The sequence below is a fragment of the Vogesella sp. LIG4 genome (genome assembly GCF_900090205.1).
In the GTDB taxonomy this organism is placed as follows: Bacteria; Pseudomonadota; Gammaproteobacteria; order Burkholderiales; family Chromobacteriaceae; genus Vogesella.
Window position 1 is genome coordinate 3,241,923 of sequence record NZ_LT607802.1, and the last position, 225,418, is coordinate 3,467,340.

Genomic DNA, 225,418 nt, shown 5'->3' on the forward strand with positions numbered 1-225,418 from the left:
TCTGGCCGTGTTCGGAGGACAACTTGGCCCGCACCTCGCCCGGGCTGTCGTCGAACAGTAGCTCGTTGTACTGGCCGCCTTGATGTTCCTTGGATTTGATGCCGGACAGCGTCTTGTTGCCCGGCAGGTTGCCGGCACCGCTGAACGCCGGTGGTGGGTGGCTGCCGTTGTACAGCACGCCGGTGATCACCGGCCGGTCGATATCGCCTTCGATGAAATCGACCAGCACTTCCTGGCCGATGCGCGGAATGAACTGGTGGCCCCAAGCGGCGCCGGCGGAGGGCATGGCGACGCGCAGCCAGCAGCTGGAACGGTCGTCGAGGTTGGCGCCGATTTCCGGATGCTCGTCTGGCCGCTGCCAGTGGAACTGCACCTTGATGCGGCCCTGCGCGTCGGTGTGCACTTCCTCATTGGCGGGGCCGACTACGGTGGCGGTCTGCGCACCGCGGGCGCTGGGTTTGGCGTGGGCGGAGCCGGCGTAGGCCGGGGTGAGCGGCAGGCCGCGGCGCTGGGCGTCGAACTCGCTGCGGAACGGCGCGTCGCTGTCATCGCCGCTTGCGGCCAACGTTGGCCGCAAGGCGGCTGGCAGGCTGCGCGCCAGCTCGGCCGGCAGGTTGTTGCGCACGGTAAGGCGCTGGCGGGTGAGCACGAATTCGCGCTGCTCGGCACCATCGCCATCGTGTGCCGGGTGCCCATCGAGGCGGAACCACTGCCCGGCGCCGAGGCCGCGCACCGCGCCGCTGCCACTGAAAGTCTTGGCCTGCGCATCGTGCGCCTGCTGCCGCAGCCGCGCGTAGTGGCTGAGCTGCTCGGCGTCGCTGGCGTAGTAGGCGCCGGGGGCGTCGTAGTGGCTGAGGCTACTCTGCAAACGGCTGCCATCCAGGCCCTGATCCAGCGCCGATTCGTCGCCGCTGTGGCCGGTGGCCACCGGCTGGTAGTCGAACGTCGCCAGCGCCACGCTGCCGGGCACGATCTGCCGGGCGCCATCCCAGCGAGTCAAACCATCTTCTTCTTCCGTCGCATCGCTGCGGTGGAAGCGCACTCGTTCGAGGTTGGCCGCCGGCAGCGAATACGGGTCGTCGAAGGCCACCAGCTTGACCTGCGGCGTGTCGCCGTCCAGGTGCTCGTAGCGCCAGTTCAAGCCTTCCTCACGCAGCAGGCGGCAGATGAAGTCGTGATCGGATTCGCGATACTGCAGGCAGTAGCTGCGGCTGGGCAGGCTGCCTGCCAGCACGAAGTCCAGACTTTGCACCGCAGCAAACACCGGGTTGGCCGCAGCGTGCTCGGCAAAGATCTGCCGCACGATGGCCTCCACCGACAAGTCCTGGAACACCCGCGAGGTCTGGCGCAGGCGCAGCAGCGCGAACGGCGGCTCGACGGTGAGCGCGTACCTGGCGAAGCCACCGTCGCTGCCCAGCGCCTCGGCGCTGCTGACCACGCCGCAGCGCAGCGTTTCGCTGCCGTCGGCACCGGCAATGCCCAAGCGCACCGGCAGGCCCAGCAGCGTCTTCAGTTCGATGCTGTCGCTGGCGGACAGGCACTCGACGCGGAAGCGGTAATCGCCGGCCAGCGCCTCCTCGCCGCTGAGTGTCAGCGGCAGCAGCGCCTGGCTCCAGCGCTGACCGTCGCCCAGCTGCAGGGTGAGCAGGCGCTGGTCCTGGTTGAAGGCGGACGCGAAGCTGGCGAGCAGGTCGGGGAGGTTCATGGCAACGACGCGGCTAGAGGCAAAGCGCTGGATTATGCCAAAGAGCTATCCATTTGTCCTGACGGAAAGGCTGCTTAAGCCTTAGCAAATCTCAGCCATGGGGGAGCGCTGGCGCGCACCGGAGTGTGGCTTCACAGCAGCAGCCGGATTTATTGAACTCCAGCTGCGGCAAGGTACTAGGCGGTATGCCGCCCTTGCTCTACAGTGCCGATCAATCATGGCACCAGGATGGAACTCAGGTATGGATGCAGTTCTCTCGCAGCTCTCTTTCTCCCTCAATACCGCCAGAACGGTGGATCAGCTGATCCGGCCGCTGCTGGAAATGCTGGGCAACATCACCGGCATGGAATCCACCTATCTCACCAGTATCGAGCTGGGGCAGTGCCTGCAGCACGTGCGCTACGCGCGTAATACTGGCGACATGCAGATAGCGGAGGGGCTGAGCGTGCCGTGGGAGGATACGCTGTGCAAACGCTCGCTGGACATGGGGCTTACCGCCACCAACCAGGTGGAAACGCTATGGGGCGACTCGGCGGCGGCGCGCCAGCTGGGCATCAAGACCTACCTCAGCGCCCCGGTGCGCAATACCGAAGGCGGCCTGCTGGGCACGCTGTGCGCCGCCAGCGCCCGCACGCTGCCGATACCGGAGGAAACCCAGACCCTGCTGCAGCTGTTCGCCAATATCGTGGCCAACTTCATCGAGCGCGAGATGCTGGTGCAGAACCTGCAGGCGGCCAATACCCGGCTGGCGACCTTTGCGCTGACCGATGCGCTGACCGGCCTGCCCAACCGCCGCGCGCTGTTCGACGAGCTGGAGCGCCTGCTGGCGCAGGCGATACGCAGCAGTGGCAGCGTTCTGGTAGGGGTAATCGACCTGGATGGTTTCAAGCAGATCAACGACCTCCATGGCCACCAGGGCGGTGACGAATTCCTGCAGGCGGTAGCCGTGCGGCTGCAGTCCGCGCTGCGGGCCGGCGACATGCTGGGGCGCATGGGGGGCGACGAGTTCCTGGTGATCGGCCCGGGCCCGGACTGGACCAATACCGGCCTGCCCGGTGCGCTGATCAGCGATGGCGAGCCGGCGGATGCGGCGCACGCGCTGCAGCAGCGGCTCACCGAGGCCAGCATCGGCGACTATCGCCTGGGCGAGCAGGTTGTGTCTTATCGTGGCGCCAGCGCGGGCGTGGTGGCACTGGCGCCGTTCGGCCTGCACGGCGCGGCAGCGGTAAAGCTGGCGGACAGCGAAATGTATGTGGTGAAACAGGCCAGAAAGCAGCCTGTCTGAGCCTGCGTAGTAGGGCGGATGCCGCTTGGCGGCGATCCGCCGTCAGCAGCAATGGCTCACAGTCAAGATCAACGCAAAGGTTGGCCGCAAACCGGCTGCCATCCGCCGGCTTTCATCGGCATTACGAAGCGCGGCGCTCGGCGCGGCAAGCTTCCAGCTGGGCGCGCAGTTCCTTCACTTCCGCCGCCAGGTTGTCGCGGGCGGTAACCGCACCTACCAGCTCCATCGCTGTCGCCAGGCGGGCATCGGATTCGGCCGATGTGGCTGCCACATTGCGTTCCAGCTGCTGGCGCAGGTCGGCCAGCTGCGCGTCCTTGCCTTCGATGGCCAGTTGATCCTTCGCCTTGCCCACCAGCGCATCGGAGGCAATATCGCGCGCATGCTGCAGTTCCACCGTCAGCCGCTCGATCTGCGCATCACACTCCGCCAGTGTGACCATGGCCTGGTCACGATCCGCCGTCACCTTGGCCAGCTGTGCCTGCAGTGCTGCGTGGTCCGCCTCCAGCTGCTGCTGCGACTGCAGCAGCGCAGCCAGGTCACCGTCGGTTTGTGCCAGCTGGTCTCGCAGCCCGCTGCCGGCTTCGTCCGCCAGCTGCTGCGCCCAGCCAAGCAGTGCGGAGCTGACGGCGTCGGGCAGCGCCAGCAGTGGCGACTCCGGCAGCGCCTGACTGGCCCGCCACGCCGCCAGGTGCGGGTGGATGGCGGCAAGCGACACATCGCCCAGCGCATCGCGCACCGTGGCCACCGTTACCGGCTGGTTGGCGGCAGCCAGCTGCCGGGCAGCGGCGGCCACCTGCTCAAAACTGATGGGCTCCAGTGCAGCCGGTGCGGTGCTGGGTGTGTCACTGGCGCTGCTTTGTGCGTCTTCGAATGCGGGTAGAAACATGGTGTGTTCACTTAACCGGGTAGCGCTAGCCGGCACAGGGTGGTGCCGCTTCGCCAGAACAGAATCGCCGCCCGGCTCTACAGCCGGGCGCCACAAAAATTCATCACGGCCTGGGGCCTGTCTGGGTAAAGGCGACCGTCGCGCTGGAATTCTGAAATGGCCAGCGGATTTTTCTGGCAAAACAGCAGCCCGGCACAGCGGCAGCATGAAAAAGCCCGGCGCAAGGGCCGGGCGATAGCTTGCGGCCAACCTTCATGCCAGGGTTGGCCGCATGGGGAGGGGGCATTACAGCGGGCTGGCGGCAGCCTCCGGCTGGCCTGGGGCTTGCTGCGGGCTGGCGGCTGTTTGTTCGTTGGCAGCCGCATCCCACCAGGCATGGCCGTGCGCCGGGTTGGCGATATCCAGACGCTCGCCAAAGCGCGGTGTGCTCAGTGCCACCTGGCACCGGGCGGCCAGTTCGCTTACCCGCTGCAGCGGCTCGGTCCAGGCATGCAGGGCCAGGTCGAAGGTGCCGTTGTGGATAGGCACCAGCCGCTTGCCCTGCAGGTCGATGTGCGCCTGGACTGTCTGCTCCGGGTGCATGTGCACATCGGCCCAGGCCTCGTTGTAGGCGCCGTTTTCCACCAGTGTGATGTCGAACGGGCCGAAGCGCTCGCCGATGGTCTTGAAACCGTCGAAGTAGCCGGTGTCGCCGCTGAAGAAAATCCGTGCCGTCGGCGTAATCAGCACCCACGATGCCCACAGCGTGCGGTTGCCGTCGGTAAGGCTGCGGCCGGAGAAGTGCTGGGCCGGCGTGGCCACCATGCGCAGGCTGCCCAGCTGCGTTTCCTGCCACCAGTCGAGCTGCCGCACCTTGGCGGCAGGCACACCCCAGGCGATCAGACGATCGCCCACGCCCAGCGGGGTGATGAACATGCCCACTTTCTGCTGCAGCAGCAGGATGGTGTCGCGGTCCAGATGGTCGTAATGGTCGTGCGACAGCAGCACGGCTTCCAGCGGCGGCAAGGCATCCAGCGAGATCGGTGCGGCGTGGAAGCGCTTCGGCCCGATAAAGCGGAACGGGGAGGCGCGCTCGGCAAACACCGGGTCGGTAAGCCAGAATTTGCCGTCCAGCTTCAGCAGCACCGTGGAGTGCCCCAGCCGCCACAGGCTGTGGTCCGGCGCGTGCTGCAGATCCTGCGTGGTAAGCGGTAATACCGGAATCGGCGCTACTGGCACTGCCAGCGGTGATTTGGCGGTCAGATTGCGCCACAGCGCTTTTACCCCGCCCCAGAAGCCGAGCGACGGCAGCTGGCGGAAGTTATGGAAGCGGCCGTCGGCATGAATGCTGGCCGAGGCAGCGCGGTGGGCGGTGGCGGGCGGTAGGGTTGACATGGTATGTTCTCCAAAAATATCGTGAGCACTCACTCATTTAACGTTCAAAAAAAATCAACTGCCTGACGTTCCCTGCAAAACCTTGAAACCGGCAGCCTTGTACGCCTCGCTTTGTGCCGGGTCGGCGGCGGCAAAGCGCATGGTGGTGTCTGCCAGCGCCATGAAAATGGCGTCGGCAAACCCCGCCGGCAGTGCGGCGAGATGGCTCCTGGCAATGAAGGCGCGCGAGGTTTCCAGAATGCCTGGCAGCAACTCGCTAACCCGGTTGCGGGTGTCGTCGCTGATCCGGTCGGAAACCGCCAGCTGGCTCAATGCCTTGATGGCCTCGGGGTTGGCAATGCCCCAGTCGATATAGTTGTTCCACAGCAGCTGCATGGCCGCGTCCAGCGAGGCGGGGGGCGTGCTTGCCTGCTGCAATGCCTCGCCAAGGTTGCGCTTCAGATGCACATACAGCTCGTTGAGCAGATCGTCCTTGGTGGGGAAGTAGCGGAACAGGGTGCCTTCGGCCACGCCGGCCTGCCTGGCTATCTGCGAGGTAGGCGCGCCCAGCCCCTGGCTGGCCACCACCGTGGTGGCGGCTTCAAGCAGGGCCAGCTGTTTTTCTTCGCTGCGGGGGCGTGCCATGGCGCTGTCGGATATTGAGTGAGTGATTACTCATCTTAATGCCTACCGCCAGCAGGCGCAAGGGGTTTGCCAACCTGATCAGCCAGCCCGCACACCAGGCGGGCAGTGCACGTTGGCCGCATCCATGGCAGGCCTGCAGCCGGCCAGGCGCAGCAAGCTAGCTGTGGCTGGCCGCCACGCCGCTGGCATGGGCCTGCGCCAACTCCTTGTCACTCAACACAAAGTCGGCACAGTCCGTTAGCCGGTCCACCGCCAGGTCGATGAAGCGGCGCACCCGCGATGGCTGCGCCGCGCGGCTGCCGTAATACACAAACAGGCTGTAGTGGTCGGCCATATGCTCCAGCAGGATGGGCGTCAGCCGGCCACTGCGAATCAGCTGCGCCGCCGTGGGTGCGGCCAACTGCCCGATGACTTCGCCGGCCAGCACCGCGCGCAGCTCCATCGGCTCGTCATTGGTGCAGAACGCCGGGTTCACCGGCTGATCCTGCATGCTGTCGCCCACGCGGACGCGCCACGGCACCACGCGGCCATCGCTGGCCCGGCGGAAGGCGCTGCAGCGGTGCGAGCTGAGGTCGTACAGGCTCTGCGGCATGCCGTGCTTGCGCAGGTAGCTGGGCGCGGCGCAGATGATCAGCTGCATCGGGAACAGCCGCCGGGCCACCAGGCCTTCCTGCGGCGAGTTGCCCAGCCGGAAGCCGACATCAATGCGGTCTTCCACCCAGTTGCCGATGCGGTCGTCCAGTTGCACATCGGGCTGCACTTCGGGGTAGAGCCGGCAGTATTCGTCCATTACCGGGCCGATGACCGACTGCAGCACCGTGCGCGGCCCGACTATCCGCAACGGCCCGGCCAGGTCGTCCTTGCTCTGCCGGACAGCCGACAGCGCCTGCTGGAAGCCGATCAGCGAAGGGTGCACCGCCTCCAGAAAGCGCTGGCCTTCCTCGGTAAGCGACATGCTGCGGGTGGTGCGGTGAAACAGGCGCACGCCCAGAAGCTGTTCCAGCTGCCCCAGCGCCTTGCTGGCGGCCTGTGGCGAGATCTGCTGCGCTTCGGCGGCCCGGCTCAGGCTGCCGAACTCGGCCGTGCGCACGAAAGTGGTGATGGAGCGAAGCTCGTTCATGGACATGGTGCAACCCCGCGGCGAATTAACATCAAAAAGTTGTAGATTATTCAAATAATAATGCTCTAGTTTAATGTTTGCCCGGAAACTAAAGTTCCGTCCATCAAGACCACCGGCCATCACGGCAGCAGAGGACTCACATGGACAACTTCATTTTCTTCAACCCCACCAAAATCGACTTCGGCACCGGCAAGGAGCAGCTGATCGGTCAGCACCTGGCCGAGCACGGCATCAAAAAGGTGCTGCTCTGCTTCGGCAGCGACCGCATCAAGCGCGACGGCCTGTTCCAGGTGGTGAGCAAGAGTTTGGCCGCGCACGATATCGAGTTCATCGAATTCGGCGGCATCGTCAGCAACCCGCTGCTGTCGAAAGTGCGCGATGGCATCGCCCTGGCGCGCGGCCACCAGGTGGGCGCCGTGCTCAGTGTGGGCGGCGGCTCGGTGCTGGACAGTTCCAAAGCCATTGCCGCCGGCGTGCCGTACCAGGGCGATGTGTGGGACCTGTTCATCGGCAAGGCCGGCATTGCCTCGGCGCTGCCGGTGTTCTCCATCCTCACCCTGGCCGCTACCGGCAGCGAGATGAACAGCGGCGCGGTGGTAACCAACGAAGCCACCAAGGAAAAATTCGCCATCCAGTCGGTGCATACCTTCCCGCGCGTATCCATCGTCAACCCGGCGCTGATGCAGACCGTGTCGCGCGATTACCTGGTCTACTCGGCCGCCGACATCATCGCGCACTGCATCGAAGGCTATTTCACCGCCACGGTGCAGCCCACGCTGCACTCGCGCATGGTGGAAGCCATCGTCAACACCGTGATCGACACCACGGAAACACTGCTGGACAACCCGGCCGACTACGCGGCGCGCGCCGAGTTTGCCTGGGCCTCCACCCAGGCGCTGAACGGCCTGATCTACGCCGGCACGGCGGGTTTCAGCTACCCGAACCACATGATCGAGCACGCGCTGTCGGCACTGTTCAACGTGCCGCACGGCGCCGGGCTGTCGGTGATCATGCCGGCGTGGATGAAGTGGTATCACGACCGCAATCCGGCGCAGTTCCAGCGCCTGGCGCAATACGTGTTCGGCGCAGACACCCCGCAGCAGGGCATCGCCGCGCTGGAAGCCTGGTTCGACAAGATCGGCACCCCCACGCGCCTGTCGCAGCTGGGCATTGGCGAGGCGGATCTGCCGGCCATTACCGACAACGTGCTGGGCAATGCGCAGTGGTTCGGCATTGCCGACATCTACAGCCGCGACGTAGTGGCCACCATCCTGCGCAACGCGCTGTGATGCACCGGCGGCAGCGGGCAGCAGATGCCGCTCGCTGCGGCCCTTACTCCGGAAGCAACACCATGAAAATGCACCAGGCAGGCAACGCTCGGGAGGTGAACACCGCATGACTACACAGACCTTGCCGGCCAATCGCCGCGCCATCATGGCCATCATCATGGCCAGTTACCTGATGATCCTGATCGACGTGTCCATCGTCATTACCGGCCTGCCCAGGATCCAGGCCGGGCTGGGCTTCAGCCCGGTGGGGCTGTCGTGGGTGCAGAACGCCTACACGCTGGCACTGGGCGGGCTGTTGCTGCTGGGCGCGCGCGCCGGCGACATCCTCGGCCGCCGCCGCATGCTGCTGCTGGGGCTGGCCATCTTCACCCTGGCTTCGCTGGCCATCGGCCTGGCGCAAACACCGGCCTGGCTGTTGGCCGCAAGGGCGGTGCAGGGCGCGGGTTCCGCCATTCTGGCGCCGGCCACGCTGGCGCTGCTGTCCACCCATTTTGCCGAAGGGCCGGAGCGCACCCGCGCGCTGTCGCTGTATGCCGCCACCGCCGGCATAGGCGCCACGCTGGGCCTGGTGCTGGGCGGGCTGTTTGCCGAGCTGCTGTCCTGGCGCGCCGGCTTCTTCATCAACCTGCCGATAGGCGCCTTGTTGATGCTGGCCGCCCGCCGTTACATCCACGAAACCCCCACCCACAGCGGCCAGCTGGATATCGGTGGCGCCGCCAGCTCCACCCTGGGCATGACCGCGCTGGTCTACGGCCTGGTGCGGGCGGCAGAGCAGGGCTGGGGCGACTGGCTCACCATCACCGCGCTGGCCGGCGGGCTTGGCCTGCTCGGCATCTTCCTGCTGATACAGGCGCGGGCGCGGCAGCCCATTCTGCCGCTACGGTTGTTTGCCAGCCGGGAGCGCAGTGGTGCCTACGCCGCGCGCATGCTGTTCCTGGGCGGCATGGTGGGCTTCTGGTTCTTCACCACGCAGTTCCTGCAGGGCGTGCTGGGCTTCAGCCCCTTGCAGGCCGGGCTGGCCTTCCTGCCCACCACCTTGCCCAACTTCATCTCCGCCATGCTGGTGCCGCGGCTCACTCCCCGGGTAGGCAGCGCCAGGCTGCTGGCGTTCGGGCTACTGGCCTGCCTGTCCGGGCTGGCCTGGCTGGGGCAGGTGTCGGCTGGCACGCACTACTTCAGCGGCATTGCCCTGCCCATGATGCTGATCGGCTTTGGCCAGGGCGTGGTGCTGCCGCCGCTTACCGTGTTTGCCGTGGCGGGCGTTGCCCGCCAGGACGCCGGCGCGGCATCGGGGCTGGTGAACGTGGCCCACCAGCTGGGCGGCGCCATTGGCCTGGGCGTGCTGGTGGTGGTATTTGCCGCCGCGCTGCCGGCACAGCTGGCCGGCGTGCCGCTGCTGGCACATCGCATCGCCATGGTGATGGATGGCAGCACGGTAATGCTGTCGCTGGCACTGCTGGCCACCCTGGTGCTGATCCTGCCGGCGCATGCCCGCAAACGGGTGCCGACGGACATGCCGGCTGGCAGTGGCCAGCTGGCGAGCAACAAATAACATCGGAAAAGGAATATCGACATGCAGACAACCACATTGAACAACGGCGTCCGGATGCCGCTGCAGGGCTTCGGGGTATACCAGATGAGCGACCTTGCCGAGTGCGAGGCCAGCGTGGCCGCCGCACTGCGTACCGGCTACCGCCTTATCGACACCGCGGCCTCCTACGGCAACGAGGCCGCCGTTGGCCGCGCCATCGCCGCCAGCGGCATCCCGCGCGAGCAACTGTTCATCACCACCAAGCTGTGGCTGCATGACAGCGGCTACGAACAGACCCTGCAGGCCTTCGAGCGCTCCATGGCGCGGCTGCAGCTGGACTACCTGGACCTCTACCTGATCCACCAGCCCTATGGCGACGTGCACGGCTCGTGGCGGGCAATGGAGACGCTGTACCAGGCTGGCCGCATCCGCGCCATCGGCGTCAGCAACTTCCAGCCGGACCGGGTAATGGACCTGGTACTGCGCAACCAGGTAGTGCCGGCGGTGAACCAGATCGAGACGCACCCGTTCTGCCAGCAGAGCGCCAGCGCGCAGTTCCTGCAGCAGCTGGGCATACAGATCGAATCCTGGGGGCCGTTTGCCGAAGGGCGCAACAATCTGTTTGGCAATGCCGTGCTGCAGGGCATTGCCAGCCGGCATGGCCGCACGGTGGCCCAGGTGGTGCTGCGCTGGCTGCTGCAGCGCGGCGTGGTGGCCATTCCCAAATCGGTGCGGCCGGAACGCATGGCGGAGAACTTCGCCATCGGCGATTTCGAGCTGAGCGCCGAGGACATGGCCGGCATCGCCACGCTGGATACCGGCAGCAGCGCCTTCTTCGACCACCGCGACCCGGCAATGGTGAAGTGGCTGTACGAAGCGCACCGGCCTACCTGAGCCAGGTATCCAGCTATCCAGACATCAAGCAAGGAAAGCATCATGACTGAGCAAACCCTCTCCAGCGCCGAGGCCGTCACCGTGGCCCGCGCGGGCTCGCAAGACTCCTACCGCGGCCCGGCGGAGTGGTTCACCGGCAGCGTGCGCGTTGACCCGCTGTTTGCCGCCCACCAACCCGCCGCCGGCTCCGGCGCACTGGTCACGTTCGAGCCGGGCGCGCGCACCGACTGGCATACCCACCCGCTGGGGCAGACGCTGATCGTGACCGCCGGCTGCGGCCGCGTGCAGCAGTGGGGCGGCCCGGTGCAGGAAATCCGCCCCGGCGACGTGGTGAGCATCCCGGCCAATACCAAGCACTGGCACGGCGCCGCCGCCAGCACGGCCATGAGCCACATTGCCATTCAGGAGCAGCAGCAGGGCAGTGTGGCGAGCTGGCTGGAAAAAGTGAGCGACGAGCAGTATCGCGGGGTGTAGCCAAGCAAGCGCAGCATGCGGTCAACCTTGCCCCAGGGTTGGCCGCATGCCGGCATGAACAAAGCCCGGCGTTTACCGCAGATTTGCTGCGCGGTGAACGCCGGGCTTTGCTGCATCCAGCTTACGCGAGTCAGGCGCCATGCCCGCGCGGCTTGCTGCCGCCCCAGGCTGAAAGCTTTGTGAGCCAATGTATGCTATTTTGGCGGCCACACCGGTTTCTGCGGAAGCCCGAACCTTATTCGCTTGGCTTAATCGGGTGGCGGATTTTCCCTGATTAGCCCATGGTTATTTCGTGTCTGGAGGTATTCATTAATGCAAAAGGTTATTGAAGGTTTTTTGAAATTTCAAAAAGAGGTATACCCGACCAGAACCGATCTATTCAAAAAACTGGCAGGGCAACAAAACCCGAAAGCGCTGTTTGTTACCTGCTCCGATAGTCGCGTGGTGCCGGAACTGCTCACCCAGCAAGAGCCGGGCGACCTGTTTGTCATCCGCAATGCCGGCAATATCGTGCCGCCCTACGGCCCGGAGCCGGGCGGCGTATCGGCAACGGTAGAATATGCGGTATCGGTGCTCAATATCAGCGACATCGTAATCTGCGGCCACTCCAACTGCGGCGCCATGGCCGCCATTTCCAGCTGCCAGTGCCTGGACCATCTGCCCGCCGTTTCCCACTGGCTGCGCTATTCCGATGCCGCCAAAGTGATTGTTTCCTCACGCGAATACGCCAGCCAGCAGGAAAAGGCCGATGCGCTGGTACGCGAAAACGTGGTGGCCCAGCTGGCCAACATCCGCACCCACCCTTCGGTGGCGCTGGCCATCTCGCAGGGCAGGCTGAACCTGCACGGCTGGGTGTACAACATCGAAAACGGCGCCATCGAGGCGCTGGATGGCAACACCATGCAGTTTGTGCCGCTGGAGAGCAATCCGCAGGTGAATGCGACCTGATTGCTTGGTGCGCCTCGTACATGCAAAAGGCCCTGCAATGCAGGGCCTTTTGCAATTTCTGCATTTTCAATTTTGTCTGCTGCTTATATGGCGACGGGCTCAAAAGCTATTTACCACTCGCTTGTGCCAGTTGACACCATTCTCGTAGTCGGGATAAGCGCGTAGGCGCATCCAGAGGGCAAGAGTGGTGAGTTGAAAGAGGTCGCAAATTTCCCAAAGCACTGAGCTTATTCTGGCCTCAGGTGACGAAAAAAAGCCCGGAGCGATGTCCGGGCTACTTCCGCTACCTGCCTGGGTCAGGATTGAGGCACTCTTCAACTGAATTAACAATTTCCATAGCCAATTCTGGCGACAATACTCGCTTCACCCAAGTTCTACACATGGCTCGCCATATTTCGTCGCCACCAACATATATTCTGTCTGCAATATTCTTTACCCAGAGATGATGGTCAGGCTGGGTCATGGCATCTTCTGCATATTCAACAAAATCACTATGTGACCTATTTATTGCCACTGCAATATCTGGCCACCTCAGATCTCTTAGGGCATTAAAAACACAGGTTTCAGGATTGTCTTCACCAGGCAGAATGTGACAACCAACCGACTCCATCTGGTCGCCATCAAGGTAAACCAGAGTCGGCCGTCTAAACCTTCCTTGCTCAACCATCATTCCTAAAGACTTGCCTACTGATGCCGAACCAAAAGTTCCTAAGCTGATTCTAGGCAAAACCTCTTTCCTATGTTCGGCCAAAATTTCCTCAAGGAAGATTTTGGCTCGCACATCTTCTAAATATACGTCAATCTCCGGATGATTTTCCTCATCCATCTTGGATAGTGCAAATTCCGAACTAACACCTGCTACTGCAATTTTCCCGCTGTCGCTCCTCGCCACAAAAATGCGCGCATGCGGCGGTATTTCCTCTAAAACATACGGCGAGTGGGTTGTAATAATGAACTGAACTTTTTTCTCCCTGGCAATTTTTGCCAAATCTCTCATCAGGCGTCTTTGTGCCCTGGGATGTAGAGAAGTTTCAATTTCATCAATTAGTACCAGCGAATAATCAGGGATATTCATCGCGAGCAACTCTGAAATTGTTGTCTCGCCAGCGCCTTGATGAAACCCTGAGTATTTTACACCGCCAACCTCAAGAACTGGAACGTGCCTAGCAGGATCAAATGAAGTATATGACTGCTGAGCTGCGTTATAGTCCCTTCCAATTATTCGACTAAGTCGCTCTATTTTCGCTTCGTCAAAATTGATGTTGCCTCCAATTCCAAGATTGGATTTGGCTAGCCTTCCGTAACCGGTTCTGGAAGTAATGGGCAATATTCTCTTTAAATCCAAATATCTTATTTTTCTTGACTTCCTCTCTTCGTTGCCTCTCCATCGGGTTGATGGTTTTCTTACGCTGGTTTCATGAGTATTCTGCCCCTCTTTTATAAGGGCCCTAATGGTGGCAGAGCTAATGCTCTCCCAAGGAGTGTCTGGAAAAAAATCCGACGCAAAAAAATGATGGTCAGGCTCAGCTGAATTTTCATATATTGCGGCTGCGGCCTGCATTAGAGTGCTTTTTCCTGCTCCATTCTCACCCACAATGGCTGTAATTGGAAAATTAAAATCTACTCGCTGCCCAGACCAGCCCCTAATGTTATACAGCTCTATCCATTCCAGATGCTTTGGAAAATCGCCACGATCCCATGCTTGGCTCAGGAGTCGCATTTCACGGCTAAGTGCTGCAAACATTGTCTTCTCCAAAAATAAAAGGCACAACTGAGTGTGCCTTTCGCATACGACAATGTCAACAAATATAAAATATCAATCCCAGCTCAGCGCCCCGCCAGTCTGGTACTCGGTAACCCGGGTCTCGAAGAAGTTCTTTTCCTTCTTCAGGTCGATCATTTCGCTCATCCACGGGAACGGGTTGTTCACGCCGGGGAACATCTGCTCCAGGCCGATCTGCTGCATGCGGCGGTTGGCGATGAAGCGCAGGTATTCCTTGAACATGCTGGCGTTCAGGCCCAGCACGCCGCGCGGCATGGTGTCTTCGGCGTAGGCGTATTCCAGCTCCACGGCGTGCTTGAACAGTTCGGTGATTTCGGCCTTGAACGATTCAGTCCAGATTTCCGGCTGTTCCAGCTTGATGGTGTTGATCAGGTCGATGCCGAAATTACAGTGCATGGACTCGTCGCGCAGGATGTACTGGTACTGCTCGGCGGCGCCGGTCATTTTGTTCTGGCGGCCCAGCGCCAGGATCTGCACGAAGCCCACGTAGAAGAACAGGCCTTCCATGATGCAGGCGAACACGATCAGCGACTTGAGCAGTTTCTGGTCGTTTTCCAGGGTGCCGGTCTTGAATTCCGGGTTGCACAGTACGTCGATGAACGGAATCAGGAATTCGTCCTTGTTACGGATCGAGGTTACTTCGTGGTAGGCGTTGAATACTTCGCCTTCGTCCAGGCCCAGGCTTTCCACGATGTACTGGTAGGCGTGGGTGTGGATGGCTTCGTCAAATGCCTGGCGCAGCAGGAACTGGCGGCATTCCGGGCTGGTGATCTGGCGGTAGGTGCCGAGCACGATGTTGTTGGCTGCCAGGCTGTCGGCGGTAACGAAGAAGCCCAGGTTGCGCTTGACGATGCGCATTTCGTCTTCGGTGAGCTGGCCGGTTTTCCACTGTTCGATGTCGCGCTGCATGTTCACTTCCTGCGGCATCCAGTGGTTGGCGCACTGAGCCAGGTACTTTTCCCACGCCCATTTGTGCTTGAACGGTACCAGCTGGTTTACGTCGGTGGTGCCGTTGATCACTTTCTTGTCCACTACGTTGACACGGGTGGTGCCGTGTACGTCCATGGAGTTGGCTGCGGGGGTAGTCTGGATCGCGTCGTCAAAGCTCAGCATATTGGCTCCGGTTATTTGTTCGTTACTTAGTTAGTCTGCTTGCGGCCAACCTTTGAGGGTTGGCCGCACGGTTTGTCTGGCCTGGCGGCGTTATTGGCTGCCGCTCTTGATGCTGCCGCTGTAGGGCTGCACCAGCACGGCGTTCAGGTCGCTTACTTTCCACACCCGCTTCATATGGCCGAAGTCACGGCGCTGTTCGCTGCCGAATACCACGTCCGGGAGGTTGTCCAGGTTGAAACGGATATTGCCCAGGTATACGGTCTGGCCGGCTTTCACCTCGAAATCCTTGTTGAGGTGGAATACTGCGTAACCCTTGTAGTTGAACACCGGGTTGTCGCCCGGGTCGTCCACCCAATGTGCGTAGCTATCCTGCAGGCGGTAGCGGCCGGGGGGCAGGGCGAGAAGTTGCAGCTTGCCATCTGCCGGCGGCATGCCTTCCTCGCCGAATACGGTGTCGGTGGCAAAGTTGCTGTACAGCATGCCGTGCCGGTTGTTATCCAGCCCGCGCCAGCTCAGGTTGGCCCAGGCGTGGTCCGGTGTAAGGGTGCGCACGGTCATGGAAAACACGGCGTAGCCGGTACCGGCCGGCGGCTGCAGGCTGCCATGCAGCTGGTCTGCCATGGTGCTGCAGCCTGCCAGCAGCACTGCAAAAAACAGCATCAATAAGCGGCGCATGATGGTCTCCTTGGGTGACGACGGGTCACAGGTTTGACCTGACGGCGTGGGCCGGGTTCGGACATTCCCTAGCCGCCTCGCGGGAAGCGGCTGGGGGATGTGGCTTGGTCACGAATGGCCAAGCCAGGGCATGTGAGGGTTGGCCGCATGCGGCCAACCTTGTCACCCAACTGCCTTACTGGCAGCTCTCGCTACCGCTATCGCGGCTGGCACGGCTTGCGCCGCGCCGTCCGGATTGTTGCTTCGCAGCAATCTTGCCTGCTCGGCTGCCTTACTGGCAGCTCTCGCAGTCCGGATTGTCGATCGAGCAGAACTTGGCGTCGGTGGCTGGGGTGTTGTCCACGGCGGCCGGTGCCGCTGCCGGTGCTGCCTGTACCGCGTTCAGTTCGCCGCCACGGCCGGTGGATTTCTCCGCCGAGCTGGCGCCCAGGGTGCGCAGGTAGTAGGTGGTCTTCAGGCCGCGAATCCAGGCGTGCTTGTACAGCTCGTCCAGTTTCTTGCCGGAGGCGCCAGCCAGGTACAGGTTCAGCGACTGTGCCTGGTCGATCCACTTCTGGCGGCGGGAAGCCGCTTCCACCAGCCAGCGCGGGTCGATTTCGAACGCGGTGGCGTAGATGGCTTTCAGCTCGGCCGGTACGCGGTCGATGCGGCCCAGGCTGCCGTCGAAGTATTTCAGGTCGGCAACCATCACTTCGTCCCACAGGCCCAGTTTCTTCAGGTCGCGCACCAGGTATTCGTTGGTGACGGTGAATTCGCCGGACAGGTTGGATTTCACAAACAGGTTCTGGTAGGTCGGCTCGATGGACGCGGATACGCCAATGATGTTGGCGATGGTCGCGGTCGGGGCGATGGCCAGCACGTTGGAGTTGCGCATGCCGTGTTTGGCCACGCGCTCGCGCAGCTTGCTCCATTCCATACGTTCGCTGCGATCCACTTCCAGGTAGCCGCCGCGCTCTGCCGCCAGCAGGTTGATGCTGTCGTGCGGCAGGATGCCGCGATCCCACAGGCTGCCCTTGTACGACGGGTAGCGGCCACGCTCTTCGGCCAGTTCGGTGGAGGCGAGGTAGGCGTAGTAGGCCACGGCTTCCATCGATACGTCGGCGAACTCGACGGCAGCTTCGGAGGCGTAGGCCACGCGCAGCTGGTGCAGGCAGTCCTGGAAGCCCATGATGCCCATGCCTACCGGGCGGTGCTTCAGGTTGGAATTACGCGCCTTTTTCACCGGGTAGAAGTTGATGTCGATCACGTTGTCCAGCATGCGCAGCGCTACGCGTACGGTTTGCTGCAGCTTGTCGGTGTCCAGCTCCAGGCCGGCCGCGCCTTGCTTCAGGTGGCGCGACAGGTTTACCGAACCCAGGTTGCACACCGCGATTTCGTCGTCGTTGGTGTTCAGGGTGATCTCGGTGCACAGGTTGGAGCTGTGTACCACGCCCATGTGCTGCTGCGGGCTGCGTACGTTGCACGGGTCCTTGAAGGTGATCCACGGGTGGCCGGTTTCGAACAGCATGGTCAGCATCTTGCGCCACAGGGTCAGCGCCGGAATCTGCTTGAATACCTTCAGCTCGCCGCGCTTGCCTTTTGCTTCGTAGGCGGTGTAGGCCTTTTCGAATTCCTTGCCCACCAGGTCGTGCAGGTCCGGGCATTCGGACGGCGACAGCAGGCTCCACTCGCCAGCTTCCATCACGCGCTTCATGAACAGGTCCGGAATCCAGTTGGCGGTGTTCATGTCGTGGGTGCGGCGGCGGTCGTCACCGGTGTTCTTGCGCAGCTCCAGGAATTCTTCGATGTCGGCGTGCCAGGTTTCCAGGTAGGCACATACCGCGCCCTTGCGCTTGCCGCCCTGGTTTACCGCCACGGCGGTGTCGTTCACCACTTTCAGGAACGGCACCACGCCCTGCGATTTGCCGTTGGTGCCCTTGATGTGCGAGCCCATGGCGCGCACCGGGGTCCAGTCGTTGCCCAGGCCGCCGGCGAACTTGGACAGCAGCGCGTTTTCCTTGATGCCTTCGTAGATGCCATCCAGGTCATCGGCGATGGTGGTCAGGTAGCAGCTGGACAGCTGGCTGCGGCGGGTGCCGGAGTTGAACAGCGTCGGGGTGGACGACATGAAGTCGAAGCTGGACAGCACGTTGTAGAACTCGATGGCGCGCTCTTCGCGGCTCACTTCGTTCAGTGCCAGGCCCATGGCCACACGCATGTAGAAAGCCTGCGGCATTTCGATGCGGGTGCCGTCCACGTGCAGGAAGTAGCGGTCGTACAGGGTCTGCAGACCCAGGTAGCCGAACTGCAGGTCGCGTTCCGGCTTCAGTGCGGCGCCCAGTTTCTTCAGGTCGTACTCGCCCAGTTTTTCATCCAGCAGCTCGGCGGCAATGCCTTTCTTGATGAAGTCCGGGAAGTACAGCGGGTAGTGAGTGTCCATCTCGGCCTGGCTCACGGCCTCGCCGAGGATTTCCAGGCGGATATTGCCCAGCAGCAGGCGGGCGGTTACCAGGTCGTAGGCCGGGTCCTGCTCGATCAGCGCGCGGGCGGCCAGAATGGCGGACTTGTTGACTTCTTCTTCCGATACGCCGTCGTAGATGTTCTTCAGTGTTTCGGACAGGATGGCGTCCACGTCGGTGTTGGCCAGGCTTACGCAGGCGGCTTCGATGGTGCCGCGCAGGCGGGCGATGTCCAGCGGCAGCTTGCGGCCATCCTTGCGCACCACGTTGATCTGGATCTGGTGCAGCGCTTCACCGCGGGCGGCGCGCTCCTGCGAGCGCTGTTCGCGGTACAGCACGTAGGCGCGGGCCACGTCGTGCTCGCCGGCACGCATCATGGACAGTTCCACCTGGTCCTGGATATCTTCGATGTGGATGGCGCCGCCTTCCGGCTTGCGGCGCATCAGCGCACTCACCACCACCTCGGTAAGCTGGGCAACCTTGTCGCGGATGCTGGCGGAGTTCACGCTTTCTGCGCCCAGCACGGCCAGGAAGGCCTTGGTCACGGCGATGGAGATTTTCACCGGCTCGAATGCAACAACGGCGCCGTTGCGACGAATGGTCTTGTACAGGCTGTAATCGGCCTGCGGCGCGGCGGCGCGACCCAGTTCGGCGGCGGTGTTCGCTTCGGTAGTGGTCAGTGGCATTGTCTTTCCCTCGTGGTGGGGTGGTTGTTGGTATCGACCTGACGGCCCGCTGGCGGGCGGCCATGCCTGGTCCGCGGGTGCGGCGCCGGGCTGGCGGCCCGGTGGCGGCCTTGCCCAGGCAGATAAGCCGGACTTGGCGCGAGGTATAGCGGCTGGCTGTGGACAAATCTGTTGAAAAGCTGTGAGCCAGCTGTGCACAAACACAATATGGTGGGTCGGCACGTGAAAACGACGCAAATTCTAGTGGTGAAGAGGCGTCAGAACAAGTCTTGACAGCCGGGTGAAAAACCGGAATCCGCGCCAGTATTGGCTTGGCGGCCCGTTCTGTTTTTTTGTGAAGTTTTGATGTCGCGGTGGTGACAATGCCACATGCCTGATGCATCAAGGCTTTGCGGCATGTTCCGCATCAAGGCCGCAGCGGGCGCATTCTGCGTTGTGGCAATTTCGATACGCCCAAAACGCAACAAGGGGCGGCACAAGCCGCCCCTTGTACACAACATCTTGTGTCTACTTGAGCCAGATCAGACTGGCCATGCGGCCAGTCACGCGGTCGCGACGGTAGGAGAAGAAGCGCGCGCGGTCGATTACCGTGCAGTAGTCGCCTCCGTATACCTCGGCAATGCCCAGTGCGGCCAACCTTTGCCGCGCCAGCTGGTAGATGTCGGCCAGGTATTTGCCGTCTTCTATCGGGGTGAAGGCTTCCACGGCATGGATGTCGTGGGCAAGGAAGGCTTCGCGCACTTCCGGCCCCACCTCGAAGGCGTCCGGGCCGATGGCCGGCCCCAGGTAGGCGACAAGGTTGGCCGCAGGCTCGTTCATTGCCTGTACGGTGGCCTCGATCACCCCGCCGCACAGCCCGCGCCAGCCGGCGTGGGCGGCGCCCACCACCGTGCCGGCACGGTCGGCCAGCAATACCGGCAGGCAGTCGGCCGTCATGATGGCGCACACCGTGCCCGGTGTGCGGCTGAAACTGGCGTCGGCCTGCGGCTTGCTGCCCGGTGCCACGCTGGCAGCATCCACCACCACCGTGCCGTGCACCTGCTCCAGCCAGGCCGGCTCAGCCGGCAGGTGGTCGCGCAGCGTGGCGCGGTTGGCCGCCACGTTGGCCGCAGCGTCACCCACGTGGTCACCCAGGTTCAGGCTGTGGTACGGGGCAGGGCTCACACCACCGGCGCGGGTGGTGATCAGGCTGCCCACCCCGACCGGCAGCGGCCAGGCCGGGGAAATCCACTCATGGGACATAGTGCACCTCTACGTCGTAATCGTCGTCGTCCCAGTCATCGTCATCATCGTCGCTGTCGCTCTCCGCGGACTTCAGCGCCTGTTTGGCGCTGGCAGCGGCCAGCTTTTCTTCCGCCTCGTTGCGCAGCACTTCCAGCACGGCTTTCATATCGTCCGGCAGCGGCGCCTTCCAGCTGCGGGTGATGCCGGTGGCCGGGTGCACCAGCGCCAGGGTGTAGGCATGCAGCGCCTGGCGATCCAGTGCCTTGATGGCGGCATCCACTGTCTCGCTGCCGTGGTGGCGCGGGTTGCCGTAGGTGGGGTCGCCCGCCAGCGGGTGCTTGGCTTCGCGCATGTGTACGCGAATCTGGTGGGTGCGGCCGGTTTCCAGCTTGCACTCTACGTAACTGTAGTCCGCGTAGCGCTCCAGTACACGCAGGTGGGTGATGGCCGGCTTGCCGCCAAAGCGCACCACGGCCATTTTCAGGCGGTTGTGCGGGTCGCGGCCGATCAGGGTTTCGATCTTGCCGTCGTAGGGCACCACGCCGTTGGCGATGCAGCGGTAAACGCGCTTCACGCTGCGCGCCTGCAGCTGCTGCACCAGGTTGGTCTGCGCCAGCAGGGTGCGCGCCACCACCATCAGGCCGGAGGTGTCCTTGTCCAGGCGGTGCACGATGCCGGCACGCGGAATCTTGGCCAGCTCCGGGTAGCGGTACAGCAGGCCGTTGAGCAGGGTGCCGCTCCAGTTGCCGGCGGCGGGGTGCACCACCAGGCCGGCCGGCTTGTTGACCACGATCAGGTGTTCGTCTTCGTAGATCACCGGGAACTCCACCGGCTCGGCCTGGAATGCCTGTTCATCCGGCGGGCGCACGATCTCCACGTCGATGACTTCGCCGCCCAGCAGCTTGGTCTTGCCGGCGACGACCTTGCCGTCCAGCTTGACCTTGCCGTCCTTGATCCATTGCGTCATGCGGCTGCGCGAGTAGTCGGGCAGCAGTTTGGAAAGCGCGCCGTCCAGGCGTTCGCCGCCCAGCTCATAGGGCACGGTCAGTTGCTTCAGCTCGACCAGGTCTTCGCCACCGGTTTCCAGGGAGTCGTCGTCCAGCAGCTCGTCGCCGAGCAGATCTTGTTCATTCATGGTGTGGATGCATGTTCTGCTAAAGGAGTGATTTTATAAGGTTTACACCATGCTTGTCCTGCCGATACCTGCTGCCATGCCGCGCGGGAGGTGGCAAGGCAGGTGCGCAAACGTTGGTTTTGGTTATAATCGTGCGCAGTCTAAACAGGGACGCCTCATGAAAAAACGCTTTGTAACCTTGCTCGTAGCCGCCTTGCTGGCGGGTTGCGCCACCCCCGACACCCAGGACGAAACCCGTGGCTGGGGTGTTGAACGCATCTACTCCGAAGCGCACGACGAGCTCAACAGCGGCAACTACACCCATGCCGTGAAGCTGTACGAGGCCCTGCAGTCGCGCTTCCCCTACGGCAAGTACGCTCAGCAGGCGCTGATGGAACAGGCCTACACCCACTACAAGGACAACGAGCCGGAACTGGCCGTTGCTGCGGCCAACCGTTTCATCCGCCTGTACCCGACGCACCCGAACGTGGACTACATGTACTACCTGAAGGGCCTGGTGTACTACAACGATGACGACTCCTTCGTGTCGCGCCTCACCGGCCAGGACATGAGCGAGCGTGACCCGAAAGCGGTGCGCGATTCCTACGCCGCCTTCCGCGAGCTGGTAACCCGCTTCCCGCAGAGCAAGTACCTGGACGACGCCAACCAGAAGATGGAACGCCTGGTGAGCGCACTGGGCGGCAACGAAATGCACGTGGCACGCTACTACATGAAGCGTGGCGCCTGGATGGCCGCCATCACCCGCGCGCAGACCGTGGTGAAGGACTACTCCAACACCGGCTACAACGAAGAGGCGCTGGCCATCATGGTCGTTGCCTACGACAAGCTGGGCATGAAGGACCTGAGCCAGGACAGCACGCGCGTGCTGCAGACCAACTTCCCGCAGAGCCGTTACCTGCAGAACCCGTGGCGGCCGAAGGAAATGCCGTGGTGGAAGTTCTGGGGCTAAGCCCTGACCGTGTTCGCGCGCCAGCGTGAACACGGCACAAACAGAAACGGCGCCGCAAGGCGCCGTTTTTCATTGGTCGGGCAGGGTGCTTAGAGCCTGTTTACGATCTCGCGAGCTAGAGCGAGACAAGGCGAAAACGGCTGAGGAAGCGGAGTTTACACAGAGTAAATGAGCATTCCGAAGGCGTTTTCAACGCCGTATCGCCGACGCGCAGCAGATCGCAAACAGGTTCTTACACCGCATCCTCGCCGGTTTCACCAGTACGAATCCGCACCACCTGCTCCACCGGGGTAACGAAAATCTTGCCGTCACCGATCTTGCCGGTGCGGGCGCTTTCGACGATGCATTCGATGGCGCGCTCCACCAGGTTGTCGGCAATAACCACCTCGATTTTCACCTTGGGCAGGAAGTCCACCACGTATTCGGCGCCGCGATACAGCTCGGTATGACCCTTCTGGCGGCCGAAGCCTTTTACCTCGGTAACGGTCAGGCCGTTGATGCCGATCTCGGACAGTGCCTCGCGCACTTCATCAAGCTTGAACGGCTTGATAACGGCTTCTACCTTTTTCATTTCGCAACTCCTTGATTTTTCTTGGCTAAGCGGGTGGGTGGCATCGCGACCGTCAGACAATAATCTGGATGCAGCCTTAAAGAAGTGAGTGTTTTCGTGTATTATGACGCGCTTTCCTGATCCTTGTCTCTCCTAGTTGCGGGAATCCAATGTCGCACATTCTCAAGCTGCGGGGCGGTGCCGCCCTGTCCCAGTTCCGACTTGAAAAACTCCTTCAGGCTGCACGCGAAGCCGGTCTACCCGACCTGACCATCGCCGCCGAATACTGGCACTTCGCCGAAAGCGACGCGCCGCTGAGCGAGCAGCAAGTCGCCGTCCTGGCAAAACTGCTGACCTATGGCGAGCCGCCGCTGGCGCAAGAGCCTGCCGGCGAACTGTTCCTGGTTACCCCGCGTCTGGGTACGCTGTCGCCGTGGGCCTCCAAGGCCACCGACATCGCCAGCCATTGCGGCCTGGAAATCATCCAGCGCATCGAGCGTGGCATCGCGTATCGCGTGCAGTCCGCCACCGCATTGAACACCGAGGCTCGCCAGCGTCTGGCGGGCCTCTTGCACGACCGCATGACCGAAACCGTGCTGTCCTCGCTGGACGAGGCCGACCGCCTGTTCGTGCACGTCGCCCCGCAAGCGCTGACCAGCGTGGACATCCTGGCCGGCGGCAAGGCCGCGCTGGATGCGGCCAACGCCGATATGGGCCTGGCGCTGTCGCCGGACGAAGTGGACTACCTGGTGGAAAACTTCATCAAGCTGGAGCGCAACCCCACCGACGTCGAACTGATGATGTTCGCGCAGGCCAACTCCGAGCACTGCCGCCACAAGATCTTCAACGCCCAGTTCATCGTGGACGGCGAAGAGAAGTCCAAATCACTGTTCCGCATGATCCGCGACACCCACGACGCGCACCCGCAGGGTACCCGTGTGGCGTACAAGGACAATGCTTCGGTGATCGACGGCGCCACCATCGAGCGCCTGTACCCGCAGCCGGGCAGTCACGCTTACGCTTTCAGCGAAGAGCCGACCCACATCCTGATGAAGGTGGAAACCCACAACCACCCGACCGCGATTTCCCCGTTCCCCGGTGCTTCCACCGGTAACGGCGGCGAGATCCGCGATGAAGGCGCCACCGGCCGCGGCTCGCGCCCGAAGGCCGGCCTGACCGGTTTCACCGTATCCAACCTGAACATCCCGGGCTTCGAGCAGCCGTGGGAAAGCCCGGACTACGGCAAGCCGGGCCGCATCGCCTCCGCCCTCGACATCATGATCGAAGGCCCGATCGGCGGCGCAGCGTTCAACAACGAATTCGGCCGCCCGAACCTCACCGGCTACTTCCGCACCTTTGAAGAAGACTTCCAGGGCGAGCGTCGCGGCTACCACAAGCCGATCATGATCGCCGGCGGCCTGGGCAGCATCCAGGAACAGCAGATCTTCAAGAACGAGATTCCGGAAGGCGCACTGCTGATCCAGCTAGGCGGCCCCAGCCTGCTGATCGGCCTGGGCGGCGGCGCGGCATCCTCCATGGATACCGGCGCCAACAGCGAAAACCTGGACTTCGACTCGGTTCAGCGCGGCAACCCGGAAATCGAACGCCGCTGCCAGGAAGTGATCGACCGCTGCTGGCAGCGCGGTGCGGCCAACCCCATCGTGTCGCTGCACGACGTGGGCGCCGGCGGCCTGTCCAACGCCTTCCCGGAGCTGGTGAACGACGCCGGCCGTGGCGCCATCTTCCAGCTGCGCAAAGTGCACCTGGAAGAAAAGGGCATGACCCCGATGCAGATCTGGTCCAACGAATCGCAAGAGCGTTACGTGCTGGCCATCCTGCCGCAGGACCTGGATACCTTCACCCAGATCTGCGAACGCGAGCGCTGCCCGTTCGCCGTACTGGGCGTGGCCACCGATGACGGCCACCTGCAGGTACGCGACGACCACTTCGACAACAACCCGGTGGACATGCCGCTGAACGTGCTGCTGGGCAAGCCGCCGCGCATGACCCGCGACGTGAAGAGCAAGGCCGTGACCACCGCCGCGTTCAACGCCGCACAGTACCAGCTGAAGGAGTCGGCCTACCGCGTGCTGCGCAACCCGACCGTGGCCGACAAGAGCTTCCTGATCACCATCGGCGACCGTACCGTGGGCGGCATGACCGCGCGCGACCAGATGGTTGGCCCGTGGCAGGTACCGGTGGCCGACGTGGCCGTGACCACCATGGGCTTCAACACCACCCTGGGTGAAGCCATGGCCATGGGCGAACGCACCCCGACCGCGCTGTTCGACGCCCCGGCCTCCGGCCGCGTGGCAGTGGGCGAATCGCTGCTGAACCTGGCTGCGGCCAACGTGGGCGAGCTGGGCAACGTCAAGCTGTCCGCCAACTGGATGGCCGCTGCCGGCCACCCGGGCGAAGACGCCAACCTGTACGCCACCGTGCAGGCGGTATCCGACATCTGCCAGCAGATCGACGTGAGCATTCCGGTAGGCAAGGATTCGCTGTCGATGAAGACGGTATGGCAGGACGGCGGCGAGAAGAAAGCCGTTACCGCACCGCTGTCGCTGATCATCTCCGCCTTCGCACCGGTAGCCGATGTGCGCAAGACCGTTACCCCGCAGCTGCAGGCCGCCGACAGCGCACTGCTGCTGCTGGACCTGGGCGCCGGCAAGAACCGCCTGGGCGGTTCGGTATTCGGCCAGGTATGGAAAGACATGTCCGGCCAGGCGCCGGACGTGGACAGCGCCGAACAGCTGGCTGCCGCCTTCACCGTGATCCAGTCGCTGGTGGACGATGGCAAGCTGCTGTCCTACCACGACCGTTCCGACGGCGGCCTGTTCGCCACCGTGGCCGAAATGTGCTTTGCCGGCCACCTGGGTGCGCAGATCGAGCTGTCGGTACTGACCGGCGGCGATGCGGCCAACGTCAACGCCGCGCTGTTCAACGAAGAACTGGGCGCGGTACTGCAAGTGGCTGCCGACGAGATTGACAACGTGCTCAAGCGTTTCGACATCATGGGCCTGTCGCAGCTGGTAACCGTGATCGGCACCCCGTCCGACGACGGCGTGCTGCGCCTGGTGCACGGCGATGCCGAACTGTTTGCCGAAAGCCGCGTTGCCCTGCAGCAAGCCTGGTCCGAGACCAGCTACCGCCTGCAGCGTCTGCGTGACAACCCGGCCGGCGCCGACAGCGAATACGCACAGATTGCCGACACCGCGTCGCGCGGCCTGTTCGCCGAGCTGACCTTCGACACCGAAGAAAACCCGGCGGCACCGTTCATCGCCACCGGCGCGCGCCCGCGCATCGCCATCCTGCGCGAGCAGGGCGTAAACGGCCAGATCGAAATGGCCGCCGCCTTCACCCGCGCCGGCTTCCAGGCGGTGGATGTGCACATGTCCGACATCATCGCCGGCCGCGTGCAACTGGCCGACTACAAGGGCCTGGCGGCCTGCGGCGGCTTCAGCTACGGCGACGTGCTGGGCGCCGGCGAAGGCTGGGCGAAGAGCATCCTGTTCAACAGCCAGGCGCGCGAGCAGTTCGAGGCCTTCTTCGGCCGCGGCGACACTTTCGCGCTGGGCGTGTGCAACGGCTGCCAGATGATGTCCAACCTGTCCGACATCATCCCGGGTGCGCAGTACTGGCCGAAGCTGAAGCGCAATGCTTCCGAGCAGTTCGAAGCGCGCTTCGCCATGGTGGAAGTCACCGAATCGCCGTCCATCTTCCTGCAGGACATGATCGGCTCCAGGCTGCCGGTAGTGGTATCGCACGGCGAAGGCCGCGCGGTGTTCGCACCGGGCCACCAGCAGCAGGTGATCACCGCGCTGCGCTACGTGGACTTCAACGGCCAGGCCACCGAGACCTACCCGCTGAACCCGAACGGTTCGCCGGCAGGCATCACCGGCATGACCACCCCGGACGGCCGCTTCACCATCATGATGCCGCACCCGGAGCGCGTGTTCCGCAGCGTGCAGAACAGCTGGCACCCGCAGGGCTGGGGTGAGAACGGCGGCTGGTTCCGCATGTTCGCCAGCGCCCGCCGCTGGATCGGCTAAGCCAGCCAGTGCAAAACAAAACGCCCCGCAAGGGGCGTTTTTTGTTGTTGCCGCCAGATGCAGCCCGGCGCCGGCAGGCCAGGGCGCTAGTTGTAGGCCACGGTCACCAGGTCGGAAATGCCATCCGTACCCTGCACCTTGGCACGGCTGACAAACTGAGTGTTATCCATGCCGGAGCAGCTCGGGCCGGATGGCAGCTTGCGTGCCTGCTGGTAGGCGCGCGGGTTGCCGGCCACCTGCGCCAGTACGTCGGCATTGGCATTGCACGGCGGTTTGACCAGTGCACCCTGGAAGAAGATCACGCCGCCGTCGGCGTGGGCGGCCATGGCTGGCAACAGGGTTGCGGCTACCAGGAATAATGCATGCAACTTCGTCATCGCTTGTCTCCCTAGCCCGGCATCGCCATGAATTCAAATGACTTGGCGCTGCCCATGCTGACAATTTGAAAGAATCTACAAGCGAGAGTGTAGTTGAAATTTTTTTGGAATCAATAGGCGTCAATAAGAAAAATACTATTTTATATATAACAGCAAAATAACCAATACCAACGTATGAAAAATAAGGTATTTCAATAAGTTATACGAAGCAAGCCGCCTTGGCCACCTGTGTCGGGCTCAGCAAAGTCACGAATAACAGCCCGGATAAGACAGCCAGTTTCCAATATTTTCATTTCAATAAAAATAACCATTGCTCTGTCGCCAAATACAATAAAAATCAAGCATGGCAATAAATAATAACAACAGCCATATCGCCCATAGGCTGGTATCGGTAGCAGGCAGAGATGCAGCAAGCACCCCCAGCGCACGGCACTCGCCAGCACCCGCGACACCAACATCTGCTAATACATCTCGGCTTGCCCACCCCATGCCGGCAGGGCAATCATTGCAGGGCAATATCGCCAGCGGGCCGCCACCAGCCAGCCGCTGCTGCCCGGAACTTTGCATCTATCCTGAATACAAATCACAGGCTTTCGTGCCCATCGACATCACCATGACTCAAGCCGCCCCCACTTCCAGCAAGACCCTGCGTAATTCCATCCTCGTGCTATTGCTTGCCGCCGCTGCCGGCGGCATCTGGTGGGCCAGAAAACCCGCCGACAACGCCGCTGCGGCCGGCATGCGCAAGGGTGGGGCGCCGCAGGCGGTGGGTGTGGTTACCGTGCGCAAGCAGGATGTGCCCTTGCAGTTGAACGCACTGGGCACGGTTGCCGCATCGCATACCGTGACAGTGCACAGCCGGGTGGATGGTCAGCTGGAAAAAGTGCACTTCGAGGAAGGGCAGCAGGTGCGGCAGGGGCAGCTGCTGGCCGAGCTGGATGCCCGCCAGTACCAGGCAGCGCTGACCCAGGCGGAAGGCCAGCTGCAGCGCGATCAGGCACTGCTGGACAACGCCCGGCTGGACCTGGCCCGCTACCAGCAGCTGGATAGCCTGAATTCCATCGCCAAGCAGCAGGTCAGCGCGCAGCAGGCGCTGGTCCGCCAGTACCAGGGCTCCGTGCGCATTGATCAGGGTGCGGTGGCCGCCGCCCGCACCAGCCTGGACTACACCCGCATCACCGCGCCGGCATCCGGCCGCGCCGGCCTGCGCCAGGTGGACCCAGGCAATATCGTGCATGCCAGCGACAGCAACGGCGTGGTGGTGATCACCCAAACCCAGCCCATCAACGTGCTGTTTGCCGTGCCGGAGGCCAGCCTGAGCCAGGTGCTGCAGGCGTCGCAGGCCGACAAGTCGCTGCGGGTGGAAGCCTGGGACCGCGACAATCACGGCAAGCTGGCCGACGGCAAGCTGCTGGCGCTGGACAACCAGCTGAGCACCAGCACCGGCACCATCAATATCAAGGCGCAGTTCGCCAATGAAAAGCAGCAGCTGTTCCCCAACCAGTTCGTCAACATCAACCTGCAGCTGGGTGAGCGCAAGGGCGCCATCGTGGTGCCCACCGCCGCCGTGCAGCTGGGCAAGGCAGGGCGCTTCGTCTACACCGTCAACGCCGATTCCACCGTCAGCGTAAGCAAGGTCACCGTCGGCCCGGTTTCCGGCGACGATACCGTGATCGAGGACGGCCTCAAACCCGGCCAGCGCGTGGTGGTGGATGGCGTGGACAAGCTGCGTGACGGCGCGCGCATCAAGGTGATTGACCGTGCCCGCCAAGCGCAGGGCGCCGCGGCGGAACAGGCCCAGCCGGGCAAACACCACAAGGGTGCCGGTGCCGGTGGCTGGAACAAACGCCAGGCGTCTGCGGCCAACTAAGCGCAAGGAAACGGCATGAATCCCTCCCGCCCGTTCATCCTGCGGCCGGTGGCCACCACGCTGCTGATGCTGGCCATCCTGCTGGTCGGCCTGGTGGCCTACCGGCTGCTGCCGGTTTCCGCGCTGCCGGAAGTCGATTACCCCACCATCCAGGTGGTGACCCTGTACCCGGGCGCCAGCCCGGACGTGGTGACCTCGTCGGTTACCGCGCCACTGGAGCGGCAGTTCGGGCAGATGCCGGGCCTGGCGCAGATGTCGTCGTCCAGCTCCGGCGGCGCCTCGGTGATCACCCTGCAGTTCAGCCTGGATCTCACGCTGGATGTGGCCGAGCAGGAGGTACAGGCCGCCATCAATGCCGGCGGCAACCTGCTGCCGTCCGACCTGCCCAGCCCGCCGGTCTACAGCAAGGTCAACCCGGCGGACACCCCCATCCTGACCATTGCCGTCAGCTCGCCCACGCTGCCGCTCACCCGGCTGGAAGACATGGTGGATACCCGCCTGGCGCAGAAGCTGTCGCAGGTGCCGGGCGTGGGCCTGGTCAGCCTGAGCGGCGGGCAGCGCCCGGCGGTACGCATCCAGAGCAACCCCAAGGCCCTGGCCGCACGCGGGCTAACGCTGGAAGACATCCGCACCGCCATCAGCAGCGCCAACGTCAACCAGGCCAAGGGCAGCTTCGACGGCCCGCAGCAGGCCTCCACCGTGGATGGCAACGATCAGCTGCGCTCTGCGGACGAGTACCGCAACGTGATCGTGGCCTACCAGAACGGTGCCCCGGTGTACCTGCGTGACGTGGCCCGGGTAGTGGACGGCGCCGAGAACACCCGGCTGGCGGCCTGGTCCGGCGCCACGCCGGCCATTGTGCTGAACGTGCAGCGCCAGCCGGGCGCCAACGTCATCCAGGTCACCGACCGCATCAAGGCCTTGCTGCCGCAGCTGCAGGCCACGCTGCCCGGCGCGGTGGACGTAAAAATTCTCAGCGACCGCACCGTCACCATCCGCGCCTCGGTGGACGACGTGCAGTTCGAGCTGCTGCTGGCGATTGCACTGGTGGTGATGGTGATCTTCCTGTTCCTGCGCAATGTGCCGGCCACCATCATTCCGGCAGTGGCGGTGCCGCTGTCGCTGGTGGGCACTTTCGGCGTGATGTATCTGGCGGGGTTTTCCATCAACAACCTCACGCTGATGGCGCTGACCATTGCCACCGGCTTCGTGGTGGACGACGCCATCGTGATGATCGAGAACATCGCCCGCTACATCGAGGAAGGCGAGGCGCCGCTGGCGGCGGCGATGAAAGGCTCGCGGCAGATCGGTTTCACCATCATCTCGCTGACCATTTCGCTGATCGCGGTGCTGATCCCGCTGCTGTTCATGGGCGACGTGGTTGGCCGCCTGTTCCGCGAGTTTGCCGTGACGCTGGCGGTGTCCATCCTGATTTCCGCCTTCATCTCGCTGACGCTGACGCCGATGATGTGCGCGCGGCTGCTCAAGCACGTGCCGGAAGAAAAGCAGGGCCGCTTCTACCATGCCAGCGGCCAACTGTTCGAGCGCATCATCGCCCGCTATGGCCGCATGCTGGCCTGGGTGCTGGACCGCCAGAAAACCACGCTGCTGGTAGCCATCGGCACCCTGGTGCTGACCGCACTGCTGTACGTGGCGATTCCCAAGGGCTTCTTTCCGCAGCAGGACACCAATGCCATCCAGGCCATCAGCGAGGCGGCGCAGTCGGTGTCCTTTTCCGCCATGGCGCGGCAGCAGGAGGCGCTGGCGCAGAGCCTGCTGCAGGACCCGGCGGTGGAAAGCCTGTCGTCCTTCATCGGCGTGGACGGCACCAACAGCACGCTCAACAGTGGCCGGCTGCTGATCAACCTCAAGCCCAAGGGCCAGCGCGACGACATCCATACCGTGCTGGGCCGCCTGCAGCAGCGCGCCGACAGCCAGCCCGGCATGGCGCTGTACCTGCAGCCGGTGCAGGATCTGACCATCGACGCCCGTGTCAGCCGCACCCAGTACCAGTTCACGCTGCAGGCTACCAGCCAGGAAGACCTGTCCACCTGGGTGCCAAAACTGGTGCACCGGCTGCAGCAGGAGCCGGCACTGGCGGACGTGGCCAGCGACCTGCAGGACAAGGGCCTGCAAGCCTATGTGAACATCAACCGTGACGTGGCCTCGAGGCTGGGCGTCAGCACCGCGGCCATCGACAACGCGCTGTACGACGCTTTCGGCCAACGTCTGATCTCCACCATCTTCACCCAGACCAACCAGTACCGCGTGGTGCTGGAGGTGGACCCGGCACAGCAGCGCGACCCACTGTCGCTGAAGGGCATTTACGTGCCTACCGCCGGCGGTGGCCCGGTGCCGCTGGATGCCGTGGCACGCATCGAGGAGCGCCCGGCCTCGCTGGCCATCAACCACCTCGGCCAATTCCCCACCGCCACGCTGTCCTTCAATCTGCAGCAGGGCGCATCGCTGGGCGAGGCGGTGGACGCCATCCGCCAGGCCGAGGCGGAGCTGGGGCTGCCGGCCAGCATCGACACCCGCTTCCAGGGCGCGGCCATGGCGTTCCAGGCTTCGCTGTCCAACACGCTGTGGCTGATCCTGGCCGCCATCATCACCATGTACATCGTGCTGGGCGTGCTGTACGAAAGCTATATCCACCCCATCACCATCCTGTCCACGCTGCCTTCCGCCGGCATCGGTGCCTTGCTGGCGCTGATGCTGTCGCATAACGATCTATCGGTGATCGCCATCATCGGCATCATCCTGCTGATCGGCATCGTGAAGAAAAACGCGATCATGATGATCGACTTCGCGCTGGAGGCGGAACGCGAGCAGGGCATGAGCCCGCGCGAGGCCATCTACCAGGCCAGCCTGCTGCGCTTCCGCCCGATCCTGATGACCACCATGGCCGCGCTGCTGGGGGCGCTGCCGCTGATGCTGGGTGGCGGCATGGGCTCGGAACTGCGCGAGCCGCTGGGCATTACCATGGTGGGCGGCTTGATGGTGAGCCAGGTGCTGACACTGTTCACCACCCCGGTGATCTACCTGGCGTTCGACCGCCTGGCACGGCGCTTCGGCCGCAAGCAGTCGCAACTGGCAGAGGAGATGGAGGCATGATTCCGTCGGCGCCGTTCATCCGCCGGCCGGTGGCCACCACGCTGCTGACGCTGGCGATCCTGCTGGCCGGGCTGGTGGCGTTCCAGCTGCTGCCGGTGTCGCCACTGCCGCAGGTGGATTTCCCCACCATTTCGGTATCCGCCAGGCTGCCCGGCGCCAGCCCGGAAACCATGGCCGCTACCGTGGCTACGCCGCTGGAACGGGCGCTGGGGCGCATCGCCGGCGTTACCGAGATGACTTCCAACAGCTCGCTGGGCTCCAGCAACGTCACGCTGCAGTTCGACCTGGATCGCGACATCAACGGCGCCGCGCGCGATGTGCAGGCGGCCATCAACGCCGCCCACTCGCTGCTGCCCACCGGCATGCCGTCCAACCCCACCTACCGCAAGGTGAACCCGGCCGATTCGCCGATCATGATTCTGGCGCTGACCTCAAACAGCCTCAGCCGCGGGCAGATGTACGATGCGGCCGACTCCATCCTGGCGCAGAAGCTGTCGCAGGTGGACGGCATCGGCAACGTGAACATAGGCGGCGGCGCGCAGCCGGCAGTACGGGTGGAGCTGAACCCGATGCAGCTCAACCACTACGGCATCGGCATGGAAACAGTACGCAGCGCCATTGCCGGCACCAATGCCAACCGGCCCAAGGGCTCGCTGGAAAACGACGAGCGTCACTGGCAGATACAGGCCAACGACCAGGCCAACAAGGCCAGCGACTACCTGCCGCTGATCGTCAGCTACAAGAACGGCGCCGCGGTACGCATCAGTGATGTGGCCGAGGTGCAGGATTCGGTAGTGGACCTGCGCAACGCCGGCATGCTGGGCAAACAGCCGGCGGTGATGCTGATCCTGTTCCGCCAGCCCGGCGCCAACATCATCGAAACCGTGGAGCGGGTGAAGGCAGTGCTGCCCGGCCTGCAGGCGTCGATTCCGCCGGCCATCACCATCAACACCGTGATGGACCGCACGCCCAGCATCCGCGCCTCACTGCGCGACGTGGAGCGCTCGCTGCTGATTTCGGTGGCGCTGGTGATCCTGGTGGTGTTCCTGTTCCTGCGCAACGGCAGCGCCACCGCCATTCCGGCCATTACCGTGCCGGTATCGCTGGTAGGCACCTTCGCCGCCATGTACCTGGCCGGCTTTTCGCTGAACAACCTCAGCCTGATGGCGCTGACCATCGCCACCGGCTTCGTGGTGGACGACACCATCGTGGTACTGGAGAACATCTCGCGGCACCTGGAAAACGGCATGAAGCCGCTGCAGGCAGCACTTACCGGCGCGCGCGAGGTGGGCTTTACCGTACTGTCGATGAGCATCTCGCTGATTGCGGTGTTCATTCCCATCCTGCTGATGAGCGGCATCATCGGCCGCCTGTTCCGCGAATTCGCCGTCACGCTGTCGGTGGCCATCATGGTATCGCTGCTGGTGGCACTCACCACCACGCCGATGCTGTGCGCACGCTGGCTGAAAGCGCACGATGCCGCCCGGCCGCACGGCCGCCTGTTCCATGCCAGCGAGCGCGCATTCAACGCCATGCTGAGCGGCTACCGCCGCACGCTGGGCTGGGCGCTGCGCCACGGCCCGCTGATGATGCTGTTGCTCGGCGTGACCATCGCGCTGAACGTCTACCTGTACGTGGTGATCGCCAAGGGTTTCTTTCCGCAACAGGATAACGGCCAGCTGGTAGGCCAGCTGCGCGGCGACCAGAGCATCTCCTTCCAGGCCATGCAGCAGAAGCTGCAGCGCTTCATCGACAAGGTGGGGCAGGACCCGGCGGTGGCCAAGGTGGTGGGCTTTACCGGCGGCGGCCAGCGCAATGCGGCCAACATGTTCGTCACCCTCAAGCCGCTGGCCGAGCGCACGGACAGCGCCGACCAGGTGATAGCCCGCCTGCGCAAGAAACTGGGCAACGAGCCGGGCGCCACGCTGTTCCTGCAGGCTTCGCAGGATATCCGCATGGGCGGGCGCGCCAGTAATGCCCAGTACCAGTACACGCTGCAGGGCGACGACCTGAACGAGCTGCGTGCCTGGACACCCAGGGTGCAGCAGGCGCTTGGCAAGGTGCCGTTCCTGGCCGACATCAACACCGACCAGGAGGTGAAAGGGCTGCAGACCACCCTCAGCTTCGACCGCCAGACCATGGCCCGGCTGGGCCTGACCCAGGCGCAGGTGGACGCGGTGCTGAACGACGCTTTCGGCCAGCGCCAGGTGTCCACCATCTACAACCCGCTGAACCAGTACCACGTGGTGCTGGAGGTGGCGCCCCAGTACTGGCAGGGGCCGGAAGCGCTGCACAACATCTACCTGCAGACGCCGGGTGGCCAGCCAGTACCGTTGTCGGCTTTTGCCCACTGGCAGCCCAGCAACACCGCGCTGTCGGTCAACCATCAGAGCCAGTTTGCCGCCACCACCGTGTCCTTCAACCTGGCGCCCGGGTATTCGCTGTCCGATGCCACCAAGGCCATCGATGCGGCGATTGCCGATATCGGCCTGCCCAGCAGCATTCACGCCAGCTTCCAGGGCACCGCCAAGTCGTTCCAGGCATCGCTGGCCAGCCAGCCGATGCTGATTCTGGCGGCGCTGATTGCTGTCTACATCGTGCTGGGCATGCTGTATGAAAGCGTGGTGCACCCGCTGACCATTCTTTCCACCCTGCCGTCTGCCGGGGTGGGGGCGCTGCTGGCGCTGATGGCCACCGGTGGCGAGTTCAGCATCATCGCGCTGATCGGCGTACTGCTGCTGATCGGCATCGTGAAGAAGAACGCCATCATGATGATCGACTTCGCACTCAGCGCCGAGCGCGAGCAGGGGCTGAGCCCGCACGATGCCATCCTGCAGGCCTGCCTGCTGCGCTTTCGCCCGATCATGATGACCACCCTGGCTGCGCTGTTTGGCGCACTGCCGCTGGCGCTGGGCCATGGCGATGGCGCCGAGCTGCGCACACCACTGGGCATTTCCATCGTCGGCGGCCTGCTGCTCAGCCAGCTGCTGACGCTGTACACCACGCCGGTGGTTTACCTGTACCTGGACCGTTTCCGCCTGTGGTGCCTGCAATGGCGCAGCCGCCACAGCCCGCCGGCAACGGGGAGAATCGAGCAATGAACACCATGACCGACACACTGCTGCGGCCAACCCTGCTGGCCGTGCTGCTGGCGCTAGGCCTGGCCGGCTGCACCAGCGGCCCAGACTACGTCAAGCCGCAAATGGCAATACCGGCCAGCTTCAAGGAAGACGGCCGCTGGAAGAGCGCCGAACCGCAGGATGCCGCCCCGCGCGGCCCGTGGTGGCAGGTGTACAACGACCCGCGGCTGGATCAGCTGATGGACACCCTCAACAGCCAGAGCCCGAGTATTGCCCAGGCCGAGGCGCAGTACCGGCAGGCAAGGGCGCTGCTCGACCAGGCCGAAGCCAGCCTGTGGCCGTCGCTGGGCGCCAATGCCTCGCACACCCGCGGCGTCAGCAGCAGCGGCGGCGATGCGGCCAACCAGTACAGCCTGTCGGTAAACGCCAGCTGGGAGCTGGATCTGTGGGGCGGCGTGCGCCGCGCGGTGGAGGCCGGCAAGGCGAAGGAGGGCGCCAGTGTGGCCCAGCTGGAAGCGGTGCGTCTAAGCAGCCAGGCGCAGCTGGCCACGGCCTACCTGCAGCTGACCGTGGCGGACCAGCAGCTACAGCAGTTGCAGAGCAGCGAGCAGCTGCTGAGTGATTCGCTGGCGCTGACCCGCAACCAGTTCGCCGTCGGCATCGTCAGCGATGCAGACGTAGCCGCAGCGGAAAGCCAGTGGAAAACGGCGCAGACCGCAGTGCTGGACAAGCAGCTCACCCGCAGCCAGCTGGAGCATGCCATTGCCGCCGCGCTCGGCAGCCAGCCGTCCAGCTTCAGCCTGCCACCCGCCACCACCATGCCGCACCTGCCGCAGATTCCGCCGGGCGTGCCATCCACCCTGCTGGAGCGCCGCCCGGACATCGCCGCTGCCGAGCGCGCGGTTGCCGAGGCCAATGCGCAGATCGGCATCGCCCAGGCGGCGGCATTCCCCACGCTGACACTGTCGGCCAGCGGTGGCTACAAGAGCAGCAGCTTTGCCAACTGGATCTCGCTGCCCAACCGCATCTGGTCGCTTGGGCCGCAACTGGCGATGACACTGTTCGACGCCGGCCTGCGCAAGGCGCAGACCGCGCAGGCCGTGGCCAGTTACGATGCCAGCGTGGCCAGCTACCGCCAGACCGTGCTGGCGGCGTTCCAGTCGGTGGAAGACAACCTGGCGGCGCAGGCACTGCTGCAGCAGGAAAACGCTCACCTGCAGGCAGCGCTGGATGCCGCGCGCCGCGCCGAAACGCTCACCCGCAACCAGTACCAGGCCGGCACGGTCAGCTACCTCAATGTGCTGACCACGCAAAACAGCCGCATCGCCGCGGAAAACAATCTGTGGAGCATCAAGAACCGCCAGTACGCCAGCAGCGTGGCGCTGATCGCCGCCATTGGCGGCAAGTGGTAGCTTGCGGCCAACCTTGCGCGCCAGCCATTACGGCAGCAGGAGGCCCCTGAGCCGGCGTGCGGGCCGCCCTGAGCAACTGGTTCGCCACTCAGAGCATGTCGTGGCACCCAGCCAGACCATCGTGCCTCAAGCCGCACAGGCCGGGCAGGGCGCAGCGCTGGGCCGGATAGCGCTGTTGGACGAACTGCTCAACAACGGGCAACTGGCGCTGGCCACTGATGTGCCACTGGAAAACGCGCATGGCTATTTTCTGGTGCGGCAGCAGAAAGTGCGCCACTCGACGCGCACCAGCAATGCCGGCACTGGACACTGGAACAATGCCGGCGGCCGGTGCTGCCAGCGTAGTCTGTAGCTTTACTCGCCAAACAGCTGGCGGATCACCATGCCGAAGCGGGCATGCTGGTGGCACTCACGGCGGTAGAAATCCCGTTCCATCATCAGTCGTTCGATCAGGTCGGTCTGTTGGCTGTGTAGGTGATACAGGCGGCGATAGGTCGGCCATCGATCTAGTTCGGCAAATTCGATGCCCAGGTCGATTCCGGTACTGACATACAGTCGGGTGCCTTCGGCGTAACTGCCATTCCATGGGCCGGCACAACGCAAGGTGTTACCGGTTTCCAGCAACTGCAGCAACTTGATGGCCATCAGTGGCACAGCCTGCTTGCCAGCCTTCCATGCCTGCACCTAGGCAAGCTTCACGCCAAGCGCGCCGGCAAGTTGCTGCTCGCTGTGGCTGAAATGGAACAGACGGATGACTTCATCTGGCCAGATGCTGCGATCACTGCAATGGACTTTGAACTCTCTACGCATTTACCGCATTCCTCAGATTGATTCGTTGTGAAGGTGGAAGAGTGGCGAAAGCGAGGCCCGAATGCACAGCATATTTGACATAATAAACATTATGCGACGTAAACATTAAACCCCATGGGGGGCTTTTTCACCGGTTTGACCCGGTGCCGTCATCGTCGTCAGAACCACCAGACCGGCGATGGCCAGCGCGCCGATCTTTTTCCGAAAATCCTGCCAGAAGTCTTTCTTGGCTTGGGTTTTCTCGCGTGCGTAGTTGGTCGCAGCAATAATTTTGGCTACGCCAAACCCTGCTGATTCTCAAGCGTTACTTATCGGAAATAACTTATAGAACCCACGGCTTGGCTAAACGAGCATGTATAAAAACCACCATGTTCGGAGTTGATATGAAAGCCGTTCGATTTGTTGCTAGTCTGTTGCGTGCAGTTGGACGCATGCTGCAAGCAGTTCCCGATGTTCCTGCAAGCCACCACGCACGGCGATGCGCCGTACCGGACCACGATGCGTTTGCCAGGCTGGTTGCCGCCTGTGGTCACAACCCGGCCTTGGCGGAAGAACTTATCGAGCACGAATGCCGCTCGAACGGCCGCAGCTGCCGCTACCATGCGATCCTGGCAGCTATCGGCAGAATCCGGGATTACCGCCGTTATGGCCGGTTGCTGAATCCTTGATGGCTGTGGTCGGTTGCGGTGCTTGCAGAACAACGGAACGGCGTCGGAGTACGCCGGGAGAAGCCTGCGCGAATGCGGCAGGCAAAAAAATAACCTCCTGAATCGTCACGTCCAGGAGGCTTTGTAAGGTACGGCGCGAGGCCGCGATTCCGGCACTGTTGCGAGGAACGCTGCAGTAATCCAAGAACTGCTTGAATCATACGCGGTGGTGTCGCCCACGACTATTCGTAAAAATACCTATCCTTGTGCCGAGGCCTGTTTTATCGCTGACGCCAGTTCGTCAAACTTCTTCAATTCCTTGATTTTGCTGAACATTTCATCTGCTTCGACATAGTTGCGGCGCAGCATTTTCAGCCATTGCTTGATGCGGCTCAAGGCATAGTTGCCATTCTCCGCACGCTGCTGACATTGCGATGCCATATCCAGCAGCCACGGCAGCAGCTGCAGCCACGGCATTGGTGGCAACTCTTCGCCGTGCTGCTGCATATGCTTGATACGCAGCGCCAGGTCCGGTGCGGATACCAGGCCGCGCCCTATCATCACGGTTTCGCAACCGCTGACTTCGCGGATGGTCCGATAGTCGGCAACCGTCCACACTTCGCCATTGGCCACCACCGGAATCGCTACCGACTCGCGAATGCGGGCCAGCCATTCCCAGTGCGCGGGCGGCTTGTAGCCTTCCACCTTGGTGCGCGCATGCACGGTAAGCTCGTCGGCGCCGGCACTGGCAATCGCCTGGGCGCAAGCCAGTGTGAGGCTGGTATCTTCATAGCCCAGCCGCATCTTGGCGGTTACCGGTGTACTGGCAGGCACGGCTGCGCGCACGGCGCTGACGATGGCGTGCAGCACCTCCGGCTCCTTGAGCAGCACCGCACCCCCGCGATGACGGTTGACTGTGGGCGCCGGGCAGCCAAAATTCAGGTCAACGGCGGCCGCCCCCAGTTCGGCGGCGCGCACAGCGTTGGCCGCAAGGAATTCGATATCCGAGCCCAGCAGCTGCACACGCAGCGGCGTGCCACTGCGCGTATGCGAGTCATTGGCCAGCTCCGGCGCCAAGCGCTGGAACGTGCGCGTGGGCAACAGCGAGCTGGTGACACGCACGAATTCGGTTACGCACAGGTCAATGCCACCAATGCGCGTCAATACATCGCGCATGATGTCATCGACCAGCCCTTCCATGGGCGCCAGTACAATCTTCATGAAGCCAGCCAGTAAACAGGAGGCCCGAATTGTATACAAGCGAGTCCGCAACTACCACGCCCGACATCACCATACGTAGCGGCGACGAACGCGACGTGGATAATGTCTTGCCACTGCTGGTGGCCTATCGGCAGTTCTATGGCCTGGAAAGCGAGCTACCGGCACTGCGCACATTTCTGCTGCAACGCCTGCAGCAGCGGCAGGCCGTGCTGTGGCTGGCTTTGCTGGATGGCGCGATGGCGGGCTTCGCCCTGCTCTACCCGGGTTTTTCCACGCTGAGCCTGCAACGCCGCGACCTGCTGCATGATCTGTTCGTGGCACCACAGGCCCGCGGCATCGGCCTTGGCCGTATGCTGCTACAGGCCATACAAGCGGCGGCGCCTGCCGGCAGCAGCCTGTTTCTGGAGACCGCGCACAACAATCACACCGCGCAGGCGCTGTATCGGCAGACCGGCTTTGTTGCCGACCAGCACTTTGGCACCTGGGAGTGGACGTCGGCTTGACGAGCACTCGCAAACGGTAGAACCTCGCCGCCCTTCCCGCCGCTATACAGGAACATCATGAGCGACAAACGAGCGATCATTATCGACACCGATCCGGGGCAGGATGACGCGGTTGCCATCCTGTCCGCGCTGGGCGCCCCGCAACTGGACGTGCTGGGCATTACCGCCGTGGCCGGCAATGTGCCGCTGGCGCTGACCCAGCGTAACGCGCGCATCATCTGCGAATGGGCCGGACGCCCGGATGTGCCGGTATTTGCCGGCGCGGAAGCACCACTGCTGCGCCCGCTGATTACTGCCGAGCACGTGCACGGCAAAACCGGCATGGACGGCGTGCCGCTGCACGAACCGGACATGCCGCTGCAGCCGCAGCACGCCGCCGATTTCATCGTACAGACCCTGCGTAGCCGCCCGGCCGGCAGCGTTACGCTGTGCGCACTGGGGCCACTCACCAACCTGGCGCTGGCATTGCGCATGGCACCGGATATTGCGCCGCGCATCCGCGAGATCGTGCTGATGGGCGGCAGCTATTTCGAAGGTGGCAACATCACGCCGGCCGCCGAATTCAACATCTATGTCGACCCGCATGCCGCCGACGTGGTGGTGCGCTGCGGCGCACCCATCGTGATGATGCCGCTGGACGTCACCCACAAGGCGCGCACCTCGGCCGAGCGCATCGGCTGGCTGCGCGCCCTGCCCAACCGCGCCGGCAACCTGGCAGCCGACAGCATGACCACGCTGGAACGCTACGACGTACAGCGCTACGGCGAGTTCGGCGCCCCGCTGCACGACCCGACGGTGATTGCCTACCTGCTGCAGCCCGCGCTGTTCAGCGGCCGCCAGGTGAACGTCAGCGTGGAACTGGCCGGCGAGTTCACGCTGGGCGCCACGGTTATCGACTGGTGGGGCGTCAGCGGCCGTGCGGCCAACGTGCAGTACATAACCGAAATCGACGCCGACGGCTTCTTCCGCCTGCTGGCCAGCTGCCTGGGCCGGCTGCCATGAGCGAAACCACCCTGCCGTCCGGCCGCTATCAGCATTACAAGGGCAATTTCTACGAAGTGCTGGGCGTGGCACGGCACTCGGAAACCGACGAGCTGCTGGTAGTGTACCGCCCGCTGTACGGCGAGATGGGCTTGTGGGTGCGGCCACTGGCGATGTTTGTCGAACAGGTCGAGGTGAATGGCAGCCTGCAGCCGCGATTTCGCCGCCTTGATGACTGATCGCGCGGCATGCTGATTTTTCGTACCGACCAGTTCCCGTTGCCGCTGCCGGATGGGCACCGCTTCCCCGCCGCCAAGTACCAGATGCTGGCCGACGCCGTGCACGCCATTGCCGCGGCGCATATGACAACCGCACCGGCGGCCACGCCAGGCGAACTGATGCTGGCGCATGCGGTCAATTATGTTGCAGCCTTGTTCGATGGCAGCGTGGCACCCGACATCATGCGCGAGATCGGCCTGCCCTGGAGCCCGCAGCTGGTGCAGCGCAGCGCACGCTCGGTAGGCGCCACCATCGGCGCGGCACACAGCGCCTTGCAGTACGGTGCCGGCATCAACCTGGCTGGCGGCACCCACCATGCCGGCCATGCCAAGGGTGGCGGCTTCTGCGTATTCAACGACGTGGCCGTTGCCATACGCCTGCTGCAACAGGAAGGCCGCATCCGCCGCGCAGCGGTAATCGACCTTGACGTGCACCAGGGAAACGGCACGGCAGAGCTGTTTGCCGGCGACGACAGTGTGTTTACCCTGTCACTGCATGGCGAAAAGAACTTCCCGTTCCGCCGGGTGCCGTCTACGCTGGATGTGGGGGTTGCCGACAACACCGGGGATGGCGCTTACCTGCAGCTTCTGGATGACGCGCTGCGCACCCTGACAAGCAATGCCCAACCGGACATCGTGTTTTACCTGGCCGGCGCCGACCCTTACGAGGGCGATCGGCTGGGGCGCCTGTCGCTGAGCAAGGCAGGCCTGCTGGCGCGCGACTGCCGCGTGTTCGATCTGTGCGAGCAGCAACAGTGGCCACTGGCAGTAACGATGGCGGGCGGCTATGCCGTTCCGATCGGCGACACGGTGGACATCCACCTGCAGACAGTGCGTGAGCTGCTGTCGCGTCATCACCCGAAAGGAGGTTGATCTCATGGACCCTGTTAAAGCCACCTTCGCTGGCGGCTGTTTCTGGTGCACCGAGGCGGTGTTTCGCCAGCTGGACGGCGTAATCGACGTCGTGCCCGGCTATATCGACGGTCACCTGGAGGACCCGGACTACGAACGCGTCTGCCATGGCAATACCGGCCATGCCGAGGCGATCGAACTGACCTACCAGCCAGACCAGATCAGCTACCAGACTCTGCTGGAAGTGTTTTTCCTGACCCATGACCCCACGACGCTCAACCGTCAGGGGCATGATATCGGTACCCAGTACCGTTCAGCGGTATTTGCCCATGACCTGGCACAGCTGCAGCTGGCAAGCGATATGGTTGCCACGCTGGAAGCCAGCGGGCGCTACGAAGCGCCCGTCGTCACAGAGGTCAAGATGGCGCCGCGATTCTACCCGGCCGAACACTTCCATCATGACTACTTTTCCCGCAACCAGACTGCCGGCTACTGCCAGGTGGTCATCGCACCTAAGCTGTATAAGCTGCAAGAACAGCACCCGGAGTTGCTGAAAGCCTGAATGGCTGCGGGGTTGGCCGTGCGGCCAACCCCGTCCACCCCGCCCCACGCCCAAGGCGTGTTCACGGCCTGCGGCACACCAATCTGCGGTTAGTGCAGACAAACTCCGTCCGCCGCCGTTTTTGCCCTGTCTCGCGCCAGCTCGCGCGATCATGAACACGCTCTTCGGCTACAATGGCGCCATTGCTCGCGCCAGCCCGTCGTCATTTTCCGATGCCCGCCAGAAAAACCGAACAACTCTTCGCCAACATGCCTTCGCTACGCCAGTGGTGGCGCATGATCAGCGACCTGTCACTGCGGGTGAAGGCCAGCTTCGTGCTGCTGTGGCTGCTGCTGTCGCTGGCCATCCTGCTGGCCGCGCTGTTCCTTACCGAGGAAAGCCGCCAGCAGCAGTTCGAAGCCGCCACCCTGCACATCAAGAAAACCCTGGAAGAACGGCTGCTGATCTGCGAAACCGCCATCTACGGTTTCGCCGAACTGTCTGCGGCCAACCATGGCAGCGAGCAGACACGGCTGCGCCAGTTCGCCCAGAACATCGGCACCCGCTACCCCTACATCTATCTGATGGGCTTCCAGCCGCGGATCAACCTGGCCCAGCGCGACAATTTCGAGGCGGCAACCAGCTTCCACGGCCAGCGCCCGTTCTTCATCAAGGATTACAGCGGCCCGGCGCAGAGCAACTGGCGCGGTGCGCAATTCTGGCGGCCGGCGCCGGCGCGCCCCTACTACATCCCGCTGGTGGACCTGCTGCCGGCGCGCGCGGACATACGCAGCGAGCTGGCCGGCCTCGACATTGCCAACGACCAGATTCTCGGCCGCACGGTGCAGCAGGCCATCCGCAGCGGCGAAATCGAAGTCACCCCGCCGTACGCGCTGCAGGCCGGCGAGCACGGCTTCGGCTACCTCAAGGCGGTGTATGCCGGCGGCGCGGCGCCGGAAAGCGTGGCGGAACGGCAAGACAGCGTGGTCGGCATCATCATGCTGGGCATCCGGGCGGAAACCCTGCTTGCGGTGGAAGGCGACACCAATCGCCAGCTCAGTCTGCGCCTGCTGCCCAACAACCTGCAGTCGGCACAAGGCAATATCGGCGACCCCGGTGGCCCCGGCCGCGCCGCCTACGCGCCCAGCAACGGCAGCTGGCTGCGGCAGCTGCTGTTCCCGTCGCGGCAGATCCAGCTTTCCATCGAGCGCGACTACTTCCCCTACCGGCTGGAAGTCATGCGCGCCAGCGACGTGCCGCATGTGCCGCTGCCGCTGTACGGGCTGGCACTCGGCTCCGGCGCCTTCATTTCCGCCCTGCTGCTGCTGATCGCCGCCTCGCAGAACAATGAGCGGTTGCAAAGCGAGCACTACCACGAAACCCTGCACCGCGAGCGGCAGCAGGCGCTGGTAACGCTGGAAAGCATCGATGACGCGGTGCTGGTGCTGGATTGCGACTACCGCGTGGAATATCTCAACCCCAAGGCCGCGCTGCTGCTGGGCGTGGCCGCGCAGCAGGCGGCAGGCAAGCTGCTGGCCAATATCTGGAATGTGCGTTTCGAGCTGGCGCGCGAGGCAACGCCCGACCCGGTGGCGGCCTGCCGCCAGCTGCTGGATCGCGTGGTGCTACCGGAAAACGCCTACCTGCTGCGCCCAGACGGCCATGGTGCCTATATCGAAGGCACGGTGTCGCCGCTGCTGAGCCAGGACGGCACGCTGCGCAGCATCGTCATCACCTTCCGTGACATGGCGCCGCTGCGCCAGCGCATGGCCGAGGCGCTGGAGCGCAGCGAACAGCGGCTGAAACAGCACCAGGCCGAGCTGGCACGCGTGGCGCGTATCAACACCCTGGGCGAGATGACCTCCGGCATCGCCCACGAGATCAACCAGCCGCTGTCGGCCATCGTCAGCTACAACGAAGCCTGCCTCAGCATGCTGGAAGACGACGAACCGGACCGCATCCTGCTCAAGACCGCGCTGTTTTCCTCGGTAAAGCAGGCGCAAAGAGCTGGGCACATCGTCAAAAAACTAAGAGAATTCGTCGCCAGCAAACAGGCGGAGCTGACCGCGGTGGACGTCAACCAGGCGGTGCTCAACGTCATCACCCTGATCGAATCGGAACTGCGCGACCACGACGTCACGGTAAACACCGACCTGGCCAGCAGCCTGCCGCGCGTGCAGGCCGATACCATCCAGGTGGAACAGGTGGTGATGAACCTGTGCAAGAACGCCATGGAAGCGCTGATGGAAGTGCCGGGCGAGCGCCGGCTGTTCATCTACAGCGAGCCGCGCGGCGGGCGCATCCGGGTAGGCGTGCGCGACAACGGCCCCGGCATGTCGGTGGACACGCTGCAGAAGATCTTCCAGCCGTTTTTTAGCTCCAAGTCGCAAGGCATGGGGCTGGGGCTGACCATCAGCCACACTATTATCGAAAACATGGGCGGTGTGCTCAGTGCCGGCAATCTGGACACCGGTGGCGCCGAGTTCTACTTCGAACTGCCCATGATCAAGCCGCAAGGCGAACCTGAAGGAGCAAGCGTGTAATGCCAGCCATGACCCCGACGATTTTTGTCATCGATGACGACCCGGCCGTGCGCGACTCCCTGGCGCTGCTGATCGGCACCCAGGGCATGCGCGTGCAGACCTTCGAACATGCCGAAGCCTTCCTGCAGAAATTCCACCCCGACGAAATCGGCTGCCTGGTGCTGGACATCCGCATGCCGCAGACCTCGGGCCTGGCGCTGCAGGACATGCTGAACCTGCGCAACATCCTGATGCCCATCATCTTCATCACCGGTCACGGCGATATCGAAGAATGCCGCCGCGCCTTCCGTGGCGGTGCGGTAGACTTCCTCACCAAGCCGATCAACGCGCCGCAGCTGCTGGACAGCCTGAAGAAGGCGATCCGCATCAGCATCCAGCAGCAGGAGCAGATGTCGGCCACGCAGGAGGTGCGCCAGCGCCTGGAGCGCATCACCGACCGCGAACGGCTGATCCTGCGCCTGGTGGCCGAGGGGCAGTCCAGCAAGGAAATCGCCCGCGAGCTGGACGTATCGCCGCGCACGGTGGAAGCGCACCGTGCCAAGCTGTTCGAAAAACTGGAAATCGATTCACTGGCCGAGCTGGTGCGCTTCTACCTGAGCGCGCTGGACGTCACCCAGCCCGGCCAACAATAAGCCCGCAACATGACCCGACTCTTCAACAAAATCGGCCTGGTGGCCCGCCACGGCAAGCCGCACATCATCGAATCGCTGCAAAAGTTGGCCGCACACCTGGCCTCGCGTGGTTTCCACGTCCTGCTGGACAAGGAAAGCTGCACCGGCGGCCCGGCCGTGCCCTACCCGCTGGTGGAACGCGAAGACCTGGGCAAACTGGCCGACCTGGTCATCGTACTGGGCGGCGACGGCACCATGCTGTCGGTGGCGCGCGTGCTGGCGCCCTACCGCGTGCCCATGGTCGGCATCAACCAGGGCCGCCTGGGCTTCATGACCGACATCTCGCTGCACGAGATGCTGAATGCGGTGGACGGCATCCTCGACGGCCAGTTCGTGCCGGAAGAGCGCATCCTGCTGCACGCCTCGGTGATCCGCGAGGACGCCGAAGTGGTCAGCGCGCTGGCGCTGAACGACGTGGTGATCAGCCGCGGCTCGCTGGGTTCGATGATCGAGTTCGAAGTATTCGTCGACAACCAGTTCGTCTACAGCCAGCGTTCCGACGGCCTGATCATCAGCACCCCCACCGGCTCCACCGCCTACTCGCTGGCTTCCGGCGGCCCCATCCTGCACCCCACGCTACAGGCGTTTGCGCTGGTGCCGATCTGCCCGCAGTCGCTGTCCAACCGCCCCATCGCCATCAGCAACAACTGCGAGGTGGAGTTCATGCTCACCCGCGGGCTGGATACCAAGGTGCATTTCGACGGCCAGTCGCACTGCGACCTGATGGAAATGGACCGCGTGATCATCCGCAGCTACCGCAACACGCTGAAGATCCTGCACCCGGTGGGTTACAACTACTACGACATGCTGCGCCACAAGCTCCACTGGGGCGAGCGCCTGCTGTGAGGCCAACATGCTGTTATCGCTGAACGTCAAGGATTTCGTCATCGTCGACCAGCTGCAGCTGGAATTCGCGCCCGGCTTCACCGTACTCACCGGCGAAACCGGCGCCGGCAAATCCATCATCCTCGATGCACTGGGCCTGCTGCTGGGCGACCGCGCCGAAGTGAGCCAGATCCGCGAAGGCGCCGACCGCGCCGAGTTGGCCGCACACTTCGACATCGCCCGCCTGCCCGACCTGCAAGCCTGGCTGGAAGAAAACGCGCTGGCCGGCGACGAAGGCAGCGAGCTGCTGATCCGCCGCCTCATCGACCGTGGCGGGCGCTCGCGCAGCTTCGTCAACGGCCAGCCGGCCACCCAGGGCCAGCTCAAGACCATGGGCGACTACCTGGTGGACATCCACGGCCAGCATGCACACCAGTCGCTGGTGCGCCCGGACGCCCAGCGCGAGCTGCTGGACGCCTATGCCGGCGCCGGCCAGCTGGCGCGCGACGTGCGCGCCGCCTGGCAGGGCTGGCAGCAGGCACGCAAGGCGCGCGAGGAGGCCGACCGCCGCCAGCGCGAATCGGAAGTGGAGCGCGAGCGCCTCACCTGGCAGATCGGCGAGCTGTCCGAGCTGGGCCTTGCCGCCGACGAATGGCCGCAGCTCAACCAGCTGCACAGCCGGCTGGCCAATGCCGCCGAACTGGCGCAATCGGCGCAGGCGGCGGTGGAGGTGCTGTCGGAAATGGACGGCAGCTGCCTCACCCTGCTGTCGCAGGTGCAGAGCCGGCTGGGCAAGCTGTCCGGCTACGACCCGCGGCTGGCCGAGTCACTGGCGCTGCTGGACTCGGTGGATGCCGAGCTGCGCGAAGTGGTGTACAGCCTGCGCGACTACGCCGGCGGCTTCGAGGACGACCCCGGCCAGCTGGCCGAGGTGGAAACCCGCATCCACACCCTGATGAGCGCCGCGCGCAAATACCGCTGCCAGCCGGAAGACCTGCCGAAGAAACTGGCCGACTGGCAACAGCAACTGAGCGAGCTGGAAGCTGCCAGCGACATCGACGCGCTGAGCGTGGCGGAAAGCGCCGCGCTGGCGAGCTACCGCGCGCACGCCGAAGCACTGTCCGCCAAGCGCCGGCAGGCCGCCGCCGAGCTGTCGACGCGCATCGGCAAGGAAATGCAGCGCCTGGCGATGGAAGGCGCGCGCTTCGCCATCGAGCTGTCCGCCGCCAGCGAACCCACCGCCCACGGCCTGGAAACCATCGAATACCTGGTTGCGGCCAACCAGGGCGGCACGCTGCGGCCGCTGGCCAAGGTGGCCTCCGGCGGCGAACTGTCGCGCATCAGCCTCGCCATGCAAGTGGTGATCAGCCAGGTGGCCAGTGTGCCGACACTGATCTTCGACGAAGTGGACGTGGGCATCGGCGGCCGCGTGGCCGAAGTGGTGGGCAAACTGCTGCGCCAGCTGGGCGAACGCTACCAGGTGCTGTGCGTCACCCACCTGCCGCAGGTCGCCTCCTGCGGCAACCAGCACTGGCGCGTCAGCAAATCGCTGCAGGACAAGCGCACCGTCAGCCGCATCAGCCCGTTGGACGCCGAAGGCCGCATCCTGGAAATCGCCCGCATGCTGGGCGGCGAGGACATCACCGCCACCACGCGCCAGCACGCCAGCGAGATGCTGGCCAGCAATGCCTGAGCGCCGCAACGCCAACCATCAGCCCGGCCTCGCGCCGGGCTTTTTCATGCCGCCAGCCAGGCGCTGTACAGCTCGCCGCTTCATGCCGCCAGCCAGGCGCTGTACAGCTCGCCGCGCATCGGTACGCCGGACTCCTGGCGCAGTATCACCGGGCGACTTTGCCAGCGTGCAAAGCCGGCGGCGGCCAGTTGTGCGGCGAGGTAGGCCGGCGCGTGGCTGTAGCGGCCGCTGCTATTGAGATGGAAGCCCGCCGCATCGCCGGCCAGCAACTCGCTGGAAAACACCAGTTGCCCGCCCGGCCGCAGGCTGCGGGCAATGGCCGGCAGTACAGCGGATAGCTCGCCGATGTAGATGAAGGTATCCATGCACACCGCCAGGTCGAAGCGCTCGGGCTGCGTTGCCAGCCAGCTGCCCAGCTCCGCCTGCTCCAGCTGCTGGTAGATGCCCTTGGCCTGCGCCTCGCGCAGCATGCCGGCACTCAGGTCCACGCCAACCAGGCGGCTGGCATGCGGCTGCAACACGCTGCCGATCAGCCCGGTGCCACAGCCCAGGTCGGCGATGCGCCAGCCGGCTTGCGGCCAACCCTGCTCCGCCGCCAGCGCCGCCACCATGGCCGGGCCCTGGTAGTCCAGCTCGCCCAGCTTGCGCTCGAAGCTGGCGGAGAACTGGTCAAACGCCTGCTGCACATAGGCATCGCTGCAGCGCGCCGGGGTGTCGCTGCCACCACAGGCGGCCAGCAGATGCTGCGCGATGGCGTTGTCCGGCTGCTGCACCAGCCACTGCCGCAGCAGCGCCTGCGCTGCCTCGGGCTGGCCGGTTTCCGCCAGCGCCTGCGCCAGTGTGGCTGGCGGATGTTTGCTGACACCCTCGCAGACAATGCCACGGTAGTTGCACTGCTGCGCCAGCGCCGCCTCACCGTTGGCCGCATGGTGCGCAGACAGCAGGAACCAGGCATCGGGCATGTCCGGCTTCAGCTGCAGCGCTTGCAGCCAGGCCTGTTCTGCCTGTTCGGCATTGCCCAGCGCCGCCTCGCTGGCACCCAGATTGGTCCAGAAAAAATACTGCCCGGCATCGCGCGCCAGCGCGGCGCGGAAAGCCGCCACCGCGTCCGCGTAGTGCTGCAGGCTGGCGCTGACGATGCCCAGGCTGAACCACCACGCCGCCGGGGTGCTGTCCGCCTGCACCGCCTGTTGCAGCCAGGGCAGCGCCTCGGCATCTCGCCCCTGCTGGTGCAGAGCACAGCCCAGCCAGTGCTGGCCGGCGGCATCGTCGGGATTGGCCGCAAGGTGCTGCCGGTACAGCGCTTCGGCGGCGGCGAGGTCGCCGGCCAGGTGCTGGCGCTGGGCGGACTGGAACAGGGATTCGGTAGCGGACATGGCGTGACGGCGAGCGGGGAAAGGCTGTCACTATATGAATTTTGCGCGGCAGCGGCCAGCGGGACGCCCCATGCAGGGCGGAAGCCCAAAGGGCGCTCCGCCAGCATGCGGCCAACCTGAGTGTGGCGGAACGCCCGGCCTTGCCGGGCTTCCGCCCTGCGGCGCTACTTCACGGCGGCGACGAAGTCGGCGAATGCCGCCACCAGCCGGTCGACATCGGCCTCGGTGGTGTCCGGGCACACCAGGATCATATTGTGGAACGGCGTGATCAGCAGGCCGCGGTTGAGCAGGAACAGGTGCACGATATGCTCCAAGTCGCTGTCCAGTATCCTGTCGGCCTCGCTGCCGTTCTGCGGCGGCGTGGCGGTGAACTGGAACTCGGTGCGCGCGCCGATCTGCGTCACGCACCACGGCAGCCCGTGCTGCGTGATGACAGCTCGCAAACCTGCGGCCAACCTTTCCGCCAGGCCGAACATATACCGGTAGGCTTCGTCGGTCATCACCTCGGCAAGGTTCGCCCGCATCGCCGCCATGGCCAGCAGGTTGGCGGTAAGCGTGGTGCCGATGCCGCTATGCCCCGGCGGCGCGGTGCGCTTGGCTTCCTCGGCACGGTGGGCGGTCTGCTCGCTGAAGCCGTACACCGCGCACGGCACGCCGCCGGCTACCGGTTTGCCCACCACCAGCAGGTCCGGCTGCAGGCCGTGGGCGCGGGTGTAGCCCCCGGGGCCGCTGCTGATGGTGTGGGTCTCGTCGATCAGCAGCAGCGTGCCGTAGCGCTGGCACAGCGCCTGTGCCGCCTGCCAGAAGCCCGGCTGCGGCAGCACCATACCGATATTGGTCATTGCCGGCTCGGCCAGCAGGCAGGCCACCTGGCCGTCCTGCAGCGCTGCTTCCAGCGCCGCCAGGTCGTTGAACTCCACGCTGCGGGTATGTTGGGTAATGTCGTATACCTGGCCCAGCAGGCTGTTGCGAGTCTGCGGCTGGCCATCCACCAGATCGACGAACACATCGTCCACCGTGCCGTGGTAGCAGCCGTTGAAGATCAGCACCTTGCTGCGATGGGTGATCGCCCGCGCCCAGCGGATGGCATATCGGTTGGCGTCGGAGGCGGACAGCGCGAACTGCCAGTACGGCAGGCCGAAGCGGCGCGCCAGTTCCTGCGCCACCCACACGCCGTCCTCGCTGGGCAGCATGGCGGTGTAGCCACGCTGTGCCTGGCGGGCGATGGCCTCGGCCACCGGTTTGGGGCTGTGGCCGAACATGGCGCCGGTGTCGCCCAGGCAGAAGTCCACGTAGTCGTGGCCGTCCACATCCTGGAAACGCGCGCCCTGCGCCGCCGCCACGTACAGCGAGAACGGCGTGGACCAGTCGTTCATCCAGTGCAGCGGCACGCCGAACAGCAGGTGGCCGGCGGCACGCGACGACAGCTCGCGCGAACGCGGCATGCGGCCGATAAAGGCATTGCGTTCAAGGTGGTGCAGCGCCTGGGCCTTGTCCCAGTCGATGCCGTGGCGGGTGTTCATGCTGTTCTCCTTGTGTTTTGTCTTGTGCCGGCATGCGGCCAACGTTGGCCGCATGCCGTGAATCGGTGTTGTCGCACTTACACGTGCAGCTGCAGGTGTTCGCGCTCCCAGGCGGTAATGCCGCGGTTGAAGGTTTCGAACTCTTTCTCCTTCACCGCGCAGAACGCCTGCACGAACTCCTCGCCCAGAATCTCCGCCAGCTCCGGGCAGGCCTGCATCAGCTCCACCGCGTCTTCCAGGCTGCGCGGCAGCTCGTAGTCCAGGTCGTAGGCGCTGTCGTTCATCGGTGCGGAAGGCTCGATCTTGCCCACCATGCCCAGGTAGCCGCAGGCCAGGGTGGCGGCCATTGCCAGGTAGGGATTCACGTCCACGCCGGGCACGCGGTTTTCCAGCCGGCGCGCCGCCGGGCCGGACGGCGGAATGCGGATGCCGCAGGTGCGGTTGTCGTAGCCCCAGCGTACATTGATGGGCGCCGCGGTGTGGCGGCTCAGGCGGCGGTAGCTGTTCACGTACGGCGCCAGCATCGGCATGGCATGCGGCAGGTATCGCTGCATGCCGCCGATGTGGTGGAAGAACAGCTCGCTGGCGCTGCCATCCGGCTGCGAGAAGATGTTCTCGCCGCTTTCGCTGCTCACGATGCTCTGGTGGATGTGCATGGCGCTGCCCGGCTCGCCTTCCATCGGCTTGGCCATGAAGGTGGCGAAGATATTGTGACGGTAGGCGGTTTCGCGCACCGCGCGCTTGAACAGGAACACCTGGTCGGCTAGCGCCATGGCGTCGCCGTGGCTGAAGTTGATCTCCATCTGGCAGGCGCCCACTTCGTGGATCAGCGTTTCCACATTGAGTTTGGCTGCCTCGCAGAACGCCGACAGCTCCTGGAAGAAGGGGTCGAAATCATTCACCGCATCGATGGAGAACGACTGGCGGCCCACCTCGGAACGGCCTGCGCGGCCGGATGGCGGGCGCAGCGGTTCGTGCGGGTTGTTGTTCTGGCGGATCAGGTAGAACTCCATCTCCGGCGCCACCACCGGGCGCCAGCCTCGGTTTTCGTACAGTTTCAGCACCTTGCGCAGCACTGCGCGCGGCGAGATGCCCACCGGGCGGCCGTCGAAGTCCTCGCAGTCGTGGATCACCACCGCCACCGGCTCGATGGCCCACGGCACCAGGCGGATGGTGGACGGGTCCGGCCGGCACACCATGTCCGGGTCGTTGGCGCCGGCAAAGCGCTCGAACTCGGCGAATTCGCCGTTCACGGTGATGGTGAGCACTGCCTTGGACATCTTCATACTGTCTTCGGCCAGGAACAGGTTCTTGGGCACGATCTTGCCGCGCGCCACCCCGGTCATGTCGGGTATCACGCACTCCACTTCGTGGATACTGTGTTCGCGTATGAACGCGGCGAGTTGTTCATTCATGGTCGTTCTCCTCCGGTATTCCGATCATCATGTTCCGTTGGTTCCCGTCCTTGCCCAGCTTGATCCATCCCTTGCAAAACAGAAAACCGCAGCAAAACGCAGGTGGTGCTGCGCATGGTAGATTTGATCAAATAACCATGTCAACAATTTGATCAAATGCAAATTTGCATCGCTGCCCTGCTCTGCTATGCTTGCGGCCAACTTTGCCCGCCTCCCCGCCATGAAAACCGCTTCCGCCTCCACCCTGCAGGACGACATCTACGACAAAATGCGCCACATGCTGATGCTGGGGCGCTGGCTGCCGGGCGAGCGTCTGAAGATCAACCACCTGGCCAGCGAGCTGGGCGTGAGCCAGATGCCGGTACGCGCCGCGCTGCAAAGGTTGGCCGCAGAAAAGGCGCTGGTGAACGTACCCAATTGCGGTGTGACCGTGCCGCAGCTCAGCGTGGCGCAGTTCGACGACATCCTGCAAAACCGCATCCTGCTGGAAGGCGAAGCCGCCTACCTTGGCGCGCAGCGGCTGGATGCCGCCGGCCGCGAGCAGCTGCTGGCCTTGTGCCAGCAGATGGATGCCGCGATTGCCGCCGACGATGTAAAAGGCTACCTGGACGCCAACGAGCTGTTCCACCTGGCGCTGTACCATGCGGCCAACTCGCCGCTGCTGCTGTCGCTGATCGAAACCGTGTGGCTGCACGTGGGGCCGATTTCCAACCAGCTGCACCAGGATCTGGACGTGTGGAAAACCATGAACGATGCCCACAGTGTGCTGCTGCGGGCATTGCAGAATAATGACGCCGACGGCGTGCGCGCCGCCATTGCCCAGGACCTGCGCACCGCCGGCAGCTACCTGCGCCGGCTGTGCCTGGATTAAGGAATGACCATGCCGAGTTATCAAGCTGTTGATCTTGCCAAGAGCTACCGCCTGCTCAACCACGGCCCCACGGTGCTGGTGAGCAGCGCCCACGGCGGGCGCCAGAACGTGATGGCCGCCGCCTGGAGCATGCCGCTGGACTTCAACCCGCCCAAGGTGGCGGTAGTGATCGACAAGTCCACCTTCAGCCGCCAGCTGATCGAAGCCTCCGGCGAGTTCGTGCTCAACGTGCCGCTGCAGCCGCAGGCTGCCGCCGTGCTGCAGGTGGGCTCGGACAGCGGGCTGGAGGTGGCTGACAAGTTCGCCGCCAGCGGCCTGGTTGCCGTGCCCGGCCACGCGGTGGCCGCGCCGCACGTGGACGGCTGCGCCGGCTGGCTGGAGTGCAGGTTGATCCGCGAGCCGCATAACCAGCAGCAGTACGACCTGTTCATCGGCGAGGTGGTGTCCGCCTGGGCCGACCCGACGCTGTTCGTCGACGGCCACTGGCAGCCGATTCACGACGATGCCAAGCGCACGCTACACTACATCGCCGGCGGGCACTTCTTCACCATCGGCGCGACGCTGGACGTGCCGCTGCCGGAGTGAGCAATTGCGTCAGCAACAAAAAAGGCAGAGCTTTCGCTCTGCCTTTTTGCATTGCCATGCGGCCAACGTTGGCCGCAGGCCGCGTCAGCTCACGTGAATGAGCGGCTCGCCCGCTGCCAGCTCGCCAATGCGGCTGGCGTACTCGAAACCGGCGGTATGGAACAGCTGCAGCACCTGCTCCGCCGCCTCCGGCGCCACTGCCACCAGCAGGCCGCCGCTGGTCTGCGCATCGGCCAGCACCCGCAGCTGCCACTCGGCCACGCTGTCGGCGCAGTGCACGTCGGCGCCGAAGCTGGCCAGGTTGCGCTCGATGGCGCCGGGGCCGATGCCCTGCTCGGCAAAGCCGCGCGCCTCGCGGATCACCGGCACGCTGGCCATGTCCACGTGGGCGGCCAGGCCGGAGCCACGGCAGATTTCCAGCAAGTGGCCCAGCAGGCCGAAGCCGGTAACATCGGTAAGCGCATGCACCGCATCCAGCGGCGCCAGCTGCCCGCCCACCTTGTTGAGCTGGGTGGTGGAGGCGATCAGCGCGCGGTAGCCGGCTTCGTCCAGCAGGCCCTTTTTCATTGCCTGCGCCAGCACGCCCACACCCAGGCCCTTGCCGAGGATCAGCACGTCACCGGCCTTGGCGTCGCAGTTGCGCTTGATCTGGTCCGGGTGCATCAGTCCCATCACCACCAGGCCGTAAATCGGCTCCGGGGCGTCGATGGAATGGCCACCGGCAATGGGAATGCCCGCCTCGCGGCAGACCGATTCGCCGCCCTGCAGGATGTCGCGAATCACCTCCACCGGCAGGGTGTTCACCGGCATGCCGACAATGGCCAGCGCCATGATGGGCGTGGCGCCCATGGCGTAGATGTCGGAAATGGCATTGGTGGCGGCGATGCGGCCAAAGTCATAGCCATCGTCGACGATGGGCAGGAAGAAATCGGTAGTGGCCACCAGCGCCTGGCTGTCGTTCAGGCGGTAAACCGCGGCGTCGTCGCTGGTTTCGCGCCCCACCAGCAAGTCCGGGTACGGCAGCAGGTCCTTGGCGCCGGCAAGAATCGATTGCAACACGGACGGCGCGATTTTGCAGCCGCAACCGCCGCCGTGAGACAATTGCGTCAATCTGATATCAGCCATCGTAAAGCTCACAAAACCATGTTGTTCAAGGCCGCGACCGTAGCACAGCTATCCCAGTTTGACGAGATCATCGACGTCCGCACCCCGGCGGAATTCGCCGAGGACCACATCCCCGGCGCCATCAACTGCCCGGTGATGAGCGACGAGGAGCGCGTGCGGGTAGGCACGCTGTACAAGCAGGTGTCGCCGTTCGAGGCGCGCAAGGTGGGCGCCGCCATCGCCGCGCGCAATATCGCCCGCCACCTGGATGAACAGTTTGCCCTCCACCCCAAATCCTGGCGCCCCTTGGTGTACTGCTGGCGCGGCGGCCAGCGCTCCGGCTCCATGGCCATCATCCTGGCGCAGATCGGCTGGGCCGCGCACCAGCTGCAGGGCGGCTACAAGACTTACCGTCACCAGGTGCTGGACGAGCTGGCCACCCTGCCGGCGCAGCTGGACCTGCGTGTGGTTGGCGGCCCCACCGGCAGTGGCAAGAGCCGCCTGCTGCACGCATTGGCGGCCTCTGGCGCCCAGGTGCTGGACCTGGAACAGCTGGCGGCGCATCGCGGCTCGGTACTGGGCGGGTTGCCGGATGCGGTGCAGCCCAGCCAGAAGCGCTTCGACAGCCTGCTGGCCGACGCCATCAAGCGGCTGGATCCGACGCGCCCAGTGTTCATCGAGGCGGAAAGCAAGAAGATAGGTTTTGTGGCGCTGCCGGAAGCGCTGTTCGCGCGCATGCACGCCAGCCCCTGCCTGCAGGTGGAAGCACCGTTGGCCGCACGGGTGGCGTTCTTGAAACAGGACTACAGCTTCTATCTGGCCGAGCCGGAACGACTGGTTACCCAACTGGGTTTCCTGCGCAACGTGCACAGCAAGGCGCAGCTGGATGCCTGGTACGCGATGGCGCGCGGCGGCGACTTCGACACCCTGGTGAGCGAGCTACTGCTCAACCACTACGACCCGCTGTACCGCCGCTCGCAGGGCAAACACTACACCGCCGGCCAGCAGGCACTGGCGTTGCCGGCGCTGGACGATGCCACCCTGGCCGACGTGGCACGCCAGCTGGCACAGGCAAGCTGAGGCAGCACAGCCTCCCCGGCAAGCAAAAATGCCGCCCGATCGGGCGGCATTTTGTTCACCGGCTGCAGTTCAACAACTGCCCAGCACGCCTTCTGCGGCCAACTCCAGGATGCGCCGCGCGGTCTGCATGTCGGCCTGGTGATAGGCGGATTTCAGATACGGCACATAGTAGCTGGGGTCATTGCTGTCGCTGACGTCCGCCTTTTCCGGCAGATCGTTCTCGTAAGTAAAGCGGATGAACAGCTCGCCCGGACGCGGCTCCTCGATGAACATGCTCATTCGCCCGCCGATGTGCTGATCGCTGGGCTCGGTGTGGTAGTGCACGCCGTCCAGTTCCACCAGCTGAATCCGCTCGCGCACCACCAGCCCGCCAAAACGGATCTCGCGATGCAGCACGCCCTCGCTGTGCGCCAGAATGGTGGCTTCACTGATGTTCTCATCGAAACGCTGCGGGTCCTCTGCCCGCAGCACCAGCCCCTGCCATAGCTGCAAGCGGCTCAGCCCGTTGCCCGGCATCCGCGAATCAAACATCTGTATCAAGTGCTCGTACTTCATCTAGTGCTACCTATAAAGCTGATACTGCATTGTAAGCCGGTTGCCAAAAAACAACAAAACCACACTTTCATCCCGGCTAATTTAATAGCAAACGCTAAAGCTTCAACAGCTGTCTAATCGACATTTAAGCGTTTAGTTTATTTTTGATTTCACATGACATATTTTAACATTTCTATAAAATCTACCGGAATACTGACGGTTTATTGAAGATGGCGGCTATGAGAGAATCCAGTCATACGCTTTGCGCCCCCCACTTCTGGCATGAGATCCATGCAGGCAAAGCCCACGAGCACTCAGGGTTACCCACAAGACAATGACCAGCAAGATCCAATACCTCCAGCAGCCGGCCGTCGCCGACTTCATCCAGCAGCTTTCCAGCTGGCTGGATGGCGAAAGCTTTGGCGAGCACCAGTTCAAGGTGCGCGACAAGATACTGCCGGCCAACTACGATCGCGACTTCTACGCCACCACTCTGGAAGAGGCATACCAGCGCTTCTACTGGAACGGCCAGTACTTCGACGAATCGCAGGCCCTGCTGGACGACTTCCGCAACCGCCTGCGCGAGTCGCTGCAAACCGGCGATGCCGGCCAGCTGCTGAAAGTCATCGACGAAGTCCTGCTGTGGGGGTCTGGCGGCAAGGTCATCAAGCTGTACACCTACAACCGTGACTGGGCGGAAAACAACCTCGCAAGCCTGGTGGAGAAGATTCGCCACAGCCTGGCCATCCTGCAATCGGAAGCGCCCGATACCAGCCCGTTTGACGGCGAGTTGCGCATGAATGCCGGCTTTACCAAGGTTTACGCGCTGGCCGGCGACCAGATCATGATGTACGACGGCCGCATTGGCGCCGCCATGGGCTACCTGGTGCGCCAGTTCTGCGAAAGCCGCCGCCTGCTGCTGCCGGAAGCACTGTGCTTCCCGTGGGCGCCGGGCGCCTCCACCATGAACCGCAACCCCAGCACGGAACTGCTGCACTTCAAGCAACTGGCCAACCGCAGCCGCTTCCATGCCGACTGGAAAGTACGCGCCAGCTGGGTGGCCAGCGAGGCGCTCAATAACGCCACGGCCGCCTGGTGCCAGGGACCGCATGCGCTGCGCCGGCTGGAAGCCTCCCTGTTCATGCTGGGTTACGAGATTCCGATTGCGCGCCGCAAAACGCAGAAACAACGGCCGATGATGGGTATCTAGACCGCTGCCCACAATAAACCGGCAAAAAGCAAAACACCCCGCACACTGCGGGGTGTTTTGTTTGCACCGCCCGGCACCTGCTGCCGGCAGCTACAGCGTGCTCACACCGGTGTGATGCGATAAACGCAGCGTTGCCCGCCGGAAAGCAGATGTTCGCTACGCTCCACTGTAGCCATGCCGGCAAACAGGCTCTGGAACTGCGACAACTCCGAACGGCAGAATCCCTGGCAAGCCGTTGCGGCGCTACAGATCGGGCAATGATGCTCCTGCAGCAGCCAACCCGAGCCATCGGCCCTGGCTTCCGCCATATAGCCTTCCTGCGCCCGCAGCGCCGCCAGCTGCTTCACCCGCTCTGCCAGATCGCCTGCCGAGTTCAATTGCTGCCGATAATGCTGCTCCGCCTGTTTTTCCCGGGCGGCAATCAATGTCTCCACCGCTGCCGAACCCAGTTGCGTCTGCATCAGCTGCAGCAACTGCGCCGTCAGCTCGCCATGCCGATCCGGAAAACGGGCGTGCCCGGCCGCGGTAAGCTGCCAGTACTGCGCCGGGCGCCCCACCCCTTCACGGCGCTCATCGCAACACACCAGGCCTGCCTGCTGGAACTGCAGCAACTGCTTGCGCACCCCCATGCCGGTAAGGCCGGTCAACAGTGCAAGCTGCTGCGCCGTTTGCGCCCCCAGCGTTTTCAGCCGATACAGCACATCATCATTCGCCATCATGCCTCCTGCCGGGCAAGATGCGGCCAACGTGCCAGCTTGCCGAGCCGCCAGACCGCCACCAGACACATGCCACCGCCCAGCGCGATGGTCAGCCGGGTGTCCAGCAGGGTCAACCCGCCGCCAAGCAAGGCGACCAGTACATTACTGATGCAGAACACGGTGGAAAGCAGCCCCATCACCGCGCCCTGCCCCAGGTGGGCAAACTGCTCGGCGCACCAGGCCGGCAGCAGCGCGTTATAGATGGCCAGCGGCCAGCCCAGCACCACTACCAGCAGCAAACCGGGGGTCGATGGCATGAGCGCCAGCACCAGCAAGCCGCCACCTACCAGCAGGGCATTGCGCCTGGCCAGCAGCAAAGGCTCGCGCCCGTGCCCCCGGCGGCCAAGCGCGGTGCTGGACAACGCCATCACCAGACACAGCCCTGCCGTCACCCAGGCAATGCCGCTACTGCCCATATGCGCAAACTCCACCAGCCACAGCGGGTAGAACTCGTAGAAAGCATTCACCCCCAGCGCAAACAGCAACTGCATCCAGAACATCCCGGCCAGCAGATCGTCCTGCCGCAGCAGGCTGAACGCATGCTGCTGCCGCACCACATGCGACAAGGACCGCCCCTGCAGCCCCTTGGCCTCGCCGGTTTCCGGCAGCACCCACAGCAGAATGGCCAGACAAGGCAGCAAGGTAAAGGCGCCGATCAGGAACGGCACCGGCTCGCCAAAAGGCAGGGTGAAGCCACCTATCATCGGCCCCACCAGCCAGCCCATATACAGCACGGCATTGAGGATGGCGAAGCTGCGTGCGCGCTCCAGCTGCGGATGCAGGTCGGCAACGATGGCGCGCGCCACGGCGACATTGCCTTCGGTCAGGCCGGTCAGAAAACGTGAGAACACGAACAGCAGATACCAGCGCATATCCAGCGCCCAGGCGGTAAGCAGGTAGCCCAGTAACGTCAATGTCAGCGTGATCAGCAGAATGCGCCGCCGCCCCAAGCTATCAGACAGGGCCCCGATGAACATGCTGCCCACCAGGATGCCCAGCGGGTTGGCCGCAAGCGCCACGCCCAGCAGCAGCTTGGGGGGAAGCCCCAGGAAATGGTTGAACCCATCCGCCGGCGCATGCACAAAAATGGGCGCCAGGATGGGGTAAGGCATGGCCACGCCGGCAGTGCTCATCAGCGCCACCAGACATACCGCCAGCAGTATCAATTTGGGGTGTGCGACAGTCATGTGTTGTCATCCAGGGATTTTTCGAGCCCGCCGCATCGCCTGATATATGCAGACATCACCAGACGCGGCGGTAGGCCACTTATGCCTGCAGTTTACACCGGAATGGCATAAATAAATTTTTTGTTTATTATTTGCCACGCTGCGCGACTGATGTTTCTGGCATCATGCAATACAGCACACCACAAGGAACGCCATCGTGAGCAACAGCCGCATGCAGTGGGAACAACTGCTGTCCACCCGCCGCTTCAAGGTACAGGATGGCGCCATCCGCGAAACACACACCCCGGCCACGCTGGAAGGCGCCGCCGGCCTGCGCAGCGACTTCCACATCGACCACGACCGCGTGGTGTTCTCCAGCGCCTTTCGCCGCCTGGGGCGCAAGACCCAGGTACACCCGCTGGCGCCCAACGATCACACCCACAACCGCCTGACCCACAGCGTGGAAGTGGCCAGCGTTGGCCGCAGCCTGGGCAACCGCGCCGGCGCCATGATGGAAGCAGTAGGCCTGCTGCCCGCCGGCTTCACTCCGTTCGACATCGGCGGTGCGGTACAGGTGGCTTGCCTCGCACACGACATCGGCAACCCGCCATTCGGCCACACCGGCGAAGAGGCGCTGCGCGACTGGTTCCGCGACCCGGCGCATGCGCCACTGCTGCAGGGGCTCAGCGCTGCCGAACGTGCCGACATCCAGACCTACGAAGGCAACGCCCACGGCCTGCGCATGGTGGCCAGCCTGGAGATGTACCGCGGCGAGGGCGGCATGCGCCTGACCAGCGCCGCGCTGGGTGCGCTGATCAAATACCCGTGGACATCCGATGCGCCGCGGGCGCAGGCACGCGGCAAGTTCAACATCTACCGCACCGAGCTGCCCTACTTTGAACAGGTAGCCACCGAACTCGGCCTGCTGCGCAAGGCCCAACACGAATGGGCACGCCACCCTCTGTCCTATTTGATGGAAGCCGCCGACGACATCTGCTACGCCATCCTCGACCTGGAAGACGCGGTGGAAATCGGCATTCTCGACGTGCATGAGTTCGAGCGGCTGTTCAACCACTTCGGCGAAACCGAACGCGTATGGCAAACCCAGGACGTCAGCCAGAAATGCGCCATGCTGCGCGGCATCGCCATTGGCCGCTGTGTGGCCGAGGTGGCGGAAAAATTCATGCTGCACCAGGATACGCTGCTCACCGGCAGCTTCCAGGGCAAGGACCTGATCGACGTGTGCGCGCCGGACATCAAGCAGACCCTGCTGGCGGCCAAGGTCCTGGCCAGCCACAAGGTCTACCGCCACCGCACCAAGCTGGTCACCGAGCTGGCCTCCTACCCGTGCATTGCCACCGTGCTGGATGTACTGGTGCCGGCGGTACATGCCCGCGTCATCCGTGGCGGCGAGGCACTGAACGCGCGGCAGAACCTGGCGCTTGGCCTGCTGCCGCAGCCGCTGGCGGAAGGCATCGGCCTGTACCAGGCCTATATGACGGTACTGGACTACATCGGCGCCATGACCGACAACTATGCGGCCAACCTGGCGCGAGAAATCTCCGGCGTCGGCATCCTGTAACCGTAGCCAGCGGCTTTTGCACTGCAGCCCAAGCCGCGCTACAGTCTGTGCTGCACTGCGGCGACCGGATCGCCGCATTTTCATCTGCCCGCTCAATCCCGGAGGCCGCGTGACTCAACTGACCCGCTTCTGCCTGGTACGCCACGGCGAAACCGCCTGGAACGCGGAACGCCGCCTGCAAGGCCAGACCGACATCCCGCTCAATAGCCAGGGCGAGGAGCAGGCCGCCAGTCTGGCCGCTGCGCTGCAGCGGCGTGGCCAGCATTTCGATGCGCTATACAGCAGCGACCTTAGCCGCGCCCACCACACCGCCCAGCCGCTGGCGGCGGCGCTGGCACTGCACATCACCCTGCTGCCGGACCTGCGTGAACGCCACTTCGGCGCCTTGCAGGGTGTCTCCCTGCACGAGGGCGCCGAGCAGCAGCCGCAAGCCTGGCAGGCCTATAGCAGCCGCAACGTGGAGCACGACCTGGACGGCGGCGAAAGCTTGCTGCAGTTCGCCCAGCGGGTGCGCCACGCGCTGGAACGCCTGGCTGCCGACCATGCCGGTGACACCGTGCTGCTGGTCAGCCACGGCGGCGTGCTGGATGTAATGTACCGCATCGCTTGCGGCCAACCCCTGCACGAGCAGCGCCGGGTACCCATCCCCAATGCCGCGCTCAACTGGCTGAGTTTCGATGGCTGCCAGTGGCGGGTGGACAGCTGGGCGGATGAGTCGCATCTGACAGATTCACTGGACGAGCTGTAAGCCGCGCCTTGCCGCCACGACCAACTCATCCCGTACAGGACACACATCATGAGCCAGAAAGTCTTCAAAACACCGCAACAATGGCGCGAGCAGCTTACCCCGGAACAGTTCCATGTCACCCGTGAAGCCGGCACCGAGCGCCCGTTCAGCGGCGAGCACTACTTCCATCAGCGCAAGGGCCGCTACCACTGCATCTGCTGCGATGCGCTGCTGTTCGCCTCCAGCACCAAGTTCGATGCCGGCTGCGGCTGGCCCAGCTTCAGGGAAGAAGCCGTAGCCGGCAGCATCGTGCGCATCCGCGACATCAGCCACGGCATGATTCGCACCGAAGTACGCTGCGCCCAGTGCGACGCCCACCTGGGCCACGTGTTCGACGACGGCCCGCCGCCTACCGGCGAACGCTACTGCATCAACTCGGTGGCGCTGCACTTCGTGCCGGACACTGCAGACTGATATTGTAAGAAGGCAAATTAACTGAAAACTCTGGGCGAGATAAATGAAAAGCCTGCCAACCTTGGCAGGCTTTTCATTTATCTTTCATCCTAAAAACAAAAGTGATTTGGGTGTGAATGTTCTACAAGGCTACTTCTTCAGCCGCCCCATCTCTCCAGCGCATGTCAAGGCTCTGGCATGCTTTCATCTCGACTGCGAAGGACAACTTTGGCCGACGATCAGCCGCTGGCTGGACTGGCCTGGCAGCTGTTCGGCCAAAGCGGTCGATGGACGCTTCAAAGAAATATGGCCGGTTCTGTTTACTGACCGGCCATTGCCATTTTTCCTCGGCCATGGTTGCCTACAAGAGTCGGGGTGACTCACCCCCATCAAGGGAGAGCATTTTCCCGCAATAGCTGTGTGACGCGGTAGTCTCTCAGCTATTGTGGGGCTTGTTAGAACATCCAGCGGAAATTGACATAGACAGTCTGGTCGTTATACCCGGTTCGCTGTTCCGTGTCGTAAGCGGCTGTTACTTCCATTCCCGATTTGTTCACCCACTCGAGTGCCACACCTCCGCGGTAGACTTCGCGTGCTGGGCTCATGCCTTTAACAACAAAAGCATTGCCGCCTTCAGTAAAACTTGCAGTGACTTGCCCCTGCTTGGCCAGCGCGTCATAGCCGATATCTGCATGTGCCGACAATTTGAAGCCACGGCCAATGTCTTTTACCGCCTTGGCGCCGATCATGGAAACCAAGGATTCGGCACTGGTTGCGCCAACATTAAGGTTTGCCGGGCCGGAGCCTTCTTCTTGATACCCTTGCACATGTGCTTTCGTGTAGGAAATCCTTGCCGAAGGCATCAGGGTAAATGTGTCCGATATCTTGTATGTTTTTGTTAAGTCCGCTTCCGTATAAAAGTGGTTACTATCATAGTTGGCGGTGGACATGCTGTTAATCACACCAACTTGAATTGTGCGTTGGCTGGAATTCCAAGTGTAACCACCGGCCAGCAGCAAGTTAAGATCCATACTGTCATTGATGCGCTTGGTAGCATACCCGGTCAGCTGAACGGTTGTTGCATCGACACTATTGCTGCTGCCATTTCCAGTAATATCGTTCTGCGCATAAGAAGCGGCAGCACCAATTCGCCACGTTGGATTGATCTTTGCGTCGGCGCCTAGCACCAGGCCGTAGCCATTCGATTCGTAGCCACGGATACCATCCCGGTCATTTTGCTTTGTCAGAGAGCCAAATGGTTTTACCCATGCTTTACGGTCTTGCAAGGTTTCATCGCCAGATGACAAACCATTCAGCCTGAACATACGGTCAATGACTATCTTTGTCGGGCCAGTCTGGGCCTGCTGCAGCAGTGCTTGAACATTGCCGACACTCAGTACAGGAAGAAGCGATGCAATGGCATCGGCTTTTTCTTTATCAGTTGAAAGGCTATTGATCTGGTCAAGGATGTTTTGCAGCTGTGTCGGGATATTCTGGCTGTTTGACAAATCATCCAGGGTTTTTGCCAGACCTGATGCCGGTTTGGAGCCGGTAGTATTTTGATCTACTAGGGCTTGATATCCCCCACCAATAAGGGATGCGTCCAGATTGATAATACTGGACAGAATGACAGGATCCATTGGCTCCCAATCCACCGTTGGTGTAGCGGTTGGATTATAGGATTGTGGATCACCGAGTGGAATGTAGGTAAAACGGTATGTGCCAGCAGTCAGATGCAGAAACTTGGCTCCTTGCCATGTATAGGTATCGCCGGCTTCGGGAGAAATGTCATAAGGAACCAGCACCGAACCATCGGAACTGAAATAATTGGTGCCAGATATCAATCCTGACGGAAGTGTTTTCTGGAGGAGGTTGAATCTGACAATTTGGGGGGCGTACGATGTTCCGTTTACGCCTTCAAGCTTCAATTCGCCTTCATTGTAATTGGTCTCTTCATGCCAATTTCCGTACCAGAAGGTTACTGCGCCTGGACCAGAATTGACGTAGCCGATCGAATTTGTGTGAGCATTTGCATAGCCTGCAGCCAGGCACAGTAAAGCAGTAGTGACGACTGTTGATATTGTTTTTTCACTCATTGCTATGTTTTTGTTCAAAATTTTCATGATGTTAGGCTATCCAATTTATCTGGCAATGACGTCATAATTATGGCGCCTGACATTAATTTTTTATTGTTCTTATAGAGGAACAGTCTGTTCTTTATCAAGCACATCTATTCATTTGCCATTTTTTGGAATATTATTTGCTTGTGCAATTAAATTGACTCATTGGAATAAATTAACTGTTTAAAGCCGTGAAGTTTCTTCTTGTGCCAGTCATTGCTGTTGTAACAAAAAAGCTACAAGCCGTCGCACCATGTCCGCTGCTTCTCAAGAGAATTGAGAGCTTTTGGCCGCTCGGCAGAGCGTCGACCATAGCAGCCTTCAGCGGATTGGATGCGGGCTGCGGCGCTCGGAGTCATTGGGGTACGAGGGGTGGACGCAGACTTTTTAGACATGATTCAAATCTCCAGTTGAGTTGCCACGTTGGCAACGGAGCGAATCGTAGATGTTAGGTGTCTAAGCGTCTTCCGCGTAGGGCGTCAAAGTTTTCGGAAAAATGCCCAAGGCCAGTAATGTAGGGCCTGTCCACATTTTTGTGTAAGCCACCAGGGTGCTCTTTGGGTACACCGACAGACTTTGTTTAATCCCTCGTAATACTCAGTGAATCGCCCCGACTCTTGTAGGCTGCTCTGACATAGGAATGGACTGTCCCGGCTCTGTAGGCAATCCTGCCCTATGATTGGACTGCCCTGGCTCCTGGCAACGCACAAACCTGCCAGTAGCTGGCCTGGCAAGGCAGGAAGTTTTCACTAAATTTGCCTCCCTACAATAGGTTTTCAGCGTTATTGAAACCTGTGGTGCCCGGTGGAAACCTGCACCGGATCGGGGTGTGGCCATCAATGGCTACACCCCGTCATTACTTGCCCACCCCGGCGCCCTCTGCACCCCCTCTTTCAGAAGGGCCATGGCGCCATCGCCATACAGTTTGACTTGTCGCGCAATCAGCCCAGTACCGCGTGCCCCACCTGCCTGGCAGCCCGTACATCAGGCTGTAATGCCCCGCCGCTAGACTGTCTCCCGCTGTTACTCCCAAGCTGTCCTTGTCTGTTGCCTCTTGCCGAGCCTGCCTGCGCAGGCTCGCTTTTCTTGTACCGCCGCACATCCCGGCACACCGCTGATGCGGCCAACCTTGATGGCAGTGGCCGGTAAATTACAGCCGGGTTGCGCGCCTTCAAACTGTCATCACTCTGTAACCGACGCCTCTGCACAATGCTCTTGCGCCCTGCTTTGGGCATCTGAACGTTCAAGACCGGTATTGATTATGCCCGCCCCCGCCTCCTTGCTTGCTGCCGTAGACCTTGGCTCCAATGCATTCCGCATGGTGATTGGCCATGGCATGCCCAGCGCCCATGGCCATCACTTCTATGAGCTGGAAACCTTGCGCGAGCCCGTACGCCTGGCAGAAGGGCTGCAGCACAATAATGAGCTGGACAAGCACGCCATGATCCGTGGCCTGCGGGCACTGGACAAATTCGGCTCCCGCCTGCGCGGCTTTCAGGCCGGGCAAGTCAGGGCGGTTGCCACCAACACGGTACGCATCGCCGTGAATGCGGATGTCTTTCTGGCCGAGGCCAGGGAGCGCCTGGGTTTTCCCATCGAGGTCATCTCCGGCCAGGAAGAAGCCCGCCTCGTCTACGCGGGCATCGCCCATGCCCACGCGGACGTTGCCGATGAAAGGCTGGTCGTCGATATTGGCGGCGGCTCGACAGAGTTGATCGTCGGCCGGGGTGCAACACCCTTCGCCCTGGAAAGCCTGCCGATTGGCAGTGGCACTTTCAGCAAGCGCTACTTTCCCGATGGCCGCATCAGCAGCCAGGCGTTCCAGGAGGCCGAGTGGCATGCGGCGAGCGAATTCGAAAAGGTTGCCGCCGTGTTCCGGCAACACCGCTGGCAGCAGGCCATCGGCTCATCCGGCACCGCCCGCGTGCTGGCCAAGGTGCTGAGAACGTGCGGGCTGAACGACAAGGGCGCCGGTGCCATCAGCTATTCCGGGCTGCTGCGTCTGACGGTGCAGCTGCTGGACGCCGGCCGTATCGACCGCCTCAAGCTGCCTGGCATCGAGGAAAGCCGTCTGGCCACGCTGCCAGGTGGCGTGGCCATCATGCTCGCGGCCTTCAAGTCGCTGGCCATCACGCAAATGGAAACATCGCGCCCGGCATTACGCCTGGGCTTGCTGCACAGTCTGCACTGCCAGTCCGCGGTCGCCTGATGTCTTGCCAAGCAAAGCCATCGCCATGAACCCAAAACCCCGGCAAGCCAACTACGGTGCAGATGAAATTGGCCTGATCTGCGGGTTTCACTTCGACGCTGGCCAGGCTGGCCGGGAAATCGACTCCGGCGCCGTGGTGGACTGGTTGCAGCAAGCGCAACGGCAAGGCTTTCTGTGGCTGCATTTCAACCTTGCACACGCGCCATGCGAACGCTGGATGCGAACCCACCTGACACTGCCGGATGATTTTTTCAACATGCTGCGGGCAGGCTCCTGCTCTACCCGCATCGAGCATGTCGACTATGCACTGCTGGCCGTGATCAACGATGTGGCGTTCAACTTCTCCCTGGTTTCAAGCGATGTCTCCAGCATGCTGGTTTACGCGCATCAGCACATCCTGATTACTGCGCGGGCGAGACCGCTGCGCTCGGTCGATCAGCTGCGTGCCGCAGTGAAACGCGGTGAGCGATTCAACTCGCCACTGGCCTTGCTGGTGCACCTGCTGCAGGATCAGGCCGACATTTTCAGCCGCATCGTGCGCGACACCACCGGGGAGGTCGATGACATCGAGGACAAACTGCTGGCACAGCGCGGGCATGACAACCGTGCCGAGCTGGCCTCCATGCGCCGCACCCTGGTGAGGTTGCAACGCTTGCTGGCACCGGAGCCCGGCGCCCTGTTCCGCTTACTGAACCGCCCCCCTGGCTGGCTGCAAGAGCAGGATGTTCAGGATCTGCGGGAGTCGACCGAAGAATTTTCGCTGGTGCTGAATGATCTGGCTGCACTGGTGGAGCGCATCAAGTTGCTGCAGGAAGAACTGGCGGCGCAGCTGAACGAGCAGACCAATAAAACGCTGTTTACCCTGACGCTGGTAACCGTGCTTGCGCTACCGATCAACATCGTCGCCGGCTTCTTCGGCATGAACGTTGGCGGTGTGCCGCTGGCGGATCACCCGCATGGTTTCTGGATGCTGGTTGCGTTTGTCGCCGGCTTTACCGGCCTGGCAGGCATGTGGGCGTTCCGCGCGAAGCGCAACTGAGACGTGGGGGGGGGGCACTGCCGGAAAAGCGATAAGGCAAGGCGGCTTTCCCGCCCTCCCCGCCAAAGCAGACAGCCCGCACTGCGCGGGCTGTCTGCCATTTTTTCGTAGCGTATTTCAGGTTGCAAACTGGCTCAGCAATGCGCTCGACTTCCGCGCCATTTCACGGAGTTCATGCACGGTGCGGGCAATATCCTCGACACTCCTGGTGTTATCAACGGCCATGGTACCGAGCTGCGCCATTTGTGTCGCAACACTCTCCGCATCGGTTTGAATGCTGCCGGAAACGTTGGCCGTTTTATCCGCCAGTTCTACCGACCGTCCGATCAAGGCCTGGCTCTCTACCATGATCTGCTCAATTTTCGACGAGGTATCGGATAGATCCTTCAGGGTTTCCGCTTGACCGTGCATTTCCACGCTGGTGTCGGCAATACCATTGATGATGGCCGATACCGTACGGTTAATGTCGCCCAGGCTGTTCTGGGTGTGCTCGGCAAGCTTGCGGACTTCATCCGCCACAACGGCAAACCCGCGCCCCTGCTCACCGGCGCGCGCAGCTTCAATTGCCGCATTCAGGGCCAGCAGATTGGTTTGTTCCGCGATGGCGGCCACGGTGCTGAGCACCGCCTTGATCTCCTCCGCGCTGCGCGCCAGGTTCGAGAAGCGCGACGTCAGCGCGGAGCCGGTAGTCACGCTGGCATCGATAGTGGCGAACATGGTGGCAAGCTCACCCCGCGCGCCCTCGAAAGTGCTCCTCGCATCATGCAGTTCGTCCCTGGCGTCCTTCACCTCGCTCGCAAGTTTCTGGATTTCCGTACGGGTATGTTCTGCCCTGTCCAGGGTGCTGCTGACGATGCGGGCCGTGGCGCCAACGCTTTGATCGATTATCTGCGCGTGCTCATCGAGTTGCGTGGCAATGCGGGAGTTATCACTCGCCACCATTTTGACTTCGGCAATGGAATTGCGAACATTGCTGCGGAATTCCTCGATCACACCGATCACCTGGCCGATTTCCGCGTTCAGCGAAGCATTGACGGTACAGGCCTGGGAAAGGTCCTTGCCCCGGAAATGTCCTAGGTAGTCGGAAAGCTGCCTGAGCGCCACCACCCCCCAGCGCTTTTCATCCAGATCATGCAGGAATACCACCGCGGCAACGACATACTGGACAATCTGGCCGACCAGATTGCCGGTAAAAAAGAGGGCATTCACGATAAGCAATGTGATGCCTATCCAATGCACCAGACGCATGCGAAAAAAAAGCGACTGAAATGGCATGGTGACTCCTGATGAGGCAAGACCCACGCGACTCGCCCATGGCGCGGGAGTAACACCCGGAACAGGCAAGCCGCATAGACTCAAGCCGGCATCGTGTAGCGTTTTGTGGAATGCCCTTTGGCAATGCAAAGAGTGCGAGCCGGAGGCCAGCCCGGCCATTCCATGATGGAATCGCCCGGCGCGCCATGATCCACGTCAAGCGGTGTTCGGCGGCAGGGCTGGCGCCACTGCGCCGCATGAGATGTTTCTACTCAGGCATGACGCAGCCAGGTGTCCACCAGCTCATCCAGCGCGCTCAGCTCGCGCACATGGCAGACCCGCGGTGGCGGGCTTCCCAGCTGGCGGCAACCGTCCCCTCCCACCCATAGCTGCGTCTGCGCCGGCAGCTGGGGAGACAGTTGCGCAAGCTCGGTGGCGGCATTGCCCTGGTAGGACGAAGAGAACGACAGCACCACCACATCCACCGCATGCTTGCCGGCTGCGCGGACGATATCACTCAGCGGCATCTGCGCCCCGAAGGCAATGGTGTCGCACCCGTGCAGCCGCAGCAGCGCCTCCACCATCAACAGGCCCAGTACATGCTGCTCGCCCGGGCAGGTAGTCAGCATCACGCGCGGGCTTTGCCGGCCAGCCGGTACCGTGGCAAGCGACTCACGGATCACGCGGGTGACTTCTTCCGAATACAGGTGCTCCTCGTGCACCTGCAGCTCGCCGCACAGCCAGGCATCCCCTACCAGCCGGTTGGCAAGCGGCAAGAATTCCAGCACGAAACGGCGCAGCCCCTGCTCCAGCAGTTGGTGGCGCAGATACTCCCTTACCGCCGTGGCCGCATGGCCTTGCAACACCGCCACCAGTCGATTGCAGTTGGCCGGTACTTCCAGCGGCGGAGCATGAGCCGTCGTCAGCGCCTGCAAGGCGGCAGTATCCAGCCGCACTAGCTTGCCCGGGCGAAAGCCGAGATTGAGTAGCCGGCTGATCAGCCTGAGTTTCAGGACTTCTTCTGCCGAATACTGTCGATCCCCCGCGGCATCGCGCTCCGGTTGCGGAAAGCCATAGCGCCGCTCCCACATGCGCAGCAAGTCCTTGGGAATGCCGGTTTCGCGCTCGACCGCAGCAATGGGCAGGCCGGCAGGTGTGGGGGTTGGGGCGACAGACATGGCAGGGTCGGTGTCAAATAGCCAAAGGCGGGCATTATGCCATGTGTCGCTTCAGGCGACGCAGCAGCCAGCCCAGCACCGGCAGTTGTTCGTATACGCCGGCAGCGGCATCCCAGTAATCGCGGTGTTCGCAGATCAGGCCGGCGCTATCCAGCCGCAACAGCGTGCCGCCGTGTATCTGCTGTTGGCGGCCATGCCATGCAAAGTGGAAATCCCAGCTGACAAATGCCGCATCGCCCTGCCGCAGCACCGCGCCAATGACAAAACGCGGCCGGGCAAGATGACGAAACATGCGTGCATAAACTTGCCGTATCGCCTCGCGGCCATGCAGTTCATGGAACGGGTCCTGAAAGCGCGCACCGGCGGCATAGACACGGTCAATCCGTGTCAGCGCCTGGGGCGAGAGGCTGGCAAACCAGTCCAGGTGGCAGGCAAGTGGATCGCTCATAGCCCGGTAACCCGGTGTGCCAGCCAGAAATACAGCCGATAAGGCAAATGCGCAGCCAGTTTCAGCAGCAGGCTGAAGCGGCGGGGAAAGTGGATATCGAAATCCCCGCGCGCCAGGCCGGCCAGTATCGCGCTGGCCGCCTGCTCAGCACTGATCAGCGCCGGCATGGCAAAGTCGTTTCGCGCGGTGAGCCGTGTCGCCACGAAGCCCGGGTTGACCACATGCACACCGATGCCGCGCGGCCGCAAATCCAGGTACAGGGTTTGCGCAAAGTGATTCACCGCGGCCTTGGTAGCGCCGTACACCAGCCCGTTTGGCATGCCCACCCAGCCGGCAGCACTGGCCACCAGCGCGATGCTGCCGTGCTGCTGATGCAGCAGCGCCGGCACCACGGCAGCGGTGCCATACATCACGCCCAGCAGATTGACCTCCACCATGTGTCGCGCCAGTTCCGGCGTCAGCTGCCAGGCGCGCACCGCGGCATAGTCGCCGGCCAGCATCACCACCAGGTCGATATGCGGCCAACGTTGCAATAGTTGGCCGCGTGCCTGCAGCCAATCCTGCTCACGGGTGACATCCAGCGGCAGCACCAGGCAGTGCGCATCATCGGCGGCCACCGCGCGCAGCGCAGCCTCGTTGCGCCCCGACAGTGCCAGCAGCGCACCGGCGGCGCGCAGCTGGTGCGCCAGTGCCGCACCGATACCGTGACCGGCGCCTATCAGCCAGACATGCCGGCCCTGCCAGTTGCGCAGCCTGGGGTTGAAGCTCACGGCGCGGCCTCCTTGCGGATATACAGCGTGACCTCGCCGAGCCGTAAGCCAAGCTTGCTCAGTACCGAGCGGTTCAGCACGCTATGCGCATCCAGCTGGTACATCCAGTCATCAAAATGTACCTCGTACGCCTTGCCATCCAGCGGCAGGCGCAGGGTGTAGTCCCAGAACAAGGCAAACCCCGCGGTACGGCCTGCCGCCTGCCCCACCACGTCGCTGGCGGTGCCGCTGTATTGCCCGTCCGGCAGTTTTCGCAGCCGCCAGACCCGGCGTTGGGTTTCGCCATTGTCGTAACGGAACTGTTCATCCAGCACGCCGTTATCGCCCTGCCAACTGCCGCGCATGGCAACGGTAAAGCGCCGTACCACCTTGCCGCCGCGATCCTGGAACATACCCTGCGCGGTGAGCGGGCCATCGAAGAACTGCCGCAGATCGAAAACCGGCTGCGAGCCGCGGTAGTCGTCGATAGCGGTGGTGGAACAAGCAGCCAGCAGCCCCGTCAGCAGCACCAGGGCTGTGCGGGCGAGCCGCCTCACACGCTGCGCTGCGCCAGTACGGCCAGCGCTGGATGCAAGCGGCACATCAGCGCGATGCAGGGTATCGAAAGCGGCAGACATGGGCCGGCCCTCACGGGGATGGCGGTTGCTGCGGCTTGCCGGCAGCGCGCGGGTTTACTGTTGTGGCGGGCGGCAGGCTGGCGATACGCCCCTTGTTGCCAAAGAATGGCACCCCCTTGCACCACAAGCGCCAGGCCTGCCAATGAATGCGCAGCCACACGGCAAAGGTCAGCAAGGCGCAGGACAGCACCAGGCGCCAGAGATTGGCCGCGGTAGAGGCTTGCGGCCAACCTTGCTGGCGCGCGCTGAAGTCGCGCTGCCGGCCGTCACGGCTGTAGTCGATGGCAACGCTGAAACGGCCCGAGCCCGCCTCGCGGCAAAAGCGGAAGCGGTACTCGCCTTCGACCTGGAAAAACGGCGACACCTGCAACGCCTTGGGAGCGACAAAGCTATCGCCAGGCTGCATCGGCGCCAGGTTCGGGTGGTGCAGGCAATAATCGTGGTGGCCGCCGAAGGTGTTGCTCACCTCCACCCACACCGCGCGCAGCTGTTCGGTGGCATCCAGCACCAGGTAGAAGCTGACCGGGTTGAAGACATAGCCAAGCACTGCCGGCAGGGTATGCAGCTCGACACGCGCAAACTCATGCAGCCCGTGCGCATTCAGGCACTGGCATAGCCATGGCCACAAGGCACTGCCATCGCGCGGGCCGTGGCAGCGGCGCTGCCAGCTCACCCCCGGCGCCAGCCGCAAACGCGGCTGATCCTGCTGCGGCAGGCTGATCGCCACCCAGGCATGGCGGTAGCGGAACTGGTGGCAGACTGGCTGGCATCGCCCGTGCCAGACCTCACCCCGGTAAAGTCGCGGCTGCATCACGCCACCTCCGGCGCCGCAAATGGTGGCAGCACTTCATGCTGCTGCAACGGCAGATCCAGTTGCCACGGGACATGCGCGTGCAGCCCGCGCGCCACAGCCATGCCGGCCTTCAGGCCATCTTCATGAAAACCATAGCCGGTCCATGCACCGGCAAACCAGGTGTGGCGGCGCCCCTGGAGCAGCGCCAGCTCACGCTGCGCGGCGATAGCGGCGGTATCGAACACCGGGTGCGCATAATCGAACTCGGCCAGCACCTGCGGTGGCTCACGATAGGGATTCAGCGTCACGATCACCGGCTGGCTGAACGGCAAGGGCTGCAGCTTGTTCAGCAGGTAGCTCACCATGATCGGTTTGTCGCTCACGCCGGGGCTGCCGACACGGTAGTTCCATGCCGCCCAGGCACTGGGGCGCCGCGGCAGAAAGCTGGTGTCGGTATGCAGCAGCGCACGGTTACGCTGGTATGGCAGGCGCCGCAGCACCCCCTGCTCGTCAGCGTCGGCATCGCTCAGCAGCGCCAGCGCCTGATCGCTATGACAGGCCAACACCAGCTGATGGTAGTGTTCCTCCCCCTGCGGGCTGCTGACATGCACCCCCGCTTCGCCGCGGCGCACCCGTGTTACCGGGGTCCGGAGCCGTAGTTGGCCGCAGCTGCTCAACATGCGGCGCACATACTGCCGCGAGCCCCCCAGCACCGTCTTCCACTGCGGCCGGTCGAAAACCTGCATCAGGCCGTGATTGAGGCAGAAATCAAAAAATGTGGCTGCCGGAAAACGGGCCATGCCATGGGTGGAACAGGACCAGATGGCGGCGCCCATCGGCAGCAGATACCAGTCGCGCAGCGACTGGCCAAACCGGTAGCGGTCCAGTATTTCGCCCAGCGTCTCACCACTGCTGTGCGCCTCCAGCTGCAGCCGCGGGGCAAGCCAGTGCAGCCGCAGAATGTCGCCCAGCATGTGCCAGAAGCGCCCGCGCAGCAGATTGCGGCGCTGTACAAACAGGCTGCCCAGGCTGGTACCCGCCCATTCGATCTGCGGTTGCTCCAGCGCCACCGAGAAAGTCATTTCCGTTTCGTGCACCGCCACGCCCAGCAGCCGGAACAGGCGGGTCAGATTGGGATAGGTGCGGTCGTTATGTACAAGGAAGCCGGCATCTACCGGCGCAGTCACGCCCTGCAAGCTGACATCCACGGTATTGCTATGCCCGCCGGCATAGTCATTTGCTTCGTACACCACGACCTGGTGCCCGCTGCGGCTTAGCAACCAGGCGGCGGACAGGCCGGCGATACCCGCTCCCACCACAGCAATTCTCATTGCATCCTCCTTGGCACTTCAGCCGGTGCGGTAGTCGCTATCGCGACACTCACCACGACCGCACCAAAATTTGTACACTATTTGTACTGTACAAAAACCGTAAATACAATAAAAAAAGCCGCGGCGCGGCAACGCTGAAAACCTGAGCCCGCATGGCAACCCGGCCGGCCGTGCCCATCAAGCGGCACTGACTTCCAGCTGCAAACCGGGACAGCACCTGGCTCCAGCCGCCCTGGTACTGAACCGCCCCCTTCCTTCATGGCGAGCACTCACCATAACCTCAGTGATTGCCAAACGCTATATGTAAAATTTTATCAATCAATTTGTACTATTATTTTTGCCTGCCTACACTCCAGTCATCAAATCGCTGCGGGTGCGATGGCAAGCGTGCTCAGAGGCAATAGTCCCGCCTTCACTCCCCGGCAACGTGCGATACCACATCAACTCAAGTTCGAAGGTACACACATGACTGCAAAACTCGAAAAAGTGCTCTATACCGCCAGGACCCATACCACCGGTGGTCGTGATGGCCGCGCCGTCTCAGACGATGGCCTGCTGGACGTGCAGCTGAACCCACCCAAATCGCTGGGCGGAAACGGCACGGCATCGAATCCGGAGCAATTGTTTGCGGCCGGTTACTCGGCCTGCTTTCTGAGCGCCATCAAGTTCGTTGCCGGCCAGCAGAAAATTGCCACACCGGCCGATGCCAGTATTGATGCCGCTGTCGATATCGGCCCCATTCCCCAGGGCTTCGGCTTGCGGGTCGAACTGACCATCAAGCTGCCGGGCATGGCGCGCGATGTGGCGGAAAACCTGGTGCATGCAGCACACCAGGTCTGCCCCTACTCCAACGCGACACGCGGCAACATCGATGTGGTGCTGACGATAGCCTAAGCAACGGGTGGGCGGCGCTTGCCTGCCGGCCGCTGATACCGGACGTATCCGGCAGCCAGGCCAGTGGAACAATGCCATTGTACTGGCCGACTAATGCGCAACCCTGAGCTGGACATACCAATTTGACGCGGCCTCCCATCAGGGGAGCCGAATTGACTGTGAGGTAATGGAGAAATCATGAGCAACGAGAACACATGCCCCTTCTCCGGAGGGCAAGGCACACGCATGGCGCATGGCTCCCAATCGAACCGTGACTGGTGGCCGAAGGTACTGAACCTGAACGTGCTTCACCAGCATGCGCCGGCATCCAACCCGATGGACAAGGGTTTCGACTACGCGGCGGAATTCAGGAAACTCGACCTGGGCGCGGTCAAAAAAGACCTGTACGCGCTGATGACCACCTCGCAGGACTGGTGGCCCGCCGACTGGGGCCATTATGGTGGCCTGTTCATCCGCATGGCCTGGCACAGCGCCGGGACCTACCGCACCGCCGATGGCCGGGGTGGCGCCGGCACCGGCAACCAGCGCTTCGCGCCGATCAATAGCTGGCCAGACAATGGCAACCTCGACAAGGCACGCCGGCTGCTCTGGCCGATCAAGCAGAAGTACGGCAGCAGTATCTCCTGGGCCGACCTGATGATTCTCGCCGGAAACTGCGCGCTCGAATCCATGGGTTTCAAGACCTTTGGCTTTGCCGGTGGCCGCGTTGATATCTGGCAACCGGAAGAAGACATCTACTGGGGTGGCGAGCGCGAGTGGCTGGCCACCAGCGACAAGCCGAACAGCCGCTACTCCGGCGATCGCGAGCTGGAAAGCCCGTTGGCCGCCGTACAGATGGGCCTCATCTATGTCAACCCGGAAGGGCCAGACGGCAACCCGGACCCGGTCGCATCCGGTCGCGACATTCGCGAAACCTTTGCCCGCATGGCCATGGACGACGAAGAAACCGTGGCATTGACGGCAGGCGGGCATACCTTCGGCAAAGCACACGGCGCGGGCGACCCTGCCCTGGTTGGCCCTGAACCCGAGGGAGCGCCAATCGAGGAGCAAGGGCTGGGCTGGATCAACCAGTTCGATTTCGGCAAGGGCGAGCACACCACCACCAGCGGTATCGAAGGCGCCTGGAAGCCTAACCCGACGAAATGGGACAACGGCTACTTCGACATGCTGTTCGGTTACGAATGGGAGCTGACCAAGAGCCCGGCCGGTGCCAAACAGTGGGTGGCCAAAGACTGCAAGCCGGAACACCTGATTCCCGATGCACACGACCCGGGCAAGAAGCACCCGCCAATGATGACGACGGCCGATCTGGCGATGCGTTTCGACCCAATCTATGGCCCCATCTCGCGCCGCTTCCATCAGGACCCGGCAGCCTTTGCCGATGCCTTCGCCCGTGCCTGGTTCAAACTGACACACCGCGACATGGGCCCCAAAGTGCTCTACCTTGGGCCGGAAGTGCCCGCCGAAGACCTGCTGTGGCAGGACCCGGTACCGGCGGTCGACCACCCGCTCATCGATGCCCGGGACGTATCCGAACTCAAGGCCAGGCTGCTTGCCTCCGACCTGTCGGTCGCCGAGCTGGTATCGACCGCCTGGGCGTCGGCCTCCACGTTCCGCGGTTCCGACAAGCGGGGCGGCGCCAACGGCGCCCGCATCCGCCTTGCCCCGCAGAAGGACTGGGACGCCAACCAGCCGGCCCAGCTTTCCAGAGTGCTGAGTGTGCTCGGGAACATCCAGAGCACCTTCAATGCCGCGCAAGCGGGCGGCAAAAAGGTATCGCTGGCGGACCTGATCGTACTCGGCGGCGCGGCAGCCGTTGAAGCCGCCGCCAAAGCGGCAGGGTTCACGGTGCAGGTGCCCTTTGCACCGGGCCGGACCGACGCCTCGCAGGCGCAGACAGACATTGCGTCCATCGCGGTACTCGAACCGGAAGCAGATGGTTTCCGCAACTACCAGAAGCAGGCCTACAAGGTTTCTGCTGAAGAAATGCTGGTAGACAAGGCGCAGCTGCTCACCCTTAGCGCGCCGGAAATGACAGTGCTGCTTGGTGGCCTGCGCGTGCTGGGCGCCAACGTTGTCGGCTCGGCGGACGGCGTGTTCACCAAACGCCCGGGCGTGCTGAGCAATGACTTCTTTGTCAATCTGCTCGACATGGGAACGGTCTGGAAACCGGCAGCCGGCGCAAGCGGGCGCTTTGAAGGCCGTGACCGGGCAACTGGGGGTGCGAAGTGGACGGCAACGCGCGTCGATCTGATATTCGGCTCGAATTCACAGCTGCGCGCCTTGTCGGAAGTCTATGCCCAGGACGATGCACAGGAGAAGTTTGTGCGTGACTTTGTTGCCGCCTGGAGCAAGGTGATGGAGCTTGATCGTTTCGATCTGAAATGATGCGCGGGGGCGTTACAGCCCCGTTTCTGCATAGCAGACCACAAGGGAGGCCGCATGGCCTCCCTTGTCATTTGGCCAGCGCAAGCATGCTACTCGCGGTAGCTGATGCCGTTCGGCCCATCGCCTACCTTGTAGCTGCTCACGACAACATGCTGCTGGCTGTCGATCACCGACATGGTGCCGGATTCGATATTGCTGACGAACACGTACCGGCCATCGCTGCTGATCGCCACACCATGCGCGCCGGGGCCGGTCTGCACTTCGGCAATGGTTTTACCCGCCTGCGGATCGACCACCGACACCCGGTTGTCCGGCTGCTTGCTGCTGCCCTGGTCGGCCACGAATACCTGCCGGCCATCCGGGGTGGCAAACATCTGGATTGGCGTGCGGCCAACCCTGACCTTGCCGCTAAGCTTGCGCGTGGCGGTATCGATGAGGCCAAGGCTGTTTTCGGCACTCAAGGACACATAGGCCTGCTTGCCATCCGGTGCGAACCCCACCTGCACCGGGGCATTGCCCACGGCGATACGGCCAAGCTCGCGCTGGCTGGCCGTATCCAGCACCGACACGCTGTCGTCCTTCACATTGGCCACATAGATGCTCCTCCCGTCCGGGCTCAACCGCAGCCCGTGCGGGTACTTGCCGGTGCCGATCGACCCGACCTGCCGCCTGGCAGCCAGGTCGTAAACCTGTACCGCGTTATTGCTGGCGTCGGTCACATAGGCGATGTTGCTGCCGGCGTCGGTAATCACATGGCCCGGGTGCCCGGCTACCGGCAGGCGGAATGCAGGCTTCGGCCCCAGTGGCAAGTCGAACACCAGCAAATCGCCGCCGGCCTGGCCGCCATGGTGGCCGGCATGTTCGCTCATGCCGACAGCCAGCAGGCGCTTGCCGTCCGGGGTGACCTGCACGTTGTGGGGCGCGATGTCCAGCGGCAAGGTGGTAACCCGGCCAGTGGCCAGATCCACCTGGCTGATCGAATTGCCGCGCTCGTTGGCGGTAAATACCGTTCCAGTTGGTGCCGCCATGGCAACGCTGGACAGCAGGGACAATGCCGCCAGTACGGCAGCAGAAACAACTCTGCGCATAAGGTAATCCTCAATGATGATGTCGCGCACGGCCCCGCTTCGGGGCGATGGCGAGGGTATGTGGGTGGCAGGATGCGTGGCGCGCGCCGGGCTGCACCACCCTGCCCGCCTTTTCGTGACGGTAAGGTTGGCCGCAAGCGAGGGCCGGGTATGACAGCCCCCGCCTGTTGCCGCTTAGAAGTTGCCGTACAGCGTGCTGCCGGGCTGCGGGCTGCGCGTCATGCTGTAAACCGCCAGGCTGCCCGGCTTTTCCGGGCCCATGCCGGGGCTGTTGGCCGGCATGCCCGGTACCGACAGCCCTACCAGACGGGGCTTGCTGGCGAGCAGTTTGCGGATGGCGGCCACCGGCACATGGCCTTCCAGGCTGTAGCCGGCAATTCGGGCGGTATGGCAGCTTTCCAGCCCCGGGGTCACCCCCAGTTTCTGCTTCAGCTGCGGCATGTCGTCACGGTTGATTGCCGTTACCTGGAAGCCGTTCTGCTGCAGGTAGGCGATATACGCCTCGCAGCAGCCGCAGGTCGGGCTTTTGTAAACAGTGGCGGAGATGGCGGCCAGCGCCGGGGTAGTGGCTGCAGCCAACAGGCCGGCCAGCAGCAGGGTACGAAGCACAGGCATGATTGCCTCCTTCTTGATGGTGTTCGACTCAGGACAAGCCCGCCGCGCAATACGCAGCAGGCGCGATAAGGGTCAAACCAGCAAGGGAGGACGATGCGGAGGGGTAATGACGATGCCGGCCAGCCTGGCCGGCTGATGTGGCACCAGCGGGCCGGAAGCATCCAGCGCGGCGACAGTCAGCGGGGCATTGCCCAGCAAGGACGGGGCACACAGCGCACTGCAGCCCGGCACGCCGCACTGCAGGCCGTGGTGCCGGGCGGCCAGCTTGTCGCCGGCCGGGGTGGCCTTGCTGTCATGGCAGGCAGGCTTGTGCACCGCCATGCAGTCCATCGCTGTTACCGCATGATCCTGCAGCAGCATGTCGACATCCGCCGCCAGCACATTGAGTGCAGGCAGCATCAGCAGCAACATGAGGATCAGGCGGTAAAGCGTTTTCATGCCGGCAACGATAACACCTTTCCGCTGCACTCAGGCACGCCGGCAGCCCGCAGCTGCAAACGGCTTGATCCAGGTCAGTTGCTGCTGGCTGCTCACGGCCATGGTGCCTGTCAGCCGCCGCGGGCGAGGCAGTTCTGGTAGCGGCCATCCACCTTGCGCGCGAACCATTCCGTGGTCAGGTGGTGGGTGATCTTGGGGCTGACCAGCACGATCTGTGGAATGGCCTCGCGCGGCACCTGGCGTCCGGCGGCGGCGTCCGCCAGCGCAAACACCTGGCGGTACAGCTGGGTCTGGCCGAAGCCGGCCAGCTTTTCCTGGCCCAGATCGCGCAGGATTTCGCCGCTGCTCATATGCAGCCGGTCGGCAATGGACAGCAATACCTTTTGCGTTTCGCTGGCCGCGCCGGACGGAATGCGCTCCATCTTGTTCTCGTACAGCATCAGGTCGCCGTCGGTAGCCAGCTTGCGGTGCACCACCCTGCCCAGCGCCGCCTGGAATGCCGCGTTGCGGCTGCTGTAGCGCCCGGCGTTGTAGTCGGCAAAGCGATACACCATATCGCTGTACTGCATCGGGTACTGCAGCATGATGGCCGCACCGAAGTACACGCTGCCGCGGCGGGTGAACACCTCGTCGCGCAGGTTCTTGTAGCTGTACGGGTAAGGCCAGCCGCGCACGTGCATCTCGGCAAACGCCACGCTGACCTGCATCGGGCCGCCGTCACGAATCGGGTTCTTGTGCTCGAAGATGGTCTGGCCGAACGGCAGCTCGCGCACCATGTCCTCGAACAGCGCATTCATCTGCCGCTTGGTGCGCAGCGCATTGATTCGCGCCTTGTAGCTGCGGCCGTCCGGCGAGGTCTTGGCCAGCGCCGCATCCACCACCAGTGACGGAATCAGGTACTTCTGCCGCCGCTTCTCGATCTCGCCCCACACGATGGCGGACAGATTGGGCGTTACCGGGTCCGGGTCGTAGCTGGATTCCTGCTCGGCCACGGCCAGCACGGCACAGAAGTTCTGCGGCGAGTACGGCAGTTTCAGATGGGTGAAGGCATTGATGATGTCGCTGTGCCAACCGGCGCGATCCGGAATGCCGTGCGGCAGCAGGCGGTCGAGTAGCACCCGGCCATCGCGCTCGCTGCTGTACGGCGCCGCCACGCGGGCGGGTGCCGGCGCGGGCGTCACTGGCGGCACCACCTGCGGCGGCACGGTGGGCGGCAGCACCGGTGTTACCGGCGCCGACACCTCCGGCGGGGAAACCTGCAGCGGCTGCTGATCCTGCAATACCGGGGCAGGCAGCGCCACGCCGGGCGAGACAGGTGCGGATGTTGCGCCACCTGACGTGGCCGGCTGCACCGGCGTTACCGCACAACCGGCCAGCATCACCGCCAGGCCGGCCCCCAACAGGAACGATTTCTTGTTTTCCAACTGGCTACTCATCCATCTTCATTCATTACCGGCCAAGCACAGCGTCTGGCCGCAAAAGCAGGCAATGTACGCTATTTCTGCCTGCTCAGCTGCGGCTGCATGCCGTGCGCCGGCTTGGGCATGAAGCCATTGGTCAGCAGATTCACCCCGATCCAGCCCAGCCCCAGCACGCCGACACACACGGCAAGCCAGGCGAAGACGCGAATCCAGCGCTCCTCCTTCCGTGCCGGCGCATCGGCGGCATCTCCCTCACCCGGTGCAGCTATGTCCTCCTCGCTGGCCAGCTGCAGTGCAGCGGGCGGCGGGCTTGCGGCCAACGTTGCCGCTGCGGCAAGCGCCACGGGCACCGGCTCGACACTGGCGCTGGCAACTGCAGCCACGGTCCCGGCAGAAATCAATTCCGGCTCCGACCCCGGCGCGGCAACCGCCGCCGCAAGCACCGCAGGCTCATCATTCTCGGCCTCGCCCCAGGCGGCAAAGCGCTGCGCCAGCCCGGCGAACAGCCCCAGCGCCGGCGGCGGCACCAGCTGCTGCGCCTGCTGGCGGATGATGCGGCTTTCGCACAGCACGAATACCACGCACAGCAGCGGCACCACGAACGACAGCGCCGGCGCCTGGCTGTCCACCCAGCCGGCGAGCAGCGGGTCGGAAACCGCCAGCTGCCCGGCCAGCCAGCCCAGCAGCGCGCTGCCGGCCGGCAGTAGCAGCGGGTAGCTTTCCAGCAGGCGGGTAACGAACAGGCTGCCGTACATCAGGATAGGCATGCTGAACAGCAGGCCCAGTATCAGCATCAGCACGCTGCCCTGGGTCATGGCGGCCAGCGCCACCACGTTGTCCAGGCTCAGGATCAGGTCGGCGGTAACCACCACCATCACCGCGGACCACAGCTGATCGCCGGCCGGGCGCAACTGTTCCCCGTCGCCGCCATCGTCGGCCAGCAGCAGCTTGATGGCGATCAGCAGCAGCAACGCCGCGCCTACCAGCTTCAGCATGGGAATGGCCAGCAGGAAGCTGGCCAGCGTGGTCAGCAGCACACGCAGCAGGATCGCAAACCCGGTGCCCAGCAGCACCGCGCGGCGGCGCAGCGCCGGCGGCAGCGAGCGACAGGCCATGGCGATCACCAGCGCGTTGTCCCCGCTGAGCAGCAGGTCGAACAGGAACACCTGCGCCGCCATGCCCAGCGAATGCGTCAAACTATCAAATTCCATGCACTCTCCTTGGCGCCTAGCCCAGCGCTCCCGCCAGGCCGGCATACAGCCCCACGCCAGCGGCAAACATGAAAATCACACCGATCACCACCGCCCGGCCACCGCGCAGACGGTGCTGCGGCGGCAGCTCGTGGCGCGCCAGCCAGAACAGAAAACCCAGCGTCACCGGCAGCAGCACCGCGTTTACCACCCCGGTGGCAATCGACAGCCGCACCAGGTTGATGCCGGACGCCACCAGCACACCGCCGGCCAGCAGCATCAGGCCGAAGGCGGAGTAGAACCACGGCGCCTCGCGCGGGTGCAGCTCCAGCGAGTGGTGCCGGCCGGTCACTTCGCCCAGCGCCCAGGCCACCGACAGGCAGACCACGATGGTGGCTACCAGCGCGCCGCCGCCCAGCGCCATGGCAAACAGCATGCGGCCAACGTGCTCGCCCAGCACCGAGGTAAACGCCTGCGCAATCTGCGGAATATCGTCCAGCCGCATGCCGCCGCCGTGGCTGCCGAACGCGGCGGCCGCGGCCACCAGCACGGCAGCGGTAATCACCTGGCACAGCACTGCACCCAGCAGGGTATCCAGCCGTGCCGCGCGCAGGTCGCCCAGCGTCAGGCCCTTGTCCAGCAAGGCGGACTGCTGATAGAACACCGTCCACGGCATGATGCTGGTGCCAAGGTTGGCCGCAAGCAGGTAGAGGTAGTCGTGATTGGCCAGCGGCATGTGCCGCAGCTGCGCGGCCATCTGGTGGTAGTCCGGCCGGGCATGCCAGGCCACCAGCAGGAAGGCCAGCTCGAATACCCCGAACAGGATGGCCACCCGCTCCACCGAGCGGTAGCTGCCGGTGCAGACCATGAAGAAGATCAGGCCGCCCACCAGCAGCATGCTCAGCCACACCGGCACGCCGTACAGCTGCCCCACCCCGGCCAGGCCGCTCATTTCGGTGGCCAGCGCGCCAAAGCAGCTCACCCCCAGCGTGAGCATGGAACACCAGGCCAGCGTGCGCCCGAAGCGCGCGCGCACCAGCTCGCCATAGCCCTTGCCGGTGCACAGCGCCAGCCGCACCGTCAGCTCCTGTACCACGAACAGCAGCGGGATGATCAGCAGTTGCAGCAGCAACAGTCTGTACCCCCACTGCGCCCCGCTCTGGGCGGCGGTGATCACGCTGCCGGCATCGGTATCTGCCAGCATTACCACCAGGCCGGGGCCGAGGATGGCCGCCAGCTGCCGCAGGCGCGCCACCGGCAGCATCATGCCGGCACGCCAGCCTGCAACATCAGCCGTGCGACCATTGCTCACGGCTTGGCACCGGCCGGGCCCGTCTTGAAGTCATGCAGCAGCGCGGAATCGGGCGTCAGCACCAGCGTGGCGCCGGAGTCGGCCAGCGCCTGGCGGTAGGTCTGCAGCGAACGGTAGAACTTGTAGAACTTCGGGTCCTTGCTGAAAGCATGCGCCAGGATGCGGTTGGCCTCGGCATCCGCCTCGCCGCGAATAATTGCGCTCTGGCGCTGCGCCTCGGACAGGATCACCGTGCGCTCGCTGTCGGCCTTGGCCTGGATCTGCTGCGCCCATTCGGCACCCTGCGCACGCAGTTGCTTGGCTTCCTGCTGGCGTGCGGATTTCATGCGGTCGTAGATCGCCTGGCTGGTTTCCAGCGGCAGGTCGGCACGGTGCAGGCGCACCTCGGTGACTTCGATGCCCAGCGGCCGTGCGCGCTCGGTCACCTCGCGCTGGATCTGCTCCACGATGCCGCCGCGCTCGCCGGACAACAGCGAGTGGATCATCACCTTGCCCAGCTCGCGGCGCAGCGAGGAGCTGACCAGCTGCGCCAGCTGGATATTGGCCTGATCCACCGTACGCAGCGACTGGTAGAAGCGCAGCGGGCTGGCGATGCGGTAGCGGGTATAGGTTTCCACCTCCAGCCGCTTTTCATCGCCCAGGATCACCTGCTCCGGCGGCGGCGCCAGCGTCTGCAGGCGCGTGTCGTAATACTGCACGCTGTCGATTACCGGCAGCTTGAATTTCAGGCCCGGCTGCTGATCGACATCAATGGGCGCCCCCAGGCGCACCACCAGCGCATTCTGCCCTTCCGGCAAGGTGTACAGCGACGAAGACAGCAGCCAGAAGGCGGCAATGGCGCCCAGCAGGCCGATACCACGCAAGCGCTTGTCCATCAGCGCACCTCCTTGCCGGCCGGTTTGGCCTTGTCCTGCAGCGGCATATAGGGCACCACGCCAGACATGCCCTTGCCGGACGAATCGATGATCACTTTGCTGGCCTTCTTCAGTACTTCGTCCATGCTTTCCAGGTACAGGCGCCAGGCGGTCACGTCCCTGGCCTGCGCATAACTCTGGTACACCGCATCGAAGCGCTGCGCCTCGCCCTGCGCCAGGTTCACCACCTGGCTCTTGTAGGCCTCGGCCTCCTGCTGGATGCGGTTGGCCTCGCCGCGTGCCTTGGGCAGCACGTCGTTGCTGTAGGCCTGCGCCTCGTTGCGCGCCCGCTCCTGGTCGGCACGCGCGCGCTGCACGTCGTTGAAGGCGTCGATTACCGACGATGGCGGGTCTACCCGCTGCAGCTGCACCTGGGTCACCCAGATTCCGGTCTGCTCCTGGTCCAGCCACTGCTGCAGCAGGACGCGGGTTTCGTCCGCCACCTGCTGGCGGCGGTTGGACATCACCGCCTGGATGGGGGTGCGCGACACGGTATCGCGCAGTGCGCTTTCCGCCGCGATGCGCAGCGCGGTTTCCGGGTCCTTCACCTTGAACAGGAACTTGCCGGCATCCTTGATGCGCCAGAACACCGCGCAGTCGGCCTCCACCAGGTTTTCATCTCCGGTGAGCATCTGCATGTCGCGCGGGTCTACGCTCTGGTTCTGCGCGCCGTCATACAGGTTGGCCAGGTGAATCTGGTTGATCTGGGTAACCTTGGGCAGCAGCAGCGTCTCCACCGGCCACGGCAGGTGGTAATGCAGCCCCGGGCCGGTGGTATCCACCCACTGGCCGAAGCGCAGCACCACGCCCTGCTCGTCCGGTTGCACCTTGTAGATGCCGCTCATCGCCCAGCCGGCCAGCAGCAGCGCCGCCAGCAGCCCCAGGCCCTTGCCCTGCAGCCCCAGCAATTGCAAGTAGTAGGCCAGGTGGCGGCGCAGCAGCCGCCCGCCGGGCAGGGCTGCCGCCGCGGCGTCGTCGGATGATTGGGAGGCCATGTAGCGCTGTTCTCCAGATACGCGGCGCAATATTCAGGATGCTGTTATTACGCGGCGTAAAATAAATGCGGAATTAACCTGTCAATATTCAATTTATTAATAATTATTAAGCAATTAATTAATAAATTATGCAGCAGGCGTTATACCGCAGACACTACAGCCAGACCAGCCCTGCCATTTGATTAAAATCACATACCAGGCTTGATACGCCCATGGCATGGCGCCGGCGTGCATTTTTCCGCCGTGGCCGAGGCCGAGCGGTGCCACACCTCGCGCACATAGGGGCGCGCATGCCCGGCCAGCGACAGCGCCGCACCGCGAATCCAGAAGCGCGTGGGCAGGCTTTGCCCGTACAGCGCCAGGAACAGCATGGCGAATACCAGCAGCAGAATGCGACCATCAGGGTGAGATTCGCGAAAGCGCCGCGACAGGTCGATGAAGATCAGGCTGACCAGCAGGCCAAGCAGCACGCCCGCCGTTACCTCGGACAGCGAGTGCGCTTTCAGGATCACGCGGGAAACCGCCACGAACAGACCGATCAGCGAGGCGGCGGCGGCACCCCACAGGCGGACTTTCACCGTTTGCTGATGCAGCAGCAGATAGGCGGCGGTGGGAAAGATGGCGGTAGCCAGCATGGCGTGCCCGCTGATGCCGGTGAAATCGATGGCGTGCGCGCCAATGCCCCAGCCAACGAACAGCGCCTTGGTTACCGTGACCAGCGCCACGGCAAACAGGAATACCACCAGCCACAGCAGGCAGCTGCGCCAGGCACGGCCGGCAGCCAGGAACAATGCAATGGCCAGCGCAAACGGCAGCAACAAGGCCGAACTGCCGAAGTTTGTAACGGTAACCCAGGAAAACATATTGCCAGACGCCAGAAACCGGAATAACGCCAAGGGCGGCAATCATACCATTGCCCGTCATTTTTATTGACGACGCCATTACCGAATCAATTATCGGCGATTTTATTTCCCTTCGCCGCTTAAATGGTCGCTGCCAATAAGGCGGCGGCACACCGGGTTTCAGACATTGGCGACCGTGTGAATGGCAAACGGCAGCACCACCTGCACCGATGCACGATCGTTACGGCCCTGCAGGCCGGCCAGCATGGTGTCCACCAGCCGCGTCGACATCCATTCCAGCGGGTGCGACAGCACCATGCTCACCAGCTCCTCGTTCAGCGCCTGGCGGGTAATGTCGGTCAGGTCGTGGCAGATGGTGACCAGCCCGCTGCGCTGTTCTTCGCGCAGCGCCTCGATCACGCCTTCAATGCCGCCGCCGGCCACGTAGATGCCGGCCAGGTCCGGGTGGCGATCCAGCAGCTCCAGCGTGGCGCCCTGCGCCAGGTTGATGTCCTCCAGGCTGGGCAGGGTTTCCAGCACCTGGAACTGCGGCGCGTACTCGCGCAGATAGGCGCGAAAGCTGATCTCGCACTGCTCCTGGCACAGATAGCGGTGGCTGCCCAGGATCAGCCCCACCTTGCCCGGCTGGCGGCTGAGGCGGGAAATCGCCCATGCCGCCGTGCGGCCAACTTTGCGGTTGTCCAGCCCCACGTAGCCGGCGCAGCCATCGGCGGTGAGGTCGGATACCAGCGCGTACACCGGCATGCCGCGTGCCGCCAGCGTGTCGATGGCCTGGCTGATCAGCGGATGGTCGGCCGCCACCACCGCGATGGCATCCACGTCGCGCGCCATGCTCAGCAACCGGGCGGCGACGTGCTGCGGCGTCAATACATCCAGGTAGTCGATCAGCAGCTTTGCGCGCCCTGCTGCCGCCTGCTCCAGCGCCAGCCCCAGCTCGCGGTAAAAATATGTGCTCTGCCGCTGCAGCAGGATGCCCAGCCGGGGCGCCGCCTGCTGCTGCTCGATGCGGTGGCGGATCAGCCCGGTGCGGTGAAAGCCCAGCTGCTCCGCCGCCGCCAGCACCTTCTGCGCCGTCTGCGGCCGCACTTTGGCGCGCTGGTTGATCACGCGATCCACCGTGGCCACACCCACACCGGCCAGCCGCGCCACGTCTTCCATGGTCGGGCCGCTCATTTCCCCTCCGTTTTGATAGAACTATCAAAAATTGCTTATGGCTGAATGATAGGTGGTGGCATGCAAGTGGCCCGCCTTATTGCCTTGTGGAATCAGCCAATTAAACTGGACTTGCCGCAAGCCATGCCAGCAATGGCTGCCAGCATATCAGCAAAACTATCAAAATAGCCCGGAGAAGACACTGCCATGAAAATCGCGCTCGACCCCTATATGCACCGCCACCTCGACCTGCCGGCACTGGTGCGCAAGACCGCAGAGCTGGGCTATGACCAGATCGAACTGTCGCCGCGCGCCGACTTCCTCGACTGGTGGGTGATGCCGCGCGCCCACGCCGCGCGCATCGCCGGCTTCAAGCGTGCGCTGCGCGAGCATGGCGTCGGCCTGGCCACCCTGCAGCCGATGTACCGCTGGGCCAGCCCGTTCGAGGACGAGCGCCAGTGGGCGGTGAAGTGCTGGAAGAAGGCCATTGAAGTGGCGGTGGAAATGGACTGCCGGCTGATGATCTCCGAATTCGGCCGTGGCGCCTCACCGGAGCGCTCCGTCGGCCAGGGCGCCGGCACCAATACCAAAGAGATGTGCGAGGCCGCCTGGTGGCGCTCGATGGAAGAACTGGTACCCATCCTGGAGCGCGAGGACATCACCCTGTCGGTGGAGCCGCACCCGGAAGACTGGGTGGAAACCCTGGCCCCGGCGCTGGACATCGTGCAGGTGCTGGGCTCCCGCCACGTCAAGCTGTCCTACATCGCGCCGCACACCTTCTACTACGGCGACGACATGGCCGCCATGCTGCGCGCCGCCGCGCCGGTACTGGCCCATGTGCGCGTGGCCGACACCTTCAACCACAAGGCCAGCTCGCAGCTGCGCTACATCGTCAACCCGCCCGGCTCCGGCCACATCCGCGTGCACCAGCACCTGGATATCGGCCAGGGCGAAATCGACTGGGAGGTGTTCTTCGCCACCCTGGCCGACATCGGCTTCGACGGCGTGCTGTCGTCCTGCGTGTTCGCCTGGGAGGAGCGCGCCGACGAGTCCGCGCGCTTCATGCGCGGCGAGATCCAGCGCTACCTCGACAAGCACCAGCGCTAAACCAGCCACATCCTGAACCGATTCCAGCCTCCCCGCGCACGGCGCGGGGCAGGCCCCGCTTTACCTGAAAAACGGAGACATCATGAGCATCAAGATTGCCAGCGCCCCCTGCTGCTGGGGCGTGGACGACGTGAACAACCCGCATCTGCCGCCATGGCAGCGGGTGCTGGACGAAGCCGCGCAGGCCGGCTACCAGGGCATCGAGCTGGGCCCCTACGGCTACATTCCGCTGGACGTGGAACAGGTGGGCAATGCCCTGCACCGCCACCAGCTGTACATCGTGGCCGGCACCATCTTCGACGACCTGGTGGCTGCAAAAAACCTGGACAGCCTGCTGCGCCAGACCCGCGACATCTGCAGCCTGATCACCCGCCTGCCGCGCCCGCCGCAGGTAGACGGCCAGCGGTTCGCCGCCCCCTACCTGGTGGTGATGGACTGGGGCCACCCGGAGCGCGACTTCCAGGCTGGGCACAGCGAACGCGCGCCGCGCCTGGCCGCCGCAGACTGGCAGCGCATGGTGGCGCACATCCGCCAGATTGCCGCCGTGGCGCACAACGAGTTCGGCGTGCGCACCGTGATCCACCCGCATGCCGGCGGCTATATCGAGTTCGCCGACGAGATCCTGCAGATCCTGGCCGACATTCCCTACACCGAGGCCGGGCTGTGCCTGGACACCGGCCACCTGTACTACGCCGGCATGGACCCGGCTAAGTGGCTGCGCCAGCACGCCAGCCGCCTGGACTACATCCACTTCAAGGATATCGACCTGGCGGTGTACCAGCAGGTGATGCAGCAACGCATTGCTTTCTTCGACGCCTGCGCCAAGGGGGTGATGTGCCCGATCGGCAAGGGGGTGATCGACTACCCGGCCATCCGCCAGCTGCTGGATGACATCGGCTACCACGGCTACATCACCATCGAACAGGAACGCGACCCGCGCCATGCCGACAGCAGCCTGCGCGACGTCACTGCCAGCCTGCACTACCTGCAACAGGCCGGCTTCAACTGACATGACCAGCAGCCAGCCGCGCCACGGCGCAAGGTTGGCCGCATACACAGGAGACAGAGACATGATCAACGGAGAGAAACTCACCGCCACGCCGATTCGCTGGGCCATGGTGGGCGGCGGCAAGGGCAGCCAGATCGGCTATATCCACCGCAGCGCCGCGCTGCGCGACAACGTGTTCCAGCTGCTGGCCGGCGCCTTCGATATCGACCCGCAGCGCGGCCGCGACTTCGGCGCCAGCCTGGGCGTGGACCCGGCGCGCTGCTACCCGGACTACCAGACACTGTTTACCGAGGAGGCCAAGCGCCCGGACGGCATCCAGGCGGTGTCCATCGCCACGCCCAACGGCACCCATTTCGCCATCTGCAAGGCGGCGCTGCAGGCCGGGCTGCACGTGGTGTGCGAGAAACCACTGTGCTTCACCACCGCCGAGGCCGAGGAGCTGCAAACGTTGGCCGCAAGCCGTGGCCGGATCGTCGGCGTCACCTACGGCTACGCCGGCCACCAGCTGATCGAGCAGGCGCGGCAGATGATTGCCGCCGGCGAGCTGGGCGAGATCCGCATCGTCAACATGCAGTTCGCCCATGGCTTTCACAGCGCGGCGGTGGAAGACGCCAACCCCAGTACCCGCTGGCGGGTGGACCCGAAATTTGCCGGCCCCAGCTATGTGCTGGGCGACGTCGGCACCCACCCGCTGTACCTGTCCGAGGTGATGCTGCCGGAGCTGAAGATCAGCCGCCTGCTGTGCAGCCGGCAGAGCTTTGTCGCCAGCCGCGCCCCGCTGGAAGACAACGCCTTCACCCTGATGCAGTACCACGGCGGCGCCATGGGCAGCGTGTGGTCCAGCGCGGTGAATGCCGGCTCCATGCACGGGCAGAAGATTCGCGTCATCGGCGCGAAAGCCAGCCTGGAATGGTGGGACGAGCGCCCCAACCAGCTGAGCTTCGAGGTGCAGGGCCGCCCGGCACAGATACTGGAGCGCGGCATGGACTACCTGCACCCGGCGGCACTGCACGACGACCGCATTGGCGGCGGCCACCCGGAGGGGCTATTCGAGGCGTGGTCGAACCTGTACTACCGCTTTGCGCTGGCAATGGACGCCAGCGACCGTGACGACCGCGCCGCGCTGGCCGCCATCCGCTACCCGGACATCCACGCCGGAGTGGAAGGTGTGCGCTGGGTGGAGAACTGCGTGCGCTCCGCCGACCTGGGCGGCGTGTGGGTGGACTACCGCTAGGCCGTAGCGGTACGGCACAAACAGCAAGGGCGCCTTCGCAGAAGGCGCCCTTGTCGCTGGCACTTGCCGACTTACTCGGTAAACGGCAACAGCGTGCTGGCCGCGGCCTCATCCTCCACGCCCATCACCATCAGCAGTGCCGCCAGCCCGCCGGACAAACCGGCCAGCTGGCTGCCCGACATGCGTGACAGGGCTTCCGGCAGCCAGCCGCGCGGCGCGAAATCCACGCCACCCATCAGCTGCCGCCCGGACTCGCTCAGCACCACTTCCACCACGCGCTGATCCTGCGCATTGCGCTGGCGCTGCAGATAGCCCTGCTCTTCCAGCTTCAGCAGCATATTGCTGAGCGTGGCCGGCTTGATCGACATGCGTGCCGCCAGCTCGCCGGCCTTCAGCGGGCCGCTGTCCTTCAGTTCGGCCAGCACCCAGGCCTGCGCACCGGGAATGCCCAGCTGCTTTTCGATGCCTGCAGAGTGCTGCTGTGCGGCGCGGAACACCACGCGGAACTGTTTGAGCACATCCAGCGGCGCTACCGCGGTTTGCGTATTTACCATTGCCCGAGTCTTCGTATTGTTATTGAACAAGCGAATACCGCTCCATGCGGCAAACCGCGCTAGACAGCGGTGCCGCCCACGGTCAGGCCGCCATCGATGCGCAGCGTGGGCTGGCCCACGCCTACCGGCACGCTCTGGCCTTCCTTGCCGCACACGCCCACGCCCTCATCCAGCGCCAGGTCGTTGCCTATCATGCCCACGTAGTTCAGCACGTCCGGGCCGTTGCCGATCAGCGTGGCGCCCTTCACCGGGTAGACCAGCTTGCCGTTCTCGATCTTCCACGCTTCGGAAGCGGAAAACACGAACTTGCCGCTGGTGATGTCCACCTGGCCGCCACCGAAGTTGGCCGCATAGATGCCGTCCTTCACCGAGGCGATGATCTCTTCCGGCGCCTTGTCGCCAGCCAGCATATAGGTGTTGGTCATGCGCGGCATCGGGATATGGGCATAGGACTCGCGCCGGCCGTTGCCGGTGGGCGCCATGCCCATCAGCCGCGAGTTCATCGCGTCCTGCATATAGCCTTTCAGGATGCCGTTCTCGATCAGCGTGGTGCAGTGGGTGGCATTGCCCTCGTCGTCGATGGCCAGCGAGCCACGGCGGCCCGGCAGCGTGCCGTCATCCACCACGGTAACGCCCGGCGCAGCCACGCGCTGGCCGATACGGCCACTGAACGCCGAGGTGCCCTTGCGGTTGAAATCGCCTTCCAGGCCGTGGCCGATGGCCTCGTGCAGCAGCACGCCCGGCCAGCCGGAGCCCAGCACCACGGTCATGGCGCCGGCCGGCGCCGGGCGCGATTCCAGGTTGATCAGTGCCTGACGCACCGCTTTTTCCACATGGTGGGCGATGAAGTCATCGCTGAAACCGGTCAGGTCGTAACGGCCGCCACCACCGCTGCTGCCCATCTCGCGGCGGCCAGCCTGCTCGGCGATCACCGTTACCGACAGCCGCACCAGCGGACGCACGTCGGCGGCACGCACACCATCGTGACGCGCCACGTACACCACGTCGTATTCCGCCACCACCCCGGCCATCACCTGGATCACCCGCGGGTCGCTGGCGCGCGCCAACCGCTCCACCTTTTCCAGCAGCTCCACCTTGGCCTCCGCCGGCAGGCTGTCCACCGGGTCCAGCGCCGGGTACAGCGCACCCGGCAGGCGGCGCTGTACCGCGCCGGCATTGCCGTGACCACCGGCGGCGCCGATGGCGCGCACCGCGTCGGCCGCCTGGCCCAGCGCAAAGGCGCTGATGTCGTCGGAGTAGGCAAAGGCGGTTTTTTCACCGGACACGGCGCGCACGCCCACGCCCTGGTCGATGCTGAAGCTGCCTGCCTTGACGATGCCTTCCTCCAGGCTCCAGCCCTCGGTGCGGGTGTACTGGAAGTACAGGTCGGCGTAGTCCACCTGGTGCGCCAGCATGCGCCCCAGGGTGGCGTCGATCACGCTCTCATCCACCCCGTACGGGGCCAGCAGCAGGGTATCGGCAATGGCTTGTGCGTTGCTCATGATTGTTTCTTTCAGGAAAACACGCGGTGTGCCAGCGCCGGCAGGCGGTCACGCACCGAATGGATCAAATCTTGGTCGATATCGGCCAGCACCACGCCCTCGCCCTTGTCGAGCTGCGCCACGATGCGCCCCCACGGGTCGATGACGATGCTCTGGCCATGGGTCTTGCGGCCGTTCTCGTGCGTGCCGCCCTGGGCGGATGCCAGCACGTAGCACTGGTTCTCGATGGCGCGCGCGCGCAGCAGCACTTCCCAGTGCGCTTCGCCGGTGGTGGCGGTGAACGCCGCCGGCAGTACCAGCAGGTCGAACGGCGCCATCTGGCGAAACAGCTCGGGAAAGCGCAGGTCGTAGCAGATGCCGAAGGCGATATCCGCCAGCGGCGTGCTGATCTTCAGCGGCTCGGAGCCGGCCACGATGCTGTCCGACTCGCAGTAGCGCTCGCCCTGGCCGGTAAAACCGAACAGGTGGATTTTGTCATAACGGCCGGCCACGCTGCCATCCGGCGCGAACAGCAGCAAGGTGTTGAGCACCTTGCCCGGCTGCGGGCTGGCCAGCGGCACGGTGCCGCCCACCAGCCATACGCCATGCTCGCGCGCCATATCCGCCAGCCCCTGCTGCAGCGGGCCGTCGCCGAACGCTTCACGAATGGCCACCTTGTCGCCATCCTGGCGGCCCATCAGGCAGAAATATTCCGGCAGCACGATCAGCTCGGCCCCTTGCTGCGCCGCCTCAGCCACCAGTTCGGCGGCACGCTGCAGGTTCTGCTGCGGGTCGGTGCCCGACACCATCTGCACGGCGGCAACCCGGAAATTCTTTTTCATTGCATTACTCCTGCTAGTGCGACGTTGATTTTGCCGGCGGTTTTTCCACCTGCTGCCCTACCTTGCGCACCTTGGGTTCGGTAAGACTGCCGGTGATTTCATATTCATAGGACAGTATCTGGCTCACCGGGTCCTGCAGCAGCTTCTGCGCCGCAAACGCCACCGCGCCCGCCACCGGGTTGAGCAGCGTGGCGCCGGTAATCACCGCCACGCTTTCCGACACGGTAGGCGTGATGCGCACCATCACCTGCTGACGGTTGTTGGCGAGGTCCGCCTCGCCACGCATCGCCACCTTGGCCGCCGGCCCCTGGATCTGGATGTCGTTGGAGCGGAACACGCCGGCATCGATATTGGCGGTGCCACGCAGGCTGTCAAAGGCGAAGCCGCTGCTGAATACGTCGGTGAAGTCCAGGCGGATGCGCCGCGTCAGCGACTGCAGACTGAGCAGGCCGAGCAGGCGCCCGGCGCCCGGTTCCACCTGGGCGAAGCGGCCCTTGCCCATATCCAGCTTCACTGTACCAGTGATGCGCGCCAGGTCGAAAGCGGTAAGCTGCCCCAGCCACTGCACCTTGCCGGACAAATCGCCGGCGCCGCCCTTGAGCATGCCAGGCAGGCCGATGCGGTCCATCAGCGCGCCGGCATTGCTGGCGTGCAGTACAAAGTCGAGTTCGGTATTGCGCGATGCGCTGCTACTGCCCTCCGGCGCGGCACCCTTGACCTGCAGCTCCGCCTCCGGCGTCTGCACCGCCACCTGGTCCAGCAGCCACAGCTTGGGCTGGTGATGCGCCAGCAGGCGCAGCGTGCCCAGCTCATGGCCAGCAAACTGGAACTTGTCCACCTGCACGTCCAGCGTCGGCAGCGACTGCTGTGTTTCTTCGCCGGCGGCGCCCTCCACCTGCGGCAAGGGCAGCGCCAGCCGCTGCATGCGGGCGCGCAGCACGCCGTTACCGGCCGGCTGGTAGCCAAACTGGCCCTGCAGCTCGCGGGCGCTCAGCTGCAGCACCAGCGGCGCGGTGCCGCCGTTCCAGTCCAGCTTGCCATCCACATCGTGCAACTGCTTGCCATCCACCTGCAGTTGCGGCGTTTCCAGCCTCAGCTGCAATGGCGGCATACCGCTACCATTGCTACCGCTACCGCTACCGCTACCGGTGCCGCCGACCGCCGTCACGGCATCAAGCCAGGGGTCGAGCAGCAGTTGCGGCACCTTGGCATGCAGGCTGATGCTGTCCTGCGGCTCGGGCGAAGGCACGCCCACGCCCACACCAACGCCTTGCAGCGCGCCATCCGGCCGCAGCGTCACCACGCCGGCAGCGCGTGCCTGCTGCTGCCACTCCAGCCGCCAGCCATGCAAGGTTGGCCGCAAGGCCAGCTGCAGCGGCCAGGCATCGCCCGCCGGCTTGCCCAGTGGCGCCGGTGCGCTGCTGGCCACACCCTGCAGCGACGATGTCAGCTGCAGCTCGTCCAGGTTGCGGCCAACGGTAAAGCTGGCCTGGTACGGCGTCTTGCCGCCCAGGTAGCGGCTGAGCAAGGACACATAGCGGTCGGTGACCTGCTGCAGCTCCAGCTCGCCGGCGCTGGTGAAATGCATCTTGCCGGCGCTGTCCAGCGTGGCGGCAAGGTGGCTGCGGCCGCCAAAGGCGCTGTAGTCGATGCCGGGGCTGTAGGCGCCGTGCTCGTTGAAGCGCAGCACACCGCTGACATTCTCCAGCGCCGGCAGCGGCAGGCTGCGGAACTGCAGATGGTTGCCGGACAGCGCCACCGCGCCGTCCACGCGGGTGTCCGCCACGTGCGCCAGCGGAATGTCGAGGCCGAGTTGCAGGCCGGCCTGCCCGCTGCTGTCGATACTGGACAGAAAACCATCCAGCCAGTGGTCCACCGGGCTGGCGCGGGTGTAGGCCAGCATCTGCGGCAGCTCGCCCTGCGCATGGCCCTTGATCAGCAGCTTGCTTTCGCCACGGCTGGTGGCCGGCAGCTGCACATTGACGTGATCCAGCGCCACGCCGGCGGTCTGCGCCTGCTCGGCATCGATGCCGATATCGTCGTTGCGCATGCTGAAGCGGCCCTGAATGCTGCTGATCGCCGGCCAGCCCGGCTCGAACTGCAGCTTGCCGTCATGAATATCGGCCGACACCTCGAAACGGCCATCCTTGCCGTCGGGGAACGGGAACGCCGCCAGCTTGCCCTGCAGGCTGGCACGTATCTGCCGCGCCTCGCCGCCCTGCAGCGCCTGCCGCAGCCAGGCCACGGTTTCCTTGCCGATCAGCGCCGGCAGGTAGGCCGGCACCCGCGCCGCCGGCATGCTGTCGGCGCTCAGTTGCAGATCGCTGCGCACGCTGCCGTCGGCCGCCAGCTGCAAACCGCCCCTGATGTCGGCGTGCAGATCCGGCGTGGCCACGTTCACCCCCGGCACATTGATCTGCCAGCCGTTACCGCCGCGCTGCCAGTCAAGGTTGGCCGCAAGCTTCTGCAGGTTCACCGCCTGCGGCAGCTGACCCGGCACCTGCAGCTGCAGCGCGCTGCCATCCAGCGTCAGCTGGCCGCCGCTCTTGGCCATGGACACCCGGCCGGACAGGCCGCCAGCCAGGCGGGTGCCGTTGCGCAGCGCAAAGGCCAGGCCGTCAAAACCGGTGGCAAACTGGAAATCCTGCGGCGCCTGCAGGCGCCCCTGCCAGCGCAGGTCGGTCTGCTGCAAATCGCCATCCAGCCGCGCCAGCGGGCTGGTGGCCAGCGCCGGCAGATGCGGGCTCAGCAAGGGCAGCAGCGGCGCCAGCGACAGCCGGCTGACGCGTGCACTGCCCCCCCGGGTATCGCTCCACTGCGCCTGGATCGCCGCATCGGCCAGCAGCTTGCCGTACTGGGTATTCACCATCAGGTGGCTGGCCTGCAGCGCGTGACGGCCCGGCTCTATGCTCTGGTAGTCGAGCTGGCCGGCCAGGTGCGGCAGCGGCACGGCCTGCCCGGACAGCGACAGCGCCACTTTTTCCACCTGCCACTTGCCGCCCAGCTGGGTGACCCGGCCATCGGCAAACTGCATCGCCAGCTGCGACGATGCCGCGCCGCCCACGCTGAACGGCGCGTTCGGCCAGTAGCGCTGCAACCAGCCCAGCTCCGGCGCATCAGCCTGCAGCGCCAGGTCGCCGCGCCATTGTTGCCATTCACGCATCCTGCTGCCGCGCCAGCTGGCGTCGAGATCCAGCCGCGACAGCAAGGTGCTTTCCGGGCGCGCCCGCACCTGCAGCCGGTGCTTCAGCAGGCCGTTGTTCAGCTGCATGCGGGTGTCGCGTGCCGACAGCGGCGGCAGGCCCAGCAGCTGGTCATGCCAGGTAAAGCGCTGCAGCTGCACGTCCACTTCGTCCTGCCGCAGCAGCCAGTCCACCGCCGAGCCGTCGCCCTTGCCTTCGTCCAGCGGAATGCCGTTCAGCCGCAGCCGGCCGTCCGGCTGGCGTTGCAGATCCAGTGACAGCCCGCGCAGGGTGATGCGCGCCATGTGCGGCTCCAGGTACAGCACGCTTTTCCAGCCCGGTTCCAGCCGCGCCTCGCGCAGCAGCATAGGCGGGCTGTCCGGCCGCGGGCGCAGCACCAGGTCGTTGAGGGTGATTTCAGGCGTCCACAGCAGCCACTGGCCGCTGATGCGGCCAACCTTTACCGGCATGCCGATGCTGTCGCTGGCCCAGCGCTCCACATCCGGGCGCAGGCGGTCGACATTGGGCAGAAAGGCAAAGCGGAACAGCAGGAAGGCGCTGCCCAGCAGCAGCAGGCACAGCAGCAGCAAGGCGGCAACGACGCGCAGCACGCGTTGCGTCAGATGCACGATGCGCAGGCTGTGGTCTTCACGCGCTGCGCTGGAGTCTGGAGAAGGGTTAGAATGAGGAGTCACGATTTCGTCATACCGTTGAAGGCGCATTATGCCAGCAAACCTCGCCGCCATCCCAGCAGCCAGAACATTCAGTTACTACCTCGACCGCCAGCTTTCCGCCTACCCGGAACAGCTTGCCCTGCTGGAACAGCGGCTGGCGCAGCCGTTCAGCCAGGACGAAATGCAGTCCTTCACCGACTGGGACAAGCTGGACAGCATGGAAGTGCTGCAGACGCAGCTAAGAAAACTGCGCACTGCCGTCATGGCGCGGCTGATCGCCCGCGACGTCGGCGGCCTGGCTAACCTCGACGAAGTAGTGCGCAGCATCAGCCTGCTGGCCGATTTCGCCATCAACATCACCCTGCCCGTTGCCCGCCGCTCGCTGGCGCACTTCGGCGAGCCCATCGGCGAGGACAGCGGTGAGGCGCAGCAGATGATCGTGGTGGGCATGGGCAAGCTTGGCGGCTACGAGCTGAACGTGTCGTCCGACATCGACCTGATCTTCCTGTACCCGGAAGGCGGCGAAACCAATGGCGAGCGCCGGCTCGCCAACCACGACTACTTCACGCGCCTGGGCAAGCTGCTGATCGGCGCGCTGAACGACATCACCTTCGACGGCCAGGTGTTCCGCGTCGACATGCGCCTGCGCCCCTACGGCGACTCCGGCCCGCTGGTGATGAGCCTGGCGGCACTGGAAAACTACCTGCTCACCCAGGGCCGCGAATGGGAACGCTACGCCTGGATCAAGGCCCGGGTAATCGCCGGCGACGCCAGCCAGATGGAGCCGTTCACCCGCCCCTTCGTATACCGCAAATACCTGGACTACGGCGCTTACGGCGCCATGCGCGAACTGCACGCGCAGATTCGCCGCGAAGTGGCGCGCCGCGACATGGCGGAAAACATCAAGCTGGGGCCGGGCGGCATCCGCGAGGTGGAATTCATCGCCCAGGTGTTCCAGCTGATCCGCGGCGGGCGCGAGCGCCGGCTGCAGCTCAAGAGCACGCGCGACACCTATGCGGTGCTGGCCGAGCTGCGGCTGCTGGAGCCGGACACGGTGGAAGAGCTGCTGCAGGCCTACACCTTCCTGCGCAACCTGGAGCACCGCCTGCAATACCTGGACGACCAGCAGACCCAGAGCCTGCCGGGCAACGAGGAAAACCGGCAGCGCATCGCCGCCAGCATGGGCTTTGCCAGCTGGCAACGCTTCCTGGACGAACTCAACCAGCACCGCCGCAAGGTTACCCGCCACTTCGAGCAGGTGTTCTTCCTGCCCACCGAAGGCGCCCCCGCCCACCCGCTTACCGGCCTGTGGCGCGACATCGCCGACACCGACGCTTGCGGCCAACTGTCCGCACTCGGCTACCAGGATGCCGAGGCAACCCAGCAGCAGCTGCGCAGCCTGCAGGCCAGCCAGCGTTACCAGCAGCTGCCGGACGGCAGCCGCAAGAAGCTGGACGCGCTGATGGGGCCGCTGATCGAGGTGGCCGGCGGCTTCGACAACCCGGACACCACGCTGTCGCGGGTGCTGACCCTGATCGAAGCCATCAGCCGCCGCGCCTCTTACCTGGCGCTGCTGCAGGAATACCCGCAGACCCTGCAACGCCTGGCCTCGCTGTGCTCCGCCAGCGCCTGGGTATCCGTCTACCTGACCCAGCACCCCATCCTGCTGGACGAACTGCTGGATGCGCGCGTGCTGTACGCCAGCCCGGACTGGCCACAGTTGGCCGCACAGCTGCAGCAGCAGCTGGAAGACTGCCAGGGCGACGTGGAAGCCAAGATGGACACCCTGCGCCACTTCCAGCACGCGCAGACCTTCCGCCTGGTGGCGCAGGACCTGGCCGGCATGTGGACGCTGGAGGCGCTGTCCGACGAGCTGTCGCTGCTGGCCGACCTGGTGCTGGACGCCACCATCCGCCATGCCTGGCTGGACATCCCCAAGCGCCATCGCGAAGTGCCGCTGTTCAGCGCCATCGGCTACGGCAAGCTGGGCGGCAAGGAGCTGGGTTATGCCTCCGACCTGGACGTGATCTTCCTCTACGACGACGAACACCCCGACGCGGCCGAGCTGTACTCGCGCCTTGCCCGCAAGATCACCACCTGGCTGACCAGCACCACCTCGGCCGGCGTGCTGTACGACATCGACCTGCGGCTGCGCCCCAACGGCTCCAGCGGCCTGCTGGTCAGCACCACCGAGGCGTTCCGCCACTACCAGCACCACGACGCCTGGTTGTGGGAACACCAGGCGCTGACCCGCGCCCGCTTCGTCTGCGGCGATGTCGCCATCGGCCAGCGCTTCGAAGCCATCCGCCAGGAGGTGCTGTCGCTGCCGCGCGAGCTGCCAACGTTGGCCGCAGAGGTGGTCGGCATGCGCAACAAGATGCTGGAAACCCACCCGTCGCGCGAAGACGATGTCAAACATGCGCGCGGCGGCATCGTGGACGTGGAATTCATCGTGCAGTACCTGATCCTGGCCCATGCCCGCCAGGTGCCGGGCCTGCTGGCCAACAGCGGCAATATCGCGCTGCTGGCCACCGCCGCCGAGGCCGGGCTGATTCCGGCGGAGCTGGCCAACCAGGCGCGCGATGCCTACCGCAACTACCGCCGCCTGCAGCACGCCAGCCGCCTCAACGACAGCAGCAAGGTCAGCCATGCACCGCTGGCGTATTACCAGCACGTGCAGGCGCTGTGGCAGGCAGTGTTCGGTCTTGCCGCGCAGTGAAAGCCGTAACACTTTGCCAGTGGCGACGGTATAATCGCCGCACAATCAAATAACGGGACTTACGGAGAACTCACCATGTCGATGGCAGATCGCGACGGCTTCATCTGGTACAACGGCGAACTCGTGGAATGGCGCAACGCCACCACCCACGTGCTCACCCACACCCTGCACTACGGCATGGGCGTGTTCGAAGGCGTGCGTGCCTATGAAACCGCCAAGGGCCCGGCGATCTTCCGCCTGCAGGACCATACCGACCGCCTGTTCCGCTCTGCCAAGATCCTGGGCATGAATCTGCCGTTCAGCAAGGAGCAGATCAACCAGGCACACCTCGACGTGGTGAAGGCCAACAAGCTGCAGTCCTGCTACTTCCGCCCGATGGCCTTCTACGGCTCCGGCAAGCTGGGCGTGGCACCGAAGCAGGACGACGTGCAGGTGATCGTGGCCGCCTGGCCGTGGGGCGCCTACCTGGGCGAAGAAGGCCTGGAAAAAGGCATCCGCGTGAAGACCAGTTCCTTCACCCGCCACCACGTGAACATCACCATGTGCAAGGCCAAGGCCAACGGCAACTACATGAACTCCATCCTGGCCAATAACGAAGCCACCGCCGACGGCTACGACGAAGCGCTACTGCTGGACGTGGACGGCTTCGTGGCCGAAGGCTCCGGCGAGAACATCTTCATCGTCCGCAAGGGCAAGCTGTACACCCCGGACCTGACCAGCGCGCTGGAAGGCATCACCCGCGACACCGTGGTGCAGATCGCCACCGAAATGGGCCTGCAGATAATCGAGAAGCGCATCACCCGCGACGAAGTCTACAGCGCCGACGAGGCCTTCTTCACCGGCACCGCCGCCGAAGTCACCCCGATCCGCGAGCTGGACCGCCGCGACATCGGCGAAGGCAAGCGCGGCCCGATTACCGCCGAGATCCAGAAACGCTACTTCGACTGCGTGAAGGGCCTCGACAGCAGCAAACAGCACTGGCTGACCTACGTCGGCTGATTTACGACTCTCGCGGCGGCCCCGGCCGCCGATTTTCGACCACACCGAAAGCAAGCTAGCATGGCTGAACTGAAAGAAAACACCGCCCGCGTCATCGAAGTTACCGCCAAGGACCTGCCGCTGCACTGCCCGACTCCGGACCAGGTCCAGTGGAACTCCCATCCGCGCGTGTTCCTGCCCATCGTCAAGAACGGCGGCGAAGCGCTGTGCCCGTACTGCGGCACCCGCTACAAGCTGACCGGCCCGCTGCCGCATGGCCATCACTAAGCCATTCAACCCATAGCCTGACTGAAGGTGTAGCCTTGCTGCACCTTTTTTGCTTCTGTACATGATCAAGAAAATACTGGTGATCGGCCCCTCCTGGGTGGGCGACAGCGTCATGGCGCAACCGCTGTACCGGCGGCTGCACGAACGCCACCCTGGCCTGGAACTGCATGTGTTCGCCCCGGCGTGGACCTTGCCGCTGCTGTCGCGCATGCCGGAAGTGGCCAAGGCGCATCTCAACCCCTTCGGCCACGGCCAGCTGCGGCTGAAGGAGCGCTGGAAAGTGGCGCGCCAGCTGCACAGCGAACATTTCGACCAGGTGGTGGTGCTGCCCAATTCGCTGAAGGCGGCGCTGATCCCCTTCCTGGCCGGCATCCCCAAGCGCACCGGCTTTACCGGCGAGCTGCGCTACGGCCTGCTCAACGACACCCGCGACCTGGACGAACACGAACTACCCACCATGGTGGAGCGCTTCTGCGCACTGGCCGAAGCACCGGGCCAGGCGCTGCCGCGCCCGATACCGCATCCGCGGCTGGCCTCGCGCCGCGAGCAGCAGGAGGCCACCGCCCGCAAGCTGGGCATCGACCTCGCCCTGCCCATCGTGGCCATGTGCCCCGGCGCCGAGTACGGCCCGGCCAAGCGCTGGCCGGCGCGCCATTTTGCCGAGCTGGCCCGCCGCTACCGCGCTGCCGGTTACCAGGTATGCCTGTTCGGCTCGCCCAAGGACCAGGAAATCGGCGACGAAATCGCCAGCCTGGCAGAAGGCGCTGCGGCCAACCTGTGCGGCAAGACCGGCCTGGAAGAAGCCATCGACCTGATGGGTCTGGCCAAGCTGGCCATCTGCAACGACTCCGGCCTGATGCACGTAGCCGCGGCACTGGACGTGCCGCTGGTCGGCATCTACGGCTCCTCCAGCCCGGATTTCACCCCGCCGCTGAGCAACAAGGCCGCCATCGTGTCGCTCAATATGGACTGCAGCCCCTGTTTCGAGCGCAACTGCCCGTACAAGCACACGCTCTGCCTGGAAAACCTGCACCCGGCACAGGTGTGGCAGGCAGCCGAAAACCTATTGCAACCGAAGTCACCGCAAGCCACTTCGCAAGACTGACACCATGAACCGCAACGACATCCCCGCCACACCGGAAGAAAACAGCCGTCGCATGGAGCTGGTGCGCGCCGCTGCCCGCCTGTTCCGGGACCAGGGCTACGAACGCACCACCGTGCGCGACCTGGGCAATGCAGTCGGCCTGCAGTCCGGCAGCCTGTTCTATCACTTCCGTACCAAGGAAGAGATCCTGGTTGCCGTCATGGCGCTGGGCATCACCGCCACCACCGAGCAGCTGGCGGCGGCGCTTGCCGGCGCCAAGGACACCCGCAGCAAGTTGGCCGCACTGTTCCACGTGCACCTGCATTCACTGCTGGGCGACAACCAGGCGGCGCTGGAAGTGATGCTGTACGAGTGGCGCAGCGTGTCGCCGGCCGCCAAACCGGGGCTGATCGTGCTGCGCGACCGTTACGAGGAGTTGTGGCAGCAGGTGCTGGACCAGGCCGCGGCCGAGGGCCTGGTGAAAACCGATACCCGCCTGCTGCGCCGCACCCTGCTGGGCAGCCTGCACTGGACGGTGCAGTGGTACCGCAACGACGGCGAACTGAGCGTGGCGCAACTGGCCGAGCGCATGCTGGCACTGGTTACCCAGGAAAACTGACTTGCCATTCGGCAGGCCATGTTATTGAATGAATGAGTTAAACTGCCATTCCGGCAGCCGGGACGGTGCGCTTTTGCGCCGCAAACCGCTGCCGCACAACATGGTCTGCCGCCAGTGCGGCTGCAAGGAGTTTTGCCATGGCCACGCTTACAGGCATCGTCAGCAACAACAGTAGCGACATCGTCCGCAGCCAGCAGCTGGAACAGCAACAGCAGCGCCAGCGCACCCAGGGCGGCCAGGCTGCTGCCGTGGCGACCATCCAGCAGACCGAACGCACGCCGCAGAACAACCCGCTCACCACCCAGGCAGTCCAGGACAAGGGCGCGGCAAGCTCAAGCGGCACCGCCACCAGCAACCAGGCCACCCGCGAGGTGGAAAACCAGCTGCAGTCGCAACTGATCAGCGCCCAGATTTCCTCCGCCCCCGGCGTGGCCGGCACGCCCACCACCCCGCCGCTGCAGCCGCCCCAGGCACCGCCACCGACTGCGGCCAGCAATGCCGACAATGGCCAGAGCGCCAACGGCAACGCCACTGTCAACACCCCGCCTGCCAAACAGCAATCGCCCAGCCAGGCCGAGTACAACGCCTCTGCGCAGCAGACCGCCGTGGCGCAGTACCAGAGCACACAGTCCATCTTCCAGGGCGACAACAACAGCCAGTCGGTGCATTCCATCGCCTGATCCAGCCCTTTGCCGGCAAGCACACAGCCTGTTGCCAACGCACAGGCTGTTTTCATGTCCGCCTCGCGTTGGCGCGGCAGCGTTGAATTTGACCCCGACATACCCATTTACCACCCGGACATGTCGTGCCGCTGACCTGCCTTGCCACGCGCGCAGACAACCCTTAGCACAAAACTATCTTGTCATTAGCAATGCTCAATTCGGCTGAACGCCGCAAAATTGCTAAAATGGCGCAATTACCGACGTACAGGAAAATCACCATGAGCCAAACTCGTCACTGCCCGCTGCTGATTCTGGGTTCCGGCCCGGCCGGCTACACCGCCGCCGTTTACGCTGCCCGCGCCAACCTCAAGCCGGTACTGATCACCGGCATGGCCCAGGGCGGCCAGCTGATGACCACCACCGACGTGGACAACTGGCCCGCCGACGTAGCCGGCGTGCAGGGCCCGGAGCTGATGGTGCGCTTCCAGCAGCACGCCGAGCGCTTTGGCACCGAGATGATCTTCGACCACATCCATACCGCCAAACTGGATGAAAAACCGTTCCGCCTGATCGGCGATTCCGGCGAATACACCTGCGATGCGCTGATCATCTCCACCGGCGCCTCCGCCAAGTACCTGGGCCTGCCGTCCGAACAAGCGTTCTCCGGCAAAGGCGTATCTGCCTGCGCCACCTGCGACGGCTTCTTCTACCGCAACCAGGACGTCGCGGTAGTGGGCGGCGGCGACACCGCCGTGGAAGAAGCACTGTACCTGGCCAACATCGCCAAGCACGTTACCCTGATCCACCGCCGCGAGCATTTCCGCGCCGAAAAGATCATGGTCGACAAGCTGATGGCCCGCGTGGCCGACGGCAAGATCACCCTGAAGCTGAACGCCAACCTGGACGAAGTGCTAGGCGACGACAGCGGCGTAACCGGCGCGCGCCTGAAGTTCAACGACGGCAGCAGCGAAGACCTGGCGGTAATGGGCGTATTCATCGCCATCGGCCACCAGCCGAACACCGACATCTTCAAGGGCCAGCTGGAACTGGATGAAACCGGCTACATCGTGACCCGCGGCGGCCGCGACGGCAACGCCACCGCCACCAACGTGCCGGGTGTGTTCGCTGCCGGCGACGTGCAGGACCACATCTACCGCCAGGCCATCACCAGCGCCGCCTCCGGCTGCCAGGCTGCCCTGGATGCCGAGCGCTTCCTGGACCACTAAGCCGGCATTGTCTTGAAGTCGCTCAAGGAGCAGCTCAAGCCGATCAAAGCACAGGCAAGGCCCGCCAGGGCCTTGCCTGTTGCCGTTGCGGCCAACCCTGAACCGGAGCCGGACTTCCCGGCGCTGATGCGCCACGTACTGCCGCTGAAACCGGATGGCCGCGTGCAGCACCCGCTGCCGCGCCCCAAGCCACGCCCGCTGCGCCAGCCGGCCATCAGCCAGGGAGAAGCCGAGCACAACAGCCTGTTCGCACAGATGCTGGGCTGGTTCGAACCCGCCGAGCTTGAACATCAGCATCGCCGCCCCGGCATGCCCAGCGGCACACTGCGCAAGCTGCGCGGCGGCCACTGGCCAGTGTGCGCGGAACTCGATCTGCACGGCCTGGACCGCTTCGAAGCCCATGAACGGCTGGCGCTGTTCCTGCACCGCGCCCGGCAGCTTGGCCAGTGCGTGCGCATCATTCACGGCAAGGGGCTTAGCTCGCGCGGCGAGCCGGTGCTGCCCAAGATGGTGCGCGCCTGGCTCAGCCACCACCCGGACGTACTGGCGTTCTGCGAGACCGCCAGCCACCAGGGCGGCAGCGGTGCCGTGCTGGCCCTGCTCAAACGCTCATCGTGACAAGGAAACAAACCATGGATACCTGCCCGACCTTTACCGCCCCCGCCACCGGCGGCCAGCAGATCAGCCTGCCCGACGGCCAGCTGACCGTGCTGTACTTCTACCCCAAGGACAACACCCCCGGCTGCACCACCGAGGCCCAGGCCTTCCGTGACCAGCACGCCGCCTTTGCCGCTGCCGGCGCGCGCATCGTCGGTGCCTCGCGCGACAGCCTCAAGTCGCACGAGAACTTCAAGGCCAAATTCGAATTGCCATTTGAATTGCTCAGCGATCCGGAGGAAACTGTATGTAATCTGTTTGCTGTCATGAAACTGAAAAACATGTACGGCAAACAGGTGAGAGGGATCGAGCGCAGCACTTTCGTCATCGATGGTGCCGGCAAGATCCTTCGCGAATGGCGTGGCCTGAAAGTACCGGGTCATGCGGAAGAAGTGCTTGCGTTCGTGACATCGCTATAAGCGGGGCCACATCCGGTGGGCCCCGCCAGCCAAGGGGGCCCATCATGGCAAGCCGCAAGAAAAGCAAGAACGTCAAACTGTTCGTTCTCGATACCAACGTACTGCTGCACGACCCCACCTGCCTGTTCCGCTTCGAGGAACACGACATCTTCATCCCCATCATCACCCTGGAAGAGCTGGACACCCACAAGAAGGGCATGTCCGAAGTGGCGCGCAACGCCCGCCAGGCCAGCCGCTTTCTCGATGAAATCGTCAGCCAGGCCGGCAGCGACATCGCCGACGGCATCGAGCTGAAGAGCGCCAGCCGCGAGGCCGCCACCGGCCGCCTGTTGCTGCAGACCCAGGCCATCCACGCCACACTGCCGGCCTCGATGCCGGTGGGCAAGGCCGACAACCAGATCCTGGGCATCGTGATGGCGCTCAAGCAGCTGGAGCCGTCGCGCAACGTGATCCTGGTGTCGAAAGACATCAATATGCGCATCAAGGCACGGGCGCTGGCGCTGGAAGCGGAAGACTACTTCAACGACAAGGTGCTGGAAGACACCGACCTGCTGTACACCGGCATGCGCGAGATCGACCAGGGCTTCTGGGACCGCAACGGCAAGGACCTCAAGTCCTGGCAGGAACACGGCCGCACCTACTACCAGCTCAAGGGCCAGGACGTGCCGGGGCTGATCCTCAACCAGCTGCTGTGGCAGCAGGGCGAACAGCCGCTGCAGTGCCGCGTGATCCAGCTGGACGGCAAGACTGCGGTGCTGGAGACGCTGCGCGATTACAGCCACCAGAAGAACAACGTCTGGGGCATCACCGCGCGCAACCGCGAGCAAAACTTCGCGCTGAACCTGCTGATGAACCCGGAGGTGGACTTCATCACCCTGCTGGGCCAGGCCGGCACCGGCAAGACACTGCTGACGTTGGCCGCAGGGCTGGCGATGACGCTGGAGCAGAAGCTGTACAGCGAGATCATCATGACCCGCGTCACCGTGCCGGTGGGCGAGGACATCGGCTTCCTGCCCGGCACCGAAGAGGAAAAGATGCTGCCGTGGATGGGCGCGCTGGAAGACAACCTGGACGTGCTCAACAAGAACGAGGAAGACAGCGGCGACTGGGGCCGCGCCGCCACCCGCGACCTGATCCGCAGCCGCATCAAGGTCAAGTCGCTGAACTTCATGCGCGGCCGCACCTTCCTCAACAAGTACCTGATCATCGACGAAGCGCAGAACCTGACGCCCAAGCAGATGAAAACCCTGGTCACCCGTGCCGGCCCCGGCACCAAGGTGGTATGCCTGGGCAACATCAGCCAGATCGACACCCCGTACCTGACCGAAGGCAGCTCCGGCCTGACCTACGTGGTGGACCGCTTCAAGGGCTGGGACCACTCCGGTCACATCACCCTGCAGCGTGGTGAGCGTTCACGCCTGGCCGACCATGCGGCCGACGTGCTGTGAGTCAGCAGCTTGAGCTGATCCACATGGCAGCAGGGGCGGCGCACGGCGCGCCGCCCTTGTTGTTCGTGCATGGCGCCTACAGCGCTGCCAACTGCTGGCAGCAGCACTTCCTGCCGTGGTTCGCCGCCCAGGGCTACGACTGCTGGGCACTGAGCCTGCGCGGGCACGGCAACAGCCCGGGGCGCGAGCAGCTGCACGACTTCGGCATCAGCGATTACGTGGCCGACGTGGCCTGGGCTTGCGGCCAACTAGTGCAGCCACCGGTGCTGATCGGCCACTCCATGGGCGGCTACGTGCTGCAGCAATACCTGCGCGAGCGCACCGCCCCGGCCGCGATACTGCTGGCCAGCGTGCCGCCAGGCGGCATGGCATTGTCCACCTGGCGCCTGAGCCTCACCGCGCCCGACATCCTGCTCGGGCTCAACCTGTTCCAGCTGGGCCGCTACACGCCGTCGGCGGCCGAAGTACGCCGCATGCTGCTGTCACCGGACACCGACCTTGCCAGTGCGCAATGGCTGGCCGACAACTGCCAGGTGGAAAGCCGGCACGCCATTCTCGACATGAACCTGAGCCTGGCGCTGTTCACCCGCCCGCTGTCCTGCCCGGCACTGTCCATCGTTGGCCGCAACGACCTGCTGGTCAGCCCGCTGGAAGCCCGCAGCGGCGGGCAATTGCTGGGTCTGGATACCGAAGTGCTGCCGGATCTGGGCCATATGCTGATGCTGGATACCGGCTGGCGCCGCGTTGCCGAAACCATGGACGGCTGGCTGCGACGGCAGTTTCCTTCCGCCGGCCCACCGGCACAGCCGCTTGTCGATCACGACAAGGTTTGCTAGCTTTGCACCCGCCCTGCATATGCAGGGCTTCTTTTTGATACGGGAGACCCGATGGCTGGCAGTAGCCTTTTCATGTTGATCGACGATATCGCCACCCTGCTTGATGACGTGGCGGCGATGACCAAGCTGGCCGCCAAGAAAACCGCCGGCGTGCTGGGGGATGATCTGGCGCTGAATGCGCAGCAGGTGTCCGGCATCCGTGCCGAGCGCGAGTTGCCGGTAGTGTGGGCGGTGGCAGTGGGTTCGCTGCGCAACAAGGCGCTGCTGGTGCCGCTGGCGCTGGCCATTGGCGCCCTGCTGCCCTGGCTGATCACCCCGCTGCTGATGCTGGGCGGTGCCTTTCTGTGCTTCGAGGGCGCGGAAAAACTGGTGCACAACTACCTGCACGCGGCGGAAGAAGAACAGGAACACAGCGAACGCCTGGACGCGCTGCAGAACCCGGACATAGACATGGTGGCGTTCGAGCGCGACAAGATCAAAAGCGCCATCACCACCGATTTCATCCTGTCGGCGGAGATCATCGCCATTGCGCTGGGCACCGTGGCCGGGCAGCCGTTTGCCACCCAGCTCACGGTACTGGTCGGCGTGGCCGTGCTGATGACCATCGGCGTCTACGGGCTGGTGGCCGGCATCGTCAAACTGGACGATATCGGCCTGTACTTCAGCACCAAACCGCTGGCCATCACCCGCTACGTTGGCCGCATGCTGCTGAACGCGGCGCCGCCGCTGATGCGACTGCTGTCGCTGGCCGGCACCATCGCCGTGTTCCTGGTGGGTGGCGGCATCCTGGCGCACGGCATTGCACCGCTGCACCATGCCATCGAAGCCAGCGCCCATGCCCTGCCCGCCCTTGGCCCGTTGGCCGGCCTGCTGCCGGCGGTGCTTAACGGCCTGTTCGGCCTGCTCAGCGGCCTGCTGCTGGTAGTGCTGATGTCGCTGTTTGCACGCCTGCGCGGCAAGTAAGCCGCACAAAACAAACACCCCGCTGCTGCGGGGTGTTTGTCATCCGGCCCAGCCGGGCGCCTAGTTATCCTCGTCTTCATCCACCCAGGCCGGCTTGCGCTTGGCGAGAAAAGCGCCCACGCCTTCCTGCTGCTCGGTGCCGCCCATCAGCGCCAGGAAGGCCGCCTTCTCCTGCAGCAACTGCCGGTCCAGCGGCATCTGCTGACTGCCTTCGATCAGCTGCCTTGCGGCCAACACCGCCAGGCGCCCCTGGCGCGCCACCTTGCCCGCCATGCTCACCGCCATGATCTTGGCCAGCCCCGGGTCCACCACTTCCTCCACCAGGCCGATGTGCAGCGCCTGCTCGGCCGTTACCGTCTCGCCGCCCAGAATGATGCGCTTGGCCCACGGCAGGCCGACGCGATCCGCTAGCGTCTTGGTGCCGCCGGCACAAGGCAGCTGCCCTACCGAGGTTTCCGGCAGCCCGAGCCTTGCGCCGCGCTCGGCCACGATATAGTCGCAAGCCAGCGCGCACTCCAGCCCGCCACCCAGCGCAAAACCGTTCACCGCTGCCACCGTGACACCGCGAAACTGGCGGATGCTGTTGAACGCCAGCGCAAAGGCGTCCGCCACCTGCCCGGCCATCTGGCGGTCGCCGCGGGCAAACTGCTGCAGATCCGCCCCCGCCGAAAAGAATTTGTCTCCGGCGCCGGTTATCACCACGGCGCGTACCTGTTCATCGGCGTCCAGCGCATCCATGGCCAGCGCCAGCTGCTGCAGCGAATCCAGGGTCCAGACGTTTGCAGGCGGGTTGTCTATGGTGACAATGGCCGACTGCCCCAGGTGTTCAATCACTATCTGCTTGCTCATGCCCTTTTGCTCCCCTCCCTGCAGCCATCGCTACAACGACAGACTGCAGCAGCCGCGGCTGCCCGGCCCTCAACAATGGGCGCCCCGCGATGGCGGGCCATTCTTTGTCGCAATGACAGGCTTTTCTAATAATAACGATGGACTATCCCTCTGTTTTTTCAAGTCATGTGCGAGAAATAAGACCACATGCATCAATAACCATTATTCATATCCATTCCGATTTGGATCGCCACAAATACCGCAGTGCAGCACCACTGCTACAATACCGGCTTTACCCTGCCGCCTCGCACCATGCTGGAAATCAGTCTGTTCTCTCTTTTTCTCACCGGCCTGCTGGGCGGCGTGCATTGCCTGGGCATGTGCGGCGGCATCGTGGCCGCCATTTCGGTGGCCGGCCAGGGCAGCAAGCCCTGGCTGCTGCTGGGCTACAACCTGGGCCGGCTGGCCAGCTACGTGCTGATTGGCACGCTGCTGGGCGGGCTGGCGCAATGGGGGGTGGCGCAGGCGGATTTCCGCCCGCTGCAGCTTGGCCTGTTTGCTGCGGCCAACGTGCTGCTGGTACTGCTGGGCCTCTACCTGGCCGGCCTGTCCGCGGCCGTCACCCGCATCGAAAAAATGGGCCAGCCGCTGTGGCGCCGGCTGCAACCGCTGACCCGCCGCCTGCTGCCGCTGCGCCACGGCTGGCAGAGCGTGCTGGTGGGCGCGGTGTGGGGCTGGGTGCCCTGCGGCCTGGTGTACACCGCCAGCCTGTCGGCGCTGGCCAGCCAGAGAGCCTCCAGCGGCGCGCTGGTGATGCTGAGCTTTGGCCTTGGCACCCTGCCCAACCTGTTGCTGATGGGTGCCTTCGCCCACAAACTCGGGCAGTGGAAACAACAACGGCCAGTCCGCCTGCTGGCGGGACTGGCCGTGTGTGCCATCGGTGTCTGGCACCTGGCACAGTTGGTACTCAACGCATCGCGCTGAGCAGCAGCTCGACGTTGCTGCGGAACAGCTGCAGATAGCTGCCAGCCTTGCCGTCGTTGGACAGCGCGTCGGCATACAGCTTGCCGCCCACCTTCACACCGGCTTCCTTGCTCAGCTGCTCCAGCAGACGGTGGTCGCTCATGTTCTCGAAGAACACCGCCTTCACCTGCTCCGCCTTCACCTGGCGGATCAGCTGCGCCACGCCCTTGGCCGAGGCTTCGGCTTCGGTGCTGATGCCCTGCGGCGCCATGAAGCGGATCTGGTAGCGGGCGGCAAAGTAGCCAAAGGCGTCGTGCGAGGTCAGCACCTTGCGCCGGCCCACCGGCACCGCGGCAAACTGCTGCGCCGCCCAGTCATCCAGCTGCTTGAGCTTGGCCTGGTAGGCGGTGGCGCGCTGCTGAAAGTAGGCGCTGTCTGCCGGGTCGGCTTTGGACAGGCCATCGGCAATCGCCTGGGCATACAGCATCACGTTCTGCGGGTTGTGCCAGGCATGCGGATCGATGCCGCCATGCTCGTCAGCCTCCTGTGCGGCACGCGGCTTGACCTTGGCCGCGGCGGTAACGGTGAGGCCCTTGAAGCCGGCGGCGCGCGTCATGCGCGGCATCCAGCCCTCGAACCCCAGGCCACTCACCACGAATACCTTGGCTGCGGCCAACTTCTTCACATCGGCCGGCGCCGGCTGGAACACGTGGGCGTCCTGGTCCGGCCCCACCAGCGACTGCACTTCCACCTTGTCGCCGCCGATCTCGCGGGTGATATCGGCAACAATACTGAAACTGGCCACTACCGGCACTTTGGCCACGGCCAGCAAGGGCGACAGCAACAGTGCCGCGGCTAACAACTTGCGCATCGAACAATCCTAGTTGGTAAGGTGACGGGAACGGAACAGGCGCGGCAGCAGGCCGCCGCGCGGCGCCAGCAGCATGGACAGCAGGTAGGCAATGCCTGCCAGCAGGATGATGGCCGGGCCGGACGGCAGCTCGGCGTGATAGGACAGCAGCAGGCCGCCCACCGCCGAGCCGCTGGCGATCAGCAGTGCCACCAGCAGCATGCCGCCCACCGAGCTTGCCCACAGCCGTGCGGCGATGGCCGGCAGCATCATCAGCCCAACCGACATCAGCGTGCCCAGCGCCTGGAAGCCGGCCACCAGGTTCATCACCACCAGCAGCAGGAACAGCAGGTGCCACACCCCGCCACGGGCGCCGATGGCGCGCATGAACACCGGATCCAGGCTTTCCAGCAGCAACGGCCGGTAGATGGCCGCCAGGGTCAGCAGCGTGACGCTGGCCACCGCCGCCACCAGCAGCATGGCAGCATCGTCCACCGCCAGCACAGAGCCGAACAGCAGGTGCATCAGATCCACATTGCTGCCGCTCTTGGACACCAGCAGCACCCCCAGCGACAGCGACAGCAGGTAGAAGCCGGCAAAGCTGGCATCTTCCTTCACCTCGGTGTAGCGGGTGGCAAGGCCGGCCAGCAGCGCCACCAGTACGCCGGCAACAAAGCCGCCCAGACTCATCGCCGGCAGACTCAGGCCGGCCAGCAGGTAGCCGATGGCCGCCCCCGGCAACACGGCGTGGCTCATGGCATCGCCCATCAGGCTCATGCGGCGCATCACCAGCAGCAGGCCCACCGGCGCACTGCCCAGCGCCAGCGCCAGGCAGCCCACCAGCGCCCGGCGCATGAAGGGGAAATCGGCAAACGGGGAAACCAGTAATTCATGCAAGGTCATTTGCCCACTCCATGGACATCGCCCTGGGCATCCACCGCGCACACCGGCGCCTTGGCCTGCCAGTGGGCAGCGGTATCGGTGGCGCGACGCAGGTTGGCATCGGTCAGCACGCGGTCGGTCTGGCCCCAGGCCACCACCTCACGCGCCATCAGCAGGGTTTGCGGAAAGTAGGCGCGCACCTGTTCGTAGTCGTGCAGCACGGCAATCACGGTGCGGCCCTCCTCCTGCCAGCGGCGTACCAACTCCAGCAGGTCGAAGGTGGTGCGCGCATCCACCGCGTTGAACGGCTCGTCCAGCAGGATCAGCCGCGCGTCCTGCACCAGGATGCGGGCGAACAGCACGCGCTGGAACTGCCCGCTGGACAGCGCCGACACCGGGTGCAGCGCAAAATCCTCCAGACCCACGGTGACCAGCGCATCCCAGCTGGCCTCGTCCAGCTTGCGGCCAACCCTGCCGAACAGGCCGCTGCGGCGCCAGTGGCCGCTGCTGACCAGGTCGATTACCGACACCGGCAGGCTGCGGTCGATTTCCGACAGTTGCGGCAGATAGGCGATGTCCTTGCGGCTGAGGCCGGCGAAGCTCACTTCGCCGCTATCCGGGCGAATGGCGCCCATGATGGTTTTCAACAGCGTGCTCTTGCCGGCGCCGTTCGGCCCGAAGATGGCAGTGGCCAGCCCCGGCGCAAAGCGGCCGCTGACATGGTGCACGGCCGGGTGGCGCTGGTAGGACACGGTAAGGTTATGCAGGGAAATCAACTTTCACCTCCCAGTGCCCACAGCACCAGCGCCCACAGCACCAGCAACAGCGCGCTGGCCAGCAGCAGGCGCTGCCAGGCCGCCATGGCCAGCAGGCGCCAGCCCGGCAGGTGATTGCGCTCGCCGGCCGCATGCGGGTGCGGGTGGGAGTGCGCATGCGACAGCTCGGGCGTGTGCTCGTGCTCGTGCTCATGCTCGTGCCCGGCATGCGCGTGATGATGATGTTCGGTCATGTCAGTCCTGCGACCACGGTTCCAGGCAGGCGCGCAGCGCCGTCTCGATGGCGGCGGCATCCAGCCCGCTGGCGATCAGCTCGAAACGGTTGTCGCGGCGCCAGGCTACCTGGTTGGCGGCCCAGCGGCCTTCGGTCCAGTTCAGCCACAGCCAGGTGTCCATCACCCGGAACACACCCTTGGCGCGCACCAGGCCGTCCACCATCTGCGGCAGGCGGTCGAAGAAATCGGTCAGCGCCTCGCCGGAAAACGCCTTGTCCGGCGGCAGCGTCCAGCCCTGCGACTGCCAACCCGGCGCGTCGTCCTGCCGCACTGACGGCCGGTAGCGCGGCTTGTCGGCGGCGCCGGCATTCAGCCATTCGGGCATGGCCGCGCCGTGGTGGATTTCCGCCACCAGCGACTTGGGCGGAAACAGCTGCGCCGCCTTGTCGCGGTATGCGGCCAACGTGTCGGCATCGGCCAGGTCGCACTTGGTGGCCAGCAGCACATCGGCCACCATCACCTGGTCGCGGTACAGCGGCTGGCGGAAGTAGTCGTTGTTCACGAACTGGCGCGGGTCCACCAGGGTGAGCACCGCGCCGACATCCAGCGCATTGCCCAGCGGCTCGGTACGCAGCTCGTCGATCAGCCCGGCGGCGTGCGCCAGCCCGCTGGCCTCGATGATCAGCCGGTCCGGCTTCTCGCGGCGCAGCAGGTTGGCCACCGTCACCGTCATCTGCGGGCCGGCCACGCAGCACAGGCAGCCGCCGGCGATCTCGGCCACCGGCAGCTCGCCGTCGTCCAGCACGGCACCGTCGATGCCGATCTCGCCGAATTCGTTAACGATGATCGCCCACTTTTCGTCGCGCGGACGCTGGGTGATCAGATGGCGCAGCGCGGTGGTCTTACCCACGCCCAGAAAGCCGGTCAACACATTGACCCGGGTTTTTTTCATGTTCGGCATCCTTGACACAAACCGGTCAGCAACAGATTTTGCGGCGCGATGGCAAAGCCTTCACCACCGGCCTGCTCGCGCAGCACCGCCAGCATCGGCGAGGCATCCAGCTCCTGCACCTTGCCGCACTGGCTGCACACCAGGATCAGGCCCTCGTGGCTGCAGCCCACGTGGCGGCACACGATGAAGCCGTTCAGCGCATCCACCTTGTGCAGCAAACCCACATCCACCAGAAAATCCAGCGCACGGTACACCGTGGGCGGCGCGGCAATGCCGCGCTGGCGCTGCAGATCGGCCAGCAGCTGGTAGGCCTTCACCACGCCGTCGTAACTCAGCACCAGCTCCAGCACCTGACGACGCAGGCTGGTAAGCCTGGCGCCCTGCCGCTGGCAGTGCTGATCGGCGGCAGCGAGAAAACTGGCAGTATCCATGGCGACCGGCATGACTCTCAATTAGGAAGAATTCGCGAATGTTACGGTATAACAAAACACTTAACAAGCATTAACCAAACTGCCATCAAGCAGATACCCCTGCTGTGATAAGCTGCGAACGATATTCACTTGCCATTTCCAGGAGCCGGCAATGAAAAAGCTGTTCATGCTTGCCTGCTGTTTCGCCGCTTTCAACACCGCCCTTGCCGCCGACCAGATCGCCGCCCGCAAGGAGGTTTTCGAGCAATACAAGAAGACCATGTCCGCCATGGGCCAGATGGTGAAAGGCGACACGCCGTTCAGCCAGGCCGACTTCGCCAAGTTGGCCGCACACCTGGACGAGCTGGCACAGCAGCCCTGGCAGTACTTCGGCCCCGGCAGCGACAAGGGTAAAACCGATGCCCGCCCGGAAATCTGGTCGCAACCCGCCGAATTCCAGTCTGCCATCGGCAAGCACAAGCACGCTGCCCAGAGCCTGAAACAGGCTGCCACAGTTGCCCGAAACATCGATGACGTAAAACCGGCCTTTATTGCCATCCAGCAGACATGCAAGTCCTGCCACCAGCAGTTCCGCAACGATTAGGCGACCCCGCCTTTGGCAGCGCAGCCAGAAATTATTAAACTCGCGCAATAAACCGCAATCACCAGAACCCGAGATGAAGAAACTTACCGCCACCCTGATCCTTACCCTGCTGTGCGCCAGCGCCGTTGCCGGCCCCGGCGAAGACCGCCAGAAAAGCTTCAAGAAAATCCTGCTCAATTTCGAACCGATCGGCGTCATGCTGCGCGACGGCCCGTTCCGCAAGGACCAGTTCATCAAGAACGCGGACGACCTCAAGGCAGTTGCCGCCGTGCCGTTCACCCTGTTCAAGCCGGGCACCATCGACGACGTCAGCCGTGCCAAGCCGGAAATCTGGAGCCAGCCGGCCAAATTCAAGGCCGCGCAGGACAAGTTCCTGACCGCCGTTAACGCCCTGCAGGCCGGCGCGCGCAGCGACGACCTGGCCACCGTGCGCAACAAATACGCCGCAGTAGCCGACAGCTGCAAGAGCTGTCATGACAGCTTCCGTGGCCCCAAGCGTTAAAGTCTGGATGCACCATGAAAAAAGGCATGCCGCAGCATGCCTTTTTTCATTCCGCCATCGCGGCCGCATTCACAACACGGCCAGGCCTCCACACACCAGCACCGTAGCCGCCAGCAGCAGCAGCGCCGCGCGCCAGGGCGATACAAAGGACGGCGCGGCAATCGGGTCATCGCTTTCCTTGTGCCCGGTCACCATGGCCTTGACCAGGTTCTCATTGCGCAGCACCCGGTAGCCAACAATCGCCAGCACATGCACCGAGACCAGCAACAACAGCAGGTTGAACCAGGCGCCGTGCCACTCGCTCACCTGCTCGGCCAGGCTGCCATCGAGCAAATGCGCCAACGGCCCGTCGAAGGTATAGCCATCCACGTCGGCGGCGAACAGCCCCAGCAGCAACTGCACCAGCACCGCCGCCAGCAGCGTCAGCACCATCAGGGCGCCCAATGGGTTGTGGCCGGGAGCGGTGGGCGACTGGCCACGCAGGTAGGCGACAATGGCTGCGGGGCCGCGCACGAAAGTGCCGAAGCGTGCCGTCTGGCTGCCGGCTATACCCCACAGCAGGCGGAACACCAGCAGCACTAGCAGCGCCTCGCCAAACCGGGCATGCAGTATCAGCTCGCCACTATCGGCACTCCACCACAGCAGGCCGAACAGCGCCACCAACCCCCAATGAAACAGACGCGTGGGCAAGTCCCATACCTTAACCCGGTAAGCCATTGCAACGCCCCTCCTTCTGATTTTGTCGCTGCATTCTACCCGCGGCATGACAGATGACACGGCGAAAGGTTTTAAGGAATGTTGCAGAAATTGCCCCGGCTGCGCTGCAACAAAATCGGCTAGAATAGCGCCTTTCCGCCTGCTCATTGCCCTGGCGGCGTTTCAAACCAAGGAGAATTTTCAAGATGTTCCAGTCCGCTCTTATCCAGGATCTGCAAGCCCGTGGCCTGATCGCGCAGCAAACCGACGCGGCAGCCCTCGACGAACTGCTGACCAAGGAGAGCGTGACCCTGTATTGCGGCTTCGACCCGACCGCAGACAGCCTGCATCTTGGCCACCTGGTACCAGTACTGGTACTGAAGCGCTTCCAGCAGTTCGGCCACAAGCCCATCGCCCTGGTGGGCGGCGCCACCGGCATGATCGGCGACCCAAGCTTCAAGGCTACCGAACGCAAGCTGAACACCCCGGACGTGATCGCCGGCTGGGTGGACAAGATCCGCGGCCAGGTATCGCCGTTCCTGTCCTTCGAAGGCGACAACGCCGCCATCATGGCCAACAACTACGACTGGTTCGGCGGCATGGGCGCGCTGGAATTCCTGCGCGACATCGGCAAACACTTCTCGATCAACCAGATGATCAAGAAGGAAGCGGTGCAGCAGCGTATCAACCGCGAAGACCAGGGCATCAGCTACACCGAGTTCAGCTACAGCCTGCTGCAGGGCTACGACTTTGCCGAGCTGTACCAGCGTCATGGCTGCGTGCTACAGATCGGCGGCTCCGATCAGTGGGGCAACATCACCGCCGGCACCGACCTGACCCGCCGCCTGCATCAGCACCAGGTCTACGGCCTGACCCTGCCGCTGGTTACCAAGGCCGACGGCACCAAGTTCGGCAAGACCGAAGGCGGCGCGGTGTGGCTGGATGCCAAGAAAACCTCGCCGTACGCCTTCTACCAGTTCTGGATGAACACCGCGGACGCCGACGTGTACAAGTTCCTGCGCTACTTCACCTTCCTGTCGCTGGCCGAGATCGACGCCATCGAGGAGCAGGACAAGACCAGCGGCGGCAAGCCGGAAGCACAGCGCATCCTGGCCGAGCAGGCGACTGCCCTGGTACACGGCCAGGCCGCGGTGGCAGCCGCCCAGCGCATCAGCGCCAGCCTGTTCAGCGGCAGCGTGGCGGACCTCACCGAATCCGACCTGGCGCAACTGGCACAGGACGGCATGCCCAGCATCCAGCTGCCGCGCGACCAGGCCGGCCTGATCGACACCCTGGTTGCCGGCGGCTTGGCCAAGTCCAAGACCGAAGCGCGCACCTTCATCCAGAGCGGCGCGGTAAGCATCAACGGCAACAAAGCCGATAGCCTGGAACACCAGATCGGCGACGGCGAGCGCCTGTTCGGCCAGTACAGCCTGCTCAAGCGCGGCAAGAAGAACCACACCTTGGTGCACTGGCAGTAAGCACGGCGATACATCGCAACAAGGCAGGCGCCCGCCTGCCTTTTTTATTGCCCGATCAAGCGCTTTTCCCCTCCTACCTGCCCGTGTTGCCACTATTCAATTTGCAATTTGCAAACTATAAAATGAAGGTGCAGCTGTTAGCTGTTCATATAAACGCAGCCTCGTAACACCACCTCGGCCAAAACCACCGCCCACCGGGCTTTGCCAAAAAGGTGACATCGACTCATGCGCCCCGCCCCGCATCAACCCGACCGTTTGCTGCGCGTCCTGTGGCCTTTCATTCTGGTCGCCCTGCTGCAGGCAGTCATCAGCGGCATCAGCCTGGAAGTGCTATCGGTGGTGCGCGCCTACGTCAGCGGGGAAAGCCTGTGGTCCAAGGGCCAGAAGGATGCGATCTACTACCTCAAGCTGTACGCCGACAGCCGCGACGAGCGCGATTTCCTGCAGTACCAGCAAGCCATCGACATTCCGCTGGGCGACCACCAGGCACGCCAGGCACTGGACGCTCCCGAGCCCGACCTGCTGCGCGCCGAAGCCGGCTTCCTGCAGGGCGGCAACCACCCGCAGGACATCCCCGGGCTGATCTGGCTGTACCGCAACTTCCGTCACTTCAGCTACCTGGAAACCGCCATCGCCCACTGGACTACCGGCGACCAGCAGCTGCTGCAACTGATGCAGACAGCCAACCAGATGCGCCATGGCTTTACCCAGCACACCCCCTCCGCAGCGGAAATCGCCGGCTGGATCGCGCAGATCCGGCGCGTCAACGAGCAGGTCACCCCGGTCGAAAGAGCGTTCTCCAACACCCTGGGCGAAGCCTCGCGCTTCATCCAGCAGCTGCTGCTTGCGGCCAACCTTGTCACCACCACCATCCTGATCCTGCTGGCGGTACTGCGCACCGGCAAACTGCTCAACCAGCGGCTGGAAGTGGAAAGCGCGCTGCGTGCCGAGAAAGAACGCGCCCAGATCACCCTGACCTCGATTGGCGATGCGGTGATCACCACCGACGAAGCCGGCTTCATCACCTATATGAACCCCGCCGCCGAACAGCTCACCACCTGGCGCGACGAGCAGGCACACGGCCTGCCGCTCAGCTCCATCATCCGCATGCTGAACGAGCAGACGCAGCAGGAAGACGGCAACCTGATCGAACAGATCCTGAACGGCGAAGCCAGCGGCACCAGCCAGCACACCCAGCTGATGGTGCGCCTGGACGGCAGCGCCATCGTGGTCTCCCTGGTGGCCTCGCCCATCCACAGCAACGGCAGCGTCAACGGCGCCGTGCTGGTGCTGCACGACATGACCCGCGAGCGGCAATATGTGGCCAACCTCTCCTGGCAAGCCACCCACGACGCGCTCACCGGGCTGACCAATCGCCGCGAATTCGAGCAGCGGCTGGAGCAGGCGCTGGGCAAGCTGAGCGCCGGCACGCCGGTGGAGCACGCGCTGATGTTCCTCGACCTCGACCAGTTCAAGATCGTCAACGACACCTGCGGCCACGCCGCCGGCGACGAGCTGCTGCGCCAGATCTGCACCCTGCTGCAACAGCAGCTGCGCGATATCGACACCCTGGCGCGCCTCGGCGGCGACGAATTCGGCATCCTGCTGGAGCACTGCCCCGCCATCAACGCCGGACAAATTGCCGAAGCGCTGCGCCAGACCGTGCAGGAGCTGCACTTTGCCTGGGAAGGCCACCCGTTCAATGTCAGCGTCAGCATCGGCCTGGTGCACCTGAGCGCGCCGATGACCACGCTGGCCGAGGCGCTGCGCGCCGCCGACGTGGCCTGCTACATGGCCAAGGAAAAGGGGCGCAACCGGGTGCAGGTCTACCACCCGGATGATTCCGAGCTGTCGATGAAGTATGGCGAAATGGCTTGGGTGCAGCGCATCCGCCTGGCACTGGAAGAGAACCGTTTCTGCCTGTACGCGCAGCAGATCGCCCCGCTAAGCAACGACACCGACGACGGCATCCACATCGAGCTGCTGCTGCGCCTGTACGACGAATATGGCCGCCTGGTGCCACCGATCAGCTTCATCCCGGCAGCGGAGCGCTACGGCCTGATGCCGCTGATAGATCGCTGGGTGGTACAGAATGCCTTTGCCACCCTGGTCAGCCGCCAGCAGCATGGCCACAGCAGCCAGGTAACCACCTGTGCCATCAACCTGTCCGGCAGCTCCATTGGCGACGACAGCTTTCTCGACTTCCTGCACGAGCAGTTCCGCCTGCATGCCATCGCGCCGCAACGCATCTGCTTCGAGATCACGGAAACCATCGCCATCGCCAACCTCAGCGACGCCATTCACTTCATCACCGAACTGCAAAAGCTGGGCTGCCGCTTCTCGCTGGACGACTTTGGCGCCGGCATGTCCTCGTTCAGCTACCTGAAACACCTGCCGGTGGACTACCTGAAAATCGACGGCAGCTTCGTCAAGGACATGCTGGACGACCCTATCGACCACGCCATGGTGGCGGCGATCAACCACATCGGCCATGTCATGGGCAAGCACACCATTGCCGAATTCGTCGAGACCCCGCAGATCATGCAGGCAGCCGCCATGCTGGGCATAGACTACGTGCAGGGCTACGCCGTGATGCGCCCGCAACCGTTCACCATAGACTGCGAGTTACGCCACCTGGCACCGCAGGATTGCCTGCTGCCCGGCACATTGCCGGCCAGCAGCCACGGCGCCGAACCGGCCAGACAGGCTGCGCAGGACAAGCAGCCGTAGCTCACAAGCCACAACCGCAGTTGTGGCAAAAACACATCAATTCCCATAAAAATCAAATAATTAGTTTTCACCGGCAATGCCGTTGTTTGCCGGCGCGGCATTGTCACAGCCGACAGCTTTCCTTCCGTCGGCGACGGAAAATCATCGTTTTCGCCACCTGCCGCCGCCAGCACCAGCAAGCATCGCGAAGCTGCCCGTTTTTACCCTGCCGGCATCGATTGACGCTGGCGCGGGCGCTCTCTAGATTGAGCTGCAGCCACATCAGGCAGACAGGAGAGATCGCCCGGACAGCAGTCCAGCGGCGGCGCCGAAGGGGAATCGCCCCGAAAACTCTCAGGCAAAAGGACTGTCTGCCCAGGCTCTCTGGAGAGCAGGCGCCATCAGCGGCGCCTCGCCGAAGGCAGCACGGTGCGCAGCGCGCACCCAATCTCTCAGGCACACGGACAGAGGGGGCAAGCACGGGTCGCCAGGCGACCACCCACCCCCATTTACCGGGCTTGCGGCCAACCTTGGCCGCGCCCTTGTCTGGAGAGCGCCATGTTTACCAAAGATATGCAGATTGCCGGCTTCGACGACGCCCTGTGGGCCGCCATGCAGGCCGAAGACCAGCGCCAGCAGGACCACATCGAGCTGATTGCCTCCGAAAACTACACCAGCCCGCGCGTGATGCAGGCCCAGGGCAGCCAGCTCACCAACAAATACGCCGAGGGCTACCCCGGCAAGCGCTACTACGGCGGCTGCGAACACGTGGACGTGGTGGAGCAGCTGGCCATCGACCGCGCCAAGCAGCTGTTCGGCGCCGACTACGCCAACGTGCAGCCGCACTCCGGCAGCCAGGCCAACGCCGCCGTCTACATGGCGCTGCTGGAGCCGCACGACACCGTGCTCGGCATGAGCCTGGCCCACGGCGGCCACCTCACCCACGGCGCCAAGGTCAACTTCTCCGGCAAGATCTACCACGCGGTGCAATACGGTCTGAACCCGGAAACCGGCGAGATCGACTACGACGAAGTGCAGCGCATGGCCAACGAATACCAGCCGAAGATGATCGTGGCCGGCTTCTCCGCCTATTCGCTGATCGTCGACTGGAAGCGCATGCGCGAGATCGCCGACAGCATCGGCGCCTACCTGTTCGTGGACATGGCCCACGTGGCCGGCCTGGTGGCTGCCGGGCTGTACCCGAACCCGATTCCGCACGCCCACGTGGTGACCACCACCACCCACAAGACCCTGCGCGGCCCGCGTGGCGGCCTGATTCTGGCTGCGGCCAACCCGGAACTGGAGAAGAAGCTGAACTCGGTGGTGTTCCCCGGCATCCAGGGCGGCCCGCTGATGCACGTCATCGCCGCCAAGGCGGTGGCCTTCCAGGAAGCGCTGCAGCCGGAATTCGTTGATTACCAGAAACAGGTGCTGGCCAACGCCCGCGCCATGGTGAAGGTGTTCCAGGACCGCGGCTACAGCATCGTGTCCGGCAAGACCGACGACCATCTGTTCCTGCTGAGCCTGATCGACAAGGGCCTCACCGGCAAGGCGGCCGATGCCGCGCTGGGCGCCGCCCACATCACCGTGAACAAGAACGCGGTGCCGAACGATCCGCAAAGCCCGTTCGTGACCAGCGGTATCCGCATCGGCACCCCGGCCATCACCAGCCGTGGCTTCAAGGAAGCCGAGGCACGCCAGGTGGCGCACTGGGTATGCGACATCCTCGACGATATCGAGAACCCGGACGTTACCGCCAAGGTCAAGCGCCAGGTGGCCGAGCTGTGCGCGGCCTTCCCGGTATACCGCGCTGCCAGCGGGAGCTGATCATGGCCATCAGTGTGTTTGATCTGTTCAAGATCGGCATCGGCCCGTCCAGCTCCCACACCGTCGGCCCGATGCGTGCCGCGCGGCAGTTCATCGCCCGCCTGGAACGCGACGGCGTGCTGCCGGCGGTGGCCAGCGTGCGCTGCGAGCTGTTCGGCTCACTGGGCGCCACCGGCAAGGGCCACGGCTCCGACATCGCCGTGCTGCTGGGGCTGCAGGGCGAGCTGCCGGATGCCGTGGACACCGACGCGGTGCCGCAGATGGTAGCGGCGATTCGTGACAGCAAGCGCCTGCGCCTGCTGGGCAGCCACGAAATCGTCTTTGCCGAGAGCGAGCATCTGGTGCTGCACAAGCGCAAGACGCTGCCGTTCCACCCCAACGGCATGACCTTCGAGGTGCGTAACGACAAGGGCGAAGTACTGGATAAGCGCGCCTACTACTCGGTAGGCGGCGGCTTCGTGGTGGACGAGGCGGCAGTGGATGCCGGCTTTACCCCGCCGGGCAGCGAAGAACTGCGCCACCCGTTCAGCAATGGCGCCGAGCTGCTCGCCTTGTGCCAAAGCGAAGGCAAGAGCATCAGCCAGATCATGCTGGAAAACGAGCTGGCCTGGCGTAGCGAGGAGGAAGTACGCGCCGGCCTGCTGCAGATCTGGCAGGTGATGCAAAGCTGCGTGCAGCGCGGCTGCAGCCACGAAGGCATCCTGCCTGGCGGCATGAAAGTGAAGCGCCGCGCCGCCGACCTGTACCGCAAACTCACCAACGCCCCGGAGGCCGCGCTGCGCGACCCGCTGACGGTAATGGACTGGGTGAACCTGTACGCACTGGCGGTGAACGAGGAAAACGCCGGCGGCGGCCGCGTGGTCACCGCGCCCACCAACGGCGCGGCCGGCATCATCCCGGCGGTGCTGCACTACTACGCCCGCTTCGTGCCCAATGCCAGCGAGGACGGCGTGGTGCGCTTCCTGCTCACCGCCGGCGCCATCGGCATCCTGTTCAAGCTCAACGCCTCCATCTCCGGCGCCGAAGTCGGCTGCCAGGGCGAAGTGGGCTCCGCCTGTTCCATGGCCGCCGGCGCGCTTGCCGAGGTGCTGGGCGGCACGCCTGAGCAGGTGGAAAACGCCGCCGAAATCGGCATGGAACACAACCTGGGCCTGACCTGCGACCCGGTGGGCGGCCTGGTGCAGGTGCCGTGCATCGAACGCAACGCCATGGCGGCGGTGAAGGCCATCAACGCCGCGCGCATGGCGCTGCGTGGCGACGGCCAGCACTTCGTATCGCTGGACCGGGTGATCAAGACCATGCGCGACACCGGCCGCGACATGAGCAACAAGTACAAGGAAACCGCGCGTGGCGGCCTGGCGATCAACGTGATCGAAGTGCCGGTAAACATCGTGGAATGCTGATGCCCGCTTGCGGCCAACGTTGGCCGCAGACATGACAACGCCCGCTCACGCGGGCGTTTTTTTTGCTAACAGCTTCCCGCCCTGCCGCCAGGCTCGCTGGCTGTCACGCCTCTCGATACTTTCTATCGTCAGGCGCTCTGCGCATCGACTCGAAAACACGGGGCTCCCATGGCCGGATCGCCAGCAGCAGGCTGGTGCCATGCTGATCATCCGTCGCTCGGGCCAGACCTTCCTGATGCAGGTCAGTAAACTCCTGCAGCAGCTGGCGCATCCGTTTCTGGAAGCGTTGATTGTCGGCAGGTGACAGCATTGCCTGCTGGAAAAGCTGGTGGGACCGACTGTTTGGCACCTTCAAGGAAAGCGAACATTTCGCACTACACTGCGGCTTTCCAGGGCGCCAGGAGGAGCACCTGCAGAAAATGCTGCTGTTCAAGAATGTCTATCGTGACCAGGCCGCCGGCAGCAAACCACCCTCCAGACCATGAAAAAGGCCGCCATCTGCGATGGCGGCCCTGGTGGCAATGCTGATGCTATCAGTTGGCCAGGTGGTGCTGCACGGCGCTCATGCCGTCCTTGCCATCGAAGGTGGTTACACCGGCCAGCCAGCTCTTCAGCATGAACGGGTTCTTCTTCAGGTAGTTCTTGGCAGCCAGTTCCGGCTTCTCCTTGTCCATGATCGGGCCCATCACGCGGTTTTCGATGTCGGTGGTGAACTGCATATTGGTCAGCAGTTTCGCCACGTTCGGACAGCGTGCCTGGTAGTCGGTTGCCAGGGCGGTGAATACCTTGGCTTCGCCGTAGTTGGGGCCGAACACGTCGTCGCCGCCGGACAGGTAGGTCATCTTGTACTTAACGTTCATCGGATGCGGTTCCCAGCCCAGGAACACTACCCATTTCTTCTGGCGAATGGCGCGTTCCACTTCGGACAGCATGCCTGCCTCGCTGGACTCAACCAGCTTGAAGCCGGACAGGCCGAACTGGTTCTTCTTGATCATTTCCTGGATCAGGTTGTTGCCATCGTTGCCCGGCTCGATACCGATGATCTTGCCATCCAGCTTGTCCTTGAACTTGGCGATGTCGGCAAAGCTCTTCAGACCGGCTGCCGCCACGTAGGCAGGTACTGCCAGCGTGTACTTGGCACCCACTAGGTTGGGGCGGTCCAGCACCTTGATCTGCCCTGCCTTCACGAACGGCTCGATCATCGGCGTCATGCTGGGGTTCCAGTAGCCGAGGAAGGCGTCGATCTGCTTGTTCTTGATGCCGGCGAAGGTGATGGGCACTGAGGCGATGGTGGTGCTCGGCGTGTAGCCCAGGCCTTCCAGCACAACGCTGGCCATGCCGGTGGTAGCGGCGATGTCGGTCCAGCCCACATCGGCAAAATGCACTTTCTGACACTGGGCGGTATCGGTCGCCAGTGCCGCGCTGCTAACGGCACCAATCAACAGTGCTCCTGCAAGCTTGTAAGCATTCATTAACTTAGCTCCTGTCTTCTGCAATTCGTTCGGTAGCGCCAAAGCGCCGGGCAATCGCCGCTCCTGTGGCAGCAACTGCCAGATTGCCATGTCGCCCGCAGTCAACTTGCTTGCTTTCGACAAGCAATTGCCAGCAGGCGCCTTGATTGAGATCACATAATTGCCGCTTCGAGCGCCAGCTGCTGGCGTTCACGGCTTGGCGGGTAGCCGAACAGGTTGCGATAAGACTTGGAAAAGTGGGAAGACGACAAAAAGCCTGTGGCGACAGTGACTTCCATCACGCTCATATTGGTCTGCAGCAGCAGCTCGCGGGCGCGGCGCAGCCGCAGGTCCAGGTAGTACTGCGCTGGCGTGCTGCCCAGATAGCGCTTGAACAGGCGCTCCAGGTGGCGCAACGACACCCCCAGCTCGGCGGCCAGGTCGTCCAGCGGGCGCGGGTTCTCGATGTTCATTTCCATCGCCAGCGCGGCATCGATCAGCGACTCGTGGCCGGTACCTACCCGCGCCAGCAGCGGGATGTGCTGGTGGTCGTGCTGGTCGCGGATGCGGTCGACGATGAACTGCGCCGACACGTCTGCGGCCAACCCCTTGCCGCCCTTGTGGCGGATCAGGTTGCACATCAGATCCAGCGGCGCGGTACCGCCGCTACAGGTAAGCCGGTCGCGGTCGATCACGAACAGTTCGCTGGAGAACTGCGTCTTGGGGAATTCTTCACGGATGGAGGACAGGTTTTCCCAGTGGATGCTGCTGCGGTAGCCGTTCATCACCCCCGCCTTCGCCAGGGCGAAGGCGCCGGTACAGACTCCGCCCAGCGGCACGCCGGCGCTGGCAAAGCGGCGGATGATGGCCAGCGCGCCATCGCTGGCGGCTTCGCGCACCTGGATGCCGCCGCAGACGATGAGCAGGTCGTAATCGCCCGGCTCGCCCGGCGCGGTGGTGGGCGCCAGCGACAGGCCATTACTGGCAGCCACCGGCTGGCCGTCAGCGGAGATCAGCGACCAGCGGTACAGCCTCTTGCGTGACAGGTGATTGGCCATGCGCAGCGGTTCCACCGCGTTGGCAAAGGCAATCATGGAAAAATTGGGCAACATCAGGAAACCGATGTGAGCGAGCGAACCAAGTTGTTGCGGGCTCATGGTGACCTCCGGTGGATGGTGTGTGGTTGGGGGTGTGCACCTCGTGGCGGGTGCTAGAACAAACGTGAACCGGTACTGGTGTTGCGGCAAGAGCCTGTTTACGAAGTTGCGCGCCAGCAGGCGCGCAGCCGATCGTAAACAGGTTCCAACGGGCCGGTCATGCCGGCCCGCCATTCAGATTAAAGCATCAGCCTGTATCAGTGGCCTCCCTGCTGCGGCGCCGGGCCGCGGCCAAAGCTTTCGGTCAGGCGGTCGAGGATGATGGCCAGCAGCACCACGGCGAGACCGCTCTCGAAGCCAAGGCCCACGTCCAGACGCTGGATACTGGCCAGCACGTCGTTACCCAGGCCGCCAGCACCCACCATGGAGGCGATGATCACCATCGACAGCGCCATCATGATGGTCTGGTTGACGCCAGCCATGATGGCCGGCAGCGCGATGGGCAGCTGCACCTTGAACAGCAGCTGGGTCGGGGTACAGCCAAAGGCGTGGCCGGCCTCTACCTGCTCCTTGTTCACCTGGCGGATACCCAGGCTGGTCAGGCGCACTGCCGGCGGCACCGCGAACACCACGGTGGCCAGGATGCCCGGCACGCGACCCAGGCCGAAGAACATGGCGGCCGGAATCAGGTACACGAAGGCGGGCATGGTCTGCATGAAGTCCAGCACCGGGCGCACCAGGGTGTTGGTACGGCGGCTACGGGCACACCAGATGCCCAGCGGCACGCCGATCATCAGGCTGATGAGGGTGGCAGACAACGTCAGTGCCAGCGTGGACACCGTTTGCGCCCAGAAACCGGTGACCAGGATCAGGGAAAACGCAGCCAGTACGAAGGCAGCGAATTTCCAGCCAAGGCGCCAGATGCCGAGAGCAAAGAAGAAGCCGATGAGCAGCCAGGCCGGCAGCGACAGCAGCGCCACCTCGATGTGTTCGGCGAACAGGTCCACCGATTTGCCGATGGCGTCGAAGGCCCCGGCGTTGTTGTCCAGCAGGAAGCGGATGAAACCGTTAACCCATTCGCCGATGGGCAGGAAGCTGTGTGGATTGGCGATGAATTGCTGCCAGAGGTCGTTCATGGTGGGGACTCCATTCGGGACAGGCGTCGCGCGCCGTCCTCATCAATCGGGGATCGGTCGCGGCTCAGTGTACGGCGCTGCTTTGCAGGCGGTGTTCCGACAACTTGGACAGCACGCTGGAGGCAGTGATCACCCCCAGGTAGCGGCCATCGTGGTCGATCACCGGCAGCGGCTCGCGCTGCCCCTGCAGGCGCTTGAGCACGTCCGGCAACGCCGACGCCGGCGTGATCGGCGATACCGGCACACAGCGCTCGGCCGGATTACAGCCTTCCGCCCCCAGCGAATCGCGGCCCACCAGGCCCAGCAGCTTGTGGTCGCCGGACACGCAGGCCACCCAGTGGTGCTGCGGGTCGGCGGCGCCGGACAGATTGCCGTTCACCATCAGGCCCACACCATGCGGGTCGATCAGGTCCTTGGCCAGCAGGTAGCGCGAGGTATCCACGCTCTTGAAGAATTCCCGCACGTAGTCTTCCGCCGGGTTTTCGATGATCTCCTGCGGCGTGCCCACCTGCACCAGGCGGCCGCCCTCCATGATGGCGATGCGCGAGCCGATGCGCAGCGCCTCTTCCAGATCGTGGGACACGAAGAAAATGGTCCGGCGATGGTCGCGCTGCAGCTGCAGCAGGATGTCCTGCATCTCGCTGCGCTTGAGCGGGTCGAGTGCCGAGAACGCCTCGTCCATCAGCATCAGAGACGGGTTCACCGCCAGTGCGCGTACCAGGCCGACACGCTGCTGCATGCCGCCGGACAGCTCGTGCGGCATCTTCTTGGCGAAGGTGGCCAGACCAACCTGCTCCAGCACCTCCATGGCGCGCTTCTCGCGCTCCTTGCGGCCAACCCCGGCGATCTCCAGGCCGAAGGCGGCGTTATCCAGCACGTTGCGATGCGGCATCAGCGCAAAGCTCTGGAACACCATGCTCATGTCGCGGCGGCGCAGCGACACCAGGTCGTTGGGGGACAGTTTGGTGATGTCCTGGCCATCCAGCAGGATGCGGCCGTCGGTGGGATCCATCAGCCGGTTGATGAGTCGGATCAGCGAGGACTTGCCGGAGCCGGACAAACCCATCAGCACGAAGATTTCGCCCTCGTTGACCGAGAACGACACGTTGTTCACGCCGACTACCTGGCCGGTACTGCGAAATACCGACTCCTTGCTTTCTCCAAGCTTGAGTAGACGCATTGCTTCTTGTGGCTTTTCTCCGAAAACCTTGTACAGGTTTTCCACCACGATCTTGCCTGACTGCATTGCTTTCTCCTTTGCCCTGGCGAGGCTGCCGTATTGCAGCAAGCGCCGTGCCCGCCGTGCACCGATGCACGGGAGCGTGCTGCGCCACACCCAAGCTGTTGTAGTAATTGATTTGTATCAAGGAAAAAGATATGGACGATACGCTTGAGGAGCCAATGATCAACCGACACCAACCTGCCCGAAAACGACATCGCACCAATCAGTACCACAAGTGGAGGCGAAATCAAGGGAATGCCCGTCAGACGGGCACTTCCAGCGCACTTTCGGTGCATGCTGCAGTGGCGAAAAACACAACTATTGTCGCCAGAAGACAGGTGTCGGACAATTTGTCCATATCTTGGTTCAACCAACGCTCAGGCGTAAAAAAACCGTTCAACCCGCAGGTGAACGGTTTTTTTCGTGCCAGCGTTGCAAAAAAACAACTCAGCGATCCAGCACCACCGGTGTCAACGGCACGCTGCAGCAAGGCAAGATCCAGCCCTGGTCGATCTCGCGCTGGCGGATGCCGCCACCGTGTTTCATGTCCACCTTGCCTTCCAGCATCTTGGTCTTGCAGGTACCACACAAGCCCTTGGAGCAAGACGAGGGCACGCGCAAGCCCTGCTGCTGCGCCGCAGCCAGAATGGTCTGCCCGGGCTTGGTCTGCACGATGTCGCCCAGTTTGGCAAAGCGCACCTCGAAGCCGGTTTCGCCCTCGCAGGCGGGTGCAGCCTCCTCCACCGCCGCTTCCGCGGTGCTGCCGGCGTTCAGATCGGCAAAGTTGAAGCTTTCCTCGTGGTAGTGCGTCATGTCGAAGCCGGCGGACTGCAACAGCTCGCGCGCCCCGGTCATGTAGGGCGCCGGGCCACAGCAGAACACCTCGCGTTCGCGGAAATCCGGCACCAGCCGCTCCAGGCCGGCCAGATCCAGCCGCCCTTCCAGGCCCGTCCATTCCGGTTCCGGATGACGGCTCTGCACGATCGCTGCCTGGCGGAAGCCGTGGCGCGCCCGTGACAGCTGCACCAGCTCGTGGCGGAAGATCAGGTCGGCCGGCGTGCGGGCACTATGCACGAAAGCCACGTCGATGCTGCCGCCCAGGTCACCCAGCGCGCGGCTCATCGACATCAGCGGCGTAATGCCGCTGCCGGCCGACAGGAACAGGTAACGCTCGGCCGGAGCGTGGGCGAAACTGAATTCGCCGGAAGGCCCCAGCACGCTGATATTCATGCCCGGCTGCAGATTGTCGTGCAGCCAGTTGGACACCTGCCCGCCCGGCACGCGCTTGACGGTGATACTGACCGTGTCCGGCCGCGTCGGCGACGAGGACAGCGTGTAGCAGCGGTTCACCGTCTGGCCGTCGATACTCAGCTCCAGAGTGATGAACTGGCCCGGCAGGTAGGCAAAACGCCTGGCCGGCACCGCGCGGAAGGTGAAGGTGCGTACATCGTGGGTTTCGTCATGCACCGACACGCACTGCAGCGTGTCATCGACGCCGCCTTGCCAGTAAGGCGCCGGAGTGGTGAAGGCAGAGGTGGAAGTGGCGGTAGTCATGGTGTCACCCTGTTGCTTGTCCGGCAGGGTTGGCCGCATGCGGCCAACCTCCGGTGGTGTGTGTGATGCTGCCTTGCTTGTCCGGCAGCCTGGGCGGGTGCGCAGGCTGCCGGGCGCAGGTCTCGTTGCCGCTGCCGTGGCAGCGGGCGGGTACGGCTTACTCCAGTGCTACGCCCAGGCGGCGGATATACCAGTCGGTAAACTTCTCCACCAGGGTTTCGGTAAACGGCGAGTACGGGCCAGGCTTGTAGGCCGAGCTCTTGGTGCCACGATGCGATTCTTCCACCAGGTGACGGTCCTGGTCGTTGGTAGCGTTCCACACCGCAGTGAGGTTCTTCACGTCGTAATCCACGCCTTCTACCGCATCCTTGTGCACCAGCCACTTGGTGCGCACCAGTGTGGTATCCGGGGTAAGCGGAATCACGCTGAAGGTCACGATGTGGTCGGCCATGAAGTGGTGCCAGGAGTTGGGCTGGGTCCAGAACGACAGGCCGCCGATGGAGGCATCCTTGAAGTCGGCCAGCAGCTTCTTGCACGCTGCGGTGGTGTCCAGCGTCTGCGATTCACCGCTGCGATCCAGCGGCATGCGCATGGTGCGGAAGCCGGTCACGTCGGACAGGCGCTCCACCTCGGTGGACGGCAGGCCACAGGATTCCCAGTGCTGATGGCGGTCGGCCACCATCTCGTCGTACTGGCGCAGGCCCTCGGCGGTTTCTTCCTTCGGGGCGAAGCCGTAGCTGTAGGCGAACAGCGATACGGTCAGCTCCGGGTGGTTGCTGGTGCAGTGGTAGCACTCGCGGTTGTTTTCCAGCGTCAGCTTCCAGTTGCCCTGCTCGATGATGTCCACCTGCACCGCCACCTTGGTGTTCTCGATCTGGTGCGGTGCGATGTACGGGGTCATCACCTCGGCCATGGCGTCGAAATCCGCCGGCGGCTCGTCGGCCAGGCAGATGAACAGCATGCCGGCCATGTCACGCAGGTGCACCGACTTGAGGCTGTGGTGCGACAGGTCGAAACCTTCCTGCATGTGGTCGGCGAAAATCAGCTTGCCGGAGAGGTCGTAGGTCCACTGGTGGTAGGGGCACACCAGGTTGCCGACGGTACCCTTTTCCTCGGCGCACAGACGCGAGCCACGGTGACGACAGACATTGTGGAAGGCACGGATCTGGTTGTCGTCGTCGCGCAGGATCAGGATGGGCTGATGGCCCAGCTGCACGGTCATGTAGTCACCCGGCTCCGGCACATCCACCGACACACCGACATAGATCCAGTGCTTGCCGAAGATGTGTTCCATGTCGGCATCGAACGCCGCCTGCGAGTTGTAGAACGGCGCCTCCAGGCTGTGGCCCGGCACACGGCGGGCCACCAGTTCGCGCAGGTTGACGGCCGGATGAAACGCGATCGTGCTGCTAGTCATGATGAACTTCTCCAAAAACAACGCGGTTACGTGGGTGCGCTGTTGCCGGGTGGGACGGAAAACAGCAGGTAGTTGTCAGAAATCGACGAGATGATGGTCGCGCAGGTAGTTCAGCAGAACTTGCGCTTTTTCGACCGGATCGCCCTGTTTTACGACCATGCCGCCAGCCTTGGCGCCATCGGTGGCAATGGCGCCCAGCATGCGCTCGTGACCGCTGGCACGGCTTTGCGCCACCAGCGGGCGTGCACGGCGGTCGGCCGGCTCCAGATGCACCACGCCCGGCTGCAGATTCGCCGGCGACAGATGACGAACCTGGCCTGCCAGCAGTCGCGCATAGACATGCGGCAGCGGCGCGCAGGCGCGCTCGTGCACTGCCACGATGGCCGGCGTGGCAGCCGCCAGCCGCCGCCGCTGCCCCTTGGGCAGATACTGTTCCACCTCGATCTCGCTACCCTTGATCTGCAGCTGCAGTGCATCCGGCAGCAGCGGCAGGTTCAGCTCGTCGGCCAGCAGGTAGGGCAGCATGGCGCTGCCCTGCCCGCCGCCGGCGCGCCGACCGCACAGGATCAGGTCGACATCCTGCAGCTGGCGCGACAACACGCGGGTGATGTCGGCGCCGGCCACTACCGGCAGTACGTTGATGCAGCTGACGCCCTGCGCCAGGTAAGGCCCCAGCGCGGCGTCGTCGGCATCGCCGGCATACAGCACCAGCAGATGCTGCGGCGACGGCACCAGTTGCATGGCCAGTGCCAGCGCGGCGCTGTCGGCGGCGGCGGCACAGGGGCGGCCGCTCACCGGGTGGGTGGCCGGCGCCAGCAGCACCGCCACTTTCAGGTTCTGTTTGCTCATCAGGCAGTCTCCAGCACAGGGTTGGCCGCAGCCGCACCACCGGCGGCGCGCTCGGCGGCCAGCAGGCGGTTGAGCGCGGTGATCAGCGCCTGGCAGTCTTCCACCAGGGTCAGATCGGCGCGTTTGACGATGGGCGCGGCGGCATCCAGGTTGACGGCAATCACGTGCCGGCATTCCTTGATGCCCTGCAGGTGCTGCACCGCGCCGGAGATGCCGAACGCCAGATAGGCGCTGGCCTGCACCGTCTTGCCGGTGGCACCCACCTGCTGCTCGCGGGCAAAGCGGCCGTCGTCCACCGCCACCCGAGAGGCGCCAACCGCGGCCCCCATGTGCTCGGCCAGCTGCCGCAGCCCGGCGGTATCCTGCACGCCGTTGCCGGCGGAAACGATCAGGTCGGCCTCCTCCAGCGCCAGCTGCGAGGCCGGGCAGCTGCTGGAGCCCAGATCCCGCACCCGCTCGCTGGCCTGCGGCAGCGGCAGCGTGCCGCCCTCCGCACCCAGGCCGCGATACGGCAGGCGGGCATCCGCCGCCTTGCGCGCCAGCAGCAGCACCGGCGGCAGCGGCTGCACCGCGAACTGTCCGGCCGGTGCCAGGCTGCGCACTTCGCGCCCCGGCACCACTTCGATGGCATCGCAGGCTACCGCCAGACGCTGACGGCTGGCGAAGCGCCGCCCCAGGTCGGCATCGGCGCCGCGATCCGGCATGCACAGCTGAGTCGGCGACTCGCGCTGCCACAGTTCAGCCAGCAGCGCGAGCTTGCGCTGCGGCGCGTAGCCGATGTCTTCCACCAGCAGCACGCGGTCGGCGCCGGCCTCACCTGCGGCGGCCACGCTATCGGCGGTGCCGCCGAACAGCAAGGCAAGCACTTCGGTCTGGGCCGAGGCCAGGATGGCGGCTGCGGCCAACGTTTCGCGTGCCGCTTCGTCCAGCGCGCCGCGGTCGGTGTGGATCACCACCAGGCTGCGCTGCTGGAACGGGCCGTTGCTGCGCAGCGGTTTGGCCTGGCTGTGGCCGTGGGCCTGCTGTTGTTGCTCGCGGCTGCCCACCTCCTCGCCCAGCACGATACGTTTGAGTCCCGACGGCCCGATCACATAGGGGCGCCGCGGGTCGATACGCGGAATGGCGCTATTGTTGAACATGACTTCCTCCGCTGTTATTTGGCCAGGCGCGCGGCAACCAGCTCGGCCAGTTCCACCACTTCCGCCCGTTGCCCCACCACGCCTTCCAGCATCGCGGTGCAGTTCGGGCAGGCCACGGCAACCTGGCTGGCGCCGGTAGCACGCACGTCGTCCATGCGCATGTCCGGAATACGCTGCTTGCCGGGAATATCGGTAAACGAGGCACCACCACCCCAGCCGCAGCAACGCGACTGCATGCCGGAACGTTCCATCTCCACCACCTTGATGCCGATACCCTTGAACACGCGGCGCGGTGCATCGGTTTCGCCGTTATAGCGCGCCAGGTAGCACGGGTCGTGATAAGTGATGGTGGTGGCTTCGGCGTCGGCCTTCAGCGGCAGCTGGCGCTTGTCCAGCAGCTCGGCAATCACCTGGCTGTGGTGCTGAATGCGGTAGTTGCCGCCCAGCGCCGGGTATTCGTTGGCCAGGCAATGGAACAGGTGCGGATCCGGGGTAACGATGTGGTCGAAGCTGTAGTGACGCAGCGTGGCCATCATCTTGTCTGCCAGTTGCTGGAAGGTGGCCTCGTCGCCCAGGCGGCGCGCCAGGTCGCCACAGTCTGGCTCGGCTTCGCCCAGCACGGCTATCTTGAGGCCCGCCGCTTTCAGCACTTGCACCAGGGCGCGCAGTGCACGCTGGTAGCGCATGTCGAAGGCGCCCTCGCCAGCCAGCAACAGCCAGTCGGCGTGCTCGCCCGGCAGCAGCACCGGTACGTTCAGATCCACCGCCCAGTGGTAGCGTGCAGCCAGGGGGTAGCCGCCCACGGTGTCGGTGTCGCGCAGGTTGGCCAGCGCTTCGGCACCCTTGTTCGGCACCGCGCCGCGGGTCAGCGTGACATGACGACGCAGGCTGATCACGGTATCCACGTGCTCGATCAGCATCGGGCACTCCTGTACGCAGGCGCGGCAGGTGGTGCACGACCACAGGGTTTCTTCCGCCAGCAGGCCACCGAGAATCGGCTGCTGCGCATCACCGCCGCGCAGCGCCTGACCCGGGTGCGGGTTGCCGGCATAGCCCTGGCCATCGCCGGAGGCCAGACCGGTCACCATATCCTGGATCAGTTTCTTCGGGTTCAGCGGCTGGCCGGCAGCATAGGCCGGACAGGCGGCTTCACACTTGCCGCACTGCACGCAGGCATCGAAGGACAGCAGGCGGTTCCAGGCGAAATCGGCCGGCTTTTCCACGCCGAAATCATTGGCTTCCAGGTTCAGCGGCTTGAGGTCGGTGGAGCGCTTGCTGCCGGAGAAACGCTCCTGGCGCGGATGGAAGGCCAGGTGCAGCAGGCCGGCCACCGCGTGCTTCATCGGGCCGCCAAGGCCAATGCCCAGCGCCAGCTCGGCACCACCCAGCGTCAGCCCGGCCAGCGCCAGCAGCGCCAGGATGCGCGCGGCACTGCCCAGTGCATCACCGCTGAGTGCCAGCACGGCGGCCAGGCCTGCACCCACGGCGAACAGCAGCAGGCTCTTGGGCAGGCGGTTCCACGCGCCCTTGGACAGGCGCGGCGGCGGCGACTGGCGGCGGGAGCGCACCAGCATTGCGCCGACGAACATCATTACCGCAGCCAGCAGCATCAGCACATCCAGCGCCGGCAGGTACAGCATCAGGCCATAGTTGGCCGCAGCCAGCGCCAGCACCGCTACCGCGCCGCCAGCCACCGCCACGTGGGCACGGGCGATGAACGGGTCGCGCGCCACCACGTGGTGCAGGTCAACGAAATAGCGTTTCGGGATGGCAAACAGTCCGGACCAGGCCACCTGGGCGGCGCGCCCCTGGCGCCACAGGGCGGCACGACGTGCCAGCCCCAGCGACAGCAGGGCCGCGCCCAGCCAGAACAGGCCGGTAAGCGCAAGCGGGAAGTTCATGTCAGAAGTCCTTCACCAGACGCAGCGCGTCGTAAATCGCGCCGTGGATGTTGTGCATGGAGATGCAGTCGCCGACACGGAACAGCAGGAACTCGTCGCCCTGCAGCGGTTCGGACAGGCAGGGCTGCGGCTGGGAGGCGAACAGGGTATGCACATCGGTGATGCCCTGGTTCTTGGAACGCTCCTTCAGCGACCAGTACAGCGTGTCGTTGGGCAGGATGCCGTTTTCCACCACCACCTGGTCCACCGCGCGCTCTTCCAGCGCCTCGGTGTACTCGTTGCGCAGCACGGCGATCAGCTTGTCGCCCTCGCGGTAGACGCGATCCATCCAGAAGTTCGGGGTCGGGATCATGCCCTGCGCGTACAGGCGGCGGTAGAAGATCGGGAAGGTAGTGCCGCCGGTGTCGTCGCCCACTTTCACGTCCGGGGTAACGATTTCCACCTGGCTGCCGCGGCTGGACAGGAAGTCAGCCACGCCAAAGCCGGCATGACCGCTCACCGCGTCGTAAACCAGCACGTTCTTCTTCGGCTCAACCTTGCCGGACAGGATGTCCCAGCCGGTAACCGCCAGGCCTTCGGCCACGCCCCAACCCGGCACCATGCCGCTATTGGGTACGCCACCGGTGGCCAGCACCACGATGTCCGGCTTCTCGGCCAGGATCATCGCTTCGTCGGCAGCGGTGCCGAGGCGGCGATCCACGCCCAGACGCTGGGTTTCCATGTCCAGCCAGCGGATGATGCCGGCCATCTGCTCGCGCTGCGGCGCCTTGGCGGCCAGCACGATCTGCCCGCCCACCACGTCGCTCTTTTCGAACATCACCACATCGTGGCCGCGTTCCTTCGCCACGCGGGCGGCTTCCAGGCCGGCCGGGCCGGCACCGACCACCACAACCTTGCGCTTGAGCTTCGCTTTTTCGAAGGTGTGCGGCATGGTGGCTTCACGGCTGGTGGCGGCATTCTGGATGCACAGCACGTCCTGGCCGAAGTACTGGCGGTCGATACAGTAGTTGGCGCCCACGCACTGGCGGATCTGGTCTTCCTTGCCGTCGCGGATCTTGATCACCAGGTGCGGGTCGGCAATGTGGGCGCGGGTCATGCCCACCATGTCCACCATGCCGCTGGCCAGGATGCGCTCGGCCTGGTTCGGGTCGCGGATGCTCTGCGCGTGCATCACCGGCACCTTGGATACCGATTTGATGCCGGCGGCCAGATGCACGAACGGCTCCGGCGGCAGCGCCATCGGCGGCATGCAGTTGGCCAGGGTATTGTGGGTGTCGCCACCGGAACCAACCACCGACAGGAAGTCGATCATGCCGGTCTCGGACATTGCCTGCGCAATATCCTTCAGCATGTCGTGGGTCAGGCCGTCTTCGTGGAACTCGTCACCGCACATGCGCAGGCCGACACAGAAATCGGCGCCCACTTCGGCGCGGATCGCCTCGAATACCTGCATGCCGAAACGCATGCGGTTTTCCAGCGAGCCGCCGTATTCGTCGTCACGGAAGTTGGTGCGCGGGCTCCAGAACTGGTCCATCAGGTGCTGGTGGGCGGCGGACACTTCCATGCCGTCCATGCCTGCGGCCTTGATGCGGCGCGCGGCCTGCGCGAAATCGGCGATGATGCGCTTGATTTCGTGCTTCTCGATGATCTTGGCGTTACCGCGGTGCACCGGTTCACGAATGCCGGACGGGCTGACCAGATGCGGCCAGTGCTCGCCGTAGTAGCTGGAGCGGCGGCCCATGTGGGTAGCCTGGATCATGATCTTGGCGCCGTGGCGGTGCATGGTCTCGGCCAGCCGCGACAGCGGATCGATGATCTTGTCGGTGGACAGGTTCACCGACTTCCACCAGCTTTGCGGGCTGTCGATCGACACCGGGCTGGAGCCGCCGCAGATCGCCAGGCCCAGGCCGCCCTTGGCCTTTTCCTCGTAGTAGCGGATGTAACGCTCACCCGGCAGCCCACCCGGCTCGGCATAGACCTCGGCGTGGGCAGTGCTGACGATGCGGTTGCGGATGGTCAGCTTGTTGAGGGTGATCGGTTCAAACAGGTGCGGGTAACGCATGGCTCACCTCACTTCGGCTCGACAGTGAATACGCAGTACTCGGCGCCTTCACCGGCGCACTGGGTTTCCGCGCTGATGGTGTGGTAGTCGTGGCCCAGGTGTTCACCCACCCAGTCCATGGCGCCGGAGAACCAGCCGGCAAACATGTAACAGGCCATGCCTTCGCTCTGCGGTGCGCCAGCCACGCCCTGCGCCAGTACGAAGCAGGAATTGTCGAGACGGATCTTGGCGTGGCCGCTGGCCGGATCGGCACTGATAAAGGAGAACTGGCCCCAGCCGCGCTGCGACAGGCGGTTCAGGTAATGTTCGAATACCGCCATGCCCTGCAGGCCGTGGGTACGTGCCTCGCTGTCACACCAGAAGTAGGCCGAGCGGTAACCGGCGTCGTACAGCGCCTCGGAATAAGTACCACGGCCCAGCGCCGCCTCTACCGCCATATGGTTGTTGACGAAGAAATGGCGCGGCACATACAGCATCGGCAGGCCATTGGTGGTCCACACGCCGGTATCCTGGTCGACGTCGATGGGTACGAGTGGTTGCATCATGAGTCTCCTGCACGTTGTGTTGCGGGCACGGGGTGCGCTCCGCCAGTCAGGAGAAATGTTGCATGAGGGCCTTGCGGCCAACCTCGGCGGCAACGACCGGTATTTGCCGCCTGCCGACACAATCGGTCGAAATTGCAGTAGTGCCGCCACCGGGCGTGGCGCTGCCGTACCGCAGCCCGCACCGCCGCCACTGGTCAGGCTGCCAGCCGGCGGCATTACCCTGCCCGGTTTGCTCCAGAGAGGCCGGTCGGATTTTGGCGCATTGCTGTCGCACACCGGACAATCGCTGGCGAACAGCCTGAATACAGTCGGGCATCACCCGCCCGAATAAGGAGCGCACGCATGCGCGCCGTCCTGAAACTGCTGCAAGCCAATGCAATGGAACTGTGCGCCATCGCCCTGCTCGCCGCCACGCTGTTCCTGCTACTGTAATTCCCGCCTGTTGCCGCGCAGCGCTCAAAAGCTCAGCGGCACTCCCTGCTCTGCCACACCAGACCAGTCCTGTCGCCAGCCTCCCGCCCCAGTGCGGATGTGCCATCACGCCATCAAGCCTTATTCAAAGTAAATCCAAACAAGCTGCACTAATTGTCAAAAACGCCCCCTATTCCATAACTGCTGAGTGATCCATATCGAATACCGGCCGGCCAGCCAAATAGGCTGCGCGATTACTGCCACACCCTGCTTATTTATCGCCAAACCACCAGCAAAAATAGAAAAGCACTTAATAATCAGCACACTAAATAAATATATTTTTTAGCCATAGATAAGCAGCATCATGCCTTCCATGATTCGACCCTGACTAAAATCCGCCGTTCGAAGGCACAAACCGCCCTGCCTTTACATGGCCATTTCACTGCGCTATTTTGTTTAAAATACTCGCCTGAAAATCGCCGTCGTCTTTAACAAAGACCAAGCACTCCACACACGAGGCTCCGCATGATTCACTCCTTTCACCCCCGCATCAGGGTTGTCATCCTCGACGATCACGCCATCGTGCGACAGGGGCTGGCCACACATCTGGGCCAGGAATCCGACCTGGAAGTAGTGGCCAGCTTCGCCTCGGGCCGCGAACTGGTAGCCGCGCTGAAAAGCAAATCGCTTGTTGCCGATGTGCTGGTGATCGATTACTCGCTAGGGCCGGCGGAAATCGACGGCATCAATCTGATCAAGCTGCTGCGCACGCGCTACCCGGGCGTGAAGATCCTGGTGCTGTCGGCCTCGCACAACAAGGCCACCGTCAATATGGTGATGCACGCCGGCGCGCAGGGCTTTGTCGGCAAGGACGAAGAAGTGCCGGAACTGGTGCGCGCCATTCGCAGCGTTGCCAACGGCCGCAAGCGCATCAAGGAAGAGCTGTTTACCGAAACCGGCCATCGGCTGCCGCAGGCAGCGGACGCGCCGCCCGACGAAGATGCCGCGGACGACGAGTCGCCGCTGCTGAACCGCCAGGAGCTGAGCCCGCGCGAATACGAGGTGCTGCGTTGCTACCTGGACGGCATGTCGGTAACCGAGATCGCCGAAAAATTCATGCGCAGCGTCAAGACCATCAGCACGCAGAAACAGTCCGCCTACCGCAAGCTGGGCATTCATACCGACGCCGAGCTGTTCAAGATCCGCCAGCAACTGGAAAACGGCTGACACCATGCGCCTGCGCCACCGTTGCGGCCTGCTGGCGGCACTCTTGCTGCCGCTTCCCGCGCTCGCCTTCTTCGCGCCCAACTTCAGCCCGGAGGAAAAAGCCTGGCTGGCGACGCACCCGGTGGCCAGCGTGGTCTACGATGCCGACTGGCGGCCGATCGAATACATCCAGAACGGCAAGATGCAAGGGTTGGCCGCAGGCTACCTGGAGGCCATCACCCGCATCAGCGGCCTGCAGTTCAAGCGGGCGCCCACCAGCTCCTGGACCGAAGGCGACAAGGCACTGCTGGCCGGCAGCATCGATATCGCCCCCACGCTGTCACGGCTGCGGCTGCCGGCGGTGCTGGACGGCAAGCTGCTGCTGACCTCCGACTACTTCAGCGCCTCGATGATCCTGGTCACCCGCCCCAACGGGCGCATTTATTTCGACCTGAACCAGCTGAACAATCACAGCGTGGCCTTCAAGCGCGGCAGCGCCTACATCAAGCTGCTGCGCGAGCGCTACCCCGGAATAAGAGTCGTCGAGGTGCCCAGCCCGCAAGCGGCACTGGAAGCCGTCATGGCCGGCGACGCTGATGCCGCGCTGGACATGGACCTCATCCTGGAACCGCTGCTACGCCGCCAGTTCTACAGCTCGCTGCAGGTCTCCGGTGTGCTGGCCGACCTGCCGGTATTCCTGGCCATGGGCGTGCGCAAGGATCAGCGCCTCCTGCACGGCATCCTGGAAAAATCGCTGCACGCGCTCACCGCCGAAGAAGCCAACCATATCAATAGCGACTGGCTGGAAAGCAGCGACTACGGCGCACCGTCGCTGCGCGCCATCTGGGGCTACCACGGCGCCAGCATCATTGCCTTGCTGGCGCTGGTGGCACTAATCGCCGCACTGGGCCTGCGCGCCGAGTTCCATCGCCGCAAAGCCAGGCACAGCGAGCAGATGAAAGCCAGCTTCCTGGCAGTGATGACCCATGAAATCCGCACCCCGATGAACGCCATCCTGTCGGCGGTGGAGTTGCTGGAAAAAACCCGGCTGGACGACAAGCAGCGCAACCTCGCCAGCGTGGCCCGCACCGCCTCCGACTCGCTGCTGTCGCTGCTCAACGACATCCTGGACATTTCCAAGCTGGAAGCCGGCAGCGTGGTACTGGAAACAGTCGCCACCCCGATGGTGGGCTGGGCGCAGGAAACCATGCAGATGATGCACAGCCGCGCCGACCAGAAGAACCTGGTGCTGACGCTGGTCACCAACTTCGACCGCGCCCTGCTGCTCGACATCGACCCGACCCGGCTGCGGCAGATCCTGGTCAACCTGCTGACCAATGCCATCAAGTTCACCGAACACGGCGGCGTTACCGTCACCCTGTCCTACCGCAGCATCGGAGCCAACGACGAGCTGGGCGTGCTGGAGCTGGAGGTTGCCGACACCGGCATCGGCATCGCCCTGAACGAACAGGAGGCGATCTTCGCCCCCTTCCATCAGGCCGACTCCAGCACCACCCGCCGCTACGGCGGCACCGGGCTAGGTTTGAGCATCTCGCGCAAACTGGCGCAGCTGATGGGCGGCGGCATCCTGCTGAAAAGCGAGCCGGGCAACGGCGCGGTGTTCACCGTCAGCCTGCCTGCCAAGCGCACCAGCCCACCGCGTGACGAGCGCCCCGCCGCACAGGATGATGCGTCGCAGCCGGGCAAGCACGACGGCAGGCGGCGACCTACGGTGCTGGTTATCGACGATCAGCCGGCCAACCTCGCCATGCTGGATGCGCAGCTGGAAGAGCTGGGCTGCGATGCCACGCTGTGCGACAACAGCGGCGATGGCTGGCTGCTCAGCGCCGAGGAGGCATTCGACCTGATCCTGCTGGATTGCAACCTGCCGGAAATCGACGGCTACACCCTGGCGCAGCGCATACGCGAACGGGAAAAACTGCAGGACCGGCACACGCCGATACTGGCCATTTCCGCCTCCGGTGACCTGGCGCACCAGCAGCGGGTAATGGAAAGCGGCATGGATGGCCTGTTGCCCAAGCCTATCCGTCTGAACGCGCTGCAAACCATGCTGGAACTGTGGTGCGACGCGGAATTCGAAACGGCAGCAGGCCATGCCGAAGTCAGCAGCAGCGAATTCGAGCCGGTGTACATCGACAGCCTGAATGACGATCTCGACGATCTGGAGCAGGCGCTACACCAGCAGCAGCAGGAGCTGGCCCGCCACTTCGCCCACCGCATCAAGGGCGCGGCGCTGTCCACCCATCACGACACGATTGCCGACCTGGCCACCCGGCTGGAACAACTGCTCACCGGGCCTGGCATCGACGACGAGTGCCAGCCCCTGCTTGCCGCCCTGCGCCAGGAAGCGCTGACACTGCTGAAAGCCATGGGCTGAGCAGCGGCAAAGGTTGGCCGCACGCAGCACGCCACCCCAAAAGCAAAGCCCTTTCGCACAGCGAAAGGGCTTTGTCTTTATGTGCCGATGCCGCCCACAGGGCGGCATGGCTCATGGCATGCGCCGAATCAGTTCGATACCAGCGCGCAGGCATCCACCACGCCGGCTTCGTGCGCCTGCACGTCGGCATGGTAGCTGGAGCGCACCATGGCACCCACGGCCGCGTGCTTGAAGCCCGCGTCGTAGGCCTTGTTCTCGAAGGCCTTGAACAGGTCCGGATGCACGTAGCGCAGTACCGGCAGGTGACCGTCGGTAGGCTGCAAGTACTGGCCGATGGTGATCATGTCGATATCATGGGCGCGCATATCGGCCATGACTTCGTACACTTCCTCGTCGGTTTCGCCAAGGCCCACCATGATGCCGGACTTGGTCGACACTTCCGGACGCAGCTTCTTGAACTCCTGCAGCAGCTTGAGCGAATGCAGGTAGTCGGCACCCGGGCGAGCCTGCTTGTACAGGCGCGGCGCGGTTTCCAGGTTGTGGTTCATCACGTCCGGCGGGGTCTGCCTGAGGATGTCCAGCGCGATGTCGAGGCGGCCGCGGAAGTCCGGCACCAGCACTTCGATCTGGGTGCTGGGCGACAGCTTGCGGATTTCGCTGATGCAGTCGGCAAAGTGCTGGGCACCGCCGTCGCGCAGGTCGTCGCGGTCCACCGAGGTGATCACCACGTACTTGAGCTTGAGCGCGGCCACGGTTTCGGCCAGGTGCTTCGGCTCGTTCGGGTCCAGCGGGTTCGGCCTGCCGTGACCGACGTCACAGAACGGGCAACGACGGGTACAGATGTCACCCATGATCATGAAGGTGGCGGTACCCTTGCTGAAGCACTCGCCGATGTTCGGGCAGGTGGCTTCCTCGCACACGGTATGCAGCTTCTGCTCGCGCAGAATCTGCTTGATCTCGTTGAAGCGCTGGCCGTTCGGCAGCTTGGCGCGAATCCACTCCGGCTTCTTGAGCTTTTCATCCAGCGGCACGATCTTGATCGGAATGCGCGCGGTCTTGTCGGCGCCCTTGTGCTTTACGCCGGCCTGGTTGTCCAGTTTCATGCTGTCTCCTTGATCACCGTCAGATTGCGCTCCAGGTGCGGCAACAACTGTTCGGCGGTTTGCGTCACGGTAAGCGAAACGCCGTGATTCTTCAATTGGGTCACTCTTAGTCCGGCGTAACCGCAAGGGTTGATCCAGCTGAACGGGGTCAGGTCCATGTCCACGTTCAGGCTCAGGCCGTGATATACCGCACCGTTCTTGATGCGCAGCCCCAGCGAGGCGATCTTCTCGCCGGCCACGTACACGCCGGGCGCGTTCACGTCACCGTAGGCGGTGATGCCCAGCTCGGCCAGCAGATCGATCACCGACTGCTCGATGCGCCGCACCAGCTCGCGCACGCCAATGCCCATGCGCTTGAAGTCTATCATCAGGTACACCACCAGCTGGCCGGGGCCGTGGTAGGTCACCTGGCCGCCGCGGTCGCACTTCACCACCTCGATGCTGCTGGGCATGATCAGGTGTTCCGGCTTGCCGGCCAGGCCCAGGGTGTACACCGGCGGGTGCTCCAGGCACCACAGCTCGTCCGGCGTATCGGCCGTGCGCTGATCGGTGAACGCCTGCATGGCCTGCCAGGTGGGGGTGTAGTCCACCAGGCCGAGGTGTTTGACGATGCGACTCATGGCAGCCTTACAGCACCCACTTCACCAGCACGTGGCTGGTCAGCGAGCGGTAGATGTTATCCAGGTGCTCGCGCGAGGTGGCGGTCACGGTAATGGTCAGCGACACGTACTTGCCGCTGGAGCTGTCGCGCGTGGTGATATCCGTCTGCGCCAGGTCCGGCGCGTGCACACGCACCACTTCAAACATGATCAGCTGGAAATCCGGCTGGCTCTCGCCCATCACCTTGATGGGAAAGCGGCAGGGAAACTCCAGCACGTCGTTGATATCGGTTACTTGCTTGCTCATTTCACGTCCTGTACTGCAAAAGGGCACCTCGAAAAGCCACGGCTTTCTCGTGGCACCCATAGGTTGGCCGCACACCGGCAGCTATCTACCCCATGTGCGGCCAGATGCAGGAATTACCAGCCCAGCCAGAGCTTGATGCTGTCCCACAGGCGGCTGAGGAAGCCACCCTGTTCCACCGGCTGCAGCGCCACTACCGGCTGCTCGGCCACAACCTTGCCATCCAGCGACACGCTGAGCTTGCCCACCACCTGGCCGGCCTTCACCGGCGCGATCAACGGCTGGGTGGTGCTCAGTTGTGCCTTGAGCTGGCCGGCCTGGCCACGCGGCACGGTCACGAACACGTCGCGGGCGAAGCCTACCGTCAGCAGCTTGCTGGCGCCCTTGTACACCGGCACCTCTTTCACGGCCTTGCCGGCAGTGTACAGCTTGGGCGTTTCGAAGAACTGCAGCGCGTAGTTGAGCAGCTTGGAGCTTTCCACTGCACGCGCTTCCTCGCTGGCGGTACCCACCACCACGGAAATCACGCGGCGGCCGTCACGATGGCTGGAGGCGATCAGGTTGAAGCCGGCGCTGGCGGTGTGGCCGGTCTTCATGCCGTCCACGTTCGGGTCGCGGTACAGCAGCAGGTTGCGGTTCGGCTGGGTGATGTTGTTGTAGGTGAACGACTTCATCGAGTAGATCGGGTAGTACTCGGGGTAGTCGCGCACGATGGCGGAGGCCAGGATGCCCAGATCGTGCACCGTGGTGTAGTGCTGCGGGTCCGGCAGGCCGGTGGCGTTGCGGAACTGGGTGTTGGCCATGCCCAGGCGCTTGGCCTCGGCGGTCATCATCTGGGCGAACACCTGCTCGCTGCCGGCAATGGCTTCGGCCAAGGTGATGCAGGCATCGTTGCCGGACTGCACGATCATGCCCTTGACCAGATCATCCACCTTGGCCGGGTGTTTCGGGTCCAGGAACATGCGCGAGCCTTCTTCCTGCCAGCCGGAGTGCGACACGGTCAGGGTCTGATCCATCGACAGGCGTTTTTCGCGCAGCGCCTTGAAGGTCAGGTAGGCCGTCATCAGCTTGGTCAGCGAGGCCGGCTCGATGCGCGAATCGGCATCGCGGGCAGCTACCACGGTGCCGCTCTGGTAGTCGGTCAGGTAGTAGGCCTTGCCGGCGATTTCCGGTACCGGGGGGACAAATGCGGTTGCGGCCTGGGCCAGCGAGGCCAGCGACAAGGTCGCGGCCAACAGAATGGAGGTGGTTTTTTTCATTGGAACATCAAGGTTGGTGAGGTTGCCGCAAAACAGCCCGACATTATACACGGCGATGCGCCCCTGCCCTGTCCGGCCACACAGAAAAATTGCCATAACCGGCAGCAAGCTTCGCCCCGGCAACCGTTGCTGACACGGCAATGCCGGCACAAGTTTCCCGCCGCGCACGATTTCCGCCGGCATGACCCCGCCCGACCCGCTGCAGCACGCTGCCGCATGGCGCTGCAGCGCACAAAACTGTCCCGCGCAAGCATTCCCCGCGCCGGATGTTCCTGCTACTCTGCCCGTTCAGGGACAAAAAATACGGAAGCACCACACCATGCCGCACCCCAAGGATTATCTGGAACGCATCCTGACCGCCAATGTCTACGACGTGGCCATCGAAAGCCCGCTGGACCTTGCGGCCAACCTCAGCCGCCGCACCGGCAACACCATTCTGCTCAAGCGCGAAGACTTGCAGCCGGTGTTCTCCTTCAAGCTGCGCGGCGCCTACAACAAGATGTCCAAGCTCACTGCCGAGCAGCGTGAAAAAGGCGTGATTACCGCCAGCGCCGGCAACCATGCCCAGGGCGTGGCACTGTCGGCGCAGCGCCTGGGCTGCGAGGCCACCGTGGTCATGCCGGTGACCACCCCGCAGGTGAAAATCGACGGCGTCACCCGCCGCGGCGGCAAGGTGGTGCTGTCCGGCGAATCGTTCAGCGACGCCTACCTGCACGCCATGACGCTGGTGGCTGAAAGCGGCAAGACCTACATTCCGCCGTTCGACGACCCGGACGTGATCGCCGGCCAGGGCACCATCGGCATGGAGATCCTGCGCCAGCACCCCGGCCCTATCGATGCGGTGTTCGTTGCCATCGGCGGCGGCGGCCTGGCCGCCGGCGTGGCCAGCTATATCAAGCGCCTGCGCCCGGAAACCCGCATCATCGGCGTGCAGCCGGTGGATTCCGACGCCATGAAGCAGTCGATCGAGGCCGGCCAGCGCGTGGAGTTGAAAGACGTAGGCCTGTTCGCCGACGGCGTGGCAGTGAAACTGGTGGGCGAGGAAACCTTCCGCCTCTGCAGCGAGTTGCTGGACGAGGTCATGCTGGTGGATACCGACGCCATCTGCGCCGCCATCAAGGACATCTTCGAGGACACCCGCTCCATCACAGAGCCGGCCGGCGCGCTGGCAGTGGCGGCAGCCAAGGCCTACGTGGAGCGCGAAGGCTGCAGCGGCAAGACCCTGGTAGCCGTCAACAGCGGCGCCAACATGAACTTCGACCGCCTGCGCCACGTGTCGGAGCGCTCCGAGCTGGGCGAGCGCCGCGAGGCCATCATCGCGGTGACCATTCCGGAAAAGCCGGGCAGCTTCAAGAAATTCTGCAGCGTGATCGGCAACCGCAACATCACCGAGTTCAACTACCGTTTTGCCGACCCCAGCGTCGCCCACGTGTTCGTCGGGGTGCAGATCAGCGGCAAGGATGACGTTGGCCGCATCGTGGACGAGTTGCGGGCCAACGAGCTGGAGGGTCTGGACCTCACCGACAACGAACTGGCCAAGCTGCACATCCGCCACCTGGTGGGCGGCCATGCACCACAGCTGAAGGACGAGCGCGTGCTGCGCTTCGAGTTCCCGGAGCGCCCGGGCGCGCTGATGCGCTTCCTGGAGGCGATGCACACCGACTGGAACATCAGCCTGTTCCACTACCGCAACCACGGCGCCGACTACGGCCGCGTGCTGATCGGCATCCAGGTACCGGAAGAGGACAACGCCGCCTTTGCCGCCTTCCTCGACAAGCTGGGCTACCCGTGGGCGGAAGAAACCGACAACCCGGCGTACAAGCTGTTCCTCGGCAAGACGCTGCGCTGAAGCTGACGTAAACTCGTGCGGCCAACCTGCGCTCTAAAAGGTTGGCCGCATTTCTTTTGGAGACACCCGCAACATGATCAAGGCCGTACTGTTTGACCTTGACGGCACCCTGGCCGACACCGCCCGCGACCTGGGCGCCGCCCTCAACCGCCTGCTGGCCGAAGAAGGCCTGCCGCCGCAGCCGTACGAGGCAGTGCGCCCTATCGCCAGCCATGGCGCGCGCGGCCTGGTGAGCCTGGGCTTCGGCATCGACAAGAGCCACCCGCGCTTCGAGGAATACCGGCTGCGTTTCCTGGATCACTACGAGCACAGCTTCGCCGACAAGACGGTGCTGTTCGACGATATCAACCCGCTGATCGACGCACTGAACGCGCGCGCGCTGCAGTGGGGCATCATCACCAACAAGCCGATGCGTTTCACCGACCGGCTGGTACCGGCGCTGCCGTTCGCCAGCGCGCCGGCCGTGGTGGTAAGCGGCGACACCGTAGGCGTCGCCAAGCCGGACCCGGCACCGATGCTGCATGCCGCCCGGCAACTGGGCGTGGCGCCGCAGGAATGCCTGTACGTGGGCGATGCCGAGCGCGACATGCAAGCGGGGCGCGCAGTCGGCATGAAGACCGTGCTGGTGAACTGGGGCTATATCGCCGATGACGACGATACCGCCAGCTGGCCGGCCGACATCACCATCGACCAGCCACTGCAACTGCTGCAGCATCTGTAAGCTGCCCGGCCGGCGGCCTGGCCAGGCCGCCGGCGCTAGGGTTCGCCCTCTGCAAATCCGTAGCTGCCACCACCGCCGGCCTTGACGCGGTACATGGCGCGATCGGCGCCAATCAACAGCGCAGACGCCGATGCGCCGCCCTGCGGAAACACACTGATCCCCACGCTGGCGCCAACCCGCAGGGTAATGCCCTGAAAGGCAATGCCCAGCGCCAGGTTGTCCAGCATCTTGCGTGCCACGGCGGCGATGTCATGCTGCTGTCCGGGGCCATCCAGCAGCACCACGAACTCGTCGCCGCCCAGACGGGCGACGGTATCGACGGCCCGCACCGACTGGCGCAGGCGCTGGGCGATTTCCACCAGCACCACATCGCCGGCATCGTGCCCCCAGCCATCGTTGATGTCCTTGAAGTTGTCCAGGTCGATGAACAGCAGCGCCACATGCTCGCCGTGCCGCATCGCCCGGGTAATCGCCAGGTCCAGCCTGTCCTGCAGCATGCGCCGGTTGGGCAGGCCGGTAAGCGAGTCGTACTGCGCCAGCAGCTTGAGCTGCTCCTGGCTGGCCTGCAGCGACGCCACCTGCTCGCCGATCTGCAGCTGCATGTGGTGGAAGCTCTGCGCCAGCTCGCCGATTTCGTCGCGGCGGCCCAGCGGCAGCTCCGCCACCTGCTCGCCCCGCCCGAAACGGTTGGCCGCAACGGTCAGCTGCCGCAACGGCCGCAGCATGAACCGTGTCAGCAACACCGCCGCCAGCATGCCCAGCAAGCCCACTACCAGCACGCTCACCAGGATCAGCTGGCCCATCTGGTGCGAGCCGATCGCCCCTGCCGACAGGGGCTGCTCCAGCCCGACGTACAGCAAGTGGTCATCCGAATGCAGCTTCAGCGCCTGGCGCACGAACGCCAGCAACATGGGCGGGCTGGCAGTGTCCGCGTCCGTCTGCTGGAATGCCACCTGAGCGACACGGCCAGACAACAGAGGCGCGGTGGACGGGTATTCTTCCTGGATCAGCACCCGCCGCCCCCGGTCGAAGCCAAAGGTCTTGCTGCGGTCTGGATGAATCAGAATATCGCCCTGGCCATTGGCTAGAAACAGGTGCAGGTCGGACGGCAGGTCGGCAGCCAGCATGGCAAACAGCCCGTCCACATCGACATTGACCACCACCACGCCCAGCGCCCGCCCGCCATCGCCCACCACCGGCATGGCCACCTGCATCGACGGGCGCTCGGCGCCGGAATACAGCCCGCGCTCGTGGTTGATGGTGATGCGCGACATGTATATCGAGCCGGCAGGCAAGCGCAGCGTCTCGGACACATAGGGAAAGTGCCCCTTTTCCTGCAGGTCCTCGTCCGGCACGCGCTGCAACGACGCGCCCACGCGATCCACCCGCACCCGTTCCAGGCCGAAATTGCCGGCCGAGATCAGGCGGATCTGGAAGTAATCGGGGCTGGCCTTCATGATCAGTTCGAACAGCCGGGCCAGCTGTTCGTTGCTCTGCGCATCGGGATGCTGCAGCGTGCGCTGCACCAGGGGATGACTTGCCAGCACGTCCACATCGCGCGCCACTTCCTGCAGCGACGAATCCAGCCGCCGCCCCAGGATCTGCGTTGCGGCCAACAGTGTCTGCTGCGAGGACTCCACCAGCAGGTTGCGGCTGACGCTATAGCTGTACACCCCGACCAGGGAGGCAAACACCATGCCGACTGCGGCCAGCAACAGGGCCAGCTTGGCCGCGATGCCGAACCTCATGGCTGCAGCACCTTGCTGGCACGATCACCGGCCAGGATGCGCAGCCACAGCCGGTCGCGCTTTTCCTCGCTTTCCGGCGGTTCCAGCCAGACGATGCGGGCATTGCGGTTGAAATAAGGAGACGGCGACGTGGTATTGGCCAGCCCCTGCCGCTGCAGCAGCACGCGCCCGGGCATGTCTTCCAGCAGGAAGTTGATCCAGCGCAGCGCCAGCTGCGGGTCGCGCGCCTTGCGGTTGATCGCCCAGCAATCCAGCCACGCCAGCGCCCCTTCCCGGGGCACGATGTAGCCGGCGCTCACACCCGCCGCCTTGAGCAACTGCACCTGCTGCGAACCGAAGTTGGCGAACATCAGCGCGGCATGGCGCTCCTTGAACATCGTCACGGACTCTTCCGGCCCGGTATAGAAACCACTGACGTTACGACGCAAGGCGATCAGCTGCGCCACCGCCGCCGGCCATTGCTGTTCGCCGATGCGGAACGGCGAAGCAAAGCCCAGCGCCTGCGAGGCCAGCGAGAAACTGTGCACGCCACCGTTATAGGCAATCACCTTGCCCTGGTAGCGGTGGTCCCACATGACGGAGATGCTGTCCGGCGGCTGCGAAAACTGCTTGCGATCGTAAATCAGCCCCATCTCGGAATAGGTGTAGGGAATGGCATAGGTCTTGCCGCCATGCACCAGGCCGGGAATGCTCTGCCGCTGCCGGAAGCGCGGCAGCTGACGCGCCAGGTTGGGGATGCCCGCGGTATTGATATCCGTGACCAGCCGCTGCTGGATATAGCGCTGCAGTTCGGCGGTGTTCAGCGCCAGCACGTCGTAGTCTGCGCCGTTATTGTTATTGAAGCGCCGCCACAGTTCAGCGTCGTTCTCGACAAAGGTGACTTCTACCTTGCTGGAGGTGCGTTGCTCGAATTCCTTGACCACATCCGGGTCCGCATAACCTGGCCAGGTCAGCACCCGCAGCACGCCTTCCGCGTGCGCAGGCAGGGCCAGCGCCAGCAGCAATACCTGCACTGCCCAGGTCCGCTGGTCAATTAACTGCATGATTGAGGCTTTCTCGTTTTTGATTTCGTCGCCGGCGGTGGCCGCCGGGCGGGCCACCGGACATCCGGCACTGCCTTCCTATAGATACTAGATACCACTGCTTAAACCTCAACCACAAGCGCGCTACAACATCTTTAAAATCAACAGCACAACGGCATGAAGCGGGAGCCGTTATCGCCAAAATGGCATAACGCTGCCCGCCCCCTGGCGCCGGAAAGCAGCAATTCCCGGCGGTGGCAACTATTGTTTTATCAGGTACAGCACGCATTGCCGTGCCCGACACCACACAGGAGGCAGCAAGATGGCGGATCTGTTCGATAACCCGATGGGGTTGATGGGCTTCGAATTCGTGGAATTTGCCTCGCCGGAGGCCAATACCCTGCAACCCATCTTCAACATGCTGGGTTTCAGCAAGGTGGCACACCATCGCTCCAAGGACGTGGACCTGTATCGTCAGGGCGGCATCAATTTCATCCTCAACAACGAGCCACACAGCCAGGCCGCCTACTTTGCCGCCGAGCACGGTGCCGCAGCCTGCGGCATGGCATTCCGGGTGCGCGACTCGCACCTTGCCTATCGCCGCGCGCTGGAGTTGGGCGCCCAGCCGGTGGAGATTCCCACCGGGCCGATGGAACTGCGCCTGCCTGCCATCAAGGGCATAGGCGGCGCACCGCTGTACCTGATCGACCGTTTCGAAGACGGCAAGTCCATCTACGACATCGATTTTGAATTCCTGCCCGGCGTGGAGCCGCACCCGGTCGGCCATGGCTTCCGGGTCATCGACCACCTCACCCACAACGTGTACCGCGGCCGCATGGCCTACTGGGCAGCGTTCTACGAAAAGCTGTTCAACTTCAGGGAAATACGCTACTTCGACATCAAGGGCGAATACACCGGGCTCACCTCGCGCGCCATGACGGCGCCGGACGGGCTGATCCGCATCCCGCTCAATGAGGAAGGCGGCTCCGGCCACGGCCAGATCGAAGAATTCCTGATGCAGTTCAATGGCGAAGGCATCCAGCACATCGCGCTGCTTTGCGACGACCTGCTGGCCAGCGTGGATCGCTTGCGCGCCGCCGGCGTGCCCCTGATGACAGCCCCGCCGGCCACCTACTATGAAATGCTGGATGAGCGCCTGCCCGCACACGGCGAACAGGCTGCCGAGTTGCAGTCACGCGGCATTCTGCTGGATGGCAGTACCGCCGACGGGCAGCGGCGCCTGCTGCTGCAGATTTTTTCGCAGACCCTGCTGGGGCCGGTATTTTTCGAATTCATCCAGCGCAAGGGCGACGACGGCTTTGGCGAAGGCAACTTCAAGGCGCTGTTCGAATCCATGGAGCGCGACCAGATACGCCGCGGCGTACTGAAAGCCGATTAGCAGCCAACCCATCAGCCAAGAGAGAGCATGTGGCATCCATCTTCACCAGCAAGCTGAACCTTGCCCTGCTCGTCGTGGCTATCGGCAGCTTGCTTGCCGGCGTGGCATCCTACCCGCTGCACCACGGCGCACTGGCGCGCCAACTCTGGGGCATCGGCGTGCTGCCGATGCTGGGCATCCTGCTCTACGACACCGCCGGCAGCCTGCTGCAGCGCAAGGCGGGGGTGGATTTTCTCGCCCTGCTGTCGATACTGCTGGCCCTGTTCCTTGGCGAAATGCTGACCGCCTCCGTGATCAGCCTGATGCTGGCCAGCGGGCGGGCGCTGGAAGACTACGCCTCCTCGCAGGCGCAACGGGAAATGTCCGCGCTGCTGCAGCACGCCCCGCGCTTTGCCCACCGCTTCCAGGATGGTGAATGGCGCAAGATCGACATCAAGGAAATAGCCCCTGGCAACCGCCTGCTGGTGCGCAATGGCGAAGTAGTGCCGGCCGACGGCAACCTGCTGACCCCCGCCCAGCTTGACGAATCCGCGCTGACTGGCGAACCGCTGCCCATCGGCCGTGCCGCCGGTGAAGCCATTGCCAGCGGTGCGCTCAATGCCGGCCAGCCGTTCGAACTGCTGGCCACCTCCAGCAGCGAACACAGCACCTTTGCCGGCATCCTGCGCCTGATGCACTCGGCGCAGCAGCAGCAAAGCCCCTCGGCCAGGCTGGCCGACCGCTACGCGCTGCTGTTCATCCCGCTCACCCTGTTCATCGCGCTGTTCGCCTGGCTGGTCAGCAACGACCTGAACCGGGTGCTGGCCGTACTGGTGGTAGCCACCCCCTGCCCGCTGATCCTGGCCGTGCCGGTCGCCATCGTGTCCGGCATGTCCAGCTGCGCCAAGCGCGGCGTACTGGTGAAAAGCGGCGCCGCACTGGAGCGCCTGGCGCAGGCCAACTCTCTGTTTTTCGACAAAACCGGCACCCTCACCGGCGGCCACGCCCGCCTGGCGGTGATCCAGGTTTCCAGCGGCATCAAGCCCGACAACGTTCTATGGTTGGCCGCATCGCTGGAGCAGGCCTGCAACCATGTACTAGCGGAATCCATCGTTACCGCCGCACGCGAGCGGGCCATCGCGCTGGCGCTGCCGCACAGCGCCGAAGAAGCCCCCGGCGCCGGCATCAGCGGCGACATCGCCGGCCACCGGGTGGCCGTCGGTTCCTACGATTTCGTGAGCAGCCAGGCCATCCCCGCCCCCTGGAGCCCGCTGTTCCTGCAACGCCTGGCCTATGAGGGTGCCAGTGGCGTGTTCGTCAGCATGGATGGCGTGATGGTGGGTGCGCTGCAACTGGTGGACAAGCTGCGGCTGGACACCCCGCGGGCGCTACGCCGGCTGGCGCTGGCCGGCCTGGGGCATATCGTCATGCTGACCGGCGACCGCAAGGACATTGCCGGCACCCTGGGCAACCAGCTGGGTGTAAGCGAAGTGCTGGCCGAGCAGACGCCGGCCGACAAGCTGACCGCCATACGCCGCGCCCGCGAGAGCGGCATCGTGGTAATGGTGGGCGATGGGGTGAACGATGCGCCGGCACTGGCCGCCGCCGATGTCGGCGTCGCCATGGGCGCCCGTGGCGCCGCTGCCGCGGCGGAAGCGGCGGATGTCGTCTTGCTGGTGGACCGGCTGGACCGGCTGGTGGAGGCGCTGCACATGGCCCGCCGGGCCCGGCGCATCGCCGCGCAGAGCGTCATCCTGGGCATGGGGCTGTCCATCGCCGCCATGTTGGCCGCAGCCACCGGCAACCTCACACCAATAGCCGGCGCACTGCTGCAGGAGATCATCGACGTGGCCGCCATTCTGAATGCGCTGCGTGCACGCCGTGTCGTGCCGGGCAATGGCAGCCACATGACGGCGCAGGATGCGGAGCAGCTGTCAGCCGAGCATCGCGAGCTGGAATCGCTGCTGAGCGAAGTGTCGCAACTGGCTGACCGCCTGCCGGATCTGGCCGGCCCGCAGGCGGTAAAGGAACTGGGCGCGCTGTCTCAATCGCTGAGCGAACACCTGCTGCCGCATGAGCAGCAGGAAGATCACGAACTGTACCCGGAGCTGGCCAGGCAACTGGGGGGCGACGACCCGATGGCGGCGATGAGCGGCACCCACCGCGAGATTTTCCGCATCACCCGCCTGCTGGATCGCATGATCGGCGACCTGCCCGCCGACGGCCCATCGCCACCGGCAGTGCAGGAACTGCAGCGCCTGCTGTACGGGCTGGATGCCATTCTGCACCTGCACTTTGCGCAGGAAGAGGAGCTGTATCACAGCCTGAGTGCGCCGACCTAGCCCCCGCCAGGCCAGGCTGCGCCGGGCCGCGCGGCCTTGGTCAGGCTACTTCATTTACCGCCACGCGCACGGCGGTCATCTCATCAACCAGTCGGTCGATTTCCAGTGGCGCACACAGCAGATTGCCCTGCACATATTTCACCCCGGCCGTATAGGCAAACTGCATCTGCAGCGCAGTTTCCGGGCCGTTGACGATGATCTGGCAATTGAAGTTTTCCAGCAGTCTGACAACATCTTTCAGCGCGCCGTGGAATTTGGATTCATAGCACCAGCGCAAAAAAACCGTGTCCAGCTTCACGTAACTCGGCAGCGTCGCCACAATCTGGAAAAAACTGTTGCCATAGTGGCCATAGCCATCCAGCGCCAGCTGCCCGCCCTGCGACAGCAGCCGACACACTACCGGGTGCGCATCCATTGCTTCCGCACGCTGCGCAACATCCACCTGCGCCACCAGCACCATACCCAGCTCCTGGCAGCGCTCGCCCAGAAAGCCCAGCAGATCGCGGGCATGGTCGAGATGCAGTTCCGAAATGGTGATGAACAGCCGTTTGACATCCAGCCGCACCAGGCTGTCCAGATCGCTCATGACATGCAGCAGGCCATGCCGCAGCAATTTGATCTGGGTTTCGTATTGCTGGTTCGGTAGCGATGCCGCCAACTCGGCGGGCAACAGATAAACCTCTACCCCGAGCATGACATCATTCATCTGGAAAATAGGCTGGTAGTGCGGGCGGTGAATTTTGTCCATGGCGTGATCTCCCGGGTGACTCCCTGATCCCGCCAACTATAGGTTTTCATCCTTCGCGCAATTTCTAACAATGCTCAGAGACTATTAACCAAGCTGAACACAGCACCGAAATTACCAGCCACCATCAATTCACCAGCTAGGGGCAGGCACGGCCACGCCGCCCAGCAGCATCCAGACTGCCCGGCCGCTTGCGGCCAACGTAGCTCGCGCGGAACGGACGCCCCGTCGGTGAACACCGCATCGCATGGCCCGCCCCTCCCGCTCCTACCAGCTCTGTAGTCATAGCAAGCCTGGCCGCAGCAACCAGCAAAACAGCACTTCATCCAGTCACGACCGCCCCCCACAAACATGCATCGGGCATTACAAAGCCGTGCGAATGGCGTAGATTTACATTTAATGACATTTATACCCAATGACATTAACACCTCGCCACGACCACGCCATGCACCGCAAGCCACTACCACTACTGACTGCCATCGCCACCTGCCTGCTGCTGAGCCTGCCCATCCAGGCCAAGACGCCGCCCAAACAGCAGGCCAGCGACGAGCAGATCAAGCAGCTGCTGATCCAGGAGTCCATCGACGACTACCCCGGCAACTGCCCCTGCCCCTACAACAGCACCCGCAATGGCAGCAGTTGCGGCAAGCGCAGCGCCTACAGCCGGCCCGGTGGTTACGCACCGCTGTGCTACAAGCAGGACATCACCCCCGCCATGATCCGCCAGTACCGCGAAGAGCACGGCATGTAGCGTCGCCACGGGGGCACCATCGAAGCGGGCAGGTACCAGACTCTGCTCCCGTACTTCAAGCTCAGCCATGGCAGGCTCCGCTACAGGATGTTCCCGCCCTGCCGTGGTAGCGCACACCGGAAGCCATACCAAGGCTTACTCCTCGTGGCGGCCTAGGATGTTGCAACAAGGTTGGCCGCACGCCTTGCCACCGTGCGGCCAACCTGTTGCCGGGCATCGGTCGGCGGCTAAGCCGCACCGGCGGCCTGCGCCAGCCGCGACAACTGCGAGCCGCGCGCAATGACGAACTCGCGCAGGGCGTCCAGGTAGTCCGGCCGCACGGCGGCGCGTACCGACGGGCGCGCCTGCAACGCCGCCCGCCAGCGCGCGAGCCGGGGCAGATCAGGCCAGAAGCCGAAGTCGCCAATGGCATCGAACAGCTCGAAATAGCGGAACACCGGGCCGAATATCGCATCGACCATGCCGAACGACTCGCCGGCAAAATACGGCCCCTCCCCCAACGCGGCCTCAAGCTGCAGCAGCCGGGCACGGATCTGCGCCGCCTGCGCCGCCAGCTGCTCTGCATCGCCGGCGTTGTAGAAGCCGGCAATCAACCCCAGCAGCGCCGAGCCGAACTCCATCCAGGCCCGGTGGCGGGCACGCTGCAGCGCATCCTCCGGATGCAGCCGGGGCAGCGTGGTCTCGTCCAGGTATTCGCAGATCACCGCCGATTCGAATATCGGCTCGTCCCCGACCAGCAGCAGCGGCGTCTTGCCCAGCGGCGACAGGCGGCGGAACCACTCCGGCTTGGCCGCAAGGTCGATATCACGCCGCTCGAATGGCTGCGATTTCTCCGCCAGCACGATGGCCGCACGCTGCACATACGGACACAGCACGTGCGACACCAGCAGCAGCGGCGCGCTCATGACTGCAGCCCCTCGGCCTGCAACGCTGCCGCCACGGCGGGACGCTGCGCCACGCGCTGCAGATAGGCGGTGAGGTGCGGGTAGCCGTCCAGCGGTATCGCCAGCAGCCTGGCCCAGCTGATGATGGTGAAGGCGTAGGCATCGGCCACGCTGTAATCGCCGGCCAGGAACGGCTGGCGGTGCAGGCGCGCATCAAGCTCGGCAAAGCGGGCCGCCAGCTTGTCTTTCACCGTCTGCCGCGTGCTTGCCGCCGTCTCCTTGTGCCACAGCCACGGGCTGAACACCTTGTGCAGCTCGGTACCGACAAAGGTGAGCCACTCCAGCACCGCGAGCCGCCGCGATGAGCCGGGTGCGCCGATCAGCGCCTGCGATACATCCAGGTCGGCCACGTACTGCAGCAGTGCCGCCGCTTCGGTATGCCGGCTGCCGTCATCCAGCTCCAGCAGCGGCACATAGCCGCGCGGTGCAATGCTGCGGTAATCACGGCCATCTGCCGTGGTGTAGCTGGTCAGGTCGACAGCCATGCTGTCGAAGGCCGCGCCGACTTCATGCAGGGCAATGTGTACGGCGAGCGAGCAGGCACCGGGTGTGTAGTAAAGCTTCATGTCAAGACTCCTGAAGTAGAGGGAAAGGCCGTCACACGCCAGCGGGAGCAAGCCAGCGCTGTGCGCCATCGCCGGCCCACGGCATTCCGGTCAGTGCATTGCAAAGCACCGGATGGTGAACGACACTTGCACTGTAGAATTGCCATAACGCAATGAGAATTGGCGAACATGAAATCAGTTATTGCACAGACGCAATACAATCCGCAGCCTGCCGATCTGGCGCTGATCCTGGCACTGGTGCGTACCGGCAACCTCGCCGCCGCCGGCGAGCGCCTGGGGGTGGATCCATCAACGGTATTCCGGGCCTTGCAGCGCATCGAACGCGCCATGGGCCGCAGCCTGTTTGCCCGCACGCGCAGCGGCTACCAGCCGGCCGAGCTGGCACTGCAGCTGGCGGAGCATGCGGAAAAACTGGAAACCATCCTGGAAGCGGCACACGCCACGGTGGCCGCCGAACCGGAACAAGTCGCCGGCAGCGTGCTGCTCACCACCACCGACACTGTGCTGCACGGCCTGGTGGCACCCGCCATGCGCGAGCTGTGCCAGCGCCACCCGCTGCTGTGCTGCGCCTTTCACACCGGTAACGAACTGGCCAGCCTGACACGTCGCGACGCCGATATCGCCATCCGTGCCACCCGCCGCCCGCCACCTCACCTGGTAGGCAAACAGCTGGGGCACATCCGCGTCGCCATCTACGGCCCGCGCCACGGCCCGGCCCCCGACCTGGCACAGGTGATGGCCGGCCAGGGGGACTGGGTGGCACCCGACGACGCCCTGCCCGAGCACCCGTCGGTACTCTGGCGCAAGCGGCACCTGCCCAAGGTAGTACCACGCCATCGCGTCAACAGCATCCTGTCGGTGATGGAGTTGGTGGCGCTGGGTATGGGGGTGGGAATCGCGCCGCTGTTCATTGCCGAAGGGCGCCACGACCTGGTCCGGCTCAGCGAGCCACTGGTGGAATGCGAGACGGAACTGTGGCTGCTGACACACCCGGAATCGCGCCACCTGCGCCGCATCGCTACGGTCTACAGCCACCTGGCACAGACGCTGCAGCTGCCGTGAACGGCAAAGATTGGCCGCAAATGACGAAGCGAGGCCGATATAGCTGCTTACCGCAGAATGATAAAACAGAAAAATGAATTACTGCAGGCGATAACAAAACCTGGTACAGGGCCAAAAATAAATATTAAACCATTAAAGACATGGCTTTATTTTTGAAAACTTTTAGCTCGCAACCAGCCAAAAACAGCTTGTGCACGAGACCAAGCCGAAGCCGCAGTCCACTACTCGCCCCTCAACCAGATAAGCAGCGCGCTACAGGCATATCACCTTCTCAGACCTGATTCGAAATCTTTAATTCTCGCCCCAAAGCGATCCTGCAATATTTATCATATTTTGCAAGGGCGTCTTAACATCATGAGTAACGCCCTGCCTGTTGAATGTGCCTAGCTTAAAATCCAGGGCAGCCGCGAAGACCCGGCATCCCGCAGGCACTGAACTTACACCTTCCAAAATGAATACTGGCTTAGTAAACGAGCTTCCGGTACATTGAAACTTGGATGATGGACTACCTTGGCAGATAGCAAGCTGAGCAAGTGCACCTCTTTAAGCCAGTTTTGCCTGCCACCCCGGGCACAGCCCTCCCAATGCCCCACCGAGAGGTTACCAGTGCCCTCCAAGCCGGATACACGCCCTACGATTCAAGACTACTTGCTCAAAAGAATTTTGAGCATCGTAATACTGGCGTTCGTCATCTTCGCAGGTGCCACCTACTTTGTCGTCATCCGCCCGGCACAAAATGAACTAGCTCGTACCGCGATGGCCCGCGCCTCGGAACTGGTCGAAAACGATGTCCGCCGCCTGTTCGGGCATGCAGAGCAGCAATTGATCTCCATGCGGGACTGGGGCCGTAGCGGCATGTTGCAGATTAATGCGCCTCAACATTTCGCGGACCTGTTCATCCCGATCCTGAAAGCCCACCGGCAAATTTCGGCAGCAATTTATGCCGATGGCCAAGGGCGCTATATGGAGATCAATCCCGACCCCGACCAGAGCAGCGGCTGGATAGTGCGTGTTGCCGACATTCCCGGGCACGGCGCCAAACAGCACTGGATCCACTACGACAATACCGGCAATTTCGTGCGCGACGAGTGGCTTGATCGCCTTTACGATGCGAGAACACGCCCGTGGTACAAGGAAGCGCAGGCAACGCCACCTGGCCAGATCCACTGGACAGACCCCTACCCGTTTTTCGCCCGTAAAGACGTGGGAATTACCGCCGCGACACGGTGGGCGGACAGCAAGACCGGCGAAACTCACGTGGTTGCCTTTGATGTACTGCTACTCGACCTGACCCGTTTCACCTCGCAGCTACAAGTCGGCAGCAACGGCAGTGCCGCCCTGCTGACCGCGAATGGGAAGCTGCTTGCCGCCCCCAGAGCTGCCCATAAGCAGCCTGACGGCAACCTCATGGGCCACCTGTTCAAAACACCGCAGGAGGCCGGCTCGATCCCGCTTGCAGCTGCGCTCGACTGGTGGCATGCCGCTGGAGCCCCAACCAGCCATGCGGGCTTTTTCGACGTCAACGATGAACCCTGGATCGGGCGGTTCAGGCAACTTCAATTCAGTGACCTGAAGCTCTATGTTGCCACGCTGGGGCCCAGAAGCGATTTCACCCTGACATCCAGCTGGCACACCACTGCAATGGGATTCATGATCGCTGCAGTTCTCATCTTGGTACTCATGGTTGCCCGCCGCTTCTCCCAACGCTTTGCCAAGGCGGTGGATCTCCTGGTAGTGGAAAGCGAACGCATCGGCAACTTGCAGCTTGACCAGCCCGTGAGCCTCCCCGCCCATACCCGCGAAATCGACAAGCTGGTCCAGGCCCAGGAGCACATGCGGGTGATGCTGCTGGGCGCCACGCGCGGGCTCGAAGCCAAAGTAACTGAACGCACCCAGGACCTGAAGAAGCTGGCCAGTGAACAGGAGTTGCTGCTCTCGAATATCCAGATCGGCGTGCTGTACACCGGGGATGGCCAGATTCTGCAGGCGAATCCCAAGTTTGCAGAAATTCTTGGCTATGCCCACCCGGACGCCCTGCTTGGCAAGTCTGCCCTGCGCTTGTTTCCTACGGTTGCAGACGCTCGGCGATTCAAGCAGGCCGCAATGCCGGCGCTGGTGCAAGACGCTGCCCTGGACATCGAATGGGAGGGAGCACGTCAGGACGGCTCGACTTTTCTTGCCCACGCCATTGCACGCGAGATTCCTTCAACGGAATACCATTCCGCCATCATCTGGATGGTGGAAGACATTACCGAGCGTCGCAACGCCGAACGCCGCATCAAGGAATTTTCAGTATTCCTGCAAACCATGATCGACCGGATTCCCAATCCGGTCTTCTACACGGACGAGAATGCCCACCTGCTCGGTTGCAATCAGGCCTTCGAACAGGCGTTCGGGGTGTTACGCAACCATATCGTGGGTCACTCGCTGTACGAACTCGATTTCCTGGCTGCTGCCAATCGCCTGGCCTTGCAGACAGAGAGCGAACGCATAATCGCCGAGGGCGCCGTTGCCAGTCGGGAACTGGTGCTTCCCTTTGCGGATAATTACCAGCACCACACGCTTTACTCTATCAGCGGGTTTTACAAAGAGGATGGCTCGCCCGGCGGAATGGTCGGGGTCATTGTCGACATCGAGCCCATGAAGGAAGTGCAAAGGGCACTTGCCGACGGTAACGCCGAATTACGCATCGCCAAACAGGTGGCTGAAGAGGCAACCCAGGCCAAGTCCATGTTCTTGGCGAACATGAGCCATGAGATCCGCACACCGATGAATGCCATCATCGGCATGTCGCACTTGGCGCTTAAAACGGATCTGACACCGAAACAACGCGACTATGTCGCCAAGATTCACAATGCCGGCACCGCCCTGCTTGGCATCATTAACGATATTCTCGACTTCTCGAAGGTGGAGGCTGGCAAGCTCGATCTGGAACAAATACCGTTCCGCCTGGACGAAGTGCTCGAAAACGTGACCTCTCTGGTGGCACAACAGGCATACGACAAAGGCCTGGAACTGCTATTCGATATCGCCCCCGACGTACCGCTGGCCCTGCAGGGAGACCCCTTGCGGCTTGGACAGGTGTTCACCAACCTGGTCAGCAACGCGGTCAAGTTCACCGAGCAGGGACAAATTGCCATTGCAGTACAACGTCTCGATCATATCGGCGATAAGGTGCACTTGAAGATTGAAGTTAGCGACACCGGCATCGGCATGACTCGTGAACAGGCGGCCAAGCTGTTCCAGGCCTTCAGCCAAGCAGACGGCTCAACTACACGCAAGTACGGCGGCACCGGGCTGGGCCTCGCCATTTGCAAGCGTATTGTGGATTTGATGGGGGGAGCGCTGCAGATCGACTCGGCCCTGGGCCAAGGCAGTACGTTCAGCTTTACGGTCTGGCTCAGTCTTGGCGACCAATCGGCACTACCGCGCAAGATCGTACCGGCATCCCTTTGCGGCATGCATGCCCTGGTTGTCGATGACAATGCGACCGCCAGGGAAATCTTGTCCGAGATGCTGCGCAGTATCGGCCTGGTACCTCACATGGCGGCGTCTGGGCAAGAAGCGCTGGCGGCCACGTCCGCGGCAATGTCCAGTCATCCATTCAGCGTGGTCTTCCTGGATTGGGAAATGCCGCAGATGGACAGCGTCGAAACAGCCTCGCGCCTGCATCGGATCGCCCCTTCTCTCCCCATTGTGGTGGTGACAACCTTCGGGCATGAGGACGTGCGCGAACAGGCCGAAGCAGAGGGCACCGGCATCTTCCTCACCAAACCGGTGAGCCAGTCTTCACTGGTCGATACGCTAATCATGATGTTTGCGCCTGATCAGGCACAACGGGCTCCTGCTGTATCGATACACCAGGAATACAAACCACTGCAGAACGCCCGGGTACTGCTTGCAGAGGACAACGACATCAATCAGCAAATCGCTCGCGAACTACTGGAAAGCGCCGGAGCGAGCGTTGCCATTGCCAACAACGGCCGTGAAGCGATAGAGATGCTTGCCGCCGCGGGCCAAGCCTACTACGACATAGTGCTGATGGACCTGCAAATGCCGGAAATGGGAGGCATCGAAGCAATGCAACACATCAGGGCCAGTGCGCAGCTTGCCGATCTACCCATCATCGCGATAACGGCGCATGCGCAGGCTGAAGAGTATCAACGCTGCATCGAAGCCGGCATGGTGGACCACATCGCCAAACCGCTGGAACCGCTGGGAATGCTGCAGACAGTCGCCAGGTGGATCAGGCGTGCGCCTGCAGTCGCCACCCAGGCCGAAAAAATGCCCTCAGCCCAAGTGACGCCGGGTACGCGGCTACCCGCCCCCTCAGTCGGGCTGAAACGTGCCGCAGGAAACCAGGACCCATACCACAAGCTCTTGCAGCAGTTTGTCGAAAACCAGGCTGGTGCAGGCGAGCATATCCTGCAGCTACTGCAAGCGGGCGACTTGGCAGGCGCCGAACGGGAAGCCCATACCGTCAAAGCCGTAGCATGCAATCTCGGCCTCCATCAACTGCAAGCAAGTGCCGAAGCGCTCGAATCGGAGATCCGGGGAAACCGCCCCCCGGAATCTGCCCTCTCGAATTTCCAGGCAGACCTTGATGCTGCAGTCCAGAAACTACGCAATTTTGCACCTTCCGTGACAGGGGGCAGTCAGCCGCCTATCGGCGAAACCATCGCTGCGGCCAACCATCTTGTTACCTTGCTGGCACGCGCCGATGGCGAAGCAGTCGACTATTTCTTCGAACAAACCGCTGCGCTCAAGGCATTGCTGGCGAACAAAGATTTTGCCTCTTTGGAAATGGAAGTCACCAATTACGATTTTGATGGCGCGCTTGACCGACTTCACCGGGTAGCACAAGAACGAGGCATCACGCTTCAGGAGCAGGCATCATGAATGGAACCCGCGATGTTCGTCCCGTGCCAACGGTACTGATCGTCGACGACACGCCGCAAAACATCACGCTGATGAGCGGCCTGCTGAAGGATCACTATCGCACGCGCATTGCCACCAGCGGCGAGCGCGCATTACAAGCAGCGGCCATGAGCCCCCTGCCCGACCTGATCCTGCTCGACATCATGATGCCAGGCATGGATGGCTACGAAGTATGCCTGCGACTGAAAGCCAACCCGCTGCTCAAAAACATCCCGGTCATCTTCCTTACCGCCAAGACAGCTACCGAAGACGAGCAGAAAGGATTCAACTGCGGCGCGGTCGATTACATCTCCAAGCCGGTTTCTCCCCCCATCGTACTGGCCAGGGTAAAAAATCATCTATCCCTCAAGGCGGCGACTGATTTTCTGAAAGACCAGAATGCCTATCTTGAGGCCGAGGTTGCCAAGCGCACGAGTGAAGTGCAAATGATCAAGAAAGTCACCATTACCGCCATGGCTTCCCTGGCGGAGGCTCGCGACAACGAAACCGGCAATCATATTCACCGCACGCAACACTACGTCAAATTACTGGCGGAGAAACTGCATGATCACCCCAGGTTCGCAAATTTCCTCACCACAGAAACCATAGACCTGCTATTCGAATCCGCCCCACTACATGACATCGGCAAAATAGGCATTCCGGACGCTATCCTACTCAAACCGGGCAAACTTACACCCGAAGAGTTCGAGATCATGAAAACCCATACCACCCTGGGCAGGGATGCCATCGCCAAGGCAGAGCAGCAAATGGCCGCACCCAGTACATTTCTGCGCTTTGCCCGAGAAATCGCGCACTACCACCAGGAGAAGTGGGATGGTTCCGGTTACCCGGAGGGCCTTGCCGGAGAGGATATTCCGGTTTCGGCACGCCTCATGGCGCTAGCCGATGTATACGATGCACTGATTTCGCGGCGGGTATATAAGCCGGCATACCCCCACGACGAGGCCGTGGACATAATCCGGCAAGGCAGCGGCAAACACTTCGACCCCGATATGGTAGATGCCTTTCTGGCAATTCATACCTCATTCCACCAAATCGCAGAGCGTTTTGCCGACAACGAAGAAGAGAGCAAACTTGTGAGTCGCTAGCGCTACTCATCACCAATACTATCCGGCAACAGTTCGGCCAAAGCGGACGTCCCCCGATGCCAGGAACCGCAGGCCTTCACGGAATTCAGGGGTAGAAAGTTTCGCCTCGGTTCAGCATGTCAACGAAATCCCTGATTTTACGCATCCGTGTCTCCGGTTTTTTAGCATTCTGCACCCGAAACAGAATGGCATAGCGATTACGGCTGTTTAGCGTCGCAAAATTTTTTTTGGCTTCCGGATTGGCATCCAGTGCTGCCTGCAAATCGTCCGGCACTACCGCATTGCTGGCAGATGCATAAGCGGCATCCCAGCGCCCGTCTTGCTTGGCGCGCATAATCTCGCTCATACCGGCAGCACGCATTCTGTTTTCAGCCATCAGAACTTCAGCCCGCTCTTTGTTGAGTTACGACCAGATGCTTTTTGTCGAGCGTGGGGTGAAGCGTTGCAGCCAGTATTGCGCGCTGTCAGCCCTCTTCTGGCCATCGATCCAGCCATAGCAGAGTGCGCTTTCCAACGCCTGCTCATAAGTGACGGTTAAGTGTTCGGCACCTTTTTTCGCCAGGCGCAGCCATACACCTGACGCAGTGCTGCCATATTGCTCCAGCCATCTTTCCCAATCTGCCTGGTTGGCAAATATCAGAGCGGATTCATTCATAACATATTTGAAAATGTTGAATTCATGCGCAAGCGCCTCCCTCCAGGCCAAGTTTTAGAGGGATGCTGCGGACGAGATTTTGTCTTGTGCCTGGCCACTTGTACGTGTACGCACGAAAACACCGGCCAGCAGCGAGGCGAGTACTGCCGAGATAGCCCCCAGCAGGAACGCGAGGTGGTAGCCGCTATTGAGCGCCGCAGCCCCATCCACGCCCGCCGCAGCCAAGCCTTGGGTGCGCGCGGCCGCCAAGCTGGCCAATATGGCCAGGCCCAGCGCGCCGCCCATCATGAACGCGGTGTTGACCACGCCCGACGCCAGGCCCGATTCATCCGGCGCCACGTCGCTCATCGCCGCCAGCAGCATCGGGTTGAAAGCCACGCCCGCACCCAAACCCAGCAACAGCATGCCTGGCAGCACGTCGAGCGCAAAGCTGCCGCCAACCGGCGCATACGTGAACAGCACCAGCCCGAGCGCCGCCATCAGCAGGCCCAGCGACAGCGGTGCGCGAATCCCGAAGCGCATCACCAGCTTGGCCGACCAGCCCAGCGAGAACAGCGCCATGATGATGTTGGCCGGCAGGAATGCGAGGCCCACCTGCATCGCGCTGTAATGGAGCACACGCTGCAGGTACAGGGCCGAGATGAAGAACCACGCGAACATCGCCGCGGCCCACAGCACGCCGACCACGTTGGAGGTCGCCACGTTGCGCCGCGCGAACAGATGCAGCGGCATCAGCGGATGCGGCACGCGTGACTCGGTGACGAGGAAGGCCGCCATCAGTGTGGCGGCAATGCCCAGTTGGACGAGCGTTTGCGCGGACGTCCAGCCGGCTTCATTGCCATTGACGATGGCGTACACCGCCAGCATCAGCGAAGCGGTGACCGTGACGGCCCCCGTCACATCCAGTTGGGTGCGATCGGCCAGGGGCATGCCCGCCGGCAGCAGCGCCACGCATGCGACATACACGGCCATACCGATCGGCAGGTTGACTAGGAACACCCAGTGCCAGCTCAAGGCACTCGTGAGCAAGCCGCCCAGCAGCACACCGATGCTGCCGCCACCCGCGCACACGAAGCCGTAGATACCCATGGCCTTGGCGCGGTCTGCCGGCGAGGTGAACAGGTTCATGATGAGCGACAGCGACACGGCCGACACCACTGCGCCGCCCAGCCCCTGCACCGCCCGCGCCGCGACCAGCAAGCCCTGTGCGTTGGCCAGCCCGCAGGCGGCCGAGGCCAGGGTGAACAGCGTGATGCCCAGCAAAAACAGCTTGCGATGCCCGAACAGGTCACCCAAACGCCCACCCAGCAGCAGGAAACCGCCGAAGGTCAGCATGTAGGCGTTGACCACCCACACGAGCGCGGTTTCGGTAAAGCCCAGGTCCGCCCGGATGGACGGCAGCGCAACATTCACAATGGTGGTGTCCAGCACGATCATCAGCACGCCCAGGCAGAGCACCATGAGGGCCAGCCAGCGCTTGCGTTCGTCGATGCCATGCGTCATGGGGGTGCTCCTGTTGGGTATCGGCGTATCAAGCACGGTCAGCCGCCCCGTGCGGTTTTCAGCGCCTGGGTCCACCACAGCAGGTCGTCGATCATCTGGCCAGCGACGGCATCCAGTTCGGCCAGGTGCGGCGCGAGGTCCTCGCCTTTGAAGTGCGCATACAGCGCTGCCGCCGGGAGGTGAACCGCCGACCGGATCGGGGCCATCTGCATCTCGACAGCGATCTCGCGCAACTGCTCGACGGCACGTGCGCCGCCAACGCTGCCATAGCCGACGAAGGTGACCGCTTTGCGGTTCCACTCCGGATAGACCCAGTCGATTGCGTTCTTCAGCACCGCCGACGTTCCGTGGTTGTACTCGGGCGTCACGATGATGAAGCCGTCGGACGCCGCGATTGCCTGGGTCCAGCGCTGCACGACCTCGTGCTCGTAGGCCGGCCGGCCCGGCATCGCAGGCGGGAGCGGCGCATCGAAGAAGGGCATCGGGTAGTCCTTCAAGTCGAGCAGGCGCGCGTCGACGCCTTCGCGCTGCTTCAGGTGGTCGAATATCCAGCGCGCGGGTTTTTCGGCGAGGCGCCCCTGACGAACGCTGCCGATGATGACGGAAATGACGGTCATGATGTATTCCTCCTAAGTGGAATATTGATTGGTTAACCAGTGGATGATTAACGCACCACACCTTTGGCTCACAGCATCCCCCGATACACGAAACTTTGCGCCCACCCGCACCCTGCGCGGCAGGATTGCCGCTCTGTGCATAACGCACGTAACGGTCGGCACTTCAAACCTGGCTACAGAATCGGACTGTTTGACCTGCCTCCCAGGGTTAGGGCCAAGACCTAGTTAGTAAAGTCGGTTAAAAAGGCCTGCTTTTGCTCCTGCTCCGTTTGTTTCCCCATGCGAAAGCCCGCCGAAAAATACCGCAGGGGTTTGATAGTCCGGCGAGCTGTGTGACCTTGCCTCCTTGTAATCCTTGCGCCACACAGCAAGCTTAGCCCGGACATACAAGAAATTAATGACAAAAAACTTGAAGCAGTGAATCACCCGGCTTCATGGGTTTTGCGTTTGCTCAGGAATACGGAAGCGCTGCAAAGCGGCATCCACCATGCTTTGCACACTGCCGCGTGACAAGTAGACATCACGCAACCAACTGGCATCGTTGCCATGCAAAACAATGGCTTCAATTTTTTCCAGCGCGTCCAGGCTATCCAGCGCGCGCGCATGAGGCCGCAGCTTTCGAACGGTGGTCAGAATATCTTCGCGCAGCAGAATCTGCTCATAACTCTTGGGATGGATAATGCTGCCATCCAGACCAAAACGGCACGCCTGGAAGCGGTTGTAGTTGTAAACCAGGTAGTCGTCTTCCACCGGATCCGGCTCTCTTCCTTCAAGCAGCATGCGGCAGAGCGCCTGCAGATAGCAGGCAATGGCTGCCGCGCGTTCCACCGTCAAGGGTGTGTCGCAAACGCGCAGTTCGATCGTGCCATATTCCGGTTTGGGGCGGATGTCCCAATAAAAATCCTTCATGCTATTGACCACCCCGGTGAGCTCCATATGGGCAAAAAACTGCTGATCAAAGTCTTCCCAATGCAGCAGGAATGGCGCTCTCCCACTGAGCGGAAAAGCAAACACTGAATTGAGGCGCGCCGAATCGAAACGGGTGTCATGTGACTGGAAAAAAGGCGAGGAACCGGACAGCGCAATAAAGTGCGGCACATAGCGGTTCAGGGCATGCAGCAGGAACAAGGCCTCGTCGCCACTGCGGCAGCCAACATGAACATGTTGCCCAAATACCGTGAATTGTTTGGCCAAATAACCGTACAGGGCACTGACGTGGTAAAAACGCTGCTTGGGGTAAATACGCTGTTCACTCCATTGCTGAAACGGGTGGGTGCCACCACCGCAGATACCCACATTCAGCTGGTCCGCAGCATTCACCAACGTATCGCGAATTTCACACAGCTGTGCCAGCAGGGTGTCATGGCCAGCGTGTATCGAGGTGGATATCTCGATCATGCTTTCGGTAATCTCAGGGGTGACATTACCGGGAAAGTGATGGCGCCCCATCAGCTCCAGCATGTCTGGGCTGGCAGCAGTCAGATCAAAGTCGCTCAGGCTCACCAGCTGCATTTCGAGCTCTACGCCAAGGCTCAGGGTGTCTGAATTCGAGAAGGAGGCCAGTGGCATATCATGCCCTCCTGCCCATTGGCAGCTCTCTGGCCAGATGCAGCGCAAGTTCTACCAATAAGGGACTAACTATTTCCAGCAGCAAAGCAGCCGCAGCTAATGGGGCGAGTTGCTCCACTAATTGCAAACCAATATGGCGATCCTGCTGTAACAGCAAAATAACGAAGGCTGAATTGGGCATCATTGCCAGGCCAACCAATACCCCCTTACGCCAATTCGTGCCACTGATACGAGAAAACAGTGCAACCCCCGACACCTTGGCTGCCCCGCGCACCAGCACCAATAGCCCACCCGTCAGTAAACTGGTCTTAATCAGGGACCACTCCAGCGTACTGGCAATGAATACAAACAGTAGCACCGACAAAAATTTCCCCAGTATGCCGAAGCCGCGCTCAGATGGGCTAAGCACCAGGCGATAATGGCGGGTTACCAGCCCGAATACCAGCGTGGACAGAATGGGAGAAAGTTGCAGGCTATTCGTCAGTGCAACGACACAGATAACAGCAAGTGCAAACGGCATGGTGCTGTCTTGTTGCGCCCGCACGCATACGCGCAGTAAGGCTGGCAGCAACATGCCAAACATTACGCCGATAGCTGCAGAGATCGCCAGTACCAGAAAACTGTTGTACGCGGCCTGCCATACACTGCCAAAGGTGCGAAATACCAGCAGCCCCAATATGATTTTGAAGGCAAACACGGCCAGCACGCTGTTCAACGCAGAAAGATGCATGGCCCGCTCACTTACCTGCCCGGAGCAGCGGCCTGCATTGATAATGCTCAGAAGGGTTGCTGGCGACGTGGCTATGGATAATGCGGCCAACAACAGCGAGGGCGTCTGGGGCATGTTTAGCCACAAACCGAACTGCCATACCGCCAAAAAGGTCAGCAGTGATTCGATCAAGCTACTCACAGCCAGCCATCGATTGATGAGTAGCCAGCGAAGATTTATCCGGTGGCCACATTCAAAAAGAATCAGACCGAAAGCCATATTGGCGAGTAGCAGTATCGAATCAAATTCTTTGACCTGAAACCATCCCAATTGACTGGGCGCCAGCACAAACCCCAATATTGCATACACACTGATACGTGACAGAGAAACCCTGCGCACGAAGTACTCACCCGTGAACCAAGCCAGCAATATGCCAAGTGGCCAACATAGCGCTTGCCAGCTGCTGATGACATCCATTCTACCGTTCCCGCCATTTCACTTAACAGAGTGTCTGAATTACATATCCCCGCTTCGCCACATGGGATAGCCACATCTGATAGTGATCACTGCCAATTACCGAAACAATTAAGTATAGCTTCCGGGAGGCTCCGCCCCTACCAACCGATTACCCAGCCCCCATGCAACACCGTGCCGGGCATTCTTTCTGCTCCCCTACGGGAGCCACGTGGTGCAACGCGTCTTGGGCAGCCTTGATGCCCTCCAGTTTGGCGATGATCCAGTGACCAATGGCAGGTATAAAGCCACCAAGAAGCGCTCAATAGCCAAGAGGCCCGTAGCGGGCCTCGGCAAAAGAGAGTTGGAATGTTAAGGCGGGTCTTCTGAGGTCAAACCTGAACGGGCGCTGACGCTAGTGTGCGCAGGCTCTCAGATTGCTTGGTGACCGGCTGTATGGTTGGCAGGGGCGAGAGTCTTAAGTGCTGCAAGTGGCGCCCCCCCCTGCGTAAGCGTTAATCGTCGTGACCGCCGCCAGCGTGTCCACCGCTACCGTGTCCACCGCTGTGTCCGCCACCTTCGTGTCCATCATCGTGACCGTGTTGGCCGTTGGCCATTCCATCATCGTGGTCACCCATTTGTCCGCTGTCGTGATCTTTGGTCTGTCCATCCTTAGAGTCGATGGCTTGTCCATCGTCGCGGTCGTGGTTGCTGGCGCCGCCATCATCGAGATGGCTGGCATCCTCATTCACCTCCATAGCAGGTGAGGTATCGTCGGTTGAAGACTCAACCATCTCGGCAGCGCGTACCGACCATCCGGCGGTAAGTAACAGCCCTGCAACTAGTAGTGATATTGTTTTCACTGGAACCTCCTTAGTGCCTGTGCGTTGCCATCAATGCACAGGCCAGATACGGCGGTCGTCTCCCAGGTGCCGCACGTGGTATTTTTTACCACGTAAATATAGTGCACACCGCTATGGCAATCCATTTTTGTGGGAAAAAATTCCACACAAATCAATGGCTTGATTATAATTGCCGTGTGAATATCCCAGACTCCACCCAGCCCGTTTCCACCGCCCCCCCTGCATTGCTGAGGGCCATCGCGTGGGCACTCCGCCCCCTGGTGAAACTGCTATTGCATCGCGGGATTGGTTACCCCCAGTTCGCCGACCAGATGCGCGCCGTGTTCGTGCAGGTGGCTGAGGAGGAATTTTCCTTGCCCAGCAAGCGCGACACCGACAGTCGTATCAGCGTTCTGACCGGTATCTACCGCCGGGACGTCAAGCGCCTGCGCCAGGAGTTGGCGGCCTCCCCGGCTGGCCCTTCCGGTTCGGAGCCGCTCTCTCTGCCGCTTGCAGCATCGCAGGAGGTATCGCTTTCGGCGAAGGTGATGGGACTGTGGGCAGGCTTGCCGGAATTCACCAACGCAGCCGGACAGCCTCGTCCGCTGCCACGCCTTATCCGCCAAGGGGGCGAATTGTCGTTCGAGGGCTTGGTGCGGCAGGTCAACAAAGACGTACGCGCGCGTACACTGCTCGACGAATGGATGCGCCGCGGTGCCGTCCTGGTGGACAGCGCCGACCTGGTTCACCTCAACATCGACGCTCTGCTGGCCAGTACTAGCCTGGATGAAAAGGCCTACTACCTGCAGCAAAACGTCCACGACCACCTGGCGACGCTAGCACACAACCTGACTGGCGAGGGCCAGCCCATGCTGGAGCGCTGCGTCATCTATTCCGGCTTGAGCGAAGCGTCGGTCAAGGAACTGGCCCGGTTGGCCCAGAGCAAGGGCATGCAGGCGCTGCAAGCCGTGAACCGGCGGGCACTCGCGCTGCAGCAGCAGGACCAGACGCAACAGGGCACGCCGCTGCGCATCAATTTCGGCCTGTATTTTTACCAGGACAGCACACCCCCAAAGGATGCGACGCATGATGAATAGAGGGGATCGCACGGGTGGGCTGTCTGATCTGGCTCACGTTCTAGCACACTACCGGCGCTGGTCGCGCAAGCTGCTGCTGCCGGCAGTCGTGCTGCTATCCACAACGCTCTGTCTGGCCGACGGGGTGCCACCCTCCACGCCACCTGATGGCGACGGCATCGGCGGTACCGGGGTACACCTTGCGGAACCAGAAGGTTTCGGCGGCACCGGCATCGTCGGCACCATTACCGGCTTTGGCAGCATCCGGGTGAACGGCCTCGAAGTGCAGTTCCAGCCCACCACGCCGGTCGACAGCAACGGTCAAGCCATGCCAGCGGCCAACCTTGGTATCGGGCAAGTGGTGGTGGTCGAAGCTGCAGGCAGCGGCCAGCAGCTCGTGGCGCAGCGTATCTCGGTGTCCTATCCACTGGTCGGCGTCGTCACCCGGGTCGACCTACCCCACCGGATGATGTACGTGATGGGTCGGCCGGTTTCCATCGCCGGCTTGCCCGTGCGGCAGGCGGCTCGGCTCGCCACCGGCCAGTTCGTGCGATTGAGCGGCCTGCGCTCCGGCGACGGCGTGCTGCACGCCACGTCGCTGGCCGAGGCGCCGTCGGGACTGAGCAGCATTACCGGGCGCCTCACGCTCGGTGCGGGTCGCCAGGAGGTCGCAGGACTGAAACTGGAAGGCAAGGTGGTCGATGCAGGCAACGACGAGATCGTTGCTGAAGGGATGTGGAATGGGCAGGCACTACAGGTCAGTACCACCCGGCCCGCAGCGACCGCACAGCTGTGGCACGCGCATGGCCTCTCCAGGCTCGAACTGGAGGGCTTCGCGATCGCGCACAACGGGAACCTGCAAATTGCCGGGCACTTGGTCGGGGTGGACGCCACCACCGGCTTCGCAGGAGGCGGCGCCCAGTCGTTCGGCAAGGAACAGCTAGTACAAGTGAGCGTCAAGGTGTTAACGGACGGCCGCCTGGTGGCCGAACGGGTACAGGTGCGGCTCCCCTACCACGGCGCCGGCCAGCCGGCGCACAAGGTGAAAACCGAGAATGACAATGAGCATTCTGACAATGGGGAGACTGGCGCCCGACCACACGGCGCAACATTGGAGAACTCGGGGGATCGGGGCGGCTCGGACAGCAGCGGCCGATCCCACGGCGACTCCCACGGTGATTGATACGAGACCACTGGACTGCCCCGGGGGCAGTAGGCAAATTCCCGCCTCACGCCGAAGCCCGTACAAAGGCATCGGGACTGATGCTGCCCCGAGGTGATTCTTAGCAGCTTGCCGGCCCAAGCCGTCAGTTTGTGCCGCCAGAAAAAAATGACTGTTCTCCTGCAAAAGGCCGCCCTATCTTCCGGGGCAGCGTGGCTGGAACAGGGTAATCAGCGCAAGAATGCCAGTGCGTGCAGGCGGCGTAGCAGTGCCCAATCCAGCAGCAGGATGGCCAGAAAGCTGGCTCCCACCAGCGGGAAGGCCGCGCCCAGCGCCAGCATGATCAGCAGTGCGCCGCTCCACAGTGGGGTATCCGGAGGGCTGTCCGGCGCTCCCAGTCGGCCTGGGTGTAGAGCAACAAGAAGTGCGGACTTTGCTGCGCCATTGCGGTAAATTCGCCTCGGCTTTCGTTGCTGCCGCCTCTACGCAGCCAGATAGCGCAAGCAAAGCACGCCAATGGCGTGCACGCGCAGCAGCAGAACCGTTTCACAAAAGGCCAAGCGGGCAGCCGGTGCAAATCCGGTGCGGTCGCGCCACTGTAATCAGCCTGAGTGCCGTTGGCACCTTTGGCTGAGAGCCAGACCTCGCTTGGCGGCAACTCCCAACTCAACCGGGGCGCGTCACCCCAAGGTGTTACTCAATGCTTTACCAATTCGTACAGATTTTCAGTGACTCGAACAGCAAGGTTCGAGGCAGATTGTTCGGCATGTATGGTGTGTTGATTGCCAGCAATGTCTTCGCCTGGTTATGGGCGCTGCTTGCGTTTCGCGACCACCCGGCATTGCTTGGCACGGCCCTGCTCGCCTATGGCTTCGGCTTGCGCCACGCAGTCGATGCGGATCACATCGCGGCCATCGACAATGTCACCCGCAAACTAATGCAGGAGAACAAACGCCCGGTCACGGTTGGTTTCTTCTTTTCTTTGGGACATTCCAGCGTGGTGGTGCTCGCCTCGGTCGCCATTGCCATCGCCACCACGGTCATGCGGGGGCGTTTCGACGCGTTCAGAGACGTCGGCAGCGTGATCGGCACCTCGGTGTCGGCGCTGTTCCTGTTTGCCATTGCCTGCATGAACCTGGTGATCCTGAAATCGATCTACCAGGCCTGGCGCAAGCTGAGGAGCGGCGGCAGCTATGTCGATGACGACTTCGACCTGCTGCTGGCAAACCGGGGCTTCATCGCCAGGCTGTTCCGACCGCTGTTCCGCATGATCACCCGCAGCTGGCATATGTACCCGCTCGGCTTCCTGTTTGGCCTGGGTTTCGACACCGCAACCGAAATCGGCTTGCTGGGTATTTCTGCCACCCAGGCGGCACACGGCCTGTCGCCCTGGTCGATCATGGTGTTTCCGGCGCTGTTCAGTGCCGGCATGTCCTTAATTGACACCCTGGATGGTCACCTGATGCTTGGGGCCTATGGCTGGGCCTATATGAAGCCTATCCGCAAGATCTATTACAACATGACCATCACCCTGGTCTCGATCATCGTTGCCGTCGTTATCGGCACCATCGAGGCACTCGGCCTGATCGGCGACAAGCTGCAACTGCAGGGGGGATTGTGGGATGCCATCGGCGTGCTGAACGATAACTTCGGCACCATGGGCTATTTCATCATCGGCATCTTCGCCGCGAGCTGGGTTGCATCGGTTCTGATCTACCGGCTCAAGCGCTTCGATGAGCTGGAGATCACCCACTAGCACCGCACAGCCGATATGTGGTGATGAACGCTCCGCGGGCCCCTGTCAAAACCCCCTCTCAATCTTGCGCGCCAGGATGATCGAAGTTGTTGTCCGTTCAACCCCTTCAAGCATCCCGATTTCTTCGAGCAGATTGTTTAGCCGCTCAGGGGATTCCGCCTTCAGCCATAAGACATTATCAAACTCACCACTGACAGCGCAGAGTGTCTTCACCTCAGGCATTTGAGCGAGTTTTTTCTCGACTTCGCGTATCCGTTTGGGCGTGATGATCATGCCAACGTATGCCTGAATACTGCCATCCAGTACATCCTGACCAAGTCGTACTCCATACCCGACGATAACTTTGTTCGCCTCAAGCCTTGCGATGCGTGCAACCACCGTGGTTCGCGCGACGTTCAGCTTGCGAGCCAGCACGGCCACAGACTCCCGGCCATTCTCCTGCAGTAACAAGATCAACTTGCGGTCGATGTCATCAAGTTGATCCAGCCTGGGTTGCTTCATACGGTGGACTCCGCTCACACACGCCAGAGCCCTCTGTCCAGGTGCTTTCAGTTTCTTTTGCAGGTGATGCGTCACGACGAGGGCACGAAAGTCAAAGTGTAGTCCAGTCGATACGATTAGACGAAAAATATCGCCGAAATTGTCTATTTTTCGTCTTTAAGTTGGATGGCCTCCTCTTTACTCTGTTGTCAGCCGAGATACCGGCGAGTTGGCACCTCGTATCTGATTCGCAATGGAGAAGACACATGCATAAAACAACACCTGTACCCATTGAGCAGTCTGTGACGCTACTGGGCGTACCCGTTGACTTCAACTCTTCGTATCTGCGTGGCGCAGCCGAGGCACCAGAACTGCTTCGAAAAGCGATGGCATGTGATTCGAGTAATTGGTGGACTGAACAAGGCATCTACCTCGGACAAGAGGGAACGTTTATCGATGCTGGTGACGTTGCCGTAACTGCAGACCATGCCAAAACATTAGAGACTATAGAAAACATGGTCAGATCCTGTTTGGCAACTGGCCGTCCGTTGATTACGCTGGGTGGCGATCATTCAATCTCATATCCGGTATTGCGGGCCTTTAATGAATATCACAGCAACTTGACTGTCATTCATTTTGATGCACACCCGGATCTTTACGACGAACTGCTCGACAATCGCTGGTCACACGCAAGCCCATTTGCCCGGGTCATGGAAGATAACGTTGCAAAGCGTCTGATTCAGGTCGGCATTCGTACGCTCACTGGCCACCAATACGAACAAGCCAAAAGATTTGGTGTTGAAATAATAAGCATGTCCAACCTGGAGAGATTTTTTGAAATAGAAATAAACGGCCCGGTTTATATATCGATTGACCTTGACGTACTTGACCCTGCCTTCGTTCCGGGTGTTTCACACTACGAGCCGGGTGGAATGTCGGTGCGGGAATTGATTCGATGCCTGCATGCAATCAATGCCACCGTGGTCGGTGCCGATGTTGTCGAGTTCAACCCGCAGCGCGATTTCCAAGGCCAGACGGCCATGGTCGGTGCAAAGCTGATTAAAGAGCTGGCGGCGAAAATTCTCATCCAGAAAGTACAGCCGGCATGGGGAAAAGAAATTTGAAGAGTAGATAAGGATGTTCTTCTGACTGTATTTCCATTGGCCGCAAGACATTCCCGGGTCGCGGCCAGGCCAACAGAGCGCAGTTCACGCTCTGTTGGCTAGCAACTCAAGCCAGCCGGTCTGCTGGCGGGCTTAATCCCGCTCAAAATGCCGGCACCACCGCCCCCTGGTATTTGCTCTCGATGAATTTTTTGGCTTCCGGGCTGGTCAGTGCTGCGGCCAGTTTCTTGATGGCGGCGCTGTCCTTGTTGTCCGGACGGGCCACCAGCAGGTTGGCGTACGGTGATGTGGTTTCGGCAAACAGGCCGTCCTTCTTCGGGTTCAGCTTGGCTTCCAGCGCGTAGTTGGCATTGATCAGCGCCAGGTCAACCTGGTTCAGCACGCGCGGCAAGGTGGCGGCTTCCAGTTCCTTGATCTTCAGGTGCTTAGGGTTGGCCGCAATGTCCTTCACCGTCGGGTAGATGTTCTGACGGTCCTTCAGCTTGATCACCCCACCCTGGTCCAGCAGCAGCAGGGCGCGGCCGGCATTGGTCGGGTCGTTCGGAATCGCCACTGTGGCACCGTCCTTCAGCTCGGCCACTTTCTTCACCTTCAGCGAGTAGGCGGCAAACGGCTCGATATGCACCGGCTTGCTGGCGACCACCAGGTTGGTACCGCGGTCCTTGTTGAATTTTTCCAGGTAGGGAATGTGCTGGAAGAAGTTGGCATCCAGCTGTTTTTCCTGCACCTGGGTATTGGGTAGCACGTAGTCGTTGAACACCTTCACTTCCAGATCCACGCCCTGCTTGGCCAGGGTGGGTTTCAGCGCCTCCAGCAGCTCGGCATGCGGCACCGGCGAGGCAGCCACCACCAGTTTCACGCTCTGGGCGTTCACGGCAAAGCTCAGGCCGGCCAGGGCGAAGGCAAGGGCAAATTTGTTCAGGCGAGTCATGGTTTTTCCTTTTTTGAGAGAAAGTCTCCCCCTGCCCGGGCCGGCGTGGCCAGGGCAGGCGGGGTATACAGCACGGTGAGAAGAAACGGTTCGGTAAGGCGTCAGTGGTGACGACAGCGGCGCACCAGGCGGTCGCCCGCGTATTGCAGCAGCTGCACCAACAGCAGCAGCAAGGCCACAGTGACCACCATCACCTCAGTCTGGAAGCGCTGATAGCCATAGCGCACCGCCAGGTCGCCCAGCCCGCCACCGCCGATGACGCCGGACATGGCGGTGTAGCCCACCAGCGCCACGGCAGTAACGGTGGCGGCGCCGATCAGGCCGGGCAGCGCCTCCGGCAGCAGCACCTTGGCGATGATCTGCGGCAGCCGCGCGCCCATGGACTGGCTGGCCTCGATCACGCCGCGATCCACCTCGCGTAGCACGTTCTCCACCAGGCGGGCATAGAACGGCACCGCCCCAGCCACCAGCGGTACAATGGCGCCGGCCACGCCGATGGAAGTGCCCACCAGCAACAGGGTGAGCGGGATCAGCACGATCAGCAGGATCACGAACGGCAGCGAGCGCAGCATGTTCACCAGCAGGGACAGCACCGCGTACAGCCGTGGCCGGGCGCGCAGCTGGCCGGGGGCGCTGATGTACAGCAGCACGCCCAGCGGCAGCCCCAGCAGCACGGTAAGCAGCAGCGACACCCCCAGCATGGTCAGGGTATCCAGCGCCGCGGCGCCGATTTCGGCCCAGTCGACTTGCAGCAGCAGGTTCCAGTCGAATTCCGCCATCACAGCACCTCGCATTCCACGCCCTCGCGGGCAAATACCGCCGGCAGCGCCAGCAGGTCGATATCGCTTGCCACCACGCCAGCCAGCAGCTGGCCAAACGGCGTGTGCTTGATTTCCGCCAGCGTGCCGGACAGCAGGTTGATGCGCAGCCCCGCCTCGCGGCCAACCTTGTCCAGCACCGGCTGCAGCGCCGGCTGGCCGACAAAGGTCAGGCGGATCAGCGGCAGGCCGATGCGCGCGCGCCAGGCCTCATGCACGCCGGCCTGGGCCAGCCCGGTTTCCGCCAGCAGGCTGCGCGTTACCTCGTGGCGCGGATGCAGGAACACCTCCAGCACCTGGCCGGACTCCACCACCCGGCCGTGATCCAGCACCGCCACGCTGTCGCACAGCTGACGGATCACCCGCATATCGTGGGTGATCATCACGATAGTCAGCCCGAGCTGGCGATTGATGTCAGCCAGCAGCGCCAGAATGGCATCGGTGGTTTCCGGGTCCAGCGCCGAGGTGGCCTCGTCGCACAGCAGCACCTCCGGTTGGTTGGCCAGCGCGCGGGCAATGCCCACCCGCTGCTTCTGGCCGCCAGATAACTGCTGCGGATACTTGTCGCCATGCGCCTGCAACCCCACCAGTGCCAGCAGTTCGTCCACGCGCACCGCCATCTGCGCCGCATTCATGCCGCCAGCCAGCTCCAGCGGAAAGCGCACGTTGGCCGCAACCGTGCGCGAACGCAGCAGGTTGAAATGCTGGAACACCATGCCGATGCGCTGCCGGCGCCGCTGCAACGCCGGCTCGTCCAGCGCGGTAAGCTCCTCCCCGCCAAGGCGCACGCTGCCGCTGTCCGGGCGCTCCAGCAGGTTGAGGCAACGGATCAGCGTGCTCTTGCCGGCGCCGGAGCGGCCGATGATGCCGAACACCTCGCCGTGGCGGATGCTCAGGCTCACCGCGCTGAGCGCAGCCAGCTGCCGGCCGCCGTGCTGATAGTGCTTACTCAGGTTTGTTACTTCGATCATGTTCTGCTTTCGTGGCTCACTGCTGCTCCCGCCTGGCGGCAGGACAATGGCAGGCAGTCTAGCCAGCACGCCTAAAAACCAAAAACAATAAAAATCGGATTTTTTATTTGCTTTAGTGATAAAGCGCGAGCCGGCATCACAGGCTGATCAGCCGTGAAATCAGGTCTTCCGACAGCCGTGTCGCCTGCGCTGCCGGCGCCAGGGCGGCACCGGCACGCAACAGCGCGGCAAACTCGTCCACCGCCGCATCCAGCCGCGCGGCCAGCTCCGCCGCCAGCGCCTCGCCCGGCTCGCGGCCTATCTGTTGCTCGCTGGCAAACACCCCTTGGTGAATCTCGCTGGCCTTCAGCGCCGCCAACACCGGCTTGATGGCGTAGTCCAGCGCCAGCAGGTGGCCGGGCGAACCGCCGCTAGCCAGCGGCAGCACCGGTTTGCCGGCAAAGCCGCCTTCCGGCACTAGGTCCAGCAGTACCTTCAGCGCTCCGGCGTAGGCCGCCTTGTAGACCGGCGAGGCAACAATGATGCCGCTGGCGGCCAGCACCCGCTGCTGCAGCTGCTGCACCGCGGGGGCGGCAAAGTTGCCGTGCAGCAGGTCCTGGGCGGCAAAGTCATGGATGCTGATGGTTTCCACCGCAATACCCGCCCGCGACAGGCGCGCGGCGGCATGCTCGATCAGCCTGGCTGTTCGCGAGTTTTTGCTGGGGCTACCCAGAATAGCAATCACGGACATGTTTCTCTCCTGCTGAAATAAAACATCGGGCCAGATAAAGCCCGGCGCAAATCATCACCGGGAATATATTTATCTGTGCCCTGTGTATCTGGGTTTACAAAAAAATGGCCGGATCAATGATCCGGCCCAGGCAACGGGACAAATGGAGAAATCGCAATAAATCGCCAACCCAGATTAACCCGGACCAACAAACTCGCCAAGCAAGCAATACTGATTTGCTTTGTCAGTCTGCATATAAGCCAGGCCACGTTCCTTAGCATTATTCCGGCAAAAGCATTCGCCATTCAAAAATATGCTTGCCATTTCAAATCACAAGCCATGCCATTGAATTAATCATTTTCCAGCGGTAGATTTTTTGCGTGACCTTAAAATCAACAGGAAGCGCAAATGTCTTATTCAATATCGATTCTGGAAAAAAGCCCGATCCCAGAAGGAAAAACCGCGGCCGATGCCTTGCGTCACAGCGTGAAACTGGCACAGCGGGCGGAAGAACTGGGCTACCACCGCTTCTGGCTGGCCGAACACCACGGCAATGGCCAGCTGGCCAGTGTGGCACCGGAAATCGTCGCCGCTCACATTCTGGCCCGCACCTCGCTGATCCGCGTCGGCACTGGCGGCGTGATGCTGCAGCACTACAGCCCGTACAAGGTGGCCGAGATATTCCGTCAGCTGGCCGCACTGGCGCCTGGCCGGGTGGATGCCGGCGTGGGCAAGGCGCCGGGCGGGCTGCCGCTGAGTACCCGCGCGCTACAGCAACGTCATGCCGGCCCGGCCGATTTCGAACAGCTGCTGGCTGAGCTGGACGGCTTTCTGCAAGGCCCGCTGCCGGCGGAGCACCCACTGGCCGGCACCGTGGCCACCCCGGTGCTGGAGCAGGCACCGCAACGCATCCTGCTGGGCGGCAGCCCGGAAAGCGCGGCACTGGCTGCCCGCCATGGCTGGGATTTCACCTTTGCCGGCCACTTCAACGGCGATGCGGCCAACCTGCAGGCCACGCTGACCACCTACCGCCAGGCCAGCGGCAAGCAGCCGGCGCTGGCGCTGTACGCCTTTGCCGCCAACAGCCGCACCGAGGCCGAAGCGCTGGTGGGCGAGCTGCGCATCTTCAAGCTGCACCCCGAACGCGGCCAGGCGGTGAACCTGCCATCGCTGGCGGCGGCCGAGCAGTACGCGCGCCAGGCCGGCCTGCACCACTACCACATCGAAGAACTGCGCCCGCACGTGATCACCGGCAGCGGCGAAGACGTGCGCCGCCAGCTGGACGAGCTGCACCACCGCTACGGCGTGCGCGAGTTCGTCATCGACAACCCGGTCGCCGACTTTGCCCGCCGCCTCGCCTCCATCGAACTGATAGCCGGCGCCGACATCGCCATCGCCGCCTGAACCCTGCAAGGAGAACATCCATGAGCCAAGCCAAACCCATTCCTTTCGGCATCATGCTGCACGGTGCCGGCGGCCACATGAATTCGTGGAAGCACCCGTCCGGCCCGGCCGACGCCAGCGTGAACCTGGATTTCTACATCGACACCACGCGCAAGGCCGAGGCCGCCGGCATCCGCTTTGCCTTCGTGGCCGACGGCCTGTACATCAACGAGAAGTCGATTCCGCATTTCCTGAACCGCTTCGAGCCGCTGACCATCCTGTCGGCACTGGCCACCGCCACCAGCAAGATTGGTCTGGCCGGCACGGTGTCCACCTCCTACAGCGACCCGTTCACCGTGGCGCGGCAGTTCGCCTCGCTGGACCTGATCAGCGGCGGCCGCGCCGGCTGGAACGTGGTGACCACGCCGCTGGAAGGCAGCGCCAGCAACTACAACCGCCCGCACCCGGAACATGCGCTGCGTTACGAGATCGCCGACGAATACCTGCAGCTCACCCAGGGCCTGTGGGACAGCTGGGACGATGACGCCTTCGTGCGCAACCGCGACAGCGGTCAGTTCTTCGACCCGGCCAGGCTTCATACCCTCAACCACCAGGGCCGCTTCTTCCAGGTGGCCGGGCCGCTGAACATCAGCCGCTCGCCACAGGGGCAGCCGGTGATCTTCCAGGCCGGCTCCTCCGATGCCGGCATCGCATTGGCCGGCAAGTATGCCGACGCGGTGTTCACCCACTCGCCGTCGCTGGAGGACACCCGCCAGTTCCTGCACCAGGTGAAAGCCAGCGCCGTGGCCCACGGCCGCGGCAGCAACGAGGTGAAGATCTTCCCCGGCATCAACCCGGTGGTAGCCGCCACCCGTGCCGAGGCCGAAGCCAAGAACCAGCGCATACGCGAACTGCTCACCATCGACGAGGCGCTGGCCTACCTGGGCCGCTTCTTCGACCACCACGATTTCAGCCAGTACGAGCTGGATGCCCCCTTCCCCGAGCTTGGCGAGGTTGGCCGCAACAGCTTCCGCTCCACCACCGACCGCATCAAGGAGGACGCCCGCCAGCGCGGCCTGACCCTGCGCCAGGTGGCGCTGGAGGCGGCCACCCCGCGTGACCAGTTCGTGGGCAGCGGCGAGGAGGTGGCCGACGAGATCATCCGCTGGATAGACGCCGGTGCCGCCGACGGCTTCATCCTCGGTTTTGCCGTCAGCGCGCAGGGGCTGGACGACTTCATCCAGTACGTGATTCCGCTGCTGGAAGCGCGCGGCTGCTACCAGCGCGATCTGCCGGGCAACACCCTGCGCGACCACCTGGGGCTGGCACGCAAGCAGAGCCGCTACCAGCAACACGCACGGCAGCAGGTGGCGTGATGGGCACATCCGATATCGTGACCAGGCTGGCGCCGGCCGAGCGCATTGCCGCCCACATCGCCGGCTTTGCCGACGAGTTCGTCGCGCTGCGCCGCGACCTGCACCGGCACCCGGAGCTGTCGTTCCAGGAGGTGCGCACCGCCGGCATCGTAGCCCAGCTGCTGGCCGGCTGGGGCTATGAGGTCAGCACCGGCATCGCCGGCACCGGCGTGGTGGGCACCCTGCAACGCGGCAGCGGCAGCCGCCGGCTGGGCCTGCGCGCCGACATGGACGCGCTGCCGATACAGGAGGCCACAGGCCTGCCCCACGCCAGCGTCAATGCCGGGGTGATGCACGCCTGCGGCCATGACGGCCACACCGCCATCCTGCTGGCGGCGGCGCGCTACCTAGCCGAGGCCGGGCAGTTCGACGGCACCCTGCAGCTGATCTTCCAGCCGGCCGAGGAAACCGGCGCCGGCGCGCAGCGCATGATCGACGAAGGCCTGTTCCAGCGCTTTCCCTGCGATGCGGTGTTCGGGCTGCACAACTGGCCCGGCGTGGACAGCGGCCACGTGGGTTGCGTCTGCGGCCCGGCCATGGCCTCGGTGGATCAGGCGCGCATCACCGTGCGTGGCCAGGGCGGGCATGGCGCCGAGCCGCAGCACGCGGTGGACCCGATAGTGGTCAGCGCCCACCTGATCACCGCGCTGCAGACGGTGGTATCGCGCAATGTGCCGCCGCTGGACATGGGCGTGGTAACGGTAGGCGCCATCCATGGCGGTGCGGCATCCAACGTGATACCGGACAGCGTGGAGCTGAAGCTCACCGCCCGCGCCTTCCGCCCCGAGGTGCGCCAGCTGCTGGCGCGGCGGGTGCCGGAACTGGTGCGCGCGCAGGCGCAGAGCTTTGGCGCCGAGGCCGAGGTGGACTACCGACTGGGCTTCCCGTCGGTGCTGAACCACGCGGCGGAAACCGAGTTCGCGCGCCAGGTGGCCATCGACACCCTGGGTGCGGCGCGGGTGCCGGCCGACTTCCGCCCGCGCACCGCCAGCGAGGACTTCGCCTTCATGCTGCAGGCGCGCCCCGGCAGCTACCTGTTCTTCGGCAACGGCGACAGCGCCCCGCTGCACAACCCCCGCTACGACTTCAACGACGCACTGATCCCGCTGGCCGCCACCTACTGGGCCAGCCTGGCGGAGCGTTTCCTGCGGCCCGAACAGGCATAGGAGCACATATGGCCGACCAGCTGCTGTTCACCACCCCCGATGACGCCCTCGCGCACCCCATGCTGGCAGAGCTGACGGCGGAGTACGACCGCCGCTACGGCGACTACTTCGGCCCGGCCGGCGCCAGCGCCGAAATGAACCGCTACCCGGCCAGCGCCTTCCAGCCGCCGGAGGGCAACTTCCTGCTGCTGCTGCGCGATGGCGTGGCCATTGCCGGTGGCGCCTTCAAGCGGCTGGACGCGCACACCGCGGAATTCAAGCGCATCTGGAGCCACCACGCCCACCGCCGCCAGGGGTTGGCCGCAAGCATGGTGGCGGCGCTGGAAGCGCAGGCCGCGCAGCAGGGCTACCGCCGCGTCTATCTCACCACCGGCTTTCGCCAGCCGGAGGCGGTGGCGCTGTACCTGAGCCAGGGCTACCAGCCGCTGTTCGACCTGCAGGCCGACCCGGCGCGCTACGGCACCCTGCCATTCGAAAAAAACCTGCACCCGGCCGGCACGGCACGGGATGCCGCAGCGCAGCCGATTCCATTCGTTGCCTGAATCACACGCAAGGACACACATCATGAGCGACATCACCCACCTCGCCGTGGCACGCCTGCCCGGCAGCGACAGCAGTGCCGGCAGCAGTCCCCGGCCCTGGTACGACTACACCGAGCTGCGCATCATCCCCGCGCGCTACCCGGCGCGCACCGCCGGCAGCATCGCCGCGGCGCTGATCATCGCCGCCCTGCTGTACTCGGTACTGAGCAACCCGCGCTGGGGCTGGCCGGTATTTGCCGAATGGTTCCTGGCCGAGCCGGTGCTGACCGGCCTGGGCCGCACCCTGCTGCTCACCGCGCTGGGCACCGTGTTCGGCTTCAGCCTCGGCACGGTGCTGGCGCTGGCGCGCGTGTCGCGCTCGCCGCTGCTCGCCAGCCTGTCCTGGGGCTATGTCTGGCTGTTCCGCTCCATTCCGCTGATCGTGCTGCTGCTGATCCTCAACAACCTGGGCTATCTGTACGAAACCGTCTGGCTGGGCGTGCCGTTCACCGACATCACCTTCGCCAGCTGGTCCACCACCCAGCTGATCACGCCGTTTGCCGCCGCCCTGCTCGGGCTGACGCTGAACCAGGCGGCGTTCTCCGCCGAGATCATCCGCGGCGGCATCCTGTCGGTGGACCAGGGCCAGCACGAGGCCGCCGCCGCACTGGGGCTGCCGCGCCACCGCCAGGCGCTGCGCATCGTGCTGCCGCAGGCCATGCGCAGCATCCTGCCCACCGCCTTCAACGACATCATCGGCCTGGCCAAGGGCACGTCCAACCTCTACATCCTGGCGCTGCCGGAGCTGTTCTACACCATCCAGGTGATCTACCGCCGCAACCTGGAGGTGATTCCGCTGCTGATGGTGGCCACCGTGTGGTACCTGATCATCCTCACCGTGCTGTCCGCCATTCAGGTGCATATCGAACGCCATTACGCCCGCGGCGCGCTGCGCACCGTGGCTCCTGGTTTGCTGGGGGGCTGGTGGGCGCGTCTGCGCCAGCCGGCCGCCGCGCCGGCGGCTGCGGCCAACCCTGGCGCGGCGCGGCAGCCGCTGCCGCGCATCCGTGGCGGCGCGGTAGCCATCAATAAGGTGAGCAAGCAGTACGGCGCGCTCACGGTGCTGGACCAGGTATCGCTGGAGCTGGCACCCGGCAGCGTCACCGCCATCATCGGGCCGTCCGGCTCCGGCAAATCCACCCTGCTGCGCAGCGTCAACCACCTGGAGCGCGTGGACAGCGGCTTCATCGCCATCGACGGCGAGCTGATCGGCTACCGCCAGCATGACGACGCGCTGCACGAGCTGAAGGAGCCGGAGATCCTGCGCAAGCGCGCCGAGGTCGGCATGGTGTTCCAGCATTTCAACCTGTTCCCGCACCTTACCGTGCTGGAAAACATCATCGAGGCGCCGCAGGCGGTGCGCGGCCAGTCCCGCCAGGAGGCCGAGGCGCTGGCCCGCGAGCTGCTGACCCGCGTCGGCCTGGCGGACAAGGCCAGCGCCTACCCGCGCCAGCTGTCCGGCGGCCAGCAGCAGCGCGTCGCCATTGCCCGCGCACTGGCACTGAAACCCAAGGTACTGCTGTTCGACGAGCCCACCTCGGCACTGGACCCGGAACTGGTGGGCGAGGTGCTGGACGTGATCCGCGAGCTGGCCAGCAGCGGCGCCACCCTGCTGGTGGTGACGCATGAAATCGGTTTTGCCCGCGAAGTGGCCGACAAGGTGGTGTTCATGGAACACGGGCGGGTACTGGAAACCGGCTCGCCGGCGCAGGTACTGGGGCAGCCGCGCCACGCCCGCACCCGCGAATTCCTCGCCAAGGTGCTGTAACGCTTTCCCTCCGTGCGGCGGGTGTGCCCGCCGCCATCACACATCCACAAAAGGACTGCATCATGACTATTTCCCGCCCGCTCCGTGCCGCCGCCGGCACTGCCCTTGCCCTGGCTACCCTGGCACTGCCGGTAGCCGCCGCCGAGTTCAAGGTCGATCTCAGCCCGGAACAGCCCGGCCGCGTGCGCGCTGCCAAGGTGGCCGCCGCCATCAGGCAGATCCCCAAGGACGCGCATTTTGTGAAGGACGGCGTGCTGACCGTGGCCATCAACGGCGGCCGCCTGCCGCTGGCCGCCTTCGCCACCGACACCCAGACCCTGGTGGGTTCGGACCCGGATATCGCCCAGCTGGTGGCCGACAGCCTTGGCCGCAAGTTGGAAATCGTCAACGTGGCCTGGGCCGACTGGCCACTGGGGCTCAGCTCCGGCAAATACGACGCGGTGATCTCCAACGTCACCGTGACCGAGGCGCGCAAGGAGAAATTCGACTTCTCCACCTACCGCCAGGACAAGCTGGGCATCTATGTGAAGAGCACCGGCCCGGTCAAACAGATCCGCGACCCCAAGGACATCGCCGGCCTGCGCGTGATCGTGGGCGCCAGCACCAACCAGGAGCAGATTCTGCTGCGCTGGAACCAGCAGAACGTGGCCGCCGGCCTGAAACCGGTGGAGGTGCAGTACTACGACGATGACGTGGTGCAGCGCCTGGCGATCCAGTCCGGCCGCGCCGATGCCTACCTCGGCCCCAACGCCATTGCCGCCTTCGAGGCCGCCAAGGATGGCAAGACCCGGCTGGCCGGCACCTTCTCCGGCGGCTGGCCGCTGAACGCCGACATCGCGGTAACCACCCGCAAGGGCAGCGGCCTCGCCGCGGCCATCACCACCGCCATCAACGTCCAGATCGGCAACGGCAACTACGCCAGGACGCTGAAGCGCTGGAACCTGGGTTCCGAGGCCATCACCCAGTCGCAGACCAACCCGGCCGGCCTGCCCAAGAGCTGAGCCGGCATCTGCCCGGGCAGGCGGCCGCCGGCCGCCTGCTGCGCGTCATCCCAGCACCGCTGTCTCCCCTCCCTTGCGGCCAACCCTGGCACGCGCCTTCCCCCCGAAACCCTGATAAGCATTACCGGTTTTCTTGGTTCAAGCCCCGCAGGCCGCTGGGTACAGTAGTGCCATCGACACAGGGGGAAATGCCATGAAAGCGATGATCGTAGGAGGAGACAGAATCGACACCACGCGCCGCGCGCTGCAGGCCTCCGGCTACGCCGACATCCTGCACTGGAGCGGCCGCAAGCCGGCGGACCTGATCCGGCCACTGCCATCCGGCGTCGACCATATCGTGATCATGCTGGACTTCATCAACCACAATCTGGCGCGTCGTGTACGCGACATGGCGCGGGAGCGGCAGATCAGCGTGGCCTATGTTGGCCGCAAGTGCCAGGGCGGCCCGGAAGTGGCCACCGGCCGGCCAGGCGCCGCCAGGGCGCTGCACAGCGCCTGAAGCTGCCGCGCCGCCGGCAGCACGCAAAAAAGCCATGGTTAGTCACCATGGCTTTTTTACTGCCCGCGCCGGGTCAATACACGCGGGCCACTTCGTCGAACGCCAGCCGCGGGCCGCGCGGAAACGCCACCGCCCCGTCGGCATAGCCCAGGTTGACCAGCAGCAGGCTCTTGTAGCGGCCATCGGCAAAGAAGATGTCATCCACCCCCTCGGCATCGAAGCCGCTCATCGGCCCGGCAGCCAGGCCCAGCGCCCGGGCCGCCAGAATCAGATAGCCCGCCTGCAGCGTGGCATTGGTGCGCGCGCCCGGTTCGATCAGCTGCGGCAGGCTGTCGTAGAGGCCCTTGGCGTCGAAAGCAGGGAACTGGCTGGGCAGCTGTTCGTGAAAGGCAGTGTCGTAGGCCACGATCACCGTCAGCGGCGCCGCCAGCGTCTTGTCGCGGTTGCCGGCCGACAGCGCCGGCGCCAGCTGTTGCCGCGCAGTGGCGCTGCGCAGGAACACATAGCGCGCCGGCTGGCCGTTGAAGGCGGTCGGCCCCCATTTCAGCAGCTCGTACAGCTGCTCGATCAGCTCGTCGCCTATCGGCCGGCTGCTGAAGTTGTGCTGCGAGCGCGCCGCGGTAAACAGCTGCGCCAGCGCTGGCGTGGACAGTGCGGTCGTCATGATGGCGCTCCTTACAGGGTGGCGATGGACACTTCGGTGGATTTCACGAAGGCGATGACCTCCGAACCCACCTGCAGGCCCAGCTCGCGCACCGAGCGGGTGGTGATCACCGAGGTGACGATGCCGGAGGCGGTCTGCACGTCCACTTCCGACAGTACCGGGCCGTCGATGATCTCCTTGATCACGCCGCGAAACTGGTTGCGTACATTGATGGATTTGATGCTCATGCGGTTTCCCCTATGGCTGGTGGCAATAAAAACCGGTGCTGGCGGCAGCGTGATTTCCCTATCACCCCGCCACCTGGCGCCTGCTTGTGCGGCCAACCTTAGCAGCCACCGCCGGCCGGCCAAACCAAGGAAATCCGGATTGCTTTTGCAGCCAACGGCATAGCCCGGACACCGCAGCGGCGGCATACCGTTGTTATGCGTGTTACGGGATTTCCAAGCCGTTTTTCTTGCTTAGCCTGCGCCAGGGCCAACCGTATCGTGGCCCCCGCCGTAACGCCGCAAGGAGAACCCCATGAGCCCCCCTGACTGCCACCACCTCCAGCATCAGCCCAGGGGCGCTGCTGGCCACTCGACGTGACAAGGGCGGTGGCACCAGGCAGCTCAGGCCGCGCTGGCGTACAGATGGGCAAAACGCTGCAAGTCGCGCGCCCAGTCCAGTGCGCGGGTTTGCTGCTGGCGGTCGGCGGCCTGCAATTCGCTCGCCGGCACCACCCAGGTCACCTCGAACAGCAAGCCGTCCGGATCGTGCCCGTACACGCTGCGTATGGCGCCGTGGTCTTCCTCCAGCCCCAGCCGCCCCAGGGCGGCCAGCTGGTCGCGTATCCGTTTCAGCTCCGGCAGGCTGTCCACCTCCCAGGCCAGGTGATACAGCCCGGCCGGCGGCTCATTAGCAGCCGGCGGCTCGCCACTCGGGCTGAACACGCCGGCACGCTGCTGCCCGGCATTCTTGCTGAACAGTGCCAGATCATGGTCGTTGTCGGAATCGGCAGCCTGGGCAAATACTGCCTGAGCCGGATTTGCCGACGGTTTGGGGCGGAAACCCAGCACCTCACGATAAAACTCGGTGCTGCGGCCAACATCGCTGACATACAGCACGGCGTGGTTGAGACGACGGATACCCATGTGAATCCTTTTTTACAGTAATGGCCGATGGTGAATGGTGACTGTCGCGCACCCGCCTTGCTATCAGGCTGCGGGAATACAGCGACTGTATGCGGCCGAATAGGCAGGGTGAAGCAAACAGTTCTGCTTAGCTTATTGCCGCTATTGCGGATGGCATTGCAGGCTGATTCAGCTGTTCACTAATCAAGGAACCGGCCAGATAGCGCGCGTGCAATTGCCGGGCCAGATGCGCCATCTGACCACAGCTGATCTCATCCACCCCCAGCAGGAATCCTTGTGCCACCAGATCAGGCAGCAGTGCCAGCAATTGCTCCCGTACCGATGGGTACAGCACCGCGCGCTGGCTGAAACGGGTGGCCAGCACAAGATAGTCCGGCTCAAGTGACCACAGGCATGCCAGGTCATGCTCTCCTTCACCAAAACCACCCAGCCCTATCCGGTGCCGATTGGCGCGATAGCGTGCAACCAGCTCCTGCCCGGCACGCAAAGTCTGCCAATCGACAAATAGCTGGAAGCGTAGCAAGGGGGCAGGCAATCCCAGTACCGTCAGCAGATCACCGGTGAAGTCGACAATGTGATCGCTATAGCCATAACAAATGCGGGGATCCAGATCGATACGCAAACCACGGTCTGTGCCATGGCGACCACAATGATTAAGCAGGTGCAATACCCGAACCAGCTTGAGCAAAGCCAGTATTTTCTGCTCCGTGTAATTCATGGCAAACAGCCAGCCTGCCGGAATGGACTGCCCGAACTGCCCATAAATGCGCAAGCGCGCTGCATAGTGTGAAAACCGCTCTTGCTGCGATTCCCTGCACACAACTGCAAAAAAATCGCTTGCCAATAACCAGCCATCGAACTCGGCAAATACTTCCTGTTCGTTCCAGTGCAAACGCACGGGGCATGGCATATTGGCGAGTATTTGCCGACAGTGCTCAATATGTGCCGGCTGAAAACCTGCCGGATAAGAACGAGCTTGCTTGAAGCGTTTCATGACATGGCTTGTATGGTTTCAGGCGGTAACTGTAACCAATTCAAGTCGCCACATTTATATGAATACCTGCAAAGCATTGCACCACGCCGTGTTGGGCAGATATCCCCGGAGCGGCCCTGGCCAGTGCCCTCGCCCGCGAACTCGCGGCATGCCAAGTGAGATCTGTTGCCCGCTGCCACCGTCACCCGGGCGGCATCAGCCCGGCGGTGGGCGCCGGCGTGGGGCGGGAATGTCTACAGAAGCCGGGGCAGTCCAGCCCTAGATGCGATGAAGGCAGGCACTCAGCTGCAGGCAAAGCCACAGCCTGCCGGAAGATGCTCGGCAAGCTGTTCCAGCTTGAGGTGCTGTTCGAGCATGTCGGCCAGGCGATCGATATGCGCGTCCCGTTCGGCGCGGTAGTCATGCGCCGCCGGCTGCTGCAGCCCGGCCCAGCGCAGCAAGGCCTGGCAAGCCTCCGGGTGGTCGAACAGGCCATGCAGGTAGCTGCCCAGCACCTGGCCGTCGGCAGACACCGCACCGTCACAGCCGCCGGCCAGCGTGACAGCCGGCTTATCCAGCGCCGGGCCGCTCGACACGCCCATGTGTATCTCGTAGCCACTGACCGCGGCATCGGCGAATGCCAGCCGCCCCTCCACCCGCTCCAGCCGCTTGTGCGCGGTCAGCGTGGTTTCCATATCGAGCAGGCCGAGTCCGGGCGAGCTGCCGGCGGCGCTTTCCAGCCCCAGCGGGTCGTGCAGCTGTTTACCCAGCATCTGGTAACCGCCGCAGATGCCGATCAGCTTGCCGCCGTAGCGCAGGTGACGCTGGATGGCCGGCTCCCAGCCGTTGGCGCGCAGCCAGTCCAGGTCGTGGCGCACGTTCTTGCTACCGGGCAGCACAATCAGGTCGGCCGGCGGGATCGTTTCCCCGGCACGCACCACGCTCACCGTCACCTGCGGGTGCAGCCGTAGCGCATCGAAATCGGTGTGATTACTCAAACGGGGCAGCGCCGGCACCACCACGCGCAAGCGCTGCGCGGCGCCCGCTGCCGGCAACGCGGCGCCCTGGCTCAGGCTGTCCTCGGCTTCGATATGCAGCCCCTGCAGATACGGCAGCACGCCCAGCACCGGCTTGCCGGTATGTTGTTCCAGCCAGTCTATGCCGGGTTGCAGCAGGGCCACGTCGCCGCGAAAGCGGTTGATCACCAGCCCCACCACCCTGGCCTGCTCGCTCGGCGACAACAGCGCCAGTGTGCCCACCAGGTGGGCAAACACCCCGCCGCGGTCGATGTCGGCCACCAGCAGCACCGGGCAATCCACCGCCTCGGCAAAGCCCATATTGGCGATATCACCCTCGCGCAGGTTGATCTCGGCCGGGCTGCCCGCCCCCTCCACCACCACGAACTGGTACTGTGCGGCCAACCTTTGATGCGACTCCAGCACTGCCTGCATCGCCTGCGGCTTGTAGGCGTGGTAGCTGACGGCATCCATGTTCGACAGCACCTTCCCCTGCACGATCACCTGCGAGCCGGTATTGCTGTTGGGCTTGAGCAGGATGGGGTTCATGTCGGTGTGCGGTTCGATGCCGCAGGCCAGCGCCTGCACCGCCTGCGAGCGGCCAATCTCGCCACCGTCCACCGTCACCGCGCTGTTGAGCGCCATATTCTGCGGTTTGAACGGGGCCACCCGGATGCCTCGTCGCGCCAGGAGGCGGCACAGCCCGGTGGCAAGCGTGCTCTTACCGGCATCGGATGTGGTCCCCATGATCATCAGGGTTTTGGCTGGCATGGCTAAACTCCGTACGCTTTTTCGGGCATTGGCCCTAGAATTGCGGTCTTTCGATTCGGCTGTCGGTAGCCAGATCGCGCCCCAGGCGCGGCAGCACCGACCAGAAAGGCCGAGATTATATAGGCGCATCCGGTGTTCACTTCCGTTTTTCTGCTGCTGGCGGTACTGCTCGACAAACTGCTGGGCGAGCCGCGCCGCTGGCATCCGCTGGTGGGTTTCGGCAGCCTGGTGCGGCGCGTCGAGGCGGCGCTCTACCCGGCCGACCCCGACCCCGACCACGCATCCATGCTGCAAATGCGGCTGCGCGGCGTGCTCGGCATTGCCATGCTGCTGTTGCCGTTCAGCCTGCTGGCGGCCCTGCTGGCGCGGCTGCCCTACCTTGGCGGCGTTGCCAGCGTCGTGCTGCTCTACCTCGCCATTGGCACCAGGAGCCTGGGCCAGCACGCGCAGGCGGTGGTCGATGCGCTGCACGGCGACGATCTGCCGCTGGCCCGCCAGCGGGTCGGCATGATCGTCAGCCGCGAAACCGCCACCCTGGCCGCACCGGACGTAGCGCGCGCCACCATTGAATCGGTACTGGAAAACGGCAGCGACGCGGTGTTCGCCGCGGTGTTCTGGTTCCTGCTGCTGGGCGCGCCGGGTGTGGTGCTGTACCGGCTCGCCAATACCCTGGACGCAATGTGGGGCTACAAAAACCAGCGCTACCTGCACTTTGGCTGGGCCGCAGCACGCTTTGACGACGTGATGAACTACATCCCGGCCCGGCTCACCGCCCTGACCTACATCGTTCTTGGCAATCTCCGCGACGGCTGGCGCTGCTGGCGCCAGCAGGCGCCTACCTGGTACAGCCCGAACGCCGGCCCGGTAATGGCCGCCGGCGCCGGGTCGCTCGGCGTGATGCTGGGTGGCGCCGCCCGCTACCACGGCAGCCTGAAGCAGCGCCCGGCGCTGGGGGTTGGCCGCATGCCCGGCACGCACGACATCAGCCGCGCGATGCGGCTGGTCGACCACGGCCTGTGGCTGTGGGTGGCGCTCGCCCTCGCCGGAGGGTGGCTGCATGCTTGACCATGGTGGCGGCATCCTGGCGGCGGCGCACCGCTACGGCATCCCGCTCGGGGACTGGCTGGACCTGTCCACCGGGCTGAACCCGCAGGGCTGGCCGGTGCCCGCCCTGCCGGCAAGCTGCTGGCAACGGCTGCCGGAAGAAAACGATGGCCTGGAGGCCGCCGCCGCGGCCTACTACGGCAGCGATGCGCTACTGCCGGTGGCCGGCTCGCAGCCGGCAATCCAGGCGCTGCCGCTGCTGCGCCCGCGCGGCGTTGTCGGCATGCTGGCCACCAGCTACGCCGAGCACGCCCACGCCTGGCAGCGGCGCGGGCACCAGGTGCTGCGCCTGGCGCCGGATGAGCTGGAAGCGGCCGTCGATGCCGTCGATGTGCTGCTGCTGGTCAACCCCAACAACCCGACCGGCTGGCACGCGCCGGCCAGCCAGCTGAACCGCTGGCGCGAGCGGCTGGCGGCCCGTGGCGGCTGGCTGGTGGTAGACGAGGCATTCATGGACTGCACGCCGGACAACAGCCTGCTGCCCTTCATCGGCGCAACGGGCCTGGTGGTGCTGCGCTCGATAGGCAAGTTCTTTGGCCTGGCCGGCGCGCGCGCCGGCTTCGTGTTCGCCTGGCCCGAGCTGCTTGCGCAGCTGCGTGAGGAACTGGGGCCGTGGACGCTGGCCGGCCCGGCGCGGCAGGCGGTGAAGGCGGCACTGCAGGACACCGCCTGGCAGCACGACACCCGGCTGCGCCTGGCGCACGACAGCGCCCGGCTTGGCGCCATGCTGCGCCAGCATAGCCTGGTGCCGGACGGCAGCAGCGCGCTGTTCCAGTGGCTGCGGCACCCGCAGGCGGCGGTGCTGCACGATGCCCTCGCCCGCTGCGGCGTGCTGTGCCGGTATTTCGCCGAATCGTCCAGCCTGCGCTTCGGCCTGCCGGCCGGCGAGGCCGACTGGCAAAGACTGCAGGCCGCGCTGGCAGCCATCGGCCCGCTGCTCCACCCGGAGCAGGATTCACAAGCCAGGCCCCATCACGTATCATCCGCCGCTGCAAATGATGGTGCCCGTAAAGGGTGAAACGGGAATGCGGTGAGATACCGCAGCTGCCCCCGCAACTGTAAGTGACGAGCCTGCGTCACATGCCACTGGGCCCGGCCCGGGAAGGCGACGCAAGGCAATGACGCACGAGCCAGGAGACCGGCCATTATCTTCAGTCGACGTGGGTTGAAACCGGGCGGGGTGTACCGGGGGATAGCAACACGCGGCCACAGCTGGTCGTCTTGTCCTTACTCGCGGCGATGTTCCTACCAGGGGACCCCAATATGGCCAAGCCATTGCCGCGCCCACTTTCGTTTCATGCCGTTTCCACCCGCCGCGCCTCGGCCCTGATGCTAACCGGGCTGCTTGCGGCCAACCTGCTCGCCTGGGCCTGGGCGCTGACTGCCTTCGCCGGCCAACCCACCCTGCTTGCCACCGCGCTGCTGGCCTACCTGTTCGGCCTGCGCCATGCCGTCGACCCCGACCATATCGCCGCCATCGACAATGTGGTGCGCAAGCTGATGCAGGACGGCCAGCGCCCGCTGGCGGTCGGCTTCTTCTTTTCCATCGGCCATTCAACGCTGATCCTGCTGGCGGTGGCGGTGATCGTCAGCACCACCGCCGCGCTGCAAAGCCGCTTCGGCGCCTTCCGCGAACTGGGCGGCGTCGTGTCCATCGGCGTGTCGGCCTTCTTCCTGCTGGCCATCGCCGTCACCAACCTGGTGATCCTCAAGGGGGTGTGGCGCAGCTTCCAGCGCGTGAAGCGCGGCGAGGCCGTCAGCGAGGAGGAAATGGACATGCTGCTGGCCGGGCATGGTTTTCTCGCCCGCCTGTTCCGCCCGCTGTTCCGGCTGGTGACCCGCAGCTGGCACATGTTCCCCATCGGCTTCCTGTTCGGGCTCGGCTTTGACACCGCTACCGAGATCGGCCTGTTCTCGGTATCCGCCTCGCACGCATCGCATGGCAGCTCGCTGTGGTCGGTAATGGTGTTCCCGGTGCTGTTCACCGTCGGCATGGCACTCGTCGACACGCTGGACAGCATGCTGATGGTCGGCGCCTACGGCTGGGCCTTCGTCAACCCGGTGCGCAAGATCTGGTACAACCTGACCATCACCACCGTGTCGGTGCTGGTCGCCTTCGGCATCGGCGGCCTGGAGGCACTCGGCCTGCTGGCCAACCAGCTGCAACTCACCGGCGCGTTCTGGGACGTGGTAGCCACCATGAACCAGAGCCTCGCCAATTTCGGCTACCTGGTGATAGGCGTGTTTCTCGCCAGCTGGGCAATATCGGCCGCCATCTACAAATGGCGCGGCTACGACCTGCGCTACGGCAACATCCGGAACAGCCAATGAGAACCCACTACAAACACGTGCTGATGTGCACCGGCCCGCGCTGCACCGAGAACGGCGCCACCGCCGAGGCGATGTTCAAGCTGCTCGGCCAGAGCATAGACGCCTGCGACGGCCTGCGCGTGAAGCGCACCCGCACCCACTGCTTCGCGGTATGCAAGGAAGGCCCCATCGTGGCGGTGTACCCGGACGGCGTCTGGTACCGCCGGGTGGACGCCGCCGCCATCCAGCGCATCGTCAGCGAACACCTGCGTGACGACTGCCCGGTGGAGCCGCTGATCTTCCACCGGCTTGGCATCGGCGATATCGACGCGGAGGAGCAGCCATGAGCGCCCGCATCGTACTGCTTAGCCACGCCGGCACCGACCTGTCGGCGCTGGCGCGCGCCCGCGCGCTGCTGCCGGACGACTTTGCCGCCGTCGAGGCGGTGAACCTGCAAACCGTGGACAGCCCGGCGCGCATGGAAGCGCTGCTCGGCTCAACGTTGGCCGCAGCACGCGTGCTGCTGGTGCGCCTGCTCGGCCGCGCCAGCGCCGTGCCCGGCTTTGACGCGCTGCGCCGCGACGCCGAGGCGAACGGCCGCGCGCTGATCGTGGTCAGCGGCACCGGCGAGCCGGACCCGGAACTGGCGGCGCTGTGCAGCGTGCCGCCGGCACTGCAGCACGAGGCCACTGCTTACCTGCAGGCGGGCGGCACCGCCAATATGGCGCAGCTCTTGCGCTGCCTGTCCGACCGGCTGCTGATGACCGGCTGCGGCTACCTGCCGCCGGCGGCGCTGCCCGATCACGGCATCTACCACCCGGAGCTGGCGGGCCTGGCCACGCTGGATGACTGGCAGGCAGTCTGCAACCCTGCCTGGCCAACCGTGGGCATCACCTTCTACCGGGCGCACTGGCTGTCCGGCAACACCCGCTTCATCGACCAGCTGGTCGATGCGCTGGCCGAGCGCCAGCTCAACGCGCTGCCGGTGTACACCGCCTCGCTGCGCACGCTGGGCGCATCCGGCCTGCCGGCGGCGCTGGACTTCTTCGCCGACGGCGATGCCAGCCGTATCGATGCGCTGATCAATACCACCTCGTTCGCCATGGGCGATGTGAATGCCGACGGCCCCACCGCGGCCGGCTGGTCGGTGGCAGCGTTCGAGCGGCTGGACCTGCCGGTGATCCAGGCCATCACCAGCAGCATGACCATGGCGCAGTGGCAGGCGTCCGAGCGCGGCCTCAACCCGCTCGACACCGCGATGAACGTGGCGCTGCCGGAGTTCGACGGCCGCATCATCGGCGTGCCGATCTCGTTCAAGCACGAGCAGGACGAAACCGAATACGCGCCGCTGCCGGACCGGGCGCGCCGCGTGGCCGGCATTGCCGCGCGCCAGGTGGCGCTGCGCCGCACGCCAAACGACAAGAAGCGCATCGCCTTCATCTTCACCAACTCCAACAGCAAGGCCTCGCAGATCGGCAACGCCGTCGGCCTGGACTCCCCGGCCTCGCTGTTCGCCCTGCTGCACGCCATGCGCGAGGCGGGCTACCACCTACCCGACCTGCCCGAATCGAGCGACGCGCTGATCCACACCCTGATCGACCGCGGCGCCTACGACGAGGACTACCTCACCGCCACGCAACTACAGCAGGCGGTGGCCAGCGTACCGGCGGCGCGCTATGCCGAGTGGTTCGCCCAGCTGCCACCCGCGCTGCAGGACAAGATGCAGCAGCGCTGGGGCGCGGCGCCGGGCCAGGCCTATGTGCACGACAACAAACTGGTGTTCGCCGGCCTGGAATACGGCAACGCCTTCGTGGCGCTGCAGCCGCCGCGCGGCTACGGCATGGACCCGGACGCGATCTACCACACCCCCGACCTGCCGCCCACTCACCACTACTACGCGCTGTACTGCTGGCTGCGCGACGACTGGCGCGCCGACGCCATCGTGCACGTCGGCAAGCACGGCACGCTGGAATGGCTGCCCGGCAAGGGCGTGGGCGTGTCGGAAAACTGCTTCCCGGACGCACTGCTCGGCGAGCTGCCGATGTTCTACCCCTTCATCCTCAACGACCCGGGCGAAGGCTCGCAGGCCAAGCGCCGCGCGCATTCGGTAATCATCGACCACCTGACCCCGCCGATGACCACCGCCGACACCTACGGGCCGCTGGCGCAGCTGACCCAGCTGGTGGACGAGTACTACCAGGTGGAGATGCTGGACCCGGCCAAGCTGCCGCTGCTGCAGCAGCAGATCTGGGACCTGATCAAGGAAGCCAGGCTCGATACCGACCTGGCGGCGATGCTCAAGCACGACCATGATCACGACCATGACCATGATCACGACCACCATCAGCACACCCCACAGCCGGCTGCCGGCAAATACCGGCTGCAAGCAGCCAAACCGGCGGCGGCCCGGCCGGTTGAGGCCAGCGGCAAGTACCGGCTGAGCCCGGCCCAGGCGCACCATCAGCACGGCCACGGGCATCACCATGGCCATGGCCATGATCACCATCACGACCACCACCATCATGACCATCATGGCGACCATCACCATGACCACGATCACGAGTGGGATGACACGCTGAACGAGGACGGCGTGCCGCTGACGCTGGCCAAGATGGAAGGCGTGGACGTGGCGCACCTGATCGAGGACATCGACGGCTACCTGTGCGAGCTGGGCGCGGCGCAGATCCGCGACGGCCTGCACATCCTCGGCAAGGTGCCGCAGGATGCGGCGCTGATCGACATGGTGTGCGCGCTGGTGCGCCTGCCCAATCTGGCGATTCCCGGCCTGCCGGCCGGCGTGGCCGCGGCGCTGGGCGTGGACTGGCAGATGCTGCAGGACGAACAGGGCAAGCGCCTGGCTGCCGTGCCGGAGGCGCTGCAGCGCCTGAGCGACAGCCCGCTGGTCACCCGTGCCGACGCCCATGACGCCATCCGCGCGCTGGGGCGGCAGCTGATTGCCGGCCTGGCCGACAGCGACTTCGACGCGGCCGCGATCGACACAACGTTGGCCGCAACGCTGCCCGGCATCGGCGCCAGCGACACGCTCGGGACCACCCTCGGCTACGTCTGCCGCGAACTGGTGCCCAACCTCGCGCGCACCACGGAAGAGATTGCCAACCTGCTGCGCGGCCTTGCCGGCGGCTACGTGCCGGCCGGCCCCAGCGGCGCACCCACCCGCGGCATGGCGCATGTGCTGCCCACCGGCCGCAATTTCTACTCGGTGGACCCGCGCAGCCTGCCGTCGCAGGCGGCATGGCGCATCGGCACCGAACTGGCCGGCGAGGTACTGGCGCGGCATCGCAAGGAAACCGGCCACGATCCGGAGTCGGTCAGCATCAGCGTGTGGGGCACCAGCGCCATGCGCACCCACGGCGACGACATCGCGCAGATCCTGGCGCTGCTCGGCGTGCGCCCGCGCTGGCAGGCCGAGAGCCGCCGCGTGGCCGGCATCGAGGTGATTCCGCTGGCCGAGCTGGGTCGCCCGCGCATCGACGTGACGGTGCGCATCAGCGGTTTCTTCCGCGATGCCTTCCCGCACCTGATCCACCTGGTGGACGAGGCGGTACACACCGTGGCGCGCCTCGACGAGCCTGTCGAACAGAACTTCGTGCGCAAGCACTACCTGGCGGACCTCAAGCAGCAGCTGTTCGCCCGGGAAGCCGCAGCCGACACCGAACAGCAGGCGCTGTACCGCGTGTTCGGCTCCAAGCCCGGCACCTACGGCGCCGGCATCCTGCCGCTGATCAACGAGCAGAACTGGGAGACCGACGCCGACTTCGCCACCGCCTACATCAACTGGGGCGGCTACGCCTACGGCCGGCTGGCCAATGGCGCCGACGCGCGCGACGCCTTCCGCCATCGCCTGTCCGGCGTGGAGGTGGCGCTGCACAACCAGGACAACCGCGAGCACGACATTTTCGACAGCGACGACTACCTGCAGTACCACGGCGGCATGATCGCCACCATCCGCAGCCTGACCGGCCGCCAGCCGCGCCACTACTTCGGCGACAGCCACAACCCGGACAACCCGGCGGTGCGCGGGCTGAAGGAGGAGGTGCTGCGCGTGTTCCGCTCGCGCGTGGCCAACCCCAAGTGGATCGCCAGCATCCAGCAGCACGGCTACAAGGGCGGGCTGGAACTGACCGCCACGGTGGACTACCTGTTCGGCTACGATGCCACCGCCCACGTGGTGGACGACTGGGTGTACGAGCAGCTGGCAGAGACCTATGCCTTCGACCCGGCCATGCAGCAATTCTTCGCCGAGAGCAACCCGTGGGCGCTCGGCGCCATCACCGAACGGCTGCTGGAAGCCGCGCAGCGCCAGCTGTGGGCAGAACCCCGGCCGGAAACGCTGGCGGCGCTGCAGGCGCTGCACCTGCAAAGCGAAGCGCAGCTGGAAGCACGCGGCGAGAACCCGACACCATGAGACACAACTACCCCTTTGCCGCCATCGTCGGCCAGGAACAGCTCAAGCGCGCGCTGCTGCTGTGCGCCATCGACCCGACCCTGGGCGGCGTGCTGATCCGCGGCGACAAGGGCACCGCCAAGAGCACTGCCGCGCGCGGCCTCACCGACGTGCTGCCGCCGATCCGGCGCGTGGCCGGCTGCGCCTTCAACTGCGCGCCGGACGCGCCGCTGGCCGAATGCGAGCCCTGCCAGAGCAGCCACGCCGAACACCGCCATTCGCCGGTGCCCTTCGTCAACCTGCCGCTGGGCGCCACCGAGGACCGCGTGCTGGGCAGCCTCGACTTCGAGCGCGCACTGAAGGACGGCAAAAAAGCGTTCCAGCCCGGCCTGCTCGCCGCCGCGCACCGCGGCCTGTTGTATATCGACGAGGTCAACCTGCTGGCCGACCACCTGGTGGACGTGCTGCTGGACGTATCGGCAATGGGCCGCAACACGGTGGAGCGCGAGGGGCTGGCGATCAGCCACCCGGCACGCATCACCCTGCTTGGCACCATGAACCTGGAGGAAGGCGAACTGCGCCCGCAGCTGCTGGACCGTTTCGGCCTGATGGTGGAAGTGAGCGCGCCGCGCGAGCCGGCCATCCGTACCGAGGTGGTGCGTCGCCGGCTGGCGTTCGAGGCCGACCCGGCGGGCTTCATCGCCAGCTGGCAGGCGGATACCGACGCACTGCGCGCCACCATTCGCAGCGCGCAGGACACGATCGCCGGCGTCGCCCTGCCCGATTCGCTGCTCGCCTTCATCAGCCAGCTGTGCTGCGAGTTCGAGGTAGCCAGCCTGCGCGCCGACATCGTGATGCACAAGGCGGCGCGCGCCATTGCCGCGCTGGCCGGCCGCGACACGGTAACGGCGGAAGACGTGCGCGATGCCGCCGAACTGGTGCTGCCGCACCGCCGCCGCAAGAAGCCGTTCGAACAGCCCGGCCTGGATCGTGACAAGCTCGACGAGCTGACGCGCCAGGCCGCGCCGCCGCCTCCGCCACCGCCGCATGAATCCGGCCACGGCGAGGCAGACGCACCGGACGAGGCGCCGGACAACGCATCGGATGATGGCCACGAGCAGCCCGGCCACGCCGCCGAACAGCTATTCGCCGCCGGCCCGGCGGCCGAAGTTGGCCGCATAGAAGTCACTGCGCTTGGCGCGCACGATGCCAGCGGCCGGCGCAGCAGCGTCAGCGGCACCCGGCGCGGCCACAGTGTGAGTGCGGTGAAAAACGAGGCGCCCAGCCAGCTGGCGGTGGATGCCACCCTGCGCCACGCGCTGCTGCGCAACCCCAACGATTTCAGCGTCACCCGCGCCGACCTGCACCAGAAAGTGCGCGCCGGCCGCGAGGGCAATCTGATCCTGCTGGTGGTGGACGCCTCCGGCTCGATGGCGGCGCGCCGCCGCATGGAACTGGTGAAGTCCTGCGTGCTGGGCCTGCTGCAGGACGCCTACCAGCGCCGCGACCAGGTGGCGGTGATCGCCTTCCGCGCCGATGCGGCCGAACTGGTGCTGGCGCCTACCCGCCAGGTGGAACAGGCAGAGCAGGCGCTGCGCGAGCTGCCCACCGGCGGGCGCACCCCGCTCGCCCACGCCCTGCAGCTGGCCGCGCAGACGCTGGCGAAACAGAACGAGCTGACGCCGCTGTTGGTGCTGCTGTCCGATGGCCGCGCCAATATCGCGCTCGACGCCGGCGCCGACCCGTGGCGCGAAGCCTTGACGTTGGCCGCAAGCATTGCCGGGCTCGGCACGCCGGCGCTGGTGCTGGATACCGAGGAAGGCTTCGTCAAGCTGGGCCGCGCCCGTGAACTGGCACAGGTGCTGCAGGCCGACTACCTGCCGCTGGAGCAGCTCGGCAGCGAGCAGCTGACCATGACCATCCGCCAAAGGCTGCCGCAATGAAGCCGGGCAAGGTTTACCTGATAGGTGCCGGCCCCGGCGACGTGGAACTGCTGACGCTGAAGGCGGTACGCCGCCTCGGCCTGGCCGACGTGGTGCTGATCGACGACCTGGCCAACCCCGAGGTGCTGCAGTTCGTGCCGCAGCACGCCGAGGTGGTCTACGTCGGCAAACGCGGCGGCTGTGCCTCGGTGGCGCAGGCCGATATCGAGGCGCGGCTGCTGGCCGCGGCGCGCGCCGGCCACTGCGTCGCCCGCGTCAAGGGCGGCGACCCCTTCGTGTTCGGCCGTGGTGGCGAGGAAATGCAGACGCTGCAGGCCGCCGGCATCGAAGTGGAAGTGGTCAACGGCATCACCGCCGGCCTGGCGGTACCGGCCACGCTGGACATTCCGCTGACCCACCGCGACTACGTGCACGGCGTCACCTTCGTCTCCGGCCACACCCACCAGGGCGACGAGCCGGACTGGGCGGCGCTGGCCGCCAGCGGCATGACGCTGGTGATCTACATGGGGATGAGCCGGCTCGGCTTCATCACCGCACAATTGCAACACGGCCTGCCGGCCGACACCCCGGCGGCGGCGATCCAGTACGGCACCCGCCCGCAGCAGCGTCAGGTGGTCGCCACGCTGGCGACACTGGCCAGCGCGGTTGCCGCTGCCGGCCTCGGCAGCCCGGCACTGGTGGTGGTAGGCCCCACCGTGGGCCTTGCCCGCCTGCCGGCGCACGGCCAAACCATTGAAAAGGAATCCACATGATTGTCTGCATCGGCGCCGGCCCCGGCGATATCGGCTACCTGCCGCAACGCTCGGCGCAACTGATACGCGAGGCCGACGTGGTGGCCGGCTTCAACGCGGTGATCGACGTGGTGCGCTCGCTGATCCCGGACACTGCCGAGGTGATCCAGATGGGCTACCGCGACCAGGTGGCGCAGCTGGACATCGTTGCCGAGCGTCACCACGCCGGCAAGAAGTGCGTGGTGGTGTTCATGGGCGACATCCACTTCAGCGGCTTCCAGTACCTGGAGCGCGTCGAGCGCGCCTGCGGCCACCCGGTGGACACCATCCCGGGCATTTCGTCGGCACAGATCCTCGCCTCGCGCGCCAAGGTGTGCTTCGACGAAACCACCTTCGTCACCTTCCACCGCCGTGGCGACCTGACCCCGTTCAAGCGCCACCTGGTGCACGTACTGCAGGATCAGCGCAACGCCATCGTGATTCCCTGCCCGTGGGACGAGGCGCGCTCCTTCATGCCCTGGCACATCGCCGCCTACCTGCTGGAAAACGGCATCCCGGCCGAGCACCGCGTCGAAGTGTGGGAGAACCTGACCCGTGGCGATGCCGAGTGGCACGGCACGTTGGCCGCATGCGCCGAGCAGCGCTTCTCCGACATGAGCATCATGCTGATCCGCACGCTGCAGCCGATGGACAGCCAGATCGAGCCGACCCACAAATGAGCGCCAACGATTACGCCATCGTGCTGGCCGGCCACGGCAGCCGCGACCCGGACGGGGTCAATGAATTCATGGCGCTGGTGGCGCTGCTGCGCGAGCGCGCCGGCGGCCGCACCGTCGAGCATGGTTTCCTCGAATTCGCCACCCCGACCATAGACCAGGCGGTAGCCTCGGTGATCGCCGCCGGCGCCAGCACGGTGGTGATGGTGCCGGGCGTGCTGCTGGCCGCCACCCACGCCAAGAACGACATGCCGAGCGAGCTGCTGGCACTGCAGCAGGCACACCCGGATACCGGCTTCCACTTCGGCGCGGCGATGGACCTGCACCCGAAACTGCTGGCGCTGTGCCGCGAACGCATCATCGAGGCAGAAGCGCGCTCGGCCAGCACCGTGTCGCGCGCCGATACCTGCCTGGTGGTGGTCGGACGCGGCACCAGCGACCCGGACGCCAACTCCGAGATCTCCAAGCTCACCCGCATGCTGGAAGAAGGCATGGGCTTCGGCACCTCCTTCGTCTGCTATTCCGGCACCGCCAGGCCGCTGGTGGCCGACGGCCTGCGCGCCGCCGCGCTGCTGGGCCACCGCCGCATCGTGGTGTTGCCCTACTTCCTGTTCGACGGCGTGCTGGTGAAGCGCATCTACGCTGCGGTAGACGACCTGGCCGCCCGCCACCCGGAGATCGAGGTGCTGCCGGCCGGCTATCTCGGCGTGCACCCGCACGTGGCCGATGTGTTCCTGGAACGCGCGCAGGAGGGCGTGGAAGGCCGCGCCGCGATGAATTGCGCGCTGTGCAAGTACCGGGTGCAGATCGTCGGTTTCGAGGAACAGGTCGGCACGCCGCAGCAGGGCCACCACGGCCTGGTGCGCGGCCTGCTGGGCCGCAACGATGCCGCGCCGGCGCCGGCAGAGACGTGGCCGCCCTATGTGCCGCACCCGATCGAAGCGGAGAGCATGCGCATCATCGACGAAGGGCGTGACTGGTCCGCGGTGCCGGCCGATCACCAGATCGTGCTCAAGCGCCTGGTGCACACCAGCGGCGATTTCGACATCGTCGACGACCTGGTGTTTTCGCCCGGCGCGGTGGAAACCGGCATCCGCGCGCTGCTGCGCTGCCGCCGCATCGTTGCCGACGTCACCATGGTGCAGACCGGCCTCAAGCGCGCGGTGCTGGACCAGCTGGGCGTGGAAACCTGGTGCGGCGTGCACGACGAGGAAACCCACCTGCTCGCCAGGGCGCAGGGCATTACCCGCTCGGCCGCCGGCATCCGCCGCGCCTGGCAGAAATTCGGCAACGACGTGGTGGTGGCGATAGGCGATGCGCCCACCGCCATCATGGAAGTGGTGCGGCTGGTGCGCGAGCATGGCTGGCGCCCGCAGCTGGTGGTCGGCCTGCCGGTGGGCTTTGTCGGCACCCGCGAATGCAAGGAGGAGCTGGCGCGCCTGATGCAGGTGCCGCGCATCACCAACCGCGGCACCCGTGGCGGCTCGCCGTGGGCGGCCTCGGCGGTGAACGCGATGATGATCGCGGCAATAGACCGCGTGTACCGCGAAAACCAGGAACAGCAAGCCGCGCAATGAGCGACCCTGCCCGCCGCCCCTACGACCTCGCCACGCCGGCCCCCAACGGCCTGCGCCGCGGCCGCACCACCGGCAGCTGCGCCACCGCCGCGGTAAAGGCGGCGCTGACGCTGCTGCTGCGCGGCGAAACAGAGAGCGAGGTGGAGGTGAGCCTGCCGGACCCGGACTACTACCTGCTGGTGCCGGTGGAGAAGGTGGCGCGGCTGGCCGGCGGCGTGGTGCGCGCCGAGGTGCTGAAGTACGGCGGCGACGACCCGGACAATACCGACGGCGCGACCATCTTTGCCGAGGTCGCAGTGAATGGCAGCGGCGCGGTTCGCTTCATCGCCGCCGCCGGCGTCGGCACCGTTACCCAGCCGGGCCTGCGCATTCCGCCCGGCGAGCCGGCAATCAACCCAGTGCCGCGCCAGATGATGCAGTGGGCGGTGGACGAAGTGCTGAACGGTGCGGCCAACCCCGGCTTCGACCTCGCCATCGGCTGCGTCGATGGCGACAGAATCGCCAAACGCACCTTCAACCCGATGCTGGGCATCGTCGGCGGCATCTCGATACTCGGCACCAGCGGCATCGTGGAACCGATGTCGCTGGCGGCGTGGATGGCGTCGATCGAGGTGTATATCCGCGTGGCGCTGGGCCACCGCCCGGCCGCCATCGCCTTCACGCCGGGCAAGATCGGCCGCGGCTACGCCGCCGACACGCTGCAGCTGGAAAAAAAGGAAGTGGTACAGATTGCCAACTTCGTCGGCGTATCGCTGGACTACACGCAGGCGACGCTGCAAGAACAACAGACGAGGCTTGGCACGCTGTGGGTGCTGGGCCACCCCGGCAAGATCGCCAAGCTACTCGATGGCGTGTGGGACACCCACTCCAGCAAGAGCGGCATGGCGATGGGCCCGGTTGCCGCCGTGGCCGCCGAAATGGGCTTTGCCGCCGACCTCGTCGACCAGATCGAGAAAGCCAATACCGTGGAAAACGTAGTGCAAATCATGAGAACCCAGGCCGACGCGCGCGGCTACTGGATGGAAATCGAGCGCCGCGTCGCCGCGCTGATGGCGCCCAGGGTGCCAAACGCGGACCGCGTGGCGGTGCGCCTGTTCAGCATGGATGGGACGCCGCTAGGAGAGGCAGCATGAACCTCGGACACTTCACCGGCGTAGGCGTCGGCCCCGGCCCTGCCGGGCTGATTCCGGTAGCGGCGCTGGCCGCGCTGCAGCAGGCCGACCTGATCTACCTGCCGCGCGCGCGTGGCAGCGAGGTTTCTGTCGCCCGCCAGTGCCTGGCCGGCCTCGCCATCCCGGAGCAGAAATTCCGCGAGATCGAGTTCCAGATGGACCCGGACCGCAGCGTGCTGTCCAGCCACTACGGCGAGTTGGCCGCAGCGGTGGCCACCGAACTGACCGCGGGCCGCCACGTCGCCTACCTGACCATAGGCGACTCGATGACCTACTCCACCTACGGCTACCTGCTCGCCGCGCTGCGCGACCAGCTGCCGGGCCTGGCCCACACCACCTTCCCCGGCGTGACCAGCTTCGCCGCCACCGCCTCGGCGCTGTCCTGGCCGCTGGGCGAAGGCAAGGAACGGATATTGATACTGCCCTGCCCGGACGACATGGTCGCGTTGCGTGCCGACATCGCCAGCCACGATATCGTGGTGCTGATGAAGATAGGCACGCGGCTGCCGGACGTGCTCGGGCTGCTGGCCGATATGGGCATCGCCCGCCACTGCGCGTTTGCGCGCCGCATCGGCCTGCCCGGCGAAGTGCTGTGCAACGACGTGAGCCAGCTTGGCGCCGATGCCAGCGGCTACCTCGCCACCATGCTGATCCGCAAAACTGCCCGGGAGCAACGCCACCCATGAAAGTCTATTTCATTGGCGCCGGCCCCGGCGCCGCCGACCTGATCACCCTGCGCGGCAGCCGCCTGCTGGGCGCCGTGCCCATGGTGCTGTACGCAGGCTCCTTGGTGCCGGCCGAGATGCTGCAGCACTGCAAGCCTGACGCGGAAATCTTCGACACCGCCGAGCTGTCGCTGGACGAACAGGAGGCGCTGTACCGCCGCGCCCAGCTTGAAGACAAGGACGTGGTGCGGCTGCACTCCGGCGACCCGGCCATCTACGGCGCCACCGCCGAGCAGATGCGCCGGCTGGAGGCACTGGGCATCGGCTACGAAATCGTGCCCGGCGTGTCCTCGTTCACCGCCGCCGCCGCCGCGCTCGGCAGCGAGCTGACCCGGCCGGCGGTGTCGCAGTCCATCATCCTGACCCGCGTGTCCGGCCGCGCCTCGGCGGTGCCGGAGCTGGAGTCGATCGCGCGCTTCGCCGAGCACCAGGCCACCATGTGCATCTTCCTGTCCGGCCAGCGGCTGAAGCACACCATTGCCGACCTGCTGCTGCACTACCCGCCGGACACGCCGGTGGCGCTGGTGCGCCGCGCCAGCTGGCCCGACCAGGCCATCCACCGCAGCACGCTCGCCAACTTGATGAGCGAGGTGAAGCAGAAGGACTGGCTGCTGACCACGCTGCTGCTGGTCGGCCACGCGCTGTCGCGCGAAGGCGGCGTGGAGTCCAGCCTGTACGCCGCCGGCTTCACCCATATTTTCCGCGACGGCACCGACCGCAAGACCCCGCGCCCGAGCAAGCAGAAGGCGAAGGACAGCGCGTGAGCGATATCGCGATCTGGCTGGTGCGCGACGACGCCCTGCCGCTGGGCCAAAGGTTGGCCGCAGCGCTGGGCGCCACGCTGTACCAGCCGTGGCTGACACCGGGCGGCAGCCCGCGCGAGCAGTTCCGCCGCTGCTTCCACCAGCACCGCCAGTGGGTGCTGGTGATGGCGAGCGGCATCGCGGTGCGCTACCTCGACGGCCTGCCGGCGAGCAAGTACAGCGACCCGGCGGCGGTGGTACTGGACGAAGCGGCACGCTTCGCCATTCCACTGCTGTCCGGCCATGAGGGCGGCGCCAATACACTGGCCTACCAGGTGGCCCGGCTCACCGGCGCCACCCCCGCCGTCACCACCGCCACCGAGGCGCTGAAGCCGCTGACGCTGGGCATAGGCTGCCGTCGCGGCAAGCCGCTGCACGATATCGAACGCGCGGTACTGAGCGCGCTGGGTACGCGCAGCCTCGCCGAAGTGCGCGAGGTCGCCACCATCGATCTCAAGGCCGACGAAGCCGGCCTGCTGGCATTCTGCGAGCGGCATGCGCTGCCGCTGCGCGTGATCGCCCGCGAGGATGTGGCTGCGCGCGGCTGGACGGGGCAGCCATCCGACTGGGTGCAGCAGAACGTCGGCGTGGCCGGCGTGTGCGAGCCATGCGCACTGATCGCCAGCCCGCGCGGGCAGCTGATCGTCCCCAAAACCGCGTTCGATGGCGTCACCGTCGCCATCGTCGAGGACCGCCCGCAGACGGCGGTTCGCCATGAACCATGAAGCACGGCGCAGCAGCGCCCTGCATTGCAGAAAGATGAAACCATGACCGGCAAACTCTACCTGGTCTCCGTCGGCCCCGGCACCGCCGAGCTGATTCCGCCGATGGTGAGGGACGCCCTCGCCGCCAGCGAGGTGATCGTTTCCTACGAGCTGTACCTGACCTGGATCCAGCCGTGGATCACCGGCAAGGATATCCGCACCCTGCCGCTGACCCAGGAGCGCGAACGCGCCCGCCTGGCGCTGGAACAGGCACGCGCCGGCAAGACGGTGGCGCTGATCTCCAGCGGAGATATCGGCATCTACGCCATGGCCACGCTGGCCTACGAGGACATGCTGGAGAGCGACAGCTTCGACGTGCAGCTGATTCCCGGCATTACCTCGGCCAACGCCTGCGCCTCGCTGCTGGGGGCGCCGCTGTCGCACGACTTTGCCACCCTGAGCCTGTCCGACCTGCTGTGCCCGTGGGAGTGGATTGAAAAGCGCGCCCGCCACATCGCCGAGGCGGACCTCGCCGCGGTGTTCTACAACGTGCAGAGCCGCCAGCGCCAGGAAGGCGTGTACCGCGTGCTGGACATCATGCTTGAGCACAAGCGCCCCGAGACGCTGTGCGGCATCGTGCACAACGCCTACCGCGAGGGCCAGACGGTGGAGGTGGTAACGCTGGCCGAGCTGCGCACGCGCCGCTTCGACATGCTGACCTCCATCGTGATCGGCAACCGCTTCACCAAGCGCAAGCGCAGCTGGATCTACTCGCCGCGCGGCTACGGCAACTGGGACGACACGCCGGACACGGTAAAAGCCGACACGCTGCCCACGGGCGCGGTGTGGGTGTTCTCCGGCACCAGCGACGGCAATGCGCTGGCAAGCGAGATCGCCGGGGCCGGCCACGCGGTAGTGGTGTCGAGCGCCAGCGACTACGGCGCGGAACTGGTCAGCCGGAACTGCCCGGGGCTGACCACCGTTGCCGGCCGGCTGGGGGTCGAACGCCGCCGCGAGCTGCTGCGCGACAGCGCGGCGCGCGCCATCGTCGATGCCACCCATCCGTTTGCCAGCGATATGTCTCAGCAGCTGATTGCGCTGGCCGCCGAGCTGTCGCTGCCCTACCAGCGCTACGAGCGCCCGGGCAGCGACACAGCCGCGCCGGCCGCCCATGTGCAGCGCGTTGCCAGCATGGACGATGCCGCACAGCTGGCGATGCGCTGCGGCCAACGTATCTTCCTCGCCACCGGCAGCAAGGAGCTGGTGCGCTTCGTCAAGGCCGACGGCGCCGCCGCACGGCAATGGTTCGTGCGCCTGGCGCCGGACCCGCAGCACCTGCAGCGCGCCATCGACGCCGGCATCCCGCGCGCCAACCTGCTGGCGATGCAGGGGCCGTTCTCGCAGGCGGCCAACGAGACGCTGTGGCGCGACTGGGGCATAGACTGCGTGGTCACCAAGGATTCCGGCGATGCCGGCGGCTACGGCGCCAAGGTAGCAGCCACGGCCGCACTGGGCATTCCGCTGATCGTGGTGGAGCGCCCCCGCATCGACTACCCCGCCGTCAGCACCGGTTTCAGCGGCGTGCTGGCAGCCCTTGCGGAGGCCCGGCCATGAGCACGCCGCGTATTCCGGTTACCGTGATCACCGGCTTTCTCGGTGCCGGCAAGACCACCCTGCTGTCGAACCTGATTCGTGACAGCAAGCAGCGGCGCCTCGCCATCCTGGTCAACGAGTTCGGCGAAGTGTCCATCGATGGCGCGCTGCTGCGCAATGAAGGCAGCGGCGCCGAGATCCACGACCTGGCCAATGGCCTGGTCGCCTACGACGATGACGCAGACTTCCTGCCCACCATGCTGGCGCTGTGGCAACGCCGCAGCGTGATCGACCATGTGCTGATCGAGACCTCCGGCCTGGCGCTGCCGTCGGCGGTAATGGAACAGCTGCAGGGCGAGGCGCTGGCGCCCTGCTTCGTGCTAGACGCCACGCTGGCGGTAGTCGACACCCCCTTGCTGCTGGACGGCGCTTTCGGCCAGCCCGCAGGCGAGGCACGCAGCATCGACGCCCCGGTGGCCGAGCTGTTCGAGCTGCAGCTGGCCAACGCCGACATCGTGGTGCTGAACAAGATCGACGGCTTGGACGACGAGGCGCTGCTGGCGGCGGAAAGCCGCGTGCGCGCGCTGGCGCCGTCTATCCGCTTCATCGAACTGGCCCACGAGGCCAGGCTCGACACCCGGCTGACGCTGGGCCTGCACCTGCACGAGCCGGCCAACAGCGCCCACCGCCACTACGGCCCGGTGGCCAGCATGCCGGGGCTCACGATGCGGCCGCTGGCCAACCAGGGCCTGCTCGACGGCCACAGCCACAGTGGGCTGGGTGCGCACAGCCACGGCCTGGCCACCCACAAGCACTTCCATGAGCAGGACCCGGGCTGGCAGTCGTTCATGATCCGCAGCAAGGAACAACAGCACCCCGACACCCTGCGCGACGCCGTCGCCGCCCTGGCCCGCAGCGAACCCATCCTGCGGGTAAAGGGTTTCGCGCCGTGCGCAGCAGGCCGGCTGCTGATCCAGGCGGTGCGCAGCCGGGTCGAGGCCAGTATTGACCCGACAGGCACGGCACGTCAGGCGCAACTGGTGTTCATCGGCTACCACCCCAGCCGCCCGCGCCTGCTGGAACGCCTGCAGGCGCTCACCGGCACGGCATGGCACTAGATGCACGCCCATGAATTCATGAAGGAAAACAGATGAAAACCGATCACGAATCGCACCAGCGCATGACCGAGCGGCGCAAAGCCGGCTTCGAGAAGAAGAAAGCGGCGGCAACACAGGAAAAGGGCCTGCTGATCGTCAATACCGGCACCGGCAAGGGCAAGAGTTCGGCGGCGTTCGGCATGGGCCTGCGCGTGGTGGGCCACGGCATGCGCCTTGGCGTGGTGCAGTTCATCAAGGGCGCGCTGCACACTGCCGAGCGCGACCTGCTGGGCGGCTTCGACAACTGCGACTTCCTCACCATGGGCGATGGCTATACCTGGAACACGCAGGACCGCAGCGCCGATATCGCCACCGCCCGCAAGGGCTGGGACGAGGCGCGCCGCATGATAGCCAGCGGCGACTACGACATGGTGATCCTCGACGAACTCAATATCGTGCTGAAGTACGAATACCTGCCGCTGGACGAGGTGCTGGCGGTGTTCGCCGCCCGCCCGGCCAACCTGCACGTGGTGGTCACCGGCCGCCATGCACCGGAGGCGCTGATCGAGGCTGCCGACCTGGTGACCGAAATGCGGCTGGTGAAGCACCCCTACCGCGAACAGGGCATCAAGGCGCAGCAGGGCGTCGAGTACTGAGATGAGCGCCGACACCGTCCGCCACTGCCCGGCGCTGTTCCTCACCGCGCCGGCCTCGCACCAGGGCAAGACCACGCTGACCGCTGGCCTCGCGCGCTACCACCGCGACCAGGGCCGGCGCGTGCGCGTGTTCAAGACCGGCCCGGACTACCTCGACCCCTATATCCTGGAACAGGCATCGGGCCACCCCGTGCATTCGCTCGACCTGTGGATGACCGGCGAGGACGACTGCCGGCACCGGCTGTACGCCGCCGCAGCGGATGCCGACCTGATCCTGATCGAGGGCAGCATGGGGATGTTCGACGGCACGCCATCCAGCGCCGACCTGGCCGCCACCCTGGGCGTACCGCTGCTGGCGGTGATAGACGTCACCGGCATGGCGCAGACCTTCGCCGCCGTGGCGCACGGCCTGGCGAGCTTCCGCCCCGGGCTGGCTTTCCATGGCGTGCTGGCCAACCGCGTGGCCAGCGCCCGTCACGCCGAGATGCTGCTGCAGGCGCTGCCGACTGAGCTGCGCTGCGTCGGCACCGTGCTGCGCGACGAGGCCATGGCGCTGCCGGAACGCCACCTCGGCCTGGTGCAGGCGCAGGAAGTAGACGACCTCGAAGCGCGGCTGCAGCAGGCAGCCGCGCAGATTGCCGGCACGGCACTGGTCGAGCTGCCACCGGCGGTGGCCTTGCGGCCAACCTTTGCCGCTGCCGTGCCGCCGCTGCTGGCCGGCACAACCATCGCCATCGCCCGCGACAAGGCGTTTTCATTCATCTACCCGGCCAATATCGAACTGCTCGCCGCGCTGGGCGCGACGCTCGCCTTCTTCTCGCCGCTGGCCGACGAAGCGCTGCCGCCCGCCGACGCCGTCTACCTGCCCGGCGGCTACCCGGAGCTGCACCTGGCCACGCTCGCCGCCAGCCAGCGCACCGCGGCCGGCCTGCGGCAGCACGTCGCCGCCGGCAAGCCGCTGTACGCCGAATGCGGCGGCATGCTCTACCTGCTCGATGCGCTCACCGACAAAACCGGTGCCAGCGGCGCCATGCTCGGCCTGTTGCCCGGGCATGCCACGCTGGGGCGGCGCCTGGCCGGGCTTGGCCTGCAGTCGGTAACGCTGGGCGGCGGCGAGCTGCGCGGCCACACCTTCCATTACACCAGCCTCGCGACGCCCTTGACGCCGGCCACCCATGCGGTGCGCAACAGTAGCCCGCTGCCGGGCGAGGCGCTGTATTGCCACGGCAGCATCGTCGCCAGCTATCTGCACCTGTACTTCCCATCCAACCCGTTTGCCACCGCCGTGCTGTTCACGGGCAAGACCACACCATGAATCGATATAACGACCTCGAAATTGCCGCCGTCTACCGCGCCATTCGCGAACGGCGCGACATGCGCCACTTCCTGCCCGACCCGATTGACCCCGAGCTACTCACCCGCCTGCTGCAAGCCGCGCACCTCGCCCCCAGCGTCGGCTTCATGCAGCCATGGCGCTTCATCCGTATCAGCGATAGCCGGCTGCGCCGCGATATGCACGCGCTGGTGGAAGCCGAACGCGTACGCACCGCCGTAGCGCTGGGTGAACGCGAGGACGAGTTCATGCGGCTCAAGGTGGAAGGTCTTCTCGACTGTGGCGAGGTACTGGTGGCCGCGCTGATGGATGACCGCGAGCGCCATGTCTTCGGCCGCCGCACCTTGCCGGAGATGGATCTGGCTTCGGTGGCCTGCGCCATCCAGAACATGTGGCTCGCCGCCCGCGCCGAAGGCATCGGCCTGGGCTGGGTCTCGCTGTTCGACCCGCTGGCACTGGGCGAGCTGCTACAGCTGCCGCCCGGCGCCAAGGCGGTAGCCATCCTCTGCCTCGGCCACGTGGAACAGTTCTACGCCAAACCCATGCTGGAGCAGGAGAACTGGGCACAGCGCCAACAGCTGGAAACCCTGCTGTTTGAGAACCATTGGCAAAGTCACGCCCCCTCAGCTGAATGAAAGTTGCCAAAATCAACAGGCAGCTTTTTTGATCGCCCCGCCCACATCCGGGCATGTGCGGAATGCTGTGTAAACCGGTCGCTGCCCGCCGAGCTGTCGAAATATTCCCTGTGATGGCGGCTGCTTTCGCCGACACTGCGACCCGCGCGTGCCGACAGATAATCGTGGTTGACGTGCGGGGGTATGCAGGCGGGCTTGTGCGGGCTGCGCAGCCGTGAGGGTTCCGGTATAGTAATGCGCAACTTCTTCACATACCCGCTTGCGCCCTCCAGCAAAATCAATTGGGGGTACAAAAGGGGGCACCAAATAGCTGGCAAAACTCACGAGGCCAGTAAATTCAAGGGTTTAAGTCAAATATGCTATTGATGATCGACAACTACGACTCCTTCACCTACAACCTGGTGCAGTACTTTGGCGAACTGGGCCAGGACGTGAAGGTGTTCCGCAATGACGAGATCACCCTGCAGGAAATCGAAGCACTGGCACCCAAGTACCTGGTGCTGTCACCCGGCCCCTGCACGCCGAACGAGGCCGGCATTTCGCTGGCGGCCATCGAGCACTTCGCCGGCAAGCTGCCCATCATGGGCGTGTGCCTCGGCCACCAGAGCATCGGCCAGGCCTTTGGCGGCAAGATCATCCACGCCAAGCAGCTGATGCACGGCAAGGTATCGCCGGTGCAGCACCACGATGTCGGCATGTTCCGTGACCTGCCTAACCCGGTAACCTGTACCCGCTACCACTCGCTGGTGATCGAGCGCGAAACGCTGCCGGACTGCCTGGAAATCACCGCCTGGACGGAAGATGGCGAAATCATGGGCGTGCGCCACAAGACCCTGCCCATCGAAGGTGTGCAGTTCCACCCGGAATCCATCCTCACCGAGCATGGCCACCGGATGCTGCAGAACTTCCTGCAAGAATTTGCCTGATACCCCACGGAGAAGCACCAGATGATCACCCCGCAGGCCGCCCTCAATCGCCTGATTGACCAGAACGAACTGTTCCACGACGAAATGCTGGACCTGATGCGCCAGATCATGCGCGGCGAAGTGCCGGCCTCCGTGATCGCCGGCATCCTGGTAGGCCTGCGCGTGAAGACCGAAAGCGTGTCGGAGATCGCCGCCTCGGCGCAGGTGATGCGCGAATTCGCCATCAAGGTGCCGGTGAAGGATCGCAGCCACCTGGTGGACACCTGCGGCACCGGCGGCGACAAGTGCCACACCTTCAACATCTCAACCACCGCGGCCTTCGTTACCGCCGCCGCCGGTGCGCGCGTGGCCAAGCATGGCGGCCGTTCGGTATCGTCCAGCTCCGGTAGCGCCGATGTGCTGGAGGCACTGGGCGTGAACCTGAACCTGTCGGCCGAACAGGTTGGCCGCTGCATCGACGAAATCGGTGTCGGCTTCATGTTCGCCCCCAACCACCACACCGCCATGAAATACGTGGCACCGGTACGCCGTGAGCTGGGTGTGCGCACCATCTTCAACATCCTGGGCCCGCTGACCAACCCGGCCGATGCACCGAACCAGGTAATGGGCGTGTTCCACCCCGACCTGGTGGGCATCCAGGCTCGGGTGCTGCAGGAACTGGGCAGCGACCGCGTGATGATCGTGCATGGCGAGGATGGCCTGGACGAAATCACCCTGTCCGGCGACACGCTGGTGGCCGAGCTGAAGAATGGCCAGATCACTGAATACCGGCTGGACCCGGCGCAATTCGGCCTCGGCTACGCCGCGCTGCCGATGCTGCGCGCCGACAGCGCCGAGCAGTCGCGCACCATCCTGCAGGGCGTACTGGCTGGCGACAGCGGCCCGGCGCGCGACATCGTGCTGCTGAACGCCGCCGCCGCCATCTACACTGCAGGTATCGCCGAGAACCTGCAGGATGGCGTGGCACTGGCTCGCGATGTGATCGACAGCGGCAAGGCACGCCGCAAGCTGGACGAACTGGTCGAGTTGTCACGCTCGCTAGCCTGATTCCTGCCCGCCCCCGATATTCCGTCGCCGGCCTGCTGCCGGCGACGCCTTTTTTGAGACCCGAGCAAGTGGACTTTCCCGTCATGAGCATTGCCGCTTCCATCTTCAAGGCCTACGACATCCGCGGTATCGTGGGTGACACTCTTACCGCCGATGCCGCCCGCCTGATCGGCCGCGCCATCGGCTCCGAAGCGCGCGAGCGCAATGTCAGCGCCATCTGCGTAGGCCGCGATGGCCGCCTGTCCGGTCCTGAGCTGTGCAACGCGCTGAGCGACGGCATCCGCGCCGCCGGCGTGGACGTGATCGACGTTGGCCGCGTGGCCACGCCGATGCTGTATTTCGCTGCCTACCAGCTGGAAACCTTCTCCGGCGTAATGGTCACCGGCAGTCACAACCCGCCGGACTACAACGGTTTCAAGATGATGCTGGACGGTGACACCCTGGCCGGCGACTGGATCCAGAAGCTGTACCAGCGCATCGTTAACAACGACTTTGCCAGCGGCCATGGCGGCTACCGCAGCCACGACATCGTGGATGCCTACCTGGAGCGCATCCAGGGCGACATCAAGCTGGCCCGTCCGATGAAGATCGTGGTGGACTGCGGCAACGGCGTGCCGGGCGATTTTGCACCGGAGCTGTTCCGTGGCCTGGGCTGCGAAGTGCACAAGCTGTTCTGCGAGGTGGACGGCAACTTCCCCAACCACCATCCGGACCCGGCCAAGCCGGAAAACCTGCAGGATGTGATCCAGGCGCTGCGCGACACCGATGCCGAAATCGGCCTGGCCTTCGACGGCGATGGCGACCGCCTGGGCGTGGTCACCAAGGACGGCAACATCATCTGGCCGGACCGCCAGCTGATCCTGTTCGCGCAGGATGTACTGTCACGCCAACCGGGCTGCAAGATCATCTACGACGTGAAGTGCACCCGCCTGCTGGCGCCGGCGATTCGCGCCGCCGGTGGCGAGCCGCTGATCAACCGCACCGGCCACAGCTTCATGAAAGCCGCGCTGAAGGAACACCCGGATGCCGGCCTCGCCGGTGAAATGTCCGGCCACGTGTTCTTCAAGGAGCGCTGGTACGGCTTCGACGACGGCCTGTACGCCGGCGCGCGCCTGCTGGAGATCCTGTCCAAGGTGGCAGACCCGTCTGCGGTGCTGAATGCGCTGCCGGATGCGCTGTCCACCCCGGAGCTGAACCTGAAGACCGCCGAGGGCGAGAATCACGCGCTGATCGCCCGCCTGCAGCACAGCGCACAGTTCGAGGGCGCCGAGAACATCATCAGTATCGACGGCCTGCGCGTGGAGTACGCCGACGGCTTCGGCCTGATGCGCGCCTCCAATACCACGCCGGTGATCGTACTGCGCTTCGAGGCCGACAACGCCGCCGCGCTGCAACGCATCCAGGACGACTTCCGCCGCGTGCTGGCCAGGGAAACCAGCGCAACGCTGCCGTTCTGAGAGCGTGTACACGATCGGCTGCGCTTCGGCGATACTGCGTTAAAAACGTCTTCGGAATGCTCATTTACTACTTGTAAACTCCGCTTCCTCAGCCATTTTCGCCTTGTCTCGCTTTAGCTCGCTAGCTCGTGAACATGCTCTGAGCGATAATCGCCGCCATTTAGCACCCCAGGGTTGGCCGCATGCGGCCAACCTTTTTGTTCCACCGCTTGCCGCGGTGCCCAGTTTTGAAAGGAATGCCATGTACGCACAAGCCGCCAGCAGCCTCCACACCGTGCGCGACCTGCTGCGCTTTGCCGTGTCCCGCTTCAACGAGGCGAATCTGACCTACGGCCACGGCACCGATAATGCCTATGACGAAGCGGCCTACCTGCTGCTGTCGGCGCTGAAGCTGCCCATCGACCGCCTGGAGCCGTTCCTGGACGCCAAGCTGCTGGAAACCGAAGTCAAGGACGTACTGGACCTGATCGAGCGCCGCGCCGAGGAGCACGTGCCGGTGGCCTACCTCACCCACGAAGCCTGGCAGGGCGAGTTCAACTTCTACGTGGACGAGCGCGTGATCGTGCCGCGCTCCTTCATCTACGAGCTGCTGGGCGAACCGCTGGCACCGTGGATCGAGCATCCGGAACTGGTCAACCGCGCGCTGGACCTGTGCACCGGCTCCGGCTGCCTGGCCATCCAGCTGGCGCACCACTACCCGGACGCCGACATCGATGCAGTGGACATCTCGCTGGACGCGCTGGAAGTAGCCAGCATCAACGTGCAGAACTACGGCCTGGAAGAGCGCATCCAGCTGATCCACAGCGACCTGGTGGAAGGCCTGGAAGAGCCGTACGACCTGATCATCGCCAACCCGCCGTACGTGGATGCCGAGTCGGTGGATGCGTTGCCGCCGGAATACCTGCACGAGCCGGAACTGGCGCTGGGCTCCGGCGAAGACGGCCTGGATGCCACCCACGTGATCCTGCAGAACGCCGCCCGCCTGCTGAACCCGCAGGGCGTGCTGCTGGTGGAGATCGGCCACAACCGCGACGTGCTGGAAGCCGCCTACCCCAGCCTGCCGTTCACCTGGATGGAAACCGAAAGCGGCGACGGCTTCGTGTTCCTGCTCACCCGCGAAGAGCTGGTGGACGCCGGCCTGGGCGACCCGCTGAACGACGATGACTTCGCCGACGTTGGCAGCGAGGACTAAGCGCGCATAGTGCAAGGCACAAGGCCGGGCGATGCCCGGCCTTGCCGTTTCTGCACCAGCCACGCAACAATTGACAAGCCCGCCGCGTGAGCGGAATATCGCGCGCCCATCTCAAGGAGAACCGGCATGGGTCACCACATCCCCTGGCAGGAACTGGAAAAACAGGCACGCGCCGCCGCGCGCCAGGCTTACGTACCCTACAGCCGCTTTGCCGTTGGCGCCGCGCTGCTCACCAGCGATGGCCGCATCGTGCGCGGCTGCAATGTGGAGAACGCCTCCTACGGCCTGACCAACTGCGCCGAGCGCACCGCCATCTTCAGCGCCCGTGCCGATGGCATGAGCGAAGTGCTCGCCGTCTGCATCTACACCCCCACCAGCGCCCCCACCCCGCCCTGCGGCGCCTGCCGTCAGGTGCTCAACGAATTCGGCCCCGGCATGGCGATACGCGCGGTCTGCGATGGCACGGAGCGCATCGACACCACGCTGGACGTCCTGCTGCCCGGCGCCTTCGGCCCGATGAATCTGGCCTGAGCCGGGCGAGCCAACAAAAAACCGCCGCGATCCAGGCCTGGAACGCGGCGGTTTTTTGTTGCGGCAGGCAGAATCAGCTGCGGCTTACCGCTGCCGGCAGCCATTGCGGCCACCAGCCGCCCGCTTCCAGCCCGATTTCAGCCAGCGCCACACCGGGCACACCCAGCAACTCGCCGTCCGCGCTGCGCAGCAGCGGCCAGTCGGCACGCAGCAAGGCCGGCACCGCCTGCTCCTGGAACAGCTTCTTGATAGCCTTGCGGCCAACCTTGAGTGACAACACGTCGCTACCCTGCCGCGCCGTCAGCTGCACCACCCGGCCCTGCCAGGCTGCCGGCAGGCCATGCCCACGCTGCCAGTGCAGCACGCCATGCGAGCCATGCCAGTCTTCGCCCACCCGGCATGCCTGTGGCCACGGCGGTGGATGCGTCACCGCCCGTACGCGCCGCAGCTCGCCGCGATAGACATACAGCTCACCCGCCGGCAACGCCAGCCGTGCCTCCTCGCCAGCGGCCAGGGCCGCCAGCAGGCCATCCAGCGCATCCGGCGCCGGTAGCGGCCAGTTCGCCTGTGACAGCCAGTGCAGCAGCAGATTGCGCTGCCGCGGCAGGCTCAGCGCCAGCAAGCGCACCAGCAACAGGCTATCGCCGCTTACCGCCTCCCGGCGATCCAGCTGCGCCATATCGTCCAGAATCGCCGCCGCATCGGCCATGCGCCGTGCACTGCGCTGCAGCTGCGCATCCAGCTGCGGTAGCCGTTGCCGCAATGCCGGCAGTGTTTCCAGCCGCAGGTGATTGCGCAGATAGTTGGCCGCATCCTGGTTGGAGTCGTCCTCCACCCACTGCAGGCCATGCGCCTCGGCATATTGCCGCAGCACCTTGCGGCCAACCTTCAGCAGCGGCCGCCACAGGGTCTTGCCCTGCCATTGCCGGCGGGTCGGCATCGCCGCCAGCGCCCGCGGGCCGCCGCCACGCAGCAGCTGCAGCAATACGGTTTCCGCCTGATCGTCGGCATGCTGCGCCAGCACAACGACAGGCGCCGGCGAAGCGGCAAACGCCTGGTAGCGTGCGGCACGAGCCAGCGCCTCCAGGCTCTGCCCGCCGCCACGCTGCAGCGTTACGCGCTCGACGCGCAGCGCTACGCCGTACTGCGCACAGAGTTGGCCGCAGAACGCTGCCCAGGCATCGGCATGGCGGCTGATGCCGTGATGCACGTGCACGGCGCTGACCGCCGGCCCGCCGGCCTCGTCGCGCCAGCGGCACAGCAGGTGCAGCAGCACGCAGGAATCCAGCCCGCCGGACAGTGCCAGCTCCAAATGACAAAGGCCGGACAATTTGTCCGGCCAGTGGGCAATCAGCTGTGGCAGCAGGTCAGGCTGCATCTTCCTTGAAGCGGCCATAGCTCATCAGGCGATCGAAGCGGGTTTTCAGCAGCTCGGTCGCATCACGGCCGGCGGCTTCCTTCAACTGTTCCTGCAGCACGCGCTTCAGTGCAGTCATCATCGCCGGATGGTCACGATGGGCGCCGCCCAGCGGTTCGTTGACCACGCGGTCGATCAGGCCCAGCGACTTCAGGCGCGGCGCGGTAATGCCCAGCGCTTCTGCCGCATCGGCAGCGCGTTCGGCAGTCTTCCACAGAATGGAAGCACAGCCTTCCGGCGAAATCACCGAGTAGGTGGAGTACTGCAGCATGTTGACGTAGTCGCCCACGGCGATAGCCAGCGCACCGCCGGAACCGCCCTCGCCGATCACGGTCACGATGACCGGCACCTTCAGGCGGGTCATTTCGTACAGGTTGCGGCCGATGGCTTCGGACTGGCCGCGCTCTTCGGCACCGATACCGGGGTAAGCGCCCGGGGTATCAACAAAAGTAATGATCGGCAGGCCGAATTTCTCGGCGGTACGCATCAGGCGCAGTGCCTTGCGATAGCCTTCCGGACGCGGCATGCCGAAGTTGCGGTAGATCTTGTCTTTGGTGTCGCGGCCCTTCTGATGGCCGATCACCATTACCGGCTGGCCGTTGAAGCGAGCCAGGCCACCCACGATGGCCGGATCGTCGGCAAAGGCGCGGTCGCCATGCAGTTCCTGAAAATCAGTAAACAGGCTGCCAATGTAATCCAGGGTATACGGGCGTTGCGGGTGACGTGCCACGATGGCGATCTGCGACGGCGTCAGTTTGCTGTACAGCGTCTTGGTCAGTTCCTGACTCTTCTTCTGCAAGCGGGCAATCTCTTCCGAGATATCGAGGACGGAATCGTCTTGGACGAAACGCAATTCCTCTATCTTGTTCTCGAGCTCGGCAATCGGCTGCTCAAAATCAAGAAAGGTCGGCTTCATGCTTAGGTTCCGATTAGGGACAATCGAGCAATGATACATGAGCGGTTTGCATCACGCATCACCCTGTCCGACAAAATGCCGTGGGCATCATTAATAACAAAAACAGGTGCTTGAATATTTGCATGCAGAAATTTGCGAATAGCCCTTGCAGCCCCGCCAATGCTGTGTTTTAATTCGCCTCCTCGCTGAACGACGCAGCAAAAAGCAGCCGGTTCAGCAGACAGATTTCAGGGCGTTTAGCTCAGTTGGTAGAGCGTCTGCCTTACAAGCAGAATGTCGGCGGTTCGACTCCGTCAACGCCCACCAGTTTAGGTTGGAGCGGTAGTTCAGTTGGTTAGAATACCGGCCTGTCACGCCGGGGGTCGCGGGTTCGAGTCCCGTCCGCTCCGCCAACATACAATTCAGCAGTACCGGACAAGTTTCGGGCGTTTAGCTCAGTTGGTAGAGCGTCTGCCTTACAAGCAGAATGTCGGCGGTTCGACTCCGTCAACGCCCACCAGTTTAGGTTGGAGCGGTAGTTCAGTTGGTTAGAATACCGGCCTGTCACGCCGGGGGTCGCGGGTTCGAGTCCCGTCCGCTCCGCCAGAATCAAGCAAGCCTTTCCAGCAATGGAAAGGCTTTTTTGTTTTCCCGCTCCATCGGGCAGCACCCCTCCCTGTCCGCCGGCTTTGGCGTTAAGCTGCCGGTTTTCCGCTGCATCCGGACCCGCCATGACCACGCCACAAGCTTTCTTCGACCAGCTTAACCAGGACTACCTGCACGTTCACAAGACAAAGGAAGACCTGTTCTGGGCCACCTACATGGCCACCAGTGACGATCACGCCGGCTTTGCCCGCGCCGAACAGGCATTCAAGGATTTCATCTCCAGCCCGCAAAAGCTGGCACAAACCCGCGAACAGTTGGCCGCAGCCCGTGCGCTGCCCGCCAGCGCCGAACGCGATGCTCTGCTGCACGGCCTGGGCGGCTGGCTGGCGCTGTTCGAAGCCAACATCATCGACAACGACACCGCCCGCCAGCTGATGGCGGAACTGATCGATGCCGAGGCGGCATTGTTCGCCCGCAAGCGCGAGCTGGTGCTGCACCACACCAACGAACAGGGCGAGCAGGAAGAAGCCACCCTGGGCATGCTGGCCACCAATATCAGCATGAACGCCACGCCGGACTGGCGCCGCAGCTCGTACCAGGCCTTCCTGCAACTGGAACAATGGGTGCTGGACAACGGCTTTCTCGATATCGTGCGCCTGCGCAACCGCCTGGCCCGTGCACTGGGCTTTGCCGACTACTTCGACTACAAGGTGCGCAAGAACGAGCAGATGAGCCCGGCGCAGCTGTTCGCCATCCTCGACGATTTCGAGGCGCGCACCCGCGACGCCAGCCAGCGCGGCCTGGCGCAACTGGCAGCACAGCATGGCGCCGACGCCACCCTGCCGTGGAACATCCGCTACCACATGAGCGGCGACGTGATCCGCCAGATGGACCCCTACCTGCCGTTCTCGCGCGCCCTGCGCCGCTGGGTGGAGAGCTTCCGCCGGCTGGGCATCCGCTACCGCGGCGCCACGCTGCAGCTGGATTTGCTGGAACGCAAGGGCAAGTACCAGAACGGCTTCTGCCACGGCCCGGTGCCCACCTTCTTCGACCGCGACGGCAACTGGGTGGCCGGCCAGATCAACTTTACCGCCGAGGCCAAGCCGGACCAGGTCGGCAGCGGCCACCGCGCCATCAACACCCTGTTCCACGAAGGCGGCCACGCCGCGCACTTCGCCAACGTCAGCCAGAACTCGCCCTGCTTCTCACAGGAGTTCGCCCCCACCTCCATGGCCTATGCCGAAACACAGTCCATGTTCTGCGACAGCCTGCTGGACGATGCCGACTGGCTGAAGCGCTACGCCCGCAATGCCGCCGGCGAGGCCATGCCGGACGAGCTGATCCGCGCCCGCATCGAAAGCAGCCAGCCGTACCGCGCCTTCAACGAACGCATGCTGGCGGTGGTGGGCTATTTCGAGCGCGAGCTGTACCAGCTGGGCGACGACGCACTGACCGCCGAACGGGTGCTGCAACTGGCCCGCACCACCGAACGCCGCATCCTGGGCGTGGACAGCCCGCGCCCGCTGCTGGCCATTCCGCACCTGCTGAACCAGGAATCCGCAGCTGCCTACCACGGCTACCTGCTGGCCAATATGGCGGTGTACCAGACCCGCGCCTGGTTCCTGCAGCGCTTCGGCTACCTCACCGACAACCCGGCCATCGGCCCGCTGCTGGCCGGGCATTACTGGGCGCCCGGCAACAGCATCAGCCACGATGCCACGCTGCGCAGCCTCACCGGCGAAGGCTTCAGCGCCCGCCATCTGGCCGATGCCTGCACGCTGAGCAGCGAAGAAGCCTGGCAACAGGCCAGACAGAGCATGCTTGCGGCCAACGTCCGCGACTATCCGCAGGACTTCCCGGCATCGCTCGATGCCAGCATCCGCATCATCGACGGCGACGAACTGCTGGCCGACAACAGCCTGTCCGAAGAGGACATGTGCCAGCGCTTCGAGGCCTGCATCGCGCAGCGCTACCCTGCCACCCGGCAGTAAACCTGCACGCCCAAAGAAAATCCCCGCCTGTTGGCGGGGATTTTTGTTGCACGGCAGCCGGATAGCGCTCAGCGCTGGCGCCAGCCATTCCACAGCGCGAACACGATCAGCGCCACGAACAGCAGCCCGGTCCACACCGGCATGGACTGACCAAGGAAGGTCCAGGTAATTTCGGCACACTCGCCGCTACCCTTGAACACCGCCGCGACCACCTGCTGCAGCGGCAGGGTCTCCATCATAAAGTCCAGGCCCGGGCCACAGGCCGGCACCTGCCCCTTGGGCAGATGCTGCAGGTAGACGTGCCAGCTCGACACCAGACCGCCGCCAACCGAGGCCAGCGCCACCAGCACGGCAGCCAGCTTTGCCCGCCACTGCCGCGGGTTGATCAGCGCGAACAATGCGGCCAACACGCCGGTGGCGATCACGCCAACGCGCTGGAAGATGCACAGCGGGCACGGCTCCAGGCCCAGCACGTGCTGCGCATACAGCGCAAAGCCCATGGCGGCAACACACACTACGGCGATAGCCGCAAACCCCTGTCGTTGAGTAAGACTCATGATTCCCCTTTGATAACCGGTACAGGCAGCAAACAACTGCAGACCGTCAGTATTCCAGAAAATTCAAAATTTCTGCCTGTCTTGCCATGGCATCGCGATA

The 225,418-nt window shown here is 64.1% G+C and carries 199 protein-coding genes, 4 tRNA genes, 1 pseudogene and 3 riboswitches (1 of these 207 running past the window's edge); of the genes and pseudogenes, 109 read left to right on the forward strand and 95 right to left on the reverse strand.

The genetic code is table 11. The annotated features are described in order from the left end of the window. Positions 1–1,705: type VI secretion system Vgr family protein (locus PSELUDRAFT_RS15090; RefSeq protein WP_157725192.1), on the reverse strand; the 1,705-nt coding region annotated here is incomplete at its 3' end. A gap of 241 nt (positions 1,706–1,946) precedes the next feature. Here PSELUDRAFT_RS15090 and PSELUDRAFT_RS15095 point away from each other — a divergent pair. Beyond that, positions 1,947–2,990: a sensor domain-containing diguanylate cyclase gene (locus tag PSELUDRAFT_RS15095; RefSeq protein ID WP_179947551.1), complete on the forward strand. Its 1,044-nt coding sequence runs from the start codon at positions 1,947–1,949 to the stop codon at positions 2,988–2,990. Between the two features lie 121 nt (positions 2,991–3,111). Here PSELUDRAFT_RS15095 and PSELUDRAFT_RS15100 read toward each other — a convergent pair whose 3' ends face one another. The 4 genes from PSELUDRAFT_RS15100 to PSELUDRAFT_RS15115 form a co-directional block, all read right to left on the reverse strand. After that, the gene (locus tag PSELUDRAFT_RS15100) at positions 3,112–3,876 is read right to left on the reverse strand and encodes a DNA-binding protein (protein ID WP_088967617.1); all 765 of its coding nucleotides are present in this window, start codon (positions 3,874–3,876) and stop codon (positions 3,112–3,114) included. A gap of 285 nt (positions 3,877–4,161) precedes the next feature. Further along, positions 4,162–5,250, reverse strand: a complete 1,089-nt coding sequence (locus tag PSELUDRAFT_RS15105; RefSeq protein WP_088967618.1) for an MBL fold metallo-hydrolase — start codon at positions 5,248–5,250, stop codon at positions 4,162–4,164. 54 nt (positions 5,251–5,304) lie between these two features. Beyond that, complete coding sequence (locus PSELUDRAFT_RS15110; RefSeq protein WP_088967619.1) at positions 5,305–5,874, reverse strand: TetR/AcrR family transcriptional regulator; 570 nt, start codon at positions 5,872–5,874, stop codon at positions 5,305–5,307. A gap of 157 nt (positions 5,875–6,031) precedes the next feature. Continuing rightward, positions 6,032–6,994, reverse strand: coding sequence for a LysR family transcriptional regulator (locus tag PSELUDRAFT_RS15115; RefSeq protein WP_231895234.1), 963 nt, complete (start codon positions 6,992–6,994; stop codon positions 6,032–6,034). Positions 6,995–7,134: 140 nt separating this feature from the next. On the opposite strand from PSELUDRAFT_RS15115, the gene PSELUDRAFT_RS15120 reads away from it, so the two are divergent. From PSELUDRAFT_RS15120 to PSELUDRAFT_RS15140, 5 genes are all read left to right on the forward strand, one after another. Next, complete coding sequence (locus PSELUDRAFT_RS15120) at positions 7,135–8,283, forward strand: iron-containing alcohol dehydrogenase (RefSeq protein WP_088967620.1); 1,149 nt, start codon at positions 7,135–7,137, stop codon at positions 8,281–8,283. A 106-nt stretch (positions 8,284–8,389) separates the two neighbouring features. Then, positions 8,390–9,835: an MFS transporter gene (locus PSELUDRAFT_RS15125; protein WP_088967621.1), complete on the forward strand. Its 1,446-nt coding sequence runs from the start codon at positions 8,390–8,392 to the stop codon at positions 9,833–9,835. Between the two features lie 21 nt (positions 9,836–9,856). After that, the gene (locus PSELUDRAFT_RS15130) at positions 9,857–10,708 is read left to right on the forward strand and encodes an aldo/keto reductase (RefSeq protein WP_088967622.1); all 852 of its coding nucleotides are present in this window, start codon (positions 9,857–9,859) and stop codon (positions 10,706–10,708) included. Between the two features lie 42 nt (positions 10,709–10,750). Further along, positions 10,751–11,182 (forward strand): cupin domain-containing protein, encoded by a 432-nt coding sequence (locus PSELUDRAFT_RS15135; protein WP_088967623.1) that lies wholly within the window; start codon positions 10,751–10,753, stop codon positions 11,180–11,182. A 312-nt stretch (positions 11,183–11,494) separates the two neighbouring features. After that, a complete protein-coding gene (locus tag PSELUDRAFT_RS15140) occupies positions 11,495–12,130 on the forward strand; it encodes a carbonic anhydrase (protein ID WP_088967624.1) in 636 nt (211 codons plus the stop codon). 283 nt (positions 12,131–12,413) lie between these two features. On the opposite strand, the gene PSELUDRAFT_RS15145 is transcribed toward PSELUDRAFT_RS15140, so the two are convergent. The 6 genes from PSELUDRAFT_RS15145 to rluD all read right to left on the reverse strand — a co-directional run bounded on the left by PSELUDRAFT_RS15145 (position 12,414) and on the right by rluD (position 21,184). After that, entirely contained in the window at positions 12,414–13,874 is a 1,461-nt protein-coding gene (locus PSELUDRAFT_RS15145) for an AAA family ATPase (protein ID WP_088967625.1), read from the reverse strand. A 72-nt stretch (positions 13,875–13,946) separates the two neighbouring features. Then, positions 13,947–14,978 carry a ribonucleotide-diphosphate reductase subunit beta gene (locus PSELUDRAFT_RS15150; protein ID WP_231895380.1) on the reverse strand — a complete coding sequence of 344 codons (1,032 nt, stop codon included), beginning with the start codon at positions 14,976–14,978 and terminating at the stop codon, positions 13,947–13,949. Positions 14,979–15,116: 138 nt separating this feature from the next. After that, complete coding sequence (locus PSELUDRAFT_RS15155) at positions 15,117–15,701, reverse strand: hypothetical protein (RefSeq protein ID WP_088967627.1); 585 nt, start codon at positions 15,699–15,701, stop codon at positions 15,117–15,119. A gap of 271 nt (positions 15,702–15,972) precedes the next feature. Further along, the gene (locus tag PSELUDRAFT_RS15160) at positions 15,973–18,825 is read right to left on the reverse strand and encodes a ribonucleoside-diphosphate reductase subunit alpha (protein WP_088967628.1); all 2,853 of its coding nucleotides are present in this window, start codon (positions 18,823–18,825) and stop codon (positions 15,973–15,975) included. Between the two features lie 507 nt (positions 18,826–19,332). Beyond that, on the reverse strand, positions 19,333–20,067 hold the full coding sequence (gene pgeF, locus PSELUDRAFT_RS15165; RefSeq protein WP_088967629.1) for a peptidoglycan editing factor PgeF: 735 nt from the start codon (positions 20,065–20,067) through the stop codon (positions 19,333–19,335). Beyond that, positions 20,057–21,184, reverse strand: a complete 1,128-nt coding sequence (gene rluD / locus PSELUDRAFT_RS15170; RefSeq protein ID WP_088967630.1) for a 23S rRNA pseudouridine(1911/1915/1917) synthase RluD — start codon at positions 21,182–21,184, stop codon at positions 20,057–20,059. Before rluD ends, pgeF begins: the two co-directional genes overlap by 11 nt. A 157-nt stretch (positions 21,185–21,341) precedes the next feature. Between rluD and PSELUDRAFT_RS15175 the strand changes: the two genes are divergently transcribed. After that, entirely contained in the window at positions 21,342–22,133 is a 792-nt protein-coding gene (locus tag PSELUDRAFT_RS15175; protein WP_088967631.1) for an outer membrane protein assembly factor BamD, read from the forward strand. Between the two features lie 232 nt (positions 22,134–22,365). Here PSELUDRAFT_RS15175 and PSELUDRAFT_RS15180 read toward each other — a convergent pair whose 3' ends face one another. After that, entirely contained in the window at positions 22,366–22,704 is a 339-nt protein-coding gene (locus PSELUDRAFT_RS15180; RefSeq protein WP_088967632.1) for a P-II family nitrogen regulator, read from the reverse strand. Between the two features lie 149 nt (positions 22,705–22,853). On the opposite strand from PSELUDRAFT_RS15180, the gene purL reads away from it, so the two are divergent. After that, entirely contained in the window at positions 22,854–26,735 is a 3,882-nt protein-coding gene (gene purL, locus PSELUDRAFT_RS15185) for a phosphoribosylformylglycinamidine synthase (protein ID WP_088967633.1), read from the forward strand. 86 nt (positions 26,736–26,821) lie between these two features. Here the strand turns inward: purL and PSELUDRAFT_RS15190 are convergent, their stop codons facing one another. Next, positions 26,822–27,112: a hypothetical protein gene (locus PSELUDRAFT_RS15190; RefSeq protein WP_157725149.1), complete on the reverse strand. Its 291-nt coding sequence runs from the start codon at positions 27,110–27,112 to the stop codon at positions 26,822–26,824. Between the two features lie 294 nt (positions 27,113–27,406). After that, the gene (locus PSELUDRAFT_RS19490) at positions 27,407–27,679 is read right to left on the reverse strand and encodes a hypothetical protein (RefSeq protein ID WP_157725150.1); all 273 of its coding nucleotides are present in this window, start codon (positions 27,677–27,679) and stop codon (positions 27,407–27,409) included. Between the two features lie 46 nt (positions 27,680–27,725). On the opposite strand from PSELUDRAFT_RS19490, the gene PSELUDRAFT_RS15195 reads away from it, so the two are divergent. The 5 genes from PSELUDRAFT_RS15195 (at position 27,726) to PSELUDRAFT_RS15215 (ending at position 36,940) form a co-directional block, all read left to right on the forward strand. Further along, positions 27,726–28,982, forward strand: coding sequence for an MdtA/MuxA family multidrug efflux RND transporter periplasmic adaptor subunit (locus tag PSELUDRAFT_RS15195; protein ID WP_088968525.1), 1,257 nt, complete (start codon positions 27,726–27,728; stop codon positions 28,980–28,982). 15 nt (positions 28,983–28,997) lie between these two features. Then, positions 28,998–32,096, forward strand: a complete 3,099-nt coding sequence (locus PSELUDRAFT_RS15200; protein ID WP_088967635.1) for an MdtB/MuxB family multidrug efflux RND transporter permease subunit — start codon at positions 28,998–29,000, stop codon at positions 32,094–32,096. After that, positions 32,093–35,197, forward strand: coding sequence for a multidrug efflux RND transporter permease subunit (locus tag PSELUDRAFT_RS15205; RefSeq protein WP_088967636.1), 3,105 nt, complete (start codon positions 32,093–32,095; stop codon positions 35,195–35,197). Before PSELUDRAFT_RS15200 ends, PSELUDRAFT_RS15205 begins: the two co-directional genes overlap by 4 nt. Beyond that, positions 35,194–36,588, forward strand: coding sequence for an efflux transporter outer membrane subunit (locus PSELUDRAFT_RS15210; protein WP_088967637.1), 1,395 nt, complete (start codon positions 35,194–35,196; stop codon positions 36,586–36,588). The genes PSELUDRAFT_RS15205 and PSELUDRAFT_RS15210 overlap by 4 nt, the downstream gene beginning before the upstream one ends. Positions 36,589–36,763: 175 nt before the next feature. After that, complete coding sequence (locus PSELUDRAFT_RS15215) at positions 36,764–36,940, forward strand: hypothetical protein (RefSeq protein WP_157725151.1); 177 nt, start codon at positions 36,764–36,766, stop codon at positions 36,938–36,940. A gap of 2 nt (positions 36,941–36,942) precedes the next feature. On the opposite strand, the gene PSELUDRAFT_RS15220 is transcribed toward PSELUDRAFT_RS15215, so the two are convergent. Together PSELUDRAFT_RS15220 and PSELUDRAFT_RS19950 are read right to left on the reverse strand one after the other, a co-directional pair. Then, positions 36,943–37,233, reverse strand: coding sequence for a hypothetical protein (locus PSELUDRAFT_RS15220; RefSeq protein WP_157725152.1), 291 nt, complete (start codon positions 37,231–37,233; stop codon positions 36,943–36,945). A gap of 39 nt (positions 37,234–37,272) precedes the next feature. After that, positions 37,273–37,398 carry a hypothetical protein gene (locus PSELUDRAFT_RS19950; RefSeq protein ID WP_255374057.1) on the reverse strand — a complete coding sequence of 42 codons (126 nt, stop codon included), beginning with the start codon at positions 37,396–37,398 and terminating at the stop codon, positions 37,273–37,275. A gap of 383 nt (positions 37,399–37,781) precedes the next feature. Between PSELUDRAFT_RS19950 and PSELUDRAFT_RS19495 the strand changes: the two genes are divergently transcribed. Continuing rightward, positions 37,782–38,066: a hypothetical protein gene (locus PSELUDRAFT_RS19495; RefSeq protein WP_157725153.1), complete on the forward strand. Its 285-nt coding sequence runs from the start codon at positions 37,782–37,784 to the stop codon at positions 38,064–38,066. Positions 38,067–38,303: 237 nt separating this feature from the next. On the opposite strand, the gene PSELUDRAFT_RS15225 is transcribed toward PSELUDRAFT_RS19495, so the two are convergent. Continuing rightward, the gene (locus PSELUDRAFT_RS15225; protein ID WP_088967640.1) at positions 38,304–39,266 is read right to left on the reverse strand and encodes a tRNA-dihydrouridine synthase; all 963 of its coding nucleotides are present in this window, start codon (positions 39,264–39,266) and stop codon (positions 38,304–38,306) included. 29 nt (positions 39,267–39,295) lie between these two features. On the opposite strand from PSELUDRAFT_RS15225, the gene PSELUDRAFT_RS15230 reads away from it, so the two are divergent. The 9 genes from PSELUDRAFT_RS15230 to recN all read left to right on the forward strand — a co-directional run bounded on the left by PSELUDRAFT_RS15230 (position 39,296) and on the right by recN (position 48,153). Beyond that, positions 39,296–39,769 (forward strand): GNAT family N-acetyltransferase, encoded by a 474-nt coding sequence (locus PSELUDRAFT_RS15230; RefSeq protein ID WP_088967641.1) that lies wholly within the window; start codon positions 39,296–39,298, stop codon positions 39,767–39,769. 57 nt (positions 39,770–39,826) lie between these two features. Beyond that, positions 39,827–40,771: a nucleoside hydrolase gene (locus tag PSELUDRAFT_RS15235; protein ID WP_088967642.1), complete on the forward strand. Its 945-nt coding sequence runs from the start codon at positions 39,827–39,829 to the stop codon at positions 40,769–40,771. Next, complete coding sequence (locus PSELUDRAFT_RS15240; RefSeq protein ID WP_088967643.1) at positions 40,768–40,989, forward strand: DUF1653 domain-containing protein; 222 nt, start codon at positions 40,768–40,770, stop codon at positions 40,987–40,989. The genes PSELUDRAFT_RS15235 and PSELUDRAFT_RS15240 overlap by 4 nt, the downstream gene beginning before the upstream one ends. 9 nt (positions 40,990–40,998) lie before the next feature. Next, the gene (locus PSELUDRAFT_RS15245; protein ID WP_088967644.1) at positions 40,999–41,901 is read left to right on the forward strand and encodes a histone deacetylase; all 903 of its coding nucleotides are present in this window, start codon (positions 40,999–41,001) and stop codon (positions 41,899–41,901) included. 4 nt (positions 41,902–41,905) lie between these two features. Further along, positions 41,906–42,442 carry a peptide-methionine (S)-S-oxide reductase MsrA gene (msrA, locus tag PSELUDRAFT_RS15250; protein WP_088967645.1) on the forward strand — a complete coding sequence of 179 codons (537 nt, stop codon included), beginning with the start codon at positions 41,906–41,908 and terminating at the stop codon, positions 42,440–42,442. A 248-nt stretch (positions 42,443–42,690) separates the two neighbouring features. Next, positions 42,691–44,964: an ATP-binding protein gene (locus PSELUDRAFT_RS15255; protein ID WP_162291270.1), complete on the forward strand. Its 2,274-nt coding sequence runs from the start codon at positions 42,691–42,693 to the stop codon at positions 44,962–44,964. After that, positions 44,964–45,596 carry a response regulator transcription factor gene (locus PSELUDRAFT_RS15260; RefSeq protein WP_088967647.1) on the forward strand — a complete coding sequence of 211 codons (633 nt, stop codon included), beginning with the start codon at positions 44,964–44,966 and terminating at the stop codon, positions 45,594–45,596. Before PSELUDRAFT_RS15255 ends, PSELUDRAFT_RS15260 begins: the two co-directional genes overlap by 1 nt. A gap of 9 nt (positions 45,597–45,605) precedes the next feature. Further along, the gene (locus PSELUDRAFT_RS15265; RefSeq protein ID WP_088967648.1) at positions 45,606–46,481 is read left to right on the forward strand and encodes an NAD kinase; all 876 of its coding nucleotides are present in this window, start codon (positions 45,606–45,608) and stop codon (positions 46,479–46,481) included. Positions 46,482–46,488: 7 nt separating this feature from the next. Further along, the gene (gene recN / locus PSELUDRAFT_RS15270; protein WP_088967649.1) at positions 46,489–48,153 is read left to right on the forward strand and encodes a DNA repair protein RecN; all 1,665 of its coding nucleotides are present in this window, start codon (positions 46,489–46,491) and stop codon (positions 48,151–48,153) included. Positions 48,154–48,233: 80 nt separating this feature from the next. Here recN and PSELUDRAFT_RS15275 read toward each other — a convergent pair whose 3' ends face one another. From PSELUDRAFT_RS15275 to PSELUDRAFT_RS15285, 3 genes are all read right to left on the reverse strand, one after another. After that, positions 48,234–49,529, reverse strand: coding sequence for a methyltransferase domain-containing protein (locus PSELUDRAFT_RS15275; protein ID WP_088967650.1), 1,296 nt, complete (start codon positions 49,527–49,529; stop codon positions 48,234–48,236). A 164-nt stretch (positions 49,530–49,693) separates the two neighbouring features. Beyond that, positions 49,694–51,052 carry an aspartate aminotransferase family protein gene (locus tag PSELUDRAFT_RS15280; protein WP_088967651.1) on the reverse strand — a complete coding sequence of 453 codons (1,359 nt, stop codon included), beginning with the start codon at positions 51,050–51,052 and terminating at the stop codon, positions 49,694–49,696. Between the two features lie 77 nt (positions 51,053–51,129). After that, a complete protein-coding gene (locus PSELUDRAFT_RS15285) occupies positions 51,130–52,467 on the reverse strand; it encodes a glutamine synthetase family protein (RefSeq protein WP_088967652.1) in 1,338 nt (445 codons plus the stop codon). A 220-nt stretch (positions 52,468–52,687) separates the two neighbouring features. Between PSELUDRAFT_RS15285 and PSELUDRAFT_RS15290 the strand changes: the two genes are divergently transcribed. Further along, positions 52,688–53,338 (forward strand): GntR family transcriptional regulator, encoded by a 651-nt coding sequence (locus PSELUDRAFT_RS15290; RefSeq protein ID WP_088968526.1) that lies wholly within the window; start codon positions 52,688–52,690, stop codon positions 53,336–53,338. 9 nt (positions 53,339–53,347) lie between these two features. Continuing rightward, a complete protein-coding gene (locus PSELUDRAFT_RS15295; RefSeq protein ID WP_179947553.1) occupies positions 53,348–53,923 on the forward strand; it encodes a flavin reductase family protein in 576 nt (191 codons plus the stop codon). A gap of 84 nt (positions 53,924–54,007) precedes the next feature. Here the strand turns inward: PSELUDRAFT_RS15295 and selD are convergent, their stop codons facing one another. Next, positions 54,008–55,048 carry a selenide, water dikinase SelD gene (gene selD, locus PSELUDRAFT_RS15300; protein ID WP_088967654.1) on the reverse strand — a complete coding sequence of 347 codons (1,041 nt, stop codon included), beginning with the start codon at positions 55,046–55,048 and terminating at the stop codon, positions 54,008–54,010. An 18-nt stretch (positions 55,049–55,066) separates the two neighbouring features. Between selD and mnmH the strand changes: the two genes are divergently transcribed. Further along, positions 55,067–56,107: a tRNA 2-selenouridine(34) synthase MnmH gene (gene mnmH, locus PSELUDRAFT_RS15305; RefSeq protein WP_088967655.1), complete on the forward strand. Its 1,041-nt coding sequence runs from the start codon at positions 55,067–55,069 to the stop codon at positions 56,105–56,107. 69 nt (positions 56,108–56,176) lie between these two features. On the opposite strand, the gene PSELUDRAFT_RS15310 is transcribed toward mnmH, so the two are convergent. After that, positions 56,177–56,638, reverse strand: coding sequence for an AtaL-like protein (locus PSELUDRAFT_RS15310; protein ID WP_157725154.1), 462 nt, complete (start codon positions 56,636–56,638; stop codon positions 56,177–56,179). Positions 56,639–56,975: 337 nt separating this feature from the next. Between PSELUDRAFT_RS15310 and PSELUDRAFT_RS15315 the strand changes: the two genes are divergently transcribed. Further along, positions 56,976–57,851 (forward strand): hypothetical protein, encoded by an 876-nt coding sequence (locus PSELUDRAFT_RS15315; RefSeq protein ID WP_088967657.1) that lies wholly within the window; start codon positions 56,976–56,978, stop codon positions 57,849–57,851. Positions 57,852–57,952: 101 nt separating this feature from the next. Here the strand turns inward: PSELUDRAFT_RS15315 and PSELUDRAFT_RS15320 are convergent, their stop codons facing one another. Both PSELUDRAFT_RS15320 and PSELUDRAFT_RS15325 read right to left on the reverse strand, forming a co-directional pair. After that, positions 57,953–58,570, reverse strand: a complete 618-nt coding sequence (locus tag PSELUDRAFT_RS15320; RefSeq protein ID WP_088967658.1) for a metalloregulator ArsR/SmtB family transcription factor — start codon at positions 58,568–58,570, stop codon at positions 57,953–57,955. Next, the gene (locus PSELUDRAFT_RS15325) at positions 58,567–59,796 is read right to left on the reverse strand and encodes an MFS transporter (protein WP_088967659.1); all 1,230 of its coding nucleotides are present in this window, start codon (positions 59,794–59,796) and stop codon (positions 58,567–58,569) included. The genes PSELUDRAFT_RS15320 and PSELUDRAFT_RS15325 overlap by 4 nt, the downstream gene beginning before the upstream one ends. Before the next feature lie 211 nt (positions 59,797–60,007). Between PSELUDRAFT_RS15325 and PSELUDRAFT_RS15330 the strand changes: the two genes are divergently transcribed. The 4 genes from PSELUDRAFT_RS15330 (at position 60,008) to PSELUDRAFT_RS19500 (ending at position 62,916) form a co-directional block, all read left to right on the forward strand. Then, entirely contained in the window at positions 60,008–61,357 is a 1,350-nt protein-coding gene (locus PSELUDRAFT_RS15330; protein ID WP_088968527.1) for a deoxyguanosinetriphosphate triphosphohydrolase, read from the forward strand. Between the two features lie 109 nt (positions 61,358–61,466). Then, positions 61,467–62,105, forward strand: coding sequence for a histidine phosphatase family protein (locus PSELUDRAFT_RS15335; RefSeq protein WP_231895235.1), 639 nt, complete (start codon positions 61,467–61,469; stop codon positions 62,103–62,105). Between the two features lie 48 nt (positions 62,106–62,153). Further along, positions 62,154–62,558, forward strand: a complete 405-nt coding sequence (msrB, locus tag PSELUDRAFT_RS15340; protein WP_088967661.1) for a peptide-methionine (R)-S-oxide reductase MsrB — start codon at positions 62,154–62,156, stop codon at positions 62,556–62,558. A 43-nt stretch (positions 62,559–62,601) separates the two neighbouring features. Then, positions 62,602–62,916 carry a hypothetical protein gene (locus PSELUDRAFT_RS19500; protein ID WP_157725155.1) on the forward strand — a complete coding sequence of 105 codons (315 nt, stop codon included), beginning with the start codon at positions 62,602–62,604 and terminating at the stop codon, positions 62,914–62,916. Between the two features lie 76 nt (positions 62,917–62,992). Here the strand turns inward: PSELUDRAFT_RS19500 and PSELUDRAFT_RS15345 are convergent, their stop codons facing one another. Beyond that, complete coding sequence (locus tag PSELUDRAFT_RS15345) at positions 62,993–64,660, reverse strand: autotransporter outer membrane beta-barrel domain-containing protein (protein ID WP_088967662.1); 1,668 nt, start codon at positions 64,658–64,660, stop codon at positions 62,993–62,995. A 1,129-nt stretch (positions 64,661–65,789) separates the two neighbouring features. Between PSELUDRAFT_RS15345 and PSELUDRAFT_RS15350 the strand changes: the two genes are divergently transcribed. Together PSELUDRAFT_RS15350 and PSELUDRAFT_RS15355 are read left to right on the forward strand one after the other, a co-directional pair. Then, complete coding sequence (locus PSELUDRAFT_RS15350) at positions 65,790–66,866, forward strand: Ppx/GppA family phosphatase (RefSeq protein WP_197693885.1); 1,077 nt, start codon at positions 65,790–65,792, stop codon at positions 66,864–66,866. Between the two features lie 25 nt (positions 66,867–66,891). Then, the gene (locus PSELUDRAFT_RS15355) at positions 66,892–67,905 is read left to right on the forward strand and encodes a transporter (RefSeq protein ID WP_088967664.1); all 1,014 of its coding nucleotides are present in this window, start codon (positions 66,892–66,894) and stop codon (positions 67,903–67,905) included. A 117-nt stretch (positions 67,906–68,022) separates the two neighbouring features. Here the strand turns inward: PSELUDRAFT_RS15355 and PSELUDRAFT_RS20030 are convergent, their stop codons facing one another. From PSELUDRAFT_RS20030 to PSELUDRAFT_RS15390, 7 genes are all read right to left on the reverse strand, one after another. Next, positions 68,023–69,180: a methyl-accepting chemotaxis protein gene (locus PSELUDRAFT_RS20030; RefSeq protein WP_197693886.1), complete on the reverse strand. Its 1,158-nt coding sequence runs from the start codon at positions 69,178–69,180 to the stop codon at positions 68,023–68,025. Between the two features lie 251 nt (positions 69,181–69,431). Further along, the gene (locus tag PSELUDRAFT_RS15365; RefSeq protein WP_088967666.1) at positions 69,432–70,337 is read right to left on the reverse strand and encodes a MerR family transcriptional regulator; all 906 of its coding nucleotides are present in this window, start codon (positions 70,335–70,337) and stop codon (positions 69,432–69,434) included. A gap of 34 nt (positions 70,338–70,371) precedes the next feature. Then, positions 70,372–70,785: a nuclear transport factor 2 family protein gene (locus PSELUDRAFT_RS15370; protein ID WP_088967667.1), complete on the reverse strand. Its 414-nt coding sequence runs from the start codon at positions 70,783–70,785 to the stop codon at positions 70,372–70,374. After that, positions 70,782–71,555, reverse strand: coding sequence for an SDR family oxidoreductase (locus tag PSELUDRAFT_RS15375; protein WP_088967668.1), 774 nt, complete (start codon positions 71,553–71,555; stop codon positions 70,782–70,784). The genes PSELUDRAFT_RS15370 and PSELUDRAFT_RS15375 overlap by 4 nt, the downstream gene beginning before the upstream one ends. Then, positions 71,552–72,091 (reverse strand): DUF3833 domain-containing protein, encoded by a 540-nt coding sequence (locus tag PSELUDRAFT_RS15380; RefSeq protein ID WP_231895236.1) that lies wholly within the window; start codon positions 72,089–72,091, stop codon positions 71,552–71,554. Before PSELUDRAFT_RS15380 ends, PSELUDRAFT_RS15375 begins: the two co-directional genes overlap by 4 nt. A gap of 91 nt (positions 72,092–72,182) precedes the next feature. Beyond that, complete coding sequence (locus PSELUDRAFT_RS15385) at positions 72,183–72,983, reverse strand: DUF1365 domain-containing protein (RefSeq protein WP_088967670.1); 801 nt, start codon at positions 72,981–72,983, stop codon at positions 72,183–72,185. Further along, entirely contained in the window at positions 72,983–74,296 is a 1,314-nt protein-coding gene (locus tag PSELUDRAFT_RS15390) for an NAD(P)/FAD-dependent oxidoreductase (RefSeq protein ID WP_088967671.1), read from the reverse strand. Before PSELUDRAFT_RS15390 ends, PSELUDRAFT_RS15385 begins: the two co-directional genes overlap by 1 nt. Positions 74,297–74,761: 465 nt before the next feature. On the opposite strand from PSELUDRAFT_RS15390, the gene PSELUDRAFT_RS15395 reads away from it, so the two are divergent. Continuing rightward, a complete protein-coding gene (locus PSELUDRAFT_RS15395) occupies positions 74,762–75,190 on the forward strand; it encodes an organic hydroperoxide resistance protein (RefSeq protein ID WP_088967672.1) in 429 nt (142 codons plus the stop codon). A 177-nt stretch (positions 75,191–75,367) separates the two neighbouring features. Continuing rightward, the gene (gene katG, locus PSELUDRAFT_RS15400; RefSeq protein ID WP_088967673.1) at positions 75,368–77,578 is read left to right on the forward strand and encodes a catalase/peroxidase HPI; all 2,211 of its coding nucleotides are present in this window, start codon (positions 75,368–75,370) and stop codon (positions 77,576–77,578) included. An 89-nt stretch (positions 77,579–77,667) separates the two neighbouring features. Here the strand turns inward: katG and PSELUDRAFT_RS15405 are convergent, their stop codons facing one another. From PSELUDRAFT_RS15405 to PSELUDRAFT_RS15450, 10 genes are all read right to left on the reverse strand, one after another. Beyond that, entirely contained in the window at positions 77,668–78,666 is a 999-nt protein-coding gene (locus tag PSELUDRAFT_RS15405) for a cytochrome D1 domain-containing protein (protein ID WP_197693887.1), read from the reverse strand. A 174-nt stretch (positions 78,667–78,840) separates the two neighbouring features. Next, positions 78,841–79,281 (reverse strand): DUF411 domain-containing protein, encoded by a 441-nt coding sequence (locus PSELUDRAFT_RS15410; RefSeq protein ID WP_088967674.1) that lies wholly within the window; start codon positions 79,279–79,281, stop codon positions 78,841–78,843. Positions 79,282–79,353: 72 nt separating this feature from the next. Beyond that, positions 79,354–79,719, reverse strand: a complete 366-nt coding sequence (locus tag PSELUDRAFT_RS15415; RefSeq protein ID WP_088967675.1) for a hypothetical protein — start codon at positions 79,717–79,719, stop codon at positions 79,354–79,356. Between the two features lie 110 nt (positions 79,720–79,829). Continuing rightward, on the reverse strand, positions 79,830–81,155 hold the full coding sequence (locus PSELUDRAFT_RS15420) for a DUF1615 domain-containing protein (protein WP_088967676.1): 1,326 nt from the start codon (positions 81,153–81,155) through the stop codon (positions 79,830–79,832). 59 nt (positions 81,156–81,214) lie between these two features. Then, entirely contained in the window at positions 81,215–82,351 is a 1,137-nt protein-coding gene (locus tag PSELUDRAFT_RS15425) for a YjbE family putative metal transport protein (protein WP_157725156.1), read from the reverse strand. Positions 82,352–82,367: 16 nt separating this feature from the next. After that, the gene (locus tag PSELUDRAFT_RS15430) at positions 82,368–83,642 is read right to left on the reverse strand and encodes an NRAMP family divalent metal transporter (protein WP_231895237.1); all 1,275 of its coding nucleotides are present in this window, start codon (positions 83,640–83,642) and stop codon (positions 82,368–82,370) included. After that, on the reverse strand, positions 83,639–84,517 hold the full coding sequence (hflC, locus tag PSELUDRAFT_RS15435; RefSeq protein WP_088967678.1) for a protease modulator HflC: 879 nt from the start codon (positions 84,515–84,517) through the stop codon (positions 83,639–83,641). The genes PSELUDRAFT_RS15430 and hflC overlap by 4 nt, the downstream gene beginning before the upstream one ends. Beyond that, entirely contained in the window at positions 84,517–85,551 is a 1,035-nt protein-coding gene (gene hflK / locus PSELUDRAFT_RS15440) for an FtsH protease activity modulator HflK (protein ID WP_088967679.1), read from the reverse strand. Before hflK ends, hflC begins: the two co-directional genes overlap by 1 nt. Positions 85,552–85,739: 188 nt before the next feature. Next, positions 85,740–86,414 (reverse strand): phosphatase PAP2 family protein, encoded by a 675-nt coding sequence (locus PSELUDRAFT_RS15445; RefSeq protein WP_088967680.1) that lies wholly within the window; start codon positions 86,412–86,414, stop codon positions 85,740–85,742. A gap of 159 nt (positions 86,415–86,573) precedes the next feature. Then, complete coding sequence (locus PSELUDRAFT_RS15450; protein WP_088967681.1) at positions 86,574–87,587, reverse strand: LacI family DNA-binding transcriptional regulator; 1,014 nt, start codon at positions 87,585–87,587, stop codon at positions 86,574–86,576. Positions 87,588–87,773: 186 nt separating this feature from the next. On the opposite strand from PSELUDRAFT_RS15450, the gene PSELUDRAFT_RS15455 reads away from it, so the two are divergent. From PSELUDRAFT_RS15455 to PSELUDRAFT_RS15465, 3 genes are all read left to right on the forward strand, one after another. Then, complete coding sequence (locus PSELUDRAFT_RS15455) at positions 87,774–88,673, forward strand: sugar phosphate isomerase/epimerase family protein (protein WP_088967682.1); 900 nt, start codon at positions 87,774–87,776, stop codon at positions 88,671–88,673. A gap of 82 nt (positions 88,674–88,755) precedes the next feature. After that, positions 88,756–89,682, forward strand: coding sequence for a sugar phosphate isomerase/epimerase (locus PSELUDRAFT_RS15460; protein ID WP_088967683.1), 927 nt, complete (start codon positions 88,756–88,758; stop codon positions 89,680–89,682). Positions 89,683–89,743: 61 nt separating this feature from the next. Further along, complete coding sequence (locus PSELUDRAFT_RS15465; protein WP_088967684.1) at positions 89,744–90,916, forward strand: Gfo/Idh/MocA family protein; 1,173 nt, start codon at positions 89,744–89,746, stop codon at positions 90,914–90,916. A 71-nt stretch (positions 90,917–90,987) separates the two neighbouring features. Here the strand turns inward: PSELUDRAFT_RS15465 and PSELUDRAFT_RS15470 are convergent, their stop codons facing one another. The 4 genes from PSELUDRAFT_RS15470 to PSELUDRAFT_RS15485 all read right to left on the reverse strand — a co-directional run bounded on the left by PSELUDRAFT_RS15470 (position 90,988) and on the right by PSELUDRAFT_RS15485 (position 97,670). Next, positions 90,988–91,341 carry a MarR family winged helix-turn-helix transcriptional regulator gene (locus PSELUDRAFT_RS15470; protein WP_369800121.1) on the reverse strand — a complete coding sequence of 118 codons (354 nt, stop codon included), beginning with the start codon at positions 91,339–91,341 and terminating at the stop codon, positions 90,988–90,990. Between the two features lie 188 nt (positions 91,342–91,529). Beyond that, complete coding sequence (tldD, locus tag PSELUDRAFT_RS15475) at positions 91,530–92,972, reverse strand: metalloprotease TldD (RefSeq protein WP_088967686.1); 1,443 nt, start codon at positions 92,970–92,972, stop codon at positions 91,530–91,532. A gap of 11 nt (positions 92,973–92,983) precedes the next feature. Next, complete coding sequence (locus PSELUDRAFT_RS15480) at positions 92,984–93,793, reverse strand: carbon-nitrogen hydrolase family protein (RefSeq protein WP_088967687.1); 810 nt, start codon at positions 93,791–93,793, stop codon at positions 92,984–92,986. A 13-nt stretch (positions 93,794–93,806) separates the two neighbouring features. Next, entirely contained in the window at positions 93,807–97,670 is a 3,864-nt protein-coding gene (locus PSELUDRAFT_RS15485) for a YhdP family protein (RefSeq protein ID WP_157725157.1), read from the reverse strand. A 28-nt stretch (positions 97,671–97,698) separates the two neighbouring features. On the opposite strand from PSELUDRAFT_RS15485, the gene glnE reads away from it, so the two are divergent. The 12 genes from glnE (at position 97,699) to PSELUDRAFT_RS15545 (ending at position 109,548) form a co-directional block, all read left to right on the forward strand. Continuing rightward, on the forward strand, positions 97,699–100,368 hold the full coding sequence (glnE, locus tag PSELUDRAFT_RS15490) for a bifunctional [glutamate--ammonia ligase]-adenylyl-L-tyrosine phosphorylase/[glutamate--ammonia-ligase] adenylyltransferase (RefSeq protein WP_088967689.1): 2,670 nt from the start codon (positions 97,699–97,701) through the stop codon (positions 100,366–100,368). Between the two features lie 75 nt (positions 100,369–100,443). Beyond that, a complete protein-coding gene (locus tag PSELUDRAFT_RS15495) occupies positions 100,444–101,367 on the forward strand; it encodes a branched-chain amino acid transaminase (protein ID WP_088967690.1) in 924 nt (307 codons plus the stop codon). Positions 101,368–101,427: 60 nt separating this feature from the next. After that, positions 101,428–101,634: a zinc-finger domain-containing protein gene (locus PSELUDRAFT_RS15500; RefSeq protein WP_088967691.1), complete on the forward strand. Its 207-nt coding sequence runs from the start codon at positions 101,428–101,430 to the stop codon at positions 101,632–101,634. Positions 101,635–101,695: 61 nt separating this feature from the next. Beyond that, positions 101,696–102,739: a lipopolysaccharide heptosyltransferase II gene (gene waaF / locus PSELUDRAFT_RS15505; protein WP_088967692.1), complete on the forward strand. Its 1,044-nt coding sequence runs from the start codon at positions 101,696–101,698 to the stop codon at positions 102,737–102,739. Between the two features lie 4 nt (positions 102,740–102,743). Further along, entirely contained in the window at positions 102,744–103,337 is a 594-nt protein-coding gene (locus tag PSELUDRAFT_RS15510) for a TetR/AcrR family transcriptional regulator (protein ID WP_088967693.1), read from the forward strand. Between the two features lie 137 nt (positions 103,338–103,474). Beyond that, positions 103,475–104,017 carry a hypothetical protein gene (locus PSELUDRAFT_RS15515; protein WP_088967694.1) on the forward strand — a complete coding sequence of 181 codons (543 nt, stop codon included), beginning with the start codon at positions 103,475–103,477 and terminating at the stop codon, positions 104,015–104,017. Between the two features lie 260 nt (positions 104,018–104,277). After that, positions 104,278–105,225 carry a thioredoxin-disulfide reductase gene (gene trxB, locus PSELUDRAFT_RS15520; RefSeq protein ID WP_088967695.1) on the forward strand — a complete coding sequence of 316 codons (948 nt, stop codon included), beginning with the start codon at positions 104,278–104,280 and terminating at the stop codon, positions 105,223–105,225. A 12-nt stretch (positions 105,226–105,237) separates the two neighbouring features. After that, positions 105,238–105,843, forward strand: coding sequence for a Smr/MutS family protein (locus PSELUDRAFT_RS15525; RefSeq protein WP_088967696.1), 606 nt, complete (start codon positions 105,238–105,240; stop codon positions 105,841–105,843). A 14-nt stretch (positions 105,844–105,857) separates the two neighbouring features. Next, the gene (locus PSELUDRAFT_RS15530) at positions 105,858–106,301 is read left to right on the forward strand and encodes a peroxiredoxin (RefSeq protein WP_088967697.1); all 444 of its coding nucleotides are present in this window, start codon (positions 105,858–105,860) and stop codon (positions 106,299–106,301) included. A 44-nt stretch (positions 106,302–106,345) separates the two neighbouring features. Continuing rightward, on the forward strand, positions 106,346–107,749 hold the full coding sequence (locus tag PSELUDRAFT_RS15535; RefSeq protein WP_088967698.1) for a PhoH family protein: 1,404 nt from the start codon (positions 106,346–106,348) through the stop codon (positions 107,747–107,749). Further along, positions 107,746–108,585, forward strand: coding sequence for an alpha/beta hydrolase (locus PSELUDRAFT_RS15540; RefSeq protein WP_197693888.1), 840 nt, complete (start codon positions 107,746–107,748; stop codon positions 108,583–108,585). The genes PSELUDRAFT_RS15535 and PSELUDRAFT_RS15540 overlap by 4 nt, the downstream gene beginning before the upstream one ends. A gap of 51 nt (positions 108,586–108,636) precedes the next feature. Next, a complete protein-coding gene (locus tag PSELUDRAFT_RS15545) occupies positions 108,637–109,548 on the forward strand; it encodes a DUF808 domain-containing protein (protein ID WP_088967700.1) in 912 nt (303 codons plus the stop codon). A 60-nt stretch (positions 109,549–109,608) separates the two neighbouring features. Here the strand turns inward: PSELUDRAFT_RS15545 and PSELUDRAFT_RS15550 are convergent, their stop codons facing one another. Beyond that, entirely contained in the window at positions 109,609–110,397 is a 789-nt protein-coding gene (locus PSELUDRAFT_RS15550; protein WP_088967701.1) for an enoyl-CoA hydratase, read from the reverse strand. A 291-nt stretch (positions 110,398–110,688) separates the two neighbouring features. Here PSELUDRAFT_RS15550 and PSELUDRAFT_RS15555 point away from each other — a divergent pair, with 291 nt between their 5' ends. After that, positions 110,689–111,360: a sulfite exporter TauE/SafE family protein gene (locus tag PSELUDRAFT_RS15555; RefSeq protein ID WP_088968530.1), complete on the forward strand. Its 672-nt coding sequence runs from the start codon at positions 110,689–110,691 to the stop codon at positions 111,358–111,360. On the opposite strand, the gene PSELUDRAFT_RS15560 is transcribed toward PSELUDRAFT_RS15555, so the two are convergent. From PSELUDRAFT_RS15560 to PSELUDRAFT_RS15585, 6 genes are read right to left on the reverse strand one after another with little or no spacing between them, the layout of a single operon-like run. Beyond that, positions 111,344–112,210, reverse strand: a complete 867-nt coding sequence (locus PSELUDRAFT_RS15560; protein WP_088967702.1) for a metal ABC transporter substrate-binding protein — start codon at positions 112,208–112,210, stop codon at positions 111,344–111,346. The two genes, PSELUDRAFT_RS15555 and PSELUDRAFT_RS15560, sit on opposite strands and share 17 nt — an antisense overlap. 9 nt (positions 112,211–112,219) lie before the next feature. Continuing rightward, positions 112,220–113,092: a metal ABC transporter permease gene (locus PSELUDRAFT_RS15565; protein ID WP_088967703.1), complete on the reverse strand. Its 873-nt coding sequence runs from the start codon at positions 113,090–113,092 to the stop codon at positions 112,220–112,222. Next, entirely contained in the window at positions 113,089–113,847 is a 759-nt protein-coding gene (locus PSELUDRAFT_RS15570) for a metal ABC transporter ATP-binding protein (protein ID WP_088967704.1), read from the reverse strand. Before PSELUDRAFT_RS15570 ends, PSELUDRAFT_RS15565 begins: the two co-directional genes overlap by 4 nt. Continuing rightward, complete coding sequence (locus PSELUDRAFT_RS15575) at positions 113,844–114,080, reverse strand: hypothetical protein (protein ID WP_088967705.1); 237 nt, start codon at positions 114,078–114,080, stop codon at positions 113,844–113,846. Before PSELUDRAFT_RS15575 ends, PSELUDRAFT_RS15570 begins: the two co-directional genes overlap by 4 nt. 1 nt (position 114,081) lies before the next feature. Beyond that, positions 114,082–115,023: a GTP-binding protein gene (locus PSELUDRAFT_RS15580; RefSeq protein ID WP_164497433.1), complete on the reverse strand. Its 942-nt coding sequence runs from the start codon at positions 115,021–115,023 to the stop codon at positions 114,082–114,084. Then, positions 115,011–115,445, reverse strand: coding sequence for a Fur family transcriptional regulator (locus PSELUDRAFT_RS15585; protein WP_088968531.1), 435 nt, complete (start codon positions 115,443–115,445; stop codon positions 115,011–115,013). The genes PSELUDRAFT_RS15580 and PSELUDRAFT_RS15585 overlap by 13 nt, the downstream gene beginning before the upstream one ends. Positions 115,446–115,596: 151 nt before the next feature. Between PSELUDRAFT_RS15585 and PSELUDRAFT_RS15590 the strand changes: the two genes are divergently transcribed. Together PSELUDRAFT_RS15590 and PSELUDRAFT_RS15595 are read left to right on the forward strand one after the other, a co-directional pair. Beyond that, positions 115,597–116,028, forward strand: a complete 432-nt coding sequence (locus tag PSELUDRAFT_RS15590) for a cytochrome c (protein WP_088967707.1) — start codon at positions 115,597–115,599, stop codon at positions 116,026–116,028. Positions 116,029–116,101: 73 nt separating this feature from the next. Then, positions 116,102–116,530 carry a cytochrome c gene (locus PSELUDRAFT_RS15595; protein WP_088967708.1) on the forward strand — a complete coding sequence of 143 codons (429 nt, stop codon included), beginning with the start codon at positions 116,102–116,104 and terminating at the stop codon, positions 116,528–116,530. 69 nt (positions 116,531–116,599) lie between these two features. On the opposite strand, the gene PSELUDRAFT_RS15600 is transcribed toward PSELUDRAFT_RS15595, so the two are convergent. Further along, the gene (locus tag PSELUDRAFT_RS15600) at positions 116,600–117,220 is read right to left on the reverse strand and encodes a cytochrome b/b6 domain-containing protein (protein WP_231895238.1); all 621 of its coding nucleotides are present in this window, start codon (positions 117,218–117,220) and stop codon (positions 116,600–116,602) included. Between the two features lie 212 nt (positions 117,221–117,432). On the opposite strand from PSELUDRAFT_RS15600, the gene tyrS reads away from it, so the two are divergent. The 5 genes from tyrS to PSELUDRAFT_RS15625 all read left to right on the forward strand — a co-directional run bounded on the left by tyrS (position 117,433) and on the right by PSELUDRAFT_RS15625 (position 125,131). Continuing rightward, positions 117,433–118,707: a tyrosine--tRNA ligase gene (gene tyrS, locus PSELUDRAFT_RS15605; protein ID WP_088967710.1), complete on the forward strand. Its 1,275-nt coding sequence runs from the start codon at positions 117,433–117,435 to the stop codon at positions 118,705–118,707. A gap of 225 nt (positions 118,708–118,932) precedes the next feature. Continuing rightward, entirely contained in the window at positions 118,933–121,437 is a 2,505-nt protein-coding gene (locus tag PSELUDRAFT_RS15610) for an EAL domain-containing protein (RefSeq protein WP_088967711.1), read from the forward strand. 260 nt (positions 121,438–121,697) lie between these two features. Further along, positions 121,698–121,796, forward strand: a riboswitch (glycine riboswitch). 178 nt (positions 121,797–121,974) lie between these two features. After that, on the forward strand, positions 121,975–123,243 hold the full coding sequence (glyA, locus tag PSELUDRAFT_RS15615) for a serine hydroxymethyltransferase (RefSeq protein WP_088967712.1): 1,269 nt from the start codon (positions 121,975–121,977) through the stop codon (positions 123,241–123,243). A 2-nt stretch (positions 123,244–123,245) separates the two neighbouring features. Next, entirely contained in the window at positions 123,246–124,646 is a 1,401-nt protein-coding gene (locus PSELUDRAFT_RS15620; protein WP_088967713.1) for an L-serine ammonia-lyase, read from the forward strand. Between the two features lie 290 nt (positions 124,647–124,936). Beyond that, positions 124,937–125,131, forward strand: a complete 195-nt coding sequence (locus PSELUDRAFT_RS15625) for a hypothetical protein (RefSeq protein ID WP_088967714.1) — start codon at positions 124,937–124,939, stop codon at positions 125,129–125,131. Between the two features lie 48 nt (positions 125,132–125,179). Here PSELUDRAFT_RS15625 and PSELUDRAFT_RS15630 read toward each other — a convergent pair whose 3' ends face one another. The 12 genes from PSELUDRAFT_RS15630 to PSELUDRAFT_RS15680 all read right to left on the reverse strand — a co-directional run bounded on the left by PSELUDRAFT_RS15630 (position 125,180) and on the right by PSELUDRAFT_RS15680 (position 139,019). Further along, positions 125,180–126,088 carry a choline ABC transporter substrate-binding protein gene (locus PSELUDRAFT_RS15630; RefSeq protein ID WP_369800064.1) on the reverse strand — a complete coding sequence of 303 codons (909 nt, stop codon included), beginning with the start codon at positions 126,086–126,088 and terminating at the stop codon, positions 125,180–125,182. Between the two features lie 182 nt (positions 126,089–126,270). Further along, on the reverse strand, positions 126,271–127,254 hold the full coding sequence (locus PSELUDRAFT_RS15635; RefSeq protein WP_088967716.1) for a GlxA family transcriptional regulator: 984 nt from the start codon (positions 127,252–127,254) through the stop codon (positions 126,271–126,273). Between the two features lie 197 nt (positions 127,255–127,451). Further along, positions 127,452–128,330 (reverse strand): proline/glycine betaine ABC transporter permease, encoded by an 879-nt coding sequence (locus tag PSELUDRAFT_RS15640; RefSeq protein WP_088967717.1) that lies wholly within the window; start codon positions 128,328–128,330, stop codon positions 127,452–127,454. 64 nt (positions 128,331–128,394) lie between these two features. Further along, entirely contained in the window at positions 128,395–129,576 is a 1,182-nt protein-coding gene (locus PSELUDRAFT_RS15645) for a glycine betaine/L-proline ABC transporter ATP-binding protein (RefSeq protein ID WP_088967718.1), read from the reverse strand. Between the two features lie 238 nt (positions 129,577–129,814). Beyond that, positions 129,815–130,042, reverse strand: coding sequence for a hypothetical protein (locus tag PSELUDRAFT_RS19505; protein ID WP_157725158.1), 228 nt, complete (start codon positions 130,040–130,042; stop codon positions 129,815–129,817). Then, on the reverse strand, positions 130,000–131,145 hold the full coding sequence (locus PSELUDRAFT_RS15650; protein ID WP_231895239.1) for a hybrid-cluster NAD(P)-dependent oxidoreductase: 1,146 nt from the start codon (positions 131,143–131,145) through the stop codon (positions 130,000–130,002). Before PSELUDRAFT_RS15650 ends, PSELUDRAFT_RS19505 begins: the two co-directional genes overlap by 43 nt. Before the next feature lie 118 nt (positions 131,146–131,263). Next, the gene (locus tag PSELUDRAFT_RS15655) at positions 131,264–132,523 is read right to left on the reverse strand and encodes an SRPBCC family protein (RefSeq protein ID WP_088967719.1); all 1,260 of its coding nucleotides are present in this window, start codon (positions 132,521–132,523) and stop codon (positions 131,264–131,266) included. A 75-nt stretch (positions 132,524–132,598) separates the two neighbouring features. Then, the gene (locus PSELUDRAFT_RS15660) at positions 132,599–133,372 is read right to left on the reverse strand and encodes an electron transfer flavoprotein subunit beta (protein ID WP_088967720.1); all 774 of its coding nucleotides are present in this window, start codon (positions 133,370–133,372) and stop codon (positions 132,599–132,601) included. Then, a complete protein-coding gene (locus PSELUDRAFT_RS15665) occupies positions 133,372–134,511 on the reverse strand; it encodes an electron transfer flavoprotein subunit alpha/FixB family protein (protein WP_088967721.1) in 1,140 nt (379 codons plus the stop codon). The genes PSELUDRAFT_RS15660 and PSELUDRAFT_RS15665 overlap by 1 nt, the downstream gene beginning before the upstream one ends. 14 nt (positions 134,512–134,525) lie before the next feature. Further along, positions 134,526–136,412 carry a (Fe-S)-binding protein gene (locus PSELUDRAFT_RS15670; RefSeq protein WP_088967722.1) on the reverse strand — a complete coding sequence of 629 codons (1,887 nt, stop codon included), beginning with the start codon at positions 136,410–136,412 and terminating at the stop codon, positions 134,526–134,528. A 1-nt stretch (position 136,413) separates the two neighbouring features. Next, positions 136,414–138,474: an NADH:flavin oxidoreductase gene (locus PSELUDRAFT_RS15675; RefSeq protein WP_088967723.1), complete on the reverse strand. Its 2,061-nt coding sequence runs from the start codon at positions 138,472–138,474 to the stop codon at positions 136,414–136,416. An 8-nt stretch (positions 138,475–138,482) separates the two neighbouring features. Continuing rightward, a complete protein-coding gene (locus PSELUDRAFT_RS15680) occupies positions 138,483–139,019 on the reverse strand; it encodes a DUF5943 domain-containing protein (RefSeq protein ID WP_231895240.1) in 537 nt (178 codons plus the stop codon). 936 nt (positions 139,020–139,955) lie between these two features. On the opposite strand from PSELUDRAFT_RS15680, the gene PSELUDRAFT_RS15685 reads away from it, so the two are divergent. Further along, positions 139,956–140,657, forward strand: a complete 702-nt coding sequence (locus PSELUDRAFT_RS15685; RefSeq protein WP_088967724.1) for a response regulator transcription factor — start codon at positions 139,956–139,958, stop codon at positions 140,655–140,657. A 4-nt stretch (positions 140,658–140,661) separates the two neighbouring features. Next, positions 140,662–143,034, forward strand: coding sequence for an ATP-binding protein (locus tag PSELUDRAFT_RS15690; RefSeq protein WP_088967725.1), 2,373 nt, complete (start codon positions 140,662–140,664; stop codon positions 143,032–143,034). 128 nt (positions 143,035–143,162) lie between these two features. Here PSELUDRAFT_RS15690 and lipA read toward each other — a convergent pair whose 3' ends face one another. From lipA to PSELUDRAFT_RS15710, 4 genes are all read right to left on the reverse strand, one after another. Continuing rightward, positions 143,163–144,137: a lipoyl synthase gene (gene lipA / locus PSELUDRAFT_RS15695; RefSeq protein WP_088967726.1), complete on the reverse strand. Its 975-nt coding sequence runs from the start codon at positions 144,135–144,137 to the stop codon at positions 143,163–143,165. Continuing rightward, positions 144,134–144,757: a lipoyl(octanoyl) transferase LipB gene (gene lipB / locus PSELUDRAFT_RS15700; protein WP_088967727.1), complete on the reverse strand. Its 624-nt coding sequence runs from the start codon at positions 144,755–144,757 to the stop codon at positions 144,134–144,136. The genes lipA and lipB overlap by 4 nt, the downstream gene beginning before the upstream one ends. A 7-nt stretch (positions 144,758–144,764) precedes the next feature. Beyond that, positions 144,765–145,043, reverse strand: coding sequence for a YbeD family protein (locus tag PSELUDRAFT_RS15705; RefSeq protein ID WP_088967728.1), 279 nt, complete (start codon positions 145,041–145,043; stop codon positions 144,765–144,767). Between the two features lie 113 nt (positions 145,044–145,156). Further along, positions 145,157–146,299 carry a D-alanyl-D-alanine carboxypeptidase family protein gene (locus PSELUDRAFT_RS15710; RefSeq protein ID WP_088967729.1) on the reverse strand — a complete coding sequence of 381 codons (1,143 nt, stop codon included), beginning with the start codon at positions 146,297–146,299 and terminating at the stop codon, positions 145,157–145,159. A gap of 319 nt (positions 146,300–146,618) precedes the next feature. Here PSELUDRAFT_RS15710 and ilvA point away from each other — a divergent pair, with 319 nt between their 5' ends. Continuing rightward, positions 146,619–148,148 (forward strand): threonine ammonia-lyase, biosynthetic, encoded by a 1,530-nt coding sequence (ilvA, locus tag PSELUDRAFT_RS15715; protein ID WP_088967730.1) that lies wholly within the window; start codon positions 146,619–146,621, stop codon positions 148,146–148,148. 73 nt (positions 148,149–148,221) lie between these two features. Beyond that, complete coding sequence (locus PSELUDRAFT_RS15720; RefSeq protein ID WP_088967731.1) at positions 148,222–148,869, forward strand: HAD family hydrolase; 648 nt, start codon at positions 148,222–148,224, stop codon at positions 148,867–148,869. Between the two features lie 35 nt (positions 148,870–148,904). Here the strand turns inward: PSELUDRAFT_RS15720 and PSELUDRAFT_RS15725 are convergent, their stop codons facing one another. Both PSELUDRAFT_RS15725 and PSELUDRAFT_RS15730 read right to left on the reverse strand, forming a co-directional pair. Then, positions 148,905–150,617 (reverse strand): diguanylate cyclase domain-containing protein, encoded by a 1,713-nt coding sequence (locus PSELUDRAFT_RS15725; RefSeq protein WP_088967732.1) that lies wholly within the window; start codon positions 150,615–150,617, stop codon positions 148,905–148,907. Further along, positions 150,614–151,660 (reverse strand): extracellular solute-binding protein, encoded by a 1,047-nt coding sequence (locus PSELUDRAFT_RS15730; protein ID WP_088968534.1) that lies wholly within the window; start codon positions 151,658–151,660, stop codon positions 150,614–150,616. The genes PSELUDRAFT_RS15725 and PSELUDRAFT_RS15730 overlap by 4 nt, the downstream gene beginning before the upstream one ends. Positions 151,661–151,961: 301 nt before the next feature. Between PSELUDRAFT_RS15730 and hppD the strand changes: the two genes are divergently transcribed. Both hppD and PSELUDRAFT_RS15740 read left to right on the forward strand, forming a co-directional pair. Then, on the forward strand, positions 151,962–153,038 hold the full coding sequence (gene hppD / locus PSELUDRAFT_RS15735) for a 4-hydroxyphenylpyruvate dioxygenase (protein ID WP_088967733.1): 1,077 nt from the start codon (positions 151,962–151,964) through the stop codon (positions 153,036–153,038). Between the two features lie 29 nt (positions 153,039–153,067). Then, positions 153,068–155,359: a heavy metal translocating P-type ATPase gene (locus PSELUDRAFT_RS15740; RefSeq protein WP_231895241.1), complete on the forward strand. Its 2,292-nt coding sequence runs from the start codon at positions 153,068–153,070 to the stop codon at positions 155,357–155,359. 40 nt (positions 155,360–155,399) lie between these two features. On the opposite strand, the gene PSELUDRAFT_RS15745 is transcribed toward PSELUDRAFT_RS15740, so the two are convergent. Then, positions 155,400–156,143 (reverse strand): EAL domain-containing protein, encoded by a 744-nt coding sequence (locus tag PSELUDRAFT_RS15745; RefSeq protein WP_231895242.1) that lies wholly within the window; start codon positions 156,141–156,143, stop codon positions 155,400–155,402. A 376-nt stretch (positions 156,144–156,519) separates the two neighbouring features. Between PSELUDRAFT_RS15745 and PSELUDRAFT_RS15750 the strand changes: the two genes are divergently transcribed. After that, positions 156,520–156,855: a hypothetical protein gene (locus PSELUDRAFT_RS15750; protein ID WP_197693889.1), complete on the forward strand. Its 336-nt coding sequence runs from the start codon at positions 156,520–156,522 to the stop codon at positions 156,853–156,855. A 227-nt stretch (positions 156,856–157,082) separates the two neighbouring features. Here the strand turns inward: PSELUDRAFT_RS15750 and PSELUDRAFT_RS15755 are convergent, their stop codons facing one another. Continuing rightward, a complete protein-coding gene (locus PSELUDRAFT_RS15755) occupies positions 157,083–157,760 on the reverse strand; it encodes a glutathione S-transferase family protein (RefSeq protein ID WP_088967735.1) in 678 nt (225 codons plus the stop codon). Further along, positions 157,757–158,365, reverse strand: coding sequence for a glutathione transferase GstA (gstA, locus tag PSELUDRAFT_RS15760; RefSeq protein WP_088967736.1), 609 nt, complete (start codon positions 158,363–158,365; stop codon positions 157,757–157,759). Before gstA ends, PSELUDRAFT_RS15755 begins: the two co-directional genes overlap by 4 nt. Positions 158,366–158,533: 168 nt before the next feature. On the opposite strand from gstA, the gene PSELUDRAFT_RS15765 reads away from it, so the two are divergent. The 3 genes from PSELUDRAFT_RS15765 (at position 158,534) to PSELUDRAFT_RS15775 (ending at position 165,453) form a co-directional block, all read left to right on the forward strand. After that, positions 158,534–159,427: a LysR family transcriptional regulator gene (locus tag PSELUDRAFT_RS15765; protein ID WP_088967737.1), complete on the forward strand. Its 894-nt coding sequence runs from the start codon at positions 158,534–158,536 to the stop codon at positions 159,425–159,427. 648 nt (positions 159,428–160,075) lie between these two features. Continuing rightward, entirely contained in the window at positions 160,076–164,326 is a 4,251-nt protein-coding gene (locus PSELUDRAFT_RS15770; RefSeq protein WP_088967738.1) for a response regulator, read from the forward strand. After that, the gene (locus PSELUDRAFT_RS15775) at positions 164,323–165,453 is read left to right on the forward strand and encodes a two-component system response regulator (protein ID WP_088967739.1); all 1,131 of its coding nucleotides are present in this window, start codon (positions 164,323–164,325) and stop codon (positions 165,451–165,453) included. Before PSELUDRAFT_RS15770 ends, PSELUDRAFT_RS15775 begins: the two co-directional genes overlap by 4 nt. Positions 165,454–165,538: 85 nt before the next feature. Here the strand turns inward: PSELUDRAFT_RS15775 and PSELUDRAFT_RS19680 are convergent, their stop codons facing one another. The 6 genes from PSELUDRAFT_RS19680 to PSELUDRAFT_RS15800 form a co-directional block, all read right to left on the reverse strand. Beyond that, entirely contained in the window at positions 165,539–165,829 is a 291-nt protein-coding gene (locus PSELUDRAFT_RS19680) for a YdeI family protein (RefSeq protein ID WP_197693890.1), read from the reverse strand. A 27-nt stretch (positions 165,830–165,856) separates the two neighbouring features. Then, complete coding sequence (locus PSELUDRAFT_RS19685) at positions 165,857–166,108, reverse strand: YdeI family protein (RefSeq protein ID WP_197693891.1); 252 nt, start codon at positions 166,106–166,108, stop codon at positions 165,857–165,859. Positions 166,109–166,162: 54 nt separating this feature from the next. Continuing rightward, the gene (locus PSELUDRAFT_RS15785; RefSeq protein WP_088967740.1) at positions 166,163–167,611 is read right to left on the reverse strand and encodes a DHA2 family efflux MFS transporter permease subunit; all 1,449 of its coding nucleotides are present in this window, start codon (positions 167,609–167,611) and stop codon (positions 166,163–166,165) included. 38 nt (positions 167,612–167,649) lie between these two features. Further along, positions 167,650–168,228, reverse strand: a complete 579-nt coding sequence (locus PSELUDRAFT_RS15790; protein ID WP_088967741.1) for an NADPH-dependent FMN reductase — start codon at positions 168,226–168,228, stop codon at positions 167,650–167,652. Positions 168,229–168,660: 432 nt separating this feature from the next. Further along, positions 168,661–169,797: a YbdK family carboxylate-amine ligase gene (locus tag PSELUDRAFT_RS15795; protein ID WP_088967742.1), complete on the reverse strand. Its 1,137-nt coding sequence runs from the start codon at positions 169,795–169,797 to the stop codon at positions 168,661–168,663. Between the two features lies 1 nt (position 169,798). After that, a complete protein-coding gene (locus PSELUDRAFT_RS15800; protein ID WP_088967743.1) occupies positions 169,799–170,983 on the reverse strand; it encodes a cation:proton antiporter in 1,185 nt (394 codons plus the stop codon). 500 nt (positions 170,984–171,483) lie between these two features. On the opposite strand from PSELUDRAFT_RS15800, the gene PSELUDRAFT_RS15805 reads away from it, so the two are divergent. The 4 genes from PSELUDRAFT_RS15805 (at position 171,484) to PSELUDRAFT_RS15820 (ending at position 175,795) form a co-directional block, all read left to right on the forward strand. Continuing rightward, the gene (locus tag PSELUDRAFT_RS15805; protein ID WP_088967744.1) at positions 171,484–171,726 is read left to right on the forward strand and encodes a hypothetical protein; all 243 of its coding nucleotides are present in this window, start codon (positions 171,484–171,486) and stop codon (positions 171,724–171,726) included. A 209-nt stretch (positions 171,727–171,935) separates the two neighbouring features. Continuing rightward, a complete protein-coding gene (locus PSELUDRAFT_RS15810) occupies positions 171,936–172,898 on the forward strand; it encodes a DUF6502 family protein (protein WP_157725159.1) in 963 nt (320 codons plus the stop codon). Continuing rightward, positions 172,888–174,060: a DUF5666 domain-containing protein gene (locus tag PSELUDRAFT_RS15815; RefSeq protein ID WP_157725160.1), complete on the forward strand. Its 1,173-nt coding sequence runs from the start codon at positions 172,888–172,890 to the stop codon at positions 174,058–174,060. The genes PSELUDRAFT_RS15810 and PSELUDRAFT_RS15815 overlap by 11 nt, the downstream gene beginning before the upstream one ends. A 488-nt stretch (positions 174,061–174,548) precedes the next feature. Further along, a riboswitch (cobalamin riboswitch) is annotated at positions 174,549–174,705 on the forward strand. A gap of 34 nt (positions 174,706–174,739) precedes the next feature. Continuing rightward, a complete protein-coding gene (locus PSELUDRAFT_RS15820) occupies positions 174,740–175,795 on the forward strand; it encodes a HoxN/HupN/NixA family nickel/cobalt transporter (RefSeq protein WP_088967747.1) in 1,056 nt (351 codons plus the stop codon). A 45-nt stretch (positions 175,796–175,840) separates the two neighbouring features. Here the strand turns inward: PSELUDRAFT_RS15820 and PSELUDRAFT_RS15825 are convergent, their stop codons facing one another. Further along, positions 175,841–176,296, reverse strand: coding sequence for an Lrp/AsnC family transcriptional regulator (locus PSELUDRAFT_RS15825; protein WP_088967748.1), 456 nt, complete (start codon positions 176,294–176,296; stop codon positions 175,841–175,843). A 245-nt stretch (positions 176,297–176,541) separates the two neighbouring features. Here PSELUDRAFT_RS15825 and speB point away from each other — a divergent pair, with 245 nt between their 5' ends. Further along, a complete protein-coding gene (gene speB / locus PSELUDRAFT_RS15830; protein WP_088967749.1) occupies positions 176,542–177,399 on the forward strand; it encodes an agmatinase in 858 nt (285 codons plus the stop codon). Positions 177,400–177,541: 142 nt separating this feature from the next. Here speB and PSELUDRAFT_RS15835 read toward each other — a convergent pair whose 3' ends face one another. The 4 genes from PSELUDRAFT_RS15835 to ssuE all read right to left on the reverse strand — a co-directional run bounded on the left by PSELUDRAFT_RS15835 (position 177,542) and on the right by ssuE (position 180,849). Next, the gene (locus PSELUDRAFT_RS15835) at positions 177,542–178,330 is read right to left on the reverse strand and encodes a MetQ/NlpA family ABC transporter substrate-binding protein (RefSeq protein WP_088967750.1); all 789 of its coding nucleotides are present in this window, start codon (positions 178,328–178,330) and stop codon (positions 177,542–177,544) included. A gap of 101 nt (positions 178,331–178,431) precedes the next feature. Then, positions 178,432–179,109, reverse strand: coding sequence for a methionine ABC transporter permease (locus PSELUDRAFT_RS15840; RefSeq protein WP_088967751.1), 678 nt, complete (start codon positions 179,107–179,109; stop codon positions 178,432–178,434). Beyond that, entirely contained in the window at positions 179,109–180,119 is a 1,011-nt protein-coding gene (locus PSELUDRAFT_RS15845) for a methionine ABC transporter ATP-binding protein (RefSeq protein ID WP_088967752.1), read from the reverse strand. Before PSELUDRAFT_RS15845 ends, PSELUDRAFT_RS15840 begins: the two co-directional genes overlap by 1 nt. A gap of 136 nt (positions 180,120–180,255) precedes the next feature. Continuing rightward, positions 180,256–180,849: an NADPH-dependent FMN reductase gene (ssuE, locus tag PSELUDRAFT_RS15850; RefSeq protein ID WP_088967753.1), complete on the reverse strand. Its 594-nt coding sequence runs from the start codon at positions 180,847–180,849 to the stop codon at positions 180,256–180,258. A 387-nt stretch (positions 180,850–181,236) separates the two neighbouring features. On the opposite strand from ssuE, the gene PSELUDRAFT_RS15855 reads away from it, so the two are divergent. The 8 genes and pseudogenes from PSELUDRAFT_RS15855 to PSELUDRAFT_RS15885 all read left to right on the forward strand — a co-directional run bounded on the left by PSELUDRAFT_RS15855 (position 181,237) and on the right by PSELUDRAFT_RS15885 (position 188,641). Then, positions 181,237–182,232, forward strand: coding sequence for an LLM class flavin-dependent oxidoreductase (locus PSELUDRAFT_RS15855; RefSeq protein ID WP_088967754.1), 996 nt, complete (start codon positions 181,237–181,239; stop codon positions 182,230–182,232). Between the two features lie 20 nt (positions 182,233–182,252). Then, complete coding sequence (locus tag PSELUDRAFT_RS15860) at positions 182,253–183,587, forward strand: LLM class flavin-dependent oxidoreductase (protein ID WP_088967755.1); 1,335 nt, start codon at positions 182,253–182,255, stop codon at positions 183,585–183,587. Next, the gene (locus PSELUDRAFT_RS15865) at positions 183,587–184,792 is read left to right on the forward strand and encodes a M20 aminoacylase family protein (RefSeq protein WP_088967756.1); all 1,206 of its coding nucleotides are present in this window, start codon (positions 183,587–183,589) and stop codon (positions 184,790–184,792) included. Before PSELUDRAFT_RS15860 ends, PSELUDRAFT_RS15865 begins: the two co-directional genes overlap by 1 nt. Positions 184,793–184,800: 8 nt before the next feature. Further along, the gene (locus tag PSELUDRAFT_RS15870) at positions 184,801–185,334 is read left to right on the forward strand and encodes a GNAT family N-acetyltransferase (protein WP_088967757.1); all 534 of its coding nucleotides are present in this window, start codon (positions 184,801–184,803) and stop codon (positions 185,332–185,334) included. 22 nt (positions 185,335–185,356) lie between these two features. Further along, a pseudogene (locus tag PSELUDRAFT_RS19865) lies at positions 185,357–186,238 on the forward strand (amino acid ABC transporter permease); the annotation flags it as partial. A gap of 129 nt (positions 186,239–186,367) precedes the next feature. Then, entirely contained in the window at positions 186,368–187,141 is a 774-nt protein-coding gene (locus PSELUDRAFT_RS19690) for an amino acid ABC transporter ATP-binding protein (RefSeq protein WP_369800123.1), read from the forward strand. 62 nt (positions 187,142–187,203) lie between these two features. After that, complete coding sequence (locus PSELUDRAFT_RS15880) at positions 187,204–188,142, forward strand: ABC transporter substrate-binding protein (protein WP_088967759.1); 939 nt, start codon at positions 187,204–187,206, stop codon at positions 188,140–188,142. A 193-nt stretch (positions 188,143–188,335) separates the two neighbouring features. Next, entirely contained in the window at positions 188,336–188,641 is a 306-nt protein-coding gene (locus PSELUDRAFT_RS15885; RefSeq protein WP_088967760.1) for a DUF2325 domain-containing protein, read from the forward strand. A 73-nt stretch (positions 188,642–188,714) separates the two neighbouring features. Here PSELUDRAFT_RS15885 and PSELUDRAFT_RS15890 read toward each other — a convergent pair whose 3' ends face one another. The 5 genes from PSELUDRAFT_RS15890 to PSELUDRAFT_RS15910 form a co-directional block, all read right to left on the reverse strand. Beyond that, entirely contained in the window at positions 188,715–189,305 is a 591-nt protein-coding gene (locus PSELUDRAFT_RS15890) for a malonic semialdehyde reductase (protein ID WP_088967761.1), read from the reverse strand. 11 nt (positions 189,306–189,316) lie between these two features. Further along, positions 189,317–189,532, reverse strand: coding sequence for a molybdopterin-binding protein (locus PSELUDRAFT_RS15895; protein WP_088967762.1), 216 nt, complete (start codon positions 189,530–189,532; stop codon positions 189,317–189,319). A 381-nt stretch (positions 189,533–189,913) separates the two neighbouring features. Continuing rightward, positions 189,914–190,435, reverse strand: a complete 522-nt coding sequence (locus PSELUDRAFT_RS15900; protein ID WP_088967763.1) for a VOC family protein — start codon at positions 190,433–190,435, stop codon at positions 189,914–189,916. Between the two features lie 127 nt (positions 190,436–190,562). Next, complete coding sequence (locus PSELUDRAFT_RS15905; protein ID WP_088967764.1) at positions 190,563–191,429, reverse strand: EAL domain-containing protein; 867 nt, start codon at positions 191,427–191,429, stop codon at positions 190,563–190,565. Positions 191,430–191,710: 281 nt separating this feature from the next. Then, positions 191,711–193,195 (reverse strand): cobyric acid synthase, encoded by a 1,485-nt coding sequence (locus PSELUDRAFT_RS15910; protein ID WP_088967765.1) that lies wholly within the window; start codon positions 193,193–193,195, stop codon positions 191,711–191,713. 132 nt (positions 193,196–193,327) lie between these two features. Between PSELUDRAFT_RS15910 and cbiB the strand changes: the two genes are divergently transcribed. The 23 genes from cbiB to PSELUDRAFT_RS16025 all read left to right on the forward strand — a co-directional run bounded on the left by cbiB (position 193,328) and on the right by PSELUDRAFT_RS16025 (position 219,852). Next, positions 193,328–194,260: an adenosylcobinamide-phosphate synthase CbiB gene (cbiB, locus tag PSELUDRAFT_RS15915; RefSeq protein ID WP_088967766.1), complete on the forward strand. Its 933-nt coding sequence runs from the start codon at positions 193,328–193,330 to the stop codon at positions 194,258–194,260. Beyond that, positions 194,253–195,317, forward strand: coding sequence for a threonine-phosphate decarboxylase CobD (gene cobD / locus PSELUDRAFT_RS15920; RefSeq protein ID WP_157725161.1), 1,065 nt, complete (start codon positions 194,253–194,255; stop codon positions 195,315–195,317). Before cbiB ends, cobD begins: the two co-directional genes overlap by 8 nt. Next, positions 195,282–195,461, forward strand: a riboswitch (cobalamin riboswitch). It overlaps the preceding gene by 36 nt. A gap of 101 nt (positions 195,462–195,562) precedes the next feature. Continuing rightward, a complete protein-coding gene (locus PSELUDRAFT_RS15925; protein WP_088967767.1) occupies positions 195,563–196,630 on the forward strand; it encodes a HoxN/HupN/NixA family nickel/cobalt transporter in 1,068 nt (355 codons plus the stop codon). Beyond that, entirely contained in the window at positions 196,627–196,956 is a 330-nt protein-coding gene (locus tag PSELUDRAFT_RS15930; RefSeq protein WP_088967768.1) for a ferredoxin, read from the forward strand. Before PSELUDRAFT_RS15925 ends, PSELUDRAFT_RS15930 begins: the two co-directional genes overlap by 4 nt. After that, positions 196,953–201,035 (forward strand): cobaltochelatase subunit CobN, encoded by a 4,083-nt coding sequence (locus PSELUDRAFT_RS15935; RefSeq protein ID WP_088967769.1) that lies wholly within the window; start codon positions 196,953–196,955, stop codon positions 201,033–201,035. Before PSELUDRAFT_RS15930 ends, PSELUDRAFT_RS15935 begins: the two co-directional genes overlap by 4 nt. Next, positions 201,032–202,957 (forward strand): putative cobaltochelatase, encoded by a 1,926-nt coding sequence (locus tag PSELUDRAFT_RS15940; RefSeq protein WP_088967770.1) that lies wholly within the window; start codon positions 201,032–201,034, stop codon positions 202,955–202,957. The genes PSELUDRAFT_RS15935 and PSELUDRAFT_RS15940 overlap by 4 nt, the downstream gene beginning before the upstream one ends. Beyond that, positions 202,954–203,709, forward strand: coding sequence for a uroporphyrinogen-III C-methyltransferase (gene cobA / locus PSELUDRAFT_RS15945; RefSeq protein WP_088967771.1), 756 nt, complete (start codon positions 202,954–202,956; stop codon positions 203,707–203,709). Before PSELUDRAFT_RS15940 ends, cobA begins: the two co-directional genes overlap by 4 nt. Continuing rightward, entirely contained in the window at positions 203,706–204,407 is a 702-nt protein-coding gene (locus PSELUDRAFT_RS15950) for a cobalt-precorrin-7 (C(5))-methyltransferase (RefSeq protein ID WP_088967772.1), read from the forward strand. Before cobA ends, PSELUDRAFT_RS15950 begins: the two co-directional genes overlap by 4 nt. After that, positions 204,404–205,981 carry a precorrin-8X methylmutase gene (locus tag PSELUDRAFT_RS15955; RefSeq protein ID WP_088967773.1) on the forward strand — a complete coding sequence of 526 codons (1,578 nt, stop codon included), beginning with the start codon at positions 204,404–204,406 and terminating at the stop codon, positions 205,979–205,981. The genes PSELUDRAFT_RS15950 and PSELUDRAFT_RS15955 overlap by 4 nt, the downstream gene beginning before the upstream one ends. Beyond that, positions 205,978–207,114, forward strand: a complete 1,137-nt coding sequence (gene cbiD, locus PSELUDRAFT_RS15960) for a cobalt-precorrin-5B (C(1))-methyltransferase CbiD (protein WP_088967774.1) — start codon at positions 205,978–205,980, stop codon at positions 207,112–207,114. The genes PSELUDRAFT_RS15955 and cbiD overlap by 4 nt, the downstream gene beginning before the upstream one ends. Further along, on the forward strand, positions 207,111–207,839 hold the full coding sequence (gene cobI / locus PSELUDRAFT_RS15965) for a precorrin-2 C(20)-methyltransferase (RefSeq protein WP_088967775.1): 729 nt from the start codon (positions 207,111–207,113) through the stop codon (positions 207,837–207,839). The genes cbiD and cobI overlap by 4 nt, the downstream gene beginning before the upstream one ends. After that, the gene (cobM, locus tag PSELUDRAFT_RS15970) at positions 207,836–208,642 is read left to right on the forward strand and encodes a precorrin-4 C(11)-methyltransferase (protein ID WP_088967776.1); all 807 of its coding nucleotides are present in this window, start codon (positions 207,836–207,838) and stop codon (positions 208,640–208,642) included. Before cobI ends, cobM begins: the two co-directional genes overlap by 4 nt. Next, positions 208,639–209,406, forward strand: a complete 768-nt coding sequence (locus PSELUDRAFT_RS15975) for a cobalamin biosynthesis protein (RefSeq protein WP_088967777.1) — start codon at positions 208,639–208,641, stop codon at positions 209,404–209,406. Before cobM ends, PSELUDRAFT_RS15975 begins: the two co-directional genes overlap by 4 nt. Positions 209,407–209,448: 42 nt before the next feature. Then, positions 209,449–210,999 (forward strand): precorrin-3B C(17)-methyltransferase, encoded by a 1,551-nt coding sequence (gene cobJ, locus PSELUDRAFT_RS15980; protein ID WP_088968537.1) that lies wholly within the window; start codon positions 209,449–209,451, stop codon positions 210,997–210,999. Next, positions 210,996–212,096, forward strand: a complete 1,101-nt coding sequence (locus PSELUDRAFT_RS15985) for a GTP-binding protein (RefSeq protein WP_088967778.1) — start codon at positions 210,996–210,998, stop codon at positions 212,094–212,096. Before cobJ ends, PSELUDRAFT_RS15985 begins: the two co-directional genes overlap by 4 nt. Before the next feature lie 32 nt (positions 212,097–212,128). Beyond that, positions 212,129–212,731 carry a cob(I)yrinic acid a,c-diamide adenosyltransferase gene (gene cobO / locus PSELUDRAFT_RS15990; RefSeq protein WP_088967779.1) on the forward strand — a complete coding sequence of 201 codons (603 nt, stop codon included), beginning with the start codon at positions 212,129–212,131 and terminating at the stop codon, positions 212,729–212,731. Between the two features lies 1 nt (position 212,732). Beyond that, positions 212,733–214,046, forward strand: coding sequence for a cobyrinate a,c-diamide synthase (locus PSELUDRAFT_RS15995; protein WP_088967780.1), 1,314 nt, complete (start codon positions 212,733–212,735; stop codon positions 214,044–214,046). After that, complete coding sequence (bluB, locus tag PSELUDRAFT_RS16000; RefSeq protein ID WP_088967781.1) at positions 214,043–214,699, forward strand: 5,6-dimethylbenzimidazole synthase; 657 nt, start codon at positions 214,043–214,045, stop codon at positions 214,697–214,699. Before PSELUDRAFT_RS15995 ends, bluB begins: the two co-directional genes overlap by 4 nt. Positions 214,700–215,055: 356 nt before the next feature. Beyond that, positions 215,056–215,625: an aminodeoxychorismate/anthranilate synthase component II gene (pabA, locus tag PSELUDRAFT_RS16005; RefSeq protein WP_088967782.1), complete on the forward strand. Its 570-nt coding sequence runs from the start codon at positions 215,056–215,058 to the stop codon at positions 215,623–215,625. Positions 215,626–215,646: 21 nt separating this feature from the next. Further along, on the forward strand, positions 215,647–216,672 hold the full coding sequence (gene trpD / locus PSELUDRAFT_RS16010; protein ID WP_088967783.1) for an anthranilate phosphoribosyltransferase: 1,026 nt from the start codon (positions 215,647–215,649) through the stop codon (positions 216,670–216,672). 83 nt (positions 216,673–216,755) lie between these two features. Beyond that, on the forward strand, positions 216,756–218,129 hold the full coding sequence (locus tag PSELUDRAFT_RS16015; protein WP_088967784.1) for a phosphomannomutase/phosphoglucomutase: 1,374 nt from the start codon (positions 216,756–216,758) through the stop codon (positions 218,127–218,129). Between the two features lie 241 nt (positions 218,130–218,370). Further along, on the forward strand, positions 218,371–219,321 hold the full coding sequence (gene prmB / locus PSELUDRAFT_RS16020) for a 50S ribosomal protein L3 N(5)-glutamine methyltransferase (protein ID WP_088967785.1): 951 nt from the start codon (positions 218,371–218,373) through the stop codon (positions 219,319–219,321). A 126-nt stretch (positions 219,322–219,447) separates the two neighbouring features. Continuing rightward, complete coding sequence (locus tag PSELUDRAFT_RS16025) at positions 219,448–219,852, forward strand: cytidine deaminase (RefSeq protein WP_088967786.1); 405 nt, start codon at positions 219,448–219,450, stop codon at positions 219,850–219,852. 73 nt (positions 219,853–219,925) lie between these two features. Here PSELUDRAFT_RS16025 and tilS read toward each other — a convergent pair whose 3' ends face one another. Continuing rightward, positions 219,926–221,230: a tRNA lysidine(34) synthetase TilS gene (tilS, locus tag PSELUDRAFT_RS16030; protein WP_162291271.1), complete on the reverse strand. Its 1,305-nt coding sequence runs from the start codon at positions 221,228–221,230 to the stop codon at positions 219,926–219,928. Beyond that, complete coding sequence (locus PSELUDRAFT_RS16035) at positions 221,220–222,185, reverse strand: acetyl-CoA carboxylase carboxyltransferase subunit alpha (protein ID WP_088967788.1); 966 nt, start codon at positions 222,183–222,185, stop codon at positions 221,220–221,222. The genes tilS and PSELUDRAFT_RS16035 overlap by 11 nt, the downstream gene beginning before the upstream one ends. Before the next feature lie 230 nt (positions 222,186–222,415). Between PSELUDRAFT_RS16035 and PSELUDRAFT_RS16040 the strand changes: the two genes are divergently transcribed. The 5 genes from PSELUDRAFT_RS16040 (at position 222,416) to PSELUDRAFT_RS16060 (ending at position 224,761) form a co-directional block, all read left to right on the forward strand. Then, positions 222,416–222,491: transfer RNA gene (locus PSELUDRAFT_RS16040), tRNA-Val, on the forward strand. A 9-nt stretch (positions 222,492–222,500) separates the two neighbouring features. Beyond that, a tRNA-Asp gene (locus PSELUDRAFT_RS16045) sits at positions 222,501–222,577 on the forward strand. A 31-nt stretch (positions 222,578–222,608) separates the two neighbouring features. After that, positions 222,609–222,684, forward strand: a tRNA-Val gene (locus PSELUDRAFT_RS16050). Between the two features lie 9 nt (positions 222,685–222,693). Then, a tRNA-Asp gene (locus PSELUDRAFT_RS16055) sits at positions 222,694–222,770 on the forward strand. A gap of 125 nt (positions 222,771–222,895) precedes the next feature. Continuing rightward, positions 222,896–224,761: a M3 family metallopeptidase gene (locus tag PSELUDRAFT_RS16060; protein ID WP_088967789.1), complete on the forward strand. Its 1,866-nt coding sequence runs from the start codon at positions 222,896–222,898 to the stop codon at positions 224,759–224,761. A 68-nt stretch (positions 224,762–224,829) separates the two neighbouring features. Here the strand turns inward: PSELUDRAFT_RS16060 and PSELUDRAFT_RS16065 are convergent, their stop codons facing one another. Together PSELUDRAFT_RS16065 and PSELUDRAFT_RS16070 are read right to left on the reverse strand one after the other, a co-directional pair. Next, positions 224,830–225,318, reverse strand: coding sequence for a disulfide bond formation protein B (locus PSELUDRAFT_RS16065; protein ID WP_088967790.1), 489 nt, complete (start codon positions 225,316–225,318; stop codon positions 224,830–224,832). A 46-nt stretch (positions 225,319–225,364) separates the two neighbouring features. Further along, a protein-coding gene (locus tag PSELUDRAFT_RS16070) for a patatin-like phospholipase family protein (RefSeq protein WP_088967791.1) crosses the window boundary here: on the reverse strand, positions 225,365–225,418 show its end. Its footprint extends 1,080 nt past the window's final position; only the last 54 of its 1,134 coding nucleotides appear in the window; its start codon lies off the right edge, out of view — the gene reads right to left on this strand; the stop codon is at positions 225,365–225,367.

What these genes read in the sequence shown, in the direction of transcription:
- PSELUDRAFT_RS15095 (WP_179947551.1), top strand. Translation starts at nt 1,947, where the DNA reads ATGGATGCAGTTCTCTCGCAGCTCTCTTTCTCCCTCAATACCGCCAGA.
- PSELUDRAFT_RS15100 (WP_088967617.1), bottom strand. Translation starts at nt 3,876, where the DNA reads ATGTTTCTACCCGCATTCGAAGACGCACAAAGCAGCGCCAGTGACACA.
- PSELUDRAFT_RS15105 (WP_088967618.1), bottom strand. Translation starts at nt 5,250, where the DNA reads ATGTCAACCCTACCGCCCGCCACCGCCCACCGCGCTGCCTCGGCCAGC.
- PSELUDRAFT_RS15110 (WP_088967619.1), bottom strand. Translation starts at nt 5,874, where the DNA reads ATGGCACGCCCCCGCAGCGAAGAAAAACAGCTGGCCCTGCTTGAAGCC.
- PSELUDRAFT_RS15115 (WP_231895234.1), bottom strand. Translation starts at nt 6,994, where the DNA reads ATGAACGAGCTTCGCTCCATCACCACTTTCGTGCGCACGGCCGAGTTC.
- PSELUDRAFT_RS15120 (WP_088967620.1), top strand. Translation starts at nt 7,135, where the DNA reads ATGGACAACTTCATTTTCTTCAACCCCACCAAAATCGACTTCGGCACC.
- PSELUDRAFT_RS15125 (WP_088967621.1), top strand. Translation starts at nt 8,390, where the DNA reads ATGACTACACAGACCTTGCCGGCCAATCGCCGCGCCATCATGGCCATC.
- PSELUDRAFT_RS15130 (WP_088967622.1), top strand. Translation starts at nt 9,857, where the DNA reads ATGCAGACAACCACATTGAACAACGGCGTCCGGATGCCGCTGCAGGGC.
- PSELUDRAFT_RS15135 (WP_088967623.1), top strand. Translation starts at nt 10,751, where the DNA reads ATGACTGAGCAAACCCTCTCCAGCGCCGAGGCCGTCACCGTGGCCCGC.
- PSELUDRAFT_RS15140 (WP_088967624.1), top strand. Translation starts at nt 11,495, where the DNA reads ATGCAAAAGGTTATTGAAGGTTTTTTGAAATTTCAAAAAGAGGTATAC.
- PSELUDRAFT_RS15145 (WP_088967625.1), bottom strand. Translation starts at nt 13,874, where the DNA reads ATGTTTGCAGCACTTAGCCGTGAAATGCGACTCCTGAGCCAAGCATGG.
- PSELUDRAFT_RS15150 (WP_231895380.1), bottom strand. Translation starts at nt 14,978, where the DNA reads ATGGACGTACACGGCACCACCCGTGTCAACGTAGTGGACAAGAAAGTG.
- PSELUDRAFT_RS15155 (WP_088967627.1), bottom strand. Translation starts at nt 15,701, where the DNA reads ATGCGCCGCTTATTGATGCTGTTTTTTGCAGTGCTGCTGGCAGGCTGC.
- PSELUDRAFT_RS15160 (WP_088967628.1), bottom strand. Translation starts at nt 18,825, where the DNA reads ATGCCACTGACCACTACCGAAGCGAACACCGCCGCCGAACTGGGTCGC.
- pgeF (WP_088967629.1), bottom strand. Translation starts at nt 20,067, where the DNA reads ATGTCCCATGAGTGGATTTCCCCGGCCTGGCCGCTGCCGGTCGGGGTG.
- rluD (WP_088967630.1), bottom strand. Translation starts at nt 21,184, where the DNA reads ATGAATGAACAAGATCTGCTCGGCGACGAGCTGCTGGACGACGACTCC.
- PSELUDRAFT_RS15175 (WP_088967631.1), top strand. Translation starts at nt 21,342, where the DNA reads ATGAAAAAACGCTTTGTAACCTTGCTCGTAGCCGCCTTGCTGGCGGGT.
- PSELUDRAFT_RS15180 (WP_088967632.1), bottom strand. Translation starts at nt 22,704, where the DNA reads ATGAAAAAGGTAGAAGCCGTTATCAAGCCGTTCAAGCTTGATGAAGTG.
- purL (WP_088967633.1), top strand. Translation starts at nt 22,854, where the DNA reads ATGTCGCACATTCTCAAGCTGCGGGGCGGTGCCGCCCTGTCCCAGTTC.
- PSELUDRAFT_RS15190 (WP_157725149.1), bottom strand. Translation starts at nt 27,112, where the DNA reads ATGACGAAGTTGCATGCATTATTCCTGGTAGCCGCAACCCTGTTGCCA.
- PSELUDRAFT_RS19490 (WP_157725150.1), bottom strand. Translation starts at nt 27,679, where the DNA reads ATGCAAAGTTCCGGGCAGCAGCGGCTGGCTGGTGGCGGCCCGCTGGCG.
- PSELUDRAFT_RS15195 (WP_088968525.1), top strand. Translation starts at nt 27,726, where the DNA reads ATGACTCAAGCCGCCCCCACTTCCAGCAAGACCCTGCGTAATTCCATC.
- PSELUDRAFT_RS15200 (WP_088967635.1), top strand. Translation starts at nt 28,998, where the DNA reads ATGAATCCCTCCCGCCCGTTCATCCTGCGGCCGGTGGCCACCACGCTG.
- PSELUDRAFT_RS15205 (WP_088967636.1), top strand. Translation starts at nt 32,093, where the DNA reads ATGATTCCGTCGGCGCCGTTCATCCGCCGGCCGGTGGCCACCACGCTG.
- PSELUDRAFT_RS15210 (WP_088967637.1), top strand. Translation starts at nt 35,194, where the DNA reads ATGAACACCATGACCGACACACTGCTGCGGCCAACCCTGCTGGCCGTG.
- PSELUDRAFT_RS15220 (WP_157725152.1), bottom strand. Translation starts at nt 37,233, where the DNA reads ATGGCCATCAAGTTGCTGCAGTTGCTGGAAACCGGTAACACCTTGCGT.
- PSELUDRAFT_RS19950 (WP_255374057.1), bottom strand. Translation starts at nt 37,398, where the DNA reads ATGCGTAGAGAGTTCAAAGTCCATTGCAGTGATCGCAGCATCTGGCCA.
- PSELUDRAFT_RS19495 (WP_157725153.1), top strand. Translation starts at nt 37,782, where the DNA reads ATGAAAGCCGTTCGATTTGTTGCTAGTCTGTTGCGTGCAGTTGGACGC.
- PSELUDRAFT_RS15225 (WP_088967640.1), bottom strand. Translation starts at nt 39,266, where the DNA reads ATGAAGATTGTACTGGCGCCCATGGAAGGGCTGGTCGATGACATCATG.
- PSELUDRAFT_RS15235 (WP_088967642.1), top strand. Translation starts at nt 39,827, where the DNA reads ATGAGCGACAAACGAGCGATCATTATCGACACCGATCCGGGGCAGGAT.
- PSELUDRAFT_RS15240 (WP_088967643.1), top strand. Translation starts at nt 40,768, where the DNA reads ATGAGCGAAACCACCCTGCCGTCCGGCCGCTATCAGCATTACAAGGGC.
- PSELUDRAFT_RS15245 (WP_088967644.1), top strand. Translation starts at nt 40,999, where the DNA reads ATGCTGATTTTTCGTACCGACCAGTTCCCGTTGCCGCTGCCGGATGGG.
- msrA (WP_088967645.1), top strand. Translation starts at nt 41,906, where the DNA reads ATGGACCCTGTTAAAGCCACCTTCGCTGGCGGCTGTTTCTGGTGCACC.
- PSELUDRAFT_RS15255 (WP_162291270.1), top strand. Translation starts at nt 42,691, where the DNA reads ATGCCTTCGCTACGCCAGTGGTGGCGCATGATCAGCGACCTGTCACTG.
- PSELUDRAFT_RS15260 (WP_088967647.1), top strand. Translation starts at nt 44,964, where the DNA reads ATGCCAGCCATGACCCCGACGATTTTTGTCATCGATGACGACCCGGCC.
- PSELUDRAFT_RS15265 (WP_088967648.1), top strand. Translation starts at nt 45,606, where the DNA reads ATGACCCGACTCTTCAACAAAATCGGCCTGGTGGCCCGCCACGGCAAG.
- recN (WP_088967649.1), top strand. Translation starts at nt 46,489, where the DNA reads ATGCTGTTATCGCTGAACGTCAAGGATTTCGTCATCGTCGACCAGCTG.
- PSELUDRAFT_RS15275 (WP_088967650.1), bottom strand. Translation starts at nt 49,529, where the DNA reads ATGTCCGCTACCGAATCCCTGTTCCAGTCCGCCCAGCGCCAGCACCTG.
- PSELUDRAFT_RS15280 (WP_088967651.1), bottom strand. Translation starts at nt 51,052, where the DNA reads ATGAACACCCGCCACGGCATCGACTGGGACAAGGCCCAGGCGCTGCAC.
- PSELUDRAFT_RS15285 (WP_088967652.1), bottom strand. Translation starts at nt 52,467, where the DNA reads ATGAATGAACAACTCGCCGCGTTCATACGCGAACACAGTATCCACGAA.
- PSELUDRAFT_RS15290 (WP_088968526.1), top strand. Translation starts at nt 52,688, where the DNA reads ATGAAAACCGCTTCCGCCTCCACCCTGCAGGACGACATCTACGACAAA.
- PSELUDRAFT_RS15295 (WP_179947553.1), top strand. Translation starts at nt 53,348, where the DNA reads ATGCCGAGTTATCAAGCTGTTGATCTTGCCAAGAGCTACCGCCTGCTC.
- selD (WP_088967654.1), bottom strand. Translation starts at nt 55,048, where the DNA reads ATGGCTGATATCAGATTGACGCAATTGTCTCACGGCGGCGGTTGCGGC.
- mnmH (WP_088967655.1), top strand. Translation starts at nt 55,067, where the DNA reads ATGTTGTTCAAGGCCGCGACCGTAGCACAGCTATCCCAGTTTGACGAG.
- PSELUDRAFT_RS15310 (WP_157725154.1), bottom strand. Translation starts at nt 56,638, where the DNA reads ATGTTTGATTCGCGGATGCCGGGCAACGGGCTGAGCCGCTTGCAGCTA.
- PSELUDRAFT_RS15315 (WP_088967657.1), top strand. Translation starts at nt 56,976, where the DNA reads ATGACCAGCAAGATCCAATACCTCCAGCAGCCGGCCGTCGCCGACTTC.
- PSELUDRAFT_RS15320 (WP_088967658.1), bottom strand. Translation starts at nt 58,570, where the DNA reads ATGATGGCGAATGATGATGTGCTGTATCGGCTGAAAACGCTGGGGGCG.
- PSELUDRAFT_RS15325 (WP_088967659.1), bottom strand. Translation starts at nt 59,796, where the DNA reads ATGACTGTCGCACACCCCAAATTGATACTGCTGGCGGTATGTCTGGTG.
- PSELUDRAFT_RS15330 (WP_088968527.1), top strand. Translation starts at nt 60,008, where the DNA reads ATGCAGTGGGAACAACTGCTGTCCACCCGCCGCTTCAAGGTACAGGAT.
- msrB (WP_088967661.1), top strand. Translation starts at nt 62,154, where the DNA reads ATGAGCCAGAAAGTCTTCAAAACACCGCAACAATGGCGCGAGCAGCTT.
- PSELUDRAFT_RS19500 (WP_157725155.1), top strand. Translation starts at nt 62,602, where the DNA reads ATGAAAAGCCTGCCAACCTTGGCAGGCTTTTCATTTATCTTTCATCCT.
- PSELUDRAFT_RS15345 (WP_088967662.1), bottom strand. Translation starts at nt 64,660, where the DNA reads ATGAAAATTTTGAACAAAAACATAGCAATGAGTGAAAAAACAATATCA.
- PSELUDRAFT_RS15350 (WP_197693885.1), top strand. Translation starts at nt 65,790, where the DNA reads ATGGCAGTGGCCGGTAAATTACAGCCGGGTTGCGCGCCTTCAAACTGT.
- PSELUDRAFT_RS15355 (WP_088967664.1), top strand. Translation starts at nt 66,892, where the DNA reads ATGAACCCAAAACCCCGGCAAGCCAACTACGGTGCAGATGAAATTGGC.
- PSELUDRAFT_RS20030 (WP_197693886.1), bottom strand. Translation starts at nt 69,180, where the DNA reads ATGCCATTTCAGTCGCTTTTTTTTCGCATGCGTCTGGTGCATTGGATA.
- PSELUDRAFT_RS15365 (WP_088967666.1), bottom strand. Translation starts at nt 70,337, where the DNA reads ATGTCTGTCGCCCCAACCCCCACACCTGCCGGCCTGCCCATTGCTGCG.
- PSELUDRAFT_RS15370 (WP_088967667.1), bottom strand. Translation starts at nt 70,785, where the DNA reads ATGAGCGATCCACTTGCCTGCCACCTGGACTGGTTTGCCAGCCTCTCG.
- PSELUDRAFT_RS15385 (WP_088967670.1), bottom strand. Translation starts at nt 72,983, where the DNA reads ATGCAGCCGCGACTTTACCGGGGTGAGGTCTGGCACGGGCGATGCCAG.
- PSELUDRAFT_RS15390 (WP_088967671.1), bottom strand. Translation starts at nt 74,296, where the DNA reads ATGAGAATTGCTGTGGTGGGAGCGGGTATCGCCGGCCTGTCCGCCGCC.
- PSELUDRAFT_RS15395 (WP_088967672.1), top strand. Translation starts at nt 74,762, where the DNA reads ATGACTGCAAAACTCGAAAAAGTGCTCTATACCGCCAGGACCCATACC.
- katG (WP_088967673.1), top strand. Translation starts at nt 75,368, where the DNA reads ATGAGCAACGAGAACACATGCCCCTTCTCCGGAGGGCAAGGCACACGC.
- PSELUDRAFT_RS15405 (WP_197693887.1), bottom strand. Translation starts at nt 78,666, where the DNA reads ATGCGCAGAGTTGTTTCTGCTGCCGTACTGGCGGCATTGTCCCTGCTG.
- PSELUDRAFT_RS15410 (WP_088967674.1), bottom strand. Translation starts at nt 79,281, where the DNA reads ATGCCTGTGCTTCGTACCCTGCTGCTGGCCGGCCTGTTGGCTGCAGCC.
- PSELUDRAFT_RS15415 (WP_088967675.1), bottom strand. Translation starts at nt 79,719, where the DNA reads ATGAAAACGCTTTACCGCCTGATCCTCATGTTGCTGCTGATGCTGCCT.
- PSELUDRAFT_RS15420 (WP_088967676.1), bottom strand. Translation starts at nt 81,155, where the DNA reads ATGAGTAGCCAGTTGGAAAACAAGAAATCGTTCCTGTTGGGGGCCGGC.
- PSELUDRAFT_RS15425 (WP_157725156.1), bottom strand. Translation starts at nt 82,351, where the DNA reads ATGGAATTTGATAGTTTGACGCATTCGCTGGGCATGGCGGCGCAGGTG.
- hflC (WP_088967678.1), bottom strand. Translation starts at nt 84,517, where the DNA reads ATGGACAAGCGCTTGCGTGGTATCGGCCTGCTGGGCGCCATTGCCGCC.
- hflK (WP_088967679.1), bottom strand. Translation starts at nt 85,551, where the DNA reads ATGGCCTCCCAATCATCCGACGACGCCGCGGCGGCAGCCCTGCCCGGC.
- PSELUDRAFT_RS15445 (WP_088967680.1), bottom strand. Translation starts at nt 86,414, where the DNA reads ATGTTTTCCTGGGTTACCGTTACAAACTTCGGCAGTTCGGCCTTGTTG.
- PSELUDRAFT_RS15450 (WP_088967681.1), bottom strand. Translation starts at nt 87,587, where the DNA reads ATGAGCGGCCCGACCATGGAAGACGTGGCGCGGCTGGCCGGTGTGGGT.
- PSELUDRAFT_RS15455 (WP_088967682.1), top strand. Translation starts at nt 87,774, where the DNA reads ATGAAAATCGCGCTCGACCCCTATATGCACCGCCACCTCGACCTGCCG.
- PSELUDRAFT_RS15460 (WP_088967683.1), top strand. Translation starts at nt 88,756, where the DNA reads ATGAGCATCAAGATTGCCAGCGCCCCCTGCTGCTGGGGCGTGGACGAC.
- PSELUDRAFT_RS15465 (WP_088967684.1), top strand. Translation starts at nt 89,744, where the DNA reads ATGATCAACGGAGAGAAACTCACCGCCACGCCGATTCGCTGGGCCATG.
- tldD (WP_088967686.1), bottom strand. Translation starts at nt 92,972, where the DNA reads ATGAGCAACGCACAAGCCATTGCCGATACCCTGCTGCTGGCCCCGTAC.
- PSELUDRAFT_RS15480 (WP_088967687.1), bottom strand. Translation starts at nt 93,793, where the DNA reads ATGAAAAAGAATTTCCGGGTTGCCGCCGTGCAGATGGTGTCGGGCACC.
- glnE (WP_088967689.1), top strand. Translation starts at nt 97,699, where the DNA reads ATGCCAGCAAACCTCGCCGCCATCCCAGCAGCCAGAACATTCAGTTAC.
- PSELUDRAFT_RS15495 (WP_088967690.1), top strand. Translation starts at nt 100,444, where the DNA reads ATGTCGATGGCAGATCGCGACGGCTTCATCTGGTACAACGGCGAACTC.
- PSELUDRAFT_RS15500 (WP_088967691.1), top strand. Translation starts at nt 101,428, where the DNA reads ATGGCTGAACTGAAAGAAAACACCGCCCGCGTCATCGAAGTTACCGCC.
- waaF (WP_088967692.1), top strand. Translation starts at nt 101,696, where the DNA reads ATGATCAAGAAAATACTGGTGATCGGCCCCTCCTGGGTGGGCGACAGC.
- PSELUDRAFT_RS15510 (WP_088967693.1), top strand. Translation starts at nt 102,744, where the DNA reads ATGAACCGCAACGACATCCCCGCCACACCGGAAGAAAACAGCCGTCGC.
- PSELUDRAFT_RS15515 (WP_088967694.1), top strand. Translation starts at nt 103,475, where the DNA reads ATGGCCACGCTTACAGGCATCGTCAGCAACAACAGTAGCGACATCGTC.
- trxB (WP_088967695.1), top strand. Translation starts at nt 104,278, where the DNA reads ATGAGCCAAACTCGTCACTGCCCGCTGCTGATTCTGGGTTCCGGCCCG.
- PSELUDRAFT_RS15530 (WP_088967697.1), top strand. Translation starts at nt 105,858, where the DNA reads ATGGATACCTGCCCGACCTTTACCGCCCCCGCCACCGGCGGCCAGCAG.
- PSELUDRAFT_RS15535 (WP_088967698.1), top strand. Translation starts at nt 106,346, where the DNA reads ATGGCAAGCCGCAAGAAAAGCAAGAACGTCAAACTGTTCGTTCTCGAT.
- PSELUDRAFT_RS15545 (WP_088967700.1), top strand. Translation starts at nt 108,637, where the DNA reads ATGGCTGGCAGTAGCCTTTTCATGTTGATCGACGATATCGCCACCCTG.
- PSELUDRAFT_RS15550 (WP_088967701.1), bottom strand. Translation starts at nt 110,397, where the DNA reads ATGAGCAAGCAGATAGTGATTGAACACCTGGGGCAGTCGGCCATTGTC.
- PSELUDRAFT_RS15555 (WP_088968530.1), top strand. Translation starts at nt 110,689, where the DNA reads ATGCTGGAAATCAGTCTGTTCTCTCTTTTTCTCACCGGCCTGCTGGGC.
- PSELUDRAFT_RS15560 (WP_088967702.1), bottom strand. Translation starts at nt 112,210, where the DNA reads ATGCGCAAGTTGTTAGCCGCGGCACTGTTGCTGTCGCCCTTGCTGGCC.
- PSELUDRAFT_RS15565 (WP_088967703.1), bottom strand. Translation starts at nt 113,092, where the DNA reads ATGACCTTGCATGAATTACTGGTTTCCCCGTTTGCCGATTTCCCCTTC.
- PSELUDRAFT_RS15575 (WP_088967705.1), bottom strand. Translation starts at nt 114,080, where the DNA reads ATGACCGAACATCATCATCACGCGCATGCCGGGCACGAGCATGAGCAC.
- PSELUDRAFT_RS15580 (WP_164497433.1), bottom strand. Translation starts at nt 115,023, where the DNA reads ATGCCGAACATGAAAAAAACCCGGGTCAATGTGTTGACCGGCTTTCTG.
- PSELUDRAFT_RS15585 (WP_088968531.1), bottom strand. Translation starts at nt 115,445, where the DNA reads ATGGATACTGCCAGTTTTCTCGCTGCCGCCGATCAGCACTGCCAGCGG.
- PSELUDRAFT_RS15590 (WP_088967707.1), top strand. Translation starts at nt 115,597, where the DNA reads ATGAAAAAGCTGTTCATGCTTGCCTGCTGTTTCGCCGCTTTCAACACC.
- PSELUDRAFT_RS15595 (WP_088967708.1), top strand. Translation starts at nt 116,102, where the DNA reads ATGAAGAAACTTACCGCCACCCTGATCCTTACCCTGCTGTGCGCCAGC.
- tyrS (WP_088967710.1), top strand. Translation starts at nt 117,433, where the DNA reads ATGTTCCAGTCCGCTCTTATCCAGGATCTGCAAGCCCGTGGCCTGATC.
- PSELUDRAFT_RS15610 (WP_088967711.1), top strand. Translation starts at nt 118,933, where the DNA reads ATGCGCCCCGCCCCGCATCAACCCGACCGTTTGCTGCGCGTCCTGTGG.
- glyA (WP_088967712.1), top strand. Translation starts at nt 121,975, where the DNA reads ATGTTTACCAAAGATATGCAGATTGCCGGCTTCGACGACGCCCTGTGG.
- PSELUDRAFT_RS15620 (WP_088967713.1), top strand. Translation starts at nt 123,246, where the DNA reads ATGGCCATCAGTGTGTTTGATCTGTTCAAGATCGGCATCGGCCCGTCC.
- PSELUDRAFT_RS15635 (WP_088967716.1), bottom strand. Translation starts at nt 127,254, where the DNA reads ATGAGCCCGCAACAACTTGGTTCGCTCGCTCACATCGGTTTCCTGATG.
- PSELUDRAFT_RS15640 (WP_088967717.1), bottom strand. Translation starts at nt 128,330, where the DNA reads ATGAACGACCTCTGGCAGCAATTCATCGCCAATCCACACAGCTTCCTG.
- PSELUDRAFT_RS15645 (WP_088967718.1), bottom strand. Translation starts at nt 129,576, where the DNA reads ATGCAGTCAGGCAAGATCGTGGTGGAAAACCTGTACAAGGTTTTCGGA.
- PSELUDRAFT_RS15650 (WP_231895239.1), bottom strand. Translation starts at nt 131,145, where the DNA reads ATGCGGCCAACCCTGCCGGACAAGCAACAGGGTGACACCATGACTACC.
- PSELUDRAFT_RS15655 (WP_088967719.1), bottom strand. Translation starts at nt 132,523, where the DNA reads ATGACTAGCAGCACGATCGCGTTTCATCCGGCCGTCAACCTGCGCGAA.
- PSELUDRAFT_RS15660 (WP_088967720.1), bottom strand. Translation starts at nt 133,372, where the DNA reads ATGAGCAAACAGAACCTGAAAGTGGCGGTGCTGCTGGCGCCGGCCACC.
- PSELUDRAFT_RS15665 (WP_088967721.1), bottom strand. Translation starts at nt 134,511, where the DNA reads ATGTTCAACAATAGCGCCATTCCGCGTATCGACCCGCGGCGCCCCTAT.
- PSELUDRAFT_RS15670 (WP_088967722.1), bottom strand. Translation starts at nt 136,412, where the DNA reads ATGAACTTCCCGCTTGCGCTTACCGGCCTGTTCTGGCTGGGCGCGGCC.
- PSELUDRAFT_RS15675 (WP_088967723.1), bottom strand. Translation starts at nt 138,474, where the DNA reads ATGCGTTACCCGCACCTGTTTGAACCGATCACCCTCAACAAGCTGACC.
- PSELUDRAFT_RS15680 (WP_231895240.1), bottom strand. Translation starts at nt 139,019, where the DNA reads ATGATGCAACCACTCGTACCCATCGACGTCGACCAGGATACCGGCGTG.
- PSELUDRAFT_RS15685 (WP_088967724.1), top strand. Translation starts at nt 139,956, where the DNA reads ATGATTCACTCCTTTCACCCCCGCATCAGGGTTGTCATCCTCGACGAT.
- PSELUDRAFT_RS15690 (WP_088967725.1), top strand. Translation starts at nt 140,662, where the DNA reads ATGCGCCTGCGCCACCGTTGCGGCCTGCTGGCGGCACTCTTGCTGCCG.
- lipA (WP_088967726.1), bottom strand. Translation starts at nt 144,137, where the DNA reads ATGAAACTGGACAACCAGGCCGGCGTAAAGCACAAGGGCGCCGACAAG.
- lipB (WP_088967727.1), bottom strand. Translation starts at nt 144,757, where the DNA reads ATGAGTCGCATCGTCAAACACCTCGGCCTGGTGGACTACACCCCCACC.
- PSELUDRAFT_RS15705 (WP_088967728.1), bottom strand. Translation starts at nt 145,043, where the DNA reads ATGAGCAAGCAAGTAACCGATATCAACGACGTGCTGGAGTTTCCCTGC.
- PSELUDRAFT_RS15710 (WP_088967729.1), bottom strand. Translation starts at nt 146,299, where the DNA reads ATGAAAAAAACCACCTCCATTCTGTTGGCCGCGACCTTGTCGCTGGCC.
- ilvA (WP_088967730.1), top strand. Translation starts at nt 146,619, where the DNA reads ATGCCGCACCCCAAGGATTATCTGGAACGCATCCTGACCGCCAATGTC.
- PSELUDRAFT_RS15720 (WP_088967731.1), top strand. Translation starts at nt 148,222, where the DNA reads ATGATCAAGGCCGTACTGTTTGACCTTGACGGCACCCTGGCCGACACC.
- PSELUDRAFT_RS15725 (WP_088967732.1), bottom strand. Translation starts at nt 150,617, where the DNA reads ATGAGGTTCGGCATCGCGGCCAAGCTGGCCCTGTTGCTGGCCGCAGTC.
- PSELUDRAFT_RS15730 (WP_088968534.1), bottom strand. Translation starts at nt 151,660, where the DNA reads ATGCAGTTAATTGACCAGCGGACCTGGGCAGTGCAGGTATTGCTGCTG.
- hppD (WP_088967733.1), top strand. Translation starts at nt 151,962, where the DNA reads ATGGCGGATCTGTTCGATAACCCGATGGGGTTGATGGGCTTCGAATTC.
- PSELUDRAFT_RS15750 (WP_197693889.1), top strand. Translation starts at nt 156,520, where the DNA reads ATGACATTAACACCTCGCCACGACCACGCCATGCACCGCAAGCCACTA.
- PSELUDRAFT_RS15755 (WP_088967735.1), bottom strand. Translation starts at nt 157,760, where the DNA reads ATGAGCGCGCCGCTGCTGCTGGTGTCGCACGTGCTGTGTCCGTATGTG.
- gstA (WP_088967736.1), bottom strand. Translation starts at nt 158,365, where the DNA reads ATGAAGCTTTACTACACACCCGGTGCCTGCTCGCTCGCCGTACACATT.
- PSELUDRAFT_RS15765 (WP_088967737.1), top strand. Translation starts at nt 158,534, where the DNA reads ATGAAATCAGTTATTGCACAGACGCAATACAATCCGCAGCCTGCCGAT.
- PSELUDRAFT_RS15775 (WP_088967739.1), top strand. Translation starts at nt 164,323, where the DNA reads ATGAATGGAACCCGCGATGTTCGTCCCGTGCCAACGGTACTGATCGTC.
- PSELUDRAFT_RS19680 (WP_197693890.1), bottom strand. Translation starts at nt 165,829, where the DNA reads ATGGCTGAAAACAGAATGCGTGCTGCCGGTATGAGCGAGATTATGCGC.
- PSELUDRAFT_RS19685 (WP_197693891.1), bottom strand. Translation starts at nt 166,108, where the DNA reads ATGAATGAATCCGCTCTGATATTTGCCAACCAGGCAGATTGGGAAAGA.
- PSELUDRAFT_RS15785 (WP_088967740.1), bottom strand. Translation starts at nt 167,611, where the DNA reads ATGACGCATGGCATCGACGAACGCAAGCGCTGGCTGGCCCTCATGGTG.
- PSELUDRAFT_RS15790 (WP_088967741.1), bottom strand. Translation starts at nt 168,228, where the DNA reads ATGACCGTCATTTCCGTCATCATCGGCAGCGTTCGTCAGGGGCGCCTC.
- PSELUDRAFT_RS15795 (WP_088967742.1), bottom strand. Translation starts at nt 169,797, where the DNA reads ATGCCACTGGCCTCCTTCTCGAATTCAGACACCCTGAGCCTTGGCGTA.
- PSELUDRAFT_RS15800 (WP_088967743.1), bottom strand. Translation starts at nt 170,983, where the DNA reads ATGGATGTCATCAGCAGCTGGCAAGCGCTATGTTGGCCACTTGGCATA.
- PSELUDRAFT_RS15810 (WP_157725159.1), top strand. Translation starts at nt 171,936, where the DNA reads ATGGCAATCCATTTTTGTGGGAAAAAATTCCACACAAATCAATGGCTT.
- PSELUDRAFT_RS15815 (WP_157725160.1), top strand. Translation starts at nt 172,888, where the DNA reads ATGATGAATAGAGGGGATCGCACGGGTGGGCTGTCTGATCTGGCTCAC.
- PSELUDRAFT_RS15820 (WP_088967747.1), top strand. Translation starts at nt 174,740, where the DNA reads ATGCTTTACCAATTCGTACAGATTTTCAGTGACTCGAACAGCAAGGTT.
- PSELUDRAFT_RS15825 (WP_088967748.1), bottom strand. Translation starts at nt 176,296, where the DNA reads ATGAAGCAACCCAGGCTGGATCAACTTGATGACATCGACCGCAAGTTG.
- speB (WP_088967749.1), top strand. Translation starts at nt 176,542, where the DNA reads ATGCATAAAACAACACCTGTACCCATTGAGCAGTCTGTGACGCTACTG.
- PSELUDRAFT_RS15835 (WP_088967750.1), bottom strand. Translation starts at nt 178,330, where the DNA reads ATGACTCGCCTGAACAAATTTGCCCTTGCCTTCGCCCTGGCCGGCCTG.
- PSELUDRAFT_RS15840 (WP_088967751.1), bottom strand. Translation starts at nt 179,109, where the DNA reads ATGGCGGAATTCGACTGGAACCTGCTGCTGCAAGTCGACTGGGCCGAA.
- PSELUDRAFT_RS15845 (WP_088967752.1), bottom strand. Translation starts at nt 180,119, where the DNA reads ATGATCGAAGTAACAAACCTGAGTAAGCACTATCAGCACGGCGGCCGG.
- ssuE (WP_088967753.1), bottom strand. Translation starts at nt 180,849, where the DNA reads ATGTCCGTGATTGCTATTCTGGGTAGCCCCAGCAAAAACTCGCGAACA.
- PSELUDRAFT_RS15855 (WP_088967754.1), top strand. Translation starts at nt 181,237, where the DNA reads ATGTCTTATTCAATATCGATTCTGGAAAAAAGCCCGATCCCAGAAGGA.
- PSELUDRAFT_RS15860 (WP_088967755.1), top strand. Translation starts at nt 182,253, where the DNA reads ATGAGCCAAGCCAAACCCATTCCTTTCGGCATCATGCTGCACGGTGCC.
- PSELUDRAFT_RS15865 (WP_088967756.1), top strand. Translation starts at nt 183,587, where the DNA reads ATGGGCACATCCGATATCGTGACCAGGCTGGCGCCGGCCGAGCGCATT.
- PSELUDRAFT_RS15870 (WP_088967757.1), top strand. Translation starts at nt 184,801, where the DNA reads ATGGCCGACCAGCTGCTGTTCACCACCCCCGATGACGCCCTCGCGCAC.
- PSELUDRAFT_RS15880 (WP_088967759.1), top strand. Translation starts at nt 187,204, where the DNA reads ATGACTATTTCCCGCCCGCTCCGTGCCGCCGCCGGCACTGCCCTTGCC.
- PSELUDRAFT_RS15885 (WP_088967760.1), top strand. Translation starts at nt 188,336, where the DNA reads ATGAAAGCGATGATCGTAGGAGGAGACAGAATCGACACCACGCGCCGC.
- PSELUDRAFT_RS15890 (WP_088967761.1), bottom strand. Translation starts at nt 189,305, where the DNA reads ATGACGACCGCACTGTCCACGCCAGCGCTGGCGCAGCTGTTTACCGCG.
- PSELUDRAFT_RS15895 (WP_088967762.1), bottom strand. Translation starts at nt 189,532, where the DNA reads ATGAGCATCAAATCCATCAATGTACGCAACCAGTTTCGCGGCGTGATC.
- PSELUDRAFT_RS15900 (WP_088967763.1), bottom strand. Translation starts at nt 190,435, where the DNA reads ATGGGTATCCGTCGTCTCAACCACGCCGTGCTGTATGTCAGCGATGTT.
- PSELUDRAFT_RS15905 (WP_088967764.1), bottom strand. Translation starts at nt 191,429, where the DNA reads ATGAAACGCTTCAAGCAAGCTCGTTCTTATCCGGCAGGTTTTCAGCCG.
- PSELUDRAFT_RS15910 (WP_088967765.1), bottom strand. Translation starts at nt 193,195, where the DNA reads ATGCCAGCCAAAACCCTGATGATCATGGGGACCACATCCGATGCCGGT.
- cobD (WP_157725161.1), top strand. Translation starts at nt 194,253, where the DNA reads ATGCTTGACCATGGTGGCGGCATCCTGGCGGCGGCGCACCGCTACGGC.
- PSELUDRAFT_RS15925 (WP_088967767.1), top strand. Translation starts at nt 195,563, where the DNA reads ATGGCCAAGCCATTGCCGCGCCCACTTTCGTTTCATGCCGTTTCCACC.
- PSELUDRAFT_RS15930 (WP_088967768.1), top strand. Translation starts at nt 196,627, where the DNA reads ATGAGAACCCACTACAAACACGTGCTGATGTGCACCGGCCCGCGCTGC.
- PSELUDRAFT_RS15935 (WP_088967769.1), top strand. Translation starts at nt 196,953, where the DNA reads ATGAGCGCCCGCATCGTACTGCTTAGCCACGCCGGCACCGACCTGTCG.
- PSELUDRAFT_RS15940 (WP_088967770.1), top strand. Translation starts at nt 201,032, where the DNA reads ATGAGACACAACTACCCCTTTGCCGCCATCGTCGGCCAGGAACAGCTC.
- cobA (WP_088967771.1), top strand. Translation starts at nt 202,954, where the DNA reads ATGAAGCCGGGCAAGGTTTACCTGATAGGTGCCGGCCCCGGCGACGTG.
- PSELUDRAFT_RS15950 (WP_088967772.1), top strand. Translation starts at nt 203,706, where the DNA reads ATGATTGTCTGCATCGGCGCCGGCCCCGGCGATATCGGCTACCTGCCG.
- PSELUDRAFT_RS15955 (WP_088967773.1), top strand. Translation starts at nt 204,404, where the DNA reads ATGAGCGCCAACGATTACGCCATCGTGCTGGCCGGCCACGGCAGCCGC.
- cbiD (WP_088967774.1), top strand. Translation starts at nt 205,978, where the DNA reads ATGAGCGACCCTGCCCGCCGCCCCTACGACCTCGCCACGCCGGCCCCC.
- cobI (WP_088967775.1), top strand. Translation starts at nt 207,111, where the DNA reads ATGAACCTCGGACACTTCACCGGCGTAGGCGTCGGCCCCGGCCCTGCC.
- cobM (WP_088967776.1), top strand. Translation starts at nt 207,836, where the DNA reads ATGAAAGTCTATTTCATTGGCGCCGGCCCCGGCGCCGCCGACCTGATC.
- cobJ (WP_088968537.1), top strand. Translation starts at nt 209,449, where the DNA reads ATGACCGGCAAACTCTACCTGGTCTCCGTCGGCCCCGGCACCGCCGAG.
- PSELUDRAFT_RS15985 (WP_088967778.1), top strand. Translation starts at nt 210,996, where the DNA reads ATGAGCACGCCGCGTATTCCGGTTACCGTGATCACCGGCTTTCTCGGT.
- cobO (WP_088967779.1), top strand. Translation starts at nt 212,129, where the DNA reads ATGAAAACCGATCACGAATCGCACCAGCGCATGACCGAGCGGCGCAAA.
- PSELUDRAFT_RS15995 (WP_088967780.1), top strand. Translation starts at nt 212,733, where the DNA reads ATGAGCGCCGACACCGTCCGCCACTGCCCGGCGCTGTTCCTCACCGCG.
- bluB (WP_088967781.1), top strand. Translation starts at nt 214,043, where the DNA reads ATGAATCGATATAACGACCTCGAAATTGCCGCCGTCTACCGCGCCATT.
- pabA (WP_088967782.1), top strand. Translation starts at nt 215,056, where the DNA reads ATGCTATTGATGATCGACAACTACGACTCCTTCACCTACAACCTGGTG.
- trpD (WP_088967783.1), top strand. Translation starts at nt 215,647, where the DNA reads ATGATCACCCCGCAGGCCGCCCTCAATCGCCTGATTGACCAGAACGAA.
- PSELUDRAFT_RS16015 (WP_088967784.1), top strand. Translation starts at nt 216,756, where the DNA reads ATGAGCATTGCCGCTTCCATCTTCAAGGCCTACGACATCCGCGGTATC.
- prmB (WP_088967785.1), top strand. Translation starts at nt 218,371, where the DNA reads ATGTACGCACAAGCCGCCAGCAGCCTCCACACCGTGCGCGACCTGCTG.
- PSELUDRAFT_RS16025 (WP_088967786.1), top strand. Translation starts at nt 219,448, where the DNA reads ATGGGTCACCACATCCCCTGGCAGGAACTGGAAAAACAGGCACGCGCC.
- tilS (WP_162291271.1), bottom strand. Translation starts at nt 221,230, where the DNA reads ATGCAGCCTGACCTGCTGCCACAGCTGATTGCCCACTGGCCGGACAAA.
- PSELUDRAFT_RS16035 (WP_088967788.1), bottom strand. Translation starts at nt 222,185, where the DNA reads ATGAAGCCGACCTTTCTTGATTTTGAGCAGCCGATTGCCGAGCTCGAG.
- PSELUDRAFT_RS16060 (WP_088967789.1), top strand. Translation starts at nt 222,896, where the DNA reads ATGACCACGCCACAAGCTTTCTTCGACCAGCTTAACCAGGACTACCTG.
- PSELUDRAFT_RS16065 (WP_088967790.1), bottom strand. Translation starts at nt 225,318, where the DNA reads ATGAGTCTTACTCAACGACAGGGGTTTGCGGCTATCGCCGTAGTGTGT.